Source organism: Caballeronia sp. LjRoot29, from assembly GCF_964252755.1.
Lineage (GTDB): Bacteria > Pseudomonadota > Gammaproteobacteria > Burkholderiales > Burkholderiaceae > Caballeronia.
Window position 1 is genome coordinate 1 of sequence record NZ_CAXUPU020000012.1, and the last position, 175365, is coordinate 175365.

General features: G+C 58.1%; 149 protein-coding genes and 12 pseudogenes. 82 read left to right on the forward strand and 79 right to left on the reverse strand.

Annotated features, from left to right (window positions below; genetic code table 11):
• Positions 1 to 93 precede the first annotated feature (93 nt).
• The 4 genes and pseudogenes from ACSQ83_RS15300 to ACSQ83_RS15315 form a co-directional block, all read right to left on the reverse strand.
• Positions 94 to 294 (reverse strand): annotated as a pseudogene (locus tag ACSQ83_RS15300) (dodecin); the annotation flags it as partial.
• A gap of 42 nt (positions 295 to 336) precedes the next feature.
• Entirely contained in the window at positions 337 to 933 is a 597-nt protein-coding gene (locus ACSQ83_RS15305; protein WP_436228733.1) for a nitroreductase family protein, read from the reverse strand.
• Between the two features lie 365 nt (positions 934 to 1298).
• On the reverse strand, positions 1299 to 1667 hold the full coding sequence (locus ACSQ83_RS15310) for a glutathione binding-like protein (protein ID WP_436228851.1): 369 nt from the start codon (positions 1665 to 1667) through the stop codon (positions 1299 to 1301).
• Positions 1668 to 3050 (reverse strand): annotated as a pseudogene (locus ACSQ83_RS15315) (ISNCY family transposase); the annotation flags it as partial. It lies immediately after the preceding gene.
• 443 nt (positions 3051 to 3493) lie between these two features.
• Here ACSQ83_RS15315 and ACSQ83_RS15320 point away from each other — a divergent pair.
• The 3 genes from ACSQ83_RS15320 to ACSQ83_RS15330 all read left to right on the forward strand — a co-directional run bounded on the left by ACSQ83_RS15320 (position 3494) and on the right by ACSQ83_RS15330 (position 5185).
• A complete protein-coding gene (locus ACSQ83_RS15320) occupies positions 3494 to 3829 on the forward strand; it encodes a c-type cytochrome (RefSeq protein ID WP_436228852.1) in 336 nt (111 codons plus the stop codon).
• 165 nt (positions 3830 to 3994) lie between these two features.
• Positions 3995 to 4435: a hypothetical protein gene (locus ACSQ83_RS15325; protein ID WP_436228734.1), complete on the forward strand. Its 441-nt coding sequence runs from the start codon at positions 3995 to 3997 to the stop codon at positions 4433 to 4435.
• A gap of 480 nt (positions 4436 to 4915) precedes the next feature.
• Positions 4916 to 5185 (forward strand): BON domain-containing protein, encoded by a 270-nt coding sequence (locus ACSQ83_RS15330; RefSeq protein WP_436228735.1) that lies wholly within the window; start codon positions 4916 to 4918, stop codon positions 5183 to 5185.
• Between the two features lie 60 nt (positions 5186 to 5245).
• On the opposite strand, the gene ACSQ83_RS15335 is transcribed toward ACSQ83_RS15330, so the two are convergent.
• The 3 genes from ACSQ83_RS15335 to ACSQ83_RS15345 all read right to left on the reverse strand — a co-directional run bounded on the left by ACSQ83_RS15335 (position 5246) and on the right by ACSQ83_RS15345 (position 9251).
• Positions 5246 to 7540, reverse strand: a complete 2295-nt coding sequence (locus tag ACSQ83_RS15335) for a glycoside hydrolase family 65 protein (RefSeq protein WP_436228736.1) — start codon at positions 7538 to 7540, stop codon at positions 5246 to 5248.
• A gap of 26 nt (positions 7541 to 7566) precedes the next feature.
• On the reverse strand, positions 7567 to 8463 hold the full coding sequence (locus ACSQ83_RS15340) for an HAD family hydrolase (RefSeq protein ID WP_436228737.1): 897 nt from the start codon (positions 8461 to 8463) through the stop codon (positions 7567 to 7569).
• Positions 8464 to 8558: 95 nt separating this feature from the next.
• Positions 8559 to 9251, reverse strand: coding sequence for a CBS domain-containing protein (locus ACSQ83_RS15345; RefSeq protein WP_436186883.1), 693 nt, complete (start codon positions 9249 to 9251; stop codon positions 8559 to 8561).
• A gap of 971 nt (positions 9252 to 10222) precedes the next feature.
• Between ACSQ83_RS15345 and ACSQ83_RS15350 the strand changes: the two genes are divergently transcribed.
• The 5 genes from ACSQ83_RS15350 to ACSQ83_RS15370 are packed head-to-tail and all read left to right on the forward strand — an operon-like array spanning position 10223 to position 15424.
• On the forward strand, positions 10223 to 10924 hold the full coding sequence (locus ACSQ83_RS15350; RefSeq protein WP_436186882.1) for a TetR/AcrR family transcriptional regulator: 702 nt from the start codon (positions 10223 to 10225) through the stop codon (positions 10922 to 10924).
• Positions 10921 to 11880 (forward strand): HlyD family secretion protein, encoded by a 960-nt coding sequence (locus ACSQ83_RS15355; RefSeq protein ID WP_436228738.1) that lies wholly within the window; start codon positions 10921 to 10923, stop codon positions 11878 to 11880. The genes ACSQ83_RS15350 and ACSQ83_RS15355 overlap by 4 nt, the downstream gene beginning before the upstream one ends.
• Complete coding sequence (locus ACSQ83_RS15360; RefSeq protein ID WP_436186880.1) at positions 11877 to 12821, forward strand: ABC transporter ATP-binding protein; 945 nt, start codon at positions 11877 to 11879, stop codon at positions 12819 to 12821. The genes ACSQ83_RS15355 and ACSQ83_RS15360 overlap by 4 nt, the downstream gene beginning before the upstream one ends.
• Complete coding sequence (locus ACSQ83_RS15365; RefSeq protein ID WP_436186879.1) at positions 12818 to 13960, forward strand: ABC transporter permease; 1143 nt, start codon at positions 12818 to 12820, stop codon at positions 13958 to 13960. The genes ACSQ83_RS15360 and ACSQ83_RS15365 overlap by 4 nt, the downstream gene beginning before the upstream one ends.
• A gap of 12 nt (positions 13961 to 13972) precedes the next feature.
• Complete coding sequence (locus ACSQ83_RS15370; protein ID WP_436186878.1) at positions 13973 to 15424, forward strand: efflux transporter outer membrane subunit; 1452 nt, start codon at positions 13973 to 13975, stop codon at positions 15422 to 15424.
• A gap of 11 nt (positions 15425 to 15435) precedes the next feature.
• Here the strand turns inward: ACSQ83_RS15370 and ACSQ83_RS15375 are convergent, their stop codons facing one another.
• The 4 genes from ACSQ83_RS15375 to ACSQ83_RS15390 are packed head-to-tail and all read right to left on the reverse strand — an operon-like array spanning position 15436 to position 19456.
• Positions 15436 to 15720 carry a YadA-like family protein gene (locus ACSQ83_RS15375; RefSeq protein ID WP_436228739.1) on the reverse strand — a complete coding sequence of 95 codons (285 nt, stop codon included), beginning with the start codon at positions 15718 to 15720 and terminating at the stop codon, positions 15436 to 15438.
• Positions 15699 to 16385, reverse strand: coding sequence for a VIT1/CCC1 transporter family protein (locus ACSQ83_RS15380; protein WP_436228740.1), 687 nt, complete (start codon positions 16383 to 16385; stop codon positions 15699 to 15701). The genes ACSQ83_RS15375 and ACSQ83_RS15380 overlap by 22 nt, the downstream gene beginning before the upstream one ends.
• 7 nt (positions 16386 to 16392) lie before the next feature.
• Positions 16393 to 17712 carry an ABC transporter ATP-binding protein gene (locus ACSQ83_RS15385; protein WP_436228741.1) on the reverse strand — a complete coding sequence of 440 codons (1320 nt, stop codon included), beginning with the start codon at positions 17710 to 17712 and terminating at the stop codon, positions 16393 to 16395.
• A gap of 10 nt (positions 17713 to 17722) precedes the next feature.
• Complete coding sequence (locus ACSQ83_RS15390; RefSeq protein ID WP_436228742.1) at positions 17723 to 19456, reverse strand: ABC transporter permease; 1734 nt, start codon at positions 19454 to 19456, stop codon at positions 17723 to 17725.
• 77 nt (positions 19457 to 19533) lie between these two features.
• Here ACSQ83_RS15390 and ACSQ83_RS15395 point away from each other — a divergent pair.
• Positions 19534 to 19877: pseudogene (locus ACSQ83_RS15395) on the forward strand (zinc-binding dehydrogenase); the annotation flags it as partial.
• Between the two features lie 76 nt (positions 19878 to 19953).
• Here ACSQ83_RS15395 and ACSQ83_RS15400 read toward each other — a convergent pair.
• From ACSQ83_RS15400 to ACSQ83_RS15440, 9 genes are all read right to left on the reverse strand, one after another.
• Positions 19954 to 20124 carry a hypothetical protein gene (locus ACSQ83_RS15400; protein WP_436186874.1) on the reverse strand — a complete coding sequence of 57 codons (171 nt, stop codon included), beginning with the start codon at positions 20122 to 20124 and terminating at the stop codon, positions 19954 to 19956.
• 154 nt (positions 20125 to 20278) lie between these two features.
• The gene (locus tag ACSQ83_RS15405) at positions 20279 to 20776 is read right to left on the reverse strand and encodes a TPM domain-containing protein (protein ID WP_436228743.1); all 498 of its coding nucleotides are present in this window, start codon (positions 20774 to 20776) and stop codon (positions 20279 to 20281) included.
• 2 nt (positions 20777 to 20778) lie between these two features.
• A complete protein-coding gene (locus tag ACSQ83_RS15410; protein ID WP_436228744.1) occupies positions 20779 to 21639 on the reverse strand; it encodes a TPM domain-containing protein in 861 nt (286 codons plus the stop codon).
• Positions 21636 to 22256, reverse strand: coding sequence for a LemA family protein (locus ACSQ83_RS15415; RefSeq protein WP_436186518.1), 621 nt, complete (start codon positions 22254 to 22256; stop codon positions 21636 to 21638). The genes ACSQ83_RS15410 and ACSQ83_RS15415 overlap by 4 nt, the downstream gene beginning before the upstream one ends.
• 498 nt (positions 22257 to 22754) lie before the next feature.
• Positions 22755 to 23087 carry a hypothetical protein gene (locus ACSQ83_RS15420; RefSeq protein ID WP_436181446.1) on the reverse strand — a complete coding sequence of 111 codons (333 nt, stop codon included), beginning with the start codon at positions 23085 to 23087 and terminating at the stop codon, positions 22755 to 22757.
• Positions 23030 to 24637: an IS66 family transposase gene (tnpC, locus tag ACSQ83_RS15425; RefSeq protein WP_436228745.1), complete on the reverse strand. Its 1608-nt coding sequence runs from the start codon at positions 24635 to 24637 to the stop codon at positions 23030 to 23032. The genes ACSQ83_RS15420 and tnpC overlap by 58 nt, the downstream gene beginning before the upstream one ends.
• 50 nt (positions 24638 to 24687) lie before the next feature.
• Complete coding sequence (gene tnpB, locus ACSQ83_RS15430; RefSeq protein ID WP_122174673.1) at positions 24688 to 25038, reverse strand: IS66 family insertion sequence element accessory protein TnpB; 351 nt, start codon at positions 25036 to 25038, stop codon at positions 24688 to 24690.
• A complete protein-coding gene (gene tnpA / locus ACSQ83_RS15435; RefSeq protein ID WP_122174674.1) occupies positions 25038 to 25430 on the reverse strand; it encodes an IS66-like element accessory protein TnpA in 393 nt (130 codons plus the stop codon). Before tnpA ends, tnpB begins: the two co-directional genes overlap by 1 nt.
• 231 nt (positions 25431 to 25661) lie before the next feature.
• Positions 25662 to 26276, reverse strand: a complete 615-nt coding sequence (locus ACSQ83_RS15440; RefSeq protein ID WP_436228746.1) for a LemA family protein — start codon at positions 26274 to 26276, stop codon at positions 25662 to 25664.
• 338 nt (positions 26277 to 26614) lie between these two features.
• Here ACSQ83_RS15440 and ACSQ83_RS15445 point away from each other — a divergent pair, with 338 nt between their 5' ends.
• Positions 26615 to 26914, forward strand: coding sequence for an ATP-binding protein (locus tag ACSQ83_RS15445; RefSeq protein WP_436228747.1), 300 nt, complete (start codon positions 26615 to 26617; stop codon positions 26912 to 26914).
• A gap of 386 nt (positions 26915 to 27300) precedes the next feature.
• Here the strand turns inward: ACSQ83_RS15445 and ACSQ83_RS15450 are convergent, their stop codons facing one another.
• From ACSQ83_RS15450 to ACSQ83_RS15470, 5 genes are all read right to left on the reverse strand, one after another.
• Positions 27301 to 28212, reverse strand: a complete 912-nt coding sequence (locus ACSQ83_RS15450) for a flagellar brake protein (protein WP_436228748.1) — start codon at positions 28210 to 28212, stop codon at positions 27301 to 27303.
• A gap of 392 nt (positions 28213 to 28604) precedes the next feature.
• Positions 28605 to 29234, reverse strand: coding sequence for a nitroreductase family protein (locus tag ACSQ83_RS15455; RefSeq protein ID WP_436228749.1), 630 nt, complete (start codon positions 29232 to 29234; stop codon positions 28605 to 28607).
• 216 nt (positions 29235 to 29450) lie between these two features.
• Complete coding sequence (locus ACSQ83_RS15460; RefSeq protein WP_436228750.1) at positions 29451 to 30416, reverse strand: universal stress protein; 966 nt, start codon at positions 30414 to 30416, stop codon at positions 29451 to 29453.
• Between the two features lie 31 nt (positions 30417 to 30447).
• Positions 30448 to 30963, reverse strand: a complete 516-nt coding sequence (locus ACSQ83_RS15465; RefSeq protein ID WP_436228751.1) for a flavodoxin family protein — start codon at positions 30961 to 30963, stop codon at positions 30448 to 30450.
• Between the two features lie 317 nt (positions 30964 to 31280).
• Complete coding sequence (locus tag ACSQ83_RS15470) at positions 31281 to 31646, reverse strand: hypothetical protein (RefSeq protein WP_436228752.1); 366 nt, start codon at positions 31644 to 31646, stop codon at positions 31281 to 31283.
• A 640-nt stretch (positions 31647 to 32286) separates the two neighbouring features.
• On the opposite strand from ACSQ83_RS15470, the gene ACSQ83_RS15475 reads away from it, so the two are divergent.
• Positions 32287 to 33906, forward strand: a complete 1620-nt coding sequence (locus ACSQ83_RS15475) for an oleate hydratase (protein ID WP_436228753.1) — start codon at positions 32287 to 32289, stop codon at positions 33904 to 33906.
• A gap of 200 nt (positions 33907 to 34106) precedes the next feature.
• On the opposite strand, the pseudogene ACSQ83_RS15480 reads toward ACSQ83_RS15475, so the two are convergent.
• Positions 34107 to 34451: pseudogene (locus ACSQ83_RS15480) on the reverse strand (zinc-dependent alcohol dehydrogenase); the annotation flags it as partial.
• 192 nt (positions 34452 to 34643) lie between these two features.
• Between ACSQ83_RS15480 and ACSQ83_RS15485 the strand changes: the two are divergent.
• The 8 genes and pseudogenes from ACSQ83_RS15485 (at position 34644) to pqqE (ending at position 41207) form a co-directional block, all read left to right on the forward strand.
• The gene (locus tag ACSQ83_RS15485) at positions 34644 to 34871 is read left to right on the forward strand and encodes a hypothetical protein (protein WP_436228754.1); all 228 of its coding nucleotides are present in this window, start codon (positions 34644 to 34646) and stop codon (positions 34869 to 34871) included.
• A gap of 433 nt (positions 34872 to 35304) precedes the next feature.
• Positions 35305 to 35491 (forward strand): annotated as a pseudogene (locus tag ACSQ83_RS15490) (MBL fold metallo-hydrolase); the annotation flags it as partial.
• 273 nt (positions 35492 to 35764) lie between these two features.
• Complete coding sequence (locus ACSQ83_RS15495; RefSeq protein ID WP_436228755.1) at positions 35765 to 37729, forward strand: sigma-54-dependent Fis family transcriptional regulator; 1965 nt, start codon at positions 35765 to 35767, stop codon at positions 37727 to 37729.
• A gap of 288 nt (positions 37730 to 38017) precedes the next feature.
• The gene (gene pqqA, locus ACSQ83_RS15500; RefSeq protein ID WP_436186990.1) at positions 38018 to 38092 is read left to right on the forward strand and encodes a pyrroloquinoline quinone precursor peptide PqqA; all 75 of its coding nucleotides are present in this window, start codon (positions 38018 to 38020) and stop codon (positions 38090 to 38092) included.
• Between the two features lie 65 nt (positions 38093 to 38157).
• Positions 38158 to 39081 carry a pyrroloquinoline quinone biosynthesis protein PqqB gene (pqqB, locus tag ACSQ83_RS15505; protein ID WP_436228756.1) on the forward strand — a complete coding sequence of 308 codons (924 nt, stop codon included), beginning with the start codon at positions 38158 to 38160 and terminating at the stop codon, positions 39079 to 39081.
• Between the two features lie 2 nt (positions 39082 to 39083).
• Complete coding sequence (gene pqqC, locus ACSQ83_RS15510; RefSeq protein ID WP_436228757.1) at positions 39084 to 39803, forward strand: pyrroloquinoline-quinone synthase PqqC; 720 nt, start codon at positions 39084 to 39086, stop codon at positions 39801 to 39803.
• Positions 39800 to 40081 carry a pyrroloquinoline quinone biosynthesis peptide chaperone PqqD gene (gene pqqD, locus ACSQ83_RS15515; RefSeq protein WP_436228758.1) on the forward strand — a complete coding sequence of 94 codons (282 nt, stop codon included), beginning with the start codon at positions 39800 to 39802 and terminating at the stop codon, positions 40079 to 40081. Before pqqC ends, pqqD begins: the two co-directional genes overlap by 4 nt.
• Position 40082: 1 nt before the next feature.
• Complete coding sequence (pqqE, locus tag ACSQ83_RS15520) at positions 40083 to 41207, forward strand: pyrroloquinoline quinone biosynthesis protein PqqE (RefSeq protein ID WP_436228759.1); 1125 nt, start codon at positions 40083 to 40085, stop codon at positions 41205 to 41207.
• 180 nt (positions 41208 to 41387) lie between these two features.
• On the opposite strand, the gene ACSQ83_RS15525 is transcribed toward pqqE, so the two are convergent.
• The 3 genes from ACSQ83_RS15525 to ACSQ83_RS15535 form a co-directional block, all read right to left on the reverse strand.
• Positions 41388 to 41840: a high-potential iron-sulfur protein gene (locus ACSQ83_RS15525; RefSeq protein ID WP_436228760.1), complete on the reverse strand. Its 453-nt coding sequence runs from the start codon at positions 41838 to 41840 to the stop codon at positions 41388 to 41390.
• Positions 41821 to 43056 (reverse strand): c-type cytochrome, encoded by a 1236-nt coding sequence (locus ACSQ83_RS15530; RefSeq protein WP_436228761.1) that lies wholly within the window; start codon positions 43054 to 43056, stop codon positions 41821 to 41823. Before ACSQ83_RS15530 ends, ACSQ83_RS15525 begins: the two co-directional genes overlap by 20 nt.
• 77 nt (positions 43057 to 43133) lie before the next feature.
• Positions 43134 to 44861, reverse strand: a complete 1728-nt coding sequence (locus tag ACSQ83_RS15535) for a methanol/ethanol family PQQ-dependent dehydrogenase (RefSeq protein WP_436228762.1) — start codon at positions 44859 to 44861, stop codon at positions 43134 to 43136.
• A 450-nt stretch (positions 44862 to 45311) separates the two neighbouring features.
• Here ACSQ83_RS15535 and adh point away from each other — a divergent pair, with 450 nt between their 5' ends.
• Complete coding sequence (gene adh, locus ACSQ83_RS15540) at positions 45312 to 46832, forward strand: aldehyde dehydrogenase (protein WP_436228763.1); 1521 nt, start codon at positions 45312 to 45314, stop codon at positions 46830 to 46832.
• A gap of 104 nt (positions 46833 to 46936) precedes the next feature.
• Here the strand turns inward: adh and ACSQ83_RS15545 are convergent, their stop codons facing one another.
• Positions 46937 to 49231 carry a TonB-dependent receptor family protein gene (locus ACSQ83_RS15545; protein ID WP_436228764.1) on the reverse strand — a complete coding sequence of 765 codons (2295 nt, stop codon included), beginning with the start codon at positions 49229 to 49231 and terminating at the stop codon, positions 46937 to 46939.
• A 314-nt stretch (positions 49232 to 49545) separates the two neighbouring features.
• Here ACSQ83_RS15545 and ACSQ83_RS15550 point away from each other — a divergent pair, with 314 nt between their 5' ends.
• Genes ACSQ83_RS15550 through ACSQ83_RS15560 form a run of 3 tightly spaced genes read left to right on the forward strand, consistent with a single transcriptional unit; the run spans position 49546 to position 51573 of the window.
• Positions 49546 to 50412, forward strand: coding sequence for an energy transducer TonB (locus ACSQ83_RS15550; RefSeq protein ID WP_436228765.1), 867 nt, complete (start codon positions 49546 to 49548; stop codon positions 50410 to 50412).
• Positions 50413 to 50422: 10 nt separating this feature from the next.
• Positions 50423 to 51151, forward strand: a complete 729-nt coding sequence (locus ACSQ83_RS15555) for a MotA/TolQ/ExbB proton channel family protein (protein WP_436228766.1) — start codon at positions 50423 to 50425, stop codon at positions 51149 to 51151.
• Positions 51148 to 51573, forward strand: a complete 426-nt coding sequence (locus tag ACSQ83_RS15560; RefSeq protein WP_436228767.1) for an ExbD/TolR family protein — start codon at positions 51148 to 51150, stop codon at positions 51571 to 51573. The genes ACSQ83_RS15555 and ACSQ83_RS15560 overlap by 4 nt, the downstream gene beginning before the upstream one ends.
• Before the next feature lie 166 nt (positions 51574 to 51739).
• On the opposite strand, the gene ACSQ83_RS15565 is transcribed toward ACSQ83_RS15560, so the two are convergent.
• The 10 genes from ACSQ83_RS15565 to ACSQ83_RS15610 form a co-directional block, all read right to left on the reverse strand.
• Positions 51740 to 52171, reverse strand: coding sequence for a transposase (locus tag ACSQ83_RS15565; protein WP_436186544.1), 432 nt, complete (start codon positions 52169 to 52171; stop codon positions 51740 to 51742).
• 472 nt (positions 52172 to 52643) lie between these two features.
• Complete coding sequence (gene chrA / locus ACSQ83_RS15570) at positions 52644 to 53879, reverse strand: chromate efflux transporter (protein ID WP_436228768.1); 1236 nt, start codon at positions 53877 to 53879, stop codon at positions 52644 to 52646.
• 616 nt (positions 53880 to 54495) lie between these two features.
• Positions 54496 to 55524 (reverse strand): alcohol dehydrogenase AdhP, encoded by a 1029-nt coding sequence (adhP, locus tag ACSQ83_RS15575; protein ID WP_436228769.1) that lies wholly within the window; start codon positions 55522 to 55524, stop codon positions 54496 to 54498.
• Between the two features lie 150 nt (positions 55525 to 55674).
• Entirely contained in the window at positions 55675 to 56124 is a 450-nt protein-coding gene (locus ACSQ83_RS15580; RefSeq protein ID WP_436228770.1) for a universal stress protein, read from the reverse strand.
• A 113-nt stretch (positions 56125 to 56237) separates the two neighbouring features.
• Complete coding sequence (locus ACSQ83_RS15585; protein ID WP_436228771.1) at positions 56238 to 56930, reverse strand: CBS domain-containing protein; 693 nt, start codon at positions 56928 to 56930, stop codon at positions 56238 to 56240.
• 144 nt (positions 56931 to 57074) lie between these two features.
• Positions 57075 to 57179, reverse strand: coding sequence for a cytochrome bd-I oxidase subunit CydX (gene cydX / locus ACSQ83_RS15590; RefSeq protein WP_436186550.1), 105 nt, complete (start codon positions 57177 to 57179; stop codon positions 57075 to 57077).
• Positions 57180 to 57197: 18 nt separating this feature from the next.
• Positions 57198 to 58298 (reverse strand): cytochrome d ubiquinol oxidase subunit II, encoded by a 1101-nt coding sequence (cydB, locus tag ACSQ83_RS15595; RefSeq protein WP_436228853.1) that lies wholly within the window; start codon positions 58296 to 58298, stop codon positions 57198 to 57200.
• Positions 58298 to 59947 carry a cytochrome ubiquinol oxidase subunit I gene (locus ACSQ83_RS15600; RefSeq protein WP_436228772.1) on the reverse strand — a complete coding sequence of 550 codons (1650 nt, stop codon included), beginning with the start codon at positions 59945 to 59947 and terminating at the stop codon, positions 58298 to 58300. The genes cydB and ACSQ83_RS15600 overlap by 1 nt, the downstream gene beginning before the upstream one ends.
• A complete protein-coding gene (gene cydP / locus ACSQ83_RS15605; protein WP_436228773.1) occupies positions 59937 to 60176 on the reverse strand; it encodes a cytochrome oxidase putative small subunit CydP in 240 nt (79 codons plus the stop codon). Before cydP ends, ACSQ83_RS15600 begins: the two co-directional genes overlap by 11 nt.
• Positions 60177 to 60291: 115 nt before the next feature.
• Positions 60292 to 60906 carry an OmpW/AlkL family protein gene (locus ACSQ83_RS15610; RefSeq protein ID WP_436228774.1) on the reverse strand — a complete coding sequence of 205 codons (615 nt, stop codon included), beginning with the start codon at positions 60904 to 60906 and terminating at the stop codon, positions 60292 to 60294.
• A gap of 316 nt (positions 60907 to 61222) precedes the next feature.
• On the opposite strand from ACSQ83_RS15610, the gene ACSQ83_RS15615 reads away from it, so the two are divergent.
• The 4 genes from ACSQ83_RS15615 (at position 61223) to ACSQ83_RS15630 (ending at position 64513) form a co-directional block, all read left to right on the forward strand.
• Positions 61223 to 62848, forward strand: coding sequence for an AAA family ATPase (locus ACSQ83_RS15615; protein ID WP_436228775.1), 1626 nt, complete (start codon positions 61223 to 61225; stop codon positions 62846 to 62848).
• Positions 62849 to 62900: 52 nt separating this feature from the next.
• Positions 62901 to 63272 (forward strand): DUF3564 family protein, encoded by a 372-nt coding sequence (locus ACSQ83_RS15620; RefSeq protein WP_436186555.1) that lies wholly within the window; start codon positions 62901 to 62903, stop codon positions 63270 to 63272.
• 28 nt (positions 63273 to 63300) lie between these two features.
• Positions 63301 to 63750: a hypothetical protein gene (locus ACSQ83_RS15625; protein ID WP_436186556.1), complete on the forward strand. Its 450-nt coding sequence runs from the start codon at positions 63301 to 63303 to the stop codon at positions 63748 to 63750.
• A gap of 382 nt (positions 63751 to 64132) precedes the next feature.
• Complete coding sequence (locus tag ACSQ83_RS15630) at positions 64133 to 64513, forward strand: TraR/DksA family transcriptional regulator (protein WP_436186557.1); 381 nt, start codon at positions 64133 to 64135, stop codon at positions 64511 to 64513.
• Positions 64514 to 64727: 214 nt separating this feature from the next.
• On the opposite strand, the gene ACSQ83_RS15635 is transcribed toward ACSQ83_RS15630, so the two are convergent.
• The 6 genes from ACSQ83_RS15635 to ACSQ83_RS15660 form a co-directional block, all read right to left on the reverse strand.
• Entirely contained in the window at positions 64728 to 65693 is a 966-nt protein-coding gene (locus ACSQ83_RS15635; protein WP_436228776.1) for a universal stress protein, read from the reverse strand.
• 35 nt (positions 65694 to 65728) lie between these two features.
• On the reverse strand, positions 65729 to 66244 hold the full coding sequence (locus tag ACSQ83_RS15640) for a flavodoxin family protein (protein ID WP_436228777.1): 516 nt from the start codon (positions 66242 to 66244) through the stop codon (positions 65729 to 65731).
• Positions 66245 to 66294: 50 nt separating this feature from the next.
• The gene (locus tag ACSQ83_RS15645; RefSeq protein ID WP_436186560.1) at positions 66295 to 66531 is read right to left on the reverse strand and encodes a hypothetical protein; all 237 of its coding nucleotides are present in this window, start codon (positions 66529 to 66531) and stop codon (positions 66295 to 66297) included.
• Between the two features lie 12 nt (positions 66532 to 66543).
• Positions 66544 to 67194, reverse strand: a complete 651-nt coding sequence (locus ACSQ83_RS15650) for a BON domain-containing protein (protein WP_436228778.1) — start codon at positions 67192 to 67194, stop codon at positions 66544 to 66546.
• 48 nt (positions 67195 to 67242) lie between these two features.
• Complete coding sequence (locus ACSQ83_RS15655; RefSeq protein WP_436228779.1) at positions 67243 to 67677, reverse strand: Hsp20/alpha crystallin family protein; 435 nt, start codon at positions 67675 to 67677, stop codon at positions 67243 to 67245.
• A gap of 412 nt (positions 67678 to 68089) precedes the next feature.
• On the reverse strand, positions 68090 to 68590 hold the full coding sequence (locus ACSQ83_RS15660) for a hypothetical protein (RefSeq protein ID WP_436228780.1): 501 nt from the start codon (positions 68588 to 68590) through the stop codon (positions 68090 to 68092).
• Between the two features lie 241 nt (positions 68591 to 68831).
• Between ACSQ83_RS15660 and ACSQ83_RS15665 the strand changes: the two genes are divergently transcribed.
• The 3 genes from ACSQ83_RS15665 to ACSQ83_RS15675 are packed head-to-tail and all read left to right on the forward strand — an operon-like array spanning position 68832 to position 71019.
• A complete protein-coding gene (locus ACSQ83_RS15665) occupies positions 68832 to 69671 on the forward strand; it encodes a universal stress protein (protein WP_436228781.1) in 840 nt (279 codons plus the stop codon).
• 17 nt (positions 69672 to 69688) lie between these two features.
• Positions 69689 to 70195 (forward strand): universal stress protein, encoded by a 507-nt coding sequence (locus tag ACSQ83_RS15670; protein ID WP_436186565.1) that lies wholly within the window; start codon positions 69689 to 69691, stop codon positions 70193 to 70195.
• Positions 70192 to 71019 (forward strand): universal stress protein, encoded by an 828-nt coding sequence (locus tag ACSQ83_RS15675; protein WP_436228782.1) that lies wholly within the window; start codon positions 70192 to 70194, stop codon positions 71017 to 71019. The genes ACSQ83_RS15670 and ACSQ83_RS15675 overlap by 4 nt, the downstream gene beginning before the upstream one ends.
• A gap of 873 nt (positions 71020 to 71892) precedes the next feature.
• Here ACSQ83_RS15675 and ACSQ83_RS15680 read toward each other — a convergent pair.
• Positions 71893 to 72369 carry a universal stress protein gene (locus tag ACSQ83_RS15680; RefSeq protein WP_436228783.1) on the reverse strand — a complete coding sequence of 159 codons (477 nt, stop codon included), beginning with the start codon at positions 72367 to 72369 and terminating at the stop codon, positions 71893 to 71895.
• Positions 72370 to 72683: 314 nt separating this feature from the next.
• Here ACSQ83_RS15680 and ACSQ83_RS15685 point away from each other — a divergent pair.
• From ACSQ83_RS15685 to fnr, 3 genes and pseudogenes are all read left to right on the forward strand, one after another.
• Positions 72684 to 73757 (forward strand): annotated as a pseudogene (locus ACSQ83_RS15685) (PAS domain-containing sensor histidine kinase); the annotation flags it as partial.
• Positions 73758 to 73785: 28 nt separating this feature from the next.
• Positions 73786 to 74430 carry a response regulator gene (locus tag ACSQ83_RS15690; RefSeq protein ID WP_436186568.1) on the forward strand — a complete coding sequence of 215 codons (645 nt, stop codon included), beginning with the start codon at positions 73786 to 73788 and terminating at the stop codon, positions 74428 to 74430.
• A 294-nt stretch (positions 74431 to 74724) separates the two neighbouring features.
• The gene (gene fnr / locus ACSQ83_RS15695) at positions 74725 to 75510 is read left to right on the forward strand and encodes a fumarate/nitrate reduction transcriptional regulator Fnr (protein WP_436228784.1); all 786 of its coding nucleotides are present in this window, start codon (positions 74725 to 74727) and stop codon (positions 75508 to 75510) included.
• Between the two features lie 64 nt (positions 75511 to 75574).
• Here fnr and ACSQ83_RS15700 read toward each other — a convergent pair whose 3' ends face one another.
• A complete protein-coding gene (locus tag ACSQ83_RS15700) occupies positions 75575 to 76564 on the reverse strand; it encodes a zinc-dependent alcohol dehydrogenase family protein (protein WP_436228785.1) in 990 nt (329 codons plus the stop codon).
• A gap of 149 nt (positions 76565 to 76713) precedes the next feature.
• On the opposite strand from ACSQ83_RS15700, the gene ACSQ83_RS15705 reads away from it, so the two are divergent.
• The 3 genes from ACSQ83_RS15705 to ACSQ83_RS15715 all read left to right on the forward strand — a co-directional run bounded on the left by ACSQ83_RS15705 (position 76714) and on the right by ACSQ83_RS15715 (position 78639).
• Positions 76714 to 77745 carry an Acg family FMN-binding oxidoreductase gene (locus ACSQ83_RS15705; protein WP_436228786.1) on the forward strand — a complete coding sequence of 344 codons (1032 nt, stop codon included), beginning with the start codon at positions 76714 to 76716 and terminating at the stop codon, positions 77743 to 77745.
• A 177-nt stretch (positions 77746 to 77922) separates the two neighbouring features.
• Positions 77923 to 78261: a c-type cytochrome gene (locus tag ACSQ83_RS15710; protein WP_436228787.1), complete on the forward strand. Its 339-nt coding sequence runs from the start codon at positions 77923 to 77925 to the stop codon at positions 78259 to 78261.
• 21 nt (positions 78262 to 78282) lie between these two features.
• Positions 78283 to 78639 (forward strand): DUF3564 family protein, encoded by a 357-nt coding sequence (locus tag ACSQ83_RS15715; protein ID WP_436228788.1) that lies wholly within the window; start codon positions 78283 to 78285, stop codon positions 78637 to 78639.
• 43 nt (positions 78640 to 78682) lie between these two features.
• On the opposite strand, the gene ACSQ83_RS15720 is transcribed toward ACSQ83_RS15715, so the two are convergent.
• Together ACSQ83_RS15720 and ACSQ83_RS15725 are read right to left on the reverse strand one after the other, a co-directional pair.
• Positions 78683 to 78877 (reverse strand): DUF2964 family protein, encoded by a 195-nt coding sequence (locus ACSQ83_RS15720; RefSeq protein ID WP_436186574.1) that lies wholly within the window; start codon positions 78875 to 78877, stop codon positions 78683 to 78685.
• On the reverse strand, positions 78874 to 79215 hold the full coding sequence (locus tag ACSQ83_RS15725; RefSeq protein ID WP_436228789.1) for a hypothetical protein: 342 nt from the start codon (positions 79213 to 79215) through the stop codon (positions 78874 to 78876). Before ACSQ83_RS15725 ends, ACSQ83_RS15720 begins: the two co-directional genes overlap by 4 nt.
• Positions 79216 to 79515: 300 nt before the next feature.
• On the opposite strand from ACSQ83_RS15725, the gene ACSQ83_RS15730 reads away from it, so the two are divergent.
• From ACSQ83_RS15730 to ACSQ83_RS15765, 8 genes are all read left to right on the forward strand, one after another.
• Positions 79516 to 79653 (forward strand): hypothetical protein, encoded by a 138-nt coding sequence (locus ACSQ83_RS15730; protein ID WP_436228790.1) that lies wholly within the window; start codon positions 79516 to 79518, stop codon positions 79651 to 79653.
• A gap of 88 nt (positions 79654 to 79741) precedes the next feature.
• Positions 79742 to 81223 carry an arginine-ornithine antiporter gene (arcD, locus tag ACSQ83_RS15735; RefSeq protein WP_436186576.1) on the forward strand — a complete coding sequence of 494 codons (1482 nt, stop codon included), beginning with the start codon at positions 79742 to 79744 and terminating at the stop codon, positions 81221 to 81223.
• Positions 81224 to 81239: 16 nt separating this feature from the next.
• Positions 81240 to 82457 carry an arginine deiminase gene (locus tag ACSQ83_RS15740; RefSeq protein ID WP_436228791.1) on the forward strand — a complete coding sequence of 406 codons (1218 nt, stop codon included), beginning with the start codon at positions 81240 to 81242 and terminating at the stop codon, positions 82455 to 82457.
• A 28-nt stretch (positions 82458 to 82485) separates the two neighbouring features.
• Positions 82486 to 83484 (forward strand): ornithine carbamoyltransferase, encoded by a 999-nt coding sequence (gene argF, locus ACSQ83_RS15745; RefSeq protein WP_436228792.1) that lies wholly within the window; start codon positions 82486 to 82488, stop codon positions 83482 to 83484.
• A 9-nt stretch (positions 83485 to 83493) separates the two neighbouring features.
• Positions 83494 to 84480, forward strand: a complete 987-nt coding sequence (gene arcC / locus ACSQ83_RS15750) for a carbamate kinase (protein ID WP_436228793.1) — start codon at positions 83494 to 83496, stop codon at positions 84478 to 84480.
• A 478-nt stretch (positions 84481 to 84958) separates the two neighbouring features.
• Positions 84959 to 85438 carry a hypothetical protein gene (locus ACSQ83_RS15755; protein ID WP_436228794.1) on the forward strand — a complete coding sequence of 160 codons (480 nt, stop codon included), beginning with the start codon at positions 84959 to 84961 and terminating at the stop codon, positions 85436 to 85438.
• Between the two features lie 265 nt (positions 85439 to 85703).
• The gene (gene acs, locus ACSQ83_RS15760) at positions 85704 to 87677 is read left to right on the forward strand and encodes an acetate--CoA ligase (protein WP_436228795.1); all 1974 of its coding nucleotides are present in this window, start codon (positions 85704 to 85706) and stop codon (positions 87675 to 87677) included.
• Positions 87678 to 87791: 114 nt separating this feature from the next.
• A complete protein-coding gene (locus ACSQ83_RS15765; protein ID WP_436228796.1) occupies positions 87792 to 88403 on the forward strand; it encodes an acetate uptake transporter in 612 nt (203 codons plus the stop codon).
• 425 nt (positions 88404 to 88828) lie between these two features.
• Here the strand turns inward: ACSQ83_RS15765 and ACSQ83_RS15770 are convergent, their stop codons facing one another.
• The gene (locus tag ACSQ83_RS15770; RefSeq protein ID WP_436228797.1) at positions 88829 to 89422 is read right to left on the reverse strand and encodes a lipocalin family protein; all 594 of its coding nucleotides are present in this window, start codon (positions 89420 to 89422) and stop codon (positions 88829 to 88831) included.
• Between the two features lie 925 nt (positions 89423 to 90347).
• On the opposite strand from ACSQ83_RS15770, the gene ACSQ83_RS15775 reads away from it, so the two are divergent.
• The gene (locus ACSQ83_RS15775) at positions 90348 to 93221 is read left to right on the forward strand and encodes an ATP-dependent Clp protease ATP-binding subunit (protein WP_436228798.1); all 2874 of its coding nucleotides are present in this window, start codon (positions 90348 to 90350) and stop codon (positions 93219 to 93221) included.
• Positions 93222 to 93706: 485 nt separating this feature from the next.
• Here ACSQ83_RS15775 and ACSQ83_RS15780 read toward each other — a convergent pair.
• A pseudogene (locus ACSQ83_RS15780) lies at positions 93707 to 94857 on the reverse strand (IS110 family transposase).
• 395 nt (positions 94858 to 95252) lie between these two features.
• Here ACSQ83_RS15780 and ACSQ83_RS15785 point away from each other — a divergent pair.
• The 4 genes from ACSQ83_RS15785 to ACSQ83_RS15800 all read left to right on the forward strand — a co-directional run bounded on the left by ACSQ83_RS15785 (position 95253) and on the right by ACSQ83_RS15800 (position 100397).
• Positions 95253 to 95555 (forward strand): DUF1488 domain-containing protein, encoded by a 303-nt coding sequence (locus tag ACSQ83_RS15785; protein ID WP_436228799.1) that lies wholly within the window; start codon positions 95253 to 95255, stop codon positions 95553 to 95555.
• A gap of 422 nt (positions 95556 to 95977) precedes the next feature.
• On the forward strand, positions 95978 to 96793 hold the full coding sequence (locus tag ACSQ83_RS15790) for a polysaccharide deacetylase family protein (RefSeq protein WP_436228800.1): 816 nt from the start codon (positions 95978 to 95980) through the stop codon (positions 96791 to 96793).
• The gene (locus ACSQ83_RS15795; RefSeq protein ID WP_436228801.1) at positions 96790 to 98055 is read left to right on the forward strand and encodes a putative glycoside hydrolase; all 1266 of its coding nucleotides are present in this window, start codon (positions 96790 to 96792) and stop codon (positions 98053 to 98055) included. The genes ACSQ83_RS15790 and ACSQ83_RS15795 overlap by 4 nt, the downstream gene beginning before the upstream one ends.
• Complete coding sequence (locus ACSQ83_RS15800; protein WP_436228802.1) at positions 98010 to 100397, forward strand: serine hydrolase; 2388 nt, start codon at positions 98010 to 98012, stop codon at positions 100395 to 100397. Before ACSQ83_RS15795 ends, ACSQ83_RS15800 begins: the two co-directional genes overlap by 46 nt.
• Positions 100398 to 100443: 46 nt before the next feature.
• Here ACSQ83_RS15800 and fabI read toward each other — a convergent pair whose 3' ends face one another.
• The 9 genes and pseudogenes from fabI to ACSQ83_RS15845 form a co-directional block, all read right to left on the reverse strand.
• Positions 100444 to 101205, reverse strand: a complete 762-nt coding sequence (gene fabI, locus ACSQ83_RS15805) for an enoyl-ACP reductase FabI (protein ID WP_179841460.1) — start codon at positions 101203 to 101205, stop codon at positions 100444 to 100446.
• 8 nt (positions 101206 to 101213) lie between these two features.
• A complete protein-coding gene (locus ACSQ83_RS15810; RefSeq protein ID WP_436228803.1) occupies positions 101214 to 102407 on the reverse strand; it encodes an acetate/propionate family kinase in 1194 nt (397 codons plus the stop codon).
• Complete coding sequence (locus ACSQ83_RS15815; protein WP_097275537.1) at positions 102404 to 103810, reverse strand: bifunctional enoyl-CoA hydratase/phosphate acetyltransferase; 1407 nt, start codon at positions 103808 to 103810, stop codon at positions 102404 to 102406. The genes ACSQ83_RS15810 and ACSQ83_RS15815 overlap by 4 nt, the downstream gene beginning before the upstream one ends.
• A gap of 8 nt (positions 103811 to 103818) precedes the next feature.
• Positions 103819 to 105612 (reverse strand): PHA/PHB synthase family protein, encoded by a 1794-nt coding sequence (locus ACSQ83_RS15820; RefSeq protein ID WP_436228804.1) that lies wholly within the window; start codon positions 105610 to 105612, stop codon positions 103819 to 103821.
• 167 nt (positions 105613 to 105779) lie between these two features.
• Positions 105780 to 106265: a hypothetical protein gene (locus ACSQ83_RS15825; protein WP_436186594.1), complete on the reverse strand. Its 486-nt coding sequence runs from the start codon at positions 106263 to 106265 to the stop codon at positions 105780 to 105782.
• A 193-nt stretch (positions 106266 to 106458) separates the two neighbouring features.
• A complete protein-coding gene (locus tag ACSQ83_RS15830; protein ID WP_436228805.1) occupies positions 106459 to 107106 on the reverse strand; it encodes a hypothetical protein in 648 nt (215 codons plus the stop codon).
• A gap of 132 nt (positions 107107 to 107238) precedes the next feature.
• Positions 107239 to 107685 (reverse strand): hypothetical protein, encoded by a 447-nt coding sequence (locus ACSQ83_RS15835; protein ID WP_436186596.1) that lies wholly within the window; start codon positions 107683 to 107685, stop codon positions 107239 to 107241.
• Positions 107686 to 107906: 221 nt separating this feature from the next.
• Positions 107907 to 109049, reverse strand: coding sequence for an ABC transporter permease (locus ACSQ83_RS15840; RefSeq protein WP_436228806.1), 1143 nt, complete (start codon positions 109047 to 109049; stop codon positions 107907 to 107909).
• Positions 109046 to 109366: pseudogene (locus ACSQ83_RS15845) on the reverse strand (TolC family protein); the annotation flags it as partial. The gene ACSQ83_RS15840 and the pseudogene ACSQ83_RS15845, both read right to left, overlap by 4 nt.
• Positions 109367 to 109398: 32 nt before the next feature.
• Here ACSQ83_RS15845 and ACSQ83_RS15850 point away from each other — a divergent pair.
• The 7 genes from ACSQ83_RS15850 (at position 109399) to ACSQ83_RS15880 (ending at position 116384) form a co-directional block, all read left to right on the forward strand.
• A complete protein-coding gene (locus ACSQ83_RS15850) occupies positions 109399 to 111417 on the forward strand; it encodes an AMP-binding protein (RefSeq protein WP_436228807.1) in 2019 nt (672 codons plus the stop codon).
• A gap of 202 nt (positions 111418 to 111619) precedes the next feature.
• Positions 111620 to 111847 carry a hypothetical protein gene (locus ACSQ83_RS15855; protein ID WP_436228808.1) on the forward strand — a complete coding sequence of 76 codons (228 nt, stop codon included), beginning with the start codon at positions 111620 to 111622 and terminating at the stop codon, positions 111845 to 111847.
• Positions 111848 to 112011: 164 nt separating this feature from the next.
• A complete protein-coding gene (locus ACSQ83_RS15860; RefSeq protein ID WP_436186619.1) occupies positions 112012 to 112260 on the forward strand; it encodes a hypothetical protein in 249 nt (82 codons plus the stop codon).
• 410 nt (positions 112261 to 112670) lie between these two features.
• The gene (locus ACSQ83_RS15865; RefSeq protein ID WP_436228809.1) at positions 112671 to 114134 is read left to right on the forward strand and encodes an MBL fold metallo-hydrolase RNA specificity domain-containing protein; all 1464 of its coding nucleotides are present in this window, start codon (positions 112671 to 112673) and stop codon (positions 114132 to 114134) included.
• A 143-nt stretch (positions 114135 to 114277) separates the two neighbouring features.
• A complete protein-coding gene (locus ACSQ83_RS15870) occupies positions 114278 to 114493 on the forward strand; it encodes a hypothetical protein (RefSeq protein WP_436186621.1) in 216 nt (71 codons plus the stop codon).
• 191 nt (positions 114494 to 114684) lie between these two features.
• Complete coding sequence (locus ACSQ83_RS15875) at positions 114685 to 115206, forward strand: hypothetical protein (protein WP_436228810.1); 522 nt, start codon at positions 114685 to 114687, stop codon at positions 115204 to 115206.
• 341 nt (positions 115207 to 115547) lie between these two features.
• A complete protein-coding gene (locus tag ACSQ83_RS15880; RefSeq protein WP_436186623.1) occupies positions 115548 to 116384 on the forward strand; it encodes a universal stress protein in 837 nt (278 codons plus the stop codon).
• 181 nt (positions 116385 to 116565) lie between these two features.
• Here the strand turns inward: ACSQ83_RS15880 and ACSQ83_RS15885 are convergent, their stop codons facing one another.
• The 5 genes from ACSQ83_RS15885 to ACSQ83_RS15905 form a co-directional block, all read right to left on the reverse strand.
• Positions 116566 to 117114: a hypothetical protein gene (locus ACSQ83_RS15885; RefSeq protein WP_436228811.1), complete on the reverse strand. Its 549-nt coding sequence runs from the start codon at positions 117112 to 117114 to the stop codon at positions 116566 to 116568.
• Between the two features lie 1116 nt (positions 117115 to 118230).
• Entirely contained in the window at positions 118231 to 119235 is a 1005-nt protein-coding gene (locus ACSQ83_RS15890) for a phytoene desaturase family protein (protein ID WP_436228812.1), read from the reverse strand.
• A complete protein-coding gene (locus ACSQ83_RS15895) occupies positions 119232 to 119753 on the reverse strand; it encodes an FAD-dependent oxidoreductase (protein ID WP_436228813.1) in 522 nt (173 codons plus the stop codon). The genes ACSQ83_RS15890 and ACSQ83_RS15895 overlap by 4 nt, the downstream gene beginning before the upstream one ends.
• Positions 119754 to 120155: 402 nt before the next feature.
• A complete protein-coding gene (locus ACSQ83_RS15900; protein ID WP_436228814.1) occupies positions 120156 to 120377 on the reverse strand; it encodes a hypothetical protein in 222 nt (73 codons plus the stop codon).
• A gap of 125 nt (positions 120378 to 120502) precedes the next feature.
• Entirely contained in the window at positions 120503 to 121372 is an 870-nt protein-coding gene (locus tag ACSQ83_RS15905) for an ADP-polyphosphate phosphotransferase (protein WP_436228815.1), read from the reverse strand.
• A 1459-nt stretch (positions 121373 to 122831) separates the two neighbouring features.
• Here ACSQ83_RS15905 and ACSQ83_RS15910 point away from each other — a divergent pair.
• Positions 122832 to 123533, forward strand: a complete 702-nt coding sequence (locus tag ACSQ83_RS15910; protein ID WP_436228816.1) for an IS6 family transposase — start codon at positions 122832 to 122834, stop codon at positions 123531 to 123533.
• A 475-nt stretch (positions 123534 to 124008) separates the two neighbouring features.
• On the opposite strand, the gene ACSQ83_RS15915 is transcribed toward ACSQ83_RS15910, so the two are convergent.
• Entirely contained in the window at positions 124009 to 126345 is a 2337-nt protein-coding gene (locus tag ACSQ83_RS15915; protein WP_436228817.1) for an ATP-binding protein, read from the reverse strand.
• Positions 126346 to 127471: 1126 nt separating this feature from the next.
• Here ACSQ83_RS15915 and ACSQ83_RS15920 point away from each other — a divergent pair.
• The 3 genes from ACSQ83_RS15920 to ACSQ83_RS15930 all read left to right on the forward strand — a co-directional run bounded on the left by ACSQ83_RS15920 (position 127472) and on the right by ACSQ83_RS15930 (position 132222).
• The gene (locus ACSQ83_RS15920; protein WP_436228818.1) at positions 127472 to 128617 is read left to right on the forward strand and encodes a sensor histidine kinase; all 1146 of its coding nucleotides are present in this window, start codon (positions 127472 to 127474) and stop codon (positions 128615 to 128617) included.
• 268 nt (positions 128618 to 128885) lie between these two features.
• Positions 128886 to 130274, forward strand: a complete 1389-nt coding sequence (locus ACSQ83_RS15925; RefSeq protein WP_436228819.1) for a sigma 54-interacting transcriptional regulator — start codon at positions 128886 to 128888, stop codon at positions 130272 to 130274.
• 814 nt (positions 130275 to 131088) lie between these two features.
• The gene (locus tag ACSQ83_RS15930; RefSeq protein ID WP_436228820.1) at positions 131089 to 132222 is read left to right on the forward strand and encodes a sensor histidine kinase; all 1134 of its coding nucleotides are present in this window, start codon (positions 131089 to 131091) and stop codon (positions 132220 to 132222) included.
• 357 nt (positions 132223 to 132579) lie between these two features.
• On the opposite strand, the gene ACSQ83_RS15935 is transcribed toward ACSQ83_RS15930, so the two are convergent.
• Positions 132580 to 134016, reverse strand: coding sequence for an ISNCY family transposase (locus ACSQ83_RS15935; RefSeq protein ID WP_436228821.1), 1437 nt, complete (start codon positions 134014 to 134016; stop codon positions 132580 to 132582).
• Positions 134017 to 134139: 123 nt separating this feature from the next.
• On the opposite strand from ACSQ83_RS15935, the pseudogene ACSQ83_RS15940 reads away from it, so the two are divergent.
• Positions 134140 to 134463, forward strand: a pseudogene (locus ACSQ83_RS15940) (HNH endonuclease); the annotation flags it as partial.
• A 274-nt stretch (positions 134464 to 134737) separates the two neighbouring features.
• On the opposite strand, the gene ACSQ83_RS15945 reads toward ACSQ83_RS15940, so the two are convergent.
• The 6 genes from ACSQ83_RS15945 to ACSQ83_RS15970 all read right to left on the reverse strand — a co-directional run bounded on the left by ACSQ83_RS15945 (position 134738) and on the right by ACSQ83_RS15970 (position 144015).
• A complete protein-coding gene (locus ACSQ83_RS15945; RefSeq protein ID WP_436228822.1) occupies positions 134738 to 136501 on the reverse strand; it encodes an ATP-binding protein in 1764 nt (587 codons plus the stop codon).
• An 8-nt stretch (positions 136502 to 136509) separates the two neighbouring features.
• Positions 136510 to 137433 carry an SIR2 family protein gene (locus ACSQ83_RS15950; protein WP_436228823.1) on the reverse strand — a complete coding sequence of 308 codons (924 nt, stop codon included), beginning with the start codon at positions 137431 to 137433 and terminating at the stop codon, positions 136510 to 136512.
• 809 nt (positions 137434 to 138242) lie between these two features.
• Entirely contained in the window at positions 138243 to 138668 is a 426-nt protein-coding gene (locus ACSQ83_RS15955) for a hypothetical protein (protein WP_436228824.1), read from the reverse strand.
• Positions 138665 to 139279: a hypothetical protein gene (locus ACSQ83_RS15960; RefSeq protein ID WP_436228825.1), complete on the reverse strand. Its 615-nt coding sequence runs from the start codon at positions 139277 to 139279 to the stop codon at positions 138665 to 138667. Before ACSQ83_RS15960 ends, ACSQ83_RS15955 begins: the two co-directional genes overlap by 4 nt.
• Positions 139280 to 139324: 45 nt before the next feature.
• On the reverse strand, positions 139325 to 143038 hold the full coding sequence (locus ACSQ83_RS15965; RefSeq protein WP_436228826.1) for a DEAD/DEAH box helicase: 3714 nt from the start codon (positions 143036 to 143038) through the stop codon (positions 139325 to 139327).
• A gap of 320 nt (positions 143039 to 143358) precedes the next feature.
• A complete protein-coding gene (locus tag ACSQ83_RS15970) occupies positions 143359 to 144015 on the reverse strand; it encodes a glycoside hydrolase family 25 protein (protein WP_436228827.1) in 657 nt (218 codons plus the stop codon).
• Positions 144016 to 144824: 809 nt separating this feature from the next.
• Here ACSQ83_RS15970 and ACSQ83_RS15975 point away from each other — a divergent pair.
• The 7 genes from ACSQ83_RS15975 to ACSQ83_RS16005 all read left to right on the forward strand — a co-directional run bounded on the left by ACSQ83_RS15975 (position 144825) and on the right by ACSQ83_RS16005 (position 154988).
• The gene (locus ACSQ83_RS15975) at positions 144825 to 146168 is read left to right on the forward strand and encodes an alkaline phosphatase family protein (RefSeq protein ID WP_436228828.1); all 1344 of its coding nucleotides are present in this window, start codon (positions 144825 to 144827) and stop codon (positions 146166 to 146168) included.
• A 102-nt stretch (positions 146169 to 146270) separates the two neighbouring features.
• Entirely contained in the window at positions 146271 to 147989 is a 1719-nt protein-coding gene (locus ACSQ83_RS15980; RefSeq protein ID WP_436228829.1) for a hypothetical protein, read from the forward strand.
• Between the two features lie 335 nt (positions 147990 to 148324).
• Positions 148325 to 150193, forward strand: a complete 1869-nt coding sequence (locus ACSQ83_RS15985; protein ID WP_436228830.1) for a hypothetical protein — start codon at positions 148325 to 148327, stop codon at positions 150191 to 150193.
• Between the two features lie 3 nt (positions 150194 to 150196).
• Complete coding sequence (locus tag ACSQ83_RS15990; RefSeq protein ID WP_436228831.1) at positions 150197 to 151531, forward strand: hypothetical protein; 1335 nt, start codon at positions 150197 to 150199, stop codon at positions 151529 to 151531.
• 981 nt (positions 151532 to 152512) lie between these two features.
• The gene (locus ACSQ83_RS15995; RefSeq protein ID WP_436228832.1) at positions 152513 to 153661 is read left to right on the forward strand and encodes a helix-turn-helix domain-containing protein; all 1149 of its coding nucleotides are present in this window, start codon (positions 152513 to 152515) and stop codon (positions 153659 to 153661) included.
• A 9-nt stretch (positions 153662 to 153670) separates the two neighbouring features.
• Entirely contained in the window at positions 153671 to 154150 is a 480-nt protein-coding gene (locus ACSQ83_RS16000) for a hypothetical protein (protein ID WP_436228833.1), read from the forward strand.
• 127 nt (positions 154151 to 154277) lie between these two features.
• Entirely contained in the window at positions 154278 to 154988 is a 711-nt protein-coding gene (locus ACSQ83_RS16005; protein WP_436228834.1) for a phage antirepressor N-terminal domain-containing protein, read from the forward strand.
• Positions 154989 to 155351: 363 nt separating this feature from the next.
• Here the strand turns inward: ACSQ83_RS16005 and ACSQ83_RS16010 are convergent, their stop codons facing one another.
• From ACSQ83_RS16010 to ACSQ83_RS16020, 3 genes are all read right to left on the reverse strand, one after another.
• Positions 155352 to 155780: a hypothetical protein gene (locus ACSQ83_RS16010; protein WP_436228835.1), complete on the reverse strand. Its 429-nt coding sequence runs from the start codon at positions 155778 to 155780 to the stop codon at positions 155352 to 155354.
• 2 nt (positions 155781 to 155782) lie between these two features.
• Positions 155783 to 156679, reverse strand: coding sequence for a DUF6731 family protein (locus ACSQ83_RS16015; RefSeq protein ID WP_436228836.1), 897 nt, complete (start codon positions 156677 to 156679; stop codon positions 155783 to 155785).
• Between the two features lie 304 nt (positions 156680 to 156983).
• A complete protein-coding gene (locus ACSQ83_RS16020; RefSeq protein WP_436228837.1) occupies positions 156984 to 158030 on the reverse strand; it encodes a DNA-binding protein in 1047 nt (348 codons plus the stop codon).
• Between the two features lie 144 nt (positions 158031 to 158174).
• Between ACSQ83_RS16020 and ACSQ83_RS16025 the strand changes: the two genes are divergently transcribed.
• The 5 genes and pseudogenes from ACSQ83_RS16025 to ACSQ83_RS16045 all read left to right on the forward strand — a co-directional run bounded on the left by ACSQ83_RS16025 (position 158175) and on the right by ACSQ83_RS16045 (position 163448).
• The gene (locus ACSQ83_RS16025) at positions 158175 to 159377 is read left to right on the forward strand and encodes a tyrosine-type recombinase/integrase (protein ID WP_436228838.1); all 1203 of its coding nucleotides are present in this window, start codon (positions 158175 to 158177) and stop codon (positions 159375 to 159377) included.
• A 110-nt stretch (positions 159378 to 159487) separates the two neighbouring features.
• Positions 159488 to 160913, forward strand: a pseudogene (locus ACSQ83_RS16030) (IS1182 family transposase).
• 720 nt (positions 160914 to 161633) lie between these two features.
• Positions 161634 to 162341: a hypothetical protein gene (locus tag ACSQ83_RS16035; protein ID WP_436228839.1), complete on the forward strand. Its 708-nt coding sequence runs from the start codon at positions 161634 to 161636 to the stop codon at positions 162339 to 162341.
• A 127-nt stretch (positions 162342 to 162468) separates the two neighbouring features.
• Positions 162469 to 162711, forward strand: a complete 243-nt coding sequence (locus ACSQ83_RS16040) for a hypothetical protein (RefSeq protein ID WP_436228840.1) — start codon at positions 162469 to 162471, stop codon at positions 162709 to 162711.
• 320 nt (positions 162712 to 163031) lie between these two features.
• Complete coding sequence (locus tag ACSQ83_RS16045) at positions 163032 to 163448, forward strand: hypothetical protein (protein WP_436228841.1); 417 nt, start codon at positions 163032 to 163034, stop codon at positions 163446 to 163448.
• Between the two features lie 15 nt (positions 163449 to 163463).
• On the opposite strand, the gene ACSQ83_RS16050 is transcribed toward ACSQ83_RS16045, so the two are convergent.
• Both ACSQ83_RS16050 and ACSQ83_RS16055 read right to left on the reverse strand, forming a co-directional pair.
• Complete coding sequence (locus tag ACSQ83_RS16050; RefSeq protein ID WP_436228842.1) at positions 163464 to 163970, reverse strand: sensor histidine kinase; 507 nt, start codon at positions 163968 to 163970, stop codon at positions 163464 to 163466.
• Positions 163971 to 164073: 103 nt separating this feature from the next.
• On the reverse strand, positions 164074 to 165135 hold the full coding sequence (locus ACSQ83_RS16055; protein ID WP_436228843.1) for a hypothetical protein: 1062 nt from the start codon (positions 165133 to 165135) through the stop codon (positions 164074 to 164076).
• Positions 165136 to 165545: 410 nt separating this feature from the next.
• Here ACSQ83_RS16055 and ACSQ83_RS16060 point away from each other — a divergent pair, with 410 nt between their 5' ends.
• The 9 genes and pseudogenes from ACSQ83_RS16060 to ACSQ83_RS16100 form a co-directional block, all read left to right on the forward strand.
• A complete protein-coding gene (locus ACSQ83_RS16060; protein ID WP_436228844.1) occupies positions 165546 to 166010 on the forward strand; it encodes a hypothetical protein in 465 nt (154 codons plus the stop codon).
• 1690 nt (positions 166011 to 167700) lie between these two features.
• The gene (locus ACSQ83_RS16065; protein ID WP_436228845.1) at positions 167701 to 168582 is read left to right on the forward strand and encodes a DUF3034 family protein; all 882 of its coding nucleotides are present in this window, start codon (positions 167701 to 167703) and stop codon (positions 168580 to 168582) included.
• 5 nt (positions 168583 to 168587) lie between these two features.
• Positions 168588 to 169031, forward strand: coding sequence for a group I truncated hemoglobin (locus tag ACSQ83_RS16070; protein WP_436228846.1), 444 nt, complete (start codon positions 168588 to 168590; stop codon positions 169029 to 169031).
• Between the two features lie 117 nt (positions 169032 to 169148).
• Positions 169149 to 169763, forward strand: a complete 615-nt coding sequence (locus ACSQ83_RS16075; RefSeq protein ID WP_436228847.1) for a methylamine utilization protein — start codon at positions 169149 to 169151, stop codon at positions 169761 to 169763.
• Positions 169764 to 169773: 10 nt separating this feature from the next.
• Positions 169774 to 172134: an EAL domain-containing protein gene (locus ACSQ83_RS16080; RefSeq protein WP_436228848.1), complete on the forward strand. Its 2361-nt coding sequence runs from the start codon at positions 169774 to 169776 to the stop codon at positions 172132 to 172134.
• A gap of 104 nt (positions 172135 to 172238) precedes the next feature.
• Entirely contained in the window at positions 172239 to 172364 is a 126-nt protein-coding gene (locus tag ACSQ83_RS16085; protein WP_436228849.1) for a hypothetical protein, read from the forward strand.
• A 1248-nt stretch (positions 172365 to 173612) separates the two neighbouring features.
• Entirely contained in the window at positions 173613 to 173876 is a 264-nt protein-coding gene (locus ACSQ83_RS16090; RefSeq protein ID WP_436228850.1) for a pentapeptide MXKDX repeat protein, read from the forward strand.
• A 322-nt stretch (positions 173877 to 174198) separates the two neighbouring features.
• Positions 174199 to 174826: pseudogene (locus ACSQ83_RS16095) on the forward strand (cytochrome b/b6 domain-containing protein).
• Positions 174827 to 174917: 91 nt separating this feature from the next.
• Positions 174918 to 175365: pseudogene (locus ACSQ83_RS16100) on the forward strand (molybdopterin-dependent oxidoreductase); the annotation flags it as partial.

A 175365-nucleotide genomic window follows, 5' to 3' on the forward strand; every position in this document is an offset into this window, starting at 1 on the left:
AAGGGCGATTGCTTTGACAGGCACGCAAGCGCCCCGCAATGAGAGCGCTTTCGCAGCAAGATCCCTTCAGCATGCGCGGCGGGGGAACCGCACTTACTCGTCGAGGCGAATGCCGACCTTGAGCGTCACTTGCCAGTGCGCAACCTTGCCGCCTTCAACATGACCACGGGTTTCAATGACTTGAAACCAATCGATGTTGTGTAAGGTTTTGTTGGCTCGTGCCAGCGCAACCGACACCGCGTCATCACTCGATTGCGTTGACGAGCCTGTCCGTTCAATTTGCTTGTAGACGTGATGAGGCGTGGGAAAAGTTCCTTGGGTTAGGTTGTACTGCGGTCAGCCTACGAATCGGCCTTCGGTGGCGATCTCGCCAAGTGGTTTGCGCGGACTGGGCGTTTCCCGCGCCTGTAGTCCCTCCGGCAGTGAAGCCTTGTCGCCGAGGCGGCCTATCGCGATTCCGGCTTCGATCGAGTAGGTATCCGGGATTTTCAACGCAGTCCGGATTTTGTCCCGCTCAATCCCGGCTAGCCCGTGCGTATGCCATCCAGCCAGACTTGCCTGCAGCGCAAGATAGCCCCACGCGGCGCCACTATCGAAAGAATGGCTGATTGACGGCACTTCGTCCGTCGCGCCCGGCGGGGCAAATGTACTCTTTGAAAGAACGATGACCAGCGCCGCCGCCTGACTCGCCCAACTGCGGTTGAAGTCGTTCAGGAAGCCCAGGAATTGCGTCCAGTGCTCGCTATCGCGAGTTGCGTAGATGAAACGCCATGGCTGTGAGTTATATGAGGAAGGCGCCCATCGGGCGGCCTCGAAAAAGGTCAACAGCGTGGCTTTATCGATAGATTCCGGGCTAAAGGCCCGCGGCGACCAGCGATTGATGAATTGCGGATCGATAGGGTGATCCGCATTGCGAGGGTTCGGCGTTGTCATGGTGGTTAGTCGCTCACTAGGTAGTCGTTCACTGGTTTGTCGCACAAGCGCCAGGAGAGCCGCTAAGAAACGGCACGGCGAAGGGGTTGAGTCACTCGATTCAACTCAAGGACGAATCAAGAACAAATCAATCCCTCGCCCGAGCCAGTATAAGAATGGCGAACGGTTTGATCTAACAAGAAATCGGTTGAACCTTATCGCGCTAGCGTGGCAACGCAATTTCCGACGCGGATGTAAGGGTTGAAAATAAGGGTTGAAAAAGCGGCGGCATGGAAACGTCTCGATGCCCCATTGTTTTCAGGACGAGCTGACGCATCGTCTGTCCGAGACCGGCGTGACGTGCATGTCTCAGCGGCTTTGCCGCTTTAAACCGAGGGTGCAGGACGGGCGCGCTGGTTGTAAAGAATCTTGCGGCGGCGTTTCTGTTCCTCGGGGGTGACGCTGGCGGGATCTTCCGGCTCTCCGGCCGTCACCGCCAAACCTCGTTGCACCGCCGGCCGCTCGGACAGTTCCTCGAACCAGCGTTTGAAGTGGGGGAATTCGGCCGGGTCGATGCCTTGTTGCTGCCAGGAGACCGTCCAGGGGTACGACGCTATATCCGCAATCGTGTATTCGTCGCCGGCCAGGTAGCGGCGATCATAGAGGCGATTGTTCAGCACTCCATAGAGGCGATGGACCTCATCGTTGAAAGGCTTTTGGGGTTGGGGCGGCGCAGCCGCCCCCCGTTCCTTCATCGCTTTTGCGCTGACTTTCAGAATGGCTTCGTTGATGTCGGCGAAGTTAAGCGCGCGCTGTTTCTTCAACCCGACGAGCGCTTTCTTAGCCAGAACTTCCTCGCCGCGATGCGTTCGCGAGGGTGACCCAGACGCACGACGATCGTCTCGCTTGGCCTGTACGCAAAGTGCTACCTCCAGCGCCTGCGCAAGACGTTTGTTCTCGACCTCCGCACCTTGTTCGATGCGCGCAATGCGGTCGTACGGCGTGCATGACAACGCAAGCTTATCGGCTTGTATTTCCACAGCGCCATCGGGATATTCGACCACTTCGATGTACTCATGAATCAAGGTGCGATTGGCCGGCGAGTCCTCCAGCAGATACATCACTCGGTCGTATTGCACGGTGAGCGCGTTGGTGACTTTGCGCGGCACGCGATAGGCGAGTATCTGCCGCAGATCTTCATTGGCACGCATTGGCCGGTGCGCGTCATAGTCGCTCTTCGGTGGCTTGCCGAAACGCCGATTGAACTCGGCAATGAAGCAGGGCGCGTACGCATTGGCAGCCTCACGCGTGCTGATAGCTCGCAGCCGGAGCTCCTTGACGAGGCGGTCCTGCAGCGTCAAGTTGGCCCGCTCTACGCGCCCCTTGGCCTGACTGCTGTTCGCACAAAATGCGTCTATGTTGAGCTCATACAGCGCCCGGCCAAACTGCGTGACGCCTTTGCCCGCCGTCTCCGAGCGGCGCTTCACGTAAAAGACGCTGGCCTTGTCGCTGTAAAACGCCACGGGCTTGCCGTGCACATCCAGATACTTCGACAGCGCCTCGAAATAGCTGAAAGTCGACTCTGTTTGGGTAAAGTGCAGCGCCATCAGTCGTCCCGTCGCATCGTCAATGAACACGAGCAGTGTGCAGGCGGGCGCTCGGTCCTCGAACCAGCGATGATCGCTGCCGTCAATCTGGATCAGTTCGCCCAGGCACGAACGGCGGTTTCTCGGCTGGTAGATCTTGGGTGGGCGTTGCTTGCGCGGAACCCAAAGGCCCGAGGCCATCATCAACGTCCGTACGGTTTCAACCGCCAGATCGATGCCGTGGCATTCGCGCAGTTTCTCGCAAGCGAGCGTCGGGCCGAAATCCTCGTACCGTTCCCGGATCAGCGCGAGTGCTCGCTGGGCCTTGCCACCAGGCAATTGATGATTACCCGGGCGACCGCGCTTGCCCGACACCAGACCTGCCACGCCGGCAGCGCGGTACCGCAGCACCAGTCGCTCGATCTGGCGCACGCTTAAGCCCAGCCGTTCTGCGGCACGACCGGGCTTGAGTCGCGCCTCGGCAACTGCATCAATGACCTTTAACCGATCCAACTCACGCATCGACATCGTGATCGTCCCATTGGTGTTCATCGCCCACGCTCCACACGTGCTTGCCTGGCAATGAAACTACGCCCAAACCCGACATTTCTATTTAGCGGAAACGCGACATCTGAACTTGGGACCTACATCAAAAATGTTGATAATTTGTATTATGTCAAATATAAATAGCAGCTAGCGCAAGTTGTCGCCGACACCACACAATATCAGGCGTGGCACATCATCGGTTTGCCTTGCGGGCCAGCAACGTCCCATGCCGTGTCGTGCTCCACATCAGAGATGATCGGTTCGAAAGCATGTCGTCGCTTGATCCAACGTGGCGGTGTGCTGGTCAGGACCTTGCGTTTACCGAAATTAATAAGTCATTTTCATTAAACTTTGGTATCGAAGCCGCGAAACCCAATATCAGACCTCTGCGCACGTACGCTGTGCCGAGAACGTGGCTTTCTTGGAGTGTCATCGTGAATCGGCCAAACATGAGGCATCTGTTCCGCGTGCTCGGCACCGCCACAACGCTACTCGGTGGCGTTGGCTGCGCGTTCGCCGAGGGCGAACCCACGGCGCTCTTAGACCAGCAACGCTGCATGTTTTGCCACACCGTCGATACACCGTTTCGCGCCCCCTCCTTTCAACAGATCGCCGCACGTTATCGCCGCGTGCCAGATGCCAGCGCCATGCTCGAAGGCAAGCTACGGCTGGGCGGCCGGGCACACTGGGGAGACATGCCGATGCCATCAGCCGCCGGACGCGGCGGCGGTCCGCTCTCGCGCGACGATGCACATGTTCTCGTTCAGTGGGTACTTCGCCAGTGATGAAATACCCGCTGGCTCGTCGGCTGAAGCAAGCGATACACATCGCGGCCCGCTTCCGCCTGCCAAACGGCAGGTCGACAATCACGCATGCGTGAGTAATCTCGAGGGTATGGCGACTCTCAGCGCCATGACTGGACACAAGGATATTTTCGGAGCAAGCGTTATATGACTCAGGTTCGAATTCGTGTATTGGTCGGCGGGTTGGTTGCGCTCATGACGCTTACATATACCTTGAGCACCAGACCCGCGATGGCAGAACAGGAGCGCGTCGATCAGAACACGGCCGAAGTGCCGGCGCCCAGTATTTCGAACGGTCAAGCATCTGCCGCTGGCGTTCCGACACCTGCGCAGCGACCGGTGACGCCGGCTCCGACCGACCCCTTCGTGCAACGGCGAAATGCCAATGCCCAGGCGGCCGCCGAATATCGTGCGTCGAAGAAGGCATCTAAACAGCAGATGCATGCGAGCGTCGAGGAAGCGAAGGCCCGATACAAGGAAGAAGTCGCCAACGCGAAGATCAACCGCAAGGCCGACAAGGACGCTGCTATGAACGAGTTGAAGTCGACAGAACTCGAGCGCCAAAGGGACAACGAAGTGCGGCAATGACCCTTGCGCAGCCGTTCACGAGCCGTGAACGTGGGTGCTTCGACGACGAACCGCCGTCCTGATTTGGTGCCGCCTCATTCAACATGGAGAGAGTTCCATGCGTTTTCGACTATAAGTCATGCATTATTAGTGCCACGGCACGCGAGGCCGGCGGCCCATTTTTCCCGGTCGCCGCCCGTTGCCACTTGCGGCCCGAAGAAGTATCGAGCGACTATCGCAAGTATTTGTCCGAGGACGTGGAATCGTTCCGCACGCCCAACGAGGCCGTGGTCTGCGCGCTTAACTGGGCGATCGGGCCGATTGATGAGAACTACCCTTCTGATGTCCTCGCTGGCTCCCACCAGTCGGTCCGAGGCAGCAAATTGCAATGCAGGGCCAGATTGACAGACAGCAAGTCGCAAGTTCTGCCATAGCAAAATCAGGGCGGAAAGAGCGGCTCAGCGTGTAAAAGGAGTAAAGGCGGTCGTCATCGGACTCGACGTGCGGATTCCGGACAGCGACAAGCGGGCCGACGAGGAGATCGCGTCGGCTGCTCGCTCAGTCCTTAGATGGATTGCCGGTTTGACAGAGGGAGCGGTTAGGATCGCAGTTGAGAAGGGCCGCGTAACGCTATCGGGCGAAGTGGCCTCAGGTTATCAGCGGAACGTGGCGGCAAGCAACGTAGCTCGTCTGCGCGGAGTCGCGTTGGTCGTTAACGGTCGAGTTCGATATAGCACATCTCCTCAGTGTCTTTTCCGCGTCGAACTGTGATCGAGAACTCCGCTATAGAGCTGGATGATATGCGGAAAGCCACCATCGCTGACGTAGCGATCATCCATTCGATTCGCCCGGCGACATGCTGGTCCTCGAAATTGTTGCAATTCGAAGCGTCTCCAGCGAAGTTAGATCAAAGACCTTCCCGCTTACCGCAAGCTTCATCGGTTCTCCCGTTTCCAGCGTCGCTTCGAGGCTTTGCATAGCAGGCACGAGCTTGATCTTTAGACGCCTGTTACGCCATTGCACGCTAAAGGAAAGGCACTGCCATGAAGCTGGCAAGTTTGGATTGAGCGCGAGGTGGTCACCCCCAAGCGATAGCCCGGCAAAGCCAAATACCGCCATCATCCATAACCCGCCCAGACTCGCAATATGTACGCCACCGTCCATAGTTGGGTGGTTATCGTCGAGATCAATCGCCGATGTGTTATGAAAAAAATCCAACGCGGCTTCAGTGTTACCCAGCCGGGCAGCGACAATCCCGTGCATGGCGAAGCTCAACGAGCTCCCATGCCCGCAGCGCGGCGTGTAGTAGTCAAAGTTTCGCATCGCTGAGTCGCCGGGAAACTCGTCAGGTAGCAGTGCCAGCAGGGCTACGACATCAGCTTGCTTAACCACCTGGGATCGTTGCGTTCGCTCACGCCCCAGCACCACGTCGATCGGCACCGAACGACCCGCATAGTTACCGAGATCGATGTCCTCGAGTGCAAAAAACCCCGCAAATTGCTCGAAGAGCCCGGTCCGGGGATCAAATCCGGTCGTTATTCTTTCGGCAACGCTATGCCATTGCTTCAGTTCGTTGTCGTTCAGGACAAGGGAGGCTGACAAGCTCACCCAGCGTTGCGGCCAACGTGTGCGCAACAATGCGGCCACCTCGAGCGCACGCCGGATATTCCAGCGCCCCATGCCATTGGTGAAGGCGTTGTCGTCAATTGATTCATGATATTCGTCGGGACCAATAACGCCGCGTATGTGATAGTGTCCGTCCCCCTCAAGTTGTGCCCGGCACGACCAGAAACGGGCGGTCTCGAACAGGATCTCGGCTCCGGCTTCGCGCAGGAAGACATCATCGTCTGTCGCCTCCCAGTATTGCCAGACAGCGTAGGCGACGTCCGCGCTGATATGTTGCTCTTGCTTGCCGCAGCGAACGTCGACAAGCTTGCGATCCGGTGCGATCACCCGGGAAGGACACGCCTCTTCGCCGGTACCAGCCGACTCCCAGGCATACAGGGCACCCTTCCAGCCCATTGCAGTCGCCTTCGCGCGAGCTCCATCCAGCGTGTGGAAGCGGTACATGAGAAGCGCCCTCGCCGCTTTGGGCCAGGTCAGAATGTAGAACGGGAGCAGGTAAATTTCGGTGTCCCAGAATACATGCCCATGATAATCGGTGCCGGTGAGCGCCCTAGCTGCGATCGAGACGCGCTCGTCTGCCGGATTGGCGGCGCCGTTTAGATGATAGAGCGCAAACCGCAATGCCCGCTGTGCGGCCGGATCGCCTTGCACCTCGACGTCGCTATCGTGCCAGCGGCTCGTCCAGGCGGCCTCATGCGCGGCCACCACGCCAGACCAACCGAGTTTCTGCGCAGCGTCGAGCGAGATCTGCGCATCGCGGCCGGACTTGGCGTCTTCAACATCGCTGCGCGTCACAGCTACCGAACGCGCTAGACAAATCGTCTGTCCGGGCTGTGACCTCCAACTCCAGGACCAACGCAACGGCCCGCATTCCGTCGGCACGACATCCTGATCGTCAATCCGCAGCGACAATGCAGCAGCGATTGCCACACATTTGCCAGAAGAACTCGTGCGCCATACGCCGAAACCCTGTTCGACGTGCTCCGACAGCAGGCCCATGCCAACGCTGTCCACGGCAGCCTCAAGCGTGACCTCGATACCAGCTTGCTCTATCTCAAACTGGACGAGTTGAAGGCCGATTGACCGCTCGGCAAGCGAGGTGAGGTGCAGACTCCGTAATCGGACGCTGATGCCCTCTGTGTTCGAAAGATGGTCTACAGCGACCACCGCGCCCCGTCGCATATCCAGGATCCGCTGCTGCGATTTCTCGTCACCCTCTGCGTGTACCAGGGGCTCCTTCCCGAGGAGGATCCGGGTTTGAAGCCAGTTGGGAATCGCCACCAGGCGCGGTATGGCGTCCTCCTCCTCGAGCGCGTCGAAAAGCCCAGCCACCATCGTATGGGACACAGCAACCCAACGGCCTCCGCGATGAATTGCACGCGCGCCGCGCACGCCGAGAAAGCCATTGCTGATTGCGAATCGCGATGCCCGACTGGCTGCACGTAGTGGGTCGTAGCCGGCCTCGGAGATGATCCAGTCTGGGTCGGTGCTTGGCGTCAACGCTCGGTCCAGAATCCCCCGCCCGTTCACGGCGATCTCCGGCACAGGCGCCCGCGCGCGAGTTCATTGATGTCGATCTCATCGAGGCTAGTCACAACCAGATTCGCCCCGGCCGCCCAAAGCAGCGCAGCGTCACCCAGCCGCGCGATCCCCAACGCTACCATTCCGCCTGCACGGGCGGCTTCAATACCCGCCGGCGAATCCTCGGCCACAAAACATTGTGCGGGCGCGGCACGTAGTTCCGCGACAGCACGCAGGAAGATCTCAGGGTTTGGCTTACCGTGCCTCAGATCGACACCGCAGACATTGGCGCTAAAGACATCAAACAGGCTGTGATCAGGATCCACGGAAATGCGCCGCATCATGTCGTTGGCGTTCTTCGACGATGAGGCGACGGCGAGCGACCAACCTAATCCTCTAAGGGCCAGGACGAAACGCAGCGCGTCGGGAAAAGGGTTCACAGACCCTGCGCCGATCAGTTCCTCCAGTCGCGTCTGCTTACGCTCTGCGTACGCCGCGGTCTGTTTCTCAGCATTGGGTACGCCCAACGCCTGTAGGGCGGCCAGTGCGCCGCTGAGTCGCGGTTTGCCCGCGACCTCAGACTGATACATCGCCGTGGTAAAGCGTGCTTGGTCGCCAAAGTCATGGAACGCCTCTCGCCAGGCGCGCTCGTGAGGCGAAGCGAGCAGAACGCCGTCCACATCGAAAATGGCGGCCGACAGGACCTGCGAGACCTTGGATGCTGATGCTGGCGGTTCGCGGCGGTCGATGGCCGGAAGATTTTGAGCGTTCAGGGCGGACGGTCCTGGAGCGCCCGACTTGAAGGCGCGCATTGAGCCCGTACGTCCAATTGATCGCATGTCATGCTCCGGGAAATCATTTCGGTCGAAGTAGCTTGGGACCGGCAGCACGGCTTCGTGCAAGGTGGCGCGACGCCACATCAACCCGATCGGTACGCGGATCAGGGTGAATTACGGAAGGCCGTGCAGACCCTTTATTCCCCTTCCTCCTGCGAACCTTAAAACCCTGAAATGACCACCGGGTATTCCTCAGTGTGATCATCAACGCGCTTGACCCCAGGAGTCGCTTCCGCCGCAACACGCACTGCCTCCACCGCCTCCCTTGAGCGAAACGTGCCCCACAGGTGGACAACGCCGTTGCTAACGACAATGTTGCGGCCCGCAAAAGCCCAACTGTGACCGGTTAGTTCGCCCATCAGCATCGCGCGGATCTCGTGGTCTGTAGGCGCCTCATTCAACACATCCTCCTCCGATGAACTGGCCAACGCCTGGATGAGATTGGCTCGGCTGACAATACCCACAAGTTGCCCGGCCCGTATAACAGGAAGCCGCTTAATTCGTCGTGTTTCCAGTAAGTTAGCAACCTCACTTAAAGAAGTCGCCTCATCAACCGAGATCACATCTGAGGTCATAACGTCGCTAACCCTCAGGCCATGAGACTTCACATAGTCCTCTGCATCACGGTCCGACGAAAACAGATCAAGCCACCAAGAGCGTGTGGGCTTCTCGGTATCGACCTCTGTCCGGTGAATCAGGTCGCCTTCGGTGATCATCCCGACGATTTTCCCAGTTGCATCGATAACCGGTGCCCCACTGATTCCCTGTTCCAAAAGCAATCTGGCAACTTCACGCACGGCCATTTCCGGCTTTACCGTTATGACGGCCGTGGTCATTACATCCGATGCGCGCATGCTAGCCTCCTCAATTGGTCTTTCGTACGCTTTACGCTGACTAGAATAGGTGACGATTTCGCGACGACCAGTTTGTCCTCCGGTCGGGCTTTTACAAACGGTCCGGGTTGCTTCCCAAACTCTCTAGAACCGTCGTTCGTGTCCGTGCTGCAGACGCGCCAGCACTTGACGTCTGAAGGACGATAGCCGAGCCGTTTGCCCAAATTTCAGACTATGCGATGACAGACCCGGGGCCATTGATGTGGGTCAATGTTGTCGCCGGGCCTGTTTGCCAACAAGTATTGGGTTGCTCTGTCGCATCACAGCGATCGCTTGGGTCTTTTGCATCATGGCAGCCGTTTGTCTGGGTGAGCGATCCAGTCTCGACTGCCCATATGACGCTTTCCTGACAGCAGCGGTGATGTCGGGGCTTTCGTTGACCTATATCAAGTGCGTATCGATTTACCTGCGCCAGCCTCCACTGAACTGCCTATTACATCAGCAGCATGCGCGGCTATCAGGCGTCACCTCCTGCTTACTTCCGCTTCTTTTGCCGCCTTCGATGGGCTCCGGTGTTCGATTTCGTACTGACCTGAACATGGTATTTGTCGACGTCAACTGCGGCGTGCGCGCTATGACCCCAGCGATTAATATCGCGTTCCGACACAAAGACGGCGATCCCTGCCGACGAGCGTAGTTGTCGTTTCCACCGAGACACGGAAGGCGAGATCGAACAGCAGGCTACCAACCCAAGTCGGTGCGATCAGATTGCCGCTCACGGCGCTAAATAGTCCATCACCTGTTTCGAGCGCCTGGCGCGGATTGAAGCGCAGTCATTTCTTCAACTCACGCATAAAGACGAGATCGGCCATCTGTGCGCCGTTGCCTGCAATTCCCGAGACAGATACGGCAACGCATCCGTCAGAGACATCCAGATAGCATAGGGCGCACCCGATCTTGAATTTAACTAACTCATCAATTACTGTGAAGCAATGAACGCAAAACACACGCCCACGAAGCCACTCGGCCGCCGCCCAGCGGTCGAAGACTTCGACGTGCGAGAACATCTGCTCGATACGGCAACGCGGCTCTTTGCCGAACGCGGCATTGCCGCCACCACCGTCGCGCAGATCGCGGCTGCGGCAGATGTCACGTCAGCGCTAGTCCATTACTACTTCACTAATCGGGAACGGTTGCTCGATGCGGTGGTCGAGGAGCGGCTTGCCTTGGCAGCGGAGTTCGTCTGGCAGCCCGCGGCGGAAGACACCGCCGGCGATCCGTTCGCGATTGCTCAGGAATTCGTCGCGCGCCTGTTCGATGTGACGGAGCGCATGCCGTGGTTGCCGCCGTTGTGGCTGCGGGAAATCGTCAACGAGGGCGGCCTGCTGCGCGAACGGATGCTGCGGCGCATTCCATTCCATAACATCAAGCGCTTTGGCGCTCGGGTCGCGCAAGCTCAGCAGGATGGCACCGTCAACAGTGAACTCGAAGCGCAGATGCTGTTCAACTCAATACTCGCGCTGGTGATGTTGCCACTCGCTACCGCGAAGATCTGGCAAAGCGTGCGGGGTCTGCCCGTGATCGAGCGCGACGCGTTGCGCCGGCATGTGAGCGCGCTGTTGATCGGCGGCATGCAGCCGCTACCCCGTGCGGCGCAGCCAAAGCGCCGCGTTGCTTCACGGAGCAAGTCATGACCCGACGTTTGCGCGCCTGCGTATGTATGCTGTTCGTTGTACTGACGCTGTCCGCCTGCTCGCATCACGACGACAACACGTATCAAGGGTACGTGGAGGGCGAGTTCGTGTATCTCGGTTCGTCGCAGTCCGGCACGCTGACGCAACTGTCGGTCGCGCGCGGACAAACCGTCGCGGCAAGCGAGCCTGTCTTCGCACTCGAATCCGTCAATGAAGCCGCCGCGCTCCAGCAAGCCCAGCAGCAACTCGCCGCGGCACGCGCGCAACTAGCGGACATCCAGACCGGCAAGCGCCGTCCCGAGGTGAATGCCACCCGGGCTCAGCTGGCGCAAGCCGTCGCCAATGCCCGCAAGGCCGCGCTGCAACTGACGCGCGACGACGCGCAGTTCCGCGTGGGCGGCATCGCGAAGGCGCAGCTCGACAACTCGCGCGCCGACGCCGACGCCACCGCGGCGCAGGTCCACGAGCTGACCAGCCAGGTTGAGGTCGCGCTACTGCCAGGCAGAACGCAGCAACTGTCCACACAGAATGCGCAGGTCGCCGCGGCGCAGGCAGTCGTCGCACAGGCGCAATGGAAGCTCGACCAGAAGCGCGTCGGTGCGCCCGCAGAAGGACTCGTGTACGACACGCTATATCGCGTCGGCGAGTGGGTCCAGGTCGGCAATCCGGTCGTGCAGATGCTGCCGCCACAGAATGTGAAGGTGCGGTTCTTCGTGCCGGAGACGGTGGTCGGCAAGCTCGCGCTTGGCCGTGCGTTGACGATCCACTGCGATGGCTGTGCGGCGGACGTTGCCGCGAAGATCACTTACCTGTCGAGCGAGGCCGAATACACGCCGCCCGTGATCTACAGCAACGAGAATCGCGCGAAGCTGGTGTTCATGGTTGAAGCCCATCCGTCTACCGCCGACGCAGTCAAGCTGCATCCTGGCCAACCTGTCGCGGTCACGCTGCAATGAACTCGCCCGCGCCGCAATACGCGATCGACGCGCAGAAGCTCAACAAGCGCTTCGGCGACAAGCATGTCGTCATCGATGTGTCATTGCAGGTTGCGCGTGGCGAGATCTTCGGCTTTCTCGGGCCGAACGGCAGCGGCAAAACGACCTCCATCCGCCTGATGTGTGGCCTGCTGACACCGGACTCGGGCACCGGTACATGCCTGGGCTACGACATCGTGCGCGAGAGCGCGCAGATCAAGCGCAACGTCGGCTACATGACGCAGCGCTTTTCCTATTGGGACGACCTGACGATCCGCGAGAACCTCGACTTCGTTGCACGCATCTATCAGATGCCGAACCGGCGCGAGGCGGTCGACCGCGCGCTCGAATCGCTAGGACTGCAAAGCCGCGCGAACCAGTTGACGGGCGCGCTATCCGGCGGCTGGAAGCAGCGCCTCGCGCTCGCCGCGTGCATGCTGCATGAGCCGCAATTGCTGTTGCTCGACGAACCGACCGCAGGCGTCGATCCCGCCGCGCGCCGCGACTTCTGGGAAGAACTGCATCGGCTCGCCGCGCGCGGCATTTCGGTTCTCGTCAGCACGCATTACATGGATGAAGCCGAGCGTTGCCACAAGCTGGCGTACATCGCCTACGGCAAACTGCTCGCGCAAGGCACGGCGAAACAGATCATCGAATCGCAAAACCTCGCCACGTGGGCCATCTACGGCGAGCACATGAGCCGACTGACGGAGCAATTGCGCAAGACACCCGGCGTCGATCAGACCGTCGTATTCGGTTCAGCGTTGCATGTAAGCGGCAGCGACCACGCTGCGCTCGAGTCCGCGGTCAAACAGGCCACGGAAGGTACAGCGTTACGCGCCGAGCGCATCGAAACCGGGCTCGAAGACGTCTTCATTTCCCTGATGACCCATTCGACCGACAACTACGGAGCGCCATCGTGACCACGCGCGTCCTGTTCTCGCTGACGCGCTGGTGGGCCGTCGTGCTGAAGGAATTCCGCCAGTTGCGGCGCGACCGCGTCACGTTTGCGATGATCGTCGGCGTGCCGATCATCCAGCTCACACTATTCGGCTTCGCGATCAACACCAACCCGAAGCATCTGCCGACCGCCGTCATCATGGGCGACGAGAGCCCTTTCTCACGCAGCTTCGTCGCGGGTATGAAGAACTCCGACTATTTCGACATCGTCGAAACCTTGCCCAACGAAGAAGCCGGCCGCCGCGCGCTGGCCCAGGGTCGTGTGCAGTTTGTGCTGAGCGTACCGGAAGACTTTTCGCGGCGTCTGCTGCGTGGTGAACATCCGTCTCTGCTGGTCGAAGCAGACGCCACCGACCCGACCGCAACCAGCACCGCCGTCGCAGCCCTGCCCGGCCTCGTGCAGCCGGTCGCGGACAAGGACATTGTCGGACCGCTCGCGCACCTGAACGGCAGCCCCGCCGCCTTCGACGTGCAGGTCCACCAGCTGTACAACCCGGAAGCCATCACGCAATACAATGTGGTGCCGGGCCTCATGGGCGTGATCCTGACGATGACGATGGTGATGATGACCGGCCTCGCGATCACCCGCGAACGCGAGCGCGGCACGATGGAAAACCTGCTCGCCACCCCTGTGCTGCCGATCGAAGTGATGACCGGCAAGATCGTGCCTTACGTGATGATCGGACTGATTCAGGCGACGATCATTCTTACTGCGGCACGCTTTGTGTTCCATGTACCGTTCCTCGGCAATGTCATTGCGATCTATCTGGCCGCGCTGCTGTTTATCGCTGCAAATCTGACGGTCGGTATTACGCTGTCGTCGCTGGCGCAGAACCAGCTGCAGGCGATGCAGTTGACGATCTTCTATTTTCTGCCGAACCTGCTGCTGTCAGGCTTCATATTTCCGTTCGCGGGCATGCCAGCGTGGGCGCGCTTCATTGGTAGTCTGCTGCCGCTCACGTATTTCAACCGGCTGATTCGCGGCATCCTGCTCAAAGGGAACGGCTGGGTGGATCTGTGGCCGTCGGTATGGCCGGTGGCGCTGTTCACTGTCGTCGTGATGGGCATTGCGCTGCGCTTCTATCGGCGCACGCTTGACTAGGGGGGCGGGTCGATGAAACCGCTCGTTCTCGTTGCCGTCGCTGCGCTATCTGGTTGCGCGGTTGGACCAGATTTTCAGGTACCTGCGGCGCCAGATACGCGGACCTATACGCGCGAGGCACAGCCCACCGCGACGGTAGCCGCAAACGGTGCTGCAGGGGCGTCGCAAGCGTTCAACGCTGCCCGGCACGCCACGGCGATGTGGTGGACACAGTTTCAATCCGACGCGCTCAATCGTGTGGTCGAGCAGGCCTTGCGGCAGAGCCCGACGCTCGCGCAAGCCCGCGCGAAACTCATCGAGGCGCGCGAAAACTACAACGCGCAATTTGGCGCTAGCGAATTCCCCAGCGTCGACGCCAACCTATCCGGTGTGCGGCAGCAAATCGATATCGCGCAGTTCGGCATTCCGAATGTGCGTAATCCGGGGCCGTTCACGCTGTATAACGCATCGGTAAGCGTATCGTATGCGCTCGATTTCTTCGGCAGCAATCGCCGGGCCCTGGAAGCGCTGATGGCGCAAGTCGACTATCAGGCGTTCGAATTCGAAGCGGCGCGGCTCTCGCTCGCGGGCAATGTGGTCTCGACTGCGGTTCGGCGTGCATCGCTGCAGCAACAGATCGCGCTGACGCAAAGCCTCGCCGACACCCAGGCACAGCAACTTTCGATCATGGAAGGGCGCTATGTAGCAGGCAGTGTCTCGCAGCTCGATGTGCGCAGCCAGCGCACGCTGCTCGCGCAAACCCGTGCGTCGTTGCCGCCGCTCGCGACGCAACTCGCGCAAGCCGATCATCAGCTTGCGATCCTGCTTGGCGTTGCGCCGTCTAAGGCGGATTTCGGCGAAATCACCCTCGATTCGCTGCATCTGCCGGAGACGTTGCCTCTTACCCTTCCGTCGACGCTCGCGCGCGAGCGGCCTGATATCCGTGCGTCGGAGGCGCTGCTGCATCAGGCAAGCGCAAATGTCGGCGTGGCGACGGCGAACCTGTATCCGCAGTTTGCGCTATCGGCGGGGATCGGCTCGGAGCGCACCAGTATTCAAGACGTGGTGAGCGGGCTGAACATCTGGAATGTCGGCCTGAATCTGACACAACCGATCTTCCACGGCGGCGAATTGCGCGCGAAGAAGCGATCGGCGCAAGCGGCTTACGATGTAGCGCTCGCCGACTATCAGCAGACGGTGCTGCAGGCGCTGCAACAGGTGGCGGATACGTTGACAGCGCTCCAGAACGACGCGCATGAACTGCAGGCGCGTGATGATGCCGCGCAGCAGGCGCAGGCGAGCCTCGACATCGCGCACGCGCAGTATTCGGCGGGCGGGGTCAGCCAGTTTGGTTTGCTCGATACGCAGCGGCAGGCGTTGCAATCCGCGCTCGACCGCACCCGTGCGCAGGCCGATCGGTTCGCAGATACGGCGGCGCTGTTTCAAGCGCTGGGTGGGGTGTGGCAGGTTTCGGCGGCGCAGTAGGGGCGCCGTACTCAAGCCGTCGCCAGCGCAAGCCATGCCCTGCCCTGCCGTTGATACGCCGCACCGGCACCGACGGTCGTGATGGCTGAACTGACGCCCGCACTGATCTTGAACTTCAGGCTTTGCGTGACACGAGCCGACGGAGCCACCGCCACGGCCTGATAGGAGTACCGGAGAATTCCAAATGCCGCGCCACGATATTCCGACTCACCCTGATCTCCGAGGCTTGAATACAGCCACTGAGGCGAATCCGGACTGGGAATCGGAGTTTCCGTCAGGCGCCCCCACCGAACCATGTCCCGACTAAGCCTGCGACGCCCATCGCGATCGCGCCCCACGCGAGCATCCGCAACATCCCGGGAATGATGCGTGCGCCGCCAGCGTGTGCCGCCAGAGCGCCTACCACAGCCAGGAAGACAAGCGAAACAGTGGCAACGACAGGTATGAGCGTGGCTCCCGGTGCAACCAATGCGCTCAGCAGCGGTACGATACCGCCGCTGGCAAAACTCACGGCGGATGTCGTTGCCGCAATAATCGGCCGCGCCGTCATTGCGTCCGATATGCCAATATCGTCGCGCGCGTGGGCCGCAAGCGCGTCGAAAGCCATCAATTGCTCGGCGACCCTAGTCGCGAGCGCCGGCTCGAGGCCACGACGAACGTAGATACCCGCCAGTTCAGCCTGCTCCAGAGGGTACTCGTTTTCTAGTGCGAGTTTCTCCACTGCGAGGTCGGCGCGTTCAATGTCAGCTTGTGAGCTGACGGAGACATATTCTCCGGCAGCCATTGACAGCATCCCTGCTACCAATCCTGCCACTCCGGAGACCAGGATACCGTGCGGCTGTGTCTGTGCCGCGGCCACGCCGACCATGAGACCTGACATCGATAACACACCGTCGTTGGCGCCAAGAACAGCAGCGCGTAGCCAGCCCGCACGATGCGTACGATGAATATGGGGGGCCATGTTTCGACTATTCCTTTGCTTCATCACGCCCAAACGTTCGCGTCCGGTCGTCATAGGTGAAGAGTTCTGCGTATCGCCCCCAGTCGATCGCAGTTCGCAGCGTATTTTCGGCTTCGTTGCGGTTCAGATGATCCTGAAGTTCCAGCTCGAAGCGCTCCCGGGGCGCGCGGTGCTCCTCGCGTTCATCAAGTACCTGGTGGATATGAGTGACGAGAGGCACAAAGCGAAGCAGGTGCTCTTTGAAGAGGCGCTTGCGTTCATCCATCTCGCTCTGGGCGAAAACGCGGCCGGCTGTGGTGAGCTTGATCGCTCCGTCCTTGATATCAGCGAACTCCAGAATCTGGAGAGCCACTGCGATGGGGAAAACGTCGCTGCTCTTAAGGCCAAGAGGTGTCGCGATCTTCGCCAGCTTCGCTTGTCCTCCATAAGATGGAGTACTCAGGTTCTCGATGAACCCACCGATACGATTGATCGAGACGTTCGGCAGATGCAGCGCCAATCCCCCGTGGATCTGGCTTTGCCTGTCGATCGCTTCGGTCATGCGTGAAGTCAGAATCGAGTAGATCTCGTTCACGATGGCGAGAAACGACGCATCGAGCCGATTGCGCGGCTGCGGCAAGGGGACCTGGATCTCGGCTGCAATGTGGCCGGGATTCGCTCCAAGGACAAGAATCCGGTCACACATCATGACCGCCTCCTCTATGTTATGCGTCACCATCAACACAGCTTTGGTAGAGAGTTGATGTTCGACCCAAAGATCGAGGAAATCCGTTCGCAAGGTTTCGGCCGTCAGCACGTCCAGCGCCGAAAAGGGCTCGTCCATCAGAAGCAGCGTCGGCTCGCTGACAATTGCCCGGGCAAAGCCGACGCGCTGACGCATGCCGCCTGAGAGCTCGCGCGGAAAGGCGGACTGGAAGCCATCGAGCCCGATGAGATCGATGGCCGACATCGCGCGGCGGCGCACTTCGTCCAGCGGTAGTCCGAGTGCGTCGAGGCCGAACTCCACGTTCTCGAGGACGGTGAGCCACGGATAAAGCGCGAATGTCTGGAACACGACGGCGATACCCTCCGATGGGCCGGTCAATCGCGCTCCCCGATAGAGCACCTGCCCCGAGGTCGGTTTGATCAGTCCGCCGGCGATGCGCAGCAGGGTCGATTTCCCCGACCCCGAGCGTCCAAGCAGCCCAAGGATCTCCCCCTCCCGCAATGCCAGGTCGATATTCTCGAGCACGGGCAAGGGCTCGCCGGACGGCTTGGCAAAGGCCATGCAGACCTTGTCGAACGCAATGGTCGGCACGTGTATTGTCGCGGTCGCGATTCTGTCCATGATGTCTTTCTCAATCGAGCCGTGTGCGGCGTTCCGCAAAGGCGTAAAGCGGCCGCCACAACAGCCTGTTGGTGAGGATAACGAGCACCGACATCATCGCGATACCGAGTCCGATACGGCGAAAATCGCCTGCGTCGGTCATCTGCGCGACATAGGCGCCAAGCCCGCCCGCGCTGAGCTTGGTCGGCCCCCAGCTAACCACCTCGGCGACGATGCTCGCATTCCATGCACCTCCGGATGCGGTGATCGCGCCTGTCACGTAATAAGGGAAGATGCCTGGAAGCATGACGTCGCGCCACCAGCGCCAGGGCCGCACCCTGAAGCTGGTGGCCGCTTCCCGCAAATCGCTCGGAAATGCACTGGCACCCGCGATGACGTTAAACAGGATGTACCACTGGGTCCCCAGAATCATGAGCGGAACGAGCCAGATCCTGGGCGCGAGACCGAAGCGCACGATGAAATAAACGAACACGGGAAACAGAAGGTTGGCTGGAAAGGCGGCAAGGAACTGCGCAACTGGCTGGACCCGTGCCGTCAACCTGGGCCGTAAGCCGACGGCAACGCCGATCGGCACCCAGACGAGGGACGCGAAAAAAACGAGGAATGCAACGCGTACCAGCGTAAGCCCCCCGTTGGTCGCGACAACCCAGACATCGCTCCACGAAAGTGCGCCCCCGGCAAGCCTTGCGAGGCGCCACGCGGCGTAGGCGACGGCGGCGAGGATGGGAGCCATCCAGAGGACATCAGCAAGGCGGTACAGGGGCGCCCCGCCTCTGATACGAACATGGACCGGCGGGACTAACCGGGCGCGTGCCGCCTTGTGCAAGCCCATTCCAATTGGTTCGCTCAGGCGCGCAGTGATTTTCGAGCGACGAAACAGATCGAGAACCCAGCTTCTCGGCGCGGTTTGCGCAACTGTATCCTCGGGGCGGAACTTGTCGGCCCAGGCAACCATTGGCCGGAACAGCAACTGATCGTAAAGCACGATGGCGATCGTCATCGCGAGGATCGCCCAGCCTACCGCACCCAGGCTGCGTTGCTGTATCGCCGTCGCGACGTACGATCCGACACCCGGAAGCTCGATCTGGAGAGTGCCAACCGAGATGGCTTCTGCGGCAACGACGAAGAACCATCCTCCCGACATAGACATCATCATGTTCCAGATGAGACCCGGCATGGCGAAGGGAACATCCAGGCGCCAGAAGCGTTGCCAGCCGGACAAACGGAAGCTGCGGCTCGCTTCGTCGAGACTGATCGGAATCGTCTTGAGTGATTGATAGAAACTGAACGCCATGTTCCAGGCTTGGCTGGTGAAAATGGCGAAAATGGCAGCGAGTTCCGGACCAAGCACATTGCCAGGAAACAGCGAGACAAAGAAGACTACGGTAAAGGACAGGTAGCCGAGAATAGGCACCGATTGCAGCACGTCCAGCAGCGGGATCAGGACCATTTCGGCCCGGCGGCTCTTTGCCGCCAGCGTGGCATACGTGAAAGTGAAGATCAACGAAGCGCCAAGCGCGGCCAGCATCCGCGTGATCGTCCTTAGCGTATAGAGTGGCAGTGCTGCGGGAGCCAGCGAGATGCCCGATTGATGAGAGATCACAAGCGGCCCCACCATCTGCCGGGCACCCACGCCTAGCAGGATCACCATGCCCAACACCAGCAGCACCGCAGCAAGATCCTGCCAGCTCGGACTGTGCTGGTGCCATGTTCCTCCTCGCAGAACTTCGGCGTGGTGCTCCACAGCGTTACCCCGTTGAATATGTCCCTGGGTATCGTGTCCGAATTCGGAGCGGCCCGTTTGACCTGTATCAACGGGGACTGCGTCAGGAAATCGGCGGAGCCCATGGCGTGCTCGTCACCGCCGTATCGCGCCGCGCCTTCGCTCCAGCGCTCGGTATGATCCGGCGCGGCGGTACCGTCGTGCTCAACGGCTTGCCCCGGGCAACTTTCCGCTGCCGTTCTTTTCAACGGCGCTCAATGGCATCACCGTGCGTGGATCGATCGTCGGGACGCGACGGGATTTGCAGAAGTCCCTTGAACTTGCAGCCGAAGGTGGGATACGCGCGCGCATTCACACTGAGCGCCCGGCAAACATCAGCAGCGTGTTCGCCAATCTGAAGAACGACAAGATCGACGACCGCGCGGTGCTGACACTCGACTGACGGATAGTCTGCTGACTGATTCAGAAAACGCGGCGGCAAGACCTACCTGCGGCCGTGGCCCCAACTTACTGCTTCCTTATTTTTTCAATGAGGCAAGCAATGCTTGTTCAAGTGACAAGAGCCTCGCATTCGTCAGTTCGGCATGAAGCTTCATTGCTCGAATCAAGGCCTGGACGTTTATGTCGTCGCTTTTCGACGCGAGATCATCAAATTCAGAAAGTATCTTGCTAACAGTATTGGTGCTCATGGCTACTCCTTGTTGGGTCGGTAAAGGACTTTCAGATCAACTTCGTTCCTCTGTGAGGAACGTTACATTCAGCGTCGCGGTGGCTTGGGCTACGCGCGATCCCCTTAACACCTTGCACGAGCGCCAAAATCGTCCCGCGCGAGTGGGTAAGTGCTCAAAGCACGGCCGGCTTGCTCGGCAATTCGTCGAGATTTTCCTGCTGAGGCGGAAAATGTCTTTTCAGCAACGCCGTTACCTGCTCGATGCCCCGCAATACTCCGGTCTGATATTTGCCGAGCGCGAAGTCGGCCTCCATCTGCCGGCAGATGGCCTCCCACTCGGGGGGCTTCACCCTGGCATGCACCCCGCGGTCGGCAACAATCTCCACATCGTGATCGGCGAGCACCAGATAGATGAGTACCCCATTGTTGTGTTCCGTATCCCAGACTCGCAATTCGGAAAAGACATCGATAGCACGTTCTCTCGCCGACATTCCGTCCAATAAAGCCTCGATATGAAGCGCGCCTTCAACAGCAAACCGGATCTGACCGATGTGCGCGCGATGGCTTTCCTGGATGGCCTTTTCAATTGCGCGCAGCGTGTCAGGTGGAAAGGCCCGATCCACGTGCCAGCGAGTCACGAACAAATGTCTGATGACACGTTTGAGGTCCATGGCTACCACCTGCCCGATGCGCCACCGCCGCCAAATCCGCCGCCACCGCCCCGGAAGATTGTGCGGCCGGCGCCCCTGCCGAATGTGCCCGACGGGCCGCCGACAGCACGCCCCCCTGCGTAGGCGCCGAGACCGCTGCCGAGTAACGTGAAAGCGAAGGCGATCGCGCCCGCGACTACTGCGATGAGCAGCGCGCCCGATAACATCCACGCGAGCGCCGCGACGGCACCGCCAGTCACTACAGAGCCAGGCAACCGTCCTAGTAGCGTCCGACACACCCCGCCCGCGACCAGGGTGAGCACGAACAGAATGGGCAAATAGCGCGCGAGTTGCTCGGACGCGCCACCTACATGTCGGTCTGGTCGCGGGAGAGGTTCGCCATTAATGACGCTCATGATGCGGTCAAGGCCGGCCGCAACACCACCGTAAAAGTCGCCCTGCTTAAATCTCGGAACGATCGTCTCGTTGATGATACGGCTGCTCGTTGCATCGGTGAGCGCCCCCTCGAGGCCGTAGCCAACTTCAATGCGCAGCGTCCGGTCGTCCTTCGCGATGATCAGCAACACGCCATCGTCGATACGCCCGCGTCCCAGCTTCCATTGATCAACGACGCGCAGCGAATACTGTTCAATGGTTTCCGGCCGGGTGGTGGGCACAATGAGGACGGATATCTGGCTCCCCTTTTTGGCCTCAAACGCCTGCAATGTCTGCTCTAGCGCCAAACGCTGTTCGCTGGTGAGCGTGATCGTCTCATCGGTGACGTGTGTCGTCAGTGGCGGAATCGCCACCTCCGCACTCGCAACGCACGGCGAGAATGCGAGGACGGCGAGCAGCAGCATGCTTGCGGACGTCAGGATGTTCAATTGGCTGCTCCGCTGGCCGGCGTGGGCGCTGTGCTGAAATCAACTAGTGGAGGACGCGCGATCTCTGCCTCGTTCGACACCGAGAAATTTGGTTTCTCCTTGTAGCCGAACATGCTCGCGGTGAGATTGGACGGAAATGACCGCACGGTCGTGTTGTAGCCTTGCACTGCCTTTATATAGCGGTTGCGCGCCACGGCTATGCGGTTTTCGGTTCCTTCAAGCTGCGCCTGCAGGTCACGAAAGTTGGCATCGGACTTCAACTGCGGGTAGTTCTCGGACACAACGAGCAGTCGCGATAGTGAAGACGACAACTGCGCCTGGGCCGATTCGAATTTCGCGAATGCCTGCGGGTCGTTCAGGACCTCCGGAGTCGCCTGCAGGGAACCGACTCGGGCTCGCGCCTTGGTCACGCTGATGAACACTTCTCGTTCCTGACTCGCGTAGCCCTTCACGGTGTTCACGAGATTCGGAACCAGGTCGGCCCGACGCTGGTACTGGTTGAGTACCTCCGACCAGCTTGCCTTCACCTGCTCATCCTGAGTCTGTATGGCGTTGTAGCCGCATCCGGAGACGGATAGCACGATGAAAGCAAGTAACGTTAGACATAGGGTACGCATTAGACCTTCCTGTTCTTCGGACAACTGCCACTAACACGCCTCTGACGACGACATGGCCCAGTGAAATCCAAACCCGGACCGCTTTCCTGCATCGTCGAGAAGGCAACCTCAGCCTACGCGGCAGGACCTGGCGTACGTTGACCCAAATCAAAGGAGAGACCGGCGAAAATTCGATAGCGATGGATATTGAGACGCACACTCGCTCTCGGCCTTCTCTGCCGTTTCCTCAAATGGTTTGATGTCTGTGCAACGTATTCCACTCCCGAAGCTGCCATGGGTCGCAAGGGTCGCGATGGCAGCACATCAGCCAGTAGTGACATTTCGATCACCGATGGACCGACCGAGCACGAGGCAGGTATTTTGTTGTGGCGAATCAGGAAGCTGACGTGACTGCAGGAGTAAGCGAGAGCCATGTGCACGGAGCGCAACCGCATCCAGTGCGGAATGTATTGAGACAACTGAGACGTAAGCGTGACCGAAGTACCGTTCTTGACGAAACTATTTTCGACGAGATTTTTTTGTTGGCGGGGCATTAACTTCATCGACGACATAGCCGGTAGCGATGGCCTCGATGATCGCGAACTCCAATCGATCTAGCAGCTCTAGCATGGATTCGCCGGGGTGCTGGCGAAGCATGGCGATCGTGCTCTCTTTCATGTGAGCCGCGGCCACGGTGCCGAATGAGGGTACCGAGTCGACGGAGAAGGAGCCGCCGTCCGCGACGAAGGCGGCCAGCGACGCGAGTGTCGTCGGAACCTTGCTCGCTAACTCACTCAGCTCACTGAGGGCGCGGGCGAGTTCGTCGTCTGAAGTTTGTCGGCGACGTGCCATGGCAGCAGCTCCTCGATTCTATTGATGGGGTGGTCGGCGATATGGGCCAGTACGTAGCCCAGATATGCTTCCGGATCGATACCGTTGAGTTTGCAGGTGCCAATCAACGAATACATGGCAGCCGCTCGTTCACCGCCGCTATCTGCGCCAACGAAGAGGAAATTTTTCCGTCCAAGGCAGCATCCCCGTAGAGCATTCTCGGCGATATTGTTGTCAATCTCGGCGATGCCATCGTCGCAGTAATACGTCAGGGCCGGCCAATGATTCATGAAGTAGTTGATCGCCTTGGCCGTTTCGGTCTGGGCGGAGAGTGTTGCCCGCCAGGCGCGTAGCCACGTCTCGAGGCTGTTCAGCAGCGGGCGAGCCTTTTCCTGACGGACCCGCTTGCGTTCTTCGCCCGCATGTCCGCGAATTTTCGCTTCAATCGCGTACAGTTCGCCAATGCGGCGCAACGCTTCAGTGGTCCTCACGGTCTTGCACTTCACATGCAAATCGTGAATTTTTCTTCTAGCGTGAGCCATACAAGCTGCTTCATGGACCTCCCCCCCCTTGTAAAGGGCGTCGTAGCCCGCGAACGCATCCGCTTGCAACACACCGGTAAAGTCGGCCAGATGGGCTTGAGGATGTTGCCCCTGTCGATCTGGCGTGTATGCAAACCAGACCGCGGGGGATGCCTTCGAACCTGAACGGCGATCATCGCGCACATAGACCCACAGACGCCCCGTTTTGGTCTTTTTGTTGCCCGGCGACAGTACCGGGATCGTCGTGTCGTCCGCATGCACCTTGCCCGGCGCCACCACATACCGGTACAGCGCATCATCTAACGGTCGCATAAGAGCACAACACAGGCCAATCTGCCGGGCCATCACCGAACGGTCATAGTCGATGCCTTCCCGAGCCCAGATCTCGCACTGCCGGTACAGCGGCAGATGATCGCAGAATTTTGAAACGATCACGTGGGCCAGCAGCGCCGCGCTGGCAATGCCGCGCTCGATCGGCCGGCTCGGTGCCGGTGCCTGAACGATGCAGTCGCATCGCACACAGGCCTTCTTGCGCCGGATGTGACGAATGACCTTGAAGGCTGCCTTGATGATCGTCAGTTGCTCGGCAACGTCCTCGCCCAGCGGCTTAAGCTCGCCTGCGCACTCCGGACAGACGACTTCGACAGGTTCGTAAATATGATCTTCGCGGGGCAGATGAGCGGGCAACGCTCGACGTGTCGAAGGTTTGCGCGGCTTCACCTTCTTCTGCTCCAGTTCTGCAGTAACTTCGGCCTCACCATCGGTCGCCTCCAGCTCTTCAAGCCGCGTTTCCAGGCGTTCGATCTCTCGGTCTAGTTTCTCTGAACTCCTGCCAAACTGCATCCGCTTCAGTTTGGCGATCTGCAGCTTCAACCGCTCGATCTCCAACGCGCGGGCCTGCAGCGTACGCTGCATCTGTGCGATAGACTCGAGCTGTTGCTGGACCACGCCGTCACGCTCGACCAGCGCCAGATCGCGTGCCGACACCATCGCCTTCAAGATGGCGATGTCGTCAGGCAAGTCAGTCATCTCAGAGCTGGCATTTAGCATGCGCGCAGTTTACGCAGGTTCCGGCTCGTTTACAACGCCGACATCAATGGTGACGTCCGCCGGGGCTGCTTCCAGTCAATGCCTTCGAGCAGCATCGACAATTGGGCTTGCGTCAGATGAACCTTGCCGCTCTCAGCCTGCGGCCAGACAAAGCGCCCGCTACTTTCAAGACGCTTCGCGAGTAGGCATAGTCCATCGCCCGTGGCCCAGAGGATTTTGACAACGTTCCCGCGTTTGCCGCGAAACACGAATACATGACCCGAGAATGGATTTTCATCCAACGCCGACTGTGCTTTAGCAGCCAGCCCGTCGAAACCGCAGCGCATATCCGTTACGCCCGCGGCAATCCAGATGCGTGTGCCCGCCGGCAGTCCCATCATCAAAGGTAGTCACGCAGAAACTGCATCGCCACAGCAGCCGTCAGTCCGCAAATCCGCACGCGGCGCTTGCCGATTTCGACCTCGACCTGGCAGGACGGCGTTGTCACTGGCACCGCGTCATCAGACGCCACTGCCGTGGGATCGATGATACTGACAGGCAACAGGGCCGCGGCAGGCGGAGCGCCCACGTCGACGCGATGCATCCGATTACGATATTGTTTGCGCCATCCGAAAATCACATTGGCATTTATGCCGTGCTCACGAGCGACGAGCGAAACGGAGGTCCCTGGCTGTAGCGTTTGTTCGACCACACGACGTTTAAATGCGGCTGAATAGGTCTTTCGCGGCGGCCGCCGACGAGCGTCAGAATCAAGATGAGTATGGATAGTCATTGGAGAGATCGTGTCCGTGATCGGGTTATCGTGGACACGATCTAATGGTGTCCACAAAACAAGGATCTTCCCGACCTCCAACTCAGCGGTCTACACGGTACTGCGGTCACGCTTACACTGAGACGTGGCTATTCGCGGTTTTGGGCACTCGAGGCGTACTCGCGCTGCACTGACTCAACACTCGCGAGGTTACAGGCGCTTCTGCTATGCAGGTCATCACGTAGTTGAGCATCAGACTCGCAATGAGCCGCGCAGCGCGCCAAAATCTTGGCGCGGCGCATGCACAGTCCTTTCGGCCATGGCGAATAGCGGTTTGTCAACGTAGTGCATAACCCCCGTATCGCGGCTGCGTGTCAATGAATGAAGTTTTTCATTGTAAGACCGAGCCGCGCTGTTATAGCGTTCGCGCGCGCGGCTGATTTGCTTTTCCCCATTCGATAGCTTCGACTTGAGAAGTCCATATTCTGGATCGATCCGAATTCGCCGATTTTCGTCAAGGCTGACCAGGAGGCCGGAGAGCAAATCGGCCAAATGTCTTTGCGCCACCTCCTCTTTTTCGAAGGCAACCTTGTCGTTCGAGATATCCCTAGCGGCCGCCTGCGATGCCTCAGAACAAGCGGCTTCGACGGATGCAAGGTCGAACTTCTGGCGCGCTCCCGTCACGCGTACCATGTGGATCAATTCTCGTGAGCTATCGACGCGATGCGTGTACTGATCGAGCACATCCGCGAGCCCCACTTTCACGTCAGCGTCACTAGGTGGGGCGATGTTTTCTCCACATGCGCTGACTAGCAGAGAAACAAAAAAAGCGACCATAACCCGATGCTTTTTCATCTTGGTTTCCATTGACGTTGGGGCAGCGCTGCGACGGCAGGACCTCTACCGACGTGTTGACCCGCGAGCGTTCAGGGCTGCCGACTCAAGCTCGTCGCGTCCGTCGGACTTCTACTGGTGACGATATGCTTCGACAAGCGTTGGCGACGCGCGTCTAGCCGAAGCGAGCGTTACAGATACTCCCCACCCGACTGACATGTTCTACCATCAATTATTCGCATCCAACATCGCTTGGCTTGCAAATGTACGGAACTCATCATCGGTGCTTCGCGCCAGCCCCGGTTGACTTGAATCAAGCGTCATTGCAGAAGGAGCATGACTGAGGCGGCGAGACCCACGTCTCTGGGAGAGTGACGGTCCATCAAGCGGAGCATGCCGACCACGAGCCCCCGCTATTTGCACATCAGAGCCGCCGTATTCACGCAATAGTCGCAATTACGGATACCGGGGCAGGCATGTCCCCAGAGGTTCTGGCGAGATCGACAGATCCTTTCTTCACGACCAAGCCTCGGGGTAAAGGCACCCGACCCGGGCTTCGCATGGTTTGCCGGTTCGGTCGACAAATGGGTGGCGATTGCTTGATCACCAGCGTGCCCGGGGAAGGTACGCAAGTCACTCTTTATTTGCGTTGTGCGCACCGTGTCCAATAGAAGCGGTCCCAACAGGCGCCCGATGAGCCCAGAACCTCCAGTAGGTTAGCAACCGTCTACATGAGTCGCCTCGTCACCCGAAATAACATCTAAGGTCATTACTTCGCTAACCCGCAGACCGTGTGACTTCACACAATCCTCTTCACGTTCCGACGATAACAGATCAAGCCACCTGGATCGCCGAGGCTTCGCGGTATAGAGCTCTGTCCGGTGAATCAGGTCACCCTCAAAGACACTGCGTCGACCAGCTCGTCGCCGCCCCATCTCTTAAAAGGGGCCGGGTTGTTCCCGACTCTCAAGCACAATCGATGAGGTATGGGCCGCAGATGCGCCATGACTTTCTTACTTCCACTTGAATTTTCTGGTTCCCACACGCGGTTTTGATGTCAAATCTGTTCGGCCATGAACGACTTTAATGCAATCCGCTGGGACGGTTCGAGCTTCTCAAACTCCAATCCATAGGCGCCGTTGACACCCTGTGCGTCAACCTCCTGTACGTGCCGTACAATCGCGGGGCAGTCGATGTTGACGTCTGTACCGTCCGTGTTGAAACGAAATGACAAGTGGAGCCGGTCGGTTAGCTTGGCGTGCGGCTCAGCGACGGCTAGCGACAGGCCAAAGGGACTAATGTCGCGAATCAAGCCAAGTTGAGGGATGCGCTCCTCGCTGCCCGCGGGGGAAAAACGGGCTGGCAGCCGCGCGGACACGCGCACGAATTTTCGGGCCCGCAATCGGCGAATGGTTCCTGGCTCCGACAATACGAGATAGGGAAACGGATCGCAGCATACGGCATCGACGGTGCAGGCAAACTGGAACACTGATCGCGTTGTCAGTGCGATAAGCTCGACATTCTCGCCGCTTGTCAAAGCCAGCGGCGCATGACCTGTCATCAAGGGTTGCGTGATGAACACCGCGGCGGCACGGTGGGGTCCCGGCGTGGAAAAACCGATCACGCGACTCGAATACATGGCGGCTCCCGGCGCCCCGCGCAAACCTAGTCGCGCACCGATTTTCAGGCCGATATCGTTGAGTGTGAGATGCCCTGCTGTCTCGCTCCCCAGCACTCCGCCCCGTGCATGATCCGTCTCCGTCGAATCACTCGCGTCATCTCGACTCACCTGTTCAAGCTTGTGCGGTTCGAAGTTCTCAAACAGGAATGTGTGCGCCGCGAGGCTCGTTACGGTAGTACCGGCTTCGAACAACAGCGTGCCATCTGCAGTAACAATAGACCATCCGAGCGGCTCGTGGACTGGAACGTCGGCGGGTGCAAGACGGCTGCGCGGCGGAGGCGTTGGCAAAGCATGATCGTCAGTTATAGTAGGCGCGGGGAACGGTCTAGGGAGTGACCATCGTCTAGCTTGTCGGTCATTCCGTTAAGGGTCGCGACAAGTGCGGTTTGATTTCCTGGTCGGCGGACATGTGGGAACTGCAAAGTCATTTTGGGCTTTTCGTGGTCGTTTTTTTTGACATTCGTATATAACCTTACAGTCAAGGCTAAACTCTCACTACCTGAAGTAGTTGATGTAGATCAATGCAACACAGGACGCCTTCAAAGGTCCTTTTCGGATCTGGCGCATGGTCGGTGTTGCGACATTGACCGATCGGCTCCGCAGTGACGTATGCGATCGAATTGGTCGTTGTTTCATGTCCGCACCTCCAAGGTACGAGGGTGGACGGCTCGCGGCGTCCCTTAGCCGCCGATCACTTGCCAAATAATGGGGAACAGACCGGAGCCAAGTTGTAGTTGCTCGGAAAGCAACGTCCACTGCTCTTTGGCATCGTGCGACGAAACTGACAAACCTTCAGATGCGCAAAATAAACGCACATTCTGTGCAATCGCGCCGGCGGTCAACCCTAGGGACAGGTCTTGTTCTCGAGCGGGGATGTCTCCCATGTGCGTGTTGTCCGCAACGCAGACAAGCTTCAGAGGAGCGTGTTCGATCGCTTCAACTGCGTTTGCACATCCACCAGAAACGAAGTCCAGACAATGATTCAATGGATCGTGGCGATACGCACCACCGCGGAGAATCGCGTATAGATTGACGTTGCGGGCGTTCGTGCCAGCTGTTGCCCAGGCGGGTTCGTTCCGTTGATGAATCACGCCATTGGCCGCCCACAACAGATTACTGAGCCGCTCGTGGGTAAGAGCGGCACTTTCAAAACTCTCGGACGAACGTTGCCACGCGAGCAACTGCATGAGCGGACGACCACCCAAACGATGCGGCGAGGACAGAGAGATTGTGCGCTCCGATGCAAATCCATCAATCGTACTGCTCTCGTCATGCGGCGTCGCCCACTCAGCACTGGCAGTACTTGTCATTTAGATCTCCCCCCTCAGGAAGTAGCGAGCTGTAACTCAATCGATTATTCAGCGTTGCGATGACCGGGTCTCCTGCCCAGTCGACAGCTATAGTTCTGCCATCGATAGCCTCGTTGCGACAGAGAGGTTTTCTCTCTATCGTCGACAGATCCTCGATATTGCCGTCCTGCGTTCATGTTGATCCAAGCTCAGGGACTGCGCTCTTCTCGCCGCCACTTACGGAATGTCTTTCTCCCGAACCAGTAACAGCGGTGTCCGGGCGACCGCCACGACCCTGTTGGCAACGCTTCCGAGCAGGCAACGCACCACACCGCGTCGGCCGTGCGTGCCCATCACCAGAAGATCGGCGTGCCATCGCGCGGCCTCTCTCACAATCGCATGTGCAACGTCGTCATTGGCTTCATCGGTCCTGAGCAGCGCAGTGTCTAGCCGGGGGCCCCCTGCGTCCGTGAGCCCCTCGAAGAGCTCGCTCGCGCTGGCAAGCGCGGTGTCGCCTTGTTCAACCAACGCGTCTTGCAGCAGAGTGTGCGGTACGAAATCGGTCAGGAGCGCCGCGAGGTCCAAGACATGAACAGCGCGAAGATCCGTTCGCGCGTTGGCAAGTCGTGCCACGGTACGCAGGGCCTCTTGCGACGCTGAACTGCCGTCGGCCGCAAACAAGATTCGCTGTGGCCCTCCACGCCACACGAAGTCGCAGCGCTCGGGGATCACGAAGATCGCACACTCGGCAAACTTCATCAGCGGTTCCGACAGCGGTCCCTCTATCCAATGCAGCAGCCCCTGGTGCTGGCGCGAACCCATGACCAGCAAGTCCGCCTTCCAGTCTTGCGCGCACTTGGTCAACTCATGCACGACCTCACCGCCATGCGTTACAAGGTCGAGAATCTGAATCTCGACGACGGCGCCGCTAGACGTGAACATCTCCTTCGCCACGGCGCACGCACTCTCAACTGCAGCGAGCAACTGCGCATGTGCCGCACTTAAGTGAAACGCCGCGAGCGGCCCGAACGGTATCACGGCACGCGCGTTCTCTAATACGCCGACGATGCGAACGTGTGTCTCTTTGTTCGCCAGATTAGGAACGAAGGCGGCAGCACGAGCAGAAGCAACCGTCGGATCAACGCATAGCAATATCCGCTTGAAAGCGGTGACAGTATCCAGATTTTCTGTTTGAAGTTCCATGACCGGTACTTATCCTGTGGTTCGAATCTCATCAATACATCCATTCCAGCGCATGGATGTGCTCAAGCTTGCGAGTAAGCTCCTCGGCGAATACATCGAGTAGAAGCGGATCGATACCGCGCTTGACATCGTGGCTATCAATCTTGCAGTGCGCAACGGGCCGCCGGCCGCAAATTTGGACCATTTGCTCAAGTGCCAGTTCGGCTCCCCTGCCGCCCAGCGTGCAAAGAAACGCGCTGCTGTGCAGGGCTGCCCCGTACGCCTTGAGCCAGGCGTTCATGGGTGCAGCCAAGCGATGCGCCCAGACCGGTGTGGCGATCACCACCAATTCGTAGGCGGATGGAGCGTGTTTAACCGCGTTGATTTTGGCCGGCCGCTCGAGTAATGCATCGATAAGCGACCGGACAAACCCTGACGGACCCGAGCGGTCACTACGATCAACGATCTCCTCGACATCTGCACCGAGCCGGGCTGCGAGCGATCGCGCCACTCGGGCGGTCACGCCGGAGCGCGAGTAGTAGACAACGAGGACTCTTGGTTTTGACATTGCAAATCTCCAAACGGTGTCACCGCAGCGGACAACGCCACCGACCTACAAATGAATCGTCTCCGAGAGCTCCAGGTCGATCCACACCATGTCCTTGCGCAAGCAGTCAAGTACGACCTCACCCTCGCTTGCGAAAACTTTGAGTGTCCGAAAACCGATGCTTCTTGTCGCGCTCCGCCTTCGCGCTGATCGAGACCACATTGCCATCGATCTTCATCGCCGATATCCTTCTTGTCGACGCCAGGAAGTTTCACCTTGACCTGATACGGCGGATCGACTTTCTGGCGAGCCGCTGGTCCGTTGACCTGCATCAACGATCAGGTCGAGAGCTTCGCGATCGCCGGCGACTGCGTCTTGAACCACAACGGCATTGCAGCAGGATTCGTTGCCGTTGCTTTCTGAAATTCACCGGTCCACGTCGATTGCCAGCTCTTGAACACGTCCGAGAAGGCTTTGCTCACTGCCTTCTGGTTGCGCATCGTGATGCCAATCCCTTCCTCCAAAAGACCTTTGGTCGCCTTCAGATACCCGCGCGCGATTGCCTGCGAGTCCAAAATAAATTCGCTCCAGTCTTTTGCATCCGCGATGGCTTCGCAACCCCGCCGAAGCACATCGAGATCGCGTTCGACACGCCGTGTCTCGAGCGCACTGGCTTCCTGCAGCCAGGTCTCGTAGGCAGTCATCAGCCGCGGTGCGAAATAGGGATTCGCGGCCCATCTGAGGGGCCTGTTGAAATCCGTTGCAATGATCAAGTCCTCTCTTATTGTTGAACGCCGCGCCATTCTCACCGTATGCTCAATATCAATTTAAGCGTGGGCCCAGCCTTGCCGTTGATCTATGTCAATCAGCGTGTTCCGAGCGCAACCGCCCTCACGTCGTCGATCTGCATCAACCACCGTGGCAGGCAGGCAACACATACACTTTGATCACGAGCGTCTCGCGTGGCGTTCGAATCGGGCCAATCTCATGCTGGATCTCAAACGATGGCGCTATGAACATCGCATCCTGATCCAGAGCTGTAACACACGCTTACGCACCTGCCTTTGCAGGCCGCGCGCTGTGTCGAAATGACACTGAGCCCTGCATACGATTCCGAGAAACAACATTAAATGCGGCGGCGCACCGTCACCATCCGCGGACGCAGTTTTGTGTGATCCCGCAACCGTCTCGGCCGCTCCGCGACGTCGCCACTGCGCCTTAAAGGCCTCGCCCCTTGATCTGCGTCAATCGGGCAAGGAGCAAGGGCTGTATCTTGGGTTTCGTTTTCCGTACGGCGCGGACGTACGGCGCTGATCGACGCGAGTTCAACGAGGGATGTCCACCATGCGACGTGCACATAGCAATCCAAACGGAGTGGCCGCCGACGACAGCAAGTTTTATCTGGTCGGCGGGGGAATCGCATCGCTTGCAGCAGCTGCGTTCCTGATTCGTGATGTCGATATTCCAGGCCGTAATATAACGATCATAGAAGCGCTCGGCGTAGAAGGCGGCAGCCTTGATGCCGCGGGTTCGCCACAAGACGGCTATGTGCTGCGCGGTGGCCGCATGCTCGAAAGCAAATACGTGTGCACATTCGACCTCTTCTCGTCGATTCCCACGCTCGACGACAGCACGACCGTCACGCAGGAGATTTTCGACTGGAATGAAACGATGAAGACTTCATCGAAATCCCGCTTGGTGCGCAATGGTCGCCGGCTTGACAAACCCGCATTCGGTCTCGATGAAAAGCACATTCTTAAGCTTGAACGCCTCGCGATCGAACCAGAACACATGCTCGGGCGCAGTCGCATAGCGGACCATTTCGGGCCGGACTTCTTCAAGACGAACTTCTGGCTCATGTGGTGTACGACCTTTGCATTCCACCCGTGGCATAGCGCTGTCGAATTCAAGCGTTATTTGCTGCGGTTCATCCACATGGTGTCGGGTTTCAACGAACTGCACGGGATCATGCGGACGGTCTACAACCAGTACGACTCGATGGTCCGCCCACTTAGACGATGGCTCGACGAGCGGGGCGTACATATCCAGCTCGGTACACGCGTCACAGATCTCACGCTCATCGAGAACGAAGGCCAGACGCGCGTGGCGGGTATCACCTGGGAGCGCGAGGGACGCAGCGAATCCATCTCGCTCGGACCGGATGACTTCGCCATAATCACGCTGGGTTCAATGACCGAAAGCTCCTCGCTCGGTGGCATGGACCGGGCGGCGGTCCAGATCGACGAACCCTGCAGCGGCGCCTGGGCCCTTTGGAACAAGATCGCCCAGGACCGCCCCGCTTTCGGCCGCCCTGCCGTGTTCGCTAACCATGTCCACGAATCCAAGTGGCTATCCTTCACGACTACATTGAATGACCCGGCTTTTTTCAATCTGGTCAGGAATTTCACCGGCAATGTACCGGGAGAAGGCGGACTCATCACCTTCGCGGACTCCAGTTGGCTCCTGTCGATTGTCTTGCCGCATCAACCGCACTTCATAGGTCAGCCCGACGACATCCAGGTGTTCTGGGGATACGGCCTGTATGTCGACCTGCCCGGCGACTTCGTGAAGAAACCGATGATCGCCTGCACCGGTCGAGAAATCATGACCGAGATCCTCGGGCATCTGCGCGCTGAAACCACGCCAGCAGAAAAAGCGTCTCAACTCCTCGATCATGCCGTGTGCATTCCGTGCTTCATGCCATTCATCACCAGTCAATTCCTGCCGCGCGAAAGAGGCGATCGGCCGGACGTGCTGCCGAAAGGATCTGTGAATCTCGCGTTTAGCGGCCAGTTTTGTGAGTTGCCAGATGACGTCGTCTTCACCGTCGAGTACTCGATTCGCTCGGCGCAGACGGCGGTCTATCGTCTGCTCGGCATCGACCGCACTCCCCTGCCCGTGTATCAGGGCAAGTTTGACCGGCATGTTCTATTTGAGGCGTTCGAGGCCCTCCACGGCCGGTAGCCTCCACTCGATTCTGACGATCAACGTCACGATCGAGGAGATCGGGGAGCATCGCGGCTGTGCTCGCAGCAACGCCGGCATGAGGCTGCGGGCTCGGCTGTCAACGCCGACACCGGTTTTCTCGTGGTGGGCTGATTCGATTTAATTGAGTGCAGTGATTGAGCGCATGTATCTACGTGCCAACGAATCGCAGAGGGAATTCAACCCCTCTGCATTCCATTGCCCACTCCAGGATAAAAATCCAGCACTATCCGGCCTTCGATATCACCCTCGATCATCCGCGAAAATACGTGGTTGATATTTTTCCGCCTATCGGTTGATACAGTGGCTTTGACCTTGCCCTCATCACCGAAGATCAGCAGCGCCTGCAAATCTAGCCGGGTACCGACAATCGATCCACGTACGGTGAATCCGCCCAATACCACGTCGAAAATGGCCGGGCGGCAGGCCGTTCAGGGAGACCGTGCCACCGCGCCGCGCATGCCGAGCGCTTGCGAAAACGCCTTTGGCAAAACCGCGGTAAAAAGCACCCCATGTGCGCCACCGTTTCCTTCTTAATTCCACACGGAGACGCGGTGGCGGTGACTGTAGGAAAACACTGACACGGCTGCCCGATCGCTTACACGAAATCCAGCGCTGCCTGATTTTATTCTCGATGTCGGCGAACGATACTTAGGTCATGGATAGGCACCTCCAATGACTTGTTCCCGTCACCGGACGTTGTAAGGAGATTGGCCATGTTTAACCACCCCACTTTTGCCGATTCTGTCGCTGCACCCGCAGGGCAGCGCGATGCAAACTCAACAAGCGGCGAGTCCGATGAAATCCTCGCGCTTGCACGTAATGCCGGCATGCTGGTCACGCTCGACGGGCAGGTTGGCCGAGAGAAGTACCAGAGCATCGTCGGGTCCATCGCATCATTCATGCGCTTCGCCGATGCCGTTCGCACGACCCGGTTCTCCTGAATTAGAAATTGCCAAACGAAGTCTGCGCGATCTTCTTCGCACCCGCCTGACCCCAAGTGCGAACTATGCGAGAAGCCTGATCTCATTGTCACCAAAGCCGAGTGTTGGGTGAGCGCAAAGCGGCGTTCCACATCAACACGCAATGCCGAAGGAGTAAAAAATGAATATCGGAGAACACTCACTGCGCTTGCTGGTCGAAAAATGGTTTACGCTAACCGCGGCGACGTCGGTTCGCGTAACCCGATTCAGTCGCAAACCTCCCAGTCATGAACGCTGTGTTTGCGTTGAGACAGTTCGTAAAGAAGGCGCTGTTGCTATTTTTTTCTTTCAGCACGCTGACGGTGCGTGGTGTGTATTCCCGCCAAAGACCGGGTCCCTAACGATGCGTGCTTATGAGAGTGCGCGCTGATCGGGTTGTCCGCAGGGGCGCCTCGGGATGCCGACAGGCGCACGTGTGCTGCATCACCTGAAGGCGTTCGCACCCGACCAGCCGCATACGATCGCACTCGTCGGCCACCAAGTCGCTAGCACTCGCCAGCCACGCGCCGAGCATCAAGATTAACGACGAATACGTCCGGGTTCGTGCCTCGGTCAAATCGATTTTCCCGCTGTCGGCACATCGTGTTGGCCTGGTGCACCCGATTACTTTGACAAACGGGGCGACTCGCGCGTGGTCAAGCGGGTAAACGCTTAGGCGCCTACAGCGAGTTGGGATCGATGCATGAGCAATTGACCTGCGTCAATTGAAACGCTCGGTAGTGGGCCAACATGCAATGACAACGAGGGGTCGCCCTATGAAGAGTCCCGCAAATGCGCATTGGCGCAGGACTTGCTTTAAGTTGTGCCTATGATATCCGGCGAGACGACCGGAGCCCAACGAGCAGGAGGAGACAATGCGCGATGATGCCAATCACGCCGCTACGCCATTAGTACAACATGAAGCCGAATGGCTTACGCCATCAATCCAGAAATCACACCAACGCTCTGAGACCTTCGGTTTGAGCGCATTGATGCGGCCAGACTACGATGTACTGCCTGCTGCCGAACTTGTCCTGAAGCTTGAGCAAAGCCGCATATTGTGCGCACACGCCACCCCGGTGATGGAATCGCTCCACGAGCAGATCGTCAACACTCAAAACGTGATCGTATTGACCGATGCCGAGGGACTGATTCTTCATTCGATTGGCGACGATGATTTCCTGCGGAGGGCCGAGAAAGTCGCGTTACGTCCCGGCGCGAACTGGGCGGAAGAGCGGCAAGGAACCAATGCGATCGGCACCGCCATTGCTGAACATTGCCCGACCGTCGTACACGGCGCGCAGCACTACCTGGCCGCAAACCGTTTTCTGACCTGTTCCAGCGTGCCGATCCTCGGTCCGTACGGTGACCTGATCGGCGTGCTGGACGTGACGGGCGATCATCGCAGCTACCACCAGCACACGATGGCACTCGCGAAGATGTCAGCGCAGATGATTGAAAACCATCTGTTCACCAATACCTTTCGCGAGACATTGCAGATTGCCTTTCATGGCCGCGCAGAGTTTCTCGGCACATTGATGGAGGGTATCGCTGCATTTACCTGCGACGGACGTTTTCTGTCCGCGAATCGCAGTGCGCAGTTCCAGCTGGGACTGCCGCTTACGGCCTTGCGCGCTCACACGCTGTCGTCGTTGTTCGGCCTCAGCAGTGCAGAGTTGATCGACCGCTTGCGAGCAAACCGGGATCAGCATCTGTCGCTGAACCTGAACACCGGCGCGGTCGTCTGCGCGAACGTCGAATTTCGGCGCGCCGTGCTTGTCGACGGCGGCTGGTCGCCCAGGCCGACCAGCGAGGCGAGGCCGCAGGCTCTCAGCACACCGAAGGCAACCGCTCCCGCCGGTGCGCTTTCGAGACTTAGCTACCTGGACACTGGCGACCCGCAGGTGGCCAACGTCATCGCCAAGGTGCGCAAGGTGATTGGCAAGGACATTCCTATCCTGATCACCGGCGAGACCGGAACGGGCAAGGAGCTGCTGGCCCAGGCGATACATAACGATTCGCCACGCCGCTCAGGGTCATTCGTGGCGGTAAACTGCGCCTCGATTCCGGAAAGCCTGATCGAATCCGAGTTGTTCGGCTATGAGGAAGGCGCTTTCACCGGCGCGCGGCGCAAAGGCGCTGTCGGCAAGCTGCTGCAGGCCAATGGCGGCACGCTCTTTCTCGACGAAATTGGCGACATGCCTTATCCACTGCAAGTGCGCCTGCTACGGGTGCTGCAAGAACGTCTCGTCAATCCGCTCGGCTCGGCCAAGTCAATCCCGGTCGACATCGCAATCGTCTGCGCGACCCATCGCGATCTTCGCGAGATGATCGCCCAGAACCGCTTTCGTGAAGACCTGTACTACCGTTTGAATGGATTGGTGGTGAAGTTGCCGCCCCTGCGCGAGCGAACAGATCTAGCGTCAGTGATTCAGAAGATGCTTCAGTGCGAGTCACTCGGCGGCGCTAACGGAGTCAGCCTGAGCGTTGATAGTGAAGTGATGACTCTCTTCAAACAATGCGCGTGGCCCGGCAACTTCCGTCAACTCGGCAACCTGCTACGCACCGCCGCAGCCATGGTCGACGCCGACGGTCAAATCCGGCACGAACATCTGCCAGACGACTTCTTCGACGACCTCGACAATGCAGGTACCACGCCGCCGGAGACAATCGACACCGTGGCGCGGCAAAGCGCACGTCTCCAGGACGTTGCCGTCTATGCGATCACCGCTGCCGTTGCCCAGCACCACGGCAATGTGTCGGCCGCCGCGCGCGCGCTCGGCATCTCGCGCAACACCATCTACAGGAAGATGCCGGCGCCGCCCTGCGCCGATGATTGAACGAGAATCCCCTCGCCGGAATCTGCTTCACGTGTGTCATTTTGCAACACCGGTGCGCTGAAATTGAACACCGCGAAGGCCACGTATCGCGGCGAGTTTCCCCGGATCGACGCGACGCGACGCACGCTTGCAGCCCTCCAACTCTTCCTTCGGACCAACGCACCATCCGAGCAGGAAATCAAGCGTTACGAACACCGCTTGCCACGCCCGGCACAGACCTTGCATTGAATGCAGTGACCGCTTCCCAACTGCGGTTTTTCATTCACAAGCGTTTTCAAGGAGACAGCCATGCTTTGGATCACCCCCGCCTATACCGACCTGCGTTTCGGCTTCGAAATCACGATGTACATCGCCAACCGCTGAAGCAACGATAAAGCGCCGCCCGCTGCCGATGATGACGCAGCGTGGGGGCGCCCGGAGCATCGCTTATGAAGATCAAGATTTTGGGCTCCGGGGCAGGCGGTGGGTTGCCGCAATGGAACTGCAATTGCGCTAACTGCACCCACGCTCGCGACGGGACTGGCGACATCACGCCACGCACGCAATCGTCAATTGCAATCAGCGAGGACGGCATCGACTGGATCCTGATCAACGCATCACCCGATTTGCTTGCTCAACTGCGCGCGCATCCCGAGCTGCAACCTGACCGTTCGATTCGCGACACAGGGATAGCGGCGGTGCTGTTGATTGACGCTCAGATCGATCACGTCACCGGTTTGTTGATGCTGCGCGAGCGCTCCACTGCACTGCCGATCTATGCCTGTGCCCCCGTGCTCGCCGATCTGTCGAGCGGCTTGCCACTCATGCCGTTGCTTGAGCACTACTGTGGCGTGGAACAGCATGCCATTACGCTCGATGAACCTTTCGTGATCGCACCGTTGAATGGCATCCGTTTTACAGCAATTCCGATCGATAGCAAGGCCCCACCCTACTCGCCACGGCGCACTGAAGCGGCGCCCGGCGACAACATCGCGCTGCTGATCGAAAACGAAGCCACCGGTGCAAGGGCGTTCTATGCGCCAGGCCTGGCCAGCGCATCTGATGCTGTGCGTCAAGCGATGTGCTCGGCCCAGCTAGTGCTCGTCGACGGTACATTCTGGACTGCTACCGAAATGATCGATCTAGGCCTGTCGACGAAGCACGCCGGCGACATGGGTCATCTTGCCCAATGCGGACATGACGGCCAGCCAGGCATGGTCCAGTTGCTCGACTCGCTTCCCACCGCGACACGCAAGGTGCTGATTCACATCAACAATACCAACCCGATTCTCGATCCGCATTCTGCCGAATATGCCGTGCTACGCATCCGCGGCATCGACGTTGCGTGCGATGGAATGCATTTTCAGGTCTAGCCATGAACGCACCCCTGCACATCGCCATCCCCCAAGCCTCCCCGTGGCCGGCGAGCGAGTTTGAAGAACGCCTGCGCGAACTTGGCGCGCGTTATCACATTCATCATCCGTTCAATATGCGCATGAACAGCGGCCAGTGTTCGCCGCAGCAGATCCGCGGATGGGTCGCGAACCGCTTCTACTATCAGATCAACATTCCGTTGAAGGACGCATCCATCCTCTCGAATTGCCCGGACCGGCACACGCGCAGGCTGTGGATCCAACGTCTGCTCGAACACGACGGTACGGGTGACGATGCTGGCGGGATCGAAGCATGGGTGCGTTTGGCCGATGCGGTCGGCCTCGAGCGCGAGGCCTTGTGGTCGCTTGACTACGTGCTGCCAGGGGTGCGCTTCGCAGTCGATGCATACGTGAACTTCGCTCGGCGTGCGCCGTGGCAGGAAGCCGTGTGTTCATCGCTCACGGAGATGTTTGCGCCGCAGATTCACCGCGACCGCCTGGCCGGGTGGCCTTCGCTCTACCCGTGGATCGATACGGATGGGCTCCAGTATTTCCGCAGCCGCATTCCACTTGCCCAGCGCGACGTCGAGCACGGACTCGACGTCACGCTGAACTACTTCCGCACGCCGGAAGCACAACGGCGTGCGCTCGACATCCTTAACTTCAAGCTCGACATCCTGTGGTCGATGCTCGATGCAATCGAAAAGGCCTACCCGGCATGAGCTCTCTGAACGCCGGCAACGGCGCCCAATCCCTCCCCAGTTTGCGGACCATGTTCCGGCTGCAGTGGGAAGCTACACAGGATGCCTACGTGCTGCTCTATCCGGAAGGCATGGTCAAACTCAATCCGAGCGCAGGCGAAATTCTCGCGCGCTGCGACGGGACACGCGAACTGGACGACATCATCGATGAACTGGAGGATCTGTTCGGCGCATCGAATCTGGCCGCCGATGTCTACCGTTTCATCGATCATGCACGTCAACGTGGCTGGCTCGACTGATATGAATACCGATAGCATCCGTCCTTCCCAGCCTTTGTGGTTGCTCGCCGAGCTGACCTATCGCTGCCCGCTGCATTGTGCGTTCTGTTATAACCCGACCGACTTTGCCCACCAAACCGCCGAACTCGACACGGACACCTGGCGCGATGTCATCACTCAGGCGCGCAAGATGGGTGCCGCACAAATCGGCTTCTCAGGCGGCGAGCCACTGGTGCGCGACGACCTCGAAACGCTGGTGGCCCACGCACGTGGAATCGGCTTCTATACCAACCTGATCACCTCTGGTGTCGGACTGACCGAGACACGGATTGCACGTCTGAAGGAGGCGGGCCTCGACCATATCCAGTTGTCGTTTCAGGACTCTACACGCGAGCTGAACGATTTCGTCTCTAGCACCCGGACCTTCGAGCTGAAGCAACGCGTCGCGCGCCTGATCAAGCAGCGCGGTTACCCCATGGTGTTGAACTGCGTGCTGCATCGCTACAACCTGCCGCACGTCGCGCAAATCATCGACATGGCGCTCGAGATGGAAGCCGACTACCTGGAACTCGCCAACACCCAATATTACGGCTGGGCCATGCTCAATCGCGAGCAGCTGATGCCGACGCGTGAGCAACTGCGTGAAGCCGAGGCGACTGTCAATCAATACCGCGAGCGCCTGGGCAATCGCTGCCGCATTCTGTTCGTGGTGCCTGATTATTTCGAGGAGCGTCCTAAGGCATGCATGAACGGCTGGGGCTCGGTATTTCTCGGCATCGCCCCGGACGGAACCGCACTGCCGTGCCACGCAGCGCGCTCGCTGCCGGGTCTGGAATTGCCCCACGTGCGCGACGCGTCGCTGGCTCACATCTGGTACGAAAGCGACGCTTTCAATGCGTTTCGTGGAGATAGCTGGATGCGTGAGCCATGCAAGACCTGCGACGAACGTTCGGTCGATCATGGCGGCTGTCGCTGCCAGGCGTATCTGCTGACAGGCGATGCTGCGGCAGCCGATCCGGTTTGCTCGAAATCAGCAGATCACGACAAGATCGAACAGGTGGTCATGCTCGCACGACGTCCGGTGCGTGATGAAAATGTGCAACCGCTGATTTTCCGTAGCAAGGAAAACTCACTGCGCATTGGATAGCCATGCAATCGCCGAAGATTTTCTCGGCGTGCGTTCCACGTTCCAATATGCAGCGTGAGTAGCCATCATGCGGAGCAAGGGCATAGCTGAATAGCGTCGCCCATCCCAATCGAATCACCATCGACCGCACAGTCCCCGCCGCCGTCGCGACTGCACGAAAAGCGGGGTTCTGGTCCGCCGTCAGGTGCGTTTGCTGTAGGCGTTGCACCACCCGCTCGCGGCAACATCCTTTGTGCCGAACATCGGACATCCCCCAAATGCGTCTCCCGGCTTCCCACCGAAAAACTGGCAGGTCGCACAATTCTGGCCAGCTTGATACTTCGGGAATCGAGCCCGGTCGACTGTTGCCGCGTCCGCCTTGTAGCCGAGCGCCTGCGCTGCCGGATCATTTTCAGTCAAGTGCGGTTGGGACGCGAGCAACTCCCGATAACAGGTGAGGCCCGCACAAAGACCGGCGGTTCTTGCAAGGAATATTCTGCGTGTTGAACTCATGACTTTTAGTCCTGGAAAAAATGGTACACGTCGCGCGTACGCATTGAGCGACATTGCGCGACAGTATTTCGCGAGCGGCATGTGGCCGCTCGCGATCTCGCCGCTGCAGATAACCGCATGCTCAATGCGACGTACCCGCATTCAGGGGTGTCGTTGAAACTTTCGCGCTGTCTGCAGTCAGCTTGGTCGTTCCCGCGCTGTAGCCGTTCGAGTTCAGCAGGAACGCCATGAGGTCCGCGTAGTCCTCGGGCTTCAGCTTGCCTGGCCGATCCGCCGGCATGTTGCTTGCCATATAGCCAAATACGCCGCCGATGGTAAGGTGGGCGTTGGCCGCTGGCGCAAACGCGGGACCTCGAAGCGCGGGCGCGTTGACCCCTTGCAACTGCGCACCGTGGCACTTGGCACAGGCACCGGCATACACGGTCTTGCCGTGCGCAACCTGGGCACGATTGAAGGTTGGGACGTCGCCACCCACCGCCGCATCGACGCGAATGAAACCACCGCCTCCAGCCAGACCCCGCGCGCCTGTTTGCGCTATGCCAGAGGACCCGCCAACTTGCACCGGACCGTCCATATAGGCAAACTGGTCAGTCACCGGCAGCGCCGCCTGAGCTGTGTCGGGCATCGCCCATTGCCGGGTCAGCGCTGCCAGCCTGCCGTTCGCAGTCATCTTGGCGAGCGCCGCGTCAATTCGTTGCTGCAAGGCTGCATGGCCCGGTCCAAACGCGAAGACGAGTTGCCAGTCCGCATAGGGCGACGTCGTGCCCGCGACGGCGAAATGCCGCTGCGGGTGGGCCAACGAGTAAGCGACCACGGCTGGATACCAGACAATCGCACGCTGTGCATGACCCTTGGCCACCGCGTCGACAGTGAGTTCCGGCGTATTCTCGAGATCGAGCGTCACGTCGTGCTGCTGCACGGCGATCAGTTGCGCCGGACTAGCGTACGTAGCGGCAACAATATCGGTCGCGGCTGCCGGTTTACCCGACAGATCTTTCATGCTTACGCTGACGTACCCGGAACGTAAGTAGCCCTGAGAGAAATGCAACTTGCTACCCGTTCCGTCGGCAACCGACGAGCGTGGAAAACCGGCGATCACATCACAACTATGGCCGAGCGCCCGGCCGAGTTCCTTCAGCGAAATGCCGTCGTCGTCGCTCCCGTTGAACCCGCCTGGAGCGAGCGACGCCGCGATACCCGCGGTCCTGAACGCTTCACGGGTAACTGCCTGATCCAGTGCCGTGGACGGACTGCCCGGAAACGTGCAGACGCGCACGCCAGCCGTCGCGAAGCCCGGCGCGAGCGCACCACAGGTCATCAGCACGCAGAGTGCGAGGGAATTGAGTCGAATTTTCATGATCATGTTTCCGATAGGTGCCCGGATGCCACGGCGTCCGCGCTTGATGCTCCGCACGCCGTGGCAACACTCGGCGATCAGGCGTGATTCAATGCGAACACATACAGCGTGCCGCCCACTGGCACCTTTTCCGCTGCCTTGGCCATCGGGCCGCCCCATATCGGATTGGCGCCGCCGTAGCCGGTCAGGATCGCAACATATTCCTTCCCGTCGACTTCAAACACCGACGGCTGCGCAATGATCCCGCTGCCGAGTTTCGGGCTCTGCCACAACACCTTGCCGGTGGCTTCATCGAACGCATACAAGTGACCGTCGAGCGAGCCGCTGAAAGCTAGGCCGCCCGCCGTCGTCGCGACGCCCCCGTTCCACGGCATCTTGGTCCAGTGACTCCAGACTTTCTTGCCGGTGTTGACGTCGATTGCCTGCAGCTCGCCATAACCCTTGCTACCCGGCTCCGGCTTAATCTCGAACCCCTCGCCAAGATAAGGCAGTCCCTCCATGTAGTTGACCGACTTGCCGGACAGCGACATGCACGCATGCAGGGCTGGGACAAACGCGAGATGCCGTTCCGGATCATACGAAACGGACCACCAGTTCTTGCCGCCAAGGAAACTCGGGCAGGTCTCGATCGTCGTGCCCGCCTTCGGATACTTTGATTCATCCTGGATTGGCGCGCCGTCAGCCGAATACCCGGTGACCGAGCTCGCGGTCACGAACGGCTTGGCATAGATCAACTTGCCCGTAGTACGGTCGATTGCGTGAAAAAAGCCGTTTCGATCCGCATGGATGATTGCATCGTAGTCCTTATCCTCATACTTTATCGTCGCGAGCACCGGCGTATTGACGCCGTCGTAGTCCCAGGTGTCGTGGCGGGTATACTGGTAGTGCCATTTAAGATCGCCGGTTTTCGGATCGAGCGCGAGCAACGAGTCAGAGTACAAATTGTCGCCCGGGCGAAGGTCGGCGAGCCACGGTCCCGGATTGCCCACCCCCCAGTAGAGCGTTTTGGACGCTGCATCATAGGTGCCCGTCAGCCACGCGGGAGCCCCGCCATGGTCCTGCATGCCCTTCGGCCAGGTGTCGGCATTCTTCTCTCCGGCCGCCGGCACCGTAAAACGCTTCCAGAGCACCGAGCCGTCACCGGGACTCAATGCGGCTATGAAACCCCGCGCTCCGTATTCACCACCTGAACTGCCGATCACGAGCGCACCGTCGAGTGCGAGCGGTGCGAGCGAGAACGCATAGCCAAGACCCGGCTCGAACATCTGCTTCTTCCACACCACCGCGCCGGTCTGCGCGTCGAGTGCGACGACATCACCACTCAGCATGGCGACATAGACATTCTTGCCGTACAAGGCGACGCCCCGGTTGACCACGTCGCAGCATGCGGTCTTGAATGACTCCGGGCCCAGGTTCGGTTCGTACTTCCACAATTGCTTGCCGGTCACGGCATCGAACGCGTATACGTTGTCCTTGGGCGTCGTCACGAACATGAACCGGCCATTGATGATCGGTGTCGCTTCAAAGCCCTGCTTCAGGTTCGCAGGAAACTTGTAGCTCCACACCTGCTTGAGCCCGCTGACGTTGGCCGTATCGATCTGTTTGAGCGGCGAATGCGATTGGCCATTGTAGGTGCGATAGTAAGTGAGCCAACCGGGGTCGCTCTGGGCGGCTGTCAAGCGCTCATATGTGACGGCCGGATAATCGGCCGCCGCAGCCACCGCTCCAAATGCCAGACTGATGGCAACCGCGACGCCCGTCGCAAGCGTCGTGGGTCGCGTCGCCCAAGCTAAACGTGTTTTCATCCTTGTCTCCTGTTGAGTTGTCGACGCGGTGCCGTACGGCGGCGCCTTCGCCTGGTGTTTGCAGAGAAACTGCATACCCTTCAAGGCAAATCGCGTGCCATCGCGACCTGCATCGCGATGGACCCTGTGAAGCATCCGTGGGATGCGCGGGGGCACGTTTCCCATGCGCTGCGAACGACGAACACGGCGTTGCATCGAGGTACAGAAAACGCGACATGTGTTGCTAAATGGGACAACGAACATGGCTCACCACGACCCTCCAGACAGCCCCGCGTTTGCGCCAGTGACCCAGTGCGCTGAATGGCTCCGGCATTGAAGGCCTTGAGAAACGCAATGGCATGGTTCTCGCTGTTTGACCCCGCACGATGAAGAGCACCGGCGAAGTAGCGCTGTCCGTGCATCGCAACGCTCTTCGTCGGATCGCTCACACAACTTCTGGAGGAGTGCGGTATGAACCACGCAGACATGCAGTTTCTCGACGTCGAGTTTCCGTTCGCAAAAAAATATGGCAATTTCATTGGGGGCGAATGGGTGCCACCCGTGCGCGGCGAATACTTCGACAACGTCACGCCGATCACAGGCGAACCGTTCACGTCGATCCCACGTTCAACCGCGGAGGACGTCGAACTCGCGCTCGACGCCGCCCACCGTGCCCGCAAGGCGTGGGCCGACACGTCGCCGGCCACCCGCGCCAACATCCTGAATCGCATCGCGGATCGCATGGAGCAGAACCTGTCGCGTATCGCGTTCGCCGAATCGATCGATAACGGCAAGCCGGTCCGCGAAACGCTCGCGGCCGACATCCCGCTTGCGATCGATCATTTTCGCTACTTTGCAGGGTGCGTCCGCGCGCAGGAAGGCACGCTCTCGGAGATCGACAGCGACACCGTGGCGTACCACTTTCACGAGCCGCTTGGCGTGGTCGGTCAGATCATCCCGTGGAACTTTCCGATCCTGATGGCGGTATGGAAAATTGCACCCGCACTGGCCGCGGGAAACTGCATTGTCCTTAAGCCCGCCGAACAGACGCCGGCATCCATCCTCGTGCTGATCGAGTTGATACAAGACCTGTTGCCGCCAGGTGTGCTCAATGTGGTGAACGGGTTCGGTCTCGAAGCGGGCAAGGCGCTCGCAACCAGTAAGCGCATTGCGAAGATCGCCTTCACCGGCGAGACCAGCACTGGCCGTCTGATCATGCAGTACGCAAGCCAGAACATCATCCCGGTCACGCTTGAACTCGGCGGCAAGAGCCCGAATATTTTCTTCGCCGACGTGATGGATCAAGACGACGGCTTCTTCGACAAGGCGCTTGAGGGCTTTGCGATGTTCGCGCTGAATCAGGGCGAAGTGTGTACGTGTCCGTCGCGCGTGCTGATCGATGAGAAGATCTATGACCGCTTCATCGAGCGTGCTCTAAAGCGTGTCGCTGCGATCAAGCAAGGCCATCCGCTCGATCCGAGCACAATGATCGGCGCGCAAGCCTCGCAGGAGCAGCTCGAGAAGATCCTGTCGTATATCGATCTCGGCAAGCAGGAAGGCGCTGAATTGCTGATCGGCGGGGAACGCAACTCGCTGTCCGGCGAGCTCAGCCAAGGCTATTACGTGAAACCGACCGTGTTCCGAGGGCATAACAAGATGCGCATCTTTCAAGAGGAAATCTTTGGTCCGGTCTTGTCGGTAACGACGTTCAAGACCGAAGACGAGGCGCTGGAAATCGCCAACGATTCGCTCTATGGTCTCGGCGCCGGCGTGTGGACTCGCGATGGCGCCCGTGCTTACCGCATGGGGCGCGGCATTCAGGCGGGCCGTGTGTGGACCAACTGCTATCACGCGTATCCGGCGCACGCTGCATTTGGCGGCTACAAGCAATCGGGCATCGGACGCGAAAATCACAAGATGATGCTTGACCATTATCAGCAGACCAAGAACCTGCTGGTCAGTTATAGCCAGAAGCCGTTGGGGTTTTTCTAAGCCGGCAATACCCGGAGCAGCCGCACGGCCGCTCCGGGTCAACCTGAGTTCCGGGTCGTCCTGCGAGAGCCGCGCGGCCGATGTCCGGCCAGTCGCGCACCACCCTACTTCCACGCATAACGCAGTCCGACCCAGACGCCGCGCGGCGCTCCCATACCGAGAAATTGCTCGTTCGTCCCGTCGTTGCCCGAAAACGAGTGCTCAGGCCCATTGAAGAAATTCTCCCCAAGGATCCCGAAGTCCGCATAGCGTTTGTCGAACAGATTGTTCAGGTGCGCAAATATCTGCAACTGCTTGGTGACCTGATAGGTCGTATCAAGATCGACGACGAAGTAACCGGCGATCTGCCCATTCACGTCTTGATTGTTTTCGTCGCCGCGGGCAAAGATGGAACTCCGATACAGCACGTTTGTACCCACATTCCACTTGGACGTCGCCGCATAGTCGAGGCGTAACTTCAGCGTGTTCTGCGGAATGCCTGGAATCCGGTCGCCGGGATTCACCGTCACGTTACCGTGTGCATTGGCGCTCGAGTTGCTGGCGCTTTGCTCCACAAACGAACTCTGATATGTAGCACGCAGATAGGTGTAGCTCGCGGTGACGGCGAGCGGCCCGGTTTGCCCGCGTGCATTGAGTTCGAACCCCTGCCTGCGCGTGGTCCCGACGTTCTGGAAGTAGCCGGTCGAGGACGACGCGCCGTTGCTGCTGACAAACGCGATGTCGTCGTGCAGGTCGGTACGGAAAAACGCACCGCTCCAGTGAAATGCCGAGGTCGGGTTGCCGCGTGCACCTGCTTCGAAGGTACGGGATATGACGGGTTTCAGTGCGGGATCGGCGATAAAATCGTTCGGCAGCGAGCAAGGCGCGGCCGGGTCCGCGCAGGCAAGTTCGATCGCCGTTGGCGTGCGCATGCCCTCGTTGTAACTCGCGTAGGCCGTGAGCCAGGGTACCGGGTTGTACGTGATGCCGAGCGCAGGATTGACGCGTGAAAAACTATGTGAGCCGTTGAGAAGCGGCTGCGTTCCGGTCAGATCCTCGATATTGACGCTCGCGTGGTTGTAGCGGGCCGACGCTGTCAGCGCGACGGTGCGTGTCAGTGAAAGCGTGTCGCTCACAAACAAGCCAAGGTTGCTATTGCGTGTGGACGCATCTGTCTGCAACGTGTAGTTGTCGGTACCGACGGTCTCGCGATCACCGGTGAACTGCGCGTCCTGATAATACTGCGAGAAGCGCGCGTTGGCGAAATCGCCGCTCACGCCCGCCGTCAACTGGTTGTTCATACCGGCAAGCTTGCCGGTGGCGCTCAGTTGCACGGCGAATCCGTAACTGTCCTGAGCGATGACCGAGCGAGTATTGTTCGCTGTCGTCATATCGAACTGGCCTGTTAGCGGGTCGATCGAACCGTAATCGTTGTTCACGTTGCTGCTGGTGTTGTCGTTGTTGTAGTGCCGGTAGTACGCGTTACCAGACAACTGCAGCGCATCGCTGAAATCATGCTTGCCGGTCAGGTTCAGCATGATCGCGCGATTCTGGTTGACGTCGGAATAGGTATACGCCTGTCGCGGATTGTCGAGGAACGAGCGAGGAATGGTCTGTGTTCCTTGCAGGTTGTTGTCAGCGGCAGTCAGGCTCAGCCCGATCGCGGTGTGCGCATCCGTATAGCCCACCTTGCCGAACAACTGCTTCACCCGGCTCGGATTGTGGTCGGCCCAGCCCTGATCTGCTTCATCATTGGCCGTGACAAAATAGTCGAAGTTGCCGTACTGGCCGCCTTGCTGGAATACCACGCTTCGGCGTCCGAATGATCCACCCTCCACTTCGACGCTGCCACCGGGATTGTCCCGACCGCTTTTTGTCGTGATCGCAATTGCCCCGCCGAGCGTGTTAAGGCCAAAGAGTAGATTGGAACCAGGCATCACCTCGATACGCTCGATCGCCGACTGCGCAAGCAAGTCCCAGTTCACCACGTCGCCGAACGGCTCGTTGATCCGTACGCCGTCCTGAAACACTGACAACCCCTGCGGGGTGCCTAGTAACGGCGACGCGGTGAAGCCACGGTAGTTGACGTCCGGCTGATACGGATTGCCCTGACTGGAATTGAGCGTCACACCCGTGACGTTCTGCGCCAGATAGTCGGTGATCGTATTCGGATGTTGCGCTTCGATCTCCCTGGCGCCTACGATCTGCACGGCCGCCGGAATCTCGGTAAGCGGCATGCCCAGACCCGTCAGGGGTGTCGTGCCGACGACGGTCACCACCGGCATGATCTGCGTGGACGGCGAAGCGAGCGGCACGGGTACTGTTTGCGCCACTACGGGCGCGCCTTGCATCATCGCCATTGCACCGGCCATGGCGAGTGCGAGCTGAGTGCGCCCGCACTCAAGATACTGCTTCTTCATCTGTCTCCTCCGGTGCACACATCGGTCTTTACGCCGGCGTGCTATTTGTCCCGTTGCGGGGTAGGTGCATGCTCAAAGCAACATCGATGCCTATCGCCAACGCCTTCGCACTCGATGCCGCACGCCACGCACCGTTGGCGAAAAGCCGATGTCCCTGATGTCCTCAAATGGCACACCAGTGTCACGAACGAGGACAGTCTCCAAACAGATTGCAACAGCTGACGCGTCGCAGTGAGACAGAACACGCACGCTCTCGACCGGCACACATGTTGCGTACTGGTTCACGATCAGCATGAGCGTTGGGAGTCGCAGGGATGAGCACTTGGACATGCAACGGAACGGCCGCGACGCGGCGGCGCATGGCCGCATTGCAATGTGCCATGGGTACCTCGGCGGGCGGCGTCACAATGTGCCGACAGTTACCGCGCGACAGTGGCGTATTCGGCGAAGTGCGGCGAAAACGTCTATGCGTGGTGGTATTGGCCGTGCTGGCGGCGCATGGACTAGTCGTTGTCGAGATGCAGCGCGCCATGATGTCGGACACGGCAATGACGAGGCCGCACGTGCTTGACGTCGAATTCAGTATGCAAGACGTCATACCTCAATCGCCGGGCGTCATGCGGCAGCCTGCAGCACTCTCCCAAGAGAATGCTGCACGACCCACATCGCCGAGGCCGCGAACGTCATTACCCACGCGCAGCCTCAATGATGCGAAGGCGCACCGCAGCGTGTCAGAACCCCGACGCGCCATGCCGAGCGCGGACGTTACGCGTGCGAAGCCGCCTTCACCGACACCTGCACCGGCACCCGCGCAGTCATCGACGGACACGTCGGTTGTGCAGACACCCGGGCCTTCGACAATTGCACCACCCAGCCCCCTGCCGGTCGCCGAACCACTAACCGAACCCGGCTTTGGCGCCGCTTACCTGCGCAACCCCGCGCCGGCCTATCCCGCCGTCGCGCTGCAACGGGGCTGGCAGGGCACCGTACTGCTAAAGGTCCACGTGCTCGCGAACGGCCGGGCGGATCACGTCGCGCTCGCGTCGACGAGCGGACACCCATCGCTCGACGATGCCGCCGCTGAAGCCGTCGCTGATTGGAGTTTTGTACCTGCCCGCCGCGGCACTCAAGCCATCGATGGATGGGTCCAGGTGCCCATCGATTTCAAACTCGGAACCTGAGGCCCTGAACATGTCCGACTTCGCCACGCTGTATATCGTCGACGGTGCGCTTTTCGTGCTTGCCGCGTTCTCTGTGCTCACATGGATTCTGATTCTGCACAAAGCCTATGTGCATTGGCGGCTTGCATCTGAAAACCGGCGCTTCACAGCCTTCTTCTGGAAGGCTGCCGAACGCGATCCGACCGGCGCCCTTGGCGGCCAGTTGCACGCAGCCGGTTCGAAGGCGCGCGTAGCTCGCGCGGGCTTTGCGGCGCTTTCGAGCGCCGCACCCGTCGATGCAGACTCCCGGACGGAGTTCGCGACGTGGGACCGGCAGGAGGTGCTGGAACGCTTCCTCGCGCAGCAGATCCAGCGAGAGCGGCGCGGTCTCGAGCGCGGGCTGACGCTGCTTGCGTCGATCGCCAATGTGGCGCCCTTTGTCGGGTTGTTCGGTACGGTATTCGGCATCATCCATGCGTTGCACGCGCTCGCGGCAGGCACAACGGGCGGCGTCGAGGCGATCGCGGGGCCGGTCGGACAGGCACTCGTCGCCACGGGCGTCGGAATCGCCGTCGCCATACCTGCGGTACTTGCCTACAATCTCTTTCTGCGCCGGTTGCGCGTGACGGTCGCTGACCTGGATGACTACGCCACCGACCTGGTCAATCTGGCTCGATGCAACGGATTCCGGATCAGCTTCGCGGCGGACACACTCGTCAGCACCAGCCTGCCGTCGCATACCGGCGAGGTACGAGCATGATTTCCCGTTCGAGTACGACCGACACCGATGAACCGCTCGCTGAGATCAACGTCACGCCGCTCGTCGACGTGATGCTCGTACTCGTTGTGATCCTTCTGGTCATCGCGCCGTTGCTAACGAGGACGATACGCATCGATCTGCCCAAGGTCACGGCGAGCGCATCCGAATCGCGCACTCACTCGGTGACGGTAAGCCTCGATGCCGATGGAAGGATCTTTTTCGACGGTAGCGAAATCGCCTTGGAGCAACTCGAGCCGGCGCTCAGGCGCCGCGCGTTGCAGGACAAGCGAACCACTGTCAATCTACGTTCTGATAAAAATGAATCGTTCGGCGCGGTCGCGGACGTGCTGGCCAGAATCGGCCATGCGGGGATCGAACATGTGGCTGTGGTGACAGCGCACACCAGCAAGCCCTCTGAATAAATGCCTTTCGACCATCAGGGATAGCATCTCACTTCAGTACCATTGCACGTCGCCAAGATGCGATGGCTTGTCAGCACGCGTGCGAAACGCAGAGCTACTTTTGACTCAGCAATCGAGACATGCGAGTCTGGCTATGACGAAAAGAGGTCGACCCTTGAATCGCCAATCAAACTCGGAGCATCACTCGCTTTCTGTCGCCGTAGGCTTTGCTGACGAGCTTGCTAGCTCGCAGGGTCCCTGCAGATTTGTCTCCTGACAGTACCGCTCGAACCGACAAACTGTCCACAATCGCATTTGCCGCATTGGCATTGCCGCGACGTTTCAATTCGTCCACGAGCACCTGTTGAAGACTTGGCCACACTCCTTCCTCCTGCCACTCGGCCAGTCGCCGGCAGCAAACTTGGCCAGCTCCGTAGCCCAGTTTCTTAGGAAGCAGGGTCCACGAGATACCCGATCGCAGCACAAAAACAATGCCAGAAAATACTGCACGGTCCGGTGCTCGGGGACGCCCGGCGCTGCGGCGCTCGGGCAACGATCGCGTAGGAATCAATGGTTCAATAAGCGCCCAAAAGTCGTCGTCTATCAGACCGTCAAGCATAGATCCCCCGGGGAAAAATCGAGAAGCCAGTCTCTTTCTACATAGCGATTTTGATGCGCGTAACTTAACGGAACCCTCGGTTTAGCCCGCCGTCCCCAGGCAAAGCTGTCATTGGCGACGCTTTGTTCACGCACTGGATGGACCACTAGACGGGACCGAGAGAACTCGCCTGAAGCAGGGAGAAAGTACGCCGCGCGTGGCTAATGCCGCACGCAGTCTTAAGACTACGCTGCCATTCTTAGATGAGGGTTAGCTGCGGCTTTCGGTTTTCGGACAGTCATAGAACACATTCAAACTGTCACCAGCTGCGAGAACAAGTAGCTCAGCGCGATAGGACATGCCACTCGGTTCAAGCAATCAAGTATCGCTAAAAGCGCCACTGACATCGAGGCGCGGTAGAGTGCCGATTGCAGTCCACTTTCCGATTTGCGTTCTTGAGTCAGATACTCCCCGCTTCCTTGGAATCATCGACTCAGCGCCAGGTCGCCTCGGCGACGCCGGCGAGCGCACAAAGCACAACGACGGCGAGTGGTGGAATCTTCCAGCGCGTCAACAGAAAGAATCCGATGGCTGCAATGGCAAAGTCGAGCTTCGAAAGTACCGCACTTGTCCACACCGTTGAATACAGCGCGCTGGCCAGCAGGCCAACGACCGCAGCATCCACGCCCGGAAGCAGTGCAGCCATCGATGGGTGGGCGCGCAGTGTTTGCCAGTAAGGGAGCGCCGCGAACACGAGTAGCAGACCCGGGAGGAAAATACCCGCAGTTGCGAGCAACGCGCCGGTCCAGTGATTTGGCGCTTCGGCCATCATCCAGCCGAGAAATGCCGCGAACGTGAACAAGGGGCCGGGAACTGCCTGCGCGGCACCGTAGCCCGCAAGAAATTCGTTCGGAGAGATCCAGCCGGTCGCGACGGTTTGCTGTTGGAGAAGCGGCAGCACGACATGACCGCCGCCAAACACCAGGGCACCCGAGCGGTAGAAGGCTTCGAAGACCTCGACCGCATGGCCCGCGTGGAGTCCGACCAGCGCCGGAAGTCCGAGCAGCAGGACACAGAACAGAATCAGCGCGACGGCACCCACCGTGCGGGAAACGCGGATTTCGTGACGGTGCTGTGGTGTGCGACTGGGGTCTGACGATGTCGTTGTCCGGCACAACGCGAGTCCGAGCACAGCGCCAAGAGCGATTACGATGAGCTGCGCATAAACGGTCGTCAGAATGCTGAGTACCGCGATTGCCATGAGCGCGATGGCAGCACGGCGTTGGTCCGGACACAAGCGCCGTGCCATATCCCAAACTGCTTGAGCGACGACAGCGACGGCGACAAGTTTCAGCCCATGGATCAAACCACTACCGACCGGGCCGCCAAGACCAGGGGAGATCGCCGCGAAGCCGAGCAAGAGCAGCGCTGAAGGCAGCGTAAATCCGAACCAAGCGGCGAGTCCCCCGATCCACCCGGCTCGCAACAGACCAATCGAGAATCCCACTTGGCTGCTCGCCGGTCCTGGCAGAAACTGACAGAGTGCGACCAGATCGGTGAAGGTTTCGTCATCGAGCCAGCGGCGCCGCTCGACGAATTCCCGGCGGAAGTATCCCAAATGCGCTATGGGACCGCCAAAGCATGTCAATCCCAACTTGAGAAACACCGCAAGAACCTCTGACGCGGTATTCGCCCGGGTCGGGCACGATGAGGAAATACCGTTTTCCATAAACTGACAGTTTATCAGATTGAAAGATCAGCGCGTCCGCACGGTCCGGGCGGTCACTCGCTTTCGAACAACTCGCCGACAAGCTCGCGCACCTTTTGCTTCACTGCAGTCTTCTCCAGCCTGCGCTGTATCCAACGTCAGCGATCACTGACCTTCCCACGCTTGTCCGTTTGTTGATTTGAATCAACCCGTGCGTGCGCCGTTCGACACCAGATAGAACTTTCCCCACGTCGTACGAGTATCACACATGAATTTGCCCGCATTCTCGATCCGCGTCTGCTCGGTCGGCTGATGTCCGCCGATGAGGCGGCTGGGCTTTGTTAACTTGCCGAGAATAGGACGACACGACGGCCGGTATGACGAGTGGTCAGAAGGCGCTCGACGGATTTTGGGTGAGTTCGGCGAATTCACGCCAAGCGACGAACCGAGCGGCAAGGTGTGAAGTTCTTCGTTGCAGGACCGGGCGGAAGCTTTATGACCGTCAGTCTCTATGGCGCGAACGAGCCATAGATCAATACAAGATCATGGGTCCGGTGAAACAGGTGTCAACGCAACCCACGAATCAGCCTACGAATCGCAGAGGGAATTCAACACCCTCTGCATTCCATCAATCACTTCAGGATGCAAAATCCAGCACTATCCGGCCTTCGATATCACCCTCGATCATCCGCGAAAATACGTGATTGATGTTTTCCAGCTTGTCGGTTGAGACAGTGGCTTTCACCTTGCCCTCATCGGCGAAGATCAGCGACTCCTGCAAATCGAGCCGGGTTCCCACGATCGATCCGCGTACGGTGATGCCGCCCAATACCACGTCGAATATAGGCAAGGGAAAGTCGCCGGGCGGCAAGCCGTTCAGGGAGACTGTGCCACCGCGCCGCACCATGCCGAGCGCTTGCGAAAACGCCTTTGGTGAAACCGCGGTCACAAGCACCCCATGCGCCCCACCAATTTCCTTCTTGATGAAAGCGACTGGATCGGTCGTCTTCGCGTTGACCGTGACAGCAGCACCGAGACGCGTGGCAAGTTCGAGCTTCTTATCGTCGATATCGACGGCGGCCACGTTGAGACCCATGGCCTTTGCATACTGCACTGCCATATGCCCGAGGCCGCCGATGCCGGAAATGACGACCCAGTCTCCGGGTTTCGTATCCGTCATCTTCAGCCCCTTGTACACCGTCACACCGGCACACAAGATTGGTGCGATCTCGATGAACCCGACCCCCTTCGGCAAGCGACCTACGTAATTCGCGTCGGCGAGGGCGTATTCAGCGAAGCCCCCGTTCACGGAATATCCCGTGTTCTCTTGCGATTCGCAAAGCGTTTCCCATCCACCCAGACAATGCTCGCAGTGTCCGCACGCGGAGTACAACCATGGAATACCAACGCGATCGCCTTCCTTGACGTGACGCACGCCGGTCCCGACTTCAGCCACATAACCGACACCCTCATGTCCCGGAATAAAGGGAGGTTTAGGCTTGACCGGCCAGTCTCCGTGGGCGGCGTGCAGATCCGTATGGCAAACGCCGCAGGCTTCGATCTTGACAAGCACCTGCCCGGCACCTGGAGCCGGCACGGCGACTTCCTCGATCTGCAGTGGCTGGCCGAACTCACGTACTACCGCCGCTTTCATTGTCTTGCCCATCGTTCACCTCTCATCAACGCATTGTTCACGCGGTTGCGCCTCTCACGAGGCGCGCTGTGGATGTAACCGGAATTGCGCGATCGCAAGGACGCCACGCCTGTCGCGCGATGAACAGCGCCGCCAGTCAAGCAGTCTTGCTATCTGAAGACCCTACTGCCCCTCACGGACCAGCAAGACAGGACAACATGAGAACCGCAGAAAACGCTCCGCGACACTACCCGTTATCATCCGCCTCACGCCGCGCCGTCCGTGAGTGCCCATGACCACGAGATCAGCGCCATGGCGCTCTGCGCTGCGCAGCAGGCAGTCAGCGACACATTCAGATATGTTGTCGGTTTCCGCCACTTCGACGTCGCACTTGAGTCCGTGCTCCGCCATGACTGCCTGCGCGTCCGCCAGTACGCGCTCGCCGTCATGGCGCAGCGTGTCGACAATCGCGAACTGATTGGAGTTCGCCGCATACATGAGCATCGCGGACCGGTCGAGTACATAGACGGCCGTGATCTTTTCGTAGCCTGCGTTCGCCATATGAACGGCTTGAAGCAATGCGCGCCTCGAGGATTCGCTGCCGTCCACCGCGATCAGAATGTTTCGATACATAATCGCCTCCTCACCTTTGAGCGGGCGACAGGAAACGATCCGGGACCCCGGTCGCTCGCATCGAAGCGCCTGCGACCCCGTTCCGGAAGCGTTCGCCTCTTCATGACCCACGATCACATTGCGGGAATCACTACCGGAAAACCCGTGTGATCCTCGACACCTTTAACACCCGGCACGTTCTCCGCGGCGACGCACATGGCGCGCGCTTGCTCGACCGAGGTCACAACACCCCATAGATGAACCGTCCCTGCGTTCACAATGACGTTCTCGACAGGTAGCGCCCACCGGCGAGCGGCAAGTTCGCGAAGGACCGCCTCGCGAATGACCTCATCGGCCTCCGATGCTGCAGAGCTTGCTTCCTTCGGCACGCTGGCCAACGCCTTCACCAGGTTCGCCCGGCTAACGATCCCCAGAAGCTCGCCGTCAAAGAGGACCGGGACGCGCTTGATCCGATGTCGCTCCAGCAGATCGGCAATTTCCCTGACCGGCGTGGTCTCTTTCACGGAAATCACCTTGCCCGTCATGACGTCCTTTACCAACCGTGCGTTTTCCTTGATATAGGTAGCGGCAAGTTCCCGGTTGGACGAAAAGAATTCGAGCCACCATGAGCGCCGCCGGGCTTGCGTCCCGGTCTCGGCTCTATGAAGCAGGTCGCCTTCGGTAATCATGCCGAGCAACCGGCCCTCGTCATCCACCACCGGCGCGCCGCTGATGTCGTTCTCAGCGAATATTCGCGCCGCTTCTCGCACCGGTGTTTCCGGATCGACGGTAATTACCTTTCTGGTCATGACGTCAAGTGCGCGCATGTGCTTCTCCTCAATGTGATCCGCCGAATTCGCAGTAAAGGCTGACCTTTTTCTTTTGGACCCACCCACAATAGGAATGCTAGTCAACGATGAGCCGCAGGTCTTGACTCAGGTCAACCGTGCCGCCCTTGCCCTCATCGCGATTCAACGATCCGAAATAGAGTCCGAGCGCGATTCCAGCCACATGGCGTTGATAATGCCGAACGCCAGCGCGACGCCAATGCCTAATATCCACGTGAAATACCACATCGTTGTTCTCCCGGTTGCTCAATAGAGCGACGAATCGTTTTCCACCGACGCCGTCGATACCCGTCCCCTCATTACCCGATACACCCACGTCGTATAGAGCAGCACGATCGGCAAAAAGATCAAGACCGCAATGAACATGATCTGCAAGGTCAGTCTGCTCGAGGTGGCGTTCCAGACCGTGAGGCTGTCGGATGCCTGGATCGAAGATGGCATGATGAAGGGGAACATCGATGCACCCGCCGTCAGGATCACGCCGGCCACGGCCGCACCGCTGGCAATGAAGGCTTGCGCACGCAGCCCGCGAGCCGCGCATAGTGCGGACCACAGAGCGCCCACTACGCCGATCAGCGGCGCCATGACGACCCATGAACTCTTGCCGTAGTTCGAGAGCCACAGGCCATGACCTGTCGACACTGTGCCATCCGCTGACAACTGGAAGCCCGGAAGCCACAACGCCACCGCGACGCCCGCGGCACCGAACAGAGCCGCCGTCATGCATCCCGCCCAGACATTCACCCTCGCGGCGCGGGAGGAGACGTCACCCGACGCCTTCAGATGCAGGAACGCCGCACCGTGCATGACGAGCATCGCCACGCTGACGAGTCCGCATAAGAGCGCGAACGGATTGAGCAAGCCAAAGAAGGTACCCGTGTAGGTTGCTCGCAAGTCGGCGTCGAAACTGAACGGCACGCCGCGCAACAGGTTGCCGAACGCGACGCCGAACACCAGCGCCGGAACGGCACTGCCCGCGAACAATGCCCAGTCCCAGGCACGGCGCCAGCGTGCGTCGGGCAGCTTGCCCCGGTATTCGAATCCCACCGGCCGAAAGAACAGCGCGAAAAGCACCAGCAGCAGTGCCACGTAAAAGCCCGAGAATGCCGTCGCGTAGACGGTCGGCCACGCAGCGAACGTCGCGCCACCCGCTGTGATGAACCAAACCTGATTGCCTTCCCAGGTCGCGCCCACGCAATTGATGACAACCCGCCGCTCCGTGTCCGTTTTCCCCACGAAAGGAAGCAGCATGCCCGCTCCCATATCAAAGCCGTCGGTCAGCGCGAAGCCGATCAGCAACGCCCCAATCAATACCCACCAAATGACTTTCAGCACGTCGTAGTCGATCATGTCAGCCCCTTCTTTTGCAATCCAGTTTGCAAACCCTCTTCCAGCCCTTCTTCGCGCCCTTGTTCATGCGCCTTAACCTGCGGTCTGCCTGGAGTGCGGTCCGAAGGCGGGTCGATGCGCGTCGGATCGGCGGGACCGAGCCGTGCATACTTGAACATCAGGAACATCTCTATGACGAACAGCAGCGTATAGAAGAGGACAAATCCCGCCAGACTGAAGATGAGATCGCCTCGTCCCAAGGTTGAAGCCGATAAATGCGTGGGGAGGACACCTGCGATAGTCCAGGGCTGCCGTCCGCACTCGGCAACAATCCAGCCCAGTTCCGCGGCGATCCACGGCAGCGGTATCGCGATGACTGCCCAGCGCAGGAACCAGCGCCGCCGCGTGAGCAACAGTGAGCGCTTCGCGCAGAACCAGAACGCCGCAGCGAATGTTGCGAGGAACAGGACTCCCAGGCCAACCATCACGCGGAACGACCAGAACAGCGGCGCGACGCGCGGGATGGTGTCGGCGGCAGCCTGGGTAATCTGCGCGGGCGTCGCGTCGAGCACCTTCTGAGTGTAGCGCTTGAGCAGCAGTCCGTAGCCAAGATCGTCGCTGTGCGCGTCGAAGCTGGCCTTGACATCTGCCGAGGTGTCGCCTGCACGCATCTTTTGCAGCGCCCCGTACGCGAGCATGCCGCTCCTGACCTTGCCGGCGTTTTCCTCTTCGAGTTGTTTGATGCCGATTACCGGTGTATCTAGCGACCGGGTCGCGATGAGGCCGAGCATCCACGGCAGACGCAGCGCGTAATCGGTATGCTGCGTCGCCTGATTCGGCATGCCGAACACAGTAAACGACGCCGGTGCGGGCCGCGTGTCCCATTCCGCTTCGATCGCGGCAAGCTTCACTTTCTGCACCTGGCCAGTGGTGTAGCCGGACTCGTCGCCGAGTACGATCACCGACAGCGTCGAAGCCAAGCCGAATGCCGCCGCTATGGCGAACGAGCGCACAGCAAATCCGGTATGCCTGCCCTTGAGCAGGTACCACGATGAAATACCAAGAACGAACATCGCGGCGGTCACATAACCAGCCGAAACCGTATGCACGAATTTCACCTGGGCAACGGGATTAAAAAGTAGCGCCCCGAGGTCGGTGAGTTCCATCCGCATTGTTTGATAGTTGAAATGCGCGCCCGTCGGGTTATTCATCCAGCCGTTTGCGACCAGGATCCAGAGCGCTGACAGGTTCGAGCCGATTGCCACCAGCGTCGTGACGACCAAATGCTGAACTCGCGTGAGTCGACTCCAGCCGAAAAAGAACAGGCCGACGAAGGTGGATTCAAGGAAGAATGCCATCAGCCCTTCAATCGCGAGCGGCACCCCGAAGACATCGCCGACGTAGTGAGAATAGTAGGCCCAGTTGGTGCCGAACTGAAATTCCAGAGTGATGCCGGTCGTCACGCCCATCGCAAAGTTAATGCCGAAGAGCTTGCCCCAGAAGCGGGTCATGTCCTTGTAGATGGGCTTGCCTGTCATGACATAGACCGATTCCATGATGACCAGCAACCACGACAGGCCGAGCGTCAGGGGTACAAAGAGAAAGTGATAGAGCGCAGTGACACCGAATTGCAAACGCGACAAGTCGACAACGGAACTATCGATCACGGCGAACCTCCGAAAGCGGTGTAGGAACACCCAGGACGGCTTGCGCGACTACGGCATCATCCGGGTGAACTCGACGATCGTTGCCGTTATCAAAAAACGCGTAGTAAAGCAAACCGAGTAGAACAAATTTCAAGGCCAGCGCGATGCCGATATCGCGCATGAACGGGGTGCACGCGAAGCGCCCGGGTTTGGGCACGGCGCGTAGCGCTGAACGGCGGTAGCGGGTCATCAGCTTTCCTCTGGAGAATTTTTCGTGTCTCTACGCATAACTCTAAATACGCTCGCCTTCATCCAGTTGATCTGCATCAACACTTCGCGCGTATAAGCTAGCGTGAATACCCCCGCTAGAAACGCATGCCTACACCAACGCCGACCACCAACGGGTCGATCTTGAGTGAGCCGAGCGAAGCGCCGTCTGCCGACGCGCTTGTGCGCATCCAGATCTTCTTGACGTCGAAGTTGACGAACAGATTGCGGGCAACCTGCACGTCAATACCCGCTTGCAGAGCCGGCCCAAAGCTTGAGTTCTTGATCGAGACCGGTGTGTCGCCTGCGTGAAGTCCGTTGTTGTAAAACAGCGTGTAGTTCACGCCAGCACCCACATAGGGACGAATCTTTCCAGCCGAGTTGAAGTAGTACTGAAGCAATAAGGTCGGCGGAAGGACGTTCACGCCACCCAACGCGCCAATGTTCGACGTCACCTCATGACGCGACGTGGCAAGAATCAGCTCAATACCGATGCTTTGGCGCACCATGTACACGAAATCGAGCTCGGGAACGATCGCATTCTTGACACCCGTACCGAGGGTAGAGAGCGTGCCCCCCGACGAGACATCTGGCTCGATGCTGATTGCTCTTACGCGCGCGAGAATGTCGCCTTGATCGGCTTGGGCCGGTAGACCAACCGCCGACAAAGTCGCGCTCAACAGCGCCGCTGCAATAACTAGCTGCTTGTTCACGGATTACCCCTTTTTATTTTTTACCGGCCGCGAATGCGAGTGCCGTGTCGATATTCTCCGAACGTAGGGGCCCTTCTTTGTTGATTTGGATCACGGAATTCGCAGGGCGCTCCGTTGCGTACGTCGAGATATCCCGTTCATCAAAGATATTCGTGGCATGCCTCCGGCCTTTGATCTGGGTCAAGCTGGCTTGCGTTGGAAACGCGCGAAATAGTGTTATCACGAGGTATGAAAAGCCGCGTGGAAATCTTTCAGGGCGAACACCATGACAGCACACACCTCCAGACGCGAAAGGAAAGCTACGCAAGAATGGCGGATGATCGACGCGGCACTGCGCCGCTCTTGTACGTATCGACATCCTGCCGGACGCATCCGCAGAATCGAAACGCATATATCCGTGGTCTATCTGGCTGGGCGGCATGCCTACAAGATCAACAAACCGGTAGCGCTCGGTTTTGCCGATTTCACACGACTGACAACGAGGCAGCATTGTTGCGAAGAAGAGGTGCGACTGAATCAGCGCCTCGCCAAGCGTCTATATAAAGGCGTGATACCACTTACGCGAGTGGGGCGTACCGCGAGGCTTCGAGGAGATCGGCGCGTGATCGGCTATGCGGTGCGCATGAGGCGTTTCGAGGACGACTGTCTGTTCTCCGATCTTGTGAGCACGAATCGACTAGGCAAGGACGCAATCGAACGCGCCGCGGAGCGTGTCGCCGCCTTTCATCAGTCTATTCCGGCGCTTGCGCCCCGACGAGAATACGGCTCGGCGCCTCTGTTTCAATCACAATTGAGCGCTGCTCTCGATGGACTCCACGGTGCTGGTGTGGAGGTTCCACCGGCCGTACGTTCGTGGTGTAAGTCAGAGCTTGCACGACTCGCCGATGACATCGAAGAACGCCGGAGGCAGGGCTTCGTTCGCGAATGCCACGGCGACCTGCACCTCGACAACCTTGTTCAATCAGGCCGCGATGTGCTCGTCTTCGATTGCATCGCATTTAGCGAATCGCTGCGCTGGATCGACGTGATGAACGATGTCGCGTTCCTCGTCATGGATTTGCAGGCGCACGGGCGGCCCGATCTCGCGGCCCGATTCCTGAATCGATGGCTATTTTTGACGGGCGACTTCTCAGGGCTGCGCGTCCTGCGGCTTTACGTCGTGTATCGCGCACTGGTGAGAACATTGGTCGAGACCCTGAAGGCGCGCGGCAACAACTCGGCGCAGCGTGCCCGTCGCTACCTCGACTGTGCGATCGAGGCGATCCAGCCCCGGCATCCGTTACTTTTGCTGTGTCACGGCTTTTCAGGCTCGGGCAAGTCAGTGGCAAGTGCCGAACTGGCACCGCTCATCGGTGCCGTGCGCATTTCGAGCGATACCGAGCGCAAACGCGACCGTCCGTTCGGTCCTGCCGGGGGCAAAGCCTTGCCACGTACCGCGTATACGCACACCGCAATCGATGCTCACTACACCAGGCTCCGCGCTCTGGCCTGCAAACTGATCGAGAGTGGCTACAGTGTCATCGTTGATGCAAGCTTCCTCAAACACCACCATAGGCAACGTTTTTTTGAGCTTGCCCACGCCTTGTCAGTCCCTGTGCAGATCCTCGACTTTCACGCGTCCACCACCAGTTTGTTCCGTCGTATCAGGGAACGAAAAGTGGACGCGCAAAGACTGACCGATGCCGACGAGCAAGTCTTAGTGAAGCAACTGGCGAATGAAGATCCGCTGCGACCGGAAGAATGCGCGCAAACGCTGTTTTTCGACACAGATGTGCCACAGGTCAGGTTTGGCGAGCGCGCATATTGGAAGTCCCTACTTTCGTTTCCAAGCTCACCCGTGACGCTGCAAGCCGTTCATCCCGTTGATCGAACTGCAAGCGCGCACGTGAGGTCACACGCAACCTTGGCTTGCATGAGTCAGGCAAGTGCGGCAAATGCCTAGACTTTGAATTGAACCATGAGTGCTGAGCCGCATTGACGATACGGAGTTCATCATGCGCATTACCGTCCATCTCGACACGTTCGACCGCGTTTGCCCGTGCGGATATGCCATCCTTGAAATCAACAAGCAGTCCCGCCGCTGGACGTGCGAAAACCAACTCGGCTTGACGCTGCCGAAGGAAGGCACATTGGTCGCCACATCAACAGGCACTCTTCTTTGCGGGCAGGCGAACCAGGCACGCGTATGCCTACTTGAAGGTCTCGACATATTTGCCGATACCGGACCGTTCGAGGGTGAAACGGGGCTCGCCATGTGGTACGGAAATCAGGGTATCCAGCCTGCTGCAGGCCACTGGCACGTCGAGCTCGCACAAGATTGTGATGAACGGTGGTTTAGCTTTTCTTCCCCAAGCGAGTCGGAATAGAGTCGGATTAACCGACGCAGAGTTCATCATGTCCTTAAAAGTCGACCTCATTGGTGCGCGCGACACGTACCGCCTGTGTTTCGTGCGTGCGCCATGGGCGTTCCTAACCCGCCTGACGCTCGACCAACAGTGGGGGGAGAACTGGCAGCACTCGCCGTATCAGCAGTTTGCGGGTATACCTAGCCATCACTTGCCTGACCAACTGCTAACTGTCGCGTTCGACGGGCCACTATACACACCCGATACCGGCTACGACGGCGGCTCGCACAGCGTACTTGAGATCAACGCGGGCATCGTGCCATGGCTGAGAGCTGAAAGCTACGCCGGCGGGCCACCCCTGCATATCATGGCGGGCGCAACGCTTGAGTCGTTCGTGACGTCCGTCGAACTTGCCGGCGGTCAGGTATATGTTCCGCTTGGCTGGGGCATCCAGCCCGGCATTTCGTCCTTGCCTGCGCAAGTCCAGGTTCAAGCCTGAACTCGTGCTCGATACTCACCCATAGATCACTTCAGCTATCACCGAAAACACTTCCCGAGTCCAGAGTCCGAATGCCAACCCCGTCGACCACGTTCCTCGATTTGAAGCCAAGTTGTGTGCCGATAGGCCCAGTCATCGCGTTGTACCGGACGTCGAGCGCGCCGAAGTTGCGCGATACGCCACGCTGACGTTCGTCTGCAAATTGTGGCGCAGCGCTGGTCGATACGAGTCAAGCGAGCGGCATTCGACGGTCGGTGCGCGACCACCAAACTCGTTGATGTAGATCAGGGCTCGAATAACGCCGTCGTTCGATCATTGGTACATGTTCGTTGCGGGGCCGCCTAATCGACGCCGCCTGAAACGCTAACCCCAGGAGCCTTTGATGCACACACTCGCGACTTCGCAGATTGACCTTCTGAAACAAAAGCTCGAATCGCAGCAAGTGGAACTTAAGGCAGCGCTAGTTCGCGAAGCGACTCATGGCAGCCAGATCGAAGATCTCGACTCGATCGATCGCGCCCATGCTGTAACTGCACCAATTGTCGAAACCGAGTTTGCGGTGGCGAGCCATCTCGCCCAGCAACTCCAACAAGTCGAGCGCGCGCTTGGCCGTTTGCGAACCGCAAACTACGGTGTTTGCGTCGACTGCATCGGTGCAATTGGTTTTGCTCGTCTGATCGGGTGTCCCAGCGCGGAGCGCTGCGAGCGTTGCCAGGAAGTCTACGAATATACGCACGGAATGCACATACGCCAGCCCATGTAAGCAACGCCTGCGCCGAATCGCGGGTTTCTGGTTGCAGCAACCGTTCTTCACCGCCGTGAACAATCGCTTACCGCAATCCATGCCGTCCGACGGCACGGTTCACGCTTTCTTCAAGTGACGCACGGCATGACCAATCGCCCGCAGGTGATTGAGCGTCAGCACACGGGCGCTTTATCCGCACACGTGTGAAGCGCACGCAAGACCCCGTACCCCTTTACGAGACGTCCTTCTCTCGGACCAATAGTAGTGGCGTCCGTGCAATTCCCGCGACCCTGTTCGCGACACTGCCGAGCAAGCAACGCACAAGACCCCGCCGACCGTGTGTTCCCATCACCAGAAGGTCGGCATGCCAGGTCTGCGCTTCGCGCTCGATCGCGTGGGCGACGTCGTCGTTGGCTTGATCGGTGTTGACTAGCGCCGTTTCAAGATGAGCGCCACCTGCTTCTGGTAGTGTTTCGAGGAACTGGCTCGCTTGCGCGAGTGAGGCGTTACCCTCTTCCACCAACCCGTCTTCCAGCACGGTGAGCGGAACGAAATCGGTCAAGCGCACCGCGCGATCGACGACATAGATCGCGCGTAGTTCTGTTCCCGCGCGGGCAAGCCTCGCGCCGATCCGCAGTGCTTCCTGCGAAGCCGAACTGCCGTCAACTGCGAACAGAATTCTCTGCGGTCTGCCACGCCACTCAACGTCACCGTGCTCGGGCACGACAAGGATGGCGCACGCCGCAAATTTCATGAGCGGTTCAGACACAGCGCCCTCAACCCAATGAAGCAGCCCTTGATGCTGGCGCGACCCCATTACCAGCAGGTCCGCCTGCCAGTCTTGCGCGGCCTTTGCCAGCGCATGCACGACCTCGCCACCATTAGTTATCAGGTCGATGATCTGAACCTCAACCTTGGCGCCGCTCGACGCGAACAGTTCCTGCGCCGTAGCGCACGCGTTCTCAACATCTTGCAGCAACAGTGCGCGCGCTGCGCTCAAATGGAATGCCGCCAGCGGTCCCCGCGGAATCACTGCACGTGCGTTTTCCACCACGCCGACAATTCGAACGTGTGTCTCCTTATTTGCAAGATGAGGAACAAAGGCGGCGGCGCGAGCAGATGCGGCTGTCGGATCGACGCATAGCAGTATCCGCTTGAAGCCCGTGCGAACATCCGTGTTCGTTGCTTGAAGTTCCATGATCGACACTCGCCCCGTCATTGTTCAGATTGTGGTCAGCATTCCCATTCCAACGCGTCGACATGTGCGAGCTTACGCTCCAGGCGTGCGGCGAAAATTTCAAGCAGGCGCACTTGCGCGCCGTCACGAACATCGCGTGCATCTATCTGACAGCGCGCGAGGGCTGATCTTCCGCTGATATCGGCCAACTGCCCGAGCGCCTGCTCGGCTCCGCTGCCGCCGAACGTGCAAAGAAACGCGACCTTGGGCAAGCGTGCCCGATAGGCTGTGAGCCATGTACGCATGGGCGTCGCCACGCGATGTGCCCAAACCGGAGTAGCAATCACAACGAGTTCGTAGGAAGACGGATCGTGTTTAGCAGCGTTAATCCTGGCGGGACGCTCCCTCAACACGTCGATAATCGATCGGACGAACCCCAGCGGGCCCGATCGGTCGCTGCGCTCCACGATATCTTCGAGATCCGCGCCAAGTCGGTTAGCAAGCGCTTTCGCGGCGTGAGCGGTCACGCCTGAACGCGAGTAGTAGACGACAAGAACCCTTGCTTTGGACATCGTGATTCTCCGAAGAGAGACATTCCAGCGTGCGAGTCAACGCAACGCAGCTATAGATGAATTGTTTCCGACAGCTTCAGGCTTATCCACACCATGCCTTCGCGAAGACCGTCGAGTACCGCCTCGCGTTCAGTTGCGAAGATTTTAGAATGTCGGAATTGATGCTTGAATTCCTCACCCGCACCGGCGTGACCGACGTGAATCTCGCAACCAAAGCCGCCGTCGGCCGGGAAGGTATCGGTGGTGACGTTCCAGCTATCGCTCGTCACTTGACCCTTGAGCGTCATGGTGCCTCTCCCTTATTCCACTACCAGGTGATCGACCACCGCATGTACGCCAGGCGCGGACCACGCGGCGCCACGAGCGGCCTCCCGTTCGCGGTAGGTTCCCACGGTGCCGCTCAGGGTCACAACGCCGTCATGCACCTCGATGCCGATGTGCTTGGCCTCGCGCTCGGCATGGCGCAGCAGGGCACGACTGATCTGTTCTCCGACGTCGGCAGGTGCTAGGCTGCCGCCCACCTTGATCATGTTTGCGACACCCGTGACGCCGCGCATGTGCGCAATGCGGCGAGCTGCGCGATGGCGCTGCCAGTTTAAGTCGACGTCACCGCGCAGCGTTACCCAGCCCTTTTCGACCTGAACCTGAATGGCGCCTTCCTTCAGCCCGGCGGTCCAATGCAAGGCCGACGTTGCCGCCTGCGCAATGTCGGCGTCGCTCATCACGTCCTTGGAGGGTAGACGCACCTCGGCTTCGACAACCATGGCCTTAACGCCCGAGACCCGTTGCACACCCTTTTCGGCGGCAAGTTTCTCCGCGTAGCTGGACGGATGGCCAACCAGCGTCACAATGCCGTCTTTCACTTCAACCGCGAACTTCGACGAATCGACGTCCGGTGTCCAGTCCAGTTCCTCTTCCACGTCCTGCTTCAACTGCCTGTCGGTTTTCATAAAGTCCTCTGCGACGAAAAAAGCGCGCGGCGGCCGCGCGCCAACGACTCAACTGATCTGGAGGCGTTTTTGCTCAGCCTGCGCCTTCTTCGGGAGCGTGAGTGAGAGCACGCCATCCTGATATTGCGCCACCGACTTGGCTTCATCGAGATCGCACGCAAGCGAGAACGAACGGCTGATCGCGCCAGCGTAGCGCTCGCGCCGGATAACCCGTTCCCCTTCCTTGATTTCCTTGTTGCGCTCGACCTTCGCGTTGATCGATACCACGTTGCCGTCGATCTTCACGTCGATATCTTTCTTGTCCACGCCAGGCAGTTCCGCCTTAACCTGATAGGATGAGTCAGATTCAGTGACGTCGATCTTCATGTCTGCCAGCGGCGCGTCGTCGTTGCTCATCATGCTGCGCAACGGCCGGAATAAGCCGTGAAACATGTCGGACACCGGCTCGATCGAGAATGGGTCGTAACGGGAAAGATTGCTCATTTCAAAACTCCTTAATTAAAGTAGTACAACACAATATCCGCCTTGTCACATCGAAACCGGAAAGGACGGAATCAAAGCAACTTCATTTCGCCAAGAATCGCTTTCAGCGCGTGCGAATTCGGCGGCCTGAGCAAAGGTCTCATGGGCGTTCATGACGTTAGGCCATTCGTTGAGTGATTTGCTGTCGAGTCCGCACTAGACAAATGTCTTCATCGCGGACGTCCTCGTTTGCGTAACAACCGTGCGTCAACAATAAAACTTTAGGCTGGCGGGACGCCTGTCCATTGACCTACATCAACCGAGCGAGACATGCCCTGCAACGCGTGGATCACCTGGCATTGCCGCGCGGGTACGCGACGCAATCCACGTAGCCATGCTGTGTGCTCCACTCGCCTCTCTTTAACGGCGACGCTCAGGTTGCAAGATGGTCACCGCGGCGTGAACGTGTGCCCGACTGGGTTGACGACGCGTCGCCTTGCACAGTTGCCGGCAGTGGGAGTGCCGTCGGTGTGGTCAGGTTTTTGAACCAGGGCGGCATAGCAGTGGGGTTTATTGCCACCGCTTTCTCAAATCCGCCGGTCCACGTCGAGTGCCAACTATTCATTGCGTCGGAAAAGGCTTCACCAAGAGCGCTTTGATGCCGCATCGCGACCTCGATGCCATCCTGCCAAAGACTGGTGGTTGCTTTGCAATAGTCGCTCATGACGGCCTGCGAGGCGGAATTGAACTCACTCCAGTCCTTTGCATTCGCAATGGTTTCGCACGCAAGCCGAAGCGCGCCGAGGTCGCGCTCAACGCGCTTCGTTTCCAGAGCGCAGGCATCCCGCCGCCATTCCTCATAGGCCGTCATCACGCGCGGCGTCAAATACAGATTTGCGCCCTGGACGAACGGATCGGCGAGTTCGGTTGCCATGATCGAGTCCTCTTTACGTATGAACGAAGGCGCGAAGAGCGCCGTATGGTCGATCTCAATTTAGGCTTGGGAATCGGCCGGTCGTTGACCTATATCAACCAGTCTGTTCTCGAAACAGCCGCCCGCTTGTACTTGATCTGCATCAATCGGCTGGCAGCAGCAACTCATACACTTTTAATCAGGAGCGCACGATTTGGACCGATGCGGGCGCCTTCACTGACTCACTAACGGAGCACTCGCGATGAGTTACAAGAGCATCGTCGTTCAACTCGACACGAGCGAACACTCGGAATCCCGGCTCGAATACGCGTTGCGGCTCGCCAAGCAATTCGATGCGCATGTAAGCGGCGTGTTTTCGGCGTTCACCCCGGATCCGCGCTCCTTCTATGTCATGGCCGGATCGGCCGAGTACTTTGAAGCGCACCGCGAGTTCCGCCGGAAGCGGCACGACGCACTCGAGCGGGTCTTTCAGGCGGAGTTGTTGCGTGCGGGCGTATCGGGGCAGTGGATTGACCATAATGAGTACGCGAGCGAAGCAATGCCGCGGTACGCCCGTTATGCGGATCTAATCATTGCCGCCCAGGACGATCCCAACGACCCCGAGTCGTTTATCGCCGATCACTTCCCTGAGACGCTTGTCCTGTCAGCGGGCCGGCCGGTGCTCTTCATTCCCTACGTCGGTGTGTTCCCGACGCTCGGCGAGAATGTCATGGTTGCATGGAACGGTAGCCGCGAAGCAACCCGCGCCGTTCACGACGCCCTGCCACTGCTGCAGCGCGCCAAAAAAACCACCATCGTTACGCTTAACGGTCTGAAGGACGAGCCGCGCGGAAACCGCATTCCCGGAGCCGACATCGCGCTCGTGCTGGCGCGCCATGGAATTAAAGCTGAAGTGGCGGAGCTGGATGGTATCGACGACGTGCCGCTGGGCGAGATGCTGCTCTCTCGCGTGTCGCAATTGAACGCCGATCTGGTGGTGATGGGAGCATATGGCCACTCGCGCTGGCAGGAACTCGTCATGGGCGGTGCGACGCGCAGCATGCTGCAATCCATGACCGTGCCCGTATTGATGTCACATTAAAGCCAAGGAGAACAGCTATGTATAAACGTATTCTTGTGCCGATCGACGGCAGCGAAACGTCCACGTGCGCCCTCGATGCCGCGCTTAAACTTGCGCACGAACACGACGCAGAACTCAAACCACTTTATGTAGTGGACGTGCCGCCGCTCATGTATTCCGAGGCCGCGTTCGATCCGACGTCATTGCGCGAAGCTTTCGTCAAGGAAGGCACACGCGTGCTCGCCGACGCCGCCGCGAAGATGCAGCGAGAGGGCGTCAAAGGCTCGACGCGCGTACTCGAGGTAGACCCAGTCGGCGACGACATCGCGCAGCAAATCACGCGCGCCGCGACAGAGTTCGACGCCGATCTGGTGGTCATGGGCACGCACGGACGGCGCGGCTGGCGGCGCCTTGTGCTCGGTAGCGTGGCCGAACGCTTCCTGCGCATCTCGACTCGCCCGGTGCTGCTCGTCCCGCTGCATACCGCGGCGCAAAAGGAGCCACACCCTCTTTCAGCACCTGACATCGCCGGAGCATGGCTATGAGCTACAAGACAATACTCGTCCATATTGACGACAGCCAGCGCAGCAATGCGCGCGTCGAGTTCGCCGTCGACTTTGCGCTTAAGCACGACGCACACCTGATCGGACTTTATGTCGTGTGTCAGGATCTCCTGCGACCTCTCTTCAGACGCGACGAAAGCCTGAACCTGGCCGTCAACGAAGCGCAGAGCGCAGCACGGCAGCAGCGGGCTCGTGACCACTTTACGGCAACAGCACAGCGGGCGGGCGTCAATGGCGAGTGGCGCGCACCGCCCGGCCCTGCCATCGAAAACGCAACGTTGCACGCACGCCATGCCGACCTGCTGATACTTGGTCAGCAAGATCCATCGGATCCGGCGGCGCATATCGCGAGGCATTTCCTGGAAGATATCTTGATGGGAAGCGGTCGACCGGCGATTGTGCTTCCGTACGCGGGGCGTGTGGAGCGCTTCGGTGACACGGTATTGATTGCGTGGGACGGCGGGCAGACAGCCGCTCGCGCGGTAGCAGACGCCCTTCCAATTCTCCAACGCGCGCGTTTCGTGAACATTGTCTGCGTGATTCGGCATCCCGAAGAAGGACAACCGGTCGGACTCGATCTGGCGACGTACCTGGAACGGCAGAACGTACGGGCCGGCTTTACATCATTGCTGCACGTGTCCGGCGTCAGTAGCGGCGCTATGTTGCTTAACGCACTCGCCGATACAAACTCGGATCTTCTGGTACTCGGCGCATACGGTCACGCACGCGCTGAAGAACGGGTGCTCGGCGGCGTCACCAGAACCATGCTCGAAAGTATGATCACCCCGGTATTCATGTCTCATTGAACGACACACTGACTTTTAAGATTGCGCGCCTGGAAAAGTGCCCGAGTACAACATTTGGGTCCGCCATGGCGCTTTTTTTATGGGTACGTGGGGCACGACCGTTATGCACAAGTCCAACTTGACTGGGCGGTGGTGGCCGTAGAGAGGATAGACGCCCGAGACGTTTTCAGAGCTTGCGACCACAGATAAAACCGGAGCGCCAATGCTCTACCCCAAGGTGTTAATACCCGCTTGTGCAGCGCATCCAAAGCGCGCCTTCATCCGAATCCTGGGTGCACCCCTTTCTGCGCCGTATGGGGAGTTCGAATTTTCCTTGCGCTGTGAGACCACGGATTTGATGCTGGACACGTTCTCGAACAATGGAAATTGCCTTTGATCGTCCTGTTCGACATATGCGGCACGATCAAAGGCACACCGCCTGCAGAGTTCGGCTGGCTTGTCGGCGACTTCTTCACGAAAAGCAGCCAATTCGCCTGATTCACTACCCTACACCACCACTATCTACTGGAAGATCAGGAATGTGCGATCCCGCACACAAGTAGAGGTGGCCTCAAGGGAGGGAATCTAGACACGCGGAGGGGCTAAGAAGTGGCCAATTCGAGTATCAGTGATCGAGCGGGGGTGCCAGAATCGCAGACTAGGTGCCCTACAACCAAGGTCGACTTTCGAGAAGGGCCTATAAAGGCTTCGCGGCGTATCGGGACGAGTAAGGCGACCGTCTGAAAAGACGTCTAACACATCCGATTTTTGAAATTTGACACACCCTCGCACAACAGGCGACGCGGTGCACAAAACGAAGCTCGCTGGAGAAACCAGCAATCAGGACACGTCGAACACTTGACCCATACGCTTCTACCCGAGCCGCGGGCGACCTCACTGGCAGTTCGCGAGCGCAACATCCAGTGCATCGTCGCGAACCACGAGAACGGGTACACGACTCGAACGCAGGACCGTTTCCGCAACGCTGCCGAGCAGATGCCGGCGCACACCCCGACGTCCGTGCGTTCCCAAAACGATAAGATCGGCTTCAAACGCTTGTGCTGCCTGCATGATCGCGCTTGGGACGCTTGCCCCGTGCGCATCGATTATCTGTGTTACAGCGCGCACTTCGCGCAGCGCGCAAAGCTCGCGCGCGTGGTCCAATTCCTGCTGCGCCGATTTCTGTGCGGCAACGTGGGACGCCTCGGTTTCGCTAATACCAACCACCAGGTCGTACACAGGAAAGCTAGGCTCGACAACACTCGCCACCATGACAGTCGCATCATCTGCGTGCGCCAGCTGAAGGGCATCTTCGAGCGCGAGATGCGCGCTATGGCTTCCGTCGAGAGCCGCGAGAATTCGTTTGTACATGACAGGCCCCTTAATTAATGGTTACAGTTAGTGTCCGCGACGGGGTCCCGACCCCGCTTGATCTACATCAAATCGCCGTCGCCTGTCACATCACATGGAAAGTCGCACTGACCAACCGGAAAATTTTGTAGCCGGCATGCTGTATCCTAAGTTTCCCTGATCGCACCCTTTCCTTTCTCATAGACACCATGGCCGGCCAGTCAACTAAACGACGTAACGTGGCAGCGAAAAACGGAGCGCCGCTGGACATAGCCGACGCTGGTCGAATGGTCAGTAAGGCCAAAGCCTCCCAACGCACGGAATCGGTACCGCACCCGCTGAGCCAGGCGCGCCTTCTTGGCATCATCCGGTCGTCCATGGAAGCGATCATCACGATCGATGAGAACCAGCGTGTCGTCATGTTCAATCCGATGGCAGAACGGCTTTTCGGCTGTCCCGCCTCCGATGCGCTTGGTGCGTCCCTTGAGCGCTTTGTGCCCGAGCGATTTCGTGCCGCTCACGCTACGCACGTCCGCCAATTCGGCGTAACCGGCGTGTCAGACCGGCAGATGGGCGGCAGGCGCGTACTGTACGGCTTGCGTGCAAATGGCGACGAGTTTCCGATCGAAGCATCAATTTCGCAGTTCGACGATGAAAACGGCAAGCTTTACACCGTGATGCTTCGCGACATCACACCGCGCCTGGAGGCGGAACGCGCGCTGCAGCGTTCGCACGAGGAGTTGCGCGAGCTTTCGGCTAACCTGCTAAGCATTCGTGAGGAGGAAAAGTCCCGGATCGCGCGGGAGTTACACGACGATCTGGGTCAGCAACTGACTGCGCTGAAAATGGACGTATCGTCTCTTGAATTGGCACCCGGAACGGATGCCGATGCTCGCGCGCAACTGCGTGGCATGCAACGCCTGATCGATGCAACCGTCGCCTCGATGCGTCGGATTGCCGCCGATCTGCGACCCGTGATGCTGGATGACCTCGGTCTGGTTCCGGCAATAGAATGGCTGGTCAACGACTTTACGAACCGTTACGGAATTCAGGTTCAGTCGCGAATTGATGGCATGCTTACCGACTTCAGCCGCGATAGCTCGACCGCCATCTTCCGGATCGTGCAGGAAGCGCTCACTAATGTGGCGCGCCACTCGAACGCTTCACATGTCGAGTTGGAGTTGCGCCACGAGGCAGACTGGTGCGTTGTGCGCATTACTGACGACGGCCAAGGCGCGAACCAGCGCGCCGATGCGCGGCAAAAGTCGTTTGGCTTGATCGGAATACGCGAGCGGGTGCACCAGCTGAACGGTTCCGTATCGATTGAAACCGCTGTCGGCCAAGGCTTCGCCATGAGCGTGACGCTGCCCCTTGTCTCCTTGCAAGACGACAAAGGTATCTCCGAATGAAGGCAACATTCAAGGACCAACCTCTGCGATGATACGTGTACTGATCGCCGACGACCATGCCCTGGTGCGCGACGGACTGCGCCATATCCTGCTCAGTGCAAGCGGCTTCGAGGTCGCGGGTGAAGCCAGCGACGGCGTTACCACCATCGCGATGATTCGTTCGACCGTCGCGGACGTACTGGTGCTCGACCTCTCGATGCCGGGCCGAAACGGCGTGGATCTGATCAAGCAGATCAAGGACGAAAAGCCAACGCTGCGCATTCTCGTCCTGACCATGCATGCGGAACAGCAATATGCGGTGCGTGCGTTTAAAGCGGGTGCATCGGGCTATCTGACCAAGGAAAGTGCGAGCGCCGAACTCGTCACGGCGGTGACCAAGGTCGCGGCAGGCGGTGTATACGTCAGCCTGACCATGGCCGAGCGCCTGGCGCAAACCTTGAACGAACCTCCCGGTGACTTGCCGCACCAGCGCCTTTCTGACCGCGAGTTCGACGTGTTTCGGCGGATCGCGGCTGGCGAGACGATCACTGAAATCGCTCAGGCGCTGTCCGTCAGCGCCAAGACGGTCAGCACTTACAAAACGCGCATTCTCGAAAAAATGCAGATGCCGCACGAAGCCGCTCTGGTTCGCTACGCGGTGCGCAACAAGCTCATTGAAGAAGACGACGCCTGAGACACCCCATCACACGGCGAGCGCGTAGTCCGTTTCCTACATGCCTTCCTGAATCCCTACCTCAAGTCGCGCCGCTCGCCCATTTTATTTTGAGATAGCTTCAAAGATACTTCGAGGCGTGAACTCGAATGGATGCGCGCTGCGCTGATGGTCTTCCTTGTCGACAATGCACGCCTTGTCCGGCACCCCTTCGCGACCCTGATCTGCGCTGGACAAGATGACGATCGTGCGATTGGCAAAAGAGAAGCAATGCAAAGCGGCGTGAGCTACTAACCGATCAATCAGGAGAACAGCATGTCTTCAGCTACCGCGTGCGCGTCCGTTACTTCGAACACGCCTCCTCTCGCACATCTGGGGTACGCCGATATCGCGTTCGCCCCGTCTCCGGCCGCGCGCGCCGGCACGCGCTGCTCTACCTGTTCGATGCACTCCGCCTGCATGCCCCAACAGTTAACGCCAGTTGAGCTGACCCGGCTCGACACCATTGTCTGTTCCACTCATCTCGTCAGGCGCGGTGCGTCGCTGTATCGCGCCGGGGACTCCTTCGAGAGCATCTATGCGGTGCGCACCGGCTGCTTCAAAACCGTCGTCATGCATCGCGACGGCCATGAACAAGTCACCGGATTTCATATCGCGGGTGAACCGCTCGGACTCGACGGGGTCTGTTCTGACGAACATAATTGCGACGCGATCGCCCTTGAAGACAGTACAGTGTGTGTGATCCCCTTTCATTTGCTCGAGGAGATGTGCCACGACGTAAAATCCATGCAGCAGCACGTCCATCGCATGATGAGTGGGGAGATCGTGCGCGAATCCGGCCTCATGATGTTGCTCGGGACGATGAGCGCCGAACAGCGCGTCGCTGCATTCCTGATGAACGTGTCGACCCGGATGAAGGCCCGCGGATATTCCGCAGCGCAATTCAATCTGCGCATGACGCGCGAAGAGATTGGCAGCTTTCTCGGCCTGAAACTCGAGACCGTCAGCCGGATGTTCTCAAAGTTGCAAAAGCAAGGCGTCGTCGATACCAACGGCAAACAGATAACCATCCTCGACGGCGAAAAGCTGGCCAAGGTGTGATCGAGCGCGCGGTTCTTCCTGGTAGTCAAAGCGACGCCATGCGTTTTGACCGTGCCGCATGCCCTCAGCGCGCCACCTTGAGAACTGCAGCGCCATGCACCCTGCCAGCGCGCAGATCATCGAGTGCCTGGTTGGCATCCGTGAGGCTGTAAGCAGTGGTCGCGACTTGGAGCCGGAATTCATCGGCGAGGCGCATGAATGCGCGTCCGTCTTCGCGAGTGAGATTCGCCACCGACACAACGCTCCGTTCGCCCCAAAGAAACGCATATGGGAAAGATGGAATATCGCTCATATGAATGCCCCCGCAGACGACAATACCGCCCTTCGTCACCGCCTTGAGCGCCGCGGGGACCAGCGCGCCCACCGGTGCGAACAGTAAGGCTGCGTCAAGCTCCTCGGGAGGCTGTTCAGTGCTGCTACCGGCCCAACACGCGCCGAGCCGCATGGCGAGCGCCTGAGCAGCCACGTCGCCCTCGCGCGTGAATGCATAGACGCTGCGTCCCTGACGCCGCGCGATCTGCGCGACAAGATGCGCCGCTGCGCCGAACCCGTAAATACCGAGTCGTTTCGCATCACCCGCCATCACGAGCGAGCGATAGCCGATCAGCCCAGCGCACAGCAATGGGGCCGCTTCTTCGTCCGAATACCGCTCCGGCAAGTGCAAACAATATTCGCTTTCGACGACCACACGCTCCGCGTAGCCGCCATCGAGCGTGTAGCCGGTAAAACCCGGCCGGTCGCACAGGTTTTCGCGGCCTGAACGGCAAAACGGGCAAGCTCCGCACGTGTGGCCGAGCCACGGCACACCAACCCGGTCGCCCGGGCGGAACCCCGACACTCCGTCGCCGAGCGCAGCCACCACGCCGACAATCTCGTGGCCGGGAATAACCGGCCGTTTTGGATCCGGAAGCTCGCCGTCGACCAGATGAAGGTCAGTGCGGCAAACACCGCACGCGTGTACATCGATCAACAATTGTCCGGGCCCCGCCACCGGATCGGGCAAGTTCATTTCACGCAGCACCGGCCCACTGCCGTCGAAAACCATCGCTCGCATGTCGAATCTCCTGCTGTCCGTTGCCTTGGTAACCGGCTCCGCTCTATTCCACTTGATGACGCGCGGGCTCGCTTGACTTGGGTCAACACCTTGTCGCCGCGATGCTGACACGATGAAGGCACGAATCCATCGAAACATGGTGATACAAAATGCCGACGCTTGCACCTCATACAGCATGGGACATCGAAGAAAGCCATTTGTCGCCGCTAGCATGCGCCGAAGCGCGCCTGCGTTTTGCGCTGAATTACGCGGTGCTTGCCCCTTCAAGCCATAACTCGCAGCCTTGGCGCTTTATCGTTGATGGCGACACGGTGATGCTCTGCGCCGACCGCACGCGAGCCCTCTCGGTGGTCGATCCGTTCGACCGTGAACTGGTCATCAGTTGTGGCGCTGCGCTGTTCAACTTGCGTGTCGCGCTCAGTCACTTCGGACTTGGCTATGCCATTACGTTGCTACCCTCGGGCGCTGAACCGGACGTGCTCGCAAAGGTGCGCGTGCTCGCGAGCGGGGGTAGGGATGCAAGCATCGCGCCACTGTTTGACGCCCTTGCCCGACGCGTGACGACGCGTGAAGCTTTTCACGCTGAAGCCGTCGCACCGGAGATACAACAGCGGCTCCTCGGTGCGGCAGAGGCGGAAGGCGTGCAGGCTGTATGCATCGACGATCTGCGCAGGCGAGAAGAAATCGCCCAACTGATAGCCGAGGCCGATCGTATTCAGTTCCACGACCCTCGTTTCAGACGCGAACTGGCGAGCTGGATTCATCCCCGGCGCACGGACGACGGTATGCCCGCCTACGGTCCCGGTGTGAGCAAGCTGCTGGACATCGCGGTGCCACTGGTCACCTCGGTCATTCGCACCTTCGATCTGGGAGGGGGCATTGCTGCAGCGCACGAAAGCCTCGTGCAGGCATCGCCCATCCTCTTCTGCATCGGCACCGGCATTGACGATCCTCAGTCGTGGCTCGCCGCGGGGCAAGCCCTCGAGCGTGTGTTGCTGACCGGTGTCGAGTCAGGACTCACCGCGTCCTATCTGAACCAGCCAGTAGAGACTGAGCAATTGCGCGACTCTCTCAGGCAAATTACCGGGATGACCGCGCAACCGCAACTGCTGCTGCGCATGGGACGCGGACCGCATGCTGCCCATTCGCCGCGCCGGCCGATCCAGGATGTAGTGTCGTGATTCCTCGTCGATGGGCGGCTCTTGATTCAGATCAACGATACACAACAGCCAAGGGGCAGCATGGTTTTGTCGGTAGGTTCTGGTCCGCTGCGTGCCCGCGGGGACTCGATGAAACCATCGCCGCATACCTGATCGAGCAACGCGGTCGATTAAAGAACATACTATTGGAGCCTGTCGATGCAGCCACTTCAGCGATCGAGTCATGCCGGTATCGCCGGCCTTTTGCTGTGCATAGGGATCCAGGCGCACGCGTCGCCGGAGCCGGAAGCGCTTGTCGATCAGCAGCACTGCATGTTCTGCCATACCGTCGACTCACCCTTTCTTGCGCCATCATTTCAGCAAATCGCGGCGCGCTATCGCAACGTTCCGAACGCCGAATCGATGCTTGAGGAAAAATTGCGGGTCGGCGGCCCCGCTCATTGGGGCGATATGGCAATGCCGGCGGCGGCTGATCGCGGTGGTCCGCTTTCGCGAGAAGACGCCCGTACGCTCGTTCAATGGGTATTGAGTAACTAATCTAATGTTGCGGAGGACACCATGCGTATCACGATCAAGTTGGATCGACCTAAAGACCCGGACCGCTTTGCAGTCCTTTGGCTAGACCTGGACTTGAGCCACTGGTCGCGGGAAATGCACAGCGGCGTCGACATTCCGTCCTGGGGCCTTTTGCGCACTGCGCCCGGCGCAACGCTGATCTGCGACCCGGATTCAACAGACGCACTGTGCGCCTTGACCGACCTCGATCTGGAAGACCCTACTCGCCTGATCGAAGGCCAGTTTGGACGTGTGGTGTGGTACAGGGACGCGAATCTGGAAGCGCGCCTGGATCGCTGGCATGTTCAATGCATCGAGTCCGACTCGATTGAAGCCGAGAACGAGGTATTCGACGAGTAGAAAGTGTTCACCCCCGGGGATGCAGTCGGGGGTCGAGTCGCGTTCACCACTCGTGCGGCGAGGGTGGCGGATTGAGCATCACGACAAGCAGTGCGACGCTTGCAATGATTGCCGCGACGCCATATCGAACGAGACTGGACTCATCGAAGATCATGCCGCGAAGGGCGGCCGCAAGGCCGGCCAGTGCAACAAAAACTGAAGTTGCCGCAACAGCAATTCTTGGTTCAATCCTGATCATTTCTCGTCTCCTAGATCTGCACCTACTGTCGAACCTACCGACGCGCCCACTTTTTCGAGCAGGCGCACCGCCGAATCGAAAGCCGCCCGGATCGCCACTTGCGGATCACTATGGGTCACATGCTCGACCGGGATCATGTTGTAGTCGCGCGTGATGAGATCGAGCCGGGCATCGTACGACCGCGAGCCGTCGAGATTACGTAAGGACTCGATGGCCAGATGACAGCCCGCAACGAAACGCGCGAACCGATCAATTCGAACAAGCTGCACGCTTGCTTCGGACTCTATTTCCGCTGATCCGACAAAGCCCATATAAGCGATTTGCATTCCGACACCCATCACACCACTCCTTCGATCGTTAAGGCGATTATCTCGTTCGCGTCATCACCTTTCCTCAGGCCAGTGGGTATATCCCGGTGGCAGAGCGAAAACTCTCGCTATTGCAACCATGATGTACTGCCGCTGCCCCTGCGCATTGACCTGAATCAAGCTAGAACGCAGGCCCGGTTCATGCCAGAACGCAGCCACGTTCGAGTAGCAATTTTATGTCGTATGTCGCGGGGTTTTGGTCACGAACATGGATGGAGCGATATCCGCAGGGCACCGTCCGCAAGCTTCTACAAGTGACCATGGATAACGATGCAGTCCTGTACATCCGTGATATCGACGATTTTCTCGAAAACGGCGTTCGGCTCGCTGCAAGTCTCGCTCGATTTCGATGCGCTCTTGGTGCAGAACGATCATGGACTCGCGGCCATTTACGTGAGCATGTTTTAGGGATGGTCCCTCGATGCTTGATCCACATCAAATGGACGGCGCCGTCCAGGTGACCTAATTGGGCCATCCGACATTTCAGGAGACGGTGATGAAGAACCTTGCGGAACCACTGGTAGATAAATCGTCGCCTCCCGCGCGACGGGTCATGAATGCTGTTGTGCCTCAGCCATTGAAGCTCGGTTTGCTAACGGCGCTCGTTGTTGGATCGATGATCGGCAGCGGCGTTTTTTCACTACCGCAAAACATGGCGTCGGGCGCAGGCGCGGGCGCCGTCATCCTTGGATGGTTGATTACCGGCGTCGGCATGTTGATGCTTGCGTTCGTCTACCAGTCACTCGCCACGCGCAAGCCCGACCTCAACAACGGCGTCTATGCTTATGCCCGTGCAAGCGCGGGTGAGTTCGTCGGCTTCAGTTCCGCGTGGGGTTATTGGGTCAGCGCATGGATCGGCAATGTCGGCTACCTGGTCATTGTGTTCGGCACCCTCGGCTATTTCTTCCCGCTCTTTGGCGACGGTAATACGCCCGCCGCGATAGTTGGCGCCTCAGTCGTATTGTGGGCGATGCACTTTATGATCCTGCGTGGCGTACGCGGCGCGGCGCTGCTCAATGGATTAACTACCGTCGCAAAGATCGTCCCGCTGCTGATATTCATCGTTCTCGCCGTGGTTGCTTTCAGAAGCCATGTGTTCACCCAGGACTTCTGGGGCACGCCGAAGCTCGGCACCGTGTTCGACCAGGTGAAGAGCACCATGCTTATCACGGTGTGGGTGTTCATTGGTATCGAAGGCGCGAGCGTCTACTCCGCGCGCGCCCAAAATCGCAAGGACGTTGGCCGCGCCACGCTGCTCGGTTTCGCGGTGGTGCTGGTCTTGCTGATGGCAGTCTCCGTGCTGTCCCTCGGCATCATTCCGCAAGCTGAACTTGCTGGAATGAAAAATCCATCGATGGCGGGTGTGCTCGACAAGGCCGTCGGACACTGGGGCGCGGTACTCATCAGTATCGGCCTTCTGGTCTCGGTGGGCGGCGCCCTACTCGCTTGGACGTTGCTCGCCGCTGAGACCCTGTTCACACCGGCGAACGACGGCGTCATGCCGACTTTCCTGTCACGCGAAAATGTCCACGGTGTTCCTGCGAATGCGCTTTGGATCACAAACGGTCTGGTACAGCTCTTCCTGGTTCTCACGCTGGTCTCGAATGCAACCTATCAGGCACTGATCTCCCTCGCGACGTCGATGATCCTCATTCCGTATCTGTTCTCCGCCGTGTACGCCGCGCGCACAGCGGCAAGCGGTGACGGTTACCACCCCGGCGAAAGCGCGCGCGGCCGCGACATGGTGATCGGCTTGCTGGCGACGATCTACTGCGGCTGGCTTCTCTATGCGGCTGGCCTCAAGTATCTGCTGCTCGCGGCTCTCCTCTACGCTCCGGGAGTCCTGATTTATGGCTGGGCGCGGCGCGAGAAAGGCGCACGTCTTTTCAGGCCATTCGAAATCGCGATTCTCGCCGCACTGGTCGTGCTGGCGATTATCGCGGGGTGGCTCTTGTCGACCGGCCGGCTCGGTCTCTAACCCTGGAGGAATTGCGATGACATCCGGTGTTTTCTCCGAGGTCGGCACGCTGCGCAAGGTGCTAGTTTGCAAGCCCGGGCTTGCGCAATCGCGCCTGACGCCCGCCAACTGCCGCGAGCTGCTGTTTGACGACGTTCTGTGGGTCGCGCAGGCGCGCACTGATCACTATGCGTTCGTTACCGCGATGCAAGACCGTGGCGTCGAGGTTTTCGACACGCACGACATGCTCGCCGACATCCTTCGCGAGCGGACCGCGCGCGACTGGGTGCTCGACCGCAAGTTGTCACCGGGCACAGTCGACATAGAGCTGTCCGCACAACTTCGTCCTTGGCTCGACGAGATGAAACCGGACGAGCTCGCGACAGCCCTAATTGGCGGCGTTGTGCGGGCCGAACTGCCGTTCAAGCCAGCTGGCCTGCTCGCAAATTGTCTTGGACATGCGGGTTTCGTTCTGCCGCCGCTGCCCAACGCACTGTTCACGCGCGACAATAGTTGCTGGATCAACCAAGGAGTTGTGCTGGGTTCCATGTACTGGCCCGCCCGGCGCCAGGAAACCTTGCTGTCCACCGCGATCTATCGCTTTCATCCGCTATTCGATGCCGGCGCGCGTGTCTGGTGGGGCGACCCGGACGTTGATCATGGTGGCGCCACGCTCGAAGGTGGCGACGTCATGCCTTTGTCGCAGGACGCTGTCGTCGTCGGCATGGGCGAGCGGACCTCCCCCCAAGCGGTGGCACAACTGGCCCGCTCGCTGTTCGCCCACGAGGCGGTGAAGCACGTGATAGCCGCGCAATTACCGAGCTCGCGCGGAGCAATGCATCTTGACACCGTATTCACGTTTTGCGACCGCGATCTGGTCACGATCTTTCCGGAGATCGTGAACGGCATTCGCTGCACAAGCCTTCGTCCAGGTGAGCAACCCGGCACGTTGGACGTGCGTGCCGAAACTGCGCCGTTCCTCGATGTCGTCGCCCAGGCGATCGGACTGAAAACGTTGCGCACAGTCGCCACCGGAGGCGACGAATGGGAAGCAGAACGCGAACAATGGGACGACGGCAACAACGTCATCGCGCTCGCGCCGGGCGTGGTGGTCGCATACAACCGCAACGTCTACACCAATACGTTATTGCGCAAGGCCGGCGTCGAGGTCATCACCATTCCGAGCAGCGAACTTGGCCGTGGCCGAGGTGGCGGCCATTGCATGACCTGTCCGATCGAGCGCGATCCGCTTTGACTACTCAGTCTCTTAGGAAAACATCATCATGGCATTCAACTTGCACGGCCGCAGCCTGCTCAACATGCAGGATTTCGTTCCACGCGACATCCGCTTCCTGCTGGACCTCTCGGCCGAACTGAAGCGCGCCAAGTATGCGGGCACTGAAGTTCCCCGGCTGAGCGGCAAGAACATCGCACTGATTTTCGAAAAAACGTCGACACGTACACGCTGTGCGTTCGAAGTCGCGGTACACGACCAGGGCGGACACGTCACCTACATCGATTCGAGCAGCTCGCAACTCGGACGCAAGGAGTCGCTCAAGGACACGGCTCGCGTGCTCGGCCGCCTGTATGACGGTATCGAGTACCGTGGCTTCCATCAGAGCACGGTCGAGGACCTTGCTCAGTATTCCCATGTCCCCGTCTGGAACGGTTTGACCGACGAATTTCATCCGACCCAGATCCTGGCGGACCTGCTGACCATGGAGGAGTTCGCCGAAAAGCCGCTGCACGAACTGTCGTTCTGCTACATTGGCGACGCGCGCTTCAACATGGGCAACTCGCTCCTGATCGGTGGCGTGCAAATGGGCATGGACGTACGCATCGCAGCGCCCCGTCCGCTGTGGCCGGACGACAAGCTCGTGGCGCAGATGCGCACGCTCGCGGAGCAAACAGGCGCAGTCGTCACTATTACCGACGACCCGCTGGCCGCGGTCAAGGGCGTGGACTTTATCTACACCGACGTGTGGGTATCGATGGGCGAGTCAATGGACGTCTGGGGCGAGCGGATCAAGCTGCTGAAGCCGTATCAGGTAAACACGGCGCTGATGAAAGCGACTGAGAAGCCCCGCACACGGTTCATGCATTGCCTGCCTGCGTATCACAACCTGGAGACTGAAACAGGCCGTGAGATTCACGAGCGGTTCGGCATGTCGGAACTCGAAGTCACGGACGAAGTGTTCGAATCGGACGCGTCGATCGTCTTCTCGCAGGCGGAAAACCGCATGCACACCATCAAGGCCGTGCTGGTCGCCACACTCGGATAAGGCGACGCCATGCGTATTCTAATTGCACTGGGCGGCAACGCCATCCTGCGGCGCGGCGAACCGCTGACGGTCGCCAACCAGATCGTCAATATCCGTCGTGCGGCGGTCCAGATAGCACGCATTGCACCCGGCAATCAATTGGTCATCACCCACGGCAATGGCCCTCAGGTAGGCCTGCTGGCGCTTCAGGCCGCTGCCGCGGGAGGCCAGGATGGCGGCACCCCGCTCGACGTGCTGGACGCGGAATCCGAGGGCATGATCGGCTATCTGCTCGAGCAGGAGTTGGCCAACGCGTTGCCGCCCGGACGCCCCGTGGCAACGCTGCTGACGCGTGTCGAAGTGCAGGCGGACGATCCGGCTTTCGCTCATCCGACCAAGCCGATCGGGCCAGTCTATACAAAGAGCGAAGCTGAGCGACTCGCCGTGATCAATCACTGGACGGTCGCCCCCGACGGAACCGGGTACCGCCGTGTGGTGGCATCGCCTGAACCTCAACGAATCAGCGAACTGATGCCGATACGCTGGCTGGTCGACCTCGACACGATTGTTATTGCCGCAGGGGGTGGTGGCGTTCCGGTGAGTGTCACAGCCGACGGCAAGACTTCCACGGGAGTTGAAGCGGTGATCGACAAAGACCGGTGCAGCGCGCTGCTGGCAGCGGACGTCGATGCGGATATGCTGATTATCGCCACGGATGTCGACGCGGTGTATCTCGATTGGCACACACCGCGTGAACGCGCGCTCGGCGAGATCTCCGCGACAGAACTAAGAACCATGGCGTTTCCGGTGGGATCGATGGGTCCGAAGGTGGAAGCTGCCTGCGAGTTCGTGTCGAAAACGGGCCAGCCGGCCGTCATCGGGTCGCTCGACCGAATTGTAGAAATGGTGAACGGCACGGCCGGCACGCGTGTGACGACTGGCGGCCCGACGGGCACTCGGCCACCTTGTGACGGGTGCGGCGGAACGCAACCTTGCCTGCAGCGTCGGCCACTCTGAGCCGTGTTGCCGCCCGTCAGGGCGCGCCGGTCAGAGCCCAGCTCGTGACATCGCTGCTTGGCACATTTTCTTGGTGGCCTCGTGGGTGCCCGGGCTTCAAATACGCGGGTTTTTAGCGGCCATCCCGCTGTCAGCAATGCTCATGGCGCGGGTAGTCGTGACACTGGTGGACGAGTCGATCGGTCAGCGGTGTTGACGCTCCCACCGGACCGAGTTCGGGTGGCGCTGCGACGCCCAAGTCATGCGGCACGGGCTCGATATTAAACATCCTATCGCGTTGTTCGGCGAAGTCTCGCTCTGCAACTTATACAGCTACGACGCGCTTTTTCCTCCTCCCTGCGTAGGCGAACGCCTACCGGCGGTGCGTAAATCCTACTCGAATCTTCGCCGTCACTGGTTTCCCTTTCATCGGCCGCTAACGATACTTTAAACGACAGCAGACAGCGACTACGCTGCCCATCCGTGAAGGAGACACATCATGCGAGCTACTTGTTTCCTGAGTAATCAGGACATCCTCGACCGCGCCGTCGAACACCTGAATACGCAGCGTGGCGCGGCGCTTCTGCCTAGAGGAGGTGGCGCATATCAGGGCCCATGCGATGGCTGCCCCGTTGGCCACTTCATACGCACACTCGATTACACGACGGCCATGGGAGGCGTTCCCGTTCGCTACCTGAGCAACGCGACCCACAGTCATCCTACGTACATGGACGCCGGCATCAAAGCTTTCCAAAAGGCCCTATTGCGGGCCAGGATTAACGTGCACGACGAGTGCACCGTCGCGTTGCTGAGTTGTCTGCAAAACGTACACGACGCATCTGGAACATGGGAATGCACGGAGCGGTTATTCTCAATCGCAAGAGATTTCAACTTGAGCACCAACAACATCCGTGCTTCGGGCGATGGATCGAAGGGGCAATTCGCTCACACCGAAACCGGCGCCGGATTCTTTATCTAGTCACTGATGATCGACATGCCCGCCGCGGAGATGCTCCTCTTTTGATGAAACCGGCTATTCGTCTGCCCAGACTGTTTGATTTGCATCAAAACGTCATCTGGCGGACATCTCATAGTTGACTTACGGCAGCGTCTCGATTCGACCCAGCGTCGACCATGCGAGAGGCGCATACCCCCCATGCGGGCAAAGCCTATTCGAGCCATCAAGAGCTCTCAGGCGACGGCTGCCGTTTGTTCGCCCATCTCACGACTCAAGCGAGGAGACTATGTCTACCATCGAATCGATACCTCACATTCCTGCCCAGGGTATTCCTTTAACACGGCATGCCGCGATTGACGGAATGGATGCCTACCGCGCACTAGTGGATGAAGCCGCAAGCGACAATGAAGCCTTCTGGGCACGTCTTGCCCGCGAGCATCTGACCTGGCGTCGTCCGTTCACGCGAATTCTTAACGACGAGAATGCTCCGTTCTACAGATGGTTCGAGGACGGCGAACTCAATGCGTCGTATAACTGCCTTGACCGGAATCTCATCAACGGCAACGCGAACAAGACCGCGATCATCTTCGAGTCCGACGATGGTAAGGTCTCGACCGTTACGTATCAGGCGTTGTATCACCGGGTATGCCGGCTCGCGAATGCACTGCGGGCACGCGGCGTGAAGAAAGGCGACCGCGTAGTCATCTACCTGCCGATGTCAGTCGAAGGCGTCGTCGCGATGCAAGCGTGTGCGCGCATCGGCGCGCCGCACTCGGTTGTCTTCGGCGGCTTTTCCGCTAAATCGCTCCACGAGCGGCTGGTGAACGTCGGTGCGGTTGCGGTCATTACCGCAGATGAACAGGTACGCGGCGGCAAGACTCTTCCGCTGAAAAGCATTGTGGACGAGGCGCTTGCAATGGGCGGCACCGATGACGTCAAGACCGTCGTCATCTACCGTCGCACGGGTGGCCGGATCCCATGGATCGGCGGGCGCGACGCCTGGTTGCATGAGCTGGAGAATGGTCAGCCAAATACCTGCGAGCCCGAATGGGTGGGCGCCGAGCATCCGCTGTTCGTGCTGTATACGTCGGGATCCACCGGCACGCCGAAAGGCGTGCAGCACAGCACGGGAGGCTATCTGCTGTGGTCTGCGGTCACCATGAAGTGGACCTTCGATATCAAGCCTGACGATGTCTTCTGGTGCACCGCCGACATCGGCTGGATCACGGGGCATACGTACATCTGCTACGGACCGACTGCCGTCGGCGCGACCCAGATCATTTTCGAGGGCGTACCAACCTACCCGGACGCGGGCCGCTTCTGGGACATGATCGAGCGCCACAAAGTGTCGATTTTCTACACCGCACCCACGGCCATCCGGTCGCTGATGAAGAGCGCTGAAGCAGACTCAGCTGTCCATCCTGCAAGCTACGACCTCAGCACGCTGCGCATCCTCGGCACGGTGGGCGAGCCCATCAATCCCAGCGCGTGGAAGTGGTATGCGGAGCAAGTCGGCGGCGGCAGGTGTCCCGTACTCGACACCTTCTGGCAGACAGAAACAGGCGGTCATATGATCACGCCTTTGCCGGGTGTCACCCCGCTTGTTGCCGGCTCCTGCACGCTGCCGCTACCCGGTATAGATGCCGCGATCGTCGATGAAACCGGTAACGAGGTCCCGAACGGGCAAGGGGGCGTACTGGTCATCAGAAAGCCCTGGCCCTCCATGATCCGCACCGTATGGGGCAACCCGGGGCGCTTTCAAAACGGTTATTACCCGGAGGAACTCGGCGGCAACCTGTACCTCGCCGGAGACGGTGCGATCCGCGACGCCGACACGGGCTATTTCACCATCACGGGCCGTATCGACGATGTACTGAATGTGTCGGGTCATCGTATGGGCACGATGGAAATCGAGTCGGCCCTGGCGGCATGCCCGCTCGTCGCCGAAGCGGCGGTCGTTGGTCGCCCCGATGAAACCTTCGGGGAAGCAATCGTCGCATTCGTCGTGTTGAAAGGCCCGCGTCCTACCGGTGCTGACGTGAAGCGCATCGCTGACGAGTTGCGAGCATGGGTTGGCAAGGAGATCGGTCCGATTGCGAAACCGAAGGAGATTCGTTTCGGCGACGCCATGCCAAAAACGCGTTCTGGAAAGGTCGTGCGCCGGATGTTGCGCTCGGTCGCGAAGGGCGAAGCGGTCTCGCAAGACACGTCGACCGTTGAAAATCCGCAAGTGATCATGCAGTTTGCCGACCCGGCTTAACGACCTCATATCGGCCGGTTATCAAGAATGCCTAACCCTAAACTTGAGTCGCTCGGACGTTGATTCGTGGAGACTGCTGCGCGACAGATCTTGTTTCCCTCAGGAGACTGCATCATGAACATCAAAACACCCAACCCCGCGTCGCTCGGGCTCGCCGGATTTGCTCTGACAACCTGGCTGCTCAGCATGATCAACGCTGGGTGGTTCACAGGCGACGCCATGGGCATGGTGCTCGCCGTCGCCTTCGCTTACGGTGGCACAGCACAGGCACTAGCCGGGCTCATGGAGATACCGCGCGGCAACACGTTCGGCGCCACCGCTTTCCTCAGCTACGGGGCATTCTGGTGGTCGCTCGCGCTTTTTGTGCTGTTCCTGCACGACAAGGTGCCGGCCGCCTTTATTGGCTGGTACTTGTTCCTGTGGGGCGTATTCACGCTGTATATGTGGGTCGCGACCTGGCGCTCGGCGCGTGCGCTGCAATTGGTGTTCTTCGTCCTTTGGATCACATTTTTCGTGCTGGCCGCAAGCGAATGGACCGGTCTCGTGTGGCTGCATCACGCGGGAGGCTATTGCGGTCTCGTCACAGCGGCGCTCGCGTTCTATCTGTCCGCAGCAGAAATCATCAACGAGATGCACGGGCGCAGCGTGCTGCCTGTGGGGACAAGCGACACAGCGATCGTAGTGGAAGTTTCGGTTGGCCCGACCGATAACCTGCAACGAACCTGATAAGCGTCACAGGCAGCTGCACCAACGGTGACAAGGCGTTTGTATAACCGCTTACGCTACTTCGCAGCCATGCTTGCCCTGGACATCGGACAAGCGTGGCACGCAGCATGCGATGGTTGCAGCGACACCGTATTTCGCAGGACTTGACCCATTGAAGACCACATCGTGAAAGACCGCGGCAAGCGCAGCCAATGCGACAAACATAGAGTTACCCTAGCGAAAATTCCTGGTGCAGTCCCGATCATTTCGGTTTTCCTGCCGTGCGCCTATCGATGCACCATTTTTCCCTGAAAGCGCACACAACCCCATTAGACGTCGCGGGGGCCACAGATCGCGATTTGCTTACATCACCGGATCACCCTTCCCAACGGGCGCTCGCCTTTCGGCACCACGTCGCACTTGACCAGCCTCCCTTGCCAATGGAATCACTCAGGTTTGCCAGGTGACTGAAAACCCGGTTTCCCAATCTGGCCTGACTGCTGCGGAACGCGCTTGAAGCGGGAGATATCGAAGCCCAGTGCGTCAAGTCGCGATAGCAGCGAAGCATACATTTCGTCGCTAACCTCAGGATCGCGGGCCATGATCCACCCGAGACTCTTGTCTGGAATACCAACAATCGTATATTGGTAATTCTCGTCTACGTACAGTGCGCGGCGTGTCGTGCAGGCCAACCATGAAAAACAGACTTTCCATTCCCCGTTTCGAGTATTCGGCACGATCGTGTCAATGAAAAAGCTACCCTTGACCGGTTGATCAAAACCGTATCGACGCCCGACGAAAGCGTCCATGATCTTGCCGTCGCCGCGCAGCGCCCACTGGGTGTATGTCCCGACATAGTCTTGCTCGCCTAGATACGGAATATTGCCAATCACGTACCAGCGTCCCATGTAACGAGGAAGATCGATTGACACCGCGACCAGAAAGTCGTTTGCGCGGGGATTCGGATTCGGCGGCGCGCCCGCACAAGCCGCAATGGCGAGGAGCAGGGACACACCAACAGCGTGAACAGCGCGGCGCATGGGCTTCCCAAAACGTGAAAGTGAAAGACTTCGGAGCCGGTTTGGAGCGGCGGAATAATTTTCAGCTATTGACGCTAACAGACGCGATCAGTGTCGTCTCCACGTTTTGATTGCATGCCCCCTTAGTACACTCATGAATCGAGGATGGTTCTCCACTTCGTATCTAATGCGATTTTCCGGTGGCACTCTTCCGATGCACCTTGCCCAGTCCGCGATATCCGCAAAATGTGTCCTCGAACAAGTTAGTTCCGTGAGCCATAGCGTCGCGCAATGCTACATAACGGTCTTCGTTGCTCTCCATGCTCGACGGCAGCGTCAGGTCGGGAATAGTCAAGACCGTCCACACAAACCGTTCGAGTTGCTCAGAATCATGGCGTACCTACTCCTCGATCTCCATCGAAGGTTTAGACCGTTAAAGAATATTTACAACGGTAGTCTCATTCCGTTGTCCGCACGATCGATCACAAAGGCGAGAATTCAGTGTGCGCGACGGCGCAGCGCCGACTTTGACACGGATCAACATGACGATTTTTAGATGGTAGTTGCCAATTCATGAGGAATTACATGCAGCACCGCGAAGTCATTTGCGACGAGATTGACAGCCCCTGGTATCAACTGAATTGATGCACGTCTTGACGATTCAGCCTATCTCGGATCCCACGCCGTTCAGCGCACATGCGGTGACCTGGGAAAAAGAGAACCGTTTGTGGATTATGTCGCGCGCGCGCTGGCTTAAGGATCGCCTGCGACCGCGCGGAGATGATGACAAATTCAAGTGCCAAATGCGAACAACAGCATTTCGACTCTAGGTGTTATGCACTTTATTGATCGACCTCAACGATTGCACCGAATGCTTGTCCAGAATTACCGCATCAACAACGGGAAAAGCCGCGAACGCGGCGTCCCAACGACACGGAGGCAAGACATGGTGCAGAAAATGTGCGATTTGTGCGGGGTTCGGCCGGCAGCGGTGCGCGTAGCGGTGATCCAGGATAGGAAAACCCGCCAGATCGATGTGTGTGACTATCACTACGCACAGCTTTCGCGCCATCAACGTCAAGTCTCCCCGCTCGAATCACTGTTCAGGGGCGGGCTATTCGACGATTTCTTCGGCGACCAGCCACCGGTTGGAACTCCGCCGACCAGTTTCGTTCCGTCGGGTACGTCTGGTGAAGCTGAACGTGTGAACCTGCAGCAGCATTTCAGCGACCAGTCGAAGGAAATTCTGCAACGTGCTGCTGAACGAGCGTTGCAGTTCGGCAGGCAGGAAGTTGACACAGAGCATTTGCTCTATGAACTCGTCGACAACGAGACTGTGCAACGCGTATTGGCAACGCTCAAGATTTCCGGTACCGACCTCAAGACGTATATCGAGCAACATGCGTTGAGGGACGAGGCCGTGCCAAAGCGCACCGACGGTCAGATTGCCGTGTCGCCCCGACTCAAAAGCGCCCTCGAACGTGCTTTCCTCGCATCGCGCGAGTTCGGCCAGAATTATGTCGGTCCCGAACATATGCTGACCGGCTTGGCCGAGGTCACCGACAGTTTCGCCGGCGATCTGCTGATGAAATACGGCTTGACGCCACAGGCGCTGCGCCAACAGACGCTGAAGCTGGTCGGAACGGATGAGAACACTGCCGCTGCGCCCAGTGACACTCCCCAACTCGACAAATATAGCCGGGATATCACGCAGCTTGCGCGCGAAGGCAAGCTCGACCCGGTGATAGGCCGCTCCAAGGAAACCGAGACACTTGCAGAAGTGCTCGCAAGACGCAAGAAGAACAACCCTGTACTCATAGGGGAGCCGGGGGTCGGTAAAACTGCGATCGTCGAGGGTCTGGCTCAACGCATGATTAGCGGAGATGTTCCGGAGACGCTGCGCGGCAAACGGCTGATCGAGTTGAATGTGAACTCCCTGGTCGCCGGTTCCAAGTACCGCGGTGAGTTCGAAGAACGCGTTAAGCAGGTGATGGACGAGATCGCCGCGCACAAGGACAAATTGGTCCTGTTTGTCGATGAAGTGCATATGGTTGTCGGCGCGGGCCAAGGCGGAGGCGAAGGCGGCCTCGATATAGCCAACGTATTCAAGCCGCCGATGGCGCGCGGCGAACTTAATTTGATCGGCGCGACCACGCTCGCTGAATACCAGAAATACATTGAGAAAGATGCCGCGCTCGAGCGCCGCTTTCAGCCGGTGCTGGTCGGCGAACCGACTGTCGAGCAAACCATCGGTATCCTGCGCGGCCTGCGCGACCGGCTTGAGGCTCACCACAAGGTGACAATACTTGACGAGGCTTTTGTCGCAGCAGCCGAACTCTCCGACCGCTACATCACCGGCCGTTTCCTTCCGGACAAGGCGATCGATCTGATCGACCAGGCGGCCGCGCGTGAGCATCTGCTATCGACATCTCGACCTGCCGACATTCTCGAACTCGAAGCCGAGATTGCACAAATCCGTCGCGAGCAGGACTACGCCGCCTCGCGCAAGCAGTTCGAGCGCGCGAAGGTGCTGAGCGAGAACCTGGCGACCAAGGAAACGCAACTCACGGATGCCGTCGATCATTGGAAACGCCGGGTGAGTTCCAGCAAGTCCGAGGTGAGCATCGCGCAGGTAGCCGAGATTGTCGCAAAGCTGACGGGCATTCCGGTGGCTGAACTGACGCAAGAAGAAAAGGACAAACTGCTCAAGCTCGAAGATCGACTGCACCAACGCGTCATCGGTCAGGACGAGGCAATCGGCGCAGTCAGCGATGCGGTACGGCGTAGCCGCGCCGGCCTGCAAGGGCGTCGCCAACCGGTTGCAGTGTTCCTGTTCCTCGGGCCGACGGGAGTTGGCAAGACTGAACTGGCCAAGGCCCTCGCTGAATCGGTATTCGGCGACGAAGACGCGATCGTGCGCATTGACATGAGCGAATATATGGAGCGTCATGCCGTGGCGCGCCTGATCGGTGCTCCACCCGGCTATGTGGGCTACGACGAAGGCGGTCAATTGACCGAGCGCGTACGCCGCCGGCCGCACGGCGTGATCCTTTTCGACGAAATCGAAAAAGCGCATCCAGATGTGTACAACCTGCTGCTTCAGGTGTTCGACGAAGGCCGTCTTACAGACGGCAAAGGGCGCGTGATCGACTTCGCCAATACGCTCATCATTGCCACAAGCAACCTTGCATCGGACGTCATCAGTGGGACAAGGCGCAACAGTCCGGGTTTCCTGCCGAGCAATGGCAACGAACCCGGCAAGGCAGGCAAAGCCGGCACGAGCGACACGCAAGATTCGTTGCACGAAGGCGTGATGACCGTGTTACGGGCACACTTTCGGCCGGAGTTTCTGAATCGGATCGATGAAATCATCATCTTCGAGTCGCTGACACAGGACCAGATCCGTTCGATCGTGCGGCTGCAACTCGATAAGGTCACCCATATGACCAGGAGCCAGGATATCGATCTGGTGTTCGATGAAAGCATCGTGGAACAACTAGTATTCGAAGGCTATCGGCCCGAATATGGTGCTCGCGAGTTGCGTAGGCGAATTCGCCAGGTGATCGAAAATCCGCTCGCGAAGGAGCTGCTCGAAGGCCGGATCAAGGAAGGTAGCCGGATATGTTGTCGCTTCGACACCCAAGAGAAAAAATCGGTGTTTGAGCTGAACGCCCAGCCGGCCAGCGAGCCCAATCGGGTGGCGGATCCAACCATGGCCGACGAAAAAAAGGTCGACAAACCTGAGAAGAAACCTCGCAAACCGCGGGGCCCAACGCGCAATCGAGGTGACGTGGAAGATCCCAAGGAGGTGACAGCATAACGCCGGATGCATCGGATCGAGGTGCCGCCATTTATCGATCGCGCGGATGCAACGTGACAGTAACTTCTATGGGGCATTGGAAGTCAAGCCCTTTGGTGATCTGTTTTCCGTGGGTCAGTTACCTCCATGTGAGGGTGCTGCGAGTTGCCCACGGCCGACCAGCGGGTCGCCTGTCACGACCACGACGCTGGCCGGCGGTGGACAACTCGCACAGCAAAGGATTTCTGATTCAAGTTCGGAATCCTTCTTATAAATAAAAATTTCAACACGAGTCAGGTCGGAGTGTCTGATGTCCGGGTAACCGCCCCGGACTAACTTCTATCCGTGCCGGCGCCAGGCCGGTCACCTCATACCGCATGCGCAAAGCGCTGGAACCACTCCGTTACCGACGCGCCCCATCTAAAACTACGCTTGCCCGACGGGCAAGCCTCTTACTGTCCGGGCGCGTCGACCCTCAAGCCGTGTCATCGATCATCATTCGCCGCTCAGGTTGCAATCGTGTTGCTGCCGGGTGGCTTGAGTGTTGCCCCGAGCGGAATCTCGCCCTGTTCCAGATAGCGCCACAAGGCGATCGACAGACGACGCGCAAGCGCCACTATGCCGATGCGTCGCACGCGCTTGCCGCCTCCCGCGAAGCGCTCTTTGAACCACTGACTCAGCTGGCTGGCCGGCTGGAAGCGCAGCCAGCTCCACGCGAGTTCCACCATCAGCCATCGCGCCCGTTTGTTGCCGGCCTTGCTGATGCCCTGTTCGACTTCGCTGGTGCCGCTTGCGTAAGGCGTGGGCGCCAGGCCCAGGCAGCCGGCGACTTCACGGCGGTTGTGAAACTGCCGCCAGCCGAACAGTTCCTTGACCAGGGTCCACGCACTTCCGGTGCCGATACCCGCAAGCCTCGACAGCACCGCGTCGCGGGTTGCGCACCGCTGTGGACCTGACGCTCCTGCAGCGTCTCAAGCGTCCTGATCTGCTTGGCAACAAGCGACAGCCGCTCGAACTCGCGTTCAATCTCGGAGCGCAAACCTTGTAACAGCTGCCCGGCCTGCTGAGCCCACCAGTGCGCCCAAGCGCGCCCACCGATGCGCTCGACCCGCAAGTTGTGCAACACCAGCAGCGAACGGATCCGGTTGCTGTGGGCGGTGCGCTCTTGCCGCAGACGCCCGAGTTCCCGATGCACGCGCCGCTCATCCTCCTGCTCGGGCGTTGGGATCCTCGCGACCGCCCACACCCGCCGTTCACCCGCGTGGTAGCGCATCAGCATCGACAGCAGCTTGTCGCTGTCGAGCCGATCCGTCTTCGCACGGCGTGCCCGCCGGTTCACTTCGATACTGGCCGGGTCAACTACGAGGTTGGTGACCCCTTGTCCGCTCAGCCAGCGGTGCAGCCAGAAGCCGTCTCGCCCGGCCTCATAGCAACTGCACACGGGAGCATCAGCGCCTAGATGGCAGCGGGCTTTGGCTTTCGCGATCGCGGTCACGACCGCCGCCGTATCGCCGGCCACCACCGTACACCGGCTCGGCGCGCGCACACCGTCGCCCAGTGACAGCTTCCAGCTCTTATCGCCCAATTCGAAGGCGACGTACAGCCGCCCGATGATCGTTGTATGTTGCCCTTGAAGGGCCGTGACAGGCGCATCCATTTCCGTGCTCCTTTCGAAAAACGGGTATCCGAATCCTCCGTTTTACTCCAAGGGGCTTACTCTCGCTGACCTTCCATAGTATCTAATCGCGGCTTCTTGGCGAACCGGTTAGACGTTTTATTTCCCTTGATGAGGCGAGCACTTTCGATCCGCTCGATGCACCCCATATCTCGCCGCGTCGGCACGGGTTTCAAAGTTGACATGAACGCAGCGCGATACAAGGGCAAGGCTCGTTGCGTGTGCGCAGGACGACGCGGCAAGTATTCCCGAAAATTCCGGAGCGCACGTCAGCGCATCGGACCTGGGGATCGAAGGTTTCGCTGCTATGCAAAATAGGCCCGCTGCACGAACTTTCTTCGATCAGCAACGCCATTTACAGTAGCGGAATGTCAGAGATGCATATCACTTTCCCATCGTTACCGCCTGAGTACCGTGGATGGAACCTCACTGTCGGCTTTGCTACGCGTGTCGATGGGGAAGACATCGACTGCGCAGGATCGGCAGAAGCGCTCGAAGACCATTTTGGCGCCACATCATCGAGTGCAGCTGACCTGCTCGACGCATTCAACCAGCACCGATCACAAATCGAACGCATGGCGCGAAACCTGTTACGCGAAGTGCATACGAAAGAACTGCTGATGCGTAGCGGCCACTTCCGGTTTGAATCGGAGCGTCGTCTAGATGACGCCAAGACCTAGGTTGCGCGATTCTGAATCTAGAAACACTCGCGAATCACCTATAGCTGGGATTGCGCACCGTTCTTCTGTGTGTCTTCTCGCCCCCTCCGGACGACCGGTTTGAGAAGCCGCCAACGAGGGGGCGCCGGGCACTGACATTTGATCTAAGTCATGCCTGCAGGTGCAGCAAGGGTGCAACATTAAGCAATTAAAGAACGCAACGCCATCCAAGGTGCGCCCAATGCATCAAAGCATCCGCGAGAAAATATGTCAGCCAAGTTGATGGGGCGCCCCAATGCGCGTGCAATTGCCTTAGCAAAGGTAACGCGGTTCTCTCTCAAGGTAGATGCGACGCCACACGTCACGCTTGCGCTTCATCTGCCCTGCCTTTGCAAGGTTGTGTCAGGGCAATCTGCCCTGGTCCTGCTCCCGCGAGCGAACCGATGAACCGGGCGCTCAGTTTCCGGCTGCTGCGAATGCTGGCGTTCGCGTGGTTGGTGGTGACATCCTCAGTGCACGCCTCAGCGAGCGAAGCGCATGTCGTGATCCTCGTCTATCATCGCTTTGCGCTTACCGCTCAGGATTCGATGACCGTACGCACCGACACGTTTGAGGCGCAATTGCAATCCTTGCGTACGCACGGCTATCAGGTCGTTCCTTTGCGCGATGTCATCAAGTGGCTGAACGACCCCACTGCGACATTGCCACCCAAGACCGCAGTGCTTACCGTGGATGACGGCCATCGTTCGGTGTTCGATATACTACGGCCAATCGCAATCCGTGACCGCTTGCCGGTCACCTTGTTCGTTTATCCATCGGCTATTTCGAACGCGTCCTACGCGCTTACGTGGGATCAGCTACGCACACTCAAGCAGACCGGATTGTTCGACGTCCAGTCCCATACCTACTGGCATCCCAATTTCAAGATCGAGCGCAAGCGGCTTTCGCCAGCTGAGTTCATCCAGTTTGTTCGTGCGCAACTGCAGCGATCCCGAACGCGTATCGAGGCTGAGGTCGGCGGTCACGTCGACATGCTCGCGTGGCCGTTCGGCATCTACGACGCCCCGCTTATGGCGCTTGCTGCCAGCGAAGGATATGTCGCTGCTTTCACGCTGGACGGCCACGCTGTCAAAAGACAATCAGCAATGCTGGCACTGCCGCGTTTTCTCATCATCGACGCGTATAACGCGAGCGCATTCGCGCGGCTGCTCGGCGAGACCGAAGGGCGATCGGTAACCGCGTCAGAGTCCCGGCCATGAGGTGGCCAAGTGTTTTCTGGCGAGTCGCGAGCACCGGCCTTTCGGTCGTTGCGCTGCTCGTCAGCCCGGGGGCCATTGCTGTAACCGGCGTCGTGATCGATGCGACTACTCGATTGCCGGTTGCCGAGGCTATTGTCACCACCGCGTCGGGAACCATCCTGGCCGGCCGCGACGGAAGCTTCACAGTGGAACGTCCGGGAACAAGCATCGCGGCGCGCTCGCCCGGTTACCTGCGCACACGAGCCGCAGTCTCTGGAGACGAGCCCGTCACGCTTATCCTGACACCCTTTCGTCCGAAGGCGGTGTATCTATCCGTCTATGGCGTGAACAGCCCGTCCCTGCGCGAAGCGGCCGTCAACCTGCGGGACAGTACGGCGATCAACGCGCTGGTCATCGACGTCAAAGGCGACCGCGGTCTTACGCCGTACCCTAGCGAGGCGCGCGAGGCGATCGGAGCCAACGCTCAACTCAAGACGCGTGCGCCCGTCGCAAAAGACCTCTCGGCGGTACTCGCCGAGCTGCATCGAAAGAACTTTTATCTGATCGGCCGCATTGTGGTGTTCAAGGACGATCCACTTGCTGATGCACATCCTGGCTGGGCTGTTCATGACGCCGCCGGTCATCCGTGGCGCGACCGCGAAAAGCTGCAATGGATGGACCCTTTTTCACATGACGTCTGGAAACACAATCTCGACATCGCGGAGGAAGCGGCACGCCTGGGCTTCGACGAGATCCAGTTCGACTACGTGCGTTTCCCCGATGCCAGCGGCCTTCAGTTCGCGCTGCCGAACACACGTGCAAACCGGACCGCCGCGATCGTCGGCTTTCTGAAGGCTGCTCGTGAACGGCTCGCACCCTATAACGTGTTTGTGTCGGCGGACATCTTCGGTTACGTCTGCTGGAATCTCGACGACACGGCGATCGGTCAGGACATCCAGACGCTGGGCGCTGCGCTAGACTATATTTCACCGATGCTTTATCCCTCCGGCTTCACGTGGGGGCTGCCCGGCTGCACGAAGCCGGTCGACGATCCCGGCCAGATCGTGCGCCGCTCGCTCGCCGAAGCCCAGCGGCGCACCGGTCTTCCCGGCGTGCGCTTCCGGCCGTGGCTGCAGGCGTTCAGGGACTACGCGTTCGATCATCGAGATTTCAATGCGGAGGCGATTCGCGCACAGACGCAAGCCGCCGACGCATCCAGTACGGATGGATGGATGTTATGGAATCCTCGAAACCAGTACGACGCCGCCGAGCTTCCGCGCTGAGTCGTTTATGGCACCGCGTCCTTCTATGCTCGTTCCTGCTCGCCGCAAGTGGCGCCCAGTGCGGTGAACTGGACGCTGTCGCACGCGCTCAACTCGATCTCATCGTAGCGGCGCAGATTGAGGCAGGCAGGTCCCCGGGCGCAGTGGTGGTGACGGGCGACGCGCATGGCATATCGTATGAAAAAGCGTTTGGACTTCGCGTGGCTGGGCAGCGCCCGGAGCCAATGACCGTTGACACGGTGTTCGACCTCGCGTCCCTTACAAAAGCCATTGCGACGACCACGGCAATCCTGCAACTGGTCGAAGATGGACAACTGCAACTCGACGCGCCCGCCGCACGCTACTGGCCTGCATTTGCTGCGAATGGAAAGCAACATGTGACCGTGCGCGAACTGCTTGCGCATACCTCGGGCTTGCGCCCCGGCTTGCCTGTGCTGCCTGCTGCAGCGACTCCAGCAAGCGTCTTGCGAGACGTTGCCGCCGAGCGCCTGCATGCCGAACCCGACACTCGCGTGATCTACAGTGATCTGAATTTCGTGGTACTAGGCGAGCTCGTGCAGCGAATCACACACCGCTCGCTTGATCGCTACTGTCGAACTCACGTATTCGATCCGCTCGGAATGGCCGACACCGGTTACCTTCCTGACAGTGAACATGCGTTGCGCAGCGCTGCGACGACGGCCGACCGCGAAGGCATGCGCCGGGGTCGTGTTCACGATCCTCTCGCTTCCGCGATGGGTGGCGTGTCTGGTAACGCCGGCGTCTTCTCCACTGCGCAAGACCTCGCCCGGTTCGCGCAGATGATCTTGAACAACGGACGCGCTGGCGAGGTGCAGATCTTGAAGACGTCGAGTGTCACGGCGCTTGCAACGCCCGCGTCGCCCTCTTCGATACTGCCGTTGCGGGGTCTGGGATGGGAATTGAGCGCCCCACTCGCTTCCAATCGGGACCGATTGCCTCCCGTCGGATCGATCGGTCACACGGGCTATACCGGCACTGGAATCTGGATCGACTTTGTATCCCAAAAGTGGGTCATTATCCTCACGAACCGCGTGTATCCGGATGATAAAGGCGATGCTCGGCCGCTTCGTGAGCAAGTGCTTGGATTGCTGGCGAGCCGCGAGCCCGAGATCGATATCCGGGATGTTGAACAGCGACTTCCATGGACCGCTCCCGCGATTGCCGCGGCGTCCATCCTGCCCGTGTCGACCGGTCCGCTCAAAACCGGCATCGATGTTCTCGAGGACCAGCAGTTCGCTCCGCTGTCGGGTCTGCGAATCGGACTGGTTACGAACCGCAGCGGCTTTGATGCGAATGGCAGGCGTACGATCGACGTACTCGAACAAGCGCCGGGCATCACGCTTGCGGCATTGTTCGCGCCAGAGCATGGGCTGGACACGAACCGGGACGAACGCATTGGTGACTCCCACGACGCTGCTACGGGCCTCGCCGTGCACAGCCTTTATGGAAACAGCCAGCGCTTTTCGGACGCGTCGCTCGAAGGGCTCGACGCACTGGTTTTCGACATTCAGGACGCCGGGGTTCGCTTCTTCACTTACGAAACCACGCTTGGCTACGCACTTGAAGCCGCAGCACGCCGGAAGATTCCACTCTTTGTACTCGATCGTCCCGATCCGCTTGGTGCCGAGCGCTTCGGCGGACCCGTGCTGGACTCCGGACACGAGTCGTTCACAGGCTTTTTCCCATTACCTCTGTTGCCCGGCATGACCGTAGGAGAACTTGCAGCGCTCTTTAATCAGGAACGGCTTATTGGCGCGGACTTGAGAGTCATTCCGATGCATGGGTACCAGCGCTCGATGCGCATAGCTGATACCGGACTTGGTTGGGTGCCTTTGTCACCGAACCTGCGCACCGCGTCCCAGCTCGATCTATACCCGGACGTCGCGCTGCTCGAAGGCGCCAACGTAAGCGTCGGCCGCGGCACGCCGCACCCTTTCGAGTGGATCGGTGCACCCTGGATCGACGGCGTGCGCCTGGCCCAAACCCTGAACGACCTTGACACCGGAGCCCGCTTCGAGCCAGTCGACTTCGTGCCCACCGAGTCCGCCTATCGCGGCGAACTTTGCCACGGGGTTAGCATCGTCTCTCATGAACCGTCACGACAAACGGCTCGCCTCGGACTGGCACTGCTCTCCGCGCTGCTACGTCTATATCCCCAAACCTTCGACCTCAAAGCCACACGCGATGCCGTTGGCTCAAAAGCGATATGGCAAGCCATCCGCCAAGGGGCGGATCGCGAAACCCTCGAAGCGCTCGAGGCGGAAGAGTTGGGTCGTTTCGGGTTGCTACGCGCACGCTATCTGCGTTATCCAGGCGAATGATGTCACGCATATTCACCTTGAACCGTCGATGAAAACCGAGCGTGCGTCAGGCCACCACATGAAAACCGGCGTCAGCGTAGATGGTCGAACCAGTGAGCGTCATGCCGACGTCGCTGGCGAGCACGGCTGCGATACGCCCAATCTCCTCGATCGTGACAAGATGCTGCGCAGGGGTTCGCGCACGGACCTCGTCGAGCAGCACATCGAAGTGATCCAGACCCGACGCCGCACGCGTCTTCACCGCGCCGGCGGAGATTGCGTGAACATGAACCCGCCGGGCCGCGAGATCGGCTGCGAGGTAACGCACGCTTGATTCGAGCGCCGCCTTGACCGGTCCCATCAGGTTGTAGTGATCGACGGCCCGTTCGGCGCCGTAGAAACTGACGGTCATGAGGCTGCCGCCATCGGTCATCAGAGGCAGCGCCATCTTCGCCATGCGGATGAATGAATGGCAGGACACGTCCATCGCAAGGGCGAACCCCTCTGCAGAGCAATCGGCAAGGCTCGCGTGAAGGTCGCCAGCGGGCGCGAAGGCGATCGAGTGGAGCACGAAGTCCAGTTTCCCCCACTCCCTCTTGATCCTTTCGAACACGGCTTCGAGCTCGCCCGGCACACTGACATTGCAGGGCATGATGAGCGCTGCCGGCAGGGTTTCGGCGACGGCGCGCACGTACGGTTCGGCCTTTTCGTTCAGATAGGTGATCGCGAGGTCCGCGCCGGCAAGTCGAAACAGGCGCGCACAGCCGGTGGCAATGCTATGTTCATTCGCAATGCCAATGACCAGGCCACGCTTGCCGGATAAATCGATGATGTCGTTCATACTGTTACTCCCTCGCTGTGAAGAATCGAAATGGCCTCGTTCGCGATGATCTGCTCTTCGTCGGTCTCGAGCACCAGCACGGCAATGCGACTCCGTTCCGAACTGATGACGCTTGCGTTGTCCGCGTTAGCCCGGTGATCGATTTCGACGCCGAACCACGCGAGTCGCTCGCATATGGCTGATCGGACCTCAGGCTGGTGTTCGCCGATACCGGCGGTAAAGATCAGGCAATCCAGGCCGCCAAGGGTGGTGGCAAGCCGGCCTGCTTCACCCGCAATCCGAAACGCAAACAGTTCGAGTGCTTCGCGTGCTTCGGGCTGGTTGCTAGCGCTCAACTCGCGGCTGTCCGCGCTCAATCCTGAGATCCCGAGTAATCCGGACTGTTCGTACAGGATCTTTTCGATTTCGGCTGCACTCAGGCCTTGCTGCTGAAGCAGATAAAGGACGACGCCAGCATCAAGCGCCCCGCAGCGCGTTGCCATCGGAATACCGTCGAGGGTCGAAAATCCCATGCTGGTGTCCCGGCTCGCGCCTGAGCTCATCGCACACAGGCTCGCGCCGCTGCCGAGATGCGCCGCAATCACGTTCCGGTTTGCGATCTGGGGAAACTTGCGGGCGAGGGACTCCGCGATGAACCGGTACGAGAGGCCGTGAAAACCATAACGCTTGACGCCCTCGTCGAAGAAACGGCGCGGTAGCGCGAAGCGGCGTACAAGATCCGTTTGCGTGCGATGAAAGGCAGTGTCGAATGAGGCCGATTGCACGAGGTGGGGCCTCAGGTGTCGAACCGCACGAATCAGCCGCACGCTCTGCGGTTGGTGCAACGGCGCGAGCGGTATCAGCGATTCGATAGTGGCGAGCGTTTCGTTTGTGATCGCGACAGGCCCGGAAAACGTGTCGCCGCCGTGCACTACGCGATGCCCCACCGAGACGACATCTGCCATCGGGAAGTGTGTCGCGAACCAGTTGAGCGTTTCGTCCAGCACTTCGTGCAGGTCTTCGGTGACGGCCGATCGCAGCGCGATGTCGTGAACCGTGTCGCCGTTGACCAGATGCAGCGAGAGCGGCGTGTGCCGGAAGTCGATCGTGCCTTGGCCGGTCCGCGTCGCACCATTAGCGGAGACCTGAAACAAGCCTATTTTGACTGACGATGAACCAGCGTTAAAGGTTAGCATCAGCGGGCTGCTCATGTTGGTAGCACCCTCTTGCCAAGCGTACGTTGTGCGACGATCCTTGCGAGCGCCACGGAAGCCAACCGCACCCGCAAGCTGTCAGCACGGCTTGTCATGATGATCGGCAGGCGCGCACCAAGCACAAGGCCCGCCGCATCGGCGCCGCCAAAGTACATCAGTTGCTTCGCGAGCATGTTGCCTGCTTCCAGGTCGGGCACGAGCAGGATGTCGGCCTGGCCGGCGACTGCTGAAGCGATACCCTTGGTTTTTGCCGCGGCAAGACTGATGGCGTTATCGAAGGCGAGCGGGCCGTCGACGAGCGCACCGCGAATCTGGCCGCGTGCAGCCATCACGGTGAGAGCAGCCGCGTCCAGCGTGGTCTGCATGCGCGGGTTGACAGTTTCGATTGCCGCAAGGACGGCGAGGCGCGGCTGCTCGATACCCAGCAAGTGCAGCAGGTCGATTGTGTTCTGACAGATATCGCGTTTCTGCTCGAGCGACGGCGTGACGTTGACCGCCGCGTCCGTAATGAAAAGAGGCTTCGGATAGGCGGGCACATCCATCGCGTAGACGTGGCTGATGCGCCGCTCTGTCCGCAGGCCGGACGCCGGACTCACGATTGCTGATAGTAATTCGTGCGTCTCCAGACTGCCCTTCATCAGTGCGGCGACTCTCCCCGCCGCTCCCAGTTCGACCGCGCGCGCGGCGGCCGCATGGCTGTGTTCGACGGCCTCGATAGTCACTCCATCCAGACTCACCTGAGCCAGTTCAGCAGCCGCGCGTATCTTAGCTTCAGGGCCAATCAGGATTGGATCGATAAGCCCTTCATTGCGGGCCTCGATGGCGGCCTTGATCGCATCGGCGGAACACGGATGGACGATCGCCACGCGCAGGGAAGGCAGCATCCGTGCTTCGCGAATGAAGGCGTCATAGCGATCGTGGCTTCGCACCGAGACATCCGGGCGTGCGATCCGCGGCCACACGATAGACTCGGCCGGCGCAATCACCGTGGCCATGCCTGTCAGCACTACGTCGCCGCGCTGGTTGGTGCAACGCGTATCGAGCAGCACAATTCGTTTGTCCGCGCGTTTTTCCTTGACGCTCACCGTCGCAGTCACCACGTCTCCGGGTACAACCGGATGTCGGAACTGCAGATCCTGATCCAGATAGATCGTGCCCGGTCCAGGCAGTCTCGTGCCCAGCAATGCAGAGATAAGACCGGCTGTCCACATGCCCTGCACGACGACATGACCGAACATATCGTTCACGGCGAAGGCTGCGTCCAGGTGCGCGGGATTAACGTCCCCCGACATCGCGGCGAACAGTTGTATGTCGTCCTGGCCGGCAGTGCGCACAAGCGACGCTGATTCCCCGATCGCGAGTTCATCGAAGGTGCGGTTGTGAAGGAGATTGTCGTCCATGAATATCCTCAATCCTGAAGCACATAGGTGCCGGGCGCGTCCGGCAGGGATGTAAGGTCTTGAGCATGCGGCCCCATATGCGGCGGCGCGACGGTTTCCGCACTCGATTGGGCGGCGAGCCAGTCGGTCCATGCGGGCCACCATGAACCGTCCCGCGATTGTGCAGCTGCAATCCATTCATCGGGCCCGATGCGAAGGTCTGTGGCCGCCGTGTACTCAATCCTGAACTGACGGTTGGCGTGGCCCGGCTCGCTGACGATGCCTGCGTTGTGGCCCCCGCTCGTGAGGACGAACGTGATGTTGGTGCTCGACAGGTAGTGGACCTTGTACACCGAGCGCCAAGGCGCGATATGGTCGCGATCCGTGCCGACCACAAACATGGGTGCACGAAGATTGCGCAACGAGATCGACCGTCCGTCAACCTGATAACGGCTTGCGGCAAGGTCATTGTCGAGAAACAGTTGCCGCAGGTATTCCGAGTGCATCCGATACGGCATGCGAGTTGAGTCGGCATTCCACGCCATCAGGTCGAACATGGGCGTACGCTCGCCCAGCATGTAGTCGTGGATGACGCGCGACCAAAGGAGGTCATTTGACTCCAGCATCTGAAATGCACCCGACATCTGGCTTGCATCGAGATAACCCTTTGACCACATCATGCTTTCAATGAAGTAGACCTCGCTGTCGTCGATGAACAGTTGCAGCTCGCCGGGTTCCGTGAAGTCCGTCTGTGCGGCAAAGAGCGACACCGAGGCAAGCCGCTCGTCGCCGACACCTGCCATTGCTGCCGCCGCAATCGACAACAGCGTGCCACCAAGGCAATACCCTGTCGCATGGACCCGTTGCTCCGGCACGATCTCATTAATGCTGTCGAGCGCGGCCATGACGCCGAGCGTGCGGTAGTCTTCGAGGCTCAGGTTCCGGTCCTCGGCCCCGACGTTGCGCCACGAAATACAGAACACCGTATAGCCCTGAGCGACCAGGAAGCGGATCAGCGAGTTGTGCGGCGAAAGATCGAGGATGTAGTACTTCATGATCCACGCGGGCACAATCAAAATGGGCTCGGCGATCACCTTTTCAGTGGCAGGACTGTACTGGATGAGTTCGATCAGATGGTTGCTAAAGACCACCTTCCCCGGCGTCACCGCAAGAGCGACGCCGACCTTGAACTGATCGGCTCCGGCAGCAGTTTCACCGCCCGCTTGACGACGCGCGTCCTCGAGCATGTTGCGGGCGCCCCGCAGGAGATTGCCGCCGAGCGTAGCTTGGGTTCGCTCAATCACTTCGGGGTTGGTGAATGGCGAATTCGTCGGCGACACCATGTCAAGCAACTGACGTGCACCGAAGCCCACGACGTTTTCGTGGTGCTTGGTCGCACCCGGCACGTCATGAGTGGCAGCTTGCCACCACTGCTCCGTAAGAAGGAACATCTGGGACCATAGCCTGTAGGGCTCGGTCTGCCACACGTCGGCACGGAATCGATGGTCTGCGGGCGCAGGCTCTGCCAGCGGAGAGGAAGCGGCGCCTGTCAACGAACGGAGCATGTAGTCACGTATCACGCGGCCGTTCGCAGCATACAGCGAAGCGAGCTCCGCGCGCTTTCCTGGTGCAACCGAGAGATGGATAAACCAGTCGGCCACGGCCAGCGATAACGCCGCAGGGGACAGGCCGCCCGTGAGGCGAGCTATCGCGGCCTCTTTCGTGTGATCCAGTGCGCGAAAGGGACTGCAGGAGGTACCGGCAACCGGTTGCGGTATAAATGCGCGGTTGTCGTTGACGTCGGTCCGGGAACGGGTATCCATTGGCGATTCCTTCAATAGTCATTGGCTTGGGGCAGGTGCGACGGAGCCGGCTCCAGGAACCCGGCTCGCCCGGCCGCGTCGGCCTGCAGTGTTCGTATCCGGCGAAGCTGCACCGGCAAGGCTCAATGCCCTTAGTCCGCGAACTATCGGATTGCACAGCATTTGTGTCACTGCGAGGCGCGCGTTGCTTCGCATCGGTTCGAATGTCCTTGCCGCGGCGCGATGTCCCGCTCCCTCCTGCGATACGCGCCACTTGCGGCCGCCGCCAGCATGAAGATTGTCCAGACCACGACAAGTGACGGCACGGCTACGTAGCCGACAAGCTGCCAGAACTCGTCTATACGGTCCTGCATAACGGACGCCGCATAAGTGCCTGTGTCATTCGTTGCGTCTGAGAACGTTGCGCGATAAAGAAAAAAGGATCGGCAGATATCGTTGTTCGGCAGCGATGCCGACAGCAGCGAACCGGCTGCCATGGCCCGGACCTCGGCGCACGCGGGCGACGTCATCCCCGCCGTGATCGCTGTGTCAATCGGGTGATCAGCGATCGAGCCCGCCCACGTTATGCCGATTGCGAGTATTGCACCCAGGACTGTTGCTTGCGCGAGTCTGGTCAACCACGGATGCGTATTACGTTTGGATATGGGGTCCATTGCGCTGCTCCGGCGTTCGTTCCGAGGGCTTTCCAAGCAGCAGAATAGGCTCGGGGTCCCTTACCGAAGTTGAGCTATGTCAATGCATAACTACATGGCTTTTTCGCCGCGCGCGCCACCGCCGACGCTCATCACCGTGGCGCCAGGGCTTGCCAGACCGAGTCGCTCGTTTCAGGCCGCGGCAACACCCGTCTCAATCCAGCGGGGACTCGCCGGGAACCTTCGGCCTGCCGGAATCCTTCGATAACGCCGCGCGAAATTCGGAAAGCTGTTGCTGATAGCTCACGGCGTCTCCGTAGACAATGAATTTCTCATACCTGGCGTGAGTCCCAAGCACCCGGTTGGCGTGCTTGATGGGACACCAGTATTGCTCAGTACGAGCTGCAATCTCGGTGCCGTAGGCAATGATTCCATTTGCATAGGCGCAATATAAGCAATTAAATCTCTCCATGAAATTCAGATAGCCTAAATGCCATCTATCAGTGGCGATATAGTCCGAGCGTTTGACTTTCTCGATCTTATACACCGGGAAACAGATAATTTGATAGACGGTGAGCCCCAGATCGAATATCAGAAGCGGCACGATCAACCCGTAGATCACCGGCGCGACCAAAATCGTGGACGGACGGCTCTCGAGAACCCAGCGAAATAGTCCGGTCCTCGACGCGCGATGCGCAGCGCTTACAGAAGCGTCGAACTCGATTCGCTTGCCGTTGACGTGGTAGAAGAGCGGGATCTCCCTGTCATGCAGCGTTGTCTTCAGTTCGTCTTCCAGAGCGCTTATTCGAGCCAGCAGGTGACGTACTTTCTCATTCACAAAACCTCCACGGCCGTTGGTCATACTAGCTCCCGATGGAGCATGCGTCGGCGATAGGGCAACCGCCACGATCGGACAGGCTGACCCGATGTCGCGTCGTCCAATCAGCACGCGCCTGTCTCCACCGTTGGACCGGAACAAGCCAGGAGCGGAGTGTCAATCGTCGTCTGCCACAAAGTGTCGAAAGCCGCGTTCCACCTGTGCCACCTGCCCGGCACAAGTGCCATACATCCAGCCACGGCTACCATCGCTTTCGTACATGCCGCGGCACATCACCTTTATCTTGATTGTTGAGGAGACTCGATCACCCGACATGGACGTCTTTGATGCCCATATATAAAGCACACCAAACTGATGGGGCTCTTTGGTCTCGATAACGTCGTTGTCAGCCCTTCGAATCGGCGTCGTCGAATGTTGAACTATGTAGTCTCTGGTCCGCTGCCAAATAGACTCACAGGACTTCTGTCCAACGCAAGCAATCGATGTCTGTTCGTATGCAACCTGCAACTCTGCGTCTTCCGCGTAATTATCGTTGCGCGTCCCGCCGCCTGCGCAAGCCACGAGGCTAGCGAGCGTGATCACCAGTAAGGTCAACCGTTTCATGTTCGCAGCCACTCCGGTCCTGTCACATTAAGCTCTTAGCCTAGAGATTGCATCGCGCATGTTGTTGATCTGGCTCACGAACCGTTAAACTTGCAGACCTCCCCAAGGCCATTGACTCGATTCATTGACTCAATTCCCTGAGTAAGCAAGCTCGCCAGCCCGTGCTCCCCATATAGGTCCTGTGATTGTCGTAGCTGAGGGCCTTTGCGATGCAGGTCGCGCTACCCCCTGAAAATATCGAAGGGCTCGATCTTGAGTACCTTGCGCACCCCGATGTAGCTGGATATCCCCGCGATCAGCACGACCATACCGAATGCTAATCCCAAATTCCAGAATGTCGTGATCGCGGCGTAGTTGGGCAACATATTTCTCGCGATAGCAATCACCAGTGTCACCAGACCAATCCCGAGACCATATCCTGTGAGCGCCGTAAAGGTCGCCATGAACAGAATCATGTACACCAGTTCACGCCCCTTTGCCCCGATTGCCTTGAGCGCACCGAACTTATCCAGGTTCTCCAGGATGAACGTATAGAAGGTCTGTCCGGAAATGGAAAGTCCAACAATAAAGCTGATGATGGTCATCAACAGGATGTTGGTGCCAATGCCTGTCTGGTAGGTGTAATAGTCGGCAATGCGCTGGTTGAACTCATCTTTGGTCAGGGCGAGATAACCGAGTTTTGCCACTTGCTGCTTGATACGCGGGATGTCGGCTTTGCTCTTCGCCTGCACGAGTACGTAGGAGATGGTGAAACGCGTCCCCGGAATGTATTGGATGGCCCGGTTGTAGGTCGTGTACAGCGTCGGTACGCCGTTCAATCCGTTGGCGGCAACCCGGGCGACGCCGACAATCACGCCGCGATGGTCGTTCAGTTCGAACGTCGTACCGATCTTCGGGTTCTCCATTTTCGAGAATTCCGAGTCGTTGACCACCATGAATGCGTCGTCGGCGTAAATATCCAGAATGTTGGCTTTTTCCATGTCCGGGCGGCCGAACAAGCTCGCGTCGTCCAGACCGACTACGCTTACAGCTTGATAGGTGCCATCGGCGAGCTTAACCTGTGCGCCGCCGATAAAGAGCGGCACCGCGTAACTAACCCCGTCCATGCTGAGCACCGCGTCCAGCAAATAATCGGGCAGAGGAAATGAGGTGGTGGGCGTGTTGACGGCCGGGTCCATGATCCATATCGTCGCACCAATATTGGTGACCGTCGAATAAGCACGGTTAAGGATGCCAGCAAACATAGCCGTCATCTGCACCATTAAAAACACGGCGAACGTGATCCCTATCAGCAGCGCAGAGAACTTGGCCTTGTCGTTGACCAACAGCTTGAACCCTATACGCATGACACCGGCATATTTCATCGCGTCTGGCCCTCGCCTGCCGGATCTTTATCGTTCCACCATCCCCCACCGAGCGCGACAAACAAGGCAACCGTGTCTTGATGACGCTGTGCGACGGCTTGCAGATAGGCAAGAGTCGCCTGGTGGTATTGCACGTCGGCTATCAGCACATCGAGGTAGCCAACCGTTCCCGCGCGGTAGTTCGCCTGTATCAGATACAGCGCTTGCGCAGCGTCGTGCCGTGCTTCAACCTGCGCCTGCAGTGCCTGTGCATCGTGTTCCAACGCCCTCAGGGAATCGGCAACTTGTTCGAATGCCCCAAGTACCGTCTGTCTGTAGCATCGGCACTGATCTGACGGAAGAGCCCGTCATGCCAGATCCACAAAACATCGCGTTGCTGCAATACACCTCGGGTAGCACGGGCAATCCGAAAGGCGTCATGCTCACGCACGCCAATCTCCTCGCGAACATTCGCGCGATGGGGCAGAAGATGCAGGTCGATGCGAACGACGTGCTGGTCAGTTGGCTGCCGCTCTATCACGACATGGGTCTGATCGGCGCCTGGTTTGCGCCAATGTATTTCGGCATAACGCTCGTAGTGATGTCGCCGCTCACATTCCTCGCGCGCCCGGAGCGTTGGCTGCGCGCAATCGACCGATATCGCGGCACAATCACTGCCGCACCCAATTTCGCCTACGAGCGCTGCGCCCGCCACCTCGACGAGGCGGACCTTGATGGCCTCGATCTTTCTTCGTTGCGCTTCTCCTTTTGCGGCGCGGAACCGGTCAGTCCGGATACCATGCGAGCGTTCGCCGCGCGCTTCAAATCCTACGGGTTCGACGAGCACGCGCTGACATCGGTGTATGGCCTCGCCGAAAATACGCTGGGGTTGACGTTCCCGCCACCCGGGCGCGGCCTGCGTATCGACCAAATCCAGCGCGAACCGCTTGGGGCGACACAGACGGCGCTTCCTGCGATGAGTGGGGATCACTTCATCGAGCTCGTCGGTTGCGGACAGCCGCTCGCGGGCACCGAATCGAGGATCGTCGATGCGTATGGCCTCGAACTGCCAGAGCGGCGTGTCGGACGCGTCGAATTTCGGGGTACATCGGCCACTTCCGGCTACTATCGCAATCCCGAGCAGACTGCGCGTCTGATACACGATGGATGGCTCGATACCGGCGACCTGGGTTACTTCGCTGACGGCGAATTGTTTATCACAGGACGCACCAAAGACATGATCATTCGCGGGGGCCGGCATTTCTTTCCCCAAGAGCTCGAGGATGCAATCGGCCGCATGCCGGGTATTCGCTCGAACTGTGTTGCGGTGTGCGGAAGCACTGATCCATTGAGCGGCACCGAGCGCGTCGTAATCCTCGCTGAGACCGCCGAGACCGATTCCACCGTGCGTACGCAACTTGTAGCGCACATTAATGCTGTCACGATCGCGCTACTCAGCGCACCAGCCGAACAGGTGAGCCTTGTCCCACCGCTCAGCATCCTGAAGACCCCGAGCGGCAAGATTCGTCACGCAGCGACACTCGAACTGCTCCAACGCAGCGGACAAAGACTGGCCGCGCGCCCGCAATGGCGGCAACTAGCGGATCTCGCACGCGACAGCATAGCGCCCGTGTTGAAACGTTGCGGCCGCCAGGTCGCGCATGTTGCCTATGGCACCTACTGCTGGGCCGCTCTTGCCGCAATCGCTCCCGTCGTATGGTGCATGGTCGTCCTGCATCCGGACACGCGCCGCAACTGGCAACTGAGCGCGAGTGCGTGCCGCCTTTTTCTGCGGATTATCGGACTGCACGTTGAAAACAACTTTGATTCACGAACCATCGGGCCGGAACGCGTGATCATGGCCGCCAACCATACGAGCTATCTCGACGGTCTCGTATTGCTCGCGACGCTGCCTCGACCTGTCAGCTTCGTGGCGAAACGAGAGTTGAACGACCAGCGTTTCGTCGGGCGATTCCTGCGTGCGATCGGAACGTGCTTCGTCGAGCGGCGTGATTATCGAGGCAGCCTCGAAGACGAGGCCCGTCTCATCGATCGGGCAAGCGCCGACGACACCCTGCTGTTCTTTCCGGAAGGTACGTTCGGTCGCGCCGCAGGGTTGCGCACCTTTCATCTGGGCGCGTTCCGCGCTGCATGCGTGACGAAGCGACCCGTCATACCGGTCGCGCTGGCAGGCGTGCGCGCAATACTGCCCGATGGGAATTGGTTGCCACGCCGTGGCCGCATCGCGTTGACACTGCTTGCGCCAGTCCTACCCGATGGTAATGACTTCCCTGCCGTGACCCGGCTACGCGACGAGGTGTACCACGCGATCTCTCTGCACTGCGCAGAACCCCGACTGACATGCAACTTCACGGACCCTAATACGTAACGACAGGGGATGCGGTTCACGTCCGTGCATTGTGTAGGAAAACACTGACACGACTGCCCGATGGCTTACACCAAGTTCAGCGCCGCCTGATTTGATTCCCGATGCCGGTGAACAATACTTAAGTCCATGGATACGCACGTCCAACGACTGTTACCGTCACGGGACATCGCACCCGTCAACGGACGATACAAGGAGATCGATCATGTTGAACCACCCCGCTTTTGCACAATCCGTCCCTACGCCTGCGGGGAAACACGACCCCGACTCAGCGCGCGGCGAGTTCGATGACATCCTCACGCTTGCACGTGAGGCCGGCATGCTGATCACGCTTGACGGACAGATTGGCCGAGAGAAGTACCAGAGCATCGCCGGGTCCATCGCATCGTTCAGGCGTTTCGCCGAAGCCCTTCGCACGACCCGGCTCTGCTGAGTTAGAAATTGCCAGACCAAGTCTGCGCGATCCTCTCGGCACACCCGCCTGACCCCGATTCGAACTATGCGGGACGACTCTTCTCAGTGTCACCAAAGCCGAGTAGTGGACGAACACGGTAAGGGCAGTTCAAATCAACGGAAACGATGTTGAAGGAGCCACAAATGAACATCGGAGAACAGTCTCTGCGTTTGCTGGTCGAAAAATGGTTTGCGCCAACTGCGGAGACGCCGGTTCGCATAACCCGATTCGGTCGCACACATGCCAATCAGGAGCGCTGTATACGCGTCGAGACACTTCGCACGGAAGGTGCCGTTGCAATTTTTTTCTTCCGGCACGATGACGGTATCTGGTGCGTTTTCCCGCCTAAAGTCCGGTGCCAAACGATGCGTGCTTATGAAAGTGCATTGTGATCGGGCTGTCAGCAGCACAATCAACGGCGAACATGTCTACCGGTTTATCGGAGATCACCCTGATCGACGGCATTAAAGACGCATATCCCTCGAAAATGCTCGGAACATGGAAATGCGAGCGTGCGCCTGATACAAGGACGCGTGCCTGGATTTGCAGCGCATCCTGTTCGTACAGCGTAATCATGAGACACCGACAGGATCATCGTCAGGACGGCCAGTGTCCGTCGAAGCTGAAGACACAAGCATCCGTCACAAGCTATGAGCAACTCTGCAAACGGCCCTTGTCTAGTAGCCGTACTATCTGTGATACAGACGACAACATGGAGATTGAGCGAAACCCCAATTCACGATACTAGCAGCTCCAATCTCCACCTGACATATCGCACTCCACCCGTGTAGAAGGCCTTCTTATGAAACTGACATTCCTCGGTGCAACAGAGACCGTCACCGGATCGAAGTACCTTCTCGAGGGTGCGGGTCTTAGGCTGCTGATAGACTGCGGCCTGTTCCAAGGCACGAAGAACCTGCGCCTGCGTAACTGGAGTGCGTTTCCCGTCCCAACCGATACGCTTGACGGCGTCATTCTGACGCACGCGCATCTTGATCACAGCGGCTACTTGCCCGTACTTGCGCGCATGGGATATCGCGGACCGATCTACTGCACCAGTGGTACCCGCGATCTGTGCGGCGTGATGCTGCGCGACAGCGCGAAGCTGCAGGAAGAGGAAGCGGATTTTGCCAATCGGCACGGCTTTTCGAAGCATCATCCTGCACTACCGCTCTACACGCTCAAAGATGCAGAAGAAGCACTGCAGCTGCTTGTGCCACGCGACTTCGACGCGCCAATGAAACTGAACGACCGCACGTCTTTCCGCTTGCTGCCGGCTGGCCATATTCTGGGCGCCGCAAGCGTTGTGCTCTGCATGGAGGGCAAGGTGATCGCCTTCTCGGGCGATCTCGGCCGTCCGGATGACCCCATCATGCGTGCGCCGTTGCCGCTCCGTCACGCCGATTACCTGGTAGTCGAATCGACCTATGGGGACCGTCTGCACAGCACGACCGATCCGGCTGCCGAACTCGCGGACATCTTCGCGCGCACGTTCAGGCGTGGCGGCGTGGTCGTGATTCCCTGCTTTGCAGTCGGTCGCGCGCAGTCCATCCTCTACTACATCGCGCAGTTGAAAGCGACTGGTCGGATGGCCGACGTACCCGTCTATCTCGACAGCCCAATGGCAACCAGCGTCACTGAGCTCTACGAGCATCACTTGGATGAACACCGGCTGACAACGACGCAAGCCAATGCGATTAGTCATGCGGCCGAGATTGTGCGTACCGTCGATGAATCGAAAGCGGTAGCCAGCCGGCACGGCCCGATGGTAATCATCGCCGGCAGCGGGATGGCAACAGGCGGGCGCGTGCTGCATCATTTGAAGGCGTTCGCACCTGACAGCCGCAATACGATCGCGCTCGTCGGCTACCAAGCCGCGGGCACCCGCGGCGCCGCACTCGCGGCCCACGCCCCGAGCATTAAAATTCACGGCGAATATGTACCGGTTCACGCTTCAGTCGAATCGATTTCTTCGCTGTCGGCGCACGCCGACTATCAGGAGACCCTGGCGTGGTTGGGGGCTATGTCAGCGATGCCCGAGCGCACCTTCATCACCCACGGAGAGCCTGCCGCCGCCGATGCGTTGCGTCGCCGGATCGAAGAAACGCTCCACTGGCGATGCGATGTACCAACGTATCTCGAGTCTGTCGAGCTGCCGGCATCCGCGAGTGGCGACAGCGTCCATCCATGCTCGATGGTGCAGACCGCAGACAGTACTAGCGAAGCAGGTGCCGATCAAACGGCCGGCCCCGCTTCCGCGGCCTAATCGAGGTGTATCCGCAGAATGGAGGGATTTTTTCGAGAAAACCTCGTGGATGATTGACGGGCGCTTTCGTCGCGCGCTCACGTAAGACGGCCACCGCTGCTGCATCGAAGCGCTCGAATCTCAGTTTGCTGAGGGCTCTCGTCATGGGCTCGATGATCGGCCACGAGGTGTTTCACCGCCGCAGAAACATAGACTTGGGCACCAACACGGATGCCGTGCTGCTCGCCCTTTTGATTACCCGTGCGGGCATGCTGCTGATACCCACTTCATACGAAATAACCACCTCAAAAAACAAGTCCACCTTCAAGATGGTCGAACAGTCGCCACCGGATCGAGGGCGTCATCCAGCTCGCATTTAGCTGCGAAACCAGCCTGCTTGGGTAGTATGGCGTTACGCTAGATCTTGACGCAGATCATGATCTAGCTCCCTGGGATACGGAAAATAAAACCTATCGCGGGCCGCGGTAACCACGCAGGCCCTCACGAGGGCAAAGTCGCTCCGAGCTCTTCGGACATGCGTTGCCTGCCGTAGTTATCAGTGGAGGTAATAATGGAACTCAAGTTGCATTCTCACCACTTTGAGCGCCGATCTCCAAATTGGCGTGCAGCTGCAGTTTCAGGCATCGTGGCCGGCTCGGTTCTCCTCCTCTTGGCGTCGATACTCGTTGTCGCGATGGGTGGAAACGTTTGGGGACCGCCTCGCATGGTTGCCGCCATTGCTTTGGGGAAAAGTGTCTTCGTGCGGCCAACATCATTCGATGTAGTGATGGTGGTCGTAGCGCTCGCGATTCATTTCATCCTGGCGGTAGCGTTCGCAGTCGTTCTTTCGGTGCTCATGGTGGCGTTTAACTTGGATTCCAGTCTAGGAATAGCGTCGCTAACCGGAGCCTTGTTCGGGACGGCTATTTATGTCGTCAACTTTTACGGTATGACGGCTGCTTTTGCCTGGTTCCTAGACGCTCGCACATGGACTAACTGCGGACTACACATCGTCTTCGGCCTAATAGTCGCGATCTCGTACACGCGTATCGAGATCATTCGAAAGACGCGAGAAGGTCGGTCGGTGCGCTAAATCTTTGCCATAGTCTTGGAAACCATATTCAGTGCGGTCGAGACGGAATCGGCCTTTTCGAATGATCAGCCACGAAGCTGCACAGGTTCGTGCAAGGGCAGTTGGAAAGACTTTTTAACAGCCAATCATCAAGCGACGGAACACTATAGCGCCTGAGGTATTTTCAGTAAGTGGATAGTTCTAAATTATTCATATACCTTGACCCTATGTCTCGACATGGTTCCTATGTGGAACTGTACGGTGCTCCTTGTAACGCAATTCACTCGGTTGGCCTGGGTCACGCAGGACCGACGTAGGTCCTGCAAACACCAAATTTATTGCCCACGACAGGAGCTCGCGAAATGAGTTACAAGACCATCGTTGTGCAACTGGACACGAGTGAGCACACACTTCGACGGCTCGACTGCGCCCTGCATTTGGCGAAGCGCTTCGGCGCACATCTATCGGCCGTTTTCACAGACTACGCATCGGATCCCAGATTTTATTATGAACGTGCGGCTGCAGAGCGCTATTGCACTTCGCTAGAGCAAACCTGCATCGATCGTCGCAAGAGAGTCGAGAAACTGTTCCGGGCCAGGCTTGCTAAGACAAAGGTCGCAGGCGATTGGGTCGCCAATGAAATGTATGCGCCCATTTCATTGGCACGCTATGCGCACTGTGCAGACCTAACTATCACCGGTCAGCACGACCCGGACGACCCCGAAACCTATCTTGCCGATCGATACCCGGAGCGATTAGTTCTGTCTGCTGGCGGACCAGTGTTGGTTGTTCCATGCACCGGTCCGGTGAACCCTCTCGGATCCAAAGTCGTTGTGGCGTGGGATGGTAGCCGGGAAGCAACTAGAGCCGTTCATGACGCGTTACCGTTGATGCAACTTGCCACGCACACTGTCATGGTTACTATCAATGAGAAAGGTGAGGATCGAGATAATCGCGCTTGCGTTTCGGACCTTCTTGTCGCGCTCGCAAGGCAAGGCGCACGAGTCGAGTATAGAGAAATTCAGGGGGTTGACGGTGCTGGGCCTGGGGAAACCCTATTGTCGTTTGCATCCGGATTCGGCGCGAACATCATCGTGATGGGCGCATACGGCCACTCGCGGTGGCAGGAATTGATATTGGGCGGCATGAGCCGCACAGTATTTGCGTCGATGCGAATTCCGGTGCTTATGTCGAATTAGATCGGGCGGCGGCGGATCGGCGGACTCGCCAATGTTGGAGCAGCACTGCTGCGCTGAAACACACGGCTGACGTGCACTTCACTATTCAAGCTCGGCGGCTTTCGATACCTCAAGGCTTAGATCGCTTTCTCGAACAAAGCGCTTCACACAGCCGCCTTCCGGCAAAATACTACGATCGTCGCTAAAGTGACAATGCAGATCTCTGTATCAGCCCGACCTGAAGGAGATACTCTGAAAACCGTCGGTAGTTTTCAGCCAGCCCTGCGACAATGTCTTCAAGGTCATCAAACGAGTAGGAGAGTTTGTCTTCGTTGCTTTCGATATAGTGCTCGCCCGACACGTCGGAATCATCGCGCACGGGTTTGATGCTCGGAGGAAGCCTGAAGATCCATTTCGGCTGGATCAAGTGGGGAGATTCGCTCAATATCCAGGTCGAATGGGCTATGTCGTTGCGTAGACGTGTCCGCGTATGCGGCATCGTCAAATATTGACCGACACGATCCGGTTGATCTATGGGGATGGATCGATGGCGCAGCAGGTCGAGCACGACCGAGTGTTTTTTACTGAAGTCCAAGTCGCGCGTCATCAGCATGATGGCAGCGACATCCGACCCTGTGACATTCGCTATGATGGCCTGCATCAGAAATTCGTAGCGCGCGAACCAATGGATGATCGTGCCAAACAGCAGAAAGTGCCGATCAGTAAGGCAATTCAACAGTTTTTCGGCCATCTGGATGCTCCTGTGAAATCCCATTCTTGGGACGGGCAGCGCCCGACCCTCCATATAGTCGCGTGATCATCGATATGCTCTTTGGGGTTCACGTTTGGAATATTTTCCGCAGCACGCGCGCTATCCGTAGTGCTCGCGACATCGATAGGATCGATAGGCTATTTTTGGAATTGCGGTGCTCACGCAAACAGAGCGGGTCGACGTGAAATTGTCTCTATAGGCACGCAACCTGTGATCAGCTTAGGAACTTCATGCGAAGGCCACCTTGGCCTGTATCAAACTCAGGTGCGTCTGCCCTTAGCCGCCACGCTTGTAGCAACGCATCCATTTCCCGCACCTGTCGCTCATCGACTAATAAGCTGCAAGAGCCGAGAAATAACGCTAACTACAGGTTAGCGTTCTTGAGGAATGGCGGAAAGCCTCATGTTTGAGATCATGTCGAATAAGTTTATGGTATGAAAACTGGGCTGCAGGACGTTTTCCTTGAATTGGTCACGAATGCGTTCAAGGTCACGTGCCCTTTCTTCCTCCAAGAGAAGTTGCAGGTGCTCGTCGGCATTTTTTCGTCTGTCGAAAGGCGAGCACGTTCACGCGCTATATTGTCGACGCTGTACGAAAACGTATGCCACCACCAGCATTCGCGCTCGTCGCCCACCCGGTGACACCCTCCCGCGTCGCGCTGGAATGTCATTGCGGTCACGGGTGCATCGTTTATCTCGACTAATGCGGCCGTCGCCGCACGACCTGTCTTTGCCGCCGCGACCGCGAATGCCCTGCAATCCTCATGGTGTCTCTGCTCATTGGTTTGCAGTGCATATTCTTGAAGAATCGCAAGGCGAAATAGCGCCCTCCCAAATAGGCTTACGCGGCAATAGGAGAATTTCGCTGCAAGGCCTCGAGCGGGCCGACAGGATACGCATCAACCTCCACTATCATTTTTGAGATGCCACGTCCGTTGCGAGGCGACTCTCTATAGTCACTTATCAAGCATAAAAATGAACCCGTGTCGGTGATATATTTGCTTATCTGCTCTTCGTCGATGTTTTTTTAACCACGTCACGAACACCCGCGACGAGCTCCTTGATCAGGAGAAGAAGATTCTGTTGCTCTCGCCTCCTATTCATTGCTCGCGACTACCCCTCCTGCGGAGCTCTCGAGCCGAAACGCTACGTGATCCTGGCGGCAGATGGCGTGCATCGCCGCGCGCGCGGTCATCAGGCCGCTGGGGAGCCCTCCGCCAGGCTGCACCCATTGTCCCACCATCGCAAAGTGTTCCAGTCCGAACAATGTCTGCGGTAAGGAACCGAAGCCCGTACCCGGCGTCATTAGCCAGCCCTCCATGCTCCCTTGCCAGTTGCCGGTGAGACGCATGATCGTGGCCGGTGTCGAAACATCAATGACCTCGACGGCTGAGCTAAAACCAGGCCGCCGGTGCTCCAGAATGGTAACGACGGCGTCGGCGATGCGCTGCTTTTCCGTCAGGTAGCGCGGTGGATCATCACGTTGCAGATCCGCCCACCAGGTGAAATTGCGCGTCTGCAGAAAACACGTGACGGCGGTCTTGCCCAGCGGTGCGAAGGTCGGATCAAAATTAAAGATGCGCACCGGCAGTTCTTCAAGGCGCGTCTGAGGATCGACCTCAATTGGTGCGTCGAGCGCGAGCACCAGGTAGCTGGGTTCCTGAGACAGGTCGCGCGCCATACCCAGCGAGACCTGAAGATAGGACGGAAAAGTCTCGTAGTTAGCGAATGCATTATCAAATGCCGCGTCGCTATATCTTCCGCCAAGCATATCGTAGAGCGTGGCGTGGCCGTCTGCGGCGGAGATAACCCAGTCGGCGGAAATGATCTCGCCGCTTTCCAGTTCGACCCCGGTAGCGACATCGTTCTCGATGCAGATTCGGACAACCTTGGCATCGAAACGGATATGTCCCCCGAGCGCGGCGAACCTTTCGACGATGAGGCGGATCAGGGCCTGCGAACCGCCGATGGCATAGCCGGCGTTTCGCCCACTCATCCAAGCCAATGACATGACCAGGGCGAGAGCGGACAGCCCTCCCGTTGCGCCACCGGTGAAGAATCGACGCAGCAGGGGATGCTGGAAACGCTGCCCATAGGTCACAGAGGTGTATGGGACAAGCGCCACAGCAGGGGCAGATCCGGGAGCATCTTAAGCCACGTCAGGATTGTCGTGGGCCAGGCTTCGTCCTGCAATGGCATCGGCATGTCGACAAGCCGGCGAATTGCGGCAGTGAGGTGGTGGATTTCGACTTCGTCCTCCGGCGCAACGCTGAGAAGTTCAACCTCTAGGCGGTCGACGTTCGTATAGATATGCAGGACTCCACCATGCTCATCCTCGATCCGGACGAACTCGGCATGATCAATGATCCTGAGCGCGCCGAGGTCACATACTTCCTGCCATTGCGCGTGCAGTGCTCCATTCGGATTGGAGCCGACCAGCCAGTGCAAGCAGGTCTCGAAGGTATAGTCACCTCGCCGCCAGCTGGTTACCAGGCCGCCCGCGCTATGATGTTGTTCGAGAACCGCGGCTTGGTAACCACATTGCCGCGCATAGACTGCCATGCACAGCCCCGCGATACCGCCGCCGATGATGACAATTTTACGGGCTTCCTGCGCCATAGGGTCCTCCAGTTCGCAGTTGTATGCCTTTGCCGCTCACGGCCTGCGCGTATCATTGAGCTCGCTATATCTGGCTTGATCGGTAGAGAATCGTGTCGGCCTTGGTGATATGCATGCGGGAATTCTTAAATTGGCGGCGGTCACTGCGCAGCGCGCTCCCCGCAGAACAGCGATACGGATTGGCCCTGTTAATTTCCCCGGAACTTGCTACTGGGGAATGGATCCATGTTTGACGCTGTTTTGTCGTAAAGCGGGACACGGGGTGCAATCTGATTCTGCCCGGCCGAAGAACATTGCTTCAGCAGCCATTCATCTATGAGAATCCCACCCCGATACTTCGCTATCCATATCGCTCCTGCGGTGTTCAACCGTCACTCCATCCGCACGGTCGCGGGCAGACGCTCAATCCTCGTGCAATTCTCGCCAGATTGCCTTACCTTCTTGCTGACCCGCAACATAAGCATCGGCCTGCGCGCTTCCGACCTGGTAGGGCAGCGTGATTGGGACGCCCTCGATGCGGCTTTCCAAGATCGAGCGTACGCCGGCGATGTACTCGGCAGAGTGAGAATCGCGACCGAGGGGGAAGGCTTCTGCCATCAGTTCGTCTACGGTGGGCTTGTTCATGTTTTCTCCGACGGGGGTGACGATCAGGCATTCGGTGCACGTTGCGATGATCGGCGCTCTCGCCGATGCCGGCTAGCTCCGTGACGCCGAGCCCCGTCGGAAAATCTGCGTGTCGACCCTGATGGTTACTTAGCGAGTTGCTTGCGTATAGCTTGCAATTCCCTTCGGCGCGTTGCGGTTGTTCCAGGGTAGGTCATCTTGAGCTCTTTGAGTGCATCGACGAGTATCTGGGATACGATCAGCCGCGCGTTTTCCTTGTCATCAGCGGGAACGACATACCAAGGCGCATCCCTTGTGCTCGTCGCATTGAGGCATTCCTCATAGGCCTTCATGTATTGTTTCCAGAATTTCCTTTCCTCGACGTCCGCGAGACTCAATTTCCAGTTCTTTTCCGGTTCGTCGATACGTTGAAGGAAGCGCTTTCGCTGCTCCTCCTTTGAGAGATGAAGGAAGAACTTGATAATGCTGGTTCCGTTGGCTCGGAGGTGTCGCTCCAGATCAACTATGGAACGATATCTGTCATGCCAGATTGCGTTGCCGTCGAGCCGCACGCCCGGAACGCCTTCGCTGTTGAGAATCTCCGGGTGAACTCGGGTGATCAGCACCTCCTCGTAGTAGGACCTGTTGAAAATGCCGATCCGGCCGCGCTCAGGCAAATCACGGGTGGTACGCCAGAGAAAGTCATGCTGCAACTCTTCGGTGCTCGGATGTTTGAAGCTAAATACCTGACAGCCTTGCGGGTTCACGCCAGACATCACATGCTTGATGGCGCCATCTTTTCCTGCCGCATCCATTGCCTGGAAGATCAGCAGAATGGCATGTCGGTTGGATGCATAGAGAAGCTGTTGCAGCGAACTAAGCTGCGCGACGTGCTTTCCGAGCAACTCTTGATAGTGTTCCTTTGACGAATATGCGGGCCCCATCCTCGTCGGCCGCGTCCGGAAATCGAGCTTGCATCCTTCTGACACAAGAAAGTCACTCGAAAGGATTTTCATTTACTCCCCTATTTCCGGCGCTCACCACGGGGAGCGTGTCTATCCTTCTTATAGATCAAACGTCGAGCCCAAACGTCGGTTCGACCATCCACGCTACCTCTGACGGATTTCCGCACCGAGAAGCAGCGCCAGCGGTTTCGATCTTCCCATGATTCATCGGTCGTCATGCGGCGCGTGAGGATACGCCGTCGCGGTCTAATCTTTCGAGCAGTCGGTTGATCCGCCTGTCGATCTCAGATGTTAGTGGGTCAATCGACTTAAGCGAGGCGATTCTGCGCCGCCAATACGGCAGGCCGAGCGCACAGCCTACAACGAGGTGAGGAACCACTTTCTTTTAGCTCATCAACCGTAGCTGGACGCCGCCGCAAATTCCTTGTCGTAGCAGCATGCGCTACGAGCCCGATCCGCTAGCGGACTTCTCTCAAGATGATTCAAGTCATTCTCCAGCGTGCGCCGTTTCGTCGCTTTCTCGCTTTGGGACAGTCCCTGAAGGGGGTATCGCTCACGCTGTGCCGCTCAACCGCACTGCTTCAATCGCCGTCAACGTGGCGTCGCCGCGTATCGTGACGCATAGTCTTGCCGTAACGCTTTCAGCCCGATCAAATTCCACGTATCGGTGGCTGAGTAGCTTTTCGATCTCCTCAATGCATAGCAGGGGAGGCTCCGGAGACCGTTTAATGAGCATCAGAGCGGAGAGCTCATGCGCACTCAAAAACCTTTCCATAAGAAATGTCTCTCACACAAAGTGGGCGAGCACCGGGCATTTATCGGCAATCGGAATTCCCAGCTTGATCCGACTGTTTTTTTCCTTGCTCTCACGAAAGCTCAGGTCAGATCGTCGTTTGGTGTGAACCCTTGGATGCGTCAAGCATCCGGCTAGTGGAGTCGTGGATCGACGCGTACAGAGTTTTCAGCGGACTCCCGACACCCTCCAATCCCGGCACCGCACATCCGACGCTGCCGGCTGCTTGCCTCGCTCCTTCCTGGTTCTCTTTGACCTCAGGCACACCAGGCTGCCCCGTGGCATGACCTGCTTGCGTAACAATGTCTTGCAAGTGTTGGCCATACAAGAGGTTTTGCTTTACGAAACACCGCTGCAGTCTCCAAATTTCCTCAAGGTCGAACTTTCCACCTCGCAGAGCTGCGGCATCGAGTTCCCACCGATCGACAACTTCTCGCCAGGTTCTCGCGTTCAACTCCGCAATCTTCACGCGCGTGTCGATAGCGTGCTGTATGCCAGGCATAGCCTGGAATCCGGATTGAAGGTGAGGAAAGATGGTATGTCGTTGGTGCTCATAGCATTCCTAATAACTTCGTATTTCGACAACTCCGGATATCAGTTGCCGCAACGTCTATCTGGTTTGAGTTAACACTAGCCGAGTCAAAGCTGTATGAACGGTTCTGTTGCAATAGTGGCGGCTGGTATGCTGCGGGACCTTACAGAATGATGTGAACGACAATGAAAGCGCTGAGTCCGGCGGTAGCAAAAGTGCTGAAGCGATTGCACTATCCGCTCGAGATAATGTTGGTGTGCGTGCGTTGGTACGTGGCATACCCGCTGAGCTTGCGGAATCTTGAAGAGATGATGGCCGAACGCGGGATCGCGGTCGATCATTCGACCGTGCACCGGTGGGCCATTAAGCTTCTGCCTGTGCTTGAAAAGGCGTTCCGCCGCTGCAAGCGCCCGGTCGGCAAGAGCTGGCGTGTCGATGAGACCTACGTCAAAGTCAAGGGGCAATGGAAATATCTGTACCGCGCCGTCGACAAGGGCGGCAACACGGTTGACTTCTTGCTGCGAGCCAGGCGGGACAAGGAGGCGGCCCGACGGTATTTCGAGAAGGCCATCGATCAGAATGGCGCACCCCACACCGTAACTATCGACAAAAGCGGTGCCAATCTGGCCGGGTTGCACGCCGTGAACGCCGAGCGTGAGACGCCCATCAAGATCCGCCAGGTCAAGTATCTTAACAATATCGTGGAACAAGACCATCGTGCGATCAAGCGCCGTACCCGACCCATGCTGGGATTCAAGACATTTCGCTGCGCCCGGATCCTACTGGGTGGAATCGAGGTCATGCACATGATCACGAAAGGCCAGATGACCGATGGCGCTGTACCGAAGCGCTCAGTTGCCGAACAGTTCTATTTTCTAGCAACGTAAGTCGTCCTATTTATATCGCCTCGTTCCGTCCGGATTTCCTTATCGCGACAGAACCAATTCAATTCCATCGGCTCTCGTTCCATCGAGTCGATCCTCTTACTGCCGAACAGTGAACGCCGTTATCGCCTGAAACTTGGTTGCGAGGCGAAACCAGAAGGATCCGACTACGAGCCAGTTGACTTCCCTTGACGGCCTTAGCAAATCCACCAGTGTCACCGCCGATCACGATTGCGCGTTCATCGCTCGCCACACCGTTCCGGCTAAGCAACTGATCGAGTCGGGGTGCAGAGGAGCTCACTTCCCCACGCACATATGCGTACAGTTTTGGAGGACATCTTTTGTTTGCGCGTTATGAGTAGTCATACAGTCAAGTAAGTCCTCTCAGATGCGCCAAGTCTGCCGGCAGGATGCGCCGGCTGTCTCCGCAGGCGAGCCAAGCATCCATGCGCGTCTTCCGGGGTTTCCCGTGTTCGCGCTAGTCAGTCATCGTCGGCAATCGATCTTCGGACGCCGTTAGCAATATGCGTCGGACTCGATCAAAGTCGACCGGCTTCACCAAGTGGTGGTCAATACCGGCTTGTATCGCGAGTTGCCTGTCCGACTCATGGCCGTATCCCGTGATAGCTACAATCACCGTGTTGTTCAGACTCGGCTGCTGCCTTATGCGGGACGCTACCTCGTAGCCATTGAGCCCCGGCAGCCCGATATCAAGAAGTACCACGTCGGGACGAAAATCGAAAGCGGTCTGCAGCGCGCTGCTTCCGTCGTGTTCAGTTTTCACGGTATGGCCCAGCATCTCCACGAGCATCGTCATACTTTCGGCTGTGTCCACATTGTCGTCGACGACCAAAACCCGCAACGAACCCAATACGTGCGACCTGGGTGGATCAGGTACTGTCGGCGAAAGCACTGCTGCATGAGTGGAAGCTGGAAGTCGTACCACAAACTCTGTTCCTCGGTCGAGAACGCTGTGAACATTTATCGTCCCTCCGTGCAACTCCACTATGCGCTTGACCAAGGCCAATCCGATGCCCAGCCCTCCCCGGGAGCGGTCGAGCGATCGCTCTGCCTGTGTGAACAACTCAAATATGTGCGGAAGTAATTCCTGGGCAATTCCTACCCCTGTGTCGCTGACTCGCAACACGCACGTGTTTTCCTCCAACTCTGCCGATATTCCGATGCGACCGCCCTCATCTGTATATTTCGCAGCATTGGCGAGAAGATTTACAACTGCCTGTTCTAGCCGGGAAGAGTCGCCGTGCAGCCAAATTGGAAAGTTGCCGAGCGATATACTCAGTTCATGCTTGCGCTGATTAAGCAACGGTCGCGTCGTTTCCAGAGCGTGTTCGATAATTTCCTGAATAGTGACGAGCTCGGATCGCAGCTGTACTCTCCCGGAAGTAATACGCGAAACTTCGACCAGATCGTCGACCAATCGAGTCATCTGGACTAGTTGCCGCTCGATGATAACGCACGCGCGGTTCATCGTTGCATCTTGACTGTCCTGCAGCCGTAACAGTCGAACGGCGTTCGTGATTGGGGCTAGCGGGTTACGAAGCTCATGACTGAGCATCGCAAGAAACTCGTCTTTCCGCCGGTGAAGTTCAGTAAGCGCCGTCGTTTGTTCCTTAAGCGCCTGTTCCATACGAACACGCTCGCTAATGTCGCGGATGTTGCACTGGGCGATTGCCTGGCCAGCGACCAAATATACGTTGCTGATAAACTCGACGTCCGCGCGCTCCCCTGTTTTGGTTTCCAACGGTAGACAATCGTAGCGGACATAGCCGAAATGCTGTAACTCTGAGTAAGCAGCCTGGCACTTCGATTTATCGTCAAAGAAGCCGATTTCCCATAGCTCTCTTCCCATCAGCTCACCGTGCGAATACCCGAGCAAATTTGCAATAAATCGATTAGCATCGACGATTACTAGCGTCTCTGCATCAAGGATGAGGATGCCATCCTTTGCGCTCTCGAATAAGCGTCGATACCGTAATTCAGAACTTCGCAGTGCGCGTTCAGCATAGTGGCTCTCGGTTACATCCTCGATCGTCAATAGAATCAGGTTCGATGGCGTATCTAACGGTAACGGCTCCAGCCAAGTCGCCCTCAGAAACATCACGCGTTTTCCCAAGAACGCAAAGTGTTCTTCGACATAGCAGCTGCCGCCGGTTGCTTGACCGCTAATCATCGCGTTCAACATTCTGTCCACGTCGCGTTTCGCCCACTGTCCCGTACCGAGGGCACCAAGTTTCAGACCTTCTGTTTCCGCCGATGAGGCTCTGAAGGTCTGATAAAACGCGTGATTCGCTGTTTTGACCGTTAGCGCTTTATCGATGATGAGAAATGGATCAAGTATCGACCCGATAATGCCTTGAGCAAAGCTCAACTCAGACCTGATTTGCTCTTCCCGCATACTATGTTCGGTGGCGTCCCGGAATATGATGAGGACAGCCGATAATTCTCTATCTGTTCCGATCCTCACTGCACTTCCTTCAACGGACCTTCCCGTACGGTCTTTTGCCGTGAGGAATGTATCAGAAAATTCTAATGCGACGCTATCTCCGGGTCCACCGGGATCCGCAAAGAAGGAGCTAAACGTTAGCTCGGAAATGTCGAATACGGTGTCGAGTCGCTGCCCGAAAGCTTCGGCTTGACTCCATCCAGTCAACAACTCGGCGTGGGCATTCAAGTGAGCGATGGTGCCACGAAGGTCCGTTGTGATCACAGCCTTCAAAGAAGTCGAGAGCTGTTTCGCATTTGGCGAATACTCTTCACGCGCGAAACCATCTTGCGGACCGTCGAGCTCGATCATGCTTGCTCCGATTGACTTCAAACCAGTACCCAGCTCAGGAATCGCGCTAGAGAAAATTAATTCCGACGACCGCCGTGGCCGATGAGCAATATATGCCCATATGCCCGCGCAACACGACCGTACCGAGTAAAGTAAACACCCGTTTTATCTTGTCGTCTTTGTTCGTCGTTTTCCCGACCTTGTGCAGACCTTCACCGGTGTTGCCGTACGCGCTTCTGACGTTTGTCCGCTGTGATAAAACTTCGATGCTTACTTTTTTTATTAGAGTATCTCGCTCATTAGCTTGAATGTACAGCTTTCGTTTTCTTTAGACTGAAGTCCTGTGCTCGATAAGAAAGTCGGTCCAATCATCGGACATATCCGGCGAAATGCGGCTACCGCGCATGGACACTTCCTGGTTGGATTCAAGGCTCCTTCATATCAAAGTTCAACGTAAAGATTTCAGTATAGAGTGCTGTTGTGGTGCACTGCAGTGAGGATATTCGCAAAAGCGACCAATCAGACTTGAAAATTCGATTTTGCCGGCAGTTATCACTATGGGCTTTCGATAGGTACATTTCAGCGAGACGAACCCAAAAAGGCGATTTTAAAGAGCGGAGACCTGTCCTGGGCATCGGTTGGCCGAGGCAACATTGCGTGCTGCATCGCAGTAGACATTTTAAAGGTGGGAAGCATGCAGTATTGAAGCCGCTAAGCTAGCACGGGCACTCCTTCTATCAAAATCTGCCGAGCGCAAAGGTCGTTTCGCTCACGCTTTTTGCATCGGTATCGGCGGACCGAATGGTGCTATGACTGCCTGCAATCTCTCAACGGTGAAACTGTATTTCACGTCTGGACTTGCGCGGTTTCTCAAGTGTTAAATAGTTATCCGCGGCGGTACTTTCGCGGGTAACCTACGATGCTTCGGGCCGGCTACCTCGGTCGTATAAGTTTAACTATGCGAGGAGAGAGAACCGATCTATTCGATATAGTTTTCGGTCTCGATGAGAATTGGGCAGGTGAGCCCGCTCTAGTTCCGACCAACGTTAATTACCCGAACGCGAAGGGTCTTTAGGGCCGGGATGGACCCGTCTGACGAATCATTCCGCACATAGTGCCGCTTCACTCCGCTCGAGGGGCTCAGCTGATGCACCAATTCCTATTGAATAATCGCAAGGCACTGCTTGAGCGTTGCAGAGAAAAATCCTCGAGGCGACTACGACTCGGTGCCGCGATTGCCAACGAACAGTTACAAAGCGGCGTTCCAATATTTCTGGATCAATTGATTGCGACACTTAAAATCGAACAGATAAGTGACCCTTTGCCCTGCTGCGAAAATTCCGGATCGTCGGCAAGCGAACCGCCGTCAACCGACTTGGAGGGAACCGCTGTAATCCACGGACGGGGCCTATCGCTTCTCGGCTTTCCGGTTGATCAGGTGGTACACGATTATTGCGACTTGTGTCAGGCAATAACGGAGCTTGCATATGAGCGCAATGCGCAATTTGGGATCAATGACTTCAGAACGCTTATCCGCTGCCTCGATGGTGCGATAGCCAGTGCTGTTGTGGCGTACACAACTCAGCATGATTCAATCTCGGCGCATCAGGCCGCGCTCGAAGTGACCGAAAAGATCGAAGACCTGGCGCAGGATCTTCGAAGCCGCCTCGGGACCGCAATGCTTGCGTTTGCAACCGCGAAGGGCAGTAATCTCAGTCTTAAGGGCGCAACCGGCTCGGTACTGGAGCACGGCTTATTTGAGCTTCGCGATTTGATCGATCGCGCTCTAGCCGATACACGCTCGACTGCCGAAGGCTTTCCGATCGGGGAAGTGTTTCCCGTTTCCGAGCTCATCGAAGAGATCAAATTCGCAGCCGAGTTGGCTGCGCAGGTACGAGGATGCTCGCTTCTTGTTACGGCCGTCAGTCCAACGCTCAATGCAAAGGGCGATCGAGACATGCTGTATGCAGCGCTCGGAAGTTTGGTGCAAAACGCCTTCAAATTCACCCGCGCGCACACTGCAGTCTGTTTGAATGTACATACAGAGGCGGGCCGCATCTTGATTGACGTCATTGATCACTGTGGCGGTCTTTCAAAAGGCGATACTGAAGCAATATTTTTACCCTTTGTGCAGCGCGCCAGCGACAGGGCAGGCCTTGGCCTGGGCCTTGCCACTGCGCGGAGAAACGTTGAGTTGAATGGCGGAAGCCTCACCGCTCGCGACATGCCCGGAAAAGGTTGCGCCTTTACGATTAGCCTCCCCCTATACGACGGCCCGTGTCCGAGTACTTGAAGCGTTCTCTCCCGCTAACACTTATCAGTGGCGCGGTACGGACCTTTGAGGAACTGGGAATCGGAACGCCTGGTCGCGGGCTGCGCACACCTCGTAGGGCATACGCGTGGAATGCGGATCGAGCCAATCAGTATTTGTAGCAGTTCCCATTTTTACAAGGCCCGACTGGGTCCTGTAAGCACCTTTTTGCTAAGTTTGCAAAGAAGTTGTCCGTTTCTACCTGGTCCTGGCGCCAGACCACTTCGTACAAAAACCATGAGAGACGACAATGAACGAGGATGGTAGAACACTCTATTACGTGGGCGAGGAAATGGCGGCATCTCTGCGAACGATCCTGGGGGATCGAGCATGGCGGGTTGAAACTATTGGACCGGCCAACGACTTCGGGTGTGCGCGTCAATTCAACAGTGCGTCGGCGGGGCTGTTCGACTTCTCAACGTTTCCGCGTCCGCTGGATCTTCCAGTGCTTCGCGGGTTGCTATCGCATTCACGAGTCGGATGGGTGGCGATATGCCATCCGACTCAAATTGAAGACGCAGACGTGCTACAGCTGATTCGCGACTATTTCTTCACCTACGTCACATTGCCTAGATCGAACAATCGAATCATCGACGCCATCGGTCATGCCTACGGTATGGCCTCTTTGCACGAACGTGCCTGGAACGATCAGCCCAACGCGCACTCCGAGGATCACATGATCGGAGCGTGCGACGGGATGCTTGGACTGTTCAATTCGATCCGCAAGATTGCGATGACCGATGCGCCTGTGTTTATCTCTGGGGAGTCCGGAACTGGCAAAGAACTAACGGCGGTAGCAATTCATGCACGGTCGATGCGGCGCGACCGGCCGTTCACCGCAGTCAACTGTGGCGCTATTCCCCCTCACCTTCTTCAATCGGAATTATTTGGTTACGAACGCGGTGCATTCACAGGTGCTAACCAGCGCAAGATCGGCCGAGTAGAGGCGGCAAACGGTGGAACCCTTTTTCTCGATGAGATCGGAGACCTCCCTCTCGAGAGCCAGGCCAGCCTGTTGCGGTTCCTGCAAGAGCGCACGGTTGAACGGCTCGGAGGCCACGCTGCCACTCCCGTGGATGTGCGCATCATCTCCGCGACGCATGTGAAGATGCAAACGGCTATGAACGACGGTCGTTTTCGGGCCGATCTGTTTCACCGCTTGTGTGTCCTGCAGATCGAGGAACCGCCGCTGCGCATGAGCGGTAAAGATATCGAGTTGCTTGCAAACCACATGCTCGAGCGTTTCAGGAAGGACGCCTGTCAGCGAGTGCGAGGATTTGCGCCTGATGCAATCACCGCAATCAACACCTACGCCTGGCCGGGCAACGTGCGCGAGCTGATCAACCGTGTGCGGCGGGCGATCGTGATGTCCAACGGACGCCAGATTCGCGCGGCGGATCTCGAGCTCGGGGAGCATGCGGAGGGCCCGCCGATATCATTGGCTCGTGCGCGCGAGGCAGGAGAACGGCAAGCTATTGAGCTAGCGTTGCTGCGCCATCGGGGCCGTCTTGGCGATGCAGCGAAGGAACTCGGAATCTCTCGCGTCACGTTGTATCGGCTGCTTACGACACACGCACTACGAGTCGCAACGGCTCCTGCCGATTTTGATATGGGAGACGTGCCGAGGGTGAATAAGTAAAACTTTTGTCCGGAGTCTTTGACGCCGTTCGCGTCCAAAAACAGTGCCCCGACAACGAACGACGGCAACGCGCTCTGAAACACATGTGTCTGCGCGAGCCTATAGCGTTGCCACCGACGCGCCGATAAAGTCATAGGGGCAGCCCGCTTGCTTTCTCTACGCGGTGCTGCCAGATCTGTGGGGTGAGCAGGAAAGTCCTCCCCTTCCCAGCCGTTGTTTCGGCATCTGATGTTCCAAATTTCGATCGTCACGATCTCTTGCTCCACGCGCGTACGAACAGTGATCTTACCTCGCCCCTTTCCGATCGCGTGCGCCGCATTGACGAGCAGGTTCATGATCGCTTGCTGAATCTCGGACGGTAGGATTCAACCTCCGGTCTCTGATCGTAGTCCTTCGGTCACGTCCGCTCTATATTTGATCTCGCTGTTGATGATGGGAAAGGTCGCATCGACGCCCTCATGCAGATCTGCAGATTGCATTCCGAATTCTCGCCGGGGGAAACCGCCGACCCTCGCAGGGTGCCGCAACGCCGGCCTTCGGCCAGTCGCTATCGGTTAGCCACTGACGGGACGCAACGGCAGCAGCTGAAAATGGCGCGCTTGGACCTTCAACGCTTGGCTTTATCGGCTCAACGCCCGGACAATCTCGCCTGCAGCGCGCGTGTTCGTAGCAAGGTACTAAATGCCTTACCCGACCCAGAGGTGTACATTGGGTCAATGGTCATCTTGGCGAAGTCCAGCGTCGCGAGCAAAAACCTTCTGGCTGGAGTTGCTGACGGCATTTAAAACAGCCGATAAAACGAGGTATTTTCATCATGATGCACGATTTCCTTTCAAACAATCGCGACGCTCTCATCGACCGATGTCGGGCAAAAGTCGCACGGCGGCCCGCTCGAGCGGCAACAGTCCAGCAATTGCAGAACGGCGTACCGCTTTTTCTGGATCAGCTGATCCAGACACTTCGCGTCGAACAAACCGCCAAGCCTATGGACAGCCGTAAGATTTCGGGACCGGCCAATGGCGAATTGTCATTCTCCGAGATTGGGACGTCAGCCGCCCTGCACGGACGAAAGCTGTTGGAGCTCGGATTTTCCGTCGACCAGGTGGTCCACGACTATGGAGATCTGTGTCAGGCGATTACAGACCTCGCCCACGAGCGTGATGCGCCGTTTGAGATAGACGAGTTTCGAACGCTCAACCGCTGCCTGGATAATGCGATTGCCGATGCGGTGACAGAATTCAGTTACCAGCGCGAATCAGCTTCGACAGACAAACACGTTGAGGAGATGAATGAACGCCTGGGATTTTTGGCCCACGAACTGCGCAATTTCCTCCAGACTGCAACGCTCGCATTCACCGCAGCCAAAGCCGGAAATCTTAACCTTTCGGGCGCGACGGGATCAGTGCTTGAGCGCAGCCTGACCGGGCTGTGGGACCTGATAGATCATTCTTTGGCTGAGGTTCGGCTGACAACCGAAGGGCCGCCGCCGCAAATGTTCTCACTTGCTGATTTCATTGGCGAGATCAAACAGGCGGCGGACCTTGCGGCCCGCGCTCACGGGTGTCTGTTTACGGTATCTCACGTCGATGCGGAGCTTGCCGTTTGCGCGAACCGAGATCTGCTGTTTTCGGCGCTGGGCAATTTACTGCAGAACGCTTTTAAGTTTACCCACCTTCACACCGAAGTCACTCTTGACGCATATGCCTCCGCCGGCCGGATTCTGATCGATGTAAAGGACCACTGCGGTGGGTTGTCGGCAGCGGATGTGGAAAGCATGTTCGAGCCATTCAGGCAAAACGGCGTTGACAGAACCGGGTTGGGATTGGGACTTTCAATTGCCCGCCGCAGCGTAGAAGCAAGTGACGGGGTCCTCAGCGTACGCGACATCCCGGACACGGGGTGTGTCTTCACCATCAGTCTGCCGCGACATGCAATTGTGCTGCAATGACGCATGCGAAAGTCTGAGATCACATTCCATGTTTACGCGCGAACTCGATGCATGTGCCCGCTTCGTCGGGCAGTCAACCGCGCCACCCACGCTGAAATAGGGTCAGCCGATAGACATGCATAGAATGCACTGCAAGCGCGTGGCACCATACCTTTGGGTGACGATAACTTAACATTTCTTAAGTACGTCCAGATATTTCGTACCACGAACGATGTCGAGGCCAGATTCAAATGTCCGCCTCTGGGCCAAGTTGAAATGTCCGCTTTTGCCGTTGGCTTTGACCGTTTGTCTTCCATGGTTTCAGATGCAGTGCAGTGTTGAAGGGCAGCCTTGAACCGGCACTGGGTGTCAGTCTATTCAACTGACTCCAGCAAATCGCTGGCGAGGTTTGCGCTGCGGTTTCTTTGCCTGCAGATCTTGCTGTGCTACCTGCATGATTGCCTGATCGAGGTCAGCTTGGGTGAACGCGCGCTGTTTCTTCGTGCCCGGTGAGGGTTTGGGTTTGCGTACAGGTGCACCGCGGTTCGTGCGTGATGGTGAGCCGGAGATCCGACGGTTGTCGCGCTGCGCCTGCAGGGCTTGCGCGACCTGCAGCACATGACCGAGGCGCTTGTGCTCGATCACGGCACCTTGATCAATCTCCGCGAGCTTGTCGTAGGGCACATAGCTTAGCGCTACGCCAGCGGCCCGGATCTCGATGCGTCCATCGGGATACTCCCACACGTCGATATAACGACCAATCAGCTTACGGTTGGCTACGGTATCTTCCAGCAGGTAGATCACGCGATCGTTGAGCAGGGTCAGCGAGCGCGACACCTTGCGCATCACCCGCCACGTCAGGATCGCGTCGAGATCCTCGTCATCGCGCAGCGGCCGATGTGCATCGAAGTTGCTGCGCGGTGGCTTCGCGAAGCGCGCGTTATAGCTGGCCATGAATGCAGGCGCGTACGCATTTGCAGCGGCGACCGTGCTAATGCCACGCAGCCGCAACTCCTTGACGAGCCGGTCCTGCAGCGTCAGGTGTGCACGCTCGACGCGGCCTTTGGCCGGACTGCTGTTGGCGCAGAACGTGTCGATGTTGAGCTCGTACATCGCGCGGCCAAACTGCGTGACGCCGTTGCCTGTGGTTGCCGCACGCGTGCCGCGGAACACGCTCGCGCGGTCGCTGTACAGAGCGACCGGTTTGCCGAAGTGCTTCAAATACGCGCGCGTCACCTCGAAGTAGCTGAAGGTCGATTCGGTGGCCGTGAAGTGCAGCGCCGTCAGCCGACTGGTGGCGTCATCGACGTACACCAGCAGCGTACAGGCCAGCGCCCGGTCCTCAAACCAGCGATGGTCACTGCCGTCAATCTGCACCAACTCACCGAAACACGCACGTCGCGCGCGTGGCTGGTGAATCTTCGGCGGGCGCTGTTTGCGTGGAATCCATAGGTCGGCTTCGGTCATCAGGTGCCGCACGGTTTCCTTCGCTAACCGGATGCCGTGGCATTCACCAAGTTTCTCGCAGGCCAAGGTCGGACCAAAATCAGCGTAGCGCTCGCGGATAATGGCCACAGCACGATCCGCTATCGTTGCATCAAGCCGGTTGTTGCTCGACTTCTCCCGATGTCCCGATACAAGACCAGCCGGTCCATGCTCGCGCAACCGTACCACCAGCCGCCGAATCTGCCTGGTGGTGAGCCCAAGTCGCTCAGCGGCACGCCACGGCTTTACCAGCCCGTCAGCTACGCCCTGAATTACCTTAAACCGGTCCAATTCGCGCATGCTCATGGTGATCTTGTCCGTCGCAGCCATCGCAGTCTCCGGCGCCGGGGCATCGGCGACCGGTCAGCTTACGCTGCAGGAAAGCGGACATTTCAACTTGGCTAAAAGCGGACATTACAACTTAGCCACTACAAAAACGAAAATACTACAAATAAGATTATCTCAAATTATATCAATCAGCTTCCGGTGCTAAGCGCGGGGCTGTTACTCAGAGCAGACATTCATACGCTGTTTGACCTCTTTCTGCTGTCCGTCGACTCGCGATCTATCATCCATGTCGCTCGACAACTCCGAATAACTGACTACGGGAAGTACGATGGCAAGTCGTTAGCGGTCGTACCCGACAGCTTTTCAGACGCTCCCTCTGCAGACGCGCTTGACAAGCACTACCGAAATATCTCGAGGTGCAGCGACGGGCAAGAAGGTGACTTCGGGACTGAAATCCAGGAACCCCGAAGCCCGGCATGCACTGGTTAAACGTCCGCAGTCTGGCTGCGACTTCGTCAGCGTCGACCTCCGCTTTGGGTCGCGAGCCGACAATTCCGGACGCGCACAGACCGGCCACATTCGCTCTCTCGTTCACACGGCGTCGCAGACACTTAAGCGGGTGCCCGTGACGGCCAACGCTCAAGCGAGGTTCGTATGCGATGCGGCATTGGCTGACGGTGGCACTGAGAGGCAAGCTCGCAGCTACTCGCAAGTAACCTTTCAGCCGTCAGCTCAGGTCGCAACTGCGCGTCTGCCATCTTCGTTAAAGACCGGCCAGCGGGTCGTCCTGCATTGTCTGCTTGCGCCATCCATCCACTGCTCCCGCTAGGCCACCGATCTCGGCGTCCTTTGCCCAGCGCTCCCAAAATTCAACAGTTCCACTGTTAGGGCGCTGCGTAGGTTCTGAAACGCGGATCCGAGTAGGCAACAGGCTTGCGTCGCCGACGACTAAGGCTTCGCCTGTATCGAGAACTGGCAACAGATCGCCAAAGCCACCGAGCGAATCGGGCAGCAGGCGCCTCACCACCGACTGATCGTCACCGTTGGTGAGGCGCATTGCAACAAGATTGTTGCATTGGCTCAACACAGTGCGATTGACTTCCGAAGGCCGTTGACTAATGACCACCAGTCCCACGCCATATTTTCGGCCCTCCTTAGCAATCCGCTCAAAGATTTCCACCGAAATATCACCAGCGCCCCCCGCCTGATGTCGCTCAGGAATATATAGATGAGCCTCATCACAAAAAATTGCCAATGGGTGACGATGATCCGACTGCGTCCATTGCTGCACAGAGAAAGCAAGCTTAGCTACTAGACTAACAATGAGCGGTAGCACATCCGACGGCACCTCGGAGAAGTCGATGATCTTGACTCCGCCTTTTTTGTCTTCTTGGTCCTTTCTGCCGGCAAGGAGCGCTACTACAAGTGACTCAAGCCAACCGAAGTTCATTGTCTCTGCGGCTCCCTGAAAGAGGAAGCCAAGGCGTCGGTCAGTTCGCTTGTTTTCCAACCGCTGAATCAAGCGGCTGAGCTTACCGTGAAAGTCGCCTTGCTTTTCCGTCTTTGCGCCCGGCACCATTTCCGCGTTGAGGCGAGACATTTCCGCGATGACGTCATCGAGGTTGAACGGGATGGGGCTGTCAATGGTGAAGTTCGCCAGCACGTCCGTGTGACCGCCGTCTATAAGATATTTTTTCTTGGCGTCAACGACCGCTCGCGACATAACCATCGTCTGGTTCGGTGCGTTTTGGTCGCTGCGGTCGACGAACATTGACGTCATCGCGTCATAGCTCAATAGCCAGTATGGAAGGAACAACACTCCTTCCTTCAGTGTTGCGTCGGCATCGAGGTCTGCGGGACCGGCGATCCGGTAATGGCGGAAACCGTCCCCTTGGAGCGGAGAGTATTCGCCATGAACATCGAAAACGATAGCGTTAGCGTTGCTGAGCTCTGCAACCTGTTCAAGGATCCGAGCAGTTGTCCACGATTTTCCTGATCCAGTGCTACCGACAATAACCGCGTGCCGCTGAAAAAACTTGTTGCCATTTAGATAGGCTTCGGCATTCTCATCCAGCGTATAGTGGCCCAACGATAGCTTTTGCGCGTCCGAGCCGATGTTGGCAATTACGCGCATGAACGCCGTGAGACGCTCGCCTTCGAGTGCGAAGCAGTTCGCGTCGATTTCGGGAACAGTTTCTAGCGTGCGCAGAAAAACGTTTTGTTTTAGCCCGAGTTTATCGACAAGCGTGCCGATGAGTGCAATGCGCACGACATTCAGCTCGGAGATGGCCTCTTCGCTTTCTTTATCTTCACCAACCGCTGCGCCCCCATCGATAGCCGTCCGTGTAATTTTTTGAATGATTCCGATGAGATGTTGGCCGGGGCGGCTACTTTGCAAAACTGCAAGTCGATTTACTTGCAGTTTGCGCAAGCGCTCGACATCATCAACCGAAACGACCACCATTGCTGTGTCCACCGATCGAACATGCCCCAATGCTTCGCCGTCCTCGTACGAAAATATACTCATACACCCACTCACATGATCAGTTTGAGGAACTCGGAAAGTTGCCAATATTCCGAATCGGGAATTTCAACCCCCGCAGGGGCTTCGCTGCAGAACATCCGCGTGGCGATTCCGGACTGCTCCAGTGCCATGAAGCGCGGGCACTTTCCTGACTGGAAAAACTCGTGCGCCTTGTCGCTAATCGTTCTTGTGATCAGAACGAGCGGCACGCCTTTGGTATGACAGCGCTCCACTAGTAACGATTGAAGGTGCTGGTCGTTGAATCCATATCCCGCGCAAAAATATGCCCCGGCAGAGCGCACTGCGTCATCCGCTTGCGTCATAGTTGACCGGAAAGGTTCGTCGTAGGTCCGACGATATTTTTCAATGCCCGGCGTGATAATCACTGGCTCCATAGCTGCGGGACGGGTTTGCCTCGGGGGCAGCGCCACTACAACACCGTCAGCATCGCTGAACCAGCCGAATGAGCCATGTACCTTCCACACGGACACCGTGCGCGCCAGCGACTTTCCGTATGTCACTTTCGGCGCCGGATTCCCAGAGCGCGAAGCAAGAGCGGCGAACGTAAATCCCGTGTATGCGGTGTACCCTCCAGCCTCGGCTGCGTACTCCGCAAGACGATCGTAGTTCGGTGTCACAACCTGGAGGTCTACACGCGTGCTCCTGAATAGATGCTCGAACAGACGCGTGAGCGGCAAGAGTCTGCGATTACTCACAAGTTGATCGAAAACAGCGAGGTCGTACGGGTTTAGATAGTCCCACGTCGCTGCAATGACATGTCTCGTCATCGGTGGGGTCAATGCGACTTCCGTAAGTGCCGTTTCCAGATCCTTCGTTTTGAGTGATTCGCAGAATGCAATCCAGCTTTCGGTATCTGCATTACTCGAGGTTGCTGCAATAGTCGAGGCCTTGAGATGTTCAGCTAGCGGCCACATTCCCGGAATTCCGTGCGCGGCTGATGCTCCGCTTCCGATTAGGATGACGGGCGCGCGGGCGATACACTCCTGCGCAAGTGCTGTGACCGTCTTCAATGCATCCAAGTGACCCCCTTGATTTATGTCGGTGTGGACCGACTTCACCGCTGATGGCGCAGGACCTTAGTTCTTTTTATAAGCTTCATTCGGATCGCGACAATTGCAAAGAGGTTACCAATGCTACAGGGTAAATTCGCAATCTTTGGAATAAAAGCATACCAGATAGTTGTACGTCCGCTGGCCTAGATGGAGGCCTTAATTCTGCCGCGAAGAATGATCACCGGTCGCAACCAATGCGACCTGCCCGATGATTGCAGCCCATTGATGATCAAAACGACATCTGATTCACGTAATCCGCTTTATTTTTCACATATCCCTTTTACAAAATTTTCGATCGCGCTCAGTCGAGCTACGCAACCCGATTTGAAAGCAGCCTCCGCCAGCGTCCCCATTGCGAGCGCGCGTCGCATCATCTCGACCTTGTTGCGAGCGCCACATATGCTTCGTCCCTTTAGAAGAACTTTGGACGGATCGTCTTTGTTGGTATCGACAACTCCATGTTCGATAAAGTGTTACGCGAGTGCCTCGCGATAGGAATCATACTGTCTAATGACGAGAACAGTCGGTCGTTGCAAGCGAGCATTGCAAGCCTATTTGGAACTCTGTGCGTCTACAGTTCCTCTGCAGGCGACTGCGCGTGGGTAATCGACGACTGCACTTCGTGCGTCTGACTCGGGCACCGCCCCAGAGACTGGCACCATCGGGTGCAATCAGGCATTCAGCTTTCGTGCAATGCAGCCAGCGTGGTACCCACCCAGGAGCAGCAGTCCCAAGGACAGCAGCAGAAAGATGGCGAAAAAGACCGTCATCGCCTGATGGACCGGTGCATATAGCGGGTCGGTCTTGGCGGCATCAACCATCCGGATGCCGAGCACCATGATGAACGACACGAAGCCGATCACCACTAGGTTGATGATGTAGCTGTGCCAAGTCGACAGTCTCCGGAGCTCGACACGGCACTCGACGATTGCGCGCTTTTGCGGCTCATCGCCCTGTGCTGAGTTCAGCTCGGTCTTCTGCCGAAGTGCCATAACGTCCCTGAGCCACTGACTCAGTTGCAGGTAGAAAAAGCTCCCGAGCAGACTCGCCAGCGTCAGCAACAATCCAACTATCGTAAGCGGATTTGCCGGGGTCATTTCGTTTCCTTGCGCATGAGTTCAAGAAGAGCGAGCACCGCCTCGGCAGTGATCGAGAACCAGATCAACGAGGGGGATGAAGGTAGGCGCTTTGGCGGCGCTGGCCGGTTTGGACCGCTGAGCGCGCTGGCCATGAAATCGTAGAGGACGACGAGTTGGTCATAGCCACCGGGCGAGATGCTCAGCTCGAAGCGCTGCGATGACGCGGATTTCGACTTGCGAGCCTCGAGCGACTTCGCCTCGACATTCTCCAAGGTCGTCTGAGCCTCCGCGCGGGCCGCGGCGCGCCATTGGGCGCTTCGACGCGCCAGGAGGAGCCGTGCCACATACTGGGAGCGTGGCAGCGGCATCCCGAACCGGGCATAAATGCGATTGGCTTCGGGTTGCTCATCAGAAAACACTTCTTCGTAGAGCCGTGCCAACCAGTGCTCGGTCTGCTGGCTCTGGTTCTCGAACCGGCGGTCGCCGACAACCCATTCCAGCACCAGCTCTTGAGCGACGAGATGCAGGCGATCTTCGATGCGCCTTTTCGTCGCGGCCGACGCCTCTATGCCGAGGCTCTTCTGAGCGCGCGCCTTCAGCTCTTTGATGCGATCGTCGAACTCACTCATGACGGAGCCTGTAGGTTGGGATGAATTTGGCTCGCTGCAAGTTTGCTACTCGTTGCAGACGATTCGATATCGGACGCCGGCCCGGTCGAACGTCGAGCGCACGCCCGCCAGGAAATAGAGGAACTGGAGGTGGCGCTGGTCGGTGCTCGTGATGGTTGTCAAGGCCTCTGCCCGACTCAGGAGGCCACTCGTGAGCATGACAATCTCCTTCTTGTAGGTCGGGTCAGCGAGCACTTTCAAAAGCAACGCGTGCGCTTCGACAGGAGTCGGGGCCGGGTTTGCCGCGCTGATGATGCGTGGCCTGGTGACCAGCGCCTTGCCAGCGCCTTGCAAGACGACCTCCCAATCCGCGTCCCACTTCGTCGAGAACGGGAACTCGCGACGGCTGGAGCCGGCGAACGCCAAGCTGGCCACGGCCTGACGCGTGACGTCTTGGAGCTTGCGCGCGGACACACCGGCGGTTCCGTTGTCTGCCTTCCCGTGCACCATGAGGACGCGTCGAGCAGCCGGATCGATCGCATAGAAGTCGGCAGTCTCATCGGTTCGGTCGTCGCAAATCACCGTGGCGCATTTCTGGAGGTCCTTCGCGAATTCCACGTCGCCCGCGGACGCTCCATTGATCCAGCCGTACACAAGGCCAAACAACGTCTTCGTGCCCCAGTCGGCCAAGTTGTCGAGCCGCGTGTCTCCCTTCTCGCTCACCACCGGACCGACCACCGGGCAGGGCTCGAGGATCGACATCAGGGCGTCGTTGATCTCCGGCTTGTAGAAGTGAGACTTCGAGTAGACGACACCGCGCTCCGACGTGACGATTCGAAACGACTGCTCTTGATTGATGAGCCGTGTAAGCGAGGCCGACAGCGTTCGGCCGAAGACAGTGTTGTCGGCTTCAGTTTCGGTGCCGCCACTTGGGGCGTTTGGCTCTGCCACCGCGTTGTTGAGATCCGGGCTTGAAATCGCATAGCGACCGGTCGACGGGATAGCGGATCTGTAGATGTACTTGATCTCGACTTCGTGAGGACCGAAGTCGAAGGCGTACCTTGGCGGCTCCGTAGGGTCGGCGCTGCGATTGGTGATTTCGCAGCAGGTGTCGTACTTCAGGAGCTCTTTGACCTCGTCCGAGTTCCAGACGCGCTCTTCCTGGGTTTCAGTGGCAGTCTCCAAAAGCTCCCAAAGATCGAGCAGGATCGACTGTGGAACGCCAGCGTCTTGGTCTAGCGGGGGCACCTCGCTTGCAAACCGGTCGAAGTAGCCGTGCGGTCGGATACGGCCATCGGCCATCGTGCTGCCGACAACGCGTGCCCACTCGACATAGTCCTTGACCGGCAGATGCTTGTTGGTGGCGTCGGCAACGCTGGAGCGGGACAGCGACAGACGGCGGCGCGCCGACTTGCTCCCGAGTTGACCAAAGCCGCGAACGGACGTCGGCACTTGGCTGGTCTCAGCTAGGTCGAAGTAGCCTTCATCGAGAGCGTGCTTACGGACGCTGATGGATCGCAAGCCCAACTCACTCGTGTCCAGGCCGCTGGCCACTGTTTCGACGATGCGTGTGGCATTGGCTGCCGGAATGGCGCCGTTGGGTGTTCGCGCAAATAAACGTTTCAACTCGACGGGTTCGGGGCTGAGAAGGCCCAGGCGATTGTGGTCGATGCAGATGCCTTCAGTGTCGATCAAGAAGATGTACCGGCCTGACCGGACGATGGCCATGATGCCCAGTCGCCACTCCGGAATATGGTGGCTCGCCAGATACGGGGAGTTGCCCCAAGCCAAGTAGCGAATCAATCGGACGTCTCGATACACATCTCCGGCCGGCGCCGACACCGGGACGATGTCGAAGCGTTCCTCCAACTGCATGGCTTCGCGGCAGGAGGCTTGCAGCTCGTCGAGGAACTTGTCGGGGATGGCATTGAACTCGTGTTTGACAACGCCTTGGACGCGGCACACTACGGCGCGTCGGGGAAGGACGAAGGCCGCCATCGTGGGGTTCTGATCGAGCAGGTGGCCACCCTTAAATTCACCAGCGATGTACTGAACCGCCGGCGCGGTGCGCTTGACCGACGCAATCAGCTGGGTCTCGGCGAGAAAGGCCACGTCAGACCGCTGAGCCGCATATTCTTCGTAGGCTAGGTACTCGTTCCACCGACGCTGAGTTTGTTCCGCCACGGTTGGGGCGGTTTCGTAGCGGTCGAGACGCTTGGAGCTGCCACGAATGGTCGCGACTTGGCCGGTGGGATCGGCCAGGTTGGGTCGGCGAATGGCGCGCCCGATCTGCTGCACGACCAGTCTAGCGCTCCCAAGTCCGTCGTAGAGCCAGATCTCGATAAAGGTGCTGTCGTCGATGCCCTCCATGAGCTTGGACTGGTGCATCCATATACGAGCGTGTTGGGCGGCCGTGCTCCCCTCGGTCTGCCGAACCTGAAGGAAACGAAGCTCCTTGAGTTGTTGCTTCGCCGCGCCAGGCAGTCCGTCAAGATCGCTGCACTCGAGTTCTTCCTTGCCCTGGTACGCGTCGTGGATGAGCACGGCTGCCTCTCCTTTGGCGAAGAAGGCGCGCTGCAGTGCCTTGAGCGAAGCGAAAGTGCCCGCGTGGACGATCGCCTTTTTGCCCGAAGGTAATTGGGCGAGCGTGGCTGCGAACTCGTCGACGAAGCTCTGCGGGTTGTAGCGCGCAGGCTTGGCGGCTGCAGGGCTCGCTCGGGCGGCCCGGCCGGTTGGCAATTTTCCTGGACTTGCGGCGACGGGTTGGGCGAACACGACCTCTCTGATGAGCTTTTCGCGCACGGCCTCCTGCCACGGGAGGTTGAAGACGAAGTTGCCGTCGATCTCGAAGTACTTGTAGTCGTTGCGGTACGGAGTCGCTGACAAAATGATCGTGGGCTTGCCGATGGCCCTTACAGCTTGCGACCAGGAATAGGCGGGCTCGTGATGTCCCTCGTCGACGATGACCAGGTCGACTGACTTCAGAAGATCCTGGAATACCTTGAGACACTCCTCGGCCGTCATGCCATCCTCAAGCCCGTGGAGGCTGCTCGCCACCGGGCGCACGTCTCTGCCGTACATCGATCGGTGCGGCGGCGCCTTGATGCCGAGGATCAGGTGCAGGGCGTTGAAGGTTGACACCAAGATCTGTCGCTCCCGGTTTCGCTCTTTCCAGATCTTTTCGTACTCGTCCGCCGCAAGAACGCGCACGGGCGCCATCTTTCCGTTCTTGATCAATGCGGTGAGTCGATCGATTTCTTCCTGTGCCAGGTTCTCGTGCAGTTGACAGTCGTAGTACACGCCACTGACCGAGCGACTCCAGAACCGGAACGACAGGTCATACTTCATCTGATGCACAAGCCCGGCGCGCGGCGTCAGGATCAGCACCTTCTTCACGAGCGGGGATGTGCACGCCAGCGTGGCAATGACGCCGGTCTTGCCGGTGCCCGTGGGCATCTTGATCAACGCCGCCTCACGGGGCGTATCCGCGGCTGCGTGACGCTGTGCGGCCAAGTATGCGTGGCCTAAGGCGACGGCGCGGCGCTGCGGCACCCAAAGGCCCCGCTTGGGCCGATACCCACCCTTGGCACCATCACGCCAGAATTTGAGCGCATCGAGGTCTTCCATCGCCTTGCGATACGTCTTGGCGACCTTCGACCTCTCAGCTGCAGAGACGGTCAGCGTGACTACGCCACCCGTGGACTTCCTCGTCCCAGGCGTGACCAGAAGATCCAATGTCTCGACGGAGCGTGGAGTTACGTTTGCTTTTATTGTAGCCAAGTTAACCTCGATGCTTGCCTGTCAGCGCGACAGTACCTTCTGCAGTGCCGCACAGCATCGTGATGCGTTGTTGCGGGCGCTGCAACGGTGTTTGTTGGCGGAGCGCTCCGAATGATTGGTGGTGGCGATAAAGCTTTGTTGTGAAGACGTCTAGGCCTAGGTAGTGACACAGACGCACGAAAAGAACCAAAATCTCGTCTCGCCTGCAGGATGCGTGTGACCGGCCAGACGAGCATTCCGATAATGTGGCGTCCTAATTTGCAAAGCAAGGTACCGCCGGCAGTCCGCAATGCCTTGCGCGGCGACTTCAACCACCCCGGTCACGCGAATGAAGGCCACGCCTGCTGCAGGGCCGCCTGTGTGCCTCGGTAGCAGCTCCGGTCAAGGCCATTAGTTGGTGCAGGCCCTAAGCGCCCATCCGAGAATTGCCAGAGCGTCCACCCTTTTGTCCAAACCCGACTCGGCACATGTAGCGGTTGGTTGTTGTAGCTCGCATACCACAATGGGCAATTGCTCAACGGGCACGCTGGGTCCGCGACGGCATCGGAGTTTGTCACTAGGTTACTCCCGTAGACCATCGGCCAACGGCCTGTTCGTTGTTGAATGAGCGACACAAAAGTGCAAGCATCCTCGACCGACATATCTGGACCGCTTGTACTGATTTCGAAGTCGAGAGCGAGCAGTGTTCCGGCATCGGAATTCGGGTCAACGCCCCATTGGATTGCATTGAGGAAGTTGCTAACCTGGTCTGCGGGCGCGGCGCCACTTGAAAAGTGGTATGCGCCCCATAGCATTCCCAACGCATTCGCCTGGTACCGACGCTGCTCGTAAAACGGGTCCTGCCAGCTCGCACCTTCAGTAGCCTTGTGAATCACGGCCACTATCCCTGCGGTTTGCATATCGGCCAAGACAACCTCGGGGTGGAGATGACTCAAGTCAAGCACACCATCACAGGTCCCATCCATTGTGACAGGCATATCTTTCTCCTCCGGGTTCGGGACTAGAGATTCTTCTACACCACAGAGATGTAGAGCTTCCTAATAGCTACTTTATAGTGCCATTTCCGTCCAAAGGTACCCCCTAATTCCGACGGAATCTGATTCACTTCCGCCAATGGTTTTCGCGTACCTTTCGAAACCCGCACTCCGACGTCGCCCCTATGACGGAGTGAAACTTATACGCAGTGTCGGCCGCTTCGAACGCACCATCGAATTGGAAAATGGCGTGGCGACGTGCCCGGCGGCGCGGGGAGCGTACGCGTGCACTGGCGCAGAGGACACTGGCGGAATCAGGTGCTTCGGCACAATTCCCGCAACGAGCTCACCTATCCACAGTTGATTCGGGTGTTGAGAGACACGAGCGAAGCATCCGTCGAAGGGGGCCGTCGCTTAAGCCGCTGCGTCACACTCATCGACTCTCGAACTGCGGTGCTCGCGTCGAACGCTCCTCCTAATCTGCTTGGTCGGCGGACGTCTCGTGAAGTACGTCTCAATTGGACAGTCCTACCGGGTAACAGATAGCGCGCCGAACGTTTTTCGGTCGAAGCCGCGCATTTTTGATTCGACGATTATTAGCCGATCATCGTCCCGCCCTCTAAGGATTCGACCTATCTTTAGTAATTTCCATTGCCTTTTCAGAAAGCCGGCATATAAATAAACCAGTTCGTTGCATCTAACAGAAATCGCAATGACGCCGGCGACTGACCAGTATCGGGCTGCTAGAAGCCATTCTAATCTCGCCAGTTGCCGGACATGGAAGCCACGAACAATAAGACTCGAGGTGACCTATGGCAACGATAGAGCACGTGTTCGTCCTCATGCTTGAGAACCGTTCTTATGACAGTGTGTTTGGGTGGTCTAACCTATCGGGCACGACACCAGCAGGTCAAGTAACAACCGCCAACGGACTGCCAACAACGCCTATCGTCAATTTCGGGCGAACTGGGACCTCCTACCAGCTAGGAAAAAGTGCACCATACGCGCTTGGCTTTGACCCGGGCCACGAATTCACTGACGCTTGTGTCCAGCTGTGTGGGCTGCAGGTCGCGAGTGGTGACACCGTGCGCAACGACTCTCTTGTGCTCGGCGCAACTGGCTATCCGCCGTTTGCAACGGCAACGTCGACAATGGGCTTTGCCGCGACGTTCGAGGACCACTCCGACGTGGTTGCCGACGCCTTCTGCGCCTTCACTCCGGACCAGCTTCCCGTTCTGAATTTCCTCGCCGGCCAGTTCGGCGTATGCGACAACTGGTTTGCTTCGATGCCAGGACCAACATGGCCTAATCGGTTCTTTGCTGTGGCCGGGACTTCGTCCGGACTCGACCATTCGCCGAGCGACGCACAAGTCGTAGAAGCGGTGTTCTTTAACGCACCGCTCTTCACTTTCCCGAATGGCACGGTCTTTTCGAAGCTCCAGGCGTCGGACTGGCTCATCGTTCAAGGCGACGTCGCGCAAACACGTGGCATCTACGGCATGCAAGATTTTCTCAGTCGGTTCGTCTCTATGGATACGCTGCTGTCGCGGCTTGCCAATAATTCACTGACCGAGAAATTCATCTTCATAGAGCCGACGTACGACGCGAAGAATGACTTCCGCAATGGCAATTCGATGCATCCGGCCGGTGATGTCCGCAACGGGGAAGCGTTGGTTAAGAAGGTCTACGACGCTATCAGTACTTCGGCTATTTGGCCCAACAGCGTGCTGCTCATTGCCTTTGACGAACATGGGGGATTCTTCGACCACGTGACGCCTCCCGTCGCTGAGCCACCGGGCTCAGCTGAAAACGCCCGGCTGAAGACGCACAACTTCGCGTTCGACACACTAGGCGCACGTGTGCCGGTTATCGTTGTTTCTCCTCTCGTTCCCGCTGGCACCATCGACCATTCGCTGTACGACCATACCTCGATTCTGAAAACAACAGACACACTGCTCGAGCTGAATGGATTGCTCAACTTGACGGCGCGCGTACGCGCTGCAGGCGATTTCTCGAAGGTGTTGAGTCTTTCGACGCCTCGCACCGTCGTTCCGCAGTGCCCCTTCCCCATCGCTGCGGGTGGCGACTCGATACCCTCAAGCGAAGGTTCTCCGCGGGCAAAAGACCCGTTCCTGCCGCTGTACGCACACCACTAGAAGCGGCGGCGCGCGTCGCCTGCGTCAGACGCCCTCGATGCGCCTCGGGGCCCGTCGCGAAGCTTTACGCTGTACGGTCGCAATCGGTTCTGGAGACAAAACATGAAAACGACAGCAGTTATCTTGATGCTTGCGGTTTTTGCTGGCACGTATGGTACAGCAAAGGCCGTTGATGCTCCCGCGCCCGCGAGCAACACTGCACCCACCCTCGGCGCACCCGTGCCTGCTTCGCTTCAGCGCGGCAATCAGGCGGACATCAACGGGGAAAACCTTCCTCTCGGGGTAGCGGCTGTTCAACTGTGCGCAGACATCGACCCCGGCTGTATCAAGCCATACTCCATCGGTACGCAGCAGTCCACGAGCAAGTCCATCAAATTCTTCCTGCCAGACAAGCTCAAACCCGGGACCTACCGTGCCAGAATCAGTGCCGACCAAAAGACCTACCTCTACACGACGCCGCCGCTTGTGGTAACGCGCATCACGCCCGCGATTTCAGCGCTGTCCGAGACGACTCTTTATCCCGCGGGGTTCCTTGCGCCCGACTATGCCGACATCCAAATCCAAGGTACTGGTTTCGCAGGAGACGCAGAGACGGTTACCTTGGACGCAAAGGACAAACACGGGAAGCCAATAATCGATGGAAAGGTGAGCTATAAGGAAGTGAACCAGATTCTTATAAATGGAGTTCCGCTGCGGCAGTGCGACCCGCCAACGACTCGCTTCTGCACGAAAGTCGACCCAATCAAAGAAGGCAACCTAACAAGCATCACTGTATCCGGCATCCCTCGTTCCTTGACAGGCAAGGTCAAAATTGCCGTACAGGTAGAGGACGCAATCTCAAATTCGCAAGACCTCCTTCTGTCCCGTTCGCCCCGCTATGCACCAAGGTTCGCTGCAACAGCGCTGTTGCTGATAGTAGTCGCGCTCGCCTGGAGGGCTGGGTGCAAGACAGTCGATGTCCCTTTGCTGTCGCCAACGGCTCGACTCCCCAGTTGGAAAACAATCTTCATCGACGGAGACTCGAAAACCTACAGCCTTTCCAGACTCCAACTCGTCATATGGACGTTCGTCGCATTGTTTGGGTGGATATACCTAAGCGTGGCACGCAGCCTGATTCAGGGGATGGTTACGTTCTCCGATATACCCAGCGGCTTACCCGGTGTCTTAGTCGTGGCTGTAGGTACGAGCGTCGCTGCCACAGGGGTGCAAGCGATGAAGGGGACGAAATCATCGGGCCCGTTTTCACCTACGTTCAGCGATTTTTATTCTGTAGGCGGCGTCATCGCTCCCGAACGCGCCCAATATTTCCTTTGGACGATAGTGGGGGCAATAGGTTTCATCGTGTACACGTTGGCGCTCGACCCGGCGACAATACAAGACCTTCCCAAGCTTCCCGATGGATTTCTTCAGCTCGCTGGTATAAGCGCCGCTGGATACATTGGCGGAAAAGCCGTTCGGAAGGGTGGACCGGTACTGGCAGGAGTCAAAGGCGTTTCGGACCAAGCCGTAACTGCAGATGTCACTTGGACACTCACAGGCACAGGCTTGGCCAAAAATGCGACCTTTGCGTACAAGGTTGGAAGTGGAGACACAGAGCCGGCGCAACAGTCGCTTCCGGATGCGACGGTGGAAGCTAACAGCACAGACCAGGACGGAGACCCAACCCTCTTCAAAAAGTTGACCGTCACCATGAAAAACACACCTCCCGCGGCCTTGCCGAGCGCCGTCGGCACCCCTCCTCCGGCGCCGAAATCTCAATATCACAAGCGCCTCTTTGTCATCATCAATCCAGACGGTCAACAGGCTGAGTGGCCTTACTAAACGCCGTCGACTATACAGAGGGAGGAAAGCGCCAGCCCGATATCTATCTGATCCACCATGCGTTCACCTCGATTAAGAAGGACAGGCGCCGCTTTTAGAGCTAGTTTGAGTCAATGCTAGTCAGCGTTACTGTCATTTGATGGCCAATAGCCGAGTTTTTGTGCTCTATCGCACACTCGTATAGCTGCTACGCAGCGATCCTTCTAGCGGAAAGACGCGAATATTTGGCGGAGCCCCTCAGTTGGCTCTCTCTCTTCGACCAGCGCTCGCCTTAGGCACCAGCGTATTTGAGTCGCTAACGTCTTGTCGCGAGCTAATCTGAATGAGGTTCCGGCATGAGCGGGTTCGTCAATAATGCGTTCACTCTCGATTTGCCAAAGCGCCGGCCGCTTAAGATCTATGCGTCTGATCCCATGGCAGGAAGGCGATCAGGCGAGCAGGCGCGAGTCGACGTCGAAAATGAAACGCTCATGCCTGGTCCGGTCGGCGAGCGACTGATGGTCGTCGACTATAACGCGAGTACTGGAAAATACTACCCCCCGATAGATCTTGATAACCCGGCGTTGCTAATGCAGGGTGGACTCAACCCCACTGAGTCGGACCCGCGCTTCCATCAACAGATGGTGTACGCGGTAGCGCTGCGCACGCTTGAAAATTTTGACCGCGCACTGGGACGTAGAATTGTGCTGAATCGACGGGGAAGCCGTCTCAGGCTCTTTCCGCATGCATTTTACGGTGCCAACGCATTTTTCGACGAGAGCCTGCATGCGATCATGTTTGGCTATTTTCGAGCCGACAGAACTGATCCCGGCGAGAACCTGCCCGGACAAACGGTATTCACCTGCTTGTCGCACGACATCATTGCACATGAAATGACGCATGCGATCGTTAATCGCTTACGCAAACTGTTCCTACAACCCTCTAATGTTGACGTACTCGCATTCCATGAGGCGTTCTCGGACCTGGTAGCACTTTTTCAGCATTTCTCATTTGCGGATGTTGTAAAAAACCAGATACTTAAGACCGGTTATGATCTCTCAGCTGCGACAGATCTACTTGGCCTTGCTGCTCAGTTTGGTCATGCAACTGCAACCGGTAAGGCACTGCGCTCGGCACTCGCCGATAGCCCCACCCAATTATCCGACGATATTAGTGAGCCTCATGAACGCGGTGCAATTCTCGTAGCCGCAGTATTTGACGCATTTCTTCATATCTATGAGCGTCGAACGGCCGACATCATTCGCCTTGCTAACGCAAGCGGCTTGCCTCCCGGATCGCTTCCATCCGACCTAGTCAACTGGCTCGCAAAGGAGGCCGCCCGCATTGCGCAGTCATTGTTGACTATATGCATTAGGGCGTTCGATTACATGCCGCCTGTTGACGTAACGTTTGGCGACTTTCTTCGTGCAATGGTCACCGCCGACATAGAACTCTCGCCAGACGATGAAAATGGGCAACGCGCCGCGCTCATTGAAGCGTTCAGATTGCATCGGATCTATCCGCAAGGCGTCACGTCACTCGCCGAAGCCTCTCTTGCCTGGAGTCCGGCAGATTCCTCACTGCCGCCGCTGAAGTGGAATCCGGAGGCACTTTTGAGCGTCATCGTTGACGCCGCAAAGCGCTTTAGCGCGGGCTCGAAGGCACCAGCAGCAGCATCTGACCTTACCTCGGAATCAATTGCCAACAAATTCCTATCGCCCTCTGACGAGCAATTCGAGGCTGATGAAATTGCCCAACCCGGGGAAGACACACGAACAATCTCGACCCTCTCGAGGCAGCTTCACGAGTACGCAACCGCGAACGCTGACAAACTTCTACTGGACTCGAAAAGTGAGATTCGCGCTCTGGGCGTACACCCGGTTTTCCGCGTTGCACCGAGCGGCAGGCTAGTGATCGAACTGGTCGCACAGGTCGATCAAAAATGGCCCCGAGTATCCGATTTTGGTGGGTTATATCCGCGAGGCGGCTCGACATTGATCGTCGCATTCGATGGGACGGTGAAGTACGTGATCGCCAAGCCACTTCCGGGAAGAAATCTCCCCGCGATTCAGCAAGATCGCGCCCGAGAACGCTTGATTCGACAAGCGGGGTTCGTACAGCAGAGCGACCAAAGTGATCCTATGACACCCTACATGACTGAGCAGGAATTCGCTCAGCGGGCTGCCCTGCGCGCGAGAATGTCGACGCTTCATTTCACGAGGTGACCGATGCCTCCAGCGAAGAGTACAAGACGTACAAAATCGAGTTTGGACAATGAGAAGGCGAAACCTTCCTTGCCAACGATGCGTGGTCGCGCTGCTGCTAAAAAACCTGAATCTGATCGAAGCGTGTTGGTCCGCATGTACAACGTGGGGTTTGGAGATTGCTTCCTAATTGAATCGTCGGGGGAGGACGGCGCGATTAGACGGGTGCTGATTGACTGCGGGTCGATCGCGTCGCCCCTACCGCTCTCAATCTCTGACACGGTAGACACCATATTGGCAGACGTGACGGGTGAGGATGGTGTGCCTGCGATTGACGTGGTCGTCTGCACCCATAGACATGCAGACCACGTCAGTGGCTTCGCCAGGCCAGAATGGAAGAACCTTAGAGTCAAAGAAGTCTGGTTTCCATGGACGGAAGATCCGAAAGATCAAGAAGCGCGACGTGTCCGGGAAAATCAAAGCCGTCTTGCAGTGGCGCTCGATCACCTTTGGAGGAACCGACTTGGAAACAATAATGATGCATCCGACGTGCGGCGCTGGCTGGAAATGTCGCGAAATGCGTTAAGCAACGCAAGCGCGATGTCAATGCTTCACAGTGGATTTCGATCGAAGCCGGTGACACGCTTTCTCTCCAGCGAGGGTTCGCCAGTGCCAATAGAGACAGGCGTTCTAAGCCCTATGACAGCATATGTGCTCGGGCCTAGCCGGAACGATGACATTATCCGAGATATGGATCCACCGGAAGGAAAGACCTTCCTGCGGCAAATCGCCATGACATCTGGCACCACGGATGCATTTGAACCGTTCACGGACAATTGGCTCATTGATCCCGCCTCCTTCAGTTGGCCGGACTTGCTCGTGGACGCGAGCGATATTGAAAAGCTCCGTGGAGCTAGCACGGCCTGGGATCCGAACGTCACCGTTGCGCTTGAGCAGGCGGTGAACGGGACAAGCCTCGTCATTGCATTCGAAATTGGTGATGCGGTCCTATTCTTTCCCGGCGACGCTCAGTGGGGCACTTGGAACTTGTTCATGAACAATCCAGAGAGCCTAAAACTGTTGACGCGTGCAAAGTTCTGGAAGGTCGGTCACCACGGAAGCCATAACGCCACGCCAAAGGAATTCGTTCAGGAAATGGTTCCGTCATCATGCTGCGCGATGCTGTCGACACGTACCGGGAAATTCTCGAGCATCCCTCGATTGCCGCTTCTCGATGCCATTAAAAGAAAGGGCATTGCGCTTGCTCGCAGCGATGAAGCAGCACAAGTGCCCAAGTCGTCTTTTTGCGGTAGCAACTCAATCATTGAAACGCTGATTCCTATTGGAAGCGCCCCCTGACGCTCGCGTAGCGTTGCACGGCTTAAGCGGGTCGGGTCTAATCACGTCGGGCGCTTTGTCGAATAGTTGCTCCATGCCATGAAAGCCGTCCAATAGAAGGGGGGCGCCTGCTAACGAGCGGACGATCAAACCTAGATCCGATGCGCAGGTGAATTAATTTTGGCGGCGTGCGCTCGAGCAGGATCGCAACGATCTGATCGCATGCCCGCTTCCCGATGGTTTCTTCGAAAACCGCACGATTCCTGATCGATTGCAGTCCTGGGCTGTGCCCGAAGAATTGCTCTCGTCGCTGCTCACTCAAAGGCCAGACGTCGTCGAAGCGAAGCGCAGCTTTAAAGCAGCAAACGCGTTTATCCGACATGAATCACGAGTGCGCCACTATCTGAGATTCGCCCCCAGACTTGGCGCTTCATGCGCGAGATTTATCGCGTCTGGTATTTCCAAACCCTGAATCATCCCTAGCCGATGGCTCAGCAACATGCGCCGGGCTCATGGCGCCGCGGCTCCTATGGACATTGAGGTCGACCGGATGCTTGGTCGGTCGGTCGATAGCCATTTTCGAATACACCATCCTTGCAGGCGGCGGTCAGTTCCCGCGCTAGATCACTGCATCGCCTGAACGTCAGCCATAAGCGCTTGCGCTTCCGGCGCTGAGTCGATCCAGATCATTGCGATCATAGAGCGCTTGCAGTCAGCGAAGCGTCGCCCCATCGTCAGCGCGGCGCTGACCTTTTTGGTAACAGGGATTTCCGGCACCTTGCCGGCTGCGCATCGAGCGTTGCGGTCATGATCCCCGAAATCGCGATGCCGCTCGTGAGCGGAAACTGTGCGCCGCTCGCGTCAAACATGCGGCAACCACCCTGCCGGTCAAAGTTGACTTGCGACGCTCACGAGAAACGGCGCGCTTTTGGCCGTGATTCGTGATTGCTCGCTTAAACTACCATTTTGCGTTTTTGCGCAAAGTGGCGTATTGTGAAAACCATGCAAATCGATCCGACCGACTTTCGAACACCAGGACAGTACATTGATGCCCTTCTGGAAGCGCGCGGATGGTCAAAACGCGTGCTCGCGGTGATTTTGGGCGTCGACGACAGCAGCATCAACAGGCTCGCCTCTGACAAACGACCGGTGGACGCCGCAATGGCGGTGTCGCTCGAAGAAATCTTCGAGGTGCCGGCCGAGAATTTTCTTGACCTTCAAAAGTCCTTCGATCTCGCTAAAGCTCGGATTTCAGCTAGGCCGGATCCCGGCCGGGCTACTCGCGCTCATTTGTTCGGGGGCTTACCTGTCATCGAGATGATTAAGCGCGGTTGGCTAGACGCCGACGACGCGCGGGATGTCCAATCTGTAGAAAATGCATTGGCAAAATTCTTCAAAGCGGACACCCCCAGCGAAATCGAAGTGCTCCCGCATGCCGCAAAGAAAACTCTCGTGCACGGGGATCCGACGCCCGTTCAAATTGCGTGGCTGTATCGTGTTCGAGAAATCGCAAGCGAAATGCTTGTCCCGAAATATAGCCCTCAGATGGGCAAGCTGGCAGTCGCAAAACTTGCAGCGCTCCTAGCCGCAGCCGAGGAAGCGCGAAAGGTGCCCAAGATCCTCGCTGAATGTGGAATTCGGTTTGTCCTTGTTGAGTCGCTTACATCCGCGAAGATCGACGGAGTGTGCATGTGGCTAAACGATCACTCTCCCGTTATCGGCATGACTCTTCGTCACGATCGGTTGGACAACTTTTGGTTCGTTTTGCGCCACGAACTAGAACACGTTCTTCAAGGACATGGAAAGGACGCAATCATCCTTGATGCAGAGTTGGAAGGCGAAAGAGCCGGCACTGGAGAAGCCGTCAGTGAAGAGGAAAAAATAGCGAATGCCGCCGCTTCGGATTTCTGCGTCCCGAGAAAGAAAATGGACTCATTCATCGCGCGCAAAGCGCCTTTCTTCGCGGAACGAGACCTCTTGGGCTTCGCCAAAACTCTCAATGTGCATCCCGGACTGATCGCGGGACAGCTTCAGCACCGTACAGGACGCTATGATCGTTTCCGCGCCCACTTGGTGAAGGTACGTTCCATCGTAACGCCGGGTGCGATGGTTGATGGCTGGGGTGACATTGCTCCGGTTGGACTCGATTAAGGAGTTGAAGTGACTAAGCATGTGGAAATGCAGTACTTGATTCGCTTGTACAAAGAAATCACCGGCGAACACGAAGTCGATATGAAGAAGGTAGCCAAGTTTGCACACCAGCGCGGATGGCCATTGCCCGAGCCCAAAGATCCCTTCGACATGTTGGCGACTGAGTTCACACAGGCTGCACGACAAGAGTTTCGCCGCGATCCCAGGACGGGAAAACCATACCGCGCCAACCACGCCCTGCCGGTTAGTCAGGGAGGGGTACAGCTCACGTTGTGGATCGACATTGACGAAGCGCCGCGACACCAAATGCACAAGTCGCTAATTAATCGCCGTGAGCAGATGGTCGGCGATGGCGTTCAGCTTTCGTTGGACGCAGATCACTGGAACAGCATTCACGAAGAGGAAGACCCCATCGCCATCCCGATGGACCTTACTGATGACATTGAGTGGCGGAAGAATGCGCCAGACGAAGATGAGGATGCCGCATAGGCCACGGAGGATGATCGCAAACAGACGACAACTTTGAGAAGCTACCGCGTTTAAAGCGGGAAAGCCCCTACCGGCAATCTTGGCGGATCCGGCAGAGGCTTAATGTTCAATCTACTAGGACGAACACGTGGATACTACCACCACGGCGCGGACGCGCCAAATTAAAGTACCGTTTTACGGTGTGGATTTATACCTGATCGAGCACAAAGGTCAACCTTACACCCCGATGAAACCTATCGTGGGAGGGATCGGCCTAGATTGGGCGAGCCAGTACCGTAAAGTAACTGACAACCGTACACGATGGGGTGTTGTCGATTTGACAATACCTTCTGCTGGCGGCCCGCAAAGCATGACATGTCTGCCAATTCGAAAAATGGCTGCGTGGCTTACGACGATCGAGCCTGGGAAGGTGAAGAACATTCGTGTACGAGATCGAGTCATTCAGTTTCAGAACGAATGCGACGATGTACTTTGGCAGCATTGGACAGATAGTTACTCTGTAAGCCCTCGTACCGATGATGCTGAGGCGCTTGCGCAGATCAGCAAGCGATCCGATCGTGAACCGCTTCTCATTCGCGCGGTGCGGCTCGTCGTTGAGCGGGGCGTGACATTTCCAGAGGTGTACAAGATCATGAACATGTATGCAGGAACCCGTCACCTCCGCAACATGACTGTCGAGCAAGTCAACGAAGCCTTCGGCTTTACTGAACGAGTTCTTCTCGGCGAGGATACGGACGGGGATTGGGCAGAGATTGAACGAAACCGGGCGGCGTTGTTCGAGGATATGATCCAGTTGCCTCTCGCCGGTCTCGTACATCCTCGGCTGCTAAGCAAATAGGTGAGCACTAGCCATCACGGGTCCGGGCGGTTTTCGGGTTACCTGCTCGCGTCAGAACAAAACCCATAGAATGCGCGATGACGATTTTTATGGGGTATTGATGGAGCTACAAATCACACCATGTGCCTCAAGACACTTGTCCCGTTTGTATGAATTCTGCGCGAGCGATGTGAACTACCTGCAGCACGGTTATGTCGTTCGCGCCGATCAGTCGTTTTGGCATGGCTACCTCAGCACTGGCCCGTGAATCGGCACGAGTCGACAAAGCGCCATGCGAGCGAAAACAACGGCGTAAATGTGCAATTGATTGCCACGCCGCTAGCCCTTCGACAACGAGTTCAATGACCCTTACTCACTCCCTATTCACACGGGTGGTGCCCACCGAAGAATCTTGAAGAAGATTCTAGATACGCGGTGGAAACACATCGCAGAGAATGCAGCAAGTGCGATCCAGACAGGCCCATACCAATATGGGAGATGTTCGTTCCAGAAAAAACCCGCCATCGAGTAGACACTGAAACATAGGCAACCATAGAGCGCGCCCGCTAGATAAGTGATGAGATCATCAATGTAGCCGGATGCTCGCAGACGGCCCACAACTGTGTCGGTAGGCAAGGCCGCAAGGATAGCTTGGGCGGTGGCGATAAATCCAGTGAGTATTGCACCGACGCTTATGGCCGCCGACAAGAATTCCTTTATCGCTTCCGGCAATGGAAGTTTGAAATGCCACCATGCGATGCCCGCCGCGCCTGATATAACGAATGGGTACCAACGCTCTGTTTTCAGTGACATGGTCATCCCGCGATAACGCGCCCCCAGCCATTGCGGGCGCGAATTAATCCATCCCACCGGGAGCGTTGAGTGTACCGCCGATCGGCACCTAGGATAAGGTCGCCGATTCGTTGTTCAAGCTTTGGTTTTAAGAGGTCGACAACATCGAGCGGTTCCAGCAAGGAATCACGTCCGACGACTTCTAGCTTTGACACAATCGGATCTTGGTCTTCCCCTACATGGCGCATCTCCATCAACCGACGCGCAAGTGCTCTTGCCCGCTGGAATGATAATGCCGCGTTCCCGCTTCGACCAGCGGAGACGATAACCTCAATGGTTTCCGCACCTAGGTTATCGCTAACATCCAGCGAGCGACCAAGGGATACGTTACCGTCACGCTGCGCCTGTGTCATTCGAGGCGGCGCAATTTTGAAGTGCATTTTTGTGATGATTTCCTTCTGGGCAAACTTCACATCAGCGCTTTCGTCCATACGAATGTTGAATTCGTAAGACCCCACAGCGTTAGCGTCATGGCCATAGAGCGCAAAGTAATTTTTCATGATCGAGGACCGCACGCCATAGTGGTTGTACTGGATCAGTATCACTTGTCGTTGCGGGTCATACAGCGCCGCCGTCTCCTCACCGAACCCTTGATCTGCTTCGAGTTCAAAGCCCTCAATCGGATCTTCTCTGTTTGCCTTACCAGGCCCGTGCTCGAATCGAATCTTCGTAAAATCCAGAAGCCAATACGCGGTATTGTTATCCGCGCTGCGGGGCGGCGCGATAGTTTCTAGGCGGACCTCTTGCTGACCAACAGTCTTCAAGCGATTAGCAATGCCGTCTTGGTGAATACGCTCCAACAGTTCGGTCAGCGGAGGTGTCCTTTGAATCGCTCGCACATCAAACAAATGAACAGCCATTTCTCCCGCCATCAATCGTCCCCTCAGATCGTTAGATTCATTGTTTTTATGACGAGCAGAACTGTAGCATTTTGCGGATCGAAACGCCGATTACGCCGAATTCTAAGTATCTCGTCGGGTTTAATGTTTCCGTTCGATGTGCGGAGGTGCACCTTGAAGCGCGTACGCGCCAGCCGCCATCGCCCGTTGCGACGCGCTGGGTCGTCCTAAGGCAACTTCGGTGGTGGAGATACCGCGTTACGAGGCTTGAGCGCGATGTCGAACTTCGATGGTGACGCCGACATCGGATACCGCCGCGATGCAATCAAGATTTTCGCACGCGTGGCGATTTCCGCGTCGCCGCACTACTCGTGCGCGGGCCAGTTGTCCGCTCCGCTGCCCGTTTTGCCGTTGACACTTGTCGCTTTGCAGCGACCGGCGTCAGTGACAACGCCAGTTGGTCTCGCTGCTCACGCGCCTGCGCCGCTTCATCGATATAACGCGCGTTCGCGGTGCGCAGCGCATCGAGCTTACCCTCCAGCACACCGACTTGCTGACGCAGATTGCCGAGTTGGCCCTGCAGCTTCTGTACGTCATCGCGATGCCGGGTACCGCCCTGCTCCGCTTTGCGGTTGGCCGCGTCCAGCTCCTTCTGCAAGCGTGCGGCCGCTTGCCGCTCGCGATCGATCTCCAGCAGCGCCCGAGTTTCGGCGGCCTTGAGCCGCTCCTGCGCCAATGCGCCGTCAGCGCGCAGCTTGTCCAGCTCAGACGCGAAGTCATGCCGGGCCGCTTCGAGCGCCCGCTGCAACTGATGCTCGCCCTGTTGCGCGAGCCGTACCTGCTCCTGGAGTGTCGTCACCGCGGCCCCTGAGACGGCCAGCGCCTGATCCAGCTCGGTGATGCGGGTCTGCGCGCCGTCCAGTGCGGCCGCACTGCCCGTCAGTTGCTGACGCACCTGGTCGCGCTCGGCCTCAGCCTGAGTCTGCCGGGCCTGCGCATCCGCGACCGAGCGTTGCGACTCGAGCTGCCCGGCGGCCAGTTGGTCCTGCGCCATATCGACCGCCCGAGTCCAGAGCGCGGCCGCCAGCTCGCCCGTCGCGGACTGCAGCTCCGCCGGCAGGTCCGGGTGCTCGATGCGCACCCGGCTCTTGTCACGCAAAGTGGCCCAGAAGCGCGTCAGCGCCTCGGCCGGCGCGCTCATGCTGCCCTTTTTCACCAGTTGATAGAGCCGGTTCGCGGTGGGCGTGATGTCGTGCCGGAAAAACAGCAGCACGCAGACCTCGCGATACAGCTCCTGCGTACGCGGAAACTGAGTCCGCAACTGCTCGATTTCCGCGTGCAGCTGCGCTTCCAGGGCGAGTGAGGCATCCATGGCGGACCGCTCCGTAAAATGAATGTGTTGATAATATAACGTATAACGTAAATTATCTTGACGCGGAACGGAGAATTTAGACATTATGACTATAATGTCGAGTAAAATGAGTGATTGTGTGAATCGAGCGCATCTCACCCCACCATGCCGTTTCCTGAGCCCCTCCGCGTGTCCGATGGCGCCCTGTTGCCTCTTAACCCGCTCGAGCAGTTGTCTCTGCCGTCCGAGCTCGACGGTAGCCTCGGCACAAACCGCGCGCTCGGCAACCGTCCTCAAATTGCGGCGCAAAATGACGTCGACGCCATCAAGGGGTGGCTCGCGCGCTTTGTCGACACAAGAGCGACCTTCGACACCTACCGTAAGGAGTCCGAACGCCTTCTGCTGTGGTCGACCACAGAACTGGGGAAACCCGTTTCCTCGCTCACGCACGAAGACTTGCTCCTCTATCGGCGCTTTCTGGCCGACCCGCAACCGGCGCAGCGCTGGGTGATGGCCGGTCGCAAAGCGGCCCGCGCAGACCCATCCTGGCGCCCGTTCGCGGGGCCACTCTCACCTACGAGCGAACGACAGGCGATTGTGATTCTGAATACGCTCTTCGCCTGGTTGGTGAACGCCGGCTACCTGGCCGGCAATCCGCTGTCTCTGTCGCGCCAACGCACGCGCAAGGCCAAGCCACGGGTAACGCGATTCCTGGAGGACGATCTCTGGCAGGCCGTCAAGGCCTCGATCGACGCGATGCCGCGTGACACTGCCCGCGAGCAGGAGCACCACGCGCGGGTGCGCTGGCTGATTTCGCTCTTGTATCTGATGGGTCTGCGCATTTCGGAAGTCGTGAGCAATCCGATGGGGGGCTTTTTTAGGCGGCGGGACCGCAACGGCCAGGACCGATGGTGGCTGTCGATCACCGGCAAGGGCGACAAGGAACGCTTGCTGCCGGCCACGACGGAACTGATGGCGGAGCTGACCCGCTATCGCCGACACTACGGTCTCACGGCCCTCCCCTATGGCGGTGAGACAACGCCGCTGCTATTGCCGATCGGTGGCGCCCACCGGACGCTGACCCGCGGCGGTGTGCATCTGATCATTAAACAGGTGTTCGACAACGCGATCGAGCACTTGGAGTCGACGGGCGAGGCGCACGAGCGCGCAGCACAACGGTTGCGCCAGGCCTCTGCCCATTGGCTGCGGCACACAGCGGGCTCACACATGATGGCCGGGCAAGTTGACCTTCGATACGTGCGGGACAACCTGGGGCATGAATCGATCTCGACAACCAGTCAGTACCTGCATGCGGACGACGATGATCGACACCGGGCAACAGAAGCCGGGCTGAGACTCAATTGGTAGCGATTTGTAGGGGCGTCGGCGACTACCGACGATTGGCAGAAGGCGACCGAGCCTGTGTGAAAACGCATTGATCGCATAAACTGAATCAACGCACTGAGAACGGGTGACTCATGAAGCGATTTGTTGAAGGCGATGACCGCAAGCGGTTCGCACTACTTCCCGAATGCGTGGATGATTACATCGGACAGGACAACCCGGTAAGGATCGTAGACGTCTTTGTGGACGAATTGGACTTCTCGACGCTCGGCTTCGACGGCACCACGCCAGCAGTCACGGGCCGTCCTTCCTACCATCTGGGTGCGATGCTCAAGATCTATATCTACGGGTATCTGAACCGTATCCCTCCAGCCGGCGTCTGGAGCGTGAATGCCAACGCAATGTCGAGCTGATGTGGCTGACAGGACGTCTGGCGCCAGACTTCAGACGATCGCAGACTTTCGTCGAGATAACGGCCTGGCTATTCGCAACGTGTGCCGTCGTTTCGTCGAACTGTGTCACGGACTGAAGTTACTATCCGTCGACATGGCGGCCATCGACGGCAGCAAATTCAAGGCTGTGAACAGCCGTGACAAGAACTACACGGCAGCCAAGATCGATAAGCGTCAGCAGCAGATTGAGGAAAGCGTCCAGCGAAACCTCGATGCGATTGCAACCGCCGACCGGACAAGTCCGATAGGTTTCGACGTTAAGACCGTGCGCCTGTACGAGAAGATCGCCCGCTTGCGCCAACGGATGCGTGAGCTCGCAGAGGTCAAAAAGCAGTTGCTGAAGCAGCCGCACAGACAGCTACCGATGACGGATCCCGACGCTCGGTCGATGGCAACAAGCGGAAGAGGATCCGGCATGGTGGGCTATAACGTACAGGCCGCCGTCGACGCAAAGCACCACCTGATTGTCGAACACGAGGTGACTAATGTCGGAAACGATCACGGGCAACTTAGCAGGATGGCACTGTTAGCGAAGACTGCGATGGGCAAGACGAAGCTGAAGTTTCTGGCTGATCGGGGCTACTTCAGTGGCCCGGAAATCCGGGCATGCGATCTGAACAACATTAGCGCTTACGTCCCCAAGCCAACCTCCGCGTCAAGGAAGAAAGGTCTCTTCACGAAGGCCGACTTTGTTTACATGGCGAAAAGCGACCTGTATCGATGCCCTGCCGGCGAGCGCTCCATACATCGATTTACGACTGTTGAACATGACATGAATCTGCGGGTGGACTGGCCCCTTTGCCATCTCAAGGAACGATGTTCGCCAAGCGACTATCGCCGCATCCGACGATGGGAGCACGAAAATACACTGGAAGCCATGCGCCGGCTCGACCGAAAACCCGATGCCATGACCATCCGCCGAAGTACTGTCGAACATGTCTTCGGCACGCTCAAGCACTGGATGGGTCCCGCACACTTCCTGACCCGGACGCTTGGTCGCGTGAGCACGGAGCTGAGTCTGCAGGTACTGGCCTACATCCTCAAGCGGGTCATGAATATATTTGGGGTTGCGGAGGTGATGAAGGCAATGAAGATGGCTCGAGCCTAAAGCCCCGAGGGGCTTTCTTGCGCGCGCGATGTTCGATTAGCGGAAGCTCGATGTATAAAACTTGATTGACCTGACCGGCAATCTCGCCCTCAGCGGAAAAAATGGAGTTTCCACACGGTCTCGACCCAGTCCGGACATAGGGCGTGTGCGATCTAGTTGGCCGCTTCCGACGGTATAGCGGTCACTCGCCTTTTCGAGTCCCTTGCGGCCGGTCGGCTGCAGCCTGGTACCGTCATCCAAATGCCTGCGCGCCCTGCCGGTCGGGACGGAAGCTTAAGAGAAGGTCGGAAACTGTATGGCTCATGCTGCTAGATGGTCGCGCTTACGTCAGTTCTGTCGTTCATATGTCGCAAATCGCGCAAACGGTGCATCCGCGACCGATCCGCCTACGTATCTCTTCTAAATCGTCCACAGATCACGATCCGCCGAGTTGGCGCTTTCGTCGTGAAGGATAAGTGCCATCCTTTCGCCGAGTGCAGGGCCCTGTCGAGCAATTGGAGCCGGAATGCGCAACGATCTAAACACTTTCGAATTTGACTTGCTAAGGCAACTCATTTTCGGCGGCAGCAGTGCAATCTCTCCTTTAATTTCAGAGCGTCTGCGTAACATGGGTTATGCGGAACGTGTGTTCTCCCAGACAAGAGCTTCGGATTTAGGCAGGGCCCGTTTGCTAATCGGCCTGCGACCTTACGACACACAGAAATCCGCCTACGAAGCGCCTTGGATGGAAAACAGGTGAACGATGCAAGGGCGTATCTCCGCGTTTTAATGGGGTTAGTATTTTTACTGTTCTTCCCTGGCACTTCAACCGCACACGTCAAATGGTTCTGTTCCACCGCGGACCCTTCTGTTCCGCCTCTAGATTTGCACGCTGCAATCACGCCAATGTTTGGCGCCTGCCTCTTGGCTTTTGCACTTTTGCTGTTTGCAGGGACCATGACGGATCACTGGCTGTCGCATCGACGGCCGGCACTTGCAGAAACAAACCCAGCAACACGCCCATTCAAGGAAAAACTCATGCGCGTGGCTGTTGGCGCTTTTTTCCTCTGTCTATGGGACAACGGAGCCGTCGTGCCATGGTCGCAAAGCGATGGCGCCATCCTGACGCCCGAACTCGTCTCCGGGGCACCGTGGATTGCGACCGTTCAGTTCATCGTTGCAGTCGTGCTTCTGTGGCGTTGCACTTGTTCACTTGCTGCCGTGGGAATCGTAATCGTGTACGCAGCTGGCGTCGCGGACTATGGCTTGTTCCATCTAATAGAGTATCTGTTCTTCCTTGGTATTGCCGGCTATCTGGCACTGACTGGCCTGCGCTCTCCGTCGATCGACCGTTGGCGGGTACCGCTCCTATGTGCTTCGCTGTCGGCGAGCTTGATGTGGACTGCTGTAGAAAAATTTCTGTACCTCAATGGACGGTGCCAGTACTAATCGCACATCCACGGATCACTGCGGGTCTCGCGCCACTGGTCGTTACCGTAATCGCCGGCTTTGTAGAATTCACGCTGGCCTTTTTCATCTCCGCGGGCCGTGGGTTACTTCGAGTCGGGCCATAATCTTGCTTTCAATTTTCGCTATCGCGGTACCTGAATTTGGTCATCTGGATGCGGAACATTTTACGATTATCGCCATCCTTGGCATTGTCGGATTGCATGGGGTCTCGGTCTTGCAAGAAAGAGCGCGGCCTGCACACAGCAACTCAGCGCTGTTGGATGCAGGTACGACGGTAGCGATCTACCTAGGACTGTTGACTTCGTTTATTATCAGCTATTATCTATTGCAAGCCATGCAATATCGCTAAAGGGGCCGTCCTCTTGGTGCTCGGGGCGTTTGAATCCTTTCGGGACCACTTACCATCGCCAGCTTGGCCAGCCATTTTCCTCTACCACGTGCTTTCGTCTGAATCCCGATGATTAAAGCGGCATCGACCTCGTCATAGACGCATTAGGGCTCTTTGATGCGCTTGGAGCTATCCGACGGGCGCGCTTGTTGGTTCTTGGCTGCTTCGGCATCTTCGCGATCAAACACATACAGCTTCGTTGACTTTGCCATAGCAGGTCCTACCACTACGCTGACCTTTTTCGAGGATGTGAACCGATGCTTTCACCAAGAAAGCGAAGTATGCTCTATAGCTACACGCTTCCCAATCGGAGCAGCAAAACGCTACACCTTCCGCTTGACAAGATGCTGGCGGACAAGCTCTCGTTGCGTTTCAGGTTGGCACTAGAAGGCGCCCGGCAAGGTCGGGCAGACGTTGCCGCAGCTCACTGCTTGCTTGAAGTCACGTTGCTGACCGGCTTCCTAAAGGAAGACGGGCACTCAACAATTGAACAGGCAGTCATTGACCACGCTGAACTATCGTTATACGAAATCTTGGAAGATAAGCGGTTCGACGATCCTTGCGAGTTTGACGACCAGACGCTTCACGACTTAACCATTGTCGTGAATGAGCATGAGCGACAGCTGAGGGAATTGCGTTTGACGGCGTTGTATAAAGCCGTCGCCCGACTTGAACAGCTTCTTAAGCGCGGCAATTGACCGGTTGAAGTTGGTTCACGGTTGTTGGACACCTCGCGCGGGCATCCGAGCGATGAAGCACGTTCCTTCTTCGGCGGACGAGCGGACCTCCAGTATCCCGCTGTGCGCCTTCACGATCTGTTTGCATATGTAAAGGCCAAGTCCGAGCCCGCCGCCCGGTTTGCTTGACGCCAGACGCCAGTACGGTTCGAAGACCTTTCCCAGCGTGTCAGGACCGATTATGTCTCCGCCGTTCGCAACGCTGATGACCAAGTGTTCATTCTCGACGCAGACATTGACCGTAATCAGATGATCGTCTGCGCCATGCGTAGTGGCGTTACCCAGCAGGTTCGACAACAGTTGCTGAATACGCGTGCGGTCACACTGTATGCTTTGATTCAAATCAAACGTCGCGTTAATCTCGCAATCGGGATTCGCGTCACACAACTCATCAATGACGCCTCGCAGCGCATTCTCTAGGTCGGGTGTGGGTGCAATAGTGACTCCGATTCCCGACCCATCCTCCATTTGCACCAGCACCATTGCAGCAATGCCCAACGCCTAAGACGGCCTCTCAGCAGTCTTGTCGTGTACAGTTGAACGAGTGGCGAGTGGCGATCTAGAAGCCAAGTCTACGGTTCAGCGATCAGCCATATTGAAGAGCATGGACGCCATAGTAGAAGGCAAAGAACAATGCAAGTAATACTGCGTATATCAAGACTGTCGTAACTGCGTCAGCGCGCATGTTTTCTCGTTTCGAACGCAGACTGATCTGTAGTTGCCTTGCGCCCTGGTACATGACCATGCCTAAAATACCGACGATAGTGAAATGACCAACGGCGTCGAGATGCCCGAATTCAGGAACTGCTGCAACGAAGATAATCAGTAGCAGGGTAGCACCGAGTCGCAATAGGCCAAAACCAACTAGCAGGAAGAACGCCAGCGTGAACTCGACGAATCCGGCAATCACGGTAACGATCGCCGGATCGATGCCAAGGGCAATGTTGGGATAAGAGTATAAGACCGCGAGGGTCCATTGAGGGAACACAAATTTCTCGATCGCCGTCCACATCAGACTTCCCGACAAGCTAGCAACGACGACAACTTCTCGCCACTGCCTCGCCCTCGGATCGTCGAACGATGTGAGCGCCATATAGCCTGCGATACCGAGGAAAAACGTGTAATCGATCATGTGAAAAACGCCATACTTGACGACGCCAGCACCATAGATAGCCAAGATGCCGATTGCACCCAGCAAGCAACTGCGTTTCCAGAGCATGCACAGCGCCACGACAAACTGCAGCGTCGTTATCCAGGCGATACCGCCGAACAATTCCGGCGTGAGCATCGCCTTGCCATCGGCCCACGGTACTACAGCGCCGCCATCCCACAAGCAAAGGAAAAAAGCGCCAACTGCCACGCGCATCAATTTCTCGGTCGACTGCTCAACAGTAGGACCAGCCGTCACAACGGCAGGCCAACGACGCGAGACCCAGTTGTCAACGAGAACGCCAAGGAAAAGCGCGGATCCAAAAGCACCAAGGGTGGCAATAAAAATCGGGGTAAAAACTCTAGCCAAGCTCAATGGAGAGGCCGACGGATCGGCCGTGGAGCAAAACCATTTGACGTGCGCCATTGCTTCAGATGACGTAAATGTACCTATAGCCACGCATAGCGCGACAGTGAAGCGCCGATTTGCGTGGCTCATGGACGCTCCATCAAGTATCGAACCTTAAGGTACGTACGCTTGCTATCGATGGATGCAATATTGCTGATTTGTGTGCCGGAGAGCGCTGACAAGCGCGGCGAATACCGTAAGTGACTCTCGACGTCTATGCGATTGCTGTTGTCCAATCGGTCGGACGGACGCGCTGGCACAACAAAGGCGCTCAGATAATCAGATAATCGACCGTCGTGTCCGTCTGCGCACGGCCTGACAGATCTGTTTCCCAATGCGTTGAGTCCCCTACCGGACCGCGTCGACCGCGATCTTATGGGCTATTGGTTATCGCAGAGTGTATGGAAAAAAGACGCGTTGCATGATGGTTAGGACGTGCGCAAAACACCACGTCTGACTCGGACACGAATGAACAGATCGCGGCTCACGAGGACGGTTGCATGCCGTTCGACGATGCGATAGTCGATAAGGATTTATCGCGCGAGATCGAGTTGGTCCGACGTCAGTCAATCGGCCACGCTCACGGTCCGATCAAAAGCGCCGGCATGGTGAACTGCATGCACATGAATTCCCTGACGCAGGAGCGCTGGACAATCGACCACCGCCTGTATTGCTCGCGTTTAACGCAATCTCGCAGATGCACCGCTCGCCACGCAGCATTGCGCCCGGCCGAGCTCAATTGCGTGCCTCAACTGAACAACTCGTGTCACCTGCACGAAGCAACAGTGGCTTCCGGCATCCCCGCCACTCCATGTTGCGCCGTCCATTGCGAATTCATAGCCTCGGGCGCCTGCAAAGTGGCGAATGCTGTCACACAGAATAAGCGCGTCAAATCCGAAGAATATTCCGCGGTTACCACGCTGAAATTCTCCCAGACCAAGCGAATGAACGGTTCGCCGTCGTAGTGCACCGTTACGTGAATTGGCGGCACAAGACGGGCGTCGCGTGGCAGTCGCTCAGTAGCTCGCACGAACGACGCCACAACATTCAGCCGGACTGCATTTCGCAGCCGCGGAAGCTGAATTTGTAAGTGTCTCCATGACTCCTCCCGCACAAAACCGAAGCTGATGTGAAAAGTAAGCATATTCCTGTTCAGCTTTCGTTAATAGCAATTGCCGACTATGGCAAACCTAACCTTAGCGCCACTAATGCACGAAATTCCTGCTTTTAACTGCATGCATGCTAACGTGTCTCTCAGTTCGACTTCGCGCTATGCTAGAGTTGAAAGGATAAGGCAAGGTGTCGCCGTTCGTAAACGCGAGCCCCCATTTAGTGGCAAAGTTTATCGCTGCATCTTCCGATGCGAAGCGTCCAGGGGACCCGTGGTATTGAGCGTTTCCAGATTCGTCGCAGATAGTCACTGAGGCGTTGACCTCCTCGCGAGCGCTCCGCAGCGGGCCGAATGGCCGTCCCTAGGTACGTCATCTCCATGTCCGCCTCTCATTTTATATATTTGAGCGGAAACGGTAGTCGAAACATAAATTCAAAGCTTGCGATTTGTAATGAAAAAAACCGGCACGAAGCCGGCTGAAAAGGTGCGGTTTCCGAGGGTGTCCACCGACCTGAGAGATTTTCATCGTACCGCAATTTATTTAAAAAGTCGCTCGGGTTAAATACGGCGTAGTCGAAGCACTGCAGTAGGACGGTGGTTTTCGAGGTGTCTAGAAGCTCGATCGACTTTTCTAGACCGTATGAAGTTTTCACAACTTCGTCGATAACGTTGTCACCGGCGACGACGGGGTGCGACTAACCTAAAGAAAGCATTCCTGACCGTTCGAAGGCGGAGTTGTGGTGCATTCCGCGTCGCACAGCCGGCGAGGCGGCTCCTTCCCTGCTGCGGGTGCGAACCGTCAGTCGAGGAAGTTGTCTCTGAAGCTTGATACCCATCCGTTATCCGTTGCTCATGTCCAGATAGACAACTGATGGATCGTATAGAGGGTGACGGCACGGCGATCCTTATGACATTCGCCGTGCGTGACAAGAAAAATCGGGCATCGCCGCCGGTTACATGCCGCTTGACGCTTGACGCTCGGCGACGACGACACGAATTGTACTAAATCGGTTCGATATACCATCCGTGATAGGACATGTGTGCCGCGGAAACGAGGCGTGTCAGGGGAGACACGCCGATAAGCTGGTTTTTCAGATCACCATCATGGAGAAAAGCTTATCTTCCCGAGCTTTTTCAGGCTCTGATTGTGTTCGCGTCAGTTCGTCACTCGGTACGTCGGCTTCCTGCGCGCTCCGGGCCTTCTTGGAGCCTGGCGTTGTTCGGCGTCCACTCGGATTCAATTTTTTCGAAGTCTCGCTTATATCGAAGGCCCACCTCATCCACCACACCTGTTCGAATCAAGCCCCTCACAAGCGCTTACGCGTAAGCGTTTCATTGGGAGAATTTCTCCGCTCGCACGCTCCTCTAAAGATGCGACCTCAATCGCCGATATACCAATGTTAAGGCAACATTGAAAAAGTATCCGATTGTCAAACTGTCACGTCGCTATCAGGTTCTGCGGCGAGAAAGGGGTGACTCAGCGTCGTCTTAAACCAGGGACATAGAAACCAACCCGTTCTAAGCCTGTAACAGGCCCGATATCCATGCAATTGAGAAAAAGAACATCCTGCCTGGCCTTGGCCGCGTCCGCGTTAATTTCCTGCCCAGCAGTGGCGGACGAACCAACTACCGGCGGTAAACTCCTGCTCACAGGTGGCGTATCCGAGATCGAAGGTGCCGCAGGCGGAGGCCTCACTCCGTGGGCCGTGATCGGTGGCTATGGAACCGCCTCGCAACTCGGTGGCAATGCTCACGGCACCTATGTCAGGACGCAGGATTTCGCGCTGTCGACGTACGGGATTGCCGTGGGCGTCGCGAACCGCGTCGAGTTTTCGCTCGCACGCCAGACGTTTGACACGCGTGATGCCGGAGCGAAGCTCGGCCTTGGCTCGAACTTCAAGTTCAATCAGGACATCTTCGGCATGAAGGTTCGACTCTTAGGCGACGCCGTGCTCGATCAGGACACGTGGGTGCCGCAACTCGCCGCCGGTATCCAGTTCAAGCACAACGAGCAGGGTGACATCGTCAACGCGGTGGGAGCTACGAGCAATTCCGGTACTGATTTCTATTTGTCGGCCACGAAACTGCTGCTGGCGCAAAGCGTGCTGCTCAATGGCACCCTGCGATTCACCAAGGCCAATCAATTTGGCTTGCTTGGATTCGGTGGCGACAAATCCAACGCATACCATGCCGAATTTGAAGCCTCGGCGGCTTACATGCTGTCGAAGTCCCTGGCCATCGGCGGCGAATACCGTACCAAGCCCGATAATCTCAGCTTCGCGCGCGAACAGAACGCCTACGACGCCTTTTTTGCCTGGGCGCCAACCAAACACGTCTCGTTGACGGCTGCTTACGTCGCGTTGGGCGATATCGCGACCTTCAAGAACCAGCGCGGCGCCTACCTTTCATTGCAAGTGGGGTTCTGATGCACATGAAGTTGCGAAATACACTGCTTCGGGGCGCACGGGTCGCAGCACTCGCCCTGCCAGTACTGATGAGTGCAGGCGCGTATGCGGACGATTCGCTCTATCGCACGTTCGGCGAGAAGCCCGGCCTCGTCAGGATCACCGACGACCTGTACACGAACCTGCTCGCCGATCCGCGCACCGCGCCGTATTTCGAGAACGCTCCCATCCGGCGCATCAAGGAGAAGCTTGTCGAGCAATTTTGCGTGCTGCTGGGTGGCCCCTGCCAATACACCGGCCGCACGATGAAGCGAACCCACGAAGGCCAGAACATCGATCGCGCGGCGTTCGATGCGTTGGTCGAGAATCTGCAAAAGGCAATGGACAAGAACGGCGTGCCGTTCCACTCGCAAAACAAGTTGCTAGCGAAGCTCGCACCCATGTACCGAGACATTCAGGATCGCGAATAAGCAAAAACGTCTACGTATCGGTGTGCATACACGCGGCTAAAGTTTTTCCGCGACATGCCGATAAACCTGTCGGTGTGCCACGCACTTATGCGATCGATTCATCGGGAAAACAGTTGAATGGAACTCAGCAAACAGGTAATTTCAGCGCTTCTTTTCTGCGCGGCGAGCTTCCCGTCGATCGGTGCAAACGCCGCCAGTGTGCGCGTACAGGTCGCTGACCAGCTCGGTGCGCCGGTCAAGGATGCCATCGTCTACGCCATGCCAGTGAGCGGGAAGCTGCCGGCGTCCAAGCCAGCCGGCGCGGTCATCGACCAGATCAAGCGGCAATTCGTACCGCTTGTCTCAGTTGCACAGACCGGCGCCGCCATTACGTTCCCGAACAAGGACAACATTGAACACGACGTCTATTCATTCTCGCCGGCCAAGCGCTTCGAACTAAACCTGTACCACGGTATTCCGGCGAAACCGGTGGTGTTCGACAATCCTGGTCTCGTGGTGATGGGCTGCAATATTCACGACACGATGGTCGCCTATCTGCTTCTCGTTGATACACCTTACTTCGCCAAGACCGATGCGAACGGTCACGCGGACATCAATAACCTGCCCGCTGACAGCTACAAGGTGACGGTGTGGCACTACCGGATGACCGAACCGAACACGCAGCCGAGCAGCCAAGTCAGCGCCGGCAGCGACAGCCCCGCCAAGATCACGCTGCAGTTGAACCCGGAATAATTCTCCCGTCATGCGACTTCACAGCCTGCGCGCCCGAATCGCCGTCATCTTCGTTCTTCTGATGCTTGCCGTGCAGGCAGCGGCCTTCCTCGTCACCAGTTCGGTGATCAGTTCGAATGCACGCAGCAATGCGCAGGAGCAACTATCCGTAGCGGAACGTGTGTTCAGACAAGTACTACGTTCAAACGGCGAAAAACTGGCGCAGGCGGCCAGTGTCGTTGCGGCCGATTTCGCCTTCCGTCAGGCGGTCGCCACATACGACGAAAACACCGTGGCCTCCGCGCTCAAGAATCATGGCGACCGCGTCAATGCGGATATCGTGATGCTCGTGGACCTTGACGGCAAATTAGTCACCGACAGTAATGGCCCCGCGCTCGAAGGTGCGACCTTCCCCTTTCCCACGCTGATCCATGCAGCCCAGCGCAACGGCGATGCATCGTCAATTGGCATGATCGGCGGGCGCCCCTATCAGCTCGTCGCGGTCCCGGTCAAAGCTCCCGTTACGATCGCATGGATCACGATGGGTTTTCTCATCGACGACAAGATGGCGAGCGAGATGAGCAAACTGACTTCGCTCGACGTCTCATTCCTCGATGGCCGCGCTGACGGCGAGTGGACCGTGCTCGCGAGTTCTCTCGATCCCTCGAAACGATCGACGCCCATGAATGCCGCCGGTCTCGCCGACGAGAACTACGCCAGCCGAGTCATAAAGCTTCAGTCACCGGGTGAACCAATGGCGGTCCTGCTGCAGCGGTCGCTGCGCGATGCACTTGCTCCGTTCCAACGCCTGCGCACCGCCCTGTGGCTCATTACCTTATGCGGCGTGCTAGTGTCAGTCATCGGTAGTGTGTTCACCGCGCGCAGCGTCACGCGTCCGATCGCGGCGCTGACGCGTTTCTCACGGCGCATCGGACAAGGCAATTACGCCGAACCACTTGTCGTCTCGCACAACGACGAAATTGCCGAGCTGGCGGCCTCATTCAATCAGATGCAGGAAGGCATTGCGGATCGCGAGCAGCGGATCTCCGAGCTGGCCTACATGGACCGCCTGACGGGTCTGCCAAACCGTGCGCTGTTCAGCGACCGCCTGCAACAGGCTCTCAGCGTGGCGCTCCGGGCCGGCCATTCGCTGAGCGTGATGATGATGGACCTCGACCGCTTCAAGTATGTCAACGACACGCTGGGCCATCCGATCGGCGACCTTTTGCTGTGCGAGGTGGCGAAGCGACTACAGGCCTCATTGCACCGGGCATCCGACACCGTTGCGCGCCTCGGCGGTGATGAGTTCGCCGTGCTGTTGCCGACTGACGACATCGAGGCCGCGGAGATGATCGCCACGCGCATGCTCAAGGCGCTCGAAAAGCCCACGATGATCGAGGGCCAACTCGTCGATATTGGCGCGAGTATTGGCATCGTCAGCTTTCCGCACAATGGTGTAGACATGAACGTGCTGCTGCGGCGCGCGGATATCGCGATGTACACGGCCAAGCGCACCAATTCGGGCTTCGCTCTCTACGACGAGAAACACGACCACAACAGTGCTGAGCGCCTCTCATTGATGAGCGAGTTGCGTCAGGCCATCGAGCACGATCAGCTAACGCTCTACTATCAACCGAAAGTGGATCTTGCCACGCATACAGTCAAATATGTCGAGGCGCTCATTCGCTGGGAACACCCGACGCGCGGTTTTGTCGCGCCCGATCAGTTCATCCCGTTCGCCGAGCAGACCGGTTATATAAAAACGATCTCACGCTGGGTCGCCGATAAGGCGATTCACCAGTGTGCGATGTGGCGTGAGCAGGGCATCGAACTGGCCGTGTCAGTGAATGTGTCGGCCCGAGAACTGATCCAGTCCACGCTGCCCGAAATGTTTCATTCGATGCTAGAGAAGTATGGCGTCCCCGCCGAATGGATCTGGGTGGAAATTACAGAAAGTGCCATACTGGACGACCCCGATCACGCTATCGAAACACTCGACCGCCTCCGTGCGCTTGGCATACGAATTTCCATCGATGACTTCGGCACCGGCTATTCGTCGCTGTCGTATCTCAAGCGCATGCCGGTTGACGAATTGAAGATCGACAAGTCGTTTGTGATGGGCATGGCAACTGACAAGGACGACGAGACCATCGTTCGCTCGACCATCGACCTCGGCCACAACATGGGCCTCAAGGTCGTAGCCGAGGGTGTGGAAACCGAGGAAATGTTGGAACAACTGAAGGAGATGCGCTGCGATCTGGTGCAGGGCTTTCATCTCAGCCGTCCCCTTCCACCCGCGAAACTGGAGCTCTGGTTGCATGGATGGGAGTCGAACCAGCGCGAGGCCTCCAACTATAAGGGCAATCTTTCCGAATCCATTCAGCTTGTATGAACTCTGCGCTACTGCGCGGAGCGTATCCTTGAGGGCTCTCAGCCTCGCGTGACCCGAATCCTTGAGGACGATCTTTGGCAGGCCCTCAAGCCTCGATCGACGCGATGACCCGAGACACCGCACGCGAGCAGGATCACTACGGGCGGGTGCGTTGGTTGTTCTCACTCGTGTATCTGATGGGTCTGCGCATCGAGGAAGTCGTGAGCATTCCGATGGGGAGCTTTTTTTAGACGCCTTGATCGAGAGGGGCAGGACCGCTGTTGGCTCGCGATCACCGGCAAGGTCAAGGAGCGCTTGCTGCCGGCGACGACGAAATTGATTGCGGAGCTCGCACGCTATCGCGGACACTACGGGCTGGGTGCACTCCCCTATGGCGGTGAAACGACGCCCTCTGCTGTTGCCGATCGGTGGGACACATCGGCCGCTGACCTGCGGTGGTCTGCACCTAATCATTAAACAGGTGTTCGACAACGCGATCGACCATCTGCAGTCAACGGGGGAAGCGCGTGAGCGCGCGACCAAACGATTGTGCCGGACGTCGGCTCATTGGCTACGGCACACGACGGGCTCTCGCATGATGGATGGCCAAGTCAATCTACGATACGTGAGAGATAACCTGGGGCACGACTCGATCTCGACGTCCAGCCACAATATCTGCACAGGGGCGACGACGATCGGCATCGTGCTACAGAGGCCAGACTGAGGCTCAACCGGTAGAAGGACGACTACCGATCGAAGGTGGCGCAAGTGATAAAGAATTGACCGGACTCACGCTATGCCATCGATCGCGCGGCCGCAACGGAAAATTCCAACGATGATCGCTGATATCGGGTCTGATAAATGCTGCTACATCCACGAACGCGAATGTCGCCGGACGTAGTTTGATTAGTACTTCAGAACTGCGAATCGGCGCCAATCGATTTGGCATCTGGATCAGCCTCCTAACCAAACTCTGGGCGTGAAAGCGTTTGGCCAATCGCGGCCAAACGGGTCCCGCGCATGAGTCTCCCCGTGTGGGATGCGGGTGCAATCGCAATGTTCCGCCTGATACCTTCTCGATATCAGATGGATTCACTGAATTTTCACAGAAAATTCCGATCGTTAGCGATGAAGTAACCGGCCCCCGGGTGCGCTGAGATCAGACCTAAGACTTGTTTGCTTGTGCTCGTTGCATTACGGAAACTTCGTCAAAATATATTTCATTTTAACCGTAACCAGAGCGAAGGGCCGAGCGAATTACGGATTAGAGATCGTGGGCCCACGACCTACGTTAGATACTACAAGGAGTCGAGAGCAAAGGTAAAACCAAGTTCTTGAGGAGAATCCGTACCTGACGGGAAAGCGCACTTGATATGTCCCGCAGCCAGTGGATCGAAATGTCGACACACCCTGTGCCGCAAAACTCAGCACCTGCCTGAAAAGGCAGGTCGTCGGATCGCGGATATTCAATGTAAACAGAAATCACACAAGGAGTTGCTATGAAAAGGATTGCAATCGCAGCGCTTGCCACAGGCTTGCTGGTATGTGGTGGTTCGGCGTTCGCGCAAGCGAGCGGCGCCATGTCCAACGACGGTATGTCGAAAGACTCAATGAGCAAGGATTCGATGCAAAAAGACACAATGTCGAAAGACTCAATGTCCAAAGGCTCGATGAGCAAGAAGATGAAGCACGACAACATGATGAAGAAAGGTACAGGAGACTCGAAGATGGGCCACGGCGCATCGGGCGCCATGGCGAACTAAGCTAAACGAGGACGGAAAGTGGCTGGAGCATTCGCCCAGCCATTTTATCAAGCGGTAACGTTCGAAAAATGCCGGGTATCCCCGAGCAAATTTCGGGCGTGTGCACTGCGAACGCGATGCGCTATGGCGTGGTGGTGTTCGTTGGCAGTGAGTCTACGGGTAAAGTGCTGCAAGCGGCCGAATTGCCGTTATGCGGTAGCTAAAAGATTTCCGTTAAAGCGGTGGCACAACGCCATCATTGGGATGGCGTCCCATGCTGATAGACACTACCACGCGAGAGAATTTTTTCGGTGCGATAGCCAAGTAATGCGAGGAGATCAGAATGAACCCTACACATCAACCGAGCGGATTGACTGTCCCCACGCGCACGATGCAGCCCGCGTGGGTGCGGCTGACACACTGGCTATACGCACTCGCGGTGATGCTGATGATGATGTCGGGATGGCAAATCTATGACGCGTCGCCGGTGTTCAAGGGCTTCACGATTCCGAAGAGCATAACGCTCGGCGGATGGCTCGGAGGCGCACTGCAATGGCACTTCGCGGCGATGTGACTCTTGTTCTTCAACGGGCTCTTCTATCTTACGATGAATCTCGTGACGGGCCGCATTAAGACGAAGTTTTTCCCACTGTCGCCGCGCTCGATCCTGCGCGATCTGGGCCAAGCCCTCAGGGGACATTTATCGCACGCTGACCCAAGCAAATACAACGCTGTACAACAATTCGCGTACCTCTTTGTGATGCTTGATATTGCTGGGGCTGGTTTTGTCCGGTCTCGCAATTTGGAAGTCGGTGCAATTCCCCCTGTTACGCGGCCTGATGGGAGGCTACGACTTTGCGCGCGTTGTCCACTTCTGCACTATGTCGCTGCTGGCAGCGTTCATCGTCGTGCACCTGGTGATGGTCGCGCTGGCGCCACGCTCATTTTTGACCATGATTCGGGGACGCTAGTCCAGGAGAATCGATCGTGAAACCCATTAAACCAAATCGCACAAACGTTGACCGTGGATCCCTGATCATTAATGTCCGTCGCGAACTCGACATGCCTTCCCGCCGCCTGTTCGGCAAACGCGTCTCACGCTCGGGGGTCTCTCGATGCTGACCGGCTGTGGTCTGTCAGATGACAATCCGTCGAAACCTTCCTTACTCGTGTCTCGCGAATGAACGACACCGTGCAAGGCTGGCTATTCGATCCGAACCGCCTGGCACCAACCTACACCGAGGCGGATATCACACGACCGTTTCCGTTTAACGCGTTCTACGGAGTCGACGACGCGCCTAAAGTTGATGGCACAGATTTTCGCCTGAAGGTGGGTGGCCTGGTGCAGAACACACGCACTTGGACCTTGCCCGAACTCTATACCTTACCGAAAGCGGAACACAACGCGGCACATTTGTGTAGAAGGATGGAGCGCGATTGGACGCTGGGGCGGCACGCCGTTCTCGGAGTTCCTGAAGCGAGTGGGTGCAGACACATCGGCGAAATACGT

Bases quoted from the DNA above. Each gene is read 5' to 3' on its own strand.
- ACSQ83_RS15305 (WP_436228733.1), bottom strand. From the start codon at position 933: ATGACAACGCCGAACCCTCGCAATGCGGATCACCCTATCGATCCGCAA.
- ACSQ83_RS15310 (WP_436228851.1), bottom strand. From the start codon at position 1,667: ATGAAGGAACGGGGGGCGGCTGCGCCGCCCCAACCCCAAAAGCCTTTC.
- ACSQ83_RS15320 (WP_436228852.1), top strand. From the start codon at position 3,494: ATGAGGCATCTGTTCCGCGTGCTCGGCACCGCCACAACGCTACTCGGT.
- ACSQ83_RS15325 (WP_436228734.1), top strand. From the start codon at position 3,995: ATGACTCAGGTTCGAATTCGTGTATTGGTCGGCGGGTTGGTTGCGCTC.
- ACSQ83_RS15345 (WP_436186883.1), bottom strand. From the start codon at position 9,251: ATGCGCGCATCGGATGTAATGACCACGGCCGTCATAACGGTAAAGCCG.
- ACSQ83_RS15350 (WP_436186882.1), top strand. From the start codon at position 10,223: ATGAACGCAAAACACACGCCCACGAAGCCACTCGGCCGCCGCCCAGCG.
- ACSQ83_RS15355 (WP_436228738.1), top strand. From the start codon at position 10,921: ATGACCCGACGTTTGCGCGCCTGCGTATGTATGCTGTTCGTTGTACTG.
- ACSQ83_RS15360 (WP_436186880.1), top strand. From the start codon at position 11,877: ATGAACTCGCCCGCGCCGCAATACGCGATCGACGCGCAGAAGCTCAAC.
- ACSQ83_RS15370 (WP_436186878.1), top strand. From the start codon at position 13,973: ATGAAACCGCTCGTTCTCGTTGCCGTCGCTGCGCTATCTGGTTGCGCG.
- ACSQ83_RS15375 (WP_436228739.1), bottom strand. From the start codon at position 15,720: ATGGTTCGGTGGGGGCGCCTGACGGAAACTCCGATTCCCAGTCCGGAT.
- ACSQ83_RS15380 (WP_436228740.1), bottom strand. From the start codon at position 16,385: ATGGCCCCCCATATTCATCGTACGCATCGTGCGGGCTGGCTACGCGCT.
- ACSQ83_RS15385 (WP_436228741.1), bottom strand. From the start codon at position 17,712: ATGGACAGAATCGCGACCGCGACAATACACGTGCCGACCATTGCGTTC.
- ACSQ83_RS15400 (WP_436186874.1), bottom strand. From the start codon at position 20,124: ATGAGCACCAATACTGTTAGCAAGATACTTTCTGAATTTGATGATCTC.
- ACSQ83_RS15405 (WP_436228743.1), bottom strand. From the start codon at position 20,776: ATGGACCTCAAACGTGTCATCAGACATTTGTTCGTGACTCGCTGGCAC.
- ACSQ83_RS15415 (WP_436186518.1), bottom strand. From the start codon at position 22,256: ATGCGTACCCTATGTCTAACGTTACTTGCTTTCATCGTGCTATCCGTC.
- ACSQ83_RS15420 (WP_436181446.1), bottom strand. From the start codon at position 23,087: ATGGCACGTCGCCGACAAACTTCAGACGACGAACTCGCCCGCGCCCTC.
- tnpC (WP_436228745.1), bottom strand. From the start codon at position 24,637: ATGACTGACTTGCCTGACGACATCGCCATCTTGAAGGCGATGGTGTCG.
- tnpB (WP_122174673.1), bottom strand. From the start codon at position 25,038: ATGATGGGACTGCCGGCGGGCACACGCATCTGGATTGCCGCGGGCGTA.
- tnpA (WP_122174674.1), bottom strand. From the start codon at position 25,430: ATGACTATCCATACTCATCTTGATTCTGACGCTCGTCGGCGGCCGCCG.
- ACSQ83_RS15440 (WP_436228746.1), bottom strand. From the start codon at position 26,276: ATGGAAACCAAGATGAAAAAGCATCGGGTTATGGTCGCTTTTTTTGTT.
- ACSQ83_RS15455 (WP_436228749.1), bottom strand. From the start codon at position 29,234: ATGACAAGTACTGCCAGTGCTGAGTGGGCGACGCCGCATGACGAGAGC.
- ACSQ83_RS15460 (WP_436228750.1), bottom strand. From the start codon at position 30,416: ATGGAACTTCAAACAGAAAATCTGGATACTGTCACCGCTTTCAAGCGG.
- ACSQ83_RS15465 (WP_436228751.1), bottom strand. From the start codon at position 30,963: ATGTCAAAACCAAGAGTCCTCGTTGTCTACTACTCGCGCTCCGGCGTG.
- ACSQ83_RS15470 (WP_436228752.1), bottom strand. From the start codon at position 31,646: ATGACTGCCTACGAGACCTGGCTGCAGGAAGCCAGTGCGCTCGAGACA.
- ACSQ83_RS15475 (WP_436228753.1), top strand. From the start codon at position 32,287: ATGCGACGTGCACATAGCAATCCAAACGGAGTGGCCGCCGACGACAGC.
- ACSQ83_RS15485 (WP_436228754.1), top strand. From the start codon at position 34,644: ATGTTTAACCACCCCACTTTTGCCGATTCTGTCGCTGCACCCGCAGGG.
- ACSQ83_RS15495 (WP_436228755.1), top strand. From the start codon at position 35,765: ATGCGCGATGATGCCAATCACGCCGCTACGCCATTAGTACAACATGAA.
- pqqB (WP_436228756.1), top strand. From the start codon at position 38,158: ATGAAGATCAAGATTTTGGGCTCCGGGGCAGGCGGTGGGTTGCCGCAA.
- pqqC (WP_436228757.1), top strand. From the start codon at position 39,084: ATGAACGCACCCCTGCACATCGCCATCCCCCAAGCCTCCCCGTGGCCG.
- pqqD (WP_436228758.1), top strand. From the start codon at position 39,800: ATGAGCTCTCTGAACGCCGGCAACGGCGCCCAATCCCTCCCCAGTTTG.
- pqqE (WP_436228759.1), top strand. From the start codon at position 40,083: ATGAATACCGATAGCATCCGTCCTTCCCAGCCTTTGTGGTTGCTCGCC.
- ACSQ83_RS15525 (WP_436228760.1), bottom strand. From the start codon at position 41,840: ATGCGGGTACGTCGCATTGAGCATGCGGTTATCTGCAGCGGCGAGATC.
- ACSQ83_RS15530 (WP_436228761.1), bottom strand. From the start codon at position 43,056: ATGAAAATTCGACTCAATTCCCTCGCACTCTGCGTGCTGATGACCTGT.
- ACSQ83_RS15535 (WP_436228762.1), bottom strand. From the start codon at position 44,861: ATGAAAACACGTTTAGCTTGGGCGACGCGACCCACGACGCTTGCGACG.
- adh (WP_436228763.1), top strand. From the start codon at position 45,312: ATGAACCACGCAGACATGCAGTTTCTCGACGTCGAGTTTCCGTTCGCA.
- ACSQ83_RS15545 (WP_436228764.1), bottom strand. From the start codon at position 49,231: ATGAAGAAGCAGTATCTTGAGTGCGGGCGCACTCAGCTCGCACTCGCC.
- ACSQ83_RS15550 (WP_436228765.1), top strand. From the start codon at position 49,546: ATGAGCACTTGGACATGCAACGGAACGGCCGCGACGCGGCGGCGCATG.
- ACSQ83_RS15555 (WP_436228766.1), top strand. From the start codon at position 50,423: ATGTCCGACTTCGCCACGCTGTATATCGTCGACGGTGCGCTTTTCGTG.
- ACSQ83_RS15560 (WP_436228767.1), top strand. From the start codon at position 51,148: ATGATTTCCCGTTCGAGTACGACCGACACCGATGAACCGCTCGCTGAG.
- ACSQ83_RS15565 (WP_436186544.1), bottom strand. From the start codon at position 52,171: ATGCTTGACGGTCTGATAGACGACGACTTTTGGGCGCTTATTGAACCA.
- chrA (WP_436228768.1), bottom strand. From the start codon at position 53,879: ATGGAAAACGGTATTTCCTCATCGTGCCCGACCCGGGCGAATACCGCG.
- adhP (WP_436228769.1), bottom strand. From the start codon at position 55,524: ATGGGCAAGACAATGAAAGCGGCGGTAGTACGTGAGTTCGGCCAGCCA.
- ACSQ83_RS15580 (WP_436228770.1), bottom strand. From the start codon at position 56,124: ATGTATCGAAACATTCTGATCGCGGTGGACGGCAGCGAATCCTCGAGG.
- ACSQ83_RS15585 (WP_436228771.1), bottom strand. From the start codon at position 56,930: ATGCGCGCACTTGACGTCATGACCAGAAAGGTAATTACCGTCGATCCG.
- cydX (WP_436186550.1), bottom strand. From the start codon at position 57,179: ATGTGGTATTTCACGTGGATATTAGGCATTGGCGTCGCGCTGGCGTTC.
- cydP (WP_436228773.1), bottom strand. From the start codon at position 60,176: ATGACCCGCTACCGCCGTTCAGCGCTACGCGCCGTGCCCAAACCCGGG.
- ACSQ83_RS15615 (WP_436228775.1), top strand. From the start codon at position 61,223: ATGATCGACGCGGCACTGCGCCGCTCTTGTACGTATCGACATCCTGCC.
- ACSQ83_RS15620 (WP_436186555.1), top strand. From the start codon at position 62,901: ATGCGCATTACCGTCCATCTCGACACGTTCGACCGCGTTTGCCCGTGC.
- ACSQ83_RS15625 (WP_436186556.1), top strand. From the start codon at position 63,301: ATGTCCTTAAAAGTCGACCTCATTGGTGCGCGCGACACGTACCGCCTG.
- ACSQ83_RS15630 (WP_436186557.1), top strand. From the start codon at position 64,133: ATGCACACACTCGCGACTTCGCAGATTGACCTTCTGAAACAAAAGCTC.
- ACSQ83_RS15635 (WP_436228776.1), bottom strand. From the start codon at position 65,693: ATGGAACTTCAAGCAACGAACACGGATGTTCGCACGGGCTTCAAGCGG.
- ACSQ83_RS15640 (WP_436228777.1), bottom strand. From the start codon at position 66,244: ATGTCCAAAGCAAGGGTTCTTGTCGTCTACTACTCGCGTTCAGGCGTG.
- ACSQ83_RS15645 (WP_436186560.1), bottom strand. From the start codon at position 66,531: ATGACGCTCAAGGGTCAAGTGACGAGCGATAGCTGGAACGTCACCACC.
- ACSQ83_RS15650 (WP_436228778.1), bottom strand. From the start codon at position 67,194: ATGAAAACCGACAGGCAGTTGAAGCAGGACGTGGAAGAGGAACTGGAC.
- ACSQ83_RS15655 (WP_436228779.1), bottom strand. From the start codon at position 67,677: ATGAGCAATCTTTCCCGTTACGACCCATTCTCGATCGAGCCGGTGTCC.
- ACSQ83_RS15660 (WP_436228780.1), bottom strand. From the start codon at position 68,590: ATGGCAACCGAACTCGCCGATCCGTTCGTCCAGGGCGCAAATCTGTAT.
- ACSQ83_RS15665 (WP_436228781.1), top strand. From the start codon at position 68,832: ATGAGTTACAAGAGCATCGTCGTTCAACTCGACACGAGCGAACACTCG.
- ACSQ83_RS15670 (WP_436186565.1), top strand. From the start codon at position 69,689: ATGTATAAACGTATTCTTGTGCCGATCGACGGCAGCGAAACGTCCACG.
- ACSQ83_RS15675 (WP_436228782.1), top strand. From the start codon at position 70,192: ATGAGCTACAAGACAATACTCGTCCATATTGACGACAGCCAGCGCAGC.
- ACSQ83_RS15680 (WP_436228783.1), bottom strand. From the start codon at position 72,369: ATGTACAAACGAATTCTCGCGGCTCTCGACGGAAGCCATAGCGCGCAT.
- ACSQ83_RS15690 (WP_436186568.1), top strand. From the start codon at position 73,786: ATGATACGTGTACTGATCGCCGACGACCATGCCCTGGTGCGCGACGGA.
- fnr (WP_436228784.1), top strand. From the start codon at position 74,725: ATGTCTTCAGCTACCGCGTGCGCGTCCGTTACTTCGAACACGCCTCCT.
- ACSQ83_RS15700 (WP_436228785.1), bottom strand. From the start codon at position 76,564: ATGCGAGCGATGGTTTTCGACGGCAGTGGGCCGGTGCTGCGTGAAATG.
- ACSQ83_RS15705 (WP_436228786.1), top strand. From the start codon at position 76,714: ATGCCGACGCTTGCACCTCATACAGCATGGGACATCGAAGAAAGCCAT.
- ACSQ83_RS15710 (WP_436228787.1), top strand. From the start codon at position 77,923: ATGCAGCCACTTCAGCGATCGAGTCATGCCGGTATCGCCGGCCTTTTG.
- ACSQ83_RS15715 (WP_436228788.1), top strand. From the start codon at position 78,283: ATGCGTATCACGATCAAGTTGGATCGACCTAAAGACCCGGACCGCTTT.
- ACSQ83_RS15720 (WP_436186574.1), bottom strand. From the start codon at position 78,877: ATGATCAGGATTGAACCAAGAATTGCTGTTGCGGCAACTTCAGTTTTT.
- ACSQ83_RS15725 (WP_436228789.1), bottom strand. From the start codon at position 79,215: ATGGGTGTCGGAATGCAAATCGCTTATATGGGCTTTGTCGGATCAGCG.
- ACSQ83_RS15730 (WP_436228790.1), top strand. From the start codon at position 79,516: ATGCAGTCCTGTACATCCGTGATATCGACGATTTTCTCGAAAACGGCG.
- arcD (WP_436186576.1), top strand. From the start codon at position 79,742: ATGAAGAACCTTGCGGAACCACTGGTAGATAAATCGTCGCCTCCCGCG.
- ACSQ83_RS15740 (WP_436228791.1), top strand. From the start codon at position 81,240: ATGACATCCGGTGTTTTCTCCGAGGTCGGCACGCTGCGCAAGGTGCTA.
- argF (WP_436228792.1), top strand. From the start codon at position 82,486: ATGGCATTCAACTTGCACGGCCGCAGCCTGCTCAACATGCAGGATTTC.
- arcC (WP_436228793.1), top strand. From the start codon at position 83,494: ATGCGTATTCTAATTGCACTGGGCGGCAACGCCATCCTGCGGCGCGGC.
- ACSQ83_RS15755 (WP_436228794.1), top strand. From the start codon at position 84,959: ATGCGAGCTACTTGTTTCCTGAGTAATCAGGACATCCTCGACCGCGCC.
- acs (WP_436228795.1), top strand. From the start codon at position 85,704: ATGTCTACCATCGAATCGATACCTCACATTCCTGCCCAGGGTATTCCT.
- ACSQ83_RS15765 (WP_436228796.1), top strand. From the start codon at position 87,792: ATGAACATCAAAACACCCAACCCCGCGTCGCTCGGGCTCGCCGGATTT.
- ACSQ83_RS15770 (WP_436228797.1), bottom strand. From the start codon at position 89,422: ATGCGCCGCGCTGTTCACGCTGTTGGTGTGTCCCTGCTCCTCGCCATT.
- ACSQ83_RS15775 (WP_436228798.1), top strand. From the start codon at position 90,348: ATGGTGCAGAAAATGTGCGATTTGTGCGGGGTTCGGCCGGCAGCGGTG.
- ACSQ83_RS15785 (WP_436228799.1), top strand. From the start codon at position 95,253: ATGCATATCACTTTCCCATCGTTACCGCCTGAGTACCGTGGATGGAAC.
- ACSQ83_RS15790 (WP_436228800.1), top strand. From the start codon at position 95,978: ATGAACCGGGCGCTCAGTTTCCGGCTGCTGCGAATGCTGGCGTTCGCG.
- ACSQ83_RS15795 (WP_436228801.1), top strand. From the start codon at position 96,790: ATGAGGTGGCCAAGTGTTTTCTGGCGAGTCGCGAGCACCGGCCTTTCG.
- ACSQ83_RS15800 (WP_436228802.1), top strand. From the start codon at position 98,010: ATGGAATCCTCGAAACCAGTACGACGCCGCCGAGCTTCCGCGCTGAGT.
- ACSQ83_RS15810 (WP_436228803.1), bottom strand. From the start codon at position 102,407: ATGAGCAGCCCGCTGATGCTAACCTTTAACGCTGGTTCATCGTCAGTC.
- ACSQ83_RS15815 (WP_097275537.1), bottom strand. From the start codon at position 103,810: ATGGACGACAATCTCCTTCACAACCGCACCTTCGATGAACTCGCGATC.
- ACSQ83_RS15820 (WP_436228804.1), bottom strand. From the start codon at position 105,612: ATGGATACCCGTTCCCGGACCGACGTCAACGACAACCGCGCATTTATA.
- ACSQ83_RS15825 (WP_436186594.1), bottom strand. From the start codon at position 106,265: ATGGACCCCATATCCAAACGTAATACGCATCCGTGGTTGACCAGACTC.
- ACSQ83_RS15830 (WP_436228805.1), bottom strand. From the start codon at position 107,106: ATGACCAACGGCCGTGGAGGTTTTGTGAATGAGAAAGTACGTCACCTG.
- ACSQ83_RS15835 (WP_436186596.1), bottom strand. From the start codon at position 107,685: ATGAAACGGTTGACCTTACTGGTGATCACGCTCGCTAGCCTCGTGGCT.
- ACSQ83_RS15840 (WP_436228806.1), bottom strand. From the start codon at position 109,049: ATGAAATATGCCGGTGTCATGCGTATAGGGTTCAAGCTGTTGGTCAAC.
- ACSQ83_RS15850 (WP_436228807.1), top strand. From the start codon at position 109,399: ATGCCAGATCCACAAAACATCGCGTTGCTGCAATACACCTCGGGTAGC.
- ACSQ83_RS15855 (WP_436228808.1), top strand. From the start codon at position 111,620: ATGTTGAACCACCCCGCTTTTGCACAATCCGTCCCTACGCCTGCGGGG.
- ACSQ83_RS15860 (WP_436186619.1), top strand. From the start codon at position 112,012: ATGAACATCGGAGAACAGTCTCTGCGTTTGCTGGTCGAAAAATGGTTT.
- ACSQ83_RS15865 (WP_436228809.1), top strand. From the start codon at position 112,671: ATGAAACTGACATTCCTCGGTGCAACAGAGACCGTCACCGGATCGAAG.
- ACSQ83_RS15870 (WP_436186621.1), top strand. From the start codon at position 114,278: ATGGGCTCGATGATCGGCCACGAGGTGTTTCACCGCCGCAGAAACATA.
- ACSQ83_RS15875 (WP_436228810.1), top strand. From the start codon at position 114,685: ATGGAACTCAAGTTGCATTCTCACCACTTTGAGCGCCGATCTCCAAAT.
- ACSQ83_RS15880 (WP_436186623.1), top strand. From the start codon at position 115,548: ATGAGTTACAAGACCATCGTTGTGCAACTGGACACGAGTGAGCACACA.
- ACSQ83_RS15885 (WP_436228811.1), bottom strand. From the start codon at position 117,114: ATGGCCGAAAAACTGTTGAATTGCCTTACTGATCGGCACTTTCTGCTG.
- ACSQ83_RS15895 (WP_436228813.1), bottom strand. From the start codon at position 119,753: ATGGCGCAGGAAGCCCGTAAAATTGTCATCATCGGCGGCGGTATCGCG.
- ACSQ83_RS15900 (WP_436228814.1), bottom strand. From the start codon at position 120,377: ATGAACAAGCCCACCGTAGACGAACTGATGGCAGAAGCCTTCCCCCTC.
- ACSQ83_RS15905 (WP_436228815.1), bottom strand. From the start codon at position 121,372: ATGAAAATCCTTTCGAGTGACTTTCTTGTGTCAGAAGGATGCAAGCTC.
- ACSQ83_RS15910 (WP_436228816.1), top strand. From the start codon at position 122,832: ATGAAAGCGCTGAGTCCGGCGGTAGCAAAAGTGCTGAAGCGATTGCAC.
- ACSQ83_RS15915 (WP_436228817.1), bottom strand. From the start codon at position 126,345: ATGATCGAGCTCGACGGTCCGCAAGATGGTTTCGCGCGTGAAGAGTAT.
- ACSQ83_RS15920 (WP_436228818.1), top strand. From the start codon at position 127,472: ATGCACCAATTCCTATTGAATAATCGCAAGGCACTGCTTGAGCGTTGC.
- ACSQ83_RS15925 (WP_436228819.1), top strand. From the start codon at position 128,886: ATGAACGAGGATGGTAGAACACTCTATTACGTGGGCGAGGAAATGGCG.
- ACSQ83_RS15930 (WP_436228820.1), top strand. From the start codon at position 131,089: ATGATGCACGATTTCCTTTCAAACAATCGCGACGCTCTCATCGACCGA.
- ACSQ83_RS15935 (WP_436228821.1), bottom strand. From the start codon at position 134,016: ATGGCTGCGACGGACAAGATCACCATGAGCATGCGCGAATTGGACCGG.
- ACSQ83_RS15945 (WP_436228822.1), bottom strand. From the start codon at position 136,501: ATGAGTATATTTTCGTACGAGGACGGCGAAGCATTGGGGCATGTTCGA.
- ACSQ83_RS15950 (WP_436228823.1), bottom strand. From the start codon at position 137,433: ATGTGGCCGCTAGCTGAACATCTCAAGGCCTCGACTATTGCAGCAACC.
- ACSQ83_RS15955 (WP_436228824.1), bottom strand. From the start codon at position 138,668: ATGACCCCGGCAAATCCGCTTACGATAGTTGGATTGTTGCTGACGCTG.
- ACSQ83_RS15960 (WP_436228825.1), bottom strand. From the start codon at position 139,279: ATGAGTGAGTTCGACGATCGCATCAAAGAGCTGAAGGCGCGCGCTCAG.
- ACSQ83_RS15970 (WP_436228827.1), bottom strand. From the start codon at position 144,015: ATGCCTGTCACAATGGATGGGACCTGTGATGGTGTGCTTGACTTGAGT.
- ACSQ83_RS15975 (WP_436228828.1), top strand. From the start codon at position 144,825: ATGGCAACGATAGAGCACGTGTTCGTCCTCATGCTTGAGAACCGTTCT.
- ACSQ83_RS15980 (WP_436228829.1), top strand. From the start codon at position 146,271: ATGAAAACGACAGCAGTTATCTTGATGCTTGCGGTTTTTGCTGGCACG.
- ACSQ83_RS15985 (WP_436228830.1), top strand. From the start codon at position 148,325: ATGAGCGGGTTCGTCAATAATGCGTTCACTCTCGATTTGCCAAAGCGC.
- ACSQ83_RS15990 (WP_436228831.1), top strand. From the start codon at position 150,197: ATGCCTCCAGCGAAGAGTACAAGACGTACAAAATCGAGTTTGGACAAT.
- ACSQ83_RS15995 (WP_436228832.1), top strand. From the start codon at position 152,513: ATGCAAATCGATCCGACCGACTTTCGAACACCAGGACAGTACATTGAT.
- ACSQ83_RS16010 (WP_436228835.1), bottom strand. From the start codon at position 155,780: ATGTCACTGAAAACAGAGCGTTGGTACCCATTCGTTATATCAGGCGCG.
- ACSQ83_RS16015 (WP_436228836.1), bottom strand. From the start codon at position 156,679: ATGGCTGTTCATTTGTTTGATGTGCGAGCGATTCAAAGGACACCTCCG.
- ACSQ83_RS16020 (WP_436228837.1), bottom strand. From the start codon at position 158,030: ATGGATGCCTCACTCGCCCTGGAAGCGCAGCTGCACGCGGAAATCGAG.
- ACSQ83_RS16025 (WP_436228838.1), top strand. From the start codon at position 158,175: ATGCCGTTTCCTGAGCCCCTCCGCGTGTCCGATGGCGCCCTGTTGCCT.
- ACSQ83_RS16045 (WP_436228841.1), top strand. From the start codon at position 163,032: ATGCTCTATAGCTACACGCTTCCCAATCGGAGCAGCAAAACGCTACAC.
- ACSQ83_RS16050 (WP_436228842.1), bottom strand. From the start codon at position 163,970: ATGGTGCTGGTGCAAATGGAGGATGGGTCGGGAATCGGAGTCACTATT.
- ACSQ83_RS16055 (WP_436228843.1), bottom strand. From the start codon at position 165,135: ATGAGCCACGCAAATCGGCGCTTCACTGTCGCGCTATGCGTGGCTATA.
- ACSQ83_RS16060 (WP_436228844.1), top strand. From the start codon at position 165,546: ATGCCGTTCGACGATGCGATAGTCGATAAGGATTTATCGCGCGAGATC.
- ACSQ83_RS16065 (WP_436228845.1), top strand. From the start codon at position 167,701: ATGCAATTGAGAAAAAGAACATCCTGCCTGGCCTTGGCCGCGTCCGCG.
- ACSQ83_RS16070 (WP_436228846.1), top strand. From the start codon at position 168,588: ATGAAGTTGCGAAATACACTGCTTCGGGGCGCACGGGTCGCAGCACTC.
- ACSQ83_RS16075 (WP_436228847.1), top strand. From the start codon at position 169,149: ATGGAACTCAGCAAACAGGTAATTTCAGCGCTTCTTTTCTGCGCGGCG.
- ACSQ83_RS16080 (WP_436228848.1), top strand. From the start codon at position 169,774: ATGCGACTTCACAGCCTGCGCGCCCGAATCGCCGTCATCTTCGTTCTT.
- ACSQ83_RS16085 (WP_436228849.1), top strand. From the start codon at position 172,239: ATGACCCGAGACACCGCACGCGAGCAGGATCACTACGGGCGGGTGCGT.
- ACSQ83_RS16090 (WP_436228850.1), top strand. From the start codon at position 173,613: ATGAAAAGGATTGCAATCGCAGCGCTTGCCACAGGCTTGCTGGTATGT.